Here is a 226,413-nt window from a genome sequence, read left to right on the forward strand (position 1 = left end):
ACCGCCGTGACAGGCAAATGTCATGCGCACAACAAAAGCGACAAGCCGTTCCGCCCGGGGAAGAAGCAGCCTTTCTGGATGCCAGATACGGAAGATGTCATAGCCGAACTCGGCAACGAGCCGCCGCTGATCGCGGATGGCCGGAGCGGCCCGCCCGATCGGCGCGAGGTATCGGCGCGCTGGCTGTCGGGCACTTTTCTCACCGGCGTGACGTCCAGCGTCCTGATGGGCGTGGCGCTGTTCGCCGCGCTCGACGGGCGCCAGCAATTGGCGACGCCACCCGAGATCGCCGAGCTCGCCCATATGGAAAACGGCGGCGATTCCGGCGAAATGGCCAAGACCACGAGGCTGGTGGCGCCGCGTCAGATCGCCAAGGCCAAGGATCGCCGGCGCATGGAAGTGTCGATGGTCACCAAGGTCGGCGACCGCGACGTCATCCACACCATGCCTTTCGTGCAGATCAAGATGGCGCTGGCCGCCGGCCACACGACCAACCGCCCCTACCCGCCTTTCGACCCGATGCAGGTGTTCAGCGACGACGGCGACGACAATGCCGGCCAGCCGGCGCCAGCGGCCGTCGCCGGCCAGATCTATGGCGCCAAGGTCGAAAGCGAGATGTCGCTGAAGACCGTCGATTTCCCGATCGAGACGGCGTCCTTCGACGAGAAGAGCGACCTGTCCGCCGACGAGGTGGAAAAGGTGGTGCGCGAGGCCGGCACCGATCTCAGCGACGGCGCCATCCAGGTTGCCTCCTTGCACTATGTCGATCCGCAGCGATTCGGCGATGCCTTCGCCGAAAGCATGGCCGGCTCCTACGACGTGAAGATCGTGCCCGAGAATGTCTCGGTCTCGCCGCGCGTCGAGGCGGACGATCAGACGCCGGCCTTCGCCGAGGAAATCATCCCCTTCACCAAGGACACCGACATAGCCGAGGCCTTTGCTGATTCGGGCTATACCGGCGGCGACGCCACCGGCATGGCCGAGGCAATCGGCAAGCTTTTGAACGCCCCGGCGCTGAAGGCCGGAACCGTGCTGCGCGTCGGGCTCGAAATCCATGGCGACGCCGCCAAGGTGGTGCGCACCAGCGTCTATGACCGGACCCAGCACATCGTCACCATCGCGCTCGACGATCGCGGCCAGTACGTGCCGGCGCAGGAGCCCGAGCCCAATCCCGAACTGCTGACCGCATTCGACGATTCGCCGCCGGTGATCGTGCGCGGCAACCTGCCCAACATCTATGACGGCATCTACCGCGCCGCCTATTCCTACGGCATGTCGAAGAAGCTGACCCAGCAACTGGTCAAGCTGCTCGCCTCCGATGTCGACTTCCAGTCGCGGCTCAGCCCCTCGGACAGGATCGACGTGCTGTTCTCGCAGCCGGACGGCGACGACCAGGCCTCCGACGAATCCGAATTGCTCTATGTCTCGGCGACCTTCGGCGGACAGCCGCGCAACTTCTATCGCTTCCAGATGCAGGACGGCAGCACCGACTATTTCGACGAGAACGGCTCCAGCGCCCAGCAGTTCCTGCTGCGCAATCCCCTGCCGGCGGGAAAATTCCGCTCCGGCTTCGGCGCGCGCCGGCATCCGATCCTCGGCTATGTCCGCATGCACACCGGCGTCGACTGGGCCGCCCCGATCGGCACGCCGATCATCGCCGCCGGCAACGGCACCATCGAGAAGGCCGGCTGGGCAGGCGGCTATGGCAAGCAGATCATCATCCGCCACGCCAACGGCTACGAGACCTCCTACAATCACCAGACCGCCTTTGCCAAAGGCATCGAGCCAGGCGTCCATGTCCGCCAGGGCCAGGTCATCGGCTATCTCGGCCAGACCGGCCTCGCCACCGGCCCGCATCTGCACTACGAGCTGATCGTCAACGGCACCAAGGTCGATCCGATGCGCGTTCGCCTGCCGGTCGGCAAGGTGCTGAAAGGCGACGACCTGGTTGCCTTCAAGCGCGAGCGCGAGCGCATCGACGACCTGCTCAAGCAGGAAGACAACAATCCGCTCAAGGTCGCCAGCGCCAAGGTCGAAGGATAGGTTGGCGAGCGAATCGCCTGTCGCCCGCGACGAATCAGTTTCGTGTCGAATCAGCCTGTCGATCATCCGCTCGGCGTGGCCACGGCAGCGCCTGGCCGGAAACCGTCATCCAGGCGATGACGGCCGCAAGCAGGCAGAGCAGCGTGGTGACGGCGGCGACGGCCGCGAAGGCCGCGTCACTGGCGGCGAGCCTTGCGGCTTCGAGATCCGATGCAAGCCCTGCCGGCGCCTGTTGTCCGAAACCCGGAATGCCGGGCGCAGCGCCGGTGTTCAGTGCGTAGACCCAGGCCGCGAGCGAACCCATCGCCGCAACCGCGATCAGGCCGCCGATGCGCGAGACCGCATTGTTTATGCCCGAGGCGGCGCCGGTGTCCTTGTCCTCGACCGCCGTCATGATCGCGGTCGACAGCGGCGACACGACCAGCGCCATGCCGAGCCCCATCAGCGCCATCAATGGAAAGGTCCCGGTCCAGAAATTATGGATGCCGGCATGGGTGAGCAGCGCCAGCCCGGCAAAGGCAAAGGCAACGAGCAGGCTGCCGGCGGCGATCGGGAATCTCGGCCCGATCTTGTCCGACCACTGGCCGACAGGTCCCGACAGCAGCGCGATCGATGCCGACAGCGGCACGAAAATGAAGCCGACCTCGGCCGTGCTCAGCCCCCAGCCGGCAATCAGCAGCATCGGCAGGTAGAACAGATTGGCCGACAGCGCGAAATAGAGAAAGAAGGTCGCGAGATTGGCGCCGGCGAAGGCGCCGATCCGAAACAGCGACAGGTCGATCATCGGCTCGCGATGCTGGCGCTCGAAGAAAACGAACACGACAAGCAGCACCAGGCCGGCTGCGATGCTCGGCCAGGACATTTGGCCGCCGCCCTCGGCGCTCATCGAGGTCAGGCCGTAGGCCAGCAATCCGAACGCCAGCGTGGCGAGTCCGGCGCCGCCGAGGTCGAGGCTGCGCTTTTCCGTCGCGTCATCGGCCGGCACCTTGGCCAGGAGAAGATAGATCGAGATGAGGCCCAGCGGCAGGTTGATGGCGAAGATCGCTCGCCAGATGCCATTGCCGAAGGTGGACAGCACGAGGCCGCCCAGAACCGGACCGAGCGCGGTCGTCAGCGCCGAGGCCGCGGCCCAGACGCCGATCGCACGGCCGCGCTCCTTCTTCGGATAGGCCTTGGCGATGATGGCGAGGCTGCCCGGCACCATGATGGCGGCGCCGATCCCCTGGATGGCGCGGAAGCCGATCAGCACGCCGGCATTGGGCGCCAGCGCGCAGGCCAGCGAAGCGGCGATGAACAGCGCAATGCCGGTCACGAATGCGCGCCTGAGCCCGAACCGGTCGCCGGCGGCACCGCCTGCCAGGATCAGCGCCGATAGCGTCAGCGCATAGGCGTTGGAAATCCATTGCACCTCGGCCAGGCTGGCGCCGAGATTTTCCCGCAGCGCCGGCATCGCGATGGCCAGGACCGAGCCGTCGATGAAACCGAGCGCGGACGCCAGGATCGCGGCGATCAGCACGAACTTGCGCTGCGCCTGCGGGCAGAACGTGCCGTTCGCACGCTGCGCGGTCGAAAGCGAATCGGCGATGTTTTCGTCCGAAGCTGACATGACAGCCTGCTTAGCTCTGCGGTGAGGTCGCGGCAACAAGCCACAAGATTGCTGTTCTTGAAACCAGATTGCGCTGGCAGGACGGCCAGGAGGGCCGGCACTTATGATGCAAACGAAGCGTCGCGTGCTAGGTTCCGACCCGCCAACCGAACCAGCGCCAAAAGGGGAAACCATGAAGCGACCGCTCGAACCATCGGCAGAAGGACGCGGGCGCATCGTTGGCATAACCGACGGCGTCTTCGCCATCGCGCTGACCTTGATCGTGCTGGAAATCAGGGTGCCGCCGCATGAAGCGGTGCATTCGGAAATCGAACTGCTTGCCGCGATTGCGGCACTCGCCCCGCGCTTCCTGACCTATGCGCTGAGCTTCCTGACCCTGACCATCTTCTGGTTCGGCCAGCAGGCGCAGCATGGCCTGATCGCAAGATCGGACCGGCGGCTAGCAACGCTCAATCTCTGCTTTCTGGCCTTCATCGCGCTGCTGCCGTTCTCCACCGACCTGCTGGCCGATTTCCTCGAATTCCGGGTCGCGGTGCTCGTCTACTGGCTGAATCTTCTGATGCTTGGCGTGACGCTTTTCGCCAGCTGGTGGTACGCCGACAAGAACGAGATGCTGGCCGGCGACGTCGACGCGGACACGACCCGCACTGTCTATCAGCGGATCATCAAGGCGCAGATCCTGTGGGCGGTCGGCGCAGCACTTTGCCTGTTCAGCCCGCTGCTCAGTATCGCGTTCATCCTGCTGGCGCAGCTGGTCTATGCCGCCGCGCCGCGCGCCTCACTGCTGCGTAAATTCATCGGTTGAGGTCCCGCCGACATCGATGATCGTGGGTCCGCCGACGAACTCCACGGTAACGCCCGGTGACACCAGCTTGGCAAGTTCCCGCGCATCCCAGTTGGTCAGGCGCACGCAGCCATGGCTTTCGGTCTTGCCGATCTTGGACGGGTCGGGCGTGCCGTGGATGCCGTAGGTCGGCTTGTCCAGCGCAATCCACACCGAGCCGACAGGACCGTTCGGCCCCGGCGGAATGGTCAGGATCTTGTCGTTCTGGCCCTGCTTGAAATTGATGCTCGGGTTGTAGGTGTAGTTCGGGTCGAGCGCGATACGCGACACGGTGTGGATGCCCGACGGCGATGGCGTGTCGGACGAGCCGATGGTGGCCGGATAGGCGGCGACCAGCTTGCCTGCAGTATCATAGGCGAAGACTTCCTTCTTGCCCTTGTCGGCCACGATACGGGCGACCGGCGTCGACACCAGCCTGCCGAAATTGGCAACCTTGATGATCGTGCCGGGGCGGTTGAAATCGAGGCCCTGATTGATCGACTTCAGATAGTTCTCGTCCATATGGAAACGCTCGGCCAGCGCTTCGGTGACGGAGGTGTAGCCCATGCGGTCGAGCTGCGCCTTCTGGCTGTAGTCTTCCGGGATCGACGCGACGTAGGGGCCGGCCGCGTCCTCGGGCGTGATCGTGTAGGAGGCGAACGCATCGCCGCCCGACTGCGCCAGCGCCGACTGAATGCCCACGGCGTCGGTCGAGCGCAGATTGCTGCCGGTGATCTCGTTGTAGGCGGCCAGCGCCTTGTCGACGTTGGAGCCGAATCGCCCGTCGATCACGCCCGGCGACGCGCCGGCGCGATCGAGCAGCACCTGCAGCGCCGCCACATCCTGGCGCGCGCCGAGCGACAGCGACGGGTCGACCGTGGCCTTGCCGCCGGTGTCCGGCGGCAGGGAAGCCTGCGTATCCTGATCCGGCTGCGCGGGGTTGATCGACGCCTCGTTCAGCGGTTGGCGCTTGACGGTATTCGGCTTCGGCGCCTCCGGGTAGGTGGCGGTGTTGCCTTCATCGTCCGGCACCGGGGGAAAGGCATCCACGGAATTGTCGCCATAGGGATCGTATTCGTCGGCCGGCGGCGGAATCACCCTGCCTTCCTCGTCCAGCTGCCTGCGGCGGAAGCGGGCCATGTCTTCGGGATCGTCGAGATAGTAGCGGTCGTCATCCTCGACCGGCGCGCGGCCGAGCTCCTGCATCCGCAGCTGCCGGCGCAGCGCCCTGCGATCGAGCCTGGTGCCCGGCGGCTGGATAGCGATGACCTTGCCGGTATCGGCATCGACTATGACGCGGTTTCCCCGGGCGTCGTAATAGACGTCGATGTTGCCGTCCTGGGCGAGAAGGATGCCGCCGGGAGCGCGGGCCTCCCTTTCCGCGCCGTCGCCACTCGGCGCCGCGAACGCGCCGGAAGACACCAATCCGGCGACAACAGCCGAAAGGCAGACGATCGTGCGCAACATTGTGGCCAACTCTCCGGTCCGTAATTGCCGCCGCGCGGCATGTCCCTTTGTGGCGAGCCCTTCGCCAGCAAACCATTTACCGAGCTTAAGGTTCCAACATGAACCGGGCATGAAGATGGCGGACTGCCGGCTGCTACAGCCCCAATTCCCTGCGTGTCTGTCTCGTCAGCTTGAGGACGACCAGGCGGTGGCTTTCGCCGAGATAGTCCTTCAGCGCCGCATCATCCATGCTCTGGCTTGTCTGGCGCTGGATCCATTTCATGCCGCGCGAGGCAAGATAGGGCGCGGGCCTGCAGCCTGGCTGCTCCTTCAGCACGTCATAGGCGATGTCGGAACATTTGAAGGTGACGAAGAGCTGTTCGCCCCCGTTCCAGCCACCAATGGCAAACACCTTGCCGCCGACCTTCCAGACGTGAGCGCCGCCCCACTGGACGACATGGGTCGCCCGGGGCAACGAGGCGCAGAAGCTGTTGTAGTCATCTAGCGTCATGCGGGCCCCGCTATTTCAAACAAGAAGAACGGCGAAGCCCATTCAGGCTCCGCCGTTCCGGTAAGGCAAGGCGGTTCAGGCCGCCGCCTCGGTCGCCACGACCGTCGGCTTCGAGCGGAAGTTCAGCCGGTCGGAACCTGCGGTGACCTTGACTGTCGAGCCGTCGAGGATCTCGCCGAGCAGGATCTTCTCCGCCAGCGGATCCTGCAGCTCTTTCTGCATCACCCGCTTCAGCGGCCGCGCGCCATAGGCCGGATCGTAGCCCTTGGCCGCCAGCCACTCGATCGCGTCATGATCCAGCGACAGCGTGATCTTGCGGTCGGCGAGCAGGTTCTCCAGCCGCTTGAGCTGGATCTCGACGATGCGGTCCATGTCCTGCCGGCGCAGCCGGTGGAACAGGATCACCTCGTCGACGCGGTTGAGGAACTCCGGCCGGAACGAGGTCCTCACCACGCTCATCACCTCGTCGCGCACGGCATCGACATCCTGGTCCTCGCCGAGGCCGACGAGATATTCGGCGCCGAGGTTCGAGGTCATGATGATCAGCGTGTTGCGGAAGTCGACCGTGCGGCCCTGGCCATCGGTCAGCCGGCCGTCGTCGAGCACCTGCAGCAGCACGTTGAAGACATCCGGATGCGCCTTCTCGATCTCGTCGAACAGCACGACCTGGTAGGGCCGCCGCCGCACCGCTTCGGTCAGCGTGCCGCCTTCCTCATAGCCGACATAGCCGGGAGGCGCGCCGATCAGCCGGGCGACCGAATGCTTCTCCATGAACTCCGACATGTCGATGCGCACCAAAGCGTTTTCGTTGTCGAACAGGAAATTGGCGAGCGCCTTGGTGAGCTCGGTCTTGCCGACGCCGGTCGGGCCGAGGAACATGAACGAGCCTATCGGCCGGTTCGGATCCTGAAGTCCGGCGCGGGCGCGGCGCACCGCCTTGGAGACGGCCTGCACCGCCTCGCCCTGACCGACGACCCGCTTGCCGATCTCGTCTTCCATGCGCAACAGCTTGTCGCGCTCGCCTTCCAGCATCTTGTCGACCGGAATGCCGGTCCAGCGCGACACGATATGGGCGACGTGGTCGGGCGTGACCACTTCCTCGACCATGCCGGCCTTGCCGTCCTGCGTCTCGGCCTCCTTCAGCTTCTTCTCCAGCTCCGGGATCTTGCCATAGGCAAGCTCGCCAGCGCGCTGGAACTCGCCCTTGCGCTGGGCGATGGCCAGGTCGTTGCGCGCCTCGTCAAGCTGCTTCTTGAGGTCGGCGGCGAGCCCGAGCTTCTGCTTCTCGGCCTGCCATTTCGAGGTGAGCTCGGTGGACTCCTCCTCCAGCCCGGCAAGCTCCTTTTCCAGCCTGGCGAGCCGGTCCTTCGAGGCATCGTCCTTCTCGACCTTGAGCGCCTCGCGTTCGATCTTGAGCTGCATGATGCGGCGGTCGATCTCGTCCAGCGCCTCCGGCTTCGAATCGACCTGCATCCGCAGCCGCGAGGCGGCCTCGTCGACAAGGTCGATTGCCTTGTCCGGCAGGAAGCGGTCGGCGATATAGCGGTTCGACAGCGTCGCCGCCGAAACCAGCGCCGAATCGGAGATGCGCACCTTGTGGTGCTGCTCGTACTTCTCCTTCAGTCCGCGCAGGATCGAGACCGTGTCCTCCACCGTCGGCTCGTTGACGAACACCGGCTGGAATCGGCGGGCCAGCGCCGGGTCCTTCTCGACATGCTTGCGGTACTCGTCGAGCGTGGTCGCGCCGACGCAGTGCAGTTCGCCGCGCGCCAGCGCCGGCTTCAGAAGGTTGGACGCATCCATGGCGCCGTCCGCCTTGCCGGCGCCGACCAGCGTGTGCATCTCGTCGATGAACAGGATGATGCCGCCGGCGGCGGCCGTGACCTCGTTGAGCACGGCTTTCAGCCGCTCCTCGAACTCGCCGCGATATTTGGCGCCGGCGATCAGCGCACCCATGTCGAGCGCCATCAGCTGCTTGTCCTTCAGCGATTCCGGCACGTCGCCATTGACGATGCGCAGCGCCAGGCCCTCGGCGATCGCTGTCTTGCCGACGCCCGGCTCGCCGATCAGCACCGGATTGTTCTTGGTGCGGCGCGACAGCACCTGGATGGTGCGGCGAATCTCGTCGTCGCGGCCGATGACCGGATCGAGCTTGCCGGCGCGAGCGTCGGCCGTCAGATCCCGCGCGTACTTCTTCAGCGCATCATAGCCCTGCTCGGCGCTCGCCGAATCGGCGGTGCGGCCCTTGCGGACATCGTTGATGACCTGGTTCAGCGCCTGCGCGGTGACGCCGGCCTTGGACAGGATGTCGGCGGTCTTGGCCGACTTCTCCATGGCGAGCGCCTGCAGCAGCCGTTCGACGGTGACGAAACTGTCGCCCGCCTTCTTGGCCAGGTCCTCGGCGGTCGAGAACACCTTGGCCAGAGGCTGCGCCAGGTAAAGCTGGCCGTTGCCGCCTTCCACCCTGGGCATCGCCTCGAGCGCCGCCTCGACGCCGAGCTTGACGTCGCGGGCATTGCCGCCGGCACGCTCGATCAGCGACGCGGCCAGGCCCTCGTCGTCATCGACGAGCACCTTCAGCATATGTTCGGGCGTGAATTGCTGGTGGTTGCGCGAGAGCGCCATGGTCTGGGCGGACTGGATGAAGCCGCGCACGCGCTCCGAGTATTTTTCAAGGTTCATATCTGTCTCCTTCCATCACCGGCCCGCTTTGCGGCACCGGATCAGATTGCGGTGACGGACCCGCTCATTCGAGCCGGATCCTGTTCACGCGAGATATGGTGAAGGGGCACAGGGCTCTCAAGGCGTCCAGGCGGCGCGGGATGCATATTATTCCAGCGCCGCGCAAAACGAAAACGGCGGAGATTTCTCTCCGCCGCTTGATGACCTGAAAACCGGACCCGATCAGTTGTTGACGTCGGCAGCAACCGGATCGCTGGAGGCGCCGTCGGCCGGCGCCGGATTGTCCTCGGCCGGTGCGGCATTGCCTTCGACAGGGGCGGCATTCACCGGTTCGGCACCGGCATTGTCGCTGCCGGTTTCCACCTGGCTATCGGCCTGGTCGGCACCGGTTTCGTCGGCATTGCCGCGTGCACGGCGCGGACGGCGCTGGCGGCGCGAGCCGCCATTGTCGGAGGCCGCTTCGTTGCGCTCTGCCTGGGCAGCGAGAGCCGCCGGCGAAAAACTGTCGAACAAAGGCGCCTGCTCGGCCGCGACGGCCGGCTCCGCCGGGGAGGCGCTTTCCGGCTGCGCCGGCGCCTCGTTGCGGCGGTTCTGGTCGAAGCGCTGGCCGCCATTTTCGCCGCGCTGGTTATAATCACCGCGCTGGCCGTTCTGGCCGTAGCCGCCGTTCGGACGGCGGTCGCGGTGGCGCCCGCCATTGTTGTCGCGCTGGCCATTGTCGCGGCCGTTGTCGCGCCCACCGCCATCGCGGTTGCCGTTGTCCTGGTTGAAGGCCAGTTCGCCTTCGATCACCGGCTGCGGCCCGCCGCCATGGTTGGCCTGCGCAGCCGGGGCTTCCGCGGTATTGCTGTTGCCGATGTTGTTGTCGAACTCGTCGCGATCCTCGTCCGCATCTTCGTCGAAATCGTCGCGGTTCTGCTGGACGTTCTGGATCGGCATCTGCGCCTGCGCGGCGGCAATGATGCGATTGTAGTGCTCGGCGTGCTGGAGGTAGTTCTCCGCCATCACCCGGTCGCCGGAGCTTTGCGCGTCACGGGCGAGTGCGGCGTATTTTTCGGCAATCTGCTGAGCCGATCCGCGGATCTTCACATCCGGGCCGTTGCTCTCGTAGTTGCGCGTCAGGGGATTGGGGCCCTTGCGGTTGTTGTTGTTGCCACCGCCGCCGCCATTGTTGTTGCGACCGCGCATGCGCCTGTTCTGCTGTTGTGGCCTCATTCGACTCTCTTCAGTGTGAAATTTTCGAAAACTTTTTTACGAACGGAGGCGCTCATGCAGCCAGCCGTTTCGTTTCTTCACCGGCGTTCGCCCGCATCAATTGCGTTGGCGCCACGTGCCATCCTGTTCCGGTTACATCACTTGCCGGACGATTCCCGCACGAAGCATTGGCGTCGATTGCGCAAGAAGGCAGCTATTTCCAAGGAAAACCGAATCGCTAAGAGCACTGCCTGCTTCGTCTCATCCGGTTACTTCGACCCTAGCTGCATTCCCGGGCATTGCCAAGCCCTATTTCGCACTGCATCAGGGGTTTGCGCGTTCGAACACCAGAACCCTGTCGTTTCCGCCGAGGTCGCGGAACATACCGGACAACCGGTAGCCGGCTGCCATGAAGATGTCCGTGACTTCGTTCCGTTGCGTGTGGCCGATCTCGACCGCAACCCTGCACTCGGCTTCCAGAAACCTTGTCGCCTCAGCGGCGATGATCCGGTAGGGACCAAGACCGTCCGCGCCGCCATCAAGGGCCAGATGCGGATCGAAATCGCGGACCTCGTCCTGCAGATTTCCTATGTCTCGACTGGGTATATAGGGAGGGTTTGCGGCAATTACATGGTACCGGCCGGAAACTTTTGCAAACCAGTCGGATTCAAGCGTTTCGAACCTGTCGGCCAGGCCCAGTTCGCAGGCATTGCGCATGGCGGTGGCCAGCGCGCCCCCGGCAATGTCGACACCCGTGGCGACGGCGCCGGGAACGGCGCTGAGCAGAGCCAGCGCGATGGCGCCGGTACCGGTGCCGAGATCGAGGATGCGGCATTCGCCAAGCCGCTCCGCTGTCGCCCTGGCGAAGGGCAGGATCGCCTCGACCAGCGTCTCGGTGTCGGGCCGCGGCTCCAGCGTTTCGGGTGAAAGCCCAAGCCGCAGGCCGTAGAACTCGCGAAACCCGAGGATACGGTGCACCGGCTCGCCTGCGACGCGCCGTCGCAGGGCCACATCGATTGCCGCAATCGCGTCCTCCCGCACCGTTTGCGACGGCTCGGCGATGGCCTGGGTGCGGGTCGTTCCGGAAAAATGCTCGACCAGCAGCCTGGCATCCAGCGCCGGATCGGCCACGCCGGCGGCGGCAAGACGATGACGCGCCTCCCGCAGCAGCGGCCCGAGCGTGCCGGGCAAGATGTCAGCCATCGACGCCGATGTCGGCGAGCAGCTTCGACTGGTGGTCGGCGATCAGCGCATCGACGACCTCGTCGAGTTCGCCCATCATCACCCGGTCGAGCTTGTAGAGGGTGAGGTTGATGCGATGGTCGGTGAGGCGCCCTTGCGGAAAGTTGTAGGTGCGGATGCGCTCCGAGCGGTCGCCCGAGCCGACCTGCGACTTGCGTGATTCCGAACGCTCCTCGTCCGCCTTGCTGCGCTCCATATCATAGAGCCGGGCGCGCAGGATCTGCATGGCCTTCGCCCGGTTCTGGTGCTGCGATTTCTCTGCCTGCACCACCATGATCCCGGTCGGCAAATGGGTGATGCGGACGGCCGAATCGGTGGTGTTGACGTGCTGGCCGCCTGAACCCGAGGCGCGCATCGTGTCGATGCGGATGTCTTCGGCGCGGATTTCGATGTCGACCTCTTCGGCCTCCGGCAGCACGGCGACGGTCGCCGCGGAGGTGTGTATGCGCCCGCTGGCCTCGGTCGCCGGCACGCGCTGCACGCGATGCACGCCGGATTCGAACTTCAGGTGCGCGAACACGCCCTTGCCCGAGACCGTAGCGATGATTTCCTTGAAACCGCCGGCATCGCCGTCGCTGGCCGACACGGTCTCGAACCGCCAGCCGCGTTCGGCGGCATAGCGCTCATACATGCGAAACAGGTCGCCGGCGAAAAGAGCGGCTTCATCGCCACCGGTGCCGGCACGGATTTCGAGGATGGCATTCTTGTCGTCGGCGGCATCCTTGGGCAGAAGCAGGATCTGGATATCCTTCTGTAGCGCCTCGATGCGCTCCTCCACCCCTGGCAGATCCGCCTCGGCGAGCGCCCGCATCTCGGCATCGGTGCCCTTGTCGGCGAGCATCGCTTCGAGGTCGGCCTGCTCGTGCTCGGCCGAGCGCAATTCCCTGACCTTGGCCACCATGTCCTGCAGCTCGGCATATTCCGATGCCATCTTTACATAGGCATCCGGCGCCGGGCCGGCCGACATCTGCGCTTCGAGCATCTCGAAACGCTTGACGACTTGATCCATGCGGTCGCGCGGCAGGTTGATCATGGCGGATTCTATAGCGGAATGGAGCGGTCGTCGGCAAAGGCCTGCAGCAGCGCCCGCATCGGCAGCCCTTGCGCCGGCGCCATCAGATTGTCGGCGAAGAAGGCCTGCAACTCGTCGAGCGGCAGTTCCGTCAGCATCGCCTTGACCGGGCCGATCGAGGCCGGCGACATCGAGATCGAGCGGAAGCCGAGGCCGATCAGCGCCATCGCCGATATCGGTTTTCCGGCGAGTTCCCCGCACAGCGTCACCGGCGTGTGATTGCGGGCGCCGGCATCGGCGATCTGCTTCAGCACCCGCAGGAACGGCGCCGACAGCGTGTCGAAACGGTCGGACAATTGCGTGTTGCCGCGATCGACCGCCATGACGAACTGGAACAGGTCGTTGGAGCCGACCGAGACGAAGTCGACCGCCTTCATCAGCTCGTCGAGCTGGAACAGCAGCGACGGCACTTCGAGCATCGCGCCGAGCTTCAGGCTGGTCGGCAGGTGGTGGGCAAAGCGCGACAGATGCCTGACCTCGCGATCGATGATCTCGCGCGCCTGGGCGATCTCGCCGAGCTCCGTCACCATCGGCAGCATCAGCTTCAGCTCGCGGCCGCCGCAAGCTTTCAGCAAGGCGCGGATCTGCGTCCTCAGCAGGCCCGGGCGATCGAGGGTGAGCCGGATCGCCCGCCAGCCGAGCGCCGGGTTCTCCTCCTGCAGCGCGCCCTTGAAATAGGGCAGCACCTTGTCGCCGCCGATGTCGATTGTGCGGAAGGTCACCGGCTTGCCGCGCGCCGCTTCGAGCACGTCGCGGTAGAGCCGCTCCTGCGCTTCGGCGCGCGGGAAGGTCGAGGCGACCATGAATTGCAACTCGGTGCGGAACAGGCCGATGCCGGCCGCGCCAGACTCGGCAAGCTGCGGCAGGTCGACGGCGAGGCCGGCGTTCATCAGGAGGTCGACCGCAACACCGTCCTTGGTCACCGACGGCTTCTTGCGCAGCTCGCGATAGACCTCCTGCCGGCGGGCGCGGAAGCGCACCTTCTCGGCATAGGCGGCCTCGAGGTCGGGCTGCGGCCTGAGATGGATCGTGCCCTCTTCGCCGTCGACGATGATGGCATCGCCGTTTTCCGCCATCGAAACGGCGCCCTTCATCTGCCCGGCGACGGGAATGCCCATGGCGCGCGCCACGATGACGACGTGGCTGGTTGCCGCCCCATCCTCCAGCACCACGCCGCGCAGCTTGTCGCGCGGGTAGTCGAGCAGCTCGGCGGCGCCCATCGAACGGGCGACGAGGATGGCATCCTTCGGCAGCGACGCCGCGACATCCTCCGGCCCGCGCCCCATCAGCTGGCGCAGCAGGCGGTTGGCAAGGTCGTCGAAATCGCTCATCCGCTCGCGCAGATAGGGGTCGGTCATGTGCAGCATGCGGGCGCGCATGTCGCTCTGCACCTTCTCCACCGCTGCTTCCGCCGTCAGGCCGTTGCGGATCGCCTCTTCCAGCCGGCGCACCCAGCCGCTGTCGTTGGCGAACATGCGGTAGGCCTCGAGAACCTCGCGGTGCTCGCCCTCGAAGGCGACCTCGCGGCGCTCCAGCATGTCGTCGATGGACAGCCTCAGCGAGCCGAGCGAGGCCTGCAGCCGGCGGACTTCCTCCTCGCTGTCCTCGTTGAACAGATTGGTGACGACGATGCGCGGCTCGTGCAGCACGACATGGCCGAGCCCGACGCCTTCGTTGAACGAGAGGCCGGTGAAGCTGACCGGGCGGCGCAGGTCGAGCTCCAGACCCGGGCGGGTCAGCCTGGCGAGATCGCCGGTGGCGATCATCTCGGCGATGACCATTGCCGTCGTTTCCAGAGCCTCGACTTCATCGTCGCGGTAGTGGCGCATGGTCTTGTTCTGCACCACGAGCACGCCAAGCGTCCGCCCTGCCCTGAGCACTGGCACCCCGAGGAAGGAGTTGTAGATCTCTTCGCCGGTCTCCGGCAGGTAGGCGAAGGCCGGATGCTCCTGCGCGTTGGAAAGGTTGAGCGGCCGTGCGCTGGCGGCGATGGTGCCGACGAGACCCTGGCCGAGCCGCAACTGCGCCAGGTGGACGGCGTTCGGATTGAGACCTTCGGTGGCGTAGAGCTCGAGCACCGAATCGGCGCGCAGCACATAGAGCGAGCACACCTCGGCGACCATGTTGGAGGCGATGTCGCGCACGATGCGGTCGAGCCGCTCCTGCGGCTCCAGCGGCTCCTGCATGAGCTCGCGGAGCCGCTTCAGCAGAACGCGCGGGCCACTGGCCGTATCACGCATCGCGGCTTCTTCTCCAATAGAGTCCTTGCCGGCGCAGTTTCCGCCGCGCCCGGCACTCACGCAACAACTGATTCAGTCTTGCTATTGCTTATCCAGACCGTAGACGGAATGCAAAGTGCGAACCGCCAATTCGGTATACGGACCGTCGATCAGTATCGAAATCTTGATCTCGGAAGTGGTGATGGCGCGGATATTGATCGCCTTGTCGGCCAGCGCCTTGAAGGCGGTGGCGGCGACACCCGCGTGGCTGCGCATGCCGATGCCGATGACCGACACCTTCGACATGCCGGCTTCCGACTGCACCACATCATAGCCGACATCGGCTTTCAGGCGCTCCAGCACCGCAAGCGCCTTGTCGACGTCGCCCGACGGCACCGTGAAGGTCATGTCGGTGAACTTGCCGTCCTCGGAGATGTTCTGGACGATCATGTCGACATTGATGTTGGCTTCGGCCAGCGGCCCGAAGATGCCGGCGGCAACGCCGGGGCGATCGCCGACGCGGCGCAGCGAAATCTGCGCCTCGTCCTTGGCGTAGGCAATTCCGGTGACGACCTGCTGTTCCACGATCTCTTCCTCGTCGCAAATAAGCGTTCCGGGCGGATTGAGCAAATCCCCCATTCCGGGCGCGTCGGGATCGTCGAAGGACGACCGCACGAAGGTACGCACCCTGTGCACCATGGCAAGCTCGACCGAGCGCACCTGCAGCACCTTGGCGCCGAGCGAGGCCATTTCGAGCATTTCCTCGAAGGAAATCTTGGCCAGCCGCCGCGCCTTCGGCTCGATGCGCGGATCGGTGGTGTAGACGCCGTCGACATCGGTATAGATGTCGCAGCGGTCGGCCTTGACCGCCGCCGCGATCGCCACGGCGCTGGTGTCGGAGCCGCCGCGGCCGAGCGTTGCGATGCGGTTGTCCGGGCCGATGCCCTGGAACCCGGCGATGACGGCCACCTGGCCCTCGCCGAAGCGCTTGATCAGGAAGCCGCCGTCGATGTCGAGAATGCGCGCCGCGCCATGCGCGTTGTCGGTCTTGATCGGGATCTGCCAGCCCTGCCAGGAGCGGGCATGAACGCCCATGTTCTGCAGCGTGATCGCCAGGAGACCGGCCGTGACCTGCTCCCCGGAGGCGACCACGGCGTCATATTCGCGCGCGTCGTGCATCGGCGAGGCCTCGCGCGTCCAGCCGACCAGTTCATTGGTCTTGCCGGCCATCGCCGAGACCACGACCGCGACCTCATGGCCGGCGTCGACCTCGCGTTTGACATGGCGCGCCACGTTGCGGATGCGGGCGATGTCGGCGACGGAGGTTCCGCCGAATTTCATCACGATGCGCGCCATGGAAACGAAATGCCTTTGACTGGATGCCGGGCCGTGGGGCCGAAAAAACACGCCGGCCAAGGCCGGGTGCTGAATGCGCGGCCTCCTTAGCCAAATGATCAGGATTTCGCAAGCGATGGCGCGCAACAACGATTCGCGCTGAAAATATCGGGGTTGCTGACAGATTTGAGCACCAGGTCATGCGATAGATGAGCCTGGAGGCCCGACACCGAGGAGGATAGATGGCCGAGACCCTGGAAATCGTCACCTTCCGGCTGAAGCCCGGAACCGAAGCGGGCTTTGTCGACGGCAACGGCCTGCTCAGCGACTGGCTGGCGCGGCAGCCCGGTTTCCTCAGCCGCTGCCTGGCCAGGCAGGACGACGGCGGCTGGGTCGATCTGGTGCGCTGGCAGAGCCGCGAGCAGGCGCTTGCCGCCGCCGGTCGGATCATGGCCGAGATCGGCGATTGCCAGGCGATGCGGGCCATCGATCCCGCCAGCGTCGACATGAAGCATCTGGCGGTGGCGCTCGCCGTCTGACCTTGATCCCGCTGCCGGCGAATTCCTGGCGTGCTGGGACGCCGATCCTCATTCCAGCCGCGCCGCGCTTCGCCACAGGCCGGGGTAATCGAGGACGAAACCAGCCGGTGAAACTTCCAGGATCGCATTGCAGCCGAACATCGGCGCATCATAGCCGTAACGAGTATCGTCGAGCCGCCGGTAGCTCTGCTCGAGGCGCATCAGCCTGAGTTCGGGAAAGGCCAGATAGGCGGCCGGCGCGGGCGTCGACATGCCGACCCCGAGGTCGAAGCGGCGGATCGCCAGGAGGTTTGTGGCGGGCGTGAAGCCGAGATCGACGTCGATCAGGCCGGCGACCTCCGCCTGGCCGGCGCCGTTCAGCGTCCAGCCGCCATCGGCAAGCCGCTCGATCTCAAAGTGCAGGGTTTCCGCGCCGAGAAAACCGTCGACGCACGCCGAGCGCGTCCGCCAGCCGGAATCGCAGTCGGCTTCATAGGCGAGGCTGCAGGGCTTGTCGTCATGGACGAAGAGCGCCTGGCCCCTGAGCTTCCAACCGTCGTCCGTCTCGGAAAGCAGGCAGGCATCGTGCCCTTCCAGCTCGAGCCGTCGCCATAGGATCGAAGAGTGCGGGCGTATGATCATGCTCCTGTTTGAAACATCATGCCTCATCATTCGTCCGTCAGGGCAATGCCGTTGCCGTTGCGGGCCGACGAAACTGCCATGTGCTGACAGAACGCCTCCGCCCGGCCGCCGGCGCGCGCAGGCTCGCTGTTCGCTCGTGGCAGCAGTCGAAAAAAGCCGCCTTGACATTCGCGGCTCGGCAACCGACTTCCTAGCACTTTGATTTTGCGCATGATCCTTTCCGAAAATCGAAAGCGATTTTCGGGGTCATGCGCCAGGAGATCCGCCCATGCCAGAGCCCCGACGGTCGACGATCGATGCCGGAGAAGTGGAACGCTTTTCCGCGCTGGCCGCCGAATGGTGGAACCCCAACGGCAAGTTCCGGCCGTTGCACAAGTTCAATCCGGTGCGGCTTGCCTATATCCGCGACCAGGTGGCGGCGCGCTTCGGCCGCGATCCGCGCGCGGCCAGACCGTTCGAAGGCCTGCGCTTCCTAGACATCGGCTGCGGCGGCGGTCTGCTGTGCGAGCCGATGGCGCGGCTCGGAGCCGAAGTGGTCGGCGCCGATGCCTCCGCCACCAACATCGAAGTGGCGAAGCTGCACGCGGCCGAGGTGGGCGTCAGCGTCGATTACCGCGCCACGACGGCTGAGGACCTCGCCGACGCCGGCGAGACATTCGACGTCATCCTCAACATGGAAGTGGTCGAGCATGTCGCCGACATCGACCTGTTCGTGGCCAAATGCGGCCAGATGGTCAAACCGGGCGGCATCATGTTCGTCGCCACCATCAACCGCACGCTGAAGGCGCTCGGCCTCGCCATCATCGGCGCCGAATATGTGCTGCGCTGGCTGCCGCGCGGCACCCACCAGTTCGGCAAGCTGGTACGGCCGGAGGAGCTGGAAAAGGCCCTCGGCGCGGCCAGCCTGACCATCATCGACCGCACCGGCGTCGTCTACCATCCGCTCGCCGACCGCTGGCAGCGGTCGAAGGACATGGACGTCAACTACATGGTCCTGGCCGAAAAAGCCTCGGTCTGACCTCTCCCTGTCAGGCTGCCTGGCTCCGCATCTTCAAGCTCGTCTGGTTCTGCGCCTTTGTGGTGATGAACACGCCGATCGTGATGATCACCGCGCCCGCCCAGGTCAACAACTGATAGTGCTCACCAAGGAAGACCGTGCCGGCAAACAGGCCGACCGCGGCCGCGACATAGCCGATCTGGCTGAGATAGACCGGACCGCCGACCGCTTGCAGCCGGAAGAAGAAGGCAAACATCGCCGACGCCGACGCCACCTGTCCGGCGACCACCAGCGGCACGCCGCCGAGCGGGGCAAATGCGCCCTTGCCCAGCAGGGTGAGGATGCCGGCCAGCAGCAGCGTCGCCGAGGCCAGATGGCTGCCGACGGCAAGTTCGATCGGACCGGTGTCTTCGGGCCAGTCGACGGTGCGGTAGATGTTGCCGGCAGCGAGGCTGACCGGGATCAGCAATCCGACCGCCACCCAGAAGAACTCGGCCGGCTGGCCGGCCTCGCCGCGCGTGACCGCCACCATCACCGCGCCGACGAAGCCGACCGCGATGCCGACGACACCGAGCAGGTTTGGCCGCCTGACGCCGAGCAGGATCGAGAACACCAGCGTGACGACGGGCGAGAGCGTGAACATGATGCCGGTGTAACCGGCTCCCAGATGCGGGATGGCCGAGAACATCAGCAAATTGGGGACCGCATAGGACACGGCGGCGGTGACGAAGAAATAGCGCAATTTGTGCGCCGTCAGCCGGATGCGTTCGCCGCGCAGCAGGAGCGCCAGCAACAGCACGCCGCCGGCGCCGAGCGAGATGACGAAAGCCCAGACCATGGCCGGAACGCCGGCCGCCGTCGCCAGCTTGCCGAACGGCAGCGTCAGGCCGAGCAGGCCGCCGGTGACGACCAGCAGGCCGGCCGCCGAATCCCAGAGAAGTTTCATCGGATGGTCCCGTCGTTCAATCGCGGCGCTTGGCCGCTATTGTGTTTTGCGATAACATAGTGCAAAGATTCTTTATGTCAAGATACTTTTCGGTGAGATAGATGGATCGGGCGGCAAGGGCGATCGAGCAGTGGCAAAGGGAACGGCCGGACCTGGACGTCTCGCCTATGGCCGTGATCGGACGGCTGAACGAAGCCGCCTCGCTGATCTCGCGCGAGCGGCTGGCGCCGCTGTTTGCCCGCTTCGGATTGCAGCAAGGCGAGTTCGACGTGCTGGCGACCCTGCGCCGCTCCGGCACGCCCTACGCCTTGACGCCGACCGATCTCTACGAGGCGACGATGGTGACCTCGGGCGCCATGACCGCCCGGCTGGACCGGTTGGAGAAGGCCGGTTTGATCGAACGCGCGCCGCATCCCAGCGACCGCCGCGGCGTGGTGGTGCGGTTGACCGAAAAGGGTTTGGCCTTGACCGACGAGGCGCTCGCCGCCCATGTCGCCAACGAACATGAAATCCTCGCCGGACTGACCGCGCCGGAGCGGGAGACACTGGCCAGTCTGCTTGGAAAGCTGATCGGAAGCCTGAGCTGAATGCTCAGTTGCGGTCGTCGGGAAAGCTGGGGATCGGCATGAACTCGACGCCATCCTCGACCAGACTCTTTGCCTCGTCGACCGTCGCCTCGCCATAGATGCCGCGCGGATCGGTCTCGCCGAAATGGATCTTGCGCGCTTCCTCGGCGAATTTGTCGCCAACATAGTCGGCATTCTCGCGCACCTTCTCGGCCATCGCCTTCAACTGCGCCAACGCCTGCTTCTGCGCTTCGCCCATGGCGAGCGCGATCTTTTCCTGCTTGCGCCCGGTCGAGACGGCCGGCGCCATCAGCGCCTTGTCGACCTTGTGCGAGCCGCAGTTCGGGCAGTCGACGAACCCGCGCTTCTTCTGGGTGTCGAAATCGTCGTTGCTCCGGAACCACGCCTCGAATTCGTGCTCATGCTCGCAGATCAGGGAGAAACGGATCAAGAGGCGGCACCCCTGAGGCGGGGCGCCTCGCCGGCATTGATCGAGAACTCGCGCGCATTCTTGAGATTGGGGATCTTCCTGCGCGCGGCAAGCGACTGCGCCGGGTCGATCTCGGCGACGATCACCGCCGGCTGGTCGTGCGCCGCTTCCGCGACAATGCGGCCCCACGGGTCGACGATCAGCGAATGGCCATAGGTCTCGCGGCCGTCCTCGTGCAATCCGCCCTGGGCAGCCGCAACCAAATAGGCGCCGTTCTCGATGGCGCGGGCCCGAAGCAGCACATGCCAATGCGCCTCGCCGGTCTGCCGGGTGAAAGCGGCGGGCACCGACAACAAGTCGGCGCCGGCCAGCGCCTCGGCGCGGAAGAGCTGCGGGAAGCGCAAATCGTAGCAGACGGCAAAGCCGAGCTTCGCGCCGCCGATCTCGGCGACGACAGCTTCGGTGCCCGGCTCGTAAGCGGCGGATTCGCGCCAACTCTCACCATTGTCGAGATCGACGTCGAACATGTGGATCTTGTCGTAGCTGGCTATCGTCGCCCCATCCGGCGCGAACAGCATGGCGCGGTTTGCCAGCTTGCCGTCGGCGCGCAGGATGGCGGTCGAGCCGATGTGCAGGAAAATGCCGAGTTCCCTGGCCAGCTTCCTGGCGGTCGAGACGATGATGTCCTTGTCCTCGGAGGTGAAGGAAGCGGCACGCGCCTCCTTGTCGCGCACCAGCGCGCCGGTCATCTCGGGGGTCTGGATATAGGTTGCGCCAAGGCCTGCCGCCTCGCGCACGAGGCGCTCCAGATCGACCGCGTTGCGCTCCGGGCTCTCGCCCGAACGCATCTGCACCGCCGCTGCCTTGAAAACACCCATGGTCAAGCCCTCGAACCGTTGGCAAGCAACACATCGAGCCGGCCCTCCGCCTCCAGATCATGGAGGTCGTCGGAGCCGCCGACATGCGTGTCGCCGATGAAAATCTGCGGAAACGTGGTGCGGCCATGCGCCCGGGAAATCATCTCCTGGCGCAGTTCCGGCGAGAAGGAAGCATCATGCTCGGTATAGGCGACGCCCTTGCGGTCGAGGAGCCGCTTGGCTGCGGTGCAATAGCCGCACATCATCCGGGTATAGATCGTCACATCGATCATCAGCCAGCAATCCTGCCTATGCATGCGCCTGGAGGCGCGTGGCGCTTCCGGGATAACGACATGCACGAAAACAACAATTCTCGCTTTATATAGTCGCGGACTCGTCGGCCCGAAAGTCCCCCGGCAAAACGCGCGCGAAGGTCAGCACGTCGACGGCTCCGGCGCCGCCCTTCTTCAGCGCCTTGGCCACCGACCTCACTGTCGCGCCGGTGGTGTAGACATCGTCGATCAACAGCACCCGGCGGCCGGCGATCTCGATCTCCGCCTCGGTCGGCACGCGGAAGGCGGCGCGCACGTTGTCCTCGCGCTCCTGCCGCTCCAGCCCGACCTGCTGGCGGGTGAGCTTCACGCGCCTCACAGCCGAAGGCGAGAAAGGCAGGCCGCTGAGGTGCGATACCGCCCTGGCCAGCTCGGCCGACTGGTTGAACTGCCGCCGGAAGAAGCGCCGCCAGTGCAACGGCACCGGCACGACGAGATCGGCCTCCGCGATCAGCTCGGCTCCGGCGCGCAGCATCCAGCGCGCCATCCATGGCGCCAGATCCGTGCGGTCCTGATACTTCAGGCCTTGCACCATCTGGCGCGCCACGCCGGAATAGACGACCGCGGCCCGCGCCCGTTCGAAGGGCGGCGGATCGGCGATCGCTTCGGCCGAGAGGAAGCCTTCGCCCATGTCATGGGTGAACGGCGTGCCCATCACGGCGCACCAGGGTCGTTCCAGCAGCCTGAGCTTCGGCCAGCAGGTGCCGCACAGCACGCCGGGCTGCGAGACATGGCGCCGGCAGCCGGCGCAGACCGGCGGAAACAGGATGCGCGCCGGCAAGGCCAGTGCCCGCCGCGCGATGGTCCCGAGTTCAACGGTCTTGATCTTCGGCATTGGATCGGCCACGTGGTTTCGTCGCCGCTCCACTATAATCGGAGCGCGGAAAACAGGAACCTGCCCGTTGCAGCCTATCATCGACACCTCGCTCTGGCTGGCGCGCAAGCGCCGCGCCCTGGCCCATTCCGTGGGCGGCGCCGATTTCCTGATGCGGCGGGCAGCCGATGACCTTGCCGACCGGCTCGGCGCTGTCGAGCGCAGCTTCGGCAAGGCGGCCGCGCTGTTTTGCCAGACGCCGGCGGCAGCGGATGTGCTCGCCGAAAGCGGCAAGGCGGCGGAGATCGCGCGCGTCGAAGCGGACGCGGCTTTCCTCGCAGACAGGGTAGGCCTTGTCGCGCCGATGGAGACGGTGCCGTTCGAGGCCGAGAGCCTCGATCTGGTTGTCTCGCTGCTGTCGTTGCAGGCGATGAACGATATTCCCGGCATGCTGGCGCAGATCCGCCGGGCGCTGCGGCCAGACGGGCTTTTCCTCGGCGCCCTGGCCGGCGCCGGCACGCTTTCCGAATTGCGCGAGAGCCTGCTCGCCGCCGAGACCGAGCTCTACGGCGGCGCCAGCCCGCGCGTCATTCCCTTCACCGATGTCCGCGACGCCGGCGCGCTGCTGCAGCGCGCCGGCCTGGCGCTGCCGGTCGCCGATGTCGAGACGGTGACGGTCCGCTACGACACCATGTTCGACCTGCTCGCCGACCTCAGAGCCATGGGCGAGACCAGCGCGCTCGTCGACCGCAGCCGGCGGCCCGGCACGCGAAAATTCCTCGCCCGCGCCGCCGAGATCTACGCTGAGCGGTTTTCCGACCCCGATGGCCGGATCAGGGCGAGCTTCTCGATTGTATGGCTGTCAGGCTGGGCGCCCGATGCTTCGCAGCAAAAGCCGCTGAAGCCGGGCTCGGCAAAGGTTTCGCTGAAGACGATCCTGGAAGACCCGCAGCGGCGTTGAGACCGATCAGTGCTGGGCGAAGGCGTTGACGAGCTGGCTGTTGGTGTCGCTGAACAGCCACTGTATCGCATTGGCTGCCCTGCCGACGCCGCCGACGATGGCAAGCGACAGCACTGCGGCGATCAGGCCATACTCGATGGCTGTCGCGCCTCTCTCGTCGTGAATGAACCGTTGCAGAAGCTTTTTCATGGTCATCGATCCCTCTTGCCAGGACCATAGCTCCTACCTGTTAAGAAAGGTTAACGGCAAAAGCTTAACAGGCGGTGAAACGGGCCGTTTCTCGGAAATTTGTTAACTATATCAACACTCGCCGCTGCGCGAGCCGTCGCTGCGGATCACGCAGACCGAACTGGGCAGAGGCTGCAAGACGCTGCGGCGCAGCGTATAGGTGTCGCGATGGCCGATCGTACCGGTGCTCATCGTGTCGACGCCGGCAAAACCGTCGCGGGCCGACCGCGTCTGGCTGTCGAGCAAAGGCGCGGCGATCAAGGCGAGCGCCACCGCGGCCGAGCCGAACAGAAGCGTGATGCGCAATATGCCCATACCGGCATCGGCGGCGCGAAAGCCGCGCTCCGGCCGGATCGAGTCCCAGTCTTTGTCGAGGCTCATGCAATCGCTCCCCACGCGAATCGGCCGGGACCCGGCTTTGCCTCAATTTTCCACACCGGGATAAATCTTCCATTAACGCTGGCTAAAACCAGCGCCCAGGCTCTCATAGGAGATCGATGAGGAACTGGATCAGCGGCGCGTCGGCCGGCGGCATCGGATAGTCGCGCATCTGGCGCGGCCGCACCCATTTCAGCCCCTGTCCTTCCTTTGGCTGCGCGATTCCGCGAAAGCGGCGGCAGACGAAGAGCGGCATCAGCAGGTGAAAATCATCGTAGCTGTGGCTGGCGAAGGTGAGCGGCGCGAGACAGGGGATGTCCGTTTCGATGCCGAGTTCCTCCTGGAGCTCCCGGATCAGGCACTCCTCCGGTGTTTCACCGGGCTCGACCTTGCCGCCCGGGAATTCCCACAGGCCGGCGAGCTGCTTGCCTTCGGGGCGTTGCGCCAGCAGCACGCGACCATCGGCGTCGACCAGCGCGCAGGCGGCGACGAGAAGCAGGCGCTTACCGGCTGGCTTGACTTCGCTCATGCGCCGGGCGGCCGACGATAGTGGTAGCGGTAGACTTCCTCGAAGCCCAACGAGCGGTAGAGCCCCAGCGCCGGCGCGTTGCCCGCTTCGACCTGCAGCCAGGCCTCCCGCGCGCCGCGCAGTGGTGCCCATTTCAGCGCCGACAGGATAAGGTTGCGGCCGTGGCCTTGGTTGCGCACCGATCTGTCGGTGGCGATCTCGAACAATCCGGCGAGGTCGCCGTCATGGACGCAGATCAGCGTCGCCAGCGGTTCGTTGCCGTCCTCGAGCGCGAACAGCCCGGCCTCGGGCTGGATGGCGCCGATGATCTCCGACAGGCCCGGCCTGAGCGACACGTCCGAGCCGCTGACCTTCAGCGACGCGCCGATGAAGCGGCTGATGTCTTTCAGCGGAATCTGGTCCATGGCGGTGTCGAGACGGGCGTCGGCCAGCGGCAGCCGCATCACCAGGGATTCGTCGAAGCTGCTCCAGCCTTCGCCGTCGAGATGTTTGGAAAGGACAGGGCCTGACAGCGGCGATATGCGGAACGTCAGCGGCCGGCCATAGGCGTCGAAACGCCGGCTGGCGCGGCCGATGCGCTCGGCGATGTGCTGGGTGTCGCCGGGGTCGAGCGGATTGACCGAGTTCAGCCGCTTGGCCGGATGCCCGGCCGTCAGCCGCACCACCCAGGTGCCGTCATAGTGGACGGCGGCCGCCGGCCAGGCGCGGAAACCGGCCGCCTCGTAGCGGCGGACGGTCGCGAGCATGCTTGCCGGATGTCTGGACACCAACGCCCTCAGCTCCGGTAATCGCCGTTGATGGCGACATATTCCTTGGTGAGGTCGCACGTCCACACCGTCGCCTTGCCGCGCCCGATGCCGATATCTGCGCGGATGCGGATATCGTCGCGCTTCATATAGGCCGAGGTCGCTTCCTCGGAATAAGCCGGATCGCGCTCGCCCTCATGCGCCAGCCTGTTGTCGCCGAACCAGATCGACAAAAGGTCGCGGTCGGCGGGCTCGCCGGCCTTGCCGACCGCCATGACGACGCGGCCCCAATTGGCGTCCTCGCCGGCGACGGCCGTCTTGACCAGCGGCGAATTGGCGATCGACAGCGCGATGCGCTTGGCCGAACGGGCCGACTTGGCGCCGGTAACGGTGACTTCGACCTGCTTGCGCGCGCCCTCGCCGTCGCGCACCACCTGCAGCGCCAGCGTCTTCAGCACCTTGCCGAGCGCACGGCGGAACGCGCCGAGCCGCGCGTCCTTGGCATCGCTGATCGCGGGTGCGCCGCGCTTGGCAGCGGCGCCCGTGGCAAACAGCAGCAGCGTGTCGCTGGTCGAGGTGTCGCTGTCGACGGTGACCGCGTTGAAGGTCTTGGCGGTGCCGCGCGACAACAGATCCTGCAGCACGGGTGCGGCGATCGGCGCGTCGGTGGCGATGAAGGAGAGCATCGTCGCCATGTCGGGCGCGATCATGCCGGCGCCCTTGGCGATGCCGTTGATGGTGACGTCGGCGTCGCCGAGCTTCACCGTCGCCGTCGCCACCTTCGGATAGGTGTCGGTCGTCATGATGGCCTTGGCCGCCTCGGTCCACAGGTCGGGCTTGCCGTCCTTGACCAGCCCGGCGAGCAGATGGCTGAACCTGGCCGTGTCGAGCGGCTCGCCGATGACGCCAGTGGAGGCCAGGAACACCTCGCTCGTGGCGCATCCGGCGGCCTTGGCCGCCGCCTCGCCGGTCAGCGCTGTTGAAGCGCGGCCCTTCTTGCCGGTGAAGGCATTGGCGTTGCCGGAATTGACCACCAGCACGCGCGCCTTGCCGGCGCCGAGGTTCTGCCGGCAGAAATCGACCGGCGCCGACGGGCATTTCGACTTGGTGAACACCCCGGCGACGGCGGTGCCCGGATCGAAGACCATGGCCAGGAGGTCGGTGCGGTTCTTGTATTTGATCCCCGCCTCGGCGGTGGCGATGCGCACGCCCTCGATCGCGGGCATTTTTGGATATTTCTTCGGCGCGAGCGGCGAAATCGTTGCGGACATGAGGACCTCGGGCGGCGGAAACGCTGGGGAAGGCCGGTTTGCCCGATACGACGCGCCGGCGCAAGGGCGTTTTCGTCGCTCCTGCCGGCCGCTCCGCATGCCTGCACGGCCGCGCATTTGGGGAGGCCCCGGAACGGGCCGTATCGTTTCGCCGAGAAGCCTTGTATCCTGCGGGCAAGAGATATCGGCAAGGACAAGGCAGATGGGCGAGGCCGCCGGAACCGGGCGCAAATCGATCGGCGCCAGGCGCAATCCCGACAGCGCCGACGCCATTCTCGACGCCGCCGAGGCGGTGCTGGCGGAGGCCGGCTATTCCGGCTTCTCGATCGAGGCGGTGGCGCGCCGGGCGCGGGCCGGCAAGCCGACCATCTATCGCTGGTGGCCGAGCAAGGCCGCCCTGCTGCTCGACGTCTACCAGCGGCAGAAGCGGGTCGACGTCCCCGACACCGGCAATCTCGAGGACGATCTTGTCGGCTTCCTGAAGAACCTGTTCGCGCACTGGCGCCTGACGTCGTCGGGCAATGTGTTCAGATCGCTGATCGCCGAGGCGCAGTCGGATAGCCACGCTGCGGCGGCCCTGGCCGGCTACGCGACCGGACGCCGCGCCCATACCGGCCAGGTGATCGAGCGCGCCAAGGCGCGCGGCGAGGTCGCGCCCGAAGTCGATGCCGGCATCGTCGCCGACCTCATCGCCTCCTATGCCTGGAGGCACCTTCTGACCAACCGGCTCGACGAGGACGAGGCGACGCTGCGCACTGCCGTCCGCTATGTGATCTCCGGCATTTCCGCCAAGCGCTGAGCCGCCGGGCAGAGGGAGCCAGCGCGACTCGATTGTTTCCATGCCGCAAACGAAAAGGGCGCCGAACGGCGCCCTTCGCATGACTGATGTGCTGTCGCGGGTCTTACTTGCCGCTTTCGATCGTCTCGACGGCCTTCTTCAGGTTGGCGTCAGGGATCTCGACCTTGGCGTCGGCACGCAGCTGCTTCACCAGCGCGAAATACTTGTCGCGGATGACGGCCTGCTTGGCCTGGTCCTTGACCTCCTCGAAGGCCGGCGGCTGCTTGGCGCGCTTGTCCTCGAGCTTGATGACGTGCCAGCCGAACTGCGACTGCACCGGCTCCTTGGTGTATTTACCCACCTCGAGCGCGAACGCCGCCTTGTCAAACTCGGGCACCATCTGCCCCGGTCCGAACCAGCCGAGATCGCCGCCGTTGGACTTGCCGCTCGGATCGCTGGTGTGCTCGTTGGCAAGCTTCTGGAAATCGGCGCCGCCGTCGAGCTGCTTGATGATCGCCTCGGCCTCTTCCTTGGTCTTCACGAGGATGTGACGGGCGTGCACCTCGTTGACCGGCGGCGTGTTGGCGATCTCCTGGTCGTAGCGGGCGCGAATCTCGGCGTCGGTCACCTTGTTGACGACGCCCTTCTCGACCATCTCGCCATGCAGCGCGCGCTGCTGCAGGAACGCCATGCGGCGCTGGAAGTCGGCATCCTTGTCGAGGCCGGTGGCGACCGCCTGGGCCGCCATGACGCGGATCTCTATGGCCGCCGAAAGGGCGGCCGCGCGGCGCTGTTCCGGCGGCAGTTGCTGGAACTGCTGCGACAGCTCGCCTTCCGCAAGCCCAAGGTCCGCCTCGGTCAGCGGCTGGCCGTTGATCGTCGCGACCACGGCGTTCGGATCGACCGGCTTGGCGGCCGCGGCCGGGGCAGCCGGCTGGGCCGGGGCGGTTTCCTGCGCCATCACCGGCGACAGCGACAGAGCCGATAGCCCGAATGCCAGGCCAAGGCTGGCGAGCGACGCACGGCGGAACGATAAGGTCATCAAGATTAACTCCGGTGGGGATTGCTTTGGCTGAATGGCTTCAGATCGGCCAGATTGTGGCGGAATTTGGCGCGGTCGGCAGGACCAGCGCGGCGTTGACATCGTTTGAGCCCCCTCTTATCTGTCCAACGACTTTGCGTCCAGAACCGTTTTCCGGGCGCTTTTTGCGTTTGTCCGCGTTTCACGCGGATTTGATGGGGCCGCCCGGTGCCTGTCGCAACGATTAAGAATGCTATCGAAAGGGCCATTGGATGGTCAGTCTCGGCGGTCTCGCCCGTAAGGTTTTCGGCTCCTCCAACGATCGCCGGGTGAAGGCGACCCGGCCGCGGGTCGAGGCCATCAATGCCATGGAAAACGAGATGCGGGCGCTTTCCGACGCCGAGCTTCGCGGCCGCACGGAAAAGTTCCGCCAGGATATCGCCAATGGCGCCTCGCTCGATGATCTCCTGATCCCGGCCTTCGCCACCGTGCGCGAGGCCGCGCGCCGCGTGCTCGGCCTGCGTCCTTTCGACGTGCAGCTGATCGGCGGCATGGTGCTGCACAATGGCGGCATCGCCGAGATGCGCACCGGCGAGGGCAAGACCCTGGTCGGCACCCTGCCCGTCTATCTCAATGCGCTCGCCGGCAAGGGCGTCCACGTCGTCACCGTCAACGACTACCTCGCCACCCGCGACTCCGAATGGATGGGCCGCATCTACAAGTTCCTCGGCCTCACCGTCGGCGTCATCGTCCACGGCCTTTCCGACGAGGAGCGTCGCGCCGCCTACGCCGCCGACGTCACCTACGCCACCAACAACGAGCTCGGCTTCGACTATCTGCGCGACAACATGAAATACGAGCGCGCGCAGATGGTGCAGCGCGGTCACAGCTACGCCATCGTCGACGAAGTCGATTCCATCCTGGTCGACGAGGCGCGCACGCCGCTGATCATCTCCGGTCCGCTCGAGGACCGTTCGGAGATGTACAACACCATCGACGCCTTCATGCTCAAGCTCGGCCCGGCCGACTACGAGATCGACGAGAAGCAGAAGACCTCGATCTTCACCGAGGAAGGCACCGAGAAGCTCGAGAACATGCTGCGCGACGCCGGCCTTCTGAAGGGCGAGTCGCTTTACGACGTCGAGAACGTCGCCATCGTCCACCATGTCAACAATGCGCTCAAGGCGCACCAGCTGTTCCAGCGCGACAAGGACTATATCGTGCGCAACGGCGAGATCGTCATCATCGACGAGTTCACCGGCCGCATGATGCCCGGCCGCCGCTATTCGGAAGGCCTGCACCAGGCGCTCGAGGCCAAGGAGCACGTGGCGATCCAGCCGGAGAACCAGACGCTGGCATCCGTCACCTTCCAGAACTATTTCCGCCTCTACGACAAGCTCGCCGGCATGACCGGCACGGCGCTGACCGAGGCCGAGGAGTTCGGCAACATCTACAATCTTGAGGTCACCGAGATCCCGACCAACCTGCCGGTCGTGCGCAAGGACGAGGACGACGAGGTCTACCGGACCGTCGACGAGAAGTACAAGGCGATCGTCAAGGAGATCAAGGAAGCGCGCGACAAGGGCCAGCCGATCCTGGTCGGCACCACCTCGATCGAGAAATCCGAGCAGCTCGCCGAGCGCCTGCGCAAGGACGGCTTCAAGAGTTTCGAAGTGCTCAATGCCCGCCACCACGAGCGCGAGGCGGCCATCGTCGCCCAGGCCGGCAAGCCCGGCGCCATCACCATCGCCACCAACATGGCCGGCCGCGGCACCGACATCCAGCTCGGCGGCAACGCCGAAATGCGCATCGCCGAGGAACTCGGCGACCTGCCTGAAGGGCCGGAGCGCGAAGCCAAGGAAAAGGCAATCCGCGACGACGTCGCCCGTCTGAAGGAAAAGGCGCTCGCCGCCGGCGGCCTTTACGTGCTCGCCACCGAGCGCCATGAGTCGCGCCGCATCGACAACCAGCTTCGCGGCCGCTCCGGCCGCCAGGGCGACCCTGGCCGCTCGAAATTCTTCCTGTCGCTGCAGGATGACCTGATGCGCATCTTCGGATCCGAGCGCATGGACGGCATGCTGCAGAAGCTCGGCCTCAAGGAAGACGAGGCGATCATCCATCCCTGGATCAACAAGGCGCTGGAGAAGGCGCAGAAGAAGGTCGAGGCGCGCAACTTCGACATCCGCAAGAACCTGTTGAAATATGACGACGTCTCCAACGATCAGCGCAAGGTGGTGTTCGAACAGCGCATCGAGCTGATGGACGGCGAAGGCCTGTCGGAAACGGTCGCCGAGATGCGCGACGGCGTCATCGAGGAGATCGTCGCCAAGAACATTCCCGAAAACGCCTATGCCGAGCAATGGAACGTCGCCGGCCTCAAGGCGGAAGTGGCCGAGTTCCTCAACCTCGACCTGCCGGTCGAGGAGTGGGCCAAGGAAGAAGGCATCGCCGAGGACGACATCCGCGAGCGCATCACCGCGGCCGCCGAGACGGCCGCCAAGGAACGCGCCGAGCGTTTCGGCCCCGACGTGATGAGCTATGTCGAACGCTCGGTGGTGCTGCAGACGCTGGACCATCTCTGGCGCGAGCACATCGTCAACCTCGACCATCTGCGTTCGGTCGTCGGCTTCCGCGGCTACGCCCAGCGCGACCCGCTGCAGGAATACAAGGGCGAAGCCTTCGAGCTGTTCCAGGGCATGCTCGGCAATCTGCGTCAGGCCGTTACCGCGCAGCTGATGCGTGTCGAGCTGGTCCGGCAGGCCGCCGAAGCGCCGCCGCCCGAGGCCCCTGACATGTTCGGCAGCCATATCGACGGCACGACTGGCGAGGACGACTTCCAGGGCGGCGAGACGGCGCTCCTGGTGCGCCAGGAATCCAATGCGATCGTCGCGGCGGAGGATCGCGACCCGAACAACCCCGCCACCTGGGGCAAGATCGGCCGCAACGAGGCCTGCCCCTGCGGCTCCGGCAAGAAATACAAGCACTGCCACGGCGCGTTCGCTTGAGAGCAATTCCAGGAAAAGTGTGAAGCGGTTTTCCGCCCGGATTTGCGTCAGAACAAGGCGACCTTCCCTTCTCCCCGTTCACGGGGAGAAGGTGGCCCGAAGGGCCGGATGAGGGGCAGCGCGGCCGTTCGCGATCACACCAGTCCTGAAGCGCGCGCGGCGGCGGACGCCTCGCCGCGCGAGACCGCGTCCAGCTTGCCCAGCACCGCCGAGACATGGTGATCGACCGTCTTCGGCGAGATGGTCAGATGCTCGGCTATCCGCTTGTTGGAGAAGCCGCGCTCGATCAGCTGCAGCACCTCCATCTGGCGCTGGGTCAGGCCAGCGCTGTTGGCGCGTGTCGCCTGGCGCGGCCCTCTCGCAATATGGCTGACGCCGCTGCGCCGCATCAGGGCGCGGACATGCTGCGCCACCGGCCTCGCGCCAAGACCTTCCAATATTTCGAGCGCCTCGCGCAACGCCGGCTCGTCGCCATGCAACAGGGCGAGCGCGCGGTCGAAGGGAGCGCCCATCCCGGCCCATAGCGCCGCGGCGCCGCGCCACTCGCCGGCGAGCAGCATCCGGTGCGGTCCCGCCATTCCCGCCGTGTCGCCGGGATCGCTTTCGAGTGACAGGAGCAGCCGCCAGATGGCGAGTTCGCCGAACACCGCCCGCGTCGGCGACAGGCTGTCGGCCAGCTCGATCAGGCCAAGCGCTTCCTGCCTGTCGCCTTGACCGAGCCATGCCCGTTCGGCCATCACCGCCGCGTAGGGCGCCAGCCGCTGCAGCTCCATGCCCTTGTCGAGGAACCGCTTCATCTCTTCCAGCACCGGCTCGGCCGAGGGATCGCCCCGCCTTATGCGCAGTTTCGCCAACGCTACCAGCGAGGGATAGCGCACCAGCGCGGTCGTCGCGTCATTGTCGATGACGTCATGCGCAACAGTGGCCGCGTCGTCCCACAGGCCGCGCCGCACCAGGAGCTGCGCCTGCACGCCCCGCATGTAGTCGCGCCAGGTCGCCAAATCGTTCTCGACGCAATAGGCGATGCCGCGCTCGAGAAAGGACTGCGCCTCGGCGAGGTCCAGTTGGTTCATCTCGATGCAGGCGCAATTGGTGAAGGCGCGCGCCGCATGCTCCTGGAAGTTCTGTTCGAGCGCGAGCTCGAGACTGCGTGCGAGATGCAGCCGGCCGCTGGCCAGATCCAGCCATTGTTCGGCCGAACCCAGATTGTTGAGGGCGTGGCAGACGATGTCCGGCCTGTCCAGCCGCTCCGCCAGCTCGACCGCCCTGCCGCCGAGCAGCAGCGTCTCATCGAGTTTCTCGGCCAGCATCGCCAGTTGCGAGAGATTGGAATAGGCCATGGCAAGTTCTGGTCCGGCGGGCGCCGTTTCCAGCAGTTCCACCGCCTGCGCGCCGAACAAATCCGCCTGCTCGCGGTCGCCGACGAGATAGGCGAAGCGCGACAGGCACCGCAGGCTGTCGCCCTCCCTGAGCCTGTCGCCCAGGGCCTGCTGCAGCCGGCGCGCATGGCCTTGCGCCTCGATGGCGGCGTCGATGCGGCCGATGAGATGACATTCGAAGGCATAGCCCTCATAGAGCCTGGCGCGGTCCTCCATCGACATGGCGTCGGCGTAGCGCAGGGCGACCTCGTAATGCCCGGCGGCATCGCGATGCGCGCCGACGCGCGAGGCCTCGCGCGCCGCCAGCGGGGCAAGCTCGCGCACCGCCTGCAGGTTCTGCGCCTCGACCGCATGATGCACCAGCCTTGCGGTGGCGACGTCGGCGTTTTCCTGCAATGCCGACAGCGCACGCTGGTTGAATGCGCGCCGGTGGCTCGGCGTCAGCATCATCTCGATGGCCCGGCGGGCGATATCGTGCCGGAAGGCATAGCCGTCGCCCAGATCGTCGAGCAGGCCGTTCGAGACGCATTCGGCGAGTTGGCCGGCGCTGGCGACACCGCACAGGCCGCGCAGCGCCCAGGCATCGGCGCGTCGGGGAAACACCGACACCGCATCGAGCATCGAGCGCGCGCCGGGCGACAGGCGTTCTGCCCGCGCCAGCACCGCGTCGCGCACGCTGGCCGGCGGCGTCGCCACGTTTTCGGCCGCCAGCAGTTCGGTGACGAAGAAGGCATTGCCGGCGGTGGCCCGGTAGATGGCGTCGCCATCGCGGCCCGCGGCATCGGCCAGCGACAGCACCGCCGCCTCGCTGAGCAGCGGCACATCGATGCGCTGGACATTGCCGGATGGAATCTCGCCCAGCGCGCGGCGCACGCGCATTTGCCCCTCGCTGCGGTCGGTGCGCGCCGTGAACAGCAGCAGCATATGCGTGTTGGCGAGGCGCCGGCCCAGGAAACGCACGAAGTCGAGCGTCGCATCGTCGGCCCAGTGCATGTCCTCGATGATCAGCAAGCCTGGCCGCGACCTCGCCTCGAAGACTTCGAGCGCGTCTGAAAACAGCGGCAGCCGCTGTCCCTGGCGGTCGTCGATCGCCCGCGGCAAGGCCCATTGCGCATCGCGCGCCAGATCGTAGAGGGGCCCGAGCGGATCGGGGATCGAAAGGTCCTCGCAGGCGCTGCGGAAAACGGCCGCGCCTTGCCCGACGCGCGCGAGGAAAGCCTCGACGAGCGCCGTCTTGCCGGCGCCGGCCTCGCCCAGCAATGCCGCCACATGGCCGCGACCCTGCATCGCCTCCGAGAGCAGCTGATCCAGCTGCCCGAGTTGCGCCTGCCGCTCCAGAAGCATCGTCATTGGCCCATGGTCTCGTCGCCGCCCGGTCCATCCCGCCAGCATACCCAGCCTCGGTATCCGCAGTGTGGCTCCGAGACCAAACGTCGAAAACATAGGGAATCTTCCCGGCAAATATGGGGAAAGGTTCCGATGCGCGTCTTCAACGAGCGTGGTTCTTATCCAATCGCGCTCAAACCGGGCGTGAATCATTTCACAGGAAGGAAGCCATTCCATGCCTCGCTATCTGGTTGAACGGACATTCCCCGACGGGCTCACCGTGCCGATGAACGACGCCGGCGCCACCGCGCTCGGCGGCGTCATCATGCGCAATGCCGAAAAGGGTGTGACCTGGGTGCAGTCCTTCGTGTCGCCGGACAAGAAGCACAGCTTCTGCATCTACGACGCCCCCTCGCCTGAGGCGATCCGCAGCACGGCGCAGAAGAACGCCCTGCCGGTCGACAAGATCACGGAGGTGCGAGTCCTGGACCCCTACTTTTATCATTGATCCAAGGAAGGGCGGACCCGACCATGAGCGTGAAATTGTCCTGGGCGATGACGGTGGGGGCGATGATGGCGGCCGGTTTTCCGGGCTGCTCGATCTCGAAACGGCAGTCCCCATCGCGCCAGCCGGCCGCGCAACCTCCCGGCGCGGTCTCGCATGGCGGATCCTGTCCGCGCTGCTCTCGCCATTGCGAAACCGGCGCCTGCCGCCGCAGGACGATCATCTGAGGCGCGACATCGGGCTCGGACTGCGCGAGCTGCCGCGCGACTACCGGGAATATTGGTGGCACCAGCGGTGATCCGCCATCACGGCGGGATCGTTCGATCCCGCCGCCTTCAATGACATGCGTAGCGCGGCAGGGTGCGGTCTTCCACCGGCCGGCCTTGCTGCCCTCGCGTCCTAGACGAAACGGAGAAGCAAATGACCATTCAGATCTGGACCAGGGGCCTCATCGGCATCCTGACGATAGCTGCGGCCAGCGCCGCCCAGGCGGAGAATGCCAACTCGCTGGCCGACAAGGTGCGGGCGTCCGACAGCCGCTTCGAGGATGTCGCGGTGGCGAAAGCCGAGGGCTATGCGCCGATCCCCTGCGCCAGCGGCATCACTGGCGGCGCCATGGGCATCCACTACGTCAACGCCGCTTACCTGAAGGACGATGCCGTCGACCTCGCCAGGCCCGAGGCGGTGATGTACGAGCCGGTGGCCGACGGCACGCTGAAGCTGATCGCCGTCGAATACATCACCGCGAAGGGTCCGGCTTCGCTCGAGGGTCAGCTGTTCAACTTCAACAGCGCCCCCAACCGCTACGGCCTCGGCGCGTTCTACGAGCTGCATGTCTGGGCCTGGAAGCAGAACCCGACCGGCACCTTCGCCGACATGAACCCCAACGTGTCGTGCGACGCGATGAAGGGAATGTGAGGCGCCTCTTCCTTCTCCCCGTTTCACGGGGAGAAGGTGGCCCGAAGGGCCGGATGAGGGGCGGCGCCGGCGCCTGATGTCTTCTATCGCCTCAGCCTTCTCCGGTTTCGCCGCACGGCAATCCTTCGAAAGCTCTCGCCGCCCCTCATCCGCCTGCTGGCACTTTCTCCCCGTATGGTGACGGGGGAGAAGGAAGCGCCACCCAACCGTTTCTTAATGTGTTTTCGCTAGACCGAAACGCAGGAAACGAGGCGGAAAACGGAGAATAATCGGGGTGCGCTTTTCCGCGGCGACGACTGCCGGGCGGTTTTTGCCGCAGCGCTTGGCGCTGCGCGTGAGCCCGTTGCTTGGCCGCATCGATGCCGTGCTGTTCACCGCCGACGAGCGCGGCGAGGCCGGCCGCATGTCGCTGATCGCCTTCACCATCCGCATCATCAGCGCCGTCATCGCCTTCGTCAGCCAGGTGCTGATGGCGCGCTGGATGGGCTCCTTCGAATACGGCATCTTCGTGCTGGTCTGGGTGACGATGGTGATCGTCGGCAACCTCGCCTGCCTCGGCTTCCACACCTCCGTCATCCGCTTCATCCCCGAATATCGCGAGCGCGGCCTGCTCGCCGAACTGCGCGGCATCGTGATGGCGAGCCGGCTGTTCGTGCTGGTCGCCTCGACGGCCATCGCCGGCCTCGGCGCGCTCGGCGTCTGGCTGTTCTCGCCCTGGATCGAGAACTACTATGTCGTGCCGTTCATCCTCGGCGTCATCTGCCTGCCGATGATCGCGCTGGGCGATCTCCTGCAAGGGCTGGCGCGGGCGAATTCATGGGCGCTGTTCGCGCTGTCGCCGACCTATCTGGTGCGGCCGGTGCTGATCCTGGTGTGCATGGCGCTGATGCTGGCGGCGGGCTATGCGCCCGATGCCAGGACCGCGATCTTCGCCTCGATCGCCGCTACCTACGCCACCACGCTCGGCCAGTTCTTGGGCGTCACAGCGCGCATCGACCGCAAGCTGGCGGCCGGCCCGATGAAGGTGCATTTCGCGCAATGGTTCATGGTCTCGCTGCCGATCTTCCTGGTCGAGAGCTTCTTCTTCCTGCTCACCAATGCCGACGTGCTGATGGTCGGCGCCTATCTCGATCCCGATGACGTCGCCGTCTATTTCGCCACCGTGAAGACCCTTGCGCTGGTGCATTTCGTCTATTTCGCCGTCAAGGCCGGCGTCGCCCAGCGCTACGCCCAGTTCACCCATGGCGAGCCGGAGCGGCTTGCCGCCTTCGCCCGCGAGACGGTGTCGTGGACCTTTTGGCCCTCGCTCTTGATGGCGCTGCTGGTGCTGGCGCTGGGGCAGCCGATGCTGGTGCTGTTCGGCCCCGAATTCACCGCCGGCTATCCGCTCTTGTTCCTGCTCGTCTTCGGCGTCGTGGCGCGCGCCGCCGTCGGCCCCTGCGAGAGCCTGCTCACCATGAGCGGCAACCAGAATATCTGCGCCGGCGTCTACGCCATGACGCTTGCCTTCAACATCGGCCTCAACGTGCTCTTGATCCCGTTCTTCCACCTGTGGGGCGCGGCGATCGCCACCAGCCTCGCCATGGTCTTCGAGGCCAGCGCGCTCTCCTTCACCGTCTGGCGCAAGCTCGGCATCGTGATGTTGATCTTTGCGACCGCCAGGAAAGGGACCGCCTGATGGCCGCCATCCCGTTGCTCGAGGAAACCAGCGGCGGTCCGGCCGGCGCCATGGTGCAAGGCCTTGCCGGCCTGGCGCGCGACGCCGACCCCGCCCATATCGAGATCCTTGCCAACAACCGGCCGGAGCGCAAGCTTGCCATCTATCCGGCTTCCGCCGGCTTCGACCTGGTCGAGGAACTCGACTATCTCTGCACCCGCACCGTCGAGCCCAACGTCTTCTTCAACCCGCGCTTCCTGGCACCGGCCATGCCGAGGCTCGAGGACCGCGAGGTCAAACTGGCGGTGATCCGCGACGGCGACGAATACCGCAACCGGCTGCGCCTGCTGGTGCCGTTCTCGGTCGAGCGGCCGGCGATCCCGCTCGGCGTACCCGTCATGCGCACCTGGTCGAGCCCGTTCGGCCCGCTCGGCACGCCGCTGGTCGACCGCGACGATCCGGTCGGCGTCATCGAGGATTTCGTCTCGATGCTGTCCAGGCCGCACCTCAAGATGCCGAAGGTTTTCGTGCTGCCCGACATCCGGCTGGACGGACCGGTGGCGAGCCTGTTGACCACCTTCGCCGACACGCGCGGCCTGACCATGGTCACCACCGGCAAGATGGACCGTCCGGTGCTGGAAAGCGAGGCTGACGCCGAGGATTACCTCAAGGCGTCGCTGCGCTCGCACCACTACCGCGAATTCCGCCGATTGAAGCGCCGCCTTGCCGACCTCGGCCAGCTCGAACATCTGGTCGCGCGCGGTCCGGACGATATCCGCCATGCCATCGAGGCCTTCCTGACGTTGGAGGCGGCCGGCTGGAAGGGCCGCGAGCGCACCGCCATGGCGATCGACCGCTACCGCGCCGCCTTCGCCCGCGAGGCCGTGCACCGGCTGGCCGAGCAAGATCTCTGCCGCATCCATTCGCTGACGCTCGACGGCCGCACCATCGCTTGCCTGATCGTCTTCGTCGAGGGCGGTGTCGCCTACACCTGGAAGACCGCCTATGACGAGACCCTGTCGGCCTATTCGCCGGGCACGCTGCTGATGATCGAGGTGACCAGGCAGAATCTCGACGACCCCAACATCGTGGTCACCGATTCCTGCGCCGTGCCCGACCATCCGGTGATGAGCCGGCTGTGGGTGGAGCGCAAGCCGATGGGCACGCTGGTGCTCGGGCTGTCTCCCGACGCCGACCGCCTCGCCCGCCAGGCGGCCTCGCAACTCCATCTCTACCGCGAGACCCGCAACATGGCGCGCATCCTGCGCAACCGCATGCGCAGCCTGTTGAAAAGGCGCTAGATGAACGCCGGCGCACGGTTTATGGCTGCCGGCGGCCAAATCGGGCCGGCCTCCGCGATAAAGCATTTCAGATGATACGAGCCTTCCTGCGTCATGCCGGCCTCGCGCCGGTTCTCCTGCTTGCCCTGCTGCCGACGAAGGTTTTCGCCGGCTCCTGTCCCGAGGACTGCAGCCAGCCGCCGCCCGTCAACATCTACAGCCATACCGCCGCCGGCGACCTCAGTCCCGCCACGGCGGGTGCGTTGCCGCGCGTCTATGTGCCGAACCGGTCGTCGAACAGCGTCTCGGTGATCGACACGGTGACCCTGAAGGTGGTGGACAGGTTCGGCGTCGGCAGCAAGCCGCAACATGTCGTCCCGTCCTGGGATCTGACGACGCTGTGGGTGGCCAACAACGGCACCGGCAAGAACGGCAGCCTGACGCCGGTCGACCCGAAGACCGGCAAGCCCGGCCAGCAGATCCCCGTCGACGATCCCTACAACATGTACTTCATGCCCGACGGCAGCTCGGCCATCATCGTCGACGAGGCCTTGCGGCAGCTCGACCTGCGCGACCCGCAGACCATGGCGCTGAAGTCGGTCATCGCCACGCCCGACTGCGCCGGCATCAATCACGCCGATTTCTCGGTCGACGGCTCCTACGCCATATTCACCTGCGAATACGGCAATGGCGGGCTGCTCAAGGTCGACCTGAAGAACCAGAAGGTGCTTGGCCGGCTCGACCTCTCCAGGATGGGCATGCCGCAGGACATAAGGCTCTCGCCCGACGGCAAGGTCTTCTACGTCGCCGACATGATGAATGACGGCGTCTTCCTGGTCGACGGCGACAGCTTCAAGGAAATCGGCTTCATCGCCACCGGCATCGGCACGCATGGCTTTGTCGTCAGCCGCGACGGCAAGCGGCTTTACGTCTCGAATCGCGGCTCGCACAAGATGGAGCAAGGCCGTGCCAAGGGTCCCGGCAGCGTGACGGTGATCGACTTCGCGACCCGCTCGGTCGTCGCCCAATGGCCCGTTGCGGGCGGCGGCAGCCCCGACATGGGCAATGTCAGCGCCGACGGCCGGCAGCTATGGCTGTCCGGCCGCTTCGACAGCGAGGTTTACATGTTCGACACCACGTCCGGCGCGGTCACCAGGATCCCGGTCGGAGCGGAGCCCCACGGCCTGACGGTGTGGCCGCAGCCAGGACGGTACTCGCAAGGGCACACGGGGAACATGCGGTAGGCCATTGCCCTTTTGAGGAGCGGTGACCGCGTCAAGACAAATGCATTCTTCCGCAGCGATCTGCCTAATGATTCGGCAGAATTCCGGAAATATTGAGTAAAATTGCCCCGGCTTCACGTTTTAATTGTATTAGCGATTCCTCATTCTCTTCGGCCGAAAGATTTAATCGGCGGAAATGACAATTTTCCCTGTACTATATGGTCATTCCTTGGAACGATAATTTCAACTACAACGTTGGTCCGTAAGCGGTCGCTTGAACTCCCATCGAGCGGCTCGAACAGGCCGGCATTCCGAGGAAGGATCGTCCGATGACCAGTGTCGTCAACGCCAAAGGCATTCCCCTTCCCTACACCGGCGCTTCCACCCATTGGTACTCCGCAACCGGAGCCGGACCGGAGCTGCGCGGCACGTCCGGCAACGATTCGTTCTGGGGCGACACCAGCGTCAACGTCACCATGTATGGCGGCGCTGGCGACGACTATTACCACCTCTATTCGACGATCAACCGGGCCGTCGAGCTGCCTGGGCAGGGCATCGACACGATCGACACCTGGATGAGCTACAAGCTCCCCGACAATTTCGAGAACCTGGTCGTCACCGGCGCCAACAAATATGCCTTCGGAAATGCGCTCGACAACATCATCAAGGGCGGCACCAGCAGCCAGACGTTTGACGGCGGCAAGGGCAACGATGTCCTGATCGGCGGCGGCGGCGCCGACACGTTCATCATCACCAAGGGCAATGGCAGCGACCTGATCACCGATTTCGGCGCCGACGACACCGTCCGCCTCAACGGCTACGACTTCATGTCGTTCGACGACGTCAAGGCGCACATGAGCCAGGTGGGAGCGAACCTCCTGCTCAACCTTGGATCGGATGAGGTGCTGGTGTTCAACAACACCACCGTCGACAAGCTGTCGGCCGGCCAGTTCGATCTGCCGATCGACAAGTCCGGCATGACGTTGTCCTTCTCCGACAATTTCAACACGCTCAGCCTTCACAACAGCCAAGGCGGCACCTGGGATACCAATTTCTGGTGGGGGCAGCCGAACGGCAGCACGCTCACCCAGAACAACGAGCTGCAATGGTATATCGACGCCGACTACGCCCCGACGAGCTCGGTCCATCCGTTCAGCATCAACAACGGCGTGCTGACGATCACCGCCGCACAGGCGCCGGCCGACATCAAGCCGCTGATCAACAACTATGAATACACCTCCGGCATCCTGACGACGCACGACACCTTCTCGCAGACCTATGGCTATTTCGAAATGCGGGCCGACCTGCCGGAAAACACCGGCGCCTGGCCGGCCTTCTGGCTGCTTCCGGAAGACGGCTCGTGGCCGCCGGAGCTGGACGTGGTGGAAATGTACGGCCAGAGCCCGAATTCGCTGCTGATGACCGCGCACACAAATCAGACGGGGACCCACACCAAGGTCGGGTCGACGGTGAATGTATCCGACACCGACGGCTTCCACACCTACGGCCTGTTGTGGACCCCGGACAAGCTGGTTTGGACCTATGACGGCGTGCAGGTGGCGGAGGTGGCGACGCCGTCCGACATGAACAAGCCGATGTACATGCTGGTCGATCTCGCGATCGGCGGTCAGGCCGGCGCACCGCCGGACCATCTCGCCACGCCGGCCGAAATGAAGATCGACTATATCCGCGCCTACACGCTGGACGATTTGCAGCAGAGCCACCTGAGCACGACAGGCGAACACACTGTCTAGGCGGACCGGCGCCATGTCCCGGGATCGTGAGCGATCGCACGATGCAGGAGCGACCGCAAGCTCGAGCCTTCGTGCGGTGTTCATGCGCGCCGTCGCCGATGTCGGCCTGTTCTCGCTGCTGATCAACATCCTGCTGTTGGTCATCCCGCTCTATTTGCTGCAGGTCTATGACCGCGTACTGCCCTCCTCCAGCGTCGAGACGCTTGCCTACCTGTCGGTGATCGCCGTTCTCGCGCTCGCCTTCCTCGGCTTCCTGGACGCCGTCCGCGCCATCTACTCGCAGCGCATTGCAGCCACCGTCGACCGGAAGCTGGGCGCAAGCACATTCGCCGCCTCGCTCGGCGCCAGATATGCTGGCGGCCTGTCGCCGCTGCGCGATCTTGCCTCGGTCTGCGCCTTCATCAGGTCGCGCGGCGTGGCGGTGCTGTTCGACCTTCCCTTCGCGCCCGCCTTCCTCGCTCTGCTCTATCTCATCCATCCGGTGCTGTTCTGGCTGACGCTCGCCGGCGCCGTGCTTTTGCTTCTCCTGGTGGTGGCGAACCAGCTCGCCATCGGCAGGAACGATGCCTTGTCCGCCGAGCGCTCGGCGCTCGCCAGCCGGGCCGAGCAGGCCTTCGAGCGCAATGCCGAAACGCTGCGCGCCATGGGCATGATCGAGAACGCCGCCCGGGTCTGGGGACGGCACGTCGGGGAAGCGCTCGTCCTGCATGACCGCTCCTCGAGCGCCAACGCGATTTTCAGCGGCGCGTCGCGGGCGCTGCGCATGGTGCTGCAGCTGGCGATCCTCGGCGCCGGCGCCTGGCTGGTGCTGCAGGGGCAGATGACGGCCGGCATGATCTTCGCCTCCTCGCTGGTGTCGTCGCGCGCGCTGCAGCCGCTCGACCAGTTGATCGGATCCTGGCGGCAGATCGTCGACGCCAGGCGGGCGTGGAAGCGGCTGGCGACAGCGCTTGCGGCGCATCCGGCGAAAGCGCGCAAGCTCACCCTGCCCGATCCCTCCGGCGCGATCTCCGCGCAGGATGTTTTCTTCATCGCGCCCAATACCCCGCTGGGCGCGGAGCCCATCCTCAAGCGGCTGAACTTCCAGATCGGCGCCGGCGAAGCGGTCGCCATCGTCGGCCCGAGCGGCGCCGGCAAATCCACGCTGGCGCGATTGCTTGTCGGTGCCGCTCAGCCGACCGGCGGCTCGGTGCGGATCGACGGCGCCGACCTCAGGACCTGGGACGAAAACCAGGTCGGCCGGCACATCGGCTATCTGGCGCAGGAGGTGGAGCTTTTTCCCGGAACGATCGGAGACAATGTCGCCCGCTTCGACGCTGAAGCGGCCGACCCGGCGATCATCGAGGCGGCAGGGCGCGCCGGGGCGCATGAGCTTATCCTGGGGCTGCGCGACGGCTACCAGACCGCGGTCGGTCCAACAGACAGGACGCTGTCGGGCGGCGAGCGCCAGCGGATCGGACTGGCGCGCGCCTTCTACGGCCATCCCCGCATCCTCGTGCTGGACGAGCCCAGCACCCATCTCGACGGCAGCGGCGAGATGGCGCTCGAGGCGGTGCTTGCCGCAGCGCGGGCGGCCGGCGTGACGACGATCGTGATCACGCATCGCCCTTCGATCGCCGCGGCCTGCGACCGCGTGATGCTTTTGCGCGGCGGCGTGATCGAAGCTTTTGGTCCGAGCGGCGAGGTGCTGCGGCAGCCGGTGACCGGCAAGGGCCCGGCCGCACAGCCGAACACGGTGGTGACCGGATCCTTCGCGCCGACGATCCGTCCGCACAGCATCCGCTTCGGGTCCTAGCCATGGCCGTCGGGAACCTCATCCTCGAAGGGCAGCCCCGCACCGACTTCCGGCGCGTGGCCTTGACCGGCTACGCGGCGATAGCGCTGCTGGCCGGCTGCTTCGGCTATTGGGCCGTGAGCGCGCCGCTCGCCGGCGCGGTGATCACGCAGGGCACGATCGCGGCGACCGGCGGCAACATCCTCATCCAGCATTCCGAGGGCGGCATCATCAATCAGTTGCTGGTCCATGAAGGCGACCGCGTTGAGCAGGGTGAACCGCTGATCCTGCTTGATCGAACGGCTGCGCAGGCCGACCTTAACCGGCTGACGAGACAGTCGATCGCGCTCAGAGCAAGTGCAGCACGGCTGGAGGCCGAGCGCGACGGGCTGGACGGGCTGGCGCCGATCTCCGGCGCCGCGCCGGCGCCGTTCCAGCAGGATTTCGAAAATCTGGTGCGGGAACAGCGGAAGGAATTCGCCGCCAGGCTCGCCCGCTTCCGCTCGGAGCAAGCGATCCTCGCCCAGCGTGTCGCCATGCATCGCCAGTCCGTCATTGGCTTGAACGCCCAAAAGCAGGCCGTTCAACAACAGGCCGAGGTGGTGAAGAAGGAGCTTGGCATCAAGACCAGCCTGCTGGACCAGGGCCTCACCAATCGCACCGAATATTCGCAGCTTCTGCGCTCGCAGGCCGATCTCGTCGGCCAGGCCGGAGCGCTGGAAGCCAATCTCGCGGCGGCCAACACGCAGATCGTCGAAGCCGAGCAGCAGATCGAGCGGGCGACCACGCAGCGCGTCGAGGAGGCCCTCACCAAGCTGGACGAGGTTCGCACCAATCTGGCCGACATCGAGGAACAGATGCGCGCCGCCGAGGCGGTGCTTCGGCGCACGACGATCAAGGCGCCGGCGGCGGGCATCGTGGTGTCGTCGACCTATAATTCCACGGGCAGCGTGATCGCCCCCGGCGAAAAGATCATGGAGATCCTGCCCACCGCGTCGGGCCTGATCGTCGATGCCAAGCTGCGGCCGAAGGACATCGACGAGGTGCGTGTCGGCCAGCCGGCGAAGCTCCGATTGGCGGCCTTGAACACGCGGCTGACGCCGGAGGTCTCGGCCGCCGTGATGCAGATTTCCGCTGATCGGCTGATCGACCAGGCGACGCACGAGCCCTATTTCCGCGCCAGGCTGAAGATTGCCGACCAGCTGCCGCCCGGGGTGAAAGCGGAACAGCTTTATCCGGGAACGCCGGTCGAGGCGTTCATCAACACCGGCAATCGGACCTTTTTCGAGTATCTCGCCAGGCCGATGCTCGATTCCTTCGCGCGTGCTTTCACGGAGCGGTAGGTTTTGCCGGCCGCAGATCTTGCCCGCACCGGGGCATTCCGGCCCCCTCCTTTTACCGCGGTGAGGCCCGCTGACCCGAATTGTCTATCCGCGCTAGCTCAAGCGGGCGATTTGGCGGCGGTCCATATAGGCTACAAATGACCTGTCGCTTGACGCTGGGGTCATTGGGTGGGCACCCGTCACCGGGTGGGCACGTACGTCAGGCCAGGTGTGCGGTTGGGGTTACGGAAGTCGCAACGTTTTGAAGCTCCGTCCCCGGCCGCACCTTGAGACATCCGCCCGGCTGGCCTCGGGCGGCATCAGCCGTCGTAAGACTGACAGGCCCCCCAAGGCTCGCCTGTCAGGGTCCTGTCATTGCTCAGTCGCCATTTGGTTGTGCTGCCACCCGCGAAGGCAGCTCAAGGCAGCGGGGACCAACCCCAAGCCCCCCACCCGGTCCCCGCTGCTCAAACCGCCGTCAACGGTGCCCGGTCAGGCTGCGGCAGATCCATCACGACGCCATGGCTCAGGCCTGCTCGCGCGGATCTATGGACGTCCCGGGGGCTGCTCCTGCGGAAACTGATTTTCATCGACGATTGCCGCGGCCCGCTCGAGTTCGCTTCTCACCTCGAAACCGATCCAGTGTCCGTCCATCAGGTGTGTCTGTCTCGGACAGGCGAGGAAATAGCTGCCTGTCTGCTGCGCAACAAAGTTGAGCTGTCGCTTCTCATTGATTTTGATCCCCTCCAGCGGGGTGGTGTACGCTCCCCAGATCGCATCCTCGGCCTTCAACTTCACTGGCATCTCCGACTGGGCATAGACCCTGGTCACCATCAGGCCGTGCCAGAAATTCGAGGAGCCATTGATGAAATCGATCTGCACCGACCAGTCTTCCGGCACGATGATCGTGAGATTGCCGCCCCAGTAGCCGTTGAAGTCGATGATGTCGGTCCGGATGTTGTCCCTGCGGTACCGCTCGATCTGGTTCCAGTCGGCAACGATCTCGATGGCCACCTTCTTGGCCGCGGGATCGTTTTTGATCCAGCTCGGGACGAAAGGCTCCCCAGCCAGTGCAATTCCAGGCGACAATCCCAAGGCGAAGGCGAGGGCAAGGTGGGCAAAACGCGCCATCGCGAGGTTCCTCCCAAGCGTGGTGCCCGAGTTGACCACAATCGCGGTCGACCGGGCCTGTCCCTTGAGGACCAGAATACCATCACAACAAGAACCCCACCAGCAAACAGTCCCTTCGGGCTACGCGAGACTGATGGGGCGACTTGCCATGCCCAGCTTGATTGCTCAGGCAGCAGCACCGTCTGTCGGAGCGTTATTGTTGGAGCATGTGGGCGCTCACGGCACGCTAGCAACTCTCGTTGGTTTGGCGCTGCTGAACGTCGGGCTGGCGTGTAGCCTCGGCTGGCTGATCTTCCGTCGTCGAACCGTGCAGGTTCAGATGCAGTAATTCTTCACGACCGGCCGGGCTGTCACGAGTTTGGACCCCATGAGCCCCGCCGGCCAATTGCCCTTTTGGAAGGGGCTTGGACGACCAATAGGGCTCGAAGGTTGTCGCGCTCTCAACCCGGCACGGCAAGGCCATCACGCGGTTCCTAGGAGCGCCCGCCGCATCGCTCGCGTAGCGACCTCAAGTCGTCTCTCAGGCCCGCCGTATCGCTCAGCCATGCCGCCCATCGTGTGCCCAAGGATCAGGTTCTGGTCCTGCGTGTCCACCTCGGCGAGATCAAGCGCGTCTTCCATGTTGTGTCGGAGGGAGTGTGTAACCTTCTTAGGGTTCTCGGTGACCTCCCGGACGTGCTTCATCAGCGCGGCAGACGCCTTCGTGTTCCCACCCTCGACGCCGTAGCGTAGGAACAGCATCGGTCCCTTGGTGCGCTGGAGGGCTTCTTTGGCTGCCTCAAGTGCGTCGCCTATCAGGGGCACCCGACGCCTTGACGGGTCAGTTTTGACGCGCCTGTCCTCGTGCCACTCGACCTCGATGTACGGCATCGGCTCGTCCGTCTTGACGTCGGCAACACGCAATCCAGTGACCTCGGCAAGCCGGCAACCAGTGCCCTCCAACATCCTCCAGATCAACAGCAAGTCGGGCTGCTTGGAACTGGCCGCTAGCCGGCGCCTGATCTGCCTCACTTCGCCCTTGGTGAAGGGCAGCCTCTTGTTCTTCTCGGTCGTATCGCCGCCGCGCCCGGACCCCAGCACCGGCAATCCTGTGAAATGGTTCGTCAGCCCGTGAAGCTCGCTCACTTCTCTGATGGCGTGGTGGATGATGGCGCGTATGTCATTCAGGTAGCGGTCGACAGTCGACTTACTCCTGACCTCGCCCCGTATGAAGTCCTGAACCTTCCGCGCCTGCTCACGGGTGATGCTGGTGACCGCGATCTTGTCCGGTTGGGTGTCGAGGGCCTTCGCGATGGCTCTTACCGCGCGCTCGGCCCGCTGCTCGTCCTTCTTGCGTTCCAGCGGTTTCGGCTCGTTCAACGCAAAGCGGTCCTTGAGGTAAAGCCGCTTGGCGTCTTCCAAGGTAGTCGCCGGCGGCTTAGGTGTCTCGCTGCTCATGAGCAGCCTCACCAGTTCGGTATCGGCAGGGGATACGCCTTCAGGGTGGTCAGGAGCATTTAGGCCCATGTCGTAGACCTTCGCTGGGCGATACTTCGCCGCGATGCCCTCAGCCAGAACGTCCCGCTTGATCCATTCGGCCAAGTCGTCCGGGTCGTCGGGGTCGCTGCCCTCATACGGATTGACGCCCCATTCCCGGAGCTGCTTCAGCCCCTCATCAAAAGCCTCGCGCGGTGTCTGAACGCTTCCCTTGGTTGCGTCGCTTTTGAGAGATCGCCATGCCTTGGCCAGTTCCTCCTCAACGCGGCGATGAACCTTCGGGAACTCCTTCATGGCCGCTGCGAGGGTCTTCCCCAGCGGCAACACGATCTCGCCCTTCCCAAGGACGCCCTTCAACTTGACATCGACCGCGCGCCTGTAGCGGTAAGAGGTGCTGCCGGTCTTCCTGCTTCGCCTGCGCTGAAGATACTTCTCTGACACCGTACCCATTCCTGTTCCTCTTGATGTACCTCAGAGGAACGACAAACCATTGAAACTGTTTGATTTATTAGCTTCCAAGCGCTCAAATGGTGCCCCTAGCCGGGATCGAACCAGCACTCCTTGCGGAACTCGATTTTGAGTCGAGCGCGTCTACCAATTCCGCCATAGGGGCTCAGGCCGGGCGGCCTGGATGGGCGCGGACTATACGGTTGCGGGCCTGTTCGTCAACTGGCGAGTTTCCCGATCCGCATCTTGCCCGCGACCAAACTTCACCTTTCGGTTTCGTGAAGGTGCTGCCATTGTGCGGCGCGGAAAATCTTTCTAGACAAGCGGCGCGCCGATGCATGTCGCCCGACATGCTGGGCGCAGAGCTTGAAGGGCGGCGAAATCACAGGAGAGCCGATGCTTCGCGGACTTTACGACTGGACGCTCTCGCTGGCGGCGCGCAAATCGGCCGAATGGTGGCTGGCCTTCATCGCCTTCGTCGAGAGTTCCGTCTTCCTGGTGCCGGCCGACGTGCTTTATCTGCCGATGGCGTTGTCGAAACCGGAGCGCGCCTACCGCTATGCTTTGATCGCCACCATCGCCTCGGTGCTGGGTGGCATTTTCGGCTGGTTCATCGGCCACTACGCCTATGAGGCGGTGGCCAAGCCGATCCTCGAATTCTACGGCAAGTACGACGAGTTCGAGGCATTGCGGACTTCTTCCGGCATCGGCTTCATCATCCTGATGCTGATCACCTCGGGCGCCGCCCATTTGCCGCCGATCAAGGTGGTGACGATCCTGTCCGGCGTCATCGGCGTCAATCTGCTGCTTTTCATCGGCCTTGCCATCGTCGCGCGCGGCGCCCGCTTCCTGCTCTTGGCCTGGCTGCTACGCCGCTATGGCGAATCGATCAAGGAGTTCATCGAGAAGCGCCTCGGCATGATCGTCGGCGCCGGCGCCGCTGCCCTTATTTTGCTCTATATCCTCGTCAGATACGCCCACGCCTAGCGCAATTCCAGGAAAGGTGCGTAGCGGTTTTCCGTCCGGAATTGCGTCAAAACAAATCTAGAGCCGGATGATTTCAGGTCGAATCGACCTGAAATCTGAATCCGGCCCTAAAGCAAAGAGATAGAGCATGATGTCGCCCGAAAACCGCTTCACACTTTTCGGCATCATGCTCTAGCGACCAAGCCAACGGACCACCATCGATGACAGCGATCATGAATGCCGACACCGGACGCCAGCGGACGCGCGCGGCGCTGTTTCTCGCCGTCGCCATGGCCGCCACCGTCGGCTCGGCACTCGCCTTCCAATACATTGGCGGCTACATCCCCTGCCATCTCTGCCTGGAGCAGCGCACCCCCTACTACATCGGCGCGCCGTTGATGCTGCTGGCGGTGATCGCCTCGCTGCTCAAGGCGCCGGCGTGGCTGACGCGCGGCCTGCTTGGCCTCGGCGGCCTGCTGATGCTCTACGGCCTCTATCTCGGCGTCTATCACTCCGGCGTCGAATGGGCCTGGTGGCAAGGCCCGGCAGACTGCACCGCCGGCGCCGGCCCGGTCGACACCGGCGGCAAGGGCGTGCTCGACGCGCTCGACAAGTTCGTACCGCCCTCCTGCGACAAGGCGGCGCTGCGCATCCTCGGCCTGTCGCTGGCCGGCTGGAACGCCATCGCCAGCTTCATCCTCGCCGCTGTCGCCTTTCGCAGCGCGTTCGCGCGGGATTGACCCCGATGGAAGGGCGCAACACGGAGTTCGTCCAGAAATTCGCCAGCCCGGATTGGCTGGTGCGGCTTTCGAGAACCGGAGCGGAGCGTACTTAAGTACGTGAGCACCGGAAGCGCAGAAAGCTGCGGCAGACGGCCGGGCTCGCGGATTTGTGCCGAACTCTAAGGCTCCAGTTCGACATCCCAGTACAGATAATCCATCCAGCTTTCGTGCAGATGGTTGGGCGGGAACAGGCGGCCGTTGTTGTGCAGGTCGTGCACCGTCGGCTGATAGGGCTTTTGCAGCGGCCACATCTTGGCATGCGCCGGCATCATGCCGCCCTTCCTGAGGTTGCAGGGCGAGCAGGCGGCAACGACATTCTCCCAGGTCGTGGCGCCGCCGCGATGGCGCGGGATGACATGATCGAAGGTCAAGTCGTCAGGCGTGCCGCAATACTGGCACTGGAAACGGTCGCGCAGGAAGACGTTGAAGCGGGTGAAGGCCGGATGCCTCGACGGCTTCACATAGGCCTTCAGGCTGACGACGCTGGGCAGCTTCATCGAGAAGGTCGGCGAGGAGACGGCATGCTCGTACTCGGCGACGATGTTCACCCGGTCGAGGAACACCGCCTTGATGGCATCCTGCCATGACCAGAGCGACAGCGGGTAATAGCTGAGCGGACGGTAGTCCGCGTTCAGCACCAGTGCTGGAAGCCCATCCGGAGATACGGCAACCGTCACGTCGTTGACCTCCTTGGCTCCGCGCATAACCCCGAAAATCGAAAGGATCATGCGCAACTTCAAAAGTCTTACGGCGTCTTTTTCGCATCCAACCGGATGCGCGCCGCCGTAACCGATCGGCGCGGATACTGTAAGCCCGACATGACAGGGATGTGAAGCGGATTGTCGCGCGCCCGAAATGTCAAAAACGCATGATTTTAGGGCTTTTTTACGGATTTACGCCGGTGGCGCGGCGTCCCTGCCCGCGTCTCACGGTAGTAGGCCCAGAAAAGCCGCGACGCGACACCTCGCCACGGGCTCCATGATTCGGCGAGGCGGATAAGCGTTTTCTCCGGCGGACGCGGGTCGATGCCCAGCGCGTGGCCGACCGCGCTCTGCAGCGCGACGTCCCGCGCCGGGAAGACGTCGGGATGGCCGGCGGCGAACAGCAGGTAGCATTCCGCCGTCCACGGCCCGATGCCGGGCACCGCCGTCATCGCCGTGATCGCCTCATTGGCATCGAGCCGGCAAAGATGATGGAGGTCGAGACCTTCGGCGACAGCGCTGGCGACAGCGATCAGGCCGCGCTGCTTCGGCCGCGACAGCCCGACCTCGCGAAAGATGTCCTCGCCGGCGGCAAGCACCGCCTCCGGCGTCAGCGGATCGAGCAGCCGCACCAGCCGGCCGAAGATCGCGTCTGCGCTGGCGCGCGACACCTGCTGCGAGACGATGATCGAGGCCAGGCTCCTGAACCCAGGCTCGGAAAGCCTGAGCGGCACCTCGCCCGCCATGCCGCGCACCTTCTCCAGCCGCGGGTCGAGCCGGCAGAGCGCGTCCAGCCCTTGCGCGATGTCGTCGAGACTGGCGATGCGTTGCATGTTTGCTTGTTTCCAGGACGCGCACGAAGTGGCAATTGATGGCCGTGCAAAGTAGCAACCGGCGAAAGCGCCGCACAACCCGATTGCCGCCAAAGAGATGACGCTGCTGACATTCCGCTTCGCGCCGAGCCCGAATGGCGACCTGCATCTCGGCCACGCCTATTCGGCGCTGCTCAACCAGAGGCTGGCGGAGACGGCGGGTGGGCGTCTGCTGCTGCGCATCGAGGACATCGACACGACGCGCTGCACGCCGGAATTCGAAGCCGGCATCTATCGCGACCTGGAATGGCTGGGGCTGGAGTGGGAGCGGCCCGTGCGTCGCCAGTCCGACCATTTCGCCGAATACCAGGCGGTGCTCGACCGGCTGGTCGGCGAGGAGCTCGTCTACCCTGCCTTCATGAGCCGTGGCGAGATCAGGGCCTATATCGCCGACAGCGACAAGCGCGGCCGCGACTGGCCGCGCGACCCCGATGGCGTGCCGCTCTATCCCGCCATGGACAAGGCCTTGCCCATCAGCGAACGCCAGCGGCGGATCGCCGAGAACGCCCCCTTCGCCTGGCGGCTGGATATCGAAAAGGCGATGGCGCGTGTCTCGAGCGACCTGTCGTGGACCGAATTCAGCGATGAGACGCTCGGGGCCACGCGGCGCATCGAGGCGCGGCCGCGGGACTGGGGCGACGTGATCCTGGCGCGGCGCGACATCCCGACCAGCTACCACCTCGCCGTCGTCGTCGACGACGCCCTGCAAGGCATCAGCCAGGTGGTGCGCGGCCAGGACCTGTTCCTGGCGACCAGCGTTCAGCGCCTGCTGCAGGACCTGCTCGGCCTCGATCGGCCGGCCTATTTCCACCATCGCCTGGTGCTCGGCCCGGATGGCCGCAAGCTGTCGAAGAGCCTTGGCGACACCGGCCTCGCCGCGCTCAGGCAAGCCGGCGCGTCGCCGGACGACGTCCGGCGGCTGGTCGGTCTCTAGGATTCTTCGAGGTGGGTATGCTGAGATTCAGGTCAGGCCGCCTGGCATAAGTGGTACGGCGTCCTTAGCGCGTCCAACAGGACGCACGGCGCCGTACAGGCACAGGAGCCTGCCGTTCGCAGGCCGGCCTCACCTGAATATCACCAACGCGCCAGGCCGGCCTTTATCAGCGCCATGCTGCTGATGAAGGTGAAGGCGCCGCCCAGGCCCCAGGCGACCGCGATCTTGAGGTCCCTGAGGCTGATGCCGTGTTCATTGGCGACGATCACCGCGAGGAAGAAGCCGGCCGTGAACAGCAGCGTGTTGCCGGTCGAGCCGAAGCCGTCGTCCTGCATGATGGCGTCAAGCGCGGTGCCGAAGAAGAAGCCGAAGACGGCGACGGTCGCAACCGTCATCAGCAGCCAGCTCGTGTCGAGATGCAAAAGCATGCCTGCCCATGGCGCGCTGAACGCCATGCCCCTTGATCCATCGACAACTTGTCGGTTGCCGTGGCGCCCTATGTTGAATTCGGATGAGCTTATGGATCAATCGTTTCGTTTTGATTGCCGGATTGAACGGCATTAGAGCAATCTCGCTAGTCACCTCTTCACGAAGCAACGGGCCCTTCCCCGAACATGCACAGCATCAAGCGGTTCATACCCGCCTCTTTCGTCGTCCTTTGGGCGACCGGCTTCATCGGCGCGCGCTATGCCATGCCCTGGGCCGAGCCCTTCACCTTCCTCGCCGCGCGCTTCATCCTGGCCGCCATCCTGCTCGCAATTCTGACGATCGTGCTCGGCTCGAAGAGGGCGAGTCGAGCCGAGGCCTGCCATGCCGCGCTTGCCGGCGTGCTGATGCACGGCGTCTATCTCGGCGCCGTGTTCTGGGCGATCCACAGGGGCATGCCCGCCGGCTTTTCGGCGCTGATCGTCGGCCTGCAGCCGCTGATTACGGCGGTGCTTGCCGGCAAGTTCCTCGGCGAGGCGATCCTGCCGCGCCATTGGACGGGCCTCGCCGTCGGGCTCGTCGGCGTCGTCATCGTGCTGTGGCCGAAGCTCGGAGCCGTTGGCGGCGGCGTCACCGCCGCCACGCTGACCGCCTCACTGATCTCGGTGCTGGCCATGAGCGCCGGCACCGTCTGGCAGAAACGCTTCGCCTCCGGCGGCGACCTGGTGACTGCGACGATGTGGCAGTATGTCGGCGGCGCCGCGCTGATGGCGCTCGCCTCGCTCGCCTTCGAGACGCGCACCGTCACCCTCAATGGCGAGCTGATCTTCGCCATGGCCTGGCTGGTGCTGGTGCTCTCGATCGGCGCCATCTTCCTGTTGATGGTGATGATCCGCGACGGCGAGATGTCGAAGGTCGCCTCGCTGTTCTACCTGGTCCCGGCGGTCACCGCGGTCATCGCCTGGGCGCTGTTCGGCGAGCATCTCAATCTGCTGCAGATCGTCGGCATGGCGATCGCCACGCTCGGCGTCGGCCTGGCGACCGCGCGGCGGCCAGGACATGATCCGGAACAGGCTCAACTGACGCGGGCGCGCGCCTCGAGATAGCGGCTGATCGCGGCATTGAGTTCGCCGCCGAGGATGAAGATCGCCGAGACGATGTAGAGGAAGACCACCGCGATCATGATCGAGGCAAGGCCGGCATAGGTCGTCACATAGGACGAGAAATGGTCGAGATAGGTGGCGAAGATGGTCGAGCCGATCAGCCATGCCGCGAGCGTGAAGATGATGCCCGGCACGATCGAAAGCAGGCGGCGCTTGCCCGCCGGCAGCCAGAAATGCACCGAGAACAGGCCGATGACGATGACCGTCGAGGCGATGACGTAACGCCATAGCGTGATCGTGCCCATATAGGGCCTGATCCAATCGAGATGGGCCTCGGCCAGCCGCGCCAAAAGCGGCGCGAACACCAGGAGCACGCTGATCGCCAGGAAGCAGGCGGTGGCGATCAGCACGAAGATGATGCTCTGCACGCGACGATAGATGATGCCGCGCGTTTCCGACACGCGATAGGCGCGGTTGAGCGAGGTGCGCAGCGCCTCGATGCCGTTCGAGGCGAAATAGGCGGCAAGCAGCACACCGTAGGTCAAAAGGTCGGTGCGCCGCACGGTAAGCACGTTCAGCACCTCGCGCGCGATCGGCTTGGCGATCTGCTCCGGCCAGGTGTCGAAGACGAGGTGCACGGCGGTGTCGGCGAAGGCCTGCGCGCCGAGGAAGCTCGCCAGGGTCGTGGCGAAGATCAGGAACGGAAACAGCGCCATCAGCGAGGTAATCGCCAGATGGCTGGCCATCGCCCAGCCGTCATCGGCGTTGAAATGACCGATCGCGTCATAGAGCACGCGGCGCAGGGCGACGATCTTCCGCAACACGTACCGCGTTCCCTTCGATTGTCTCGACGCCGCGAATATGGGAAGTGAATGCGGCAAATGGCAACCCTAGGTCAAACCACGCCGTGAACGCGCCGCGCACCATCATCGTCACCGGCGCCTCTTCCGGCATCGGCGCCCATTGCGCGCGAGCGCTGAAGGCGGAAGGCTGGCGGGTGTTCGCGACGGCGCGCAAGCCGGCCGACATCGCCGCGCTCGAGGCCGACGGCATCGAGACCTTCTATCTCGACTATCGCGAGCCGGCCTCGATCGAGGCGCTGGTCGCCTCGGTGTTGGAGCGCACCGGCGGAGGGCTAGACGCGTTGTTCAACAACGGCGCCCACGCGCAGCCGGGCGCCGTCGAGGACCTGCCGGTTTCAGCGTTGAAGGAGCAGTTCGAGGCCAATCTCTTTGGCTGGCACGACCTCACCCGCCGCATCGTACCGGTGATGCGCCGCCAGGGCCATGGCCGGCTCGTCCATTGCTCTTCCATCCTCGGCCTGACGCCGGTCCGCTTTCGCGGCGCCTATTCGGCCTCAAAGCATGCGCTGGAGGGCCTGATGCTGTGCCTGCACCAGGAGCTTGAGGGCAGCGGCATCCATGTTTCGCTGATCGAGCCGGGTCCGGTGACGTCGAAGATCGCCTCTAACGGGCTGTTCTGGTTCCTGAAGAACATCGACCACGAGCACTCCGTCCACCGCGCCGCCTATGAGGCGCAGTTGGCGAGGCTGAGGGCCGGCGGCAGCGTCTCGCGCCTGAAACCCGGACCAGAAGTGGTTCACACCGCCTTGCGCCATGCGCTTCTGTCGCGGCGCCCGCGCCCACACTATGTGGTAACGGTGCCGGCCAGGATCGGCGTGGTCCTCAAACGCATATTGCCGGCGTCGATGCTCTACCGCCTGCTTGCCAAACGCGCCTGAACGGAACTGATTGGAAACAGACTATGGCAACCGTCTTCAATATCCTCGCCGTCCTCGTCATGCTCGCCGTGGTGTTCGTGCTGATCCGCGGCCTGATCAACATGTTGCGCGGCGGCTCCAGCATGACCTCGAACAAGCTGATGCAGGCGCGCGTGCTGTTGCAGTTCATCGCCTTGGTGCTGATCATGCTGGCGGTGTATTTCACCCGCAAGTGAGGGTATCGGTCGTTCGAGCGGTTCAGCTTTTCATAGAATCGCCGACCCGCTCTATCTATTTGTTTTGACGCAATTCCGGACGGAAAACCGCTACGCACTTTTCCTGGAATTGCTCTCGGGAGGGCGCATTTGGTCAAGCTCAACAAGATCTACACCCGCACCGGCGATGACGGCACCACCGGCCTCGGCACCGGCGAGCGGCGGCTGAAATCCGACCTGCGCATCGACGCCTACGGCACGGTCGACGAGGCCAATGCCTGCATCGGCATGGCCCGCATCCACACCGTTGACGGCCATCCCTCGATCGACGCCATGCTGTCGCGCATCCAGAACGACCTTTTCGATCTCGGCGCCGATCTCGCCGTGCCGGATGACGGCAAGCCGCTCGGCTATGAGCCGTTGCGTATCGTCGCCTCGCAGACCGATCGCGTCGAGAAGGACATCGACCTCCTCAACAAGGAGCTGCAGCCGCTCAAATCCTTCGTGCTGAACGGCGGCACGCCGGCGGCGGCCGCACTTCACCTTGCCCGCACGGTGGCGCGGCGGGCCGAGCGGATCATGGTGGCGCTGGCGCAGGACCCCGGCGAGCCGGTCAACCGCGAGGCGATCAAGTACATCAACCGCGTCTCCGACTTTCTGTTCGTCGCCGCCCGGGCGGTCAATGACAATGGAAAGGCCGACGTGTTATGGGTTCCCGGCAAGAACCGCTGACTCCACGTGGAAGCGGAAGGGCCAGGGTCTCATGTTCATCCCGCTATACGACACCAACAGGCTGCGTCACATCCACCTGCAATATGTGACGATCGGCCTGATCGTCGCCAACGTGCTCGTCTATTTCGCCACCACGCTCGGCGGCGAGGATTTCACCAATGCCGCGGTGCTCGGCCTCGGTTTCATCCCCTCCGTCGTCCATGACAGGGTCGAGCTTTCGCCCGAATTCGTCGTCATCCCGGAGAGCCTGAGCTACCTGACCTATTCCTTCCTGCACGCCGACATCTTCCACCTCGGCGGCAACATGCTGTTCCTGTGGGTGTTCGGCGACAATGTCGAGGACGCCCTCGGCCATATCCGCTATTTGATCTTCTACCTCGCCTGCGCCATTGCCGGCGCCTTCTTCCAAGGGTTGGTGGCCTGGGATTCGCAGGTGCCGCTGATCGGCGCCTCCGGCGCCATTGCCGGCGTCGTCGCCGCCTATCTGATCCTCTACCCAAGGGTGAAGGTCTGGGTGCTCGCCTTTGCCCGCATTCCCTTGCGCATCCCGGCCTTCATCCCGCTGATCCTGTGGATCGTCTTCCAGATCGTCATGTTCGCCGCCGGCGGCGAGGACCAGGTCTCCTGGGCCTGCCACATCGGCGGTATCATCGCCGGCTCCGTTCTGGTGCTGGTCCTGCGCAACCGCGGCGTGCCGCTGCTCGCCGGCGCGGACGGGGAACCCGAACCTGCGCCAGACGTCGAGCAGGCGCCCGTCCCGGCCGAACCAGCCGCCAGCGCTCCAGCTGCGGCGCAGCCCGCGCCACAGTGGGGTCGAGGAGCCGCTTCAAGCCAGGACTGAACCGATTTGAGTGCGTCGCGGATATTGACGCGCCCGATTCCCGCCACTACGGAAACGCCACCGCAACGGCGGATGAAGTCCAGAATTCCGTCTGGAATGTCGGCTTTCGACAACTCTGACCCGGCGCGCGCTGCTATAGCGCGCCCAAAATCTTGAAAGAGGTGACAGGAAAATGAAGATCCTTGTGCCCGTGAAGCGGGTTGTGGATGCCAACGTGAAGGTCCGGGTGAAGTCGGACGGTTCGGCGGTCGAGCTTGCCAATGTGAAGATGGCGATGAACCCGTTCGACGAGATCGCGGTCGAGGAAGCGATCCGCCTGAAGGAAGGCGGCAAGGCGGAAGAGATCATCGTCGTCTCGATCGGCCCGCAGCAGGCGCAGGAAACGCTGCGCACCGCGCTGGCCATGGGCGCCGACCGCGCCATCCTGGTCAAGACCGAAGAGCAAACCGAGCCGCTCGGTGTCGCCAAGGTGCTGAAGGGCGTGGTCGACGCCGAGCAGCCCGGCCTCGTCATCCTCGGCAAGCAGGCGATCGACGACGATAGCAACCAGACCGGCCAGATGCTGGCGGCCCTGCTTGGCTGGGCTCAGGGCACCTTCGCCTCCAAGGTCGAGCTCGCCGGCGATCATGCCAAGGTGACGCGCGAGGTCGATGGCGGCCTGCAGACGGTGGAGCTGAAGATGCCGGCGATCGTCACCGCCGACCTTCGCCTCAACCAGCCGCGCTACGCCTCGCTGCCCAACATCATGAAGGCCAAGAAGAAGCCGCTCGACGAGAAGAGCCCGGCCGATTACGGCGCCGACGTCAAGCCGCGCCTCAAGGTGATCAAGACCGAGGAGCCCGGCGGCCGCAAGGCGGGCGTCAAGGTCAAGAGCGTCGCCGAGCTGGTCGAGAAGCTCAAGAACGAAGCCGGCGTGCTGTAAGCGATCGGGAAAGGAACACGAAAATGGCTATTCTCCTAATCGCAGAACACGACAACGCCAGCCTTTCCGACCAGACCGCCAAGGCGCTGTCGGCGGCGCTGCAGATCGGTTCGGACGTGCATGTGCTGGTTGCCGGCAAGGGCGCCAAGGCTGCCGCCGACGCCGCCGCCAAGCTCAAGGGCGTCGGCAAGGTGCTGCTCGCCGAGGCCGACGAACTGTCCGAGCGCCTTGCCGAGCCGCTCGCCGCGCTCGTGGTTTCGCTCGCCGGTTCCTATGACACGATCATTGCGCCGGCGACCTCGGCGGGCAAGAACGTCGCGCCGCGCGTCGCCGCCCTGCTCGACGTCGCGCAGGTGTCCGAGATCATCGAAGTCGTCTCGCCCGACACCTTCAAGCGTCCGATCTATGCTGGCAACGCCATCCAGACGGTGCAGGCAACCGACGCCAAGAAGGTCATCACCGTGCGCACCGCCTCCTTCCAGGCGGCGCCCGAGGGCGGCTCGGCTTCGGTCGAGACGGTCAGCGCTGCGGCCAATCCGGGTCTGTCCTCCTTCGTCGAGAACAAGCTTTCCGAGACCGACCGTCCGGAGCTGACCTCGGCCAAGATCATCATCTCGGGCGGCCGCGCGCTTGGTTCCTCGGAAAAGTTCCAGGAGGTCATCCTGCCGGTCGCCGACAAGCTCGGCGCCGCGGTTGGCGCTTCCCGAGCCGCGGTCGATGCCGGCTACGCGCCGAATGACTGGCAGGTCGGCCAGACCGGCAAGGTGGTCGCTCCCGACCTCTACATCGCCGTCGGCATTTCCGGCGCCATCCAGCACCTCGCCGGCATGAAGGATTCCAAGGTCATCGTCGCCATCAACAAGGACGAGGAGGCGCCGATCTTCCAGGTCGCCGACTACGGCCTCGTCGGCGATCTCTTCGTCATCCTGCCGGAACTGCAAAAGGCGCTTTGACGCTCTCTGCGGAAGCGTATTAAATTGTGAAGGGCGGGGTAGACGAAGTCGCCCCGCCCTTTTAGTTTGCACCGCACAAAAAGCAGGCCGCAAAGGCCTTTTTCGACGGGATCGCTGTTATGAGCAAGATCGAGACGATCGGCATCGTCGGCGCGGGGCAGATGGGTGGCGGCATCGCCCATGTCTCGGCGCTATCCGGTTACAAGGTGCTGATCTACGATATTTCGCCCGACCGCATCGAGAAGGGCATCGCCACCATCAGCGGCAACATGGCGCGCCAGGTCGGCTCCGGCAAGCTCGAGGAGAAGGCCCGCAACGAGGCGATGGGACGTATTTCGGCGGCCGCCGCGATGGCCGATCTGGCCGGCGCCGATCTGGTGATCGAGGCGGCCACCGAGGACGAGACGGTCAAGCGCAAGATCTACGCCCAGCTCTGCCCGCAGCTCAACCCCGAGGCGATCCTGGCGACGAACACCTCGTCGATCTCGATCACCCGGCTGGCCGCGCAGACCGACCGGCCTGAGCGCTTCATCGGCATACATTTCATGAACCCGGTTCCGGTGATGAAGCTGGTCGAGCTGGTGCGCGGCATCGCCACCGAGGACCAGACCTTCGAGGCCGCCAAGGCCTATGTGAGGCATCTCGACAAGACGGTGACCGTCTCCGAGGATTTCCCCGCCTTCATCGTCAACCGCATCCTGCTGCCGATGATCAACGAGGCGATCTACACGCTCTATGAGGGCGTCGGCACGGTCGACGCGATCGACACCGCCATGAAGCTCGGCGCGAACCATCCGATGGGGCCGCTGCAGCTGGCAGACTTCATCGGCCTGGACACGTGCCTGTCGATCATGCAGGTGCTGCATGAGGGCCTGTCGGATTCGAAATACCGCCCCTGCCCGCTCCTGGTGAAATATGTCGAAGCCGGCTGGCTCGGCCGCAAGACCGGCCGCGGCTTCTACGATTATCGCGGCGAGCATCCGGTCCCGACGCGCTAGCAATTCCAGGCCGCCGGATTGCCTGAAAGCCCGGCGCTCCTCAGGACGCCGCGGCGAACGGCTTGGGCGTTTCCGCCTGTCCGTCTTGGGTTTCCTCGTCCGGCGCCATGGAAACGCAGCCTCGCCCGGCGGCCTTGGCGGCATAGCAGGCGGCGTCGGCCCGCGCGATGATCTCGTCCACCGCGCCGCAGCCGGGGCGGATCGGGGCGAGCCCGATGCTGGCGCCGATCGAATGCGGTCGGCCATCCCAGGTGAAATTCAGGCCGCGGATCGCGTCGATGATCGAGCGCGCCGCGATCTCGCCGCTGGCGGCCGAGCCTGACTTCAGGATGACGGCGAATTCGTCGCCGCCGAGGCGGGCGACGATGTCATCGGGGCCAATCACGCGACGGATGGCATTGGCGACCTGCTTCAGCAGGGCGTCGCCGGCGGCGTGACCGCCGGTGTCGTTGACCTGCTTGAAATGATCGAGGTCGATGAACATGAACTGATGCTCGCCGTCGCCGGCGGATCCTGTCGCGCCGGCTTTGCCGGCGTGATCGACCATCTCCTCCATGACACGGATGAAATTGGAGCGGTTCGCAAGGCCGGTGAGCGCGTCATGCGCAGCCGCATGGGCGAGCTGGCGCTGCAGGGCGCGCGCATCGGTGAAATCCTGGAAGACGATGACCAGCCCGCCGAACTCGGCGCGCTCGTTCATGATCGGCGACACCACCTGGCGGATGCTGCAGCGCGTGTCGTCGCGCCGGATAAGCACGGCGCGGCTGTTCTGGTCGGTGGGGCTCGGGCTGCCGGCCGAAGGCCGCGCCACGCCGATCCGCTGTCCAGTTTCCTCGTCGACGGCCCAGTAGACATGGCCGAGCGTCTTGCCGAGCGCCTCGCCGGCCGCGACGCCGGTCAGCTTTTCGGCGACCGGGTTCATGAAGGTGACGCGATTGGCCGCATCCGTGCAGATGACGGCGTCGCCGATCGACTGCAGCGTCACTTTCAGCCGTTCCTTTTCGTCGGCCAGCATCGCCGCCGAGACGATGAGCCGCGCTTCGGCCTCCTTGCGCTGGGTGATGTCGGTAAGGCTGCCGATGGCCCGGGTCAGCCGCCCATCGCCGTCACGCTCCAGGGCCTTGCCGCGGTCGAGGATCCATATCCAACGGCCATCCTTGTGGCGCATGCGGTACTCGGCCTCGAAAAAGGGCGTCTCGCCGGCGAGATGAGCGCGATCGGCATCGGCCACGACCGCACGGTCATCCGGGTGGATCATCGTCAGCCAGCGATCGGGATCGCCGTCCAGCTCGCCGTCGGCATAACCGAGCAACTTCACCCAGGTGGCGGAATAGGTGGTGCCGCCCTTGCGCAGATCAAAGTCCCAGACGCCCTGACCGGCGCTGGCCAGCGCGAAATTCCAGCGCGTTTCGGCCTCCGCGATGCGCGCCTCGGACTTCTTGCGGGCGTCGATGTCCTCGATCTGCGACACCAGGTAGAGCGGCCGGCCGCTGTCGGCGTCGCGGATCACCGAGCCGGCAAGTTGCGCCCAGACCGGTGTCCCGTCCTTCTTGAGATATCGCTTTTCGAAGTGAAATGAATCGATCTTGCCTTCCTTCAGGCTCACCATGGTTTCCCGGCCGATCTGCAGGTCGTCCGGATGGGTGATCTGGAAAAAGGTCAGCGCCTCGATTTCCTCGCGGCTGTAGTCGAGCATGGCGGCAAAGGCCGGATTGGTCTGCACGATGCGGCCGTCGAGCCCGACGATGGCGACGCCGATCGCCGAATCCTCCATGGCGCGGCGGAAGCGCTGCTCGCTCTCGGCGATCTGGCGGCGGTCGTCGACGATCTGGCGGATGAAGAAGGCGGCAAGGAACAGCGACGCCGCGATCATTGCGTCCGATACCTGCAGGCTGAGCTTGAGCGTCTCGGCGCTGAGATCGAGGCGCGACGACAGCATCGAGGCCGCGGCGGCGACAAGGCCAACCGCCATCAGGATCAATGCCGCGTATCTGCCGGCCCGCGGGCCCTTCCAATTCCACCGCGTCACAACGCGTTCCACCCCAATGCGCAATTGCACGTCGATGCAACCCTCGCGGATCGATTTTAAGGAAAGGTTGCATGGGGGACGGAAGCGGCGATGCCAACCGGCAAACAATTGCCGGCATGATTAAGGATCGGTATGCGCCGCTACCAGCGCACGAAAAACCGGCCGCCAAGCGCGCCGAGACCGGTGAGGATGACGACCGCGAGCGTATACCAGGTGGCGACGAAAAGCGGCGAGTCGTCGAAGCAATGCGCGGCATAGAAGGTCGCTGAAATCCCGCCGGCGAGCAGGCCTGCGACCGCCCCCGCCAGCACCGGCCGCGTCGGGGCGCCATGGCGCAGCACCCAAAGAAAGACGGCGAGCGGCCCGAGGCCGATCAGCGGGATGAACGCCATGCAGATCATCATGTTGGAGCCGACCAGTCGCGTGCCCCATTCGGCGCGGGGCACCGCGAAAAGCTCGAGGATCACCGCCACGCCCACCAATGCCGGCGCGAGCGCCATCCAGGCGGTTGCCCTGGCCGTCGGCGCGCCGGGGCTCGACAGGGCCCTGATCAGGCCAAACGCGCTGACGCCGAGCGCGATGGTGAAGACGAATTTGGACAGGAAACGCATCGTGTGCATGGCGACCATGAGGTCCGGACGCGGGCCGATGGTCAGCCAGAACACGGCGGCCGCGACCACCGCCGCCACGGCGACGGCCATCCGCCAGGCGGAGCCGAGCGGCATCGCCTTGCTGCCGACGTCGGCGTCGAGCGCCTTGATGAGATCTTCGGTCCTCATGTCACTCCCGCCCGAAGCGTTTGGCGATGGCGGCAAGGCCGCGATGCAGCGACACCCTGACCGCCGTCTCCGTAATGCCGAACTTCGCCGCCGTCTCGCCGATCGAACGGCCCTCGACCGACACCGACGAGACCACCGAACGCTGTGCCGGCGGCAGGCTCTCCAGCACGCGGTTGATGTCGCGTTCGCTCACCGTCTCCGTTTCCGGCTCGGCGAAGGTCTCGGCGATCTCGTCGATCTCGACCTCGATGCGCCGCCCGCGCCGCCGGAAGGCGTCGATCAGCTTGAAGCGCGCAATGGCGTAGATCCATGGCAGCACCGGCGCGTCCTGGCGCCAGGTATGCCGTTTGACGTGAATGGCCAGCAAGGTTTCCTGCACGACATCCTCGGGGTCGACCCCGCCCTGAACGATCTTGCGCCGGGCAAAGCCGCGCACGAGAGCGGCCGTCCGGGTCAGAAAGTCGGCGTAAGCCCTTTCGTCTCCCGCGATCGCGGCCTTGAGCAACCGGGAAAGCTCGGCCTCGTTGTTGCCGGTCACAAGAGTTTTCTCCCCCGATGTTCGCGCCTCGGCGCTGATTTGTTACGTGGCCAGCGAAATAATGTCCAAGCCAAAGTGCCGCAAAATCACGAAAGGTTGCGCCCCGGCGACCGAATGAAGCAGGCCCGCAATGTTGACTAGCTTAATCAGGTATTGGTAGGTGCAGCCGTGCAAACCAAGACCATCAGATCGAGGACGACGCCCATGAGATTTGCCCTTTCCACGCTTGCCGGCGCCACGGCGCTGGCGCTCGGCCTGCTTGCGGCTCCGGCGCTGGCGGAAGATGATGCCGGTATCGTCGTCTACAACGCCCAGCACGAGAGCCTGGCGAAGGAATGGGCCAAAGGCTTCACCAAGGAAACCGGCATCAAGGTGACGCTGCGCAATGGCGGCGACAGCGATTTCTCCAACCAGATCGTCGCCGAGGGCGCGGCCTCGCCGGCCGATGTGTTCCTGACCGAAAACTCGCCGGCCATGGCGCTCGTCGAGGCTGCCGGCCTGTTCGCGCCGGTCGACGCCGAGACGCTGGCGCAGGTGCCGCCGGAGTACCAGCCGGCCACCGGCAAATGGGTCGGCGTCGCCGCCCGCAGCACGGTCTTTGCCTATGACAAGACCAAGCTCAAGGAAGACCAGTTGCCCAAGTCGCTGCTCGACCTTGCCGATCCGAGCTGGAAGGGCCGCTGGGCCGCGTCGCCTTCGGGCGCCGATTTCCAGGCCATCGTCAGCGCGCTGCTGCAGCTCAAGGGCGAGGCCGCCACGGCCGACTGGCTGAAGGCGATGAAGGAGAACTTCACCGCCTACAAGGGCAACAACACGGTGATGAAGGCGGTCAATGCCGGCGAGATCGAAGGCGGCGTGATCTACCATTATTACTATTTCGGCGATCAGGCCAAGACCGGCGAGAACAGCAAGAACATCGCGCTCCACTATTTCAAGAACCAGGATCCGGGCGCCTTCGTCTCGATCTCCGGCGGCGGCGTGCTGGCTTCGAGCAAGCATCCGAAGGAAGCCCAGGCGTTCCTGAAATGGGTGACCGGCAAGGGTGGCCAGGACGTGCTGAAGAACGGCACCTCCTTCGAATACGCGGTCGGCAAGGGCGCCGAGTCCAACCCCAAGCTGGTGCCGCTGGCCGACCTGCAGGCGCCGAAAGTCGATCCGACGACGCTGAACTCCAAGAAGGTGACCGACCTGATGACGGCAGCCGGCTTGCTTTAGTTCGCGTTCGTCCTAAAAGGGCAACCGACTGCGCTCCTGCGGGACTTCGCTTTCCGCGGGAGCGCTCTGTTTTAGAGATGGCATCGTCGATGACGACAAGCTGCGTTTCTGGCTGCGACAAGCGCGCCTTCGGCCACCTTCGTCCGCGGGCCGAAGCGGCGCGGCATCGGGTCTGATGCAAGCGGCGGTCGACCTCACCCGATCAGGCCTGCCGGCCGCCGGACGCGCGCGGCAACGGCGCTCGGCGTCCTGGATCCTGCTCGCCGCCGCCTTGATCTCGCTGCTTGCGCTGCTGCCGCTGGCCTTCATCGTCTGGATCGCGGTGCAGACCGGCTGGGAGACCGTCTCGGCGCTCATCTTCCGCGCACGTGTCGGCGACCTCGTGATCAACACCATCATGCTGGTGGCGCTGGCGGTTCCGATCTCCATCGTCCTTTCGGTGGCGCTGGCCTGGCTGACCGAGCGCAGCGACCTGCCCGGCGCCCGCCTGTGGGCATGGCTGTCGGTGGCGCCGCTCGCCATTCCGGCCTTCGTCCACTCCTATGCCTGGATCAGCCTGGTGCCGGGACTGCATGGCCTGTGGGCCGGCGTGCTGGTTTCCATCATCGCCTATTTCCCGTTCCTCTATCTGCCCATCTCGGCAGCACTGCGCCGGCTCGACCCCGCACTGGAAGACGCCGCCGCCGCGCTTGGGCTCGGTCCGTGGCGGGTCTTCGCGCGCGTCGTGCTGCCGCAGCTGAGACTGGCCATCTGCGGCGGTTCGCTGCTGGTCGGCCTGCATCTGCTGGCCGAATACGGCCTCTACGTCTTCATCCGCTTCGACACCTTCACCACGGCGATCGTCGACCAGTTCCAGTCGACCTTCAACGGGCCGGCCGCCAACATGCTCGCCGCCGTGCTGGTGACATGCTGCTTCGTGCTGCTCGGGCTTGAGGTTCTGGTGCGCGGCGAGGAGCGCTATGCCCGCGTCGGTTCGGGCGCCGCCCGCCAGCAGCAGCGCGCCAGCCTTGGCCGCGCCACGCTGCCATGCCTGGCCCTGCCCGCCATCGCCGCGCTGCTTTCGCTGGGCGTGCCCTTCGTCACCATTGGCCGCTGGCTGATCGCCGGCGGCGCCGAGGTCTGGCGCCTCGACGAGATCGGCCTGGCGCTCGGCCAGACACTTGTCCTGGCGCTCGCCGGCGCGCTGCTCGCCACCATCGCCGCCATGCCGATGGCCTGGATCTCGATCCGCGCGCCCGGGCCGTTGCAGCGCCTGCTCGAAGGCTGCAACTATATCGTCGGCTCGCTCCCCGGAGTCGTCATCGCGCTGGCGCTGGTCACCATCACCGTGCGCATCGCCATGCCGCTCTACCAGACCCTGTTCACCATCCTCTTCGCCTATGCGCTGATGTTCCTGCCGCGCGCTTTGGTCAGCCTCCGAGCCTCGATCGCGCAGGCGCCCGTCGAACTGGAGCGGGCCGCATCGAGCCTCGGCCGGGCGCCGCTCAAGGCGCTGTGGTCGACGACCATCCGCCTGTCGGCGCCGGGCGCCGCGGCCGGCATGGCCATGGTGGCGCTCGGCATCATGAACGAGCTGACCGCCACCCAGATGCTGGCGCCGAACGGCACCCGGACGCTCGCGATGGCATTCTGGTCCTACAGCGGCGAGATCGACTACGCCTCGGCCGCCCCTTACGCCTTCATCATGGTGGCGATGTCGCTGCCGCTGACCTGGCTGCTCTATGTCCAGTCGAAGAGGATGGCCGGACGATGAGCTTCCTCGAACTCAGCGGCGTGGCCAAGCACTATGGCCCGGTGGCGGCGCTGGCCGGCGTCGACCTCAGCGTCGCCAGCGGCAGCCGCACGGCGATCGTCGGGCCGTCCGGCTGCGGCAAGACCACCTTGCTCAGGCTTATCGCCGGTTTCGAGGCGCCGGACCGAGGCAAGATCGTGCTCGACGGCGAGGTGCTGGCCAATGGCGGCGCCGCCGTGCCGGCGCACCGGCGCGGCATCGGCGTGGTCGCCCAGGACGGGGCGTTGTTCCCGCACCTCACCATCGCCGACAATATCGGCTTCGGCCTGGCGCGAAACGCCGACAAACGCGCCGAGCAGATCGTCGAGCTCGCCTATATCGTAGGGCTGGACAAGGCGATCCTGAGGCGGCGTCCGCACGAGCTCTCCGGCGGCCAGCAGCAGCGCGTGGCGCTTGCCCGCGCCATGGCCATGAAGCCGCGCCTGATGCTGCTCGACGAACCGTTCTCGGCGCTCGACACCGGCTTGCGCGCCTCGATGCGCAAGGCGGTGGCCGAACTGCTGGAAATCGCCGGGATCACCACCATCCTGGTCACCCACGACCAGGCCGAGGCGCTGTCCTTCGCCAGCCAGGTGGCGGTGATGCGCGACGGCCTGTTCTCGCAGGTCGGTACGCCGCGCGAGCTCTATTTCCAGCCGAAGGACAGGATGGTCGCCGAGTTCCTCGGCGACGCCATCATCCTGCCGGCCAGGATCGCCGACGGCTTCGCCACCTCGCCGCTCGGCCGCATCGCCGTCGACACCGCCGAGCGCCGCGATGTCGCCCGCATCATGCTGAGGCCGGAACAGGTGCTGTTGAAACGGACCTCGCGCGAAGGCATGTCGGGAACGCCGGACATGCTGTTCGGCGAGGTGACGGAATCCGAATTCGCCGGCTCGATGTGCACGATAGCAGTGCGGCTCCTGAACAGCCCCGATCCGCCCGACGCCGCGGCGATCGGCAACACGCCGCTGATCCTGCGCAAGCCCGGCATCGACGCGCCGGCGCTTGGCGAGATCGTGCGGCTGACCGTCTCCGGCAAGGCGCATGTCCTTGCCTGAAGGCATCAAGTTAAGCGGCTTGCCTACCGCAATTCCAGGAAAGGTGTGAACGGTTTCCGTCCGGAATTTCGTCAAGCCAGGGAGATAGAGCGTTTCGCCGTTTCCGTGAAACGGCGAAACTAGCTGAGGCGCCTGCCATTCTGATCGAACCAGTGCAACTTCTCGGCTCTGATACCGACGAGCAAATGATCGCCGGCCTTTACCAACGTGCGGCCGCCAACGCGTATCACTACCTTGGCATCGGCAGCGACGCAGTGCAGGAAGCTCTCCGCACCGACCGGCTCTACTGCCTCGACCATTGCAGGCAACATCAGGGCCTCGGATCGGCCTACCGCGTCGGTGGTGAGTTCGGCATCCTCGGGTCTGAAGCCTAACGTCGCGGCCTGCTCAGGCGCCAAAAGCTCAATCAACGAACTCCTTTCCAGCTCCGTTGCGGACCTTCCTGCGCTCAAGGAGAGCAAGTTCATGGGCGGCGCGCCAATGAAGGAAGCGACAAAGGTCGAGGCTGGCTTCTCGTAGACGTCGAGCGGAGCGCCAATCTGCTCGACCAGTCCTGAGTTCATGACGACAAGCGTATCGGCCAAAGTCATGGCCTCAAGCTGGTCGTGAGTAACGTACACCGAGGTGACGCCGAGCCGGCGCTGCAAACTTTTGATCTCTACCCGCATTTGGCCGCGCAGCTTGGCGTCGAGATTGGAGAGCGGCTCGTCGAACAGGAAGACTTTCGGATTGCGCACGATGGCCCGGCCCATGGCGACACGCTGGCGCTGGCCGCCGGAAAGCTCGCGTGGGCGCCGGTCGAGCAGCCCCGACAGTTCCAGCACTTTCGCGGTGGACCGAACCCTGCTGTCGATCTCGGCTTTCGGCGTGCCGCGATTGCGCAGGCCATAGGCCATATTGTCGTAGACCTTCATGTGCGGATAAAGCGCATAATTCTGGAAGACCATGGCAATGTCGCGTTCGGTCGGACCGATGGCATTGACGATCTGCCCGTCGATCGCAACCGTTCCCGACGAGATGGTTTCAAGCCCCGCGATCATCCTGAGCAACGTGGACTTGCCGCAGCCGGAGGGACCCACCAGAACGCAAAGCTGCTTGTCCGGAATGGCGATGGAAACGCCTTTCACGGCCTCGACGCCGCCGGCATAGACTTTCCTCACATCGTTCAGATCAACGGTTGCCATCGGCCCTCACTTCTCGGATTCGACCAGACCGCGCACGAACCAGCGCTGCATCAGCACCACGACGAGGATTGGCGGCACGATGGCCAGCATCGCTGTGACCATCACAAGGTGCCACTGGGTATCGGCGTCAGCGAAGGAAACCATCTTTTTTAGTGCGATGACGATCGTGTTCATGTCGTTGCTGTTGGTGACCAGCAGCGGCCACAGATATTGCGTCCAGCCAAAGATGAAGAGGATGACGAATAGCGCCGCGATGTTTGTGCGCGACAGCGGCAGGAGGATATCGAAGAAGAAGCGCCACGGCCCGGCGCCGTCGACGCGAGCCGCCTCCACGAGCTCGCCCGGGATGGTCATGAAGAACTGCCTGAACAACAGCGTGGCCGTAGCCGAGGCGATCAGCGGGATGATCAGACCGGCATAGGTGTCGATCAGGCCGAGGTCTACCATCACCTTGTAAGTCGGCAGGATGCGAACCTCGACGGGAAGCATCAGGGTGATGAAGATCAGCCAAAAGAAGGTCATGCGCAGTGGAAAACGAAAGAACACGATGGCATAGGCCGACAGGATCGAGATGAAAATCTTCCCGACCGCGACGCCGAGCGCCATGATCGTCGTGTTAAGAAGCAGCCGACCGACGCTGACGCCGCCGATGCGCCCGACACCGCCGAACAGTGCCTCGTGGTAGTTGTTCCAGAACTGGTCGCCGGGCAGCAGCGGCAAGGGCGGCCTGAGGATCGTCTGCAGCGTCTGCGTCGAGGCCACGAATGTGTAGTAGATGGGAAATGCAACGATCAGAATGCCAAGGATGAGAGCGACATGGGCGACCAGGACACGCAAGGGGGACTGACCGATCATCGCTTGCCTCAGCCGTAATGTACCTTGCGTTCCACATAGCGGAACTGGATGGCGGTGAGCGCGATGACGATGACCATCAGGATCACCGACTGCGCCGCCGAATCGCCGAGGATCAGATTGACGAAGCCGTCATTGTAGACCTTGTAGACCAACGTCTCTGTCGTCTTGCCCGGTCCGCCGCCGGTGACGGCATGGACGATGCCGAACGTGTCGAACAAGGCATAGACCGTGTTGACGACCAGTAGGAAGAAGGTCGTCGGCGCGAGCAGCGGGAAGATGATGGTCCAGAAACGCTTGGTCTCGCGAGCGCCGTCGATCGCCGCCGCCTCGATCAGTGTCTTCGGCACCGCCTGCAGCCCGGCGACGAAGAACAGGAAATTGTAGCTGATTTGCTTCCATGCGGCGGCGGAAACCAAAAGGATCATGGCGTGACTGCCGTTGAGCAACGGGTCCCAGGCTATGCCGAGACTTCTCAGCACGTAGGATAGCGAGCCGATCGAAGGGTTGAACAGGAACAGCCACAACATGCCGGCGATCGCCGGTGCCACGGCATAGGGCCAGATCATCAGCGTGCGGTAGAGTGCTTTCCCGCGCACCACTTTTTCCGCCATCACGGCGAGCAGCAACGCCACGGCCATCGCCAGGATTGCGGTGGCAAGCGAAAATACCACTGTTACTTTGATCGAGTTGAGATAGGCCGGGTCGGCAAGCACTTTGCGGAAATTGGCAAACCAGACGAACTTGCTCTTCAGCCCGAACGGATCCTGCCTGAGCATGGACTGATAGAGCGCCTGCCCCGCCGGCCAGTAGAAGAAAACCAGCGTTATGGCGAGTTGCGGCGCCACAAGCAGGTAAGGAAGGACTTTGTTGGGAAAAACGACGCGCGGGATCAGCTTGGTTTCCTCATCAAGCAAGGGTCGCCCGCACGGGTCCGTGTGGGCGACATTCCATCCTCGGCCAGGATCTAGTTCGCCAACGCGTCCTTGATCGCCGCGTTGCCGCGCGAGACGGCATTGTCGAGCGCCTGCTGGGCCGTTTCCTGGCCGGCTAGCATCTTCTCGAACTCCTCGTTCTGGATATCACGCACCTGCGGCAGATTGGGCAGCCGCACCCCCTTGGAATTTTCGGTCGGCGCCTTGCCGGTCATCTGCAGGATCGGAGTCTCGCGGCCGGGGTTCTTGTCGTAGAAGCCGGACTTCTTGGTCGCCTCGTAGGCCGCCAGCGTCACCGGCAGGTAGCCCGACTTCTGGTGCAGATATTCCTGAACCTCGGTCTTGGAGAGATAGGCGAAGAAGGTCGCAACGCCTTTGTACTCCTCATCCGATTTGCCGCTGAAAACCCAGAGGCTCGCGCCGCCCGGCGTCGTGTTCTGCGGCGCACCCTTGGCATCGCTGTCATACGGCAGTTGGCCGATGCCGTAGTTCATGCCGGACTTGACGATATCGCCGAGGCCGCCCGACGACTCGGTAAAGATGCCGCATTCCCCGGCAAGGAAGATCTGCTTGGCTTCGGAGGTGCGCCCGCCATATTTGAACGTGCCGTCCTTGGCGAGGTCCGCCAGCGCCTGAAAGTGGTTGACGAAAATCCGCGCGTTGATCTTGAGTTCGACATCGCCGCCGGCCAGTCCGTTCTGCTGGGTCGCCCAGGACACATTGTTCCAGGCGGCAAAATTCTCCAGATGGATCCAGGTCAACCAGGTCGAGGTATAGCCGCAAGGGGCAGCGCCGCTCGCTTTGATCTTCTTCGCCGCTTCCCAGACCTCGTTCCAGGTCTTGGGCGGGCTGTTCACGTCGAGGCCAGCCTTCTGGAAGATATCCTTGTTGTAATAGAGTATCGGCGAGGAGGAATTGTAAGGGAAAGACAGCATGGTACCGTCCGGCTTCGAATAGTACCCGACGATGCCGGGCAAATACTGGGTCTTGTCGAACGTCATCGCGGCGCCCGTGAAAACGTCGGCCACGGGCTTGATCGCGCTCTCGGCGGCCATCATGACGCCGGTGCCGACATCGAACACTTGGATGATGTCCGGCGCCTGGCCGGCACGGAATGCAGCGATGCCTGCATTCAGGGTTTCGGGATATGTGCCCTTGAAGACCGGAACGATCTGATAGTCGCTCTGGCTGGCGTTGAAGTCCTTGGAGATCTTATCGACGACCTCGGCATTCGCGCCCGTCATGGCGTGCCACCAACTGATCTGCGTGACAGCGAAAGCGGACGTGGTGGAAAGCAGGGTCAAGGTAGCGGCAACACCCGCCGCGAAGCCGAAGAGCTTCATGTTTCATCTCCCGTTTTGATTGGCGAAAGGGGGGGCTTCCGCAGAACCAGTATGTGTTGCGCATGACAATCGGACAACGATTTTGTTATGGGTCGATGAACATCATCTGATGCTAAAATAAGATGTATCAGTCACGGCTCCGGAAATTGATTGCCGGCTTAGAACTTGAGCGCTCCAACCATGGTGTGCGACCCCCTGCCCATTCTTGTCCGTCCTTACAACCAGCGACACACGCGGTGGTTGCATGCGCAATAACCGATTCTTCAACCGTACCGCTCTAATCAATTTCATTGCTTGATTGTTGCGGGAAGATCAGGTGAAGCGCGATGTTGACTGTCTATAATTGTATCGTGCACGAGCACGATTTGAGACTGGTCGCACTTGCAGCCCTTATTTGCGGCATTTCTTCCTTCTCGGCGGTCAATCTGCTTCGCCACGTCGACCGCTCGACCCACAGAAACCGCTATGCCTGGCTGATGATTGCCGCCACCTCGACCGGGTTCGGCATCTGGGCGACGCATTTCATCGCCATGATCGCCTTCTCGCCGGGAATACCCAACGCCTACAACACCGAACTCTCGGTGCTTTCGCTTGCCGCGGCCGTCCTGCTGACGGCCGCCGGCATGTGGATCGCCACCTTGCGCGGCGGCATCGACCACTACCTGGTCGGCGGCGCCGTGCTCGGCGCGGGCATCGGCACGATGCACTATACCGGCATGGCGGCGTTCGAGGTGCAGGGCCGGATCGTATGGGACCACCTGCTGGTCGGCATCTCGCTGGTCGCCGGCATCGCGCTTGCGGCGCTGTCGCTTTTCGTCGTGCTGCGCCGCCCCTCGACACTGGGGACGATCGGCGCCGCCGTGCTTTTGACGCTGGCGATCTGCACCTTGCACTTCATCGCCATGGGCGCCGTGTCGATCTATCCGGATAGCTCGATCGCGATCTCGCAGTATACGATCGAGCCGATGTCGCAGGCCTTCGCCGCCGCCGCCGCCAGCCTTGTCATCCTCGTGCTTTCGGCGGCGGCGCTTTGGATCGACCTGCGCTTCCGCCGCCATCAGGCCGAGGCCGAGCGCATGCATGGCCTGGCCAACGCGGCGGTCGAAGGCCTCATCGTCTGCGACGGCACCCGCATCGTCAGCGCCAACGACAGCATTGCGGCATTGTCCGGCATCGCATCGGCGACGCTCAACACCATGGTGCTTGGCGACCTCTTCGGCGAGCGCGCCGCCGCCGCCATGGCGGAAGCCGACGGGCAGGCGCGGGAAACCGAGCTCAGGAGCCATGACGGAACGTCGATCCCTGTCGAGCTCATCGCCAGGACCATCGACTATTGCGGCAAGCCGCACGGCGTGGTCGCCGTGCGCGACATCCGCGAGCGCAAGAAGGCGGAGCAGGAGATCATCCGCCTCGCCCACTACGATCCGCTGACCGGGCTCGCCAACCGCCGCTCCTTCAACAGCCGGCTGGAGGCCGAGATCGCCGCGGCGGGCCGCGGCGGCAAGGGCGGACAGCTCGCGCTCATGCTCCTCGATCTCGACCGGTTCAAGGAGGTCAACGACCTCTTCGGCCATGCCGCCGGCGACGCGATGCTGCAGAAAGTGGCGCAATGCGCCTCGGCCAAACTTCGCCACGGTCAGATGTTGGCCCGCCTCGGCGGTGACGAATTCGCCATCATCGCCCCGAACCTGCCGGATCCGCAGGCTGCCGGCCGCATCGCCGAGGCGGTGCTTTCGGCCATGCGCGAGGAGAACCGCTTGTCGCCCGGCGGCGGCCTGGTGTCGGCCAGCATCGGCATCGCGCTCTACCCGCTGGACGCCGACGAGCAGGCCTCGCTCGTCAGCCACGCCGACACCGCGCTCTACCGCGCCAAGGCCGAGGGCAAGGACACCTATCGCTATTTCGAAGCCTCGATGGGCGCCGAGGCGCGCGACAGGCGGGTGATGGAGCACGACCTGCGCCAGGCGGTGGCGCGCGGGGAATTCCGCCTCGTCTACCAGCCGCAAAAGGAGATCAGTACCGGCAGGATGATCGGCTTCGAGGCGCTGCTCCGCTGGCACCATCCCGAGCATGGCGACATCTCGCCTGCCGTATTCATCCCGGTGGCCGAGGACAGCGGCGCCATCATCCAGATCGGCGAATGGGTGCTTTCGGCCGCGTGCGAGGAAGCCGCCCGCTGGAAAAACCCGCTGATGGTCGCGGTCAATGTCTCGGCCGTGCAGCTGCACAATCCGAACTTCAGCCGCAAGGTGCATGAGGTCCTGTTGCGGTCCGGCCTGGCGCCGGGCAGGCTCGAGCTCGAGATCACCGAGACGGCGCTGGTCAAGGACATGCCGCGCGCGCTGGCGGCCTTGCGGCAGATCAAGGCACTCGGCGTCCGTGTCGCCATGGACGATTTCGGCACCGGCTATTCCTCGCTCTCCAACCTGCGCGCCTTCCCCTTCGACAAGATCAAGATCGACGGATCCTTCATCAAGTCGGTCGACAGGAACGGTCAGGTCGCGGCCATCGTGCGCGCCGTTCTCGGGCTCGGCCGCGGTCTCGGCCTGCCGGTGCTCGCCGAAGGCGTCGAGACGCTGGGCGAGCTCAGGTTCCTCGATGCCGAGGACTGCGAGATCGGCCAGGGCTTCTATCTTGGCAGGCCGGGCCCGATCGAGGCGTTCGGTGAGCTGACCGGCGTGGCTTCCGAGAAGGAGGACGACGGCGCCGGCAGGTCGCGCGGCGGCGGCAGCATCCTGATGCTGGAACCGGCGGCGGCCCTGCGCTCAGCTTGACGGGCCGAGCGCGGCTTCGACCAGCCGCCTGGCATCCGCTCCCGACCATTCGGCCGGGCCGTTCATATGCGCGATCAGGCAGCCCTCGCCGTCGATCAGCATGGTGACCGGCAGGCCGAGCGCCAGGCCACGCGTCTTGACGTCGTTGAACAACGCCAACGTCGGATCCCGGTAGTAGCCGAGCGTTGCGACGCCGATGTCGCTAAGGAACTTCTTCGGCTTGGTGTCGTCGCCGGTGTCGACATTGACCGCGACGACCTGGAAGCGGTCGCTGCCCATCTCCTTCTGCAGCGCGTCGAGTGCCGGCATTTCGGCGCGGCACGGCGCGCACCATGTCGCCCAGAGATTTAACAGCAGCGTCTTGCCGGCGTGGTCGGCAACCGTCATCGGCTTGCCGTCGGGGCCGTTGAAGGCAAGGCTCTTCAGCGACTGCGGCGGATCGGCCGGCAACAGCGCCGCGACCTGGCCCGTAGCCTTGGCGGCGACCTGCTTGGCGCGCTCGGCCTTGGCCGCGCAGGCGGCATCGTCCTTGCCATCGGATGCCGCGACTTGCGTTGGAGCGTTGTTGCCAGAAGCGCTCTCGCTGACATATACCGCCACCGCGCCAGCCAGCACGCCCGCCACCAGGGCGGCGAGGATCAGGCGCGGGGCCGGGAATAGTTTACTGCGGTCTGCCATTTTCTTCAAAACTGCTCCGGAGCACGGGTTATAGCGATGAGCGACAAGAAGGCCAGCAACCAGATGTGGGGCGGACGTTTTGCCTCGGGTCCGGCCGCGATCATGGAAGCGATCAACGCGTCGATCTCGTTCGACCGCAAACTCTACGCACAGGACATAAGAGGTTCGATCGCCCATAGCGAGATGTTGGCTGAAACGGGCATTATTTCGACGGCCGATCAGCAAAAGATCGCTGACGGCCTGAACACGATCCTGAAAGAGATCGAGGCCGGCACGTTCGAGTTCTCGACCAGGCTGGAAGACATCCACATGAATGTCGAGGCGCGCCTTGCCGACCTGATCGGTACCGCTGCCGGCCGCCTGCACACCGCCCGTTCGCGCAACGACCAGGTGGCGGTCGACCTCAGGCTCTGGGTCAAGGATGAATGCTTCCGTGTCGCCGAGGCGCTGAAGGGGCTGATCGCCGCCTTCCTCGAGCGCGCCGAGGAGCATGCGGCGACGGTGATGCCGGGCTTCACCCACATGCAGGCGGCGCAGCCGGTGACCTTCGGCCACCACTGCATGGCCTATGTCGAGATGTTTTCGCGCGACCTGTCGCGTGTCCGCGACGCCATCGAGCGCATGGACGAGAGCCCGCTCGGCGCGGCCGCGCTTGCCGGCACCAGCTTCGCCATCGACCGCCACCAGACGGCGAAGGCGCTTGGTTTCCGCGAGCCGATGCGCAATTCGCTCGACGGCGTTTCCGACCGCGATTTCGCGCTGGAGTTTCTCGCCATGGCCGCGATCTGCGCCACGCATCTGTCGCGGCTGGCCGAGGAGATCATCATCTGGTCGACGCCGCAATTCGGCTTCGTCCGGCTGTCGGACTCATTCTCTACCGGCTCCTCAATCATGCCGCAGAAGAAGAACCCCGACGCCGCCGAGCTGGTGCGTGGCAAGACCGGCCGCGTCAACGGCCATCTCGTCGGCCTTTTGACGGTAATGAAGGGCATGCCGCTGACCTACGGCAAGGACATGCAGGAAGACAAGGAATCGGTCTTCGATGCCGCCGAGACGCTCGACCTGATGCTGGCGGCGATGACTGGCATGGTGCGCGACATGACCGTCAATGCCGCCGCCATGAAGAAGGCCGCCGGCTCGGGCCACGCGACCGCGACCGATCTTGCCGACTGGCTGGTGCGCACGCTCGGCCTGCCCTTCCGCGAGGCGCATCACGTCACCGGCCGCGCCGTGGCGCTGGCCGAGGACAAGAAGGTCGGGCTGGAGAAGCTTTCGCTCGAGGATCTGCAGTCGATCCATCCCGGCATCACGCAGGGCATTTTCTCCGTCCTTGCCGTGCAGAACTCGGTGAAGAGCCGCACAAGCTTCGGCGGCACCGCACCGTCCGAGGTGCGCAAGCAGATCCGCTACTGGAAAAAGCGGCTGGCCAAAGCGTGAGCCGGGCGACGGCCCGATTTGCCGGGGTGCAAAGGCCATAAATTTTCGCTAGAAGCAGGCAACGAATTTTCTCCGACGGATGGGATCGATGACCGCAAGCAGGATTTTGGTGACGCTCGCGCTGCTCGCGGCGGTGGCAACCGTCACGGCCTGCGGCCGAAGGACCGGCCTCGACACGCCTTACGAGGCGGCCGTGCAGGCGCGCAAGGATGCCGAGAAGGCCCATCAGCCCGTGCCGCCGGAGCCGGAAAAACCGGTCGAGGACAAGAAGTTCATCCTCGACCCGCTGCTCTAGAGTCGAAGAGACTGGGTCAGGTCTTTCCAAACCCGATCTCATCGTACTCAAATTGTTCGGAACCACTCTCGTGAACCATTTCGACTATCGCGACGGCGTGCTGCATGCCGAGGACGTCGCCCTGCCTGACATCGCGGCACAGGTCTGCACGCCGTTCTATTGCTATTCGACGGCGACGCTGACCAGGCATTTCCGCGTCTTCAAGGAGGCCTTCGCCGGGCTCGACACGCTGGTCTGCTACGCCATGAAGGCGAACTCCAACCAGGCGGTGCTGAAGACGCTGGCAAGGCTTGGCGCCGGCGCCGACGTGGTCTCGGAAGGCGAGTTGCGCCGCGCCCTTGCCGCCGGCATTCCGGCCAGCAAGATCCTGTTCTCGGGCGTCGGCAAGACGGCGCGGGAGATGGATTTCGCGCTTTCGGCCGGCATCCTCTGCTTCAACGTCGAATCCGAGCCGGAGCTGGAACTGCTCTCGGCCCGCGCCACCGCGATCGGCAAGGTCGCGCCCATCTCGCTGCGCATCAATCCGGACGTCGACGCCAGGACACACAAGAAGATCTCCACCGGCAAGGCCGAGAACAAGTTCGGCATTGCGTGGCAAAGGGCCCGCCAGGTCTATGCCCGCGCCGCGCAACTGCCCGGCATCAGGGTCACCGGCATCGACACCCATATCGGCAGCCAGATCACCGAGCTGCAGCCTTTCGACGATGCCTTCGCGCTGCTCGTCGAGCTGGTCGGCACGCTGCGCGCCGACGGCCACGCCATCGAGCATGTCGATCTCGGCGGCGGTCTCGGCATTCCTTACCGCGTCGACAACAGCCCGCCGCCGCTACCCGACGCCTATGCCGACATCGTCAGGAAGCACGTCACCAGGCTCGGCCTCAAGGTGATGTTCGAGCCCGGCCGGCTGATCGTCGGCAATGCCGGCATCCTGGTCTCCGAGGTGATCTTCGTGAAGGAAGGCGACGCCAAGAACTTCCTCGTCGTCGACGCCGCCATGAACGACCTGATCCGGCCGACGCTCTACGATGCCTTCCACGATATCCGCCCGGTGCTGCAGCAGCCGGCGGCGGCGCCGCGCATGACGGTCGACGTGGTCGGCCCGGTCTGCGAGACCGGCGACTATATCGGCCTCGACCGCGACCTGCCCAGGCTGAAGGCCGGCGACCTGATCGCGATTGCCACCGCCGGCGCCTATGGCGCGGTGCAAGCGGGCACCTACAACACCCGCCTGCTCGTGCCGGAAGTGCTGGTCGACGGCGACCGCTTCCACGTCGTGCGCCCGCGCCAGACCTATGACGAGCTGATCGGACTGGATTCCATTCCCGACTGGCTGAAATAGGCAGGCGGCCATGAGTTCATTCCGGCTGGCGCGTGGACGACAGCCGGCACGGTTAGGAGGCGAACCATGACCAATCCGAACATCATCACCCGCGAACGCATCGCCGCGATGGAGCCGCGCATCCGGCCGTACGTGCGCCACACCCCGGTGCTGCGCATCGACATGGCCGATTTCGGCCAGGCGCCGCTTGCCGTCGATCTCAAGCTCGAATGCCTGCAGCATTCCGGCTCGTTCAAGGCGCGGGGCGCCTTCACCAACCTGCTCGAACGCCCCGTGCCGAAGGCCGGCGTCGTCGCCGCCTCCGGCGGCAATCATGGCGCGGCGGTCGCCTATGCCGCCATGCGGCTCGGCCACAAGGCGACCATCTTCGTTCCCGAAGTAAGCCCGCCGGCCAAGCTGGCGCGCATTCGCGGCTATGGCGCCGAACTGGTCGTCGGCGGCGCGCGCTACGCCGAGGCGCTGGCCGCCAGCGAGGACTTCGCCGCAAGCACCGGAGCGCTGCAGATCCATGCCTTCAACCAGGAGGAAACGCTGGTCGGGCAAGGCACGCTCGGCCTCGAGATCGAGGCCGACCTGCCCGAAATCGACACGCTGCTGGTCGCCGTCGGCGGCGGCGGCCTTATCGGCGGCATCGCCGCCTGGTTTGCCGGCCGCATCCGGATCGTCGCCGTCGAGCCGGAGGGCGCACCGACGCTCCATCGCGCCTTCGAGGCCGGCCGGCCCGTCGATGCGCCGGCCGAAGGCATCGCCGCCGATTCGCTGGCCCCGAAGCGTGTGGGCGAAATGATGTTCCCGATAGCCGAGGCCTATGTCGAGCGCTCGCTCCTGGTCAGCGACGATGACATCATCGCCGCTCAGAAAGCGCTCTGGGACCGGGTGCGAATCATTTCCGAGCCGGGTGGCGCTGCAGCCTTCGCGGCGGTGCTCTCCGGCCGCTACCAGCCCTCGCCGGGCGAGCGCATCGCGGTTCTGGTCTGCGGATCCAACACCGATCCCGCAAAATTCTGACCATAAACCGGAAAGAACGGTTCACGTTTTTGGAACCCGCCTCGCCTTTGCCGTGTTTGCTGGTAAACTTCCAGTCCTGAGGTTCGGGCTATCCCGCCCGGACGGGAAGGGCCGATGACGCAACGACCCACTTCCAGCGGCGATCGTGGCCTGGCCGGGCGTCTTGCCCTGAGCCGGCTGGCGACGCGGACCTCCATGCTGGTCGAGCGCGGTTGGCCGCTGCTTCTGCCGCTGCTCGTCCTTGCCAGCCTGTTCCTCAGCATCTCCTGGCTCGGCCTGTTCCCGCTTCTGCCCGACGTTGCGCGCATCGGCGTGCTGATCGTCTTCGCCGGCGCCGCCCTTGCCGCGCTCTATCCGCTGCGCTTCTTCCGCTGGCCGTCCGCCGCAGAGATCGACCGGCGCATCGAGGCGGCCAACGAATTGTTGCACAGTCCGGTGCAGGTGCAGACCGATCGCCCGAGCGGCCACGAAAGCATCTTCTCGCAGGCGCTGTGGCGCGAGCACCAGAAGCGCATGGCCGAGCGCTTGGGCAGTCTTGGCGCCGACCGGCCGCGCGCGCGTGTGCCGGAGCGCGACCGCTGGGGCCTGCGCGCCGTGGCGGCGCTGCTTCTGGTCACCGCCTTCGCCTTCTCCTTCGGCCCCTCCGGCGGCCGCGTAAGCGACGGTTTCGTCGCCCGCGCGGCGCGCGACGCCGTTCCGCCGCGCATCGATGCCTGGGTGACGCCGCCGGCCTATACCGGCAAGCCGCCGCTCTTCCTCACCGCCGACGCCAAACAGGCGGCGGCCACCTTCACCGTGCCGCAAGGCAGCGATGTCTCGCTGCGCGTCACCGGCGGCTCGGGCGAGGAGACGCTGAGCTTTGCCGACAAGGACGGCAATGCCCGCGCCATCGACCCGGCCGCGCCGCAGGCCGCCAAGCCCGTGGCGACAGCGGCGCCAAAGGTGCGCCAGTTCACCGGCAAGCTGACCGGCGACGGCACGCTGACGCTGAAATCGGGCGAGGACGACCTCGGCCGCTGGGCCTTCGCCGTTATTCCGGACAAGCCGCCGACGATCCGCTTCGCCGGCGAGCCGAAGCGCGCCGTCAACGGTGCCTTCGAGCTCAACTACCAGATCGACGACGACTATGGCGCGGCCTCGGCCAAGGCGGAGTTAGCGCTCGCCGACACGCAGGCGCCCAACGCGCATCCGCTCTATGGCCCGCCCGACATGCCGCTGGCGCTGCCGCGGCGCGGCGGCAAGGGCAACGCCGCCAAGACCAGCAAGGACCTGACCGAGCACGTCTGGTCCGGCGGCAGCATCAAGCTGACCCTCACCGCCACCGACGACGCCGGCCATACCGCGACCAGCGAGACCAAGACGCTGGTGATGCCGGAGCGGCCCTTCGCCAACCCCCTGGCGCGGGCGGTGATCGAGCAGCGCCGCATGCTTGGGCTCGACGCCAATTCGAAGCCGCGCGTGCTCGAGCTGATGGACGCGATCACACTGCGCCCGGAGGACACGTTCGACAACATGGCGCATTACCTCGCCATCATGAGTGCCCGCAGCCGGTTGAAGATGGCCGACAATGACGACCAGCTGCGCAATGTCGTGTCCTATCTCTGGGAAATCGCGCTCGGCATCGAGGAGGGCAATCTGTCGGCGGCCGAGCGGCGGCTGCGTCAGGCGCAGCAGGCTCTGCAGGATGCCATCAACAGGGGCGCCAGCGACGAAGAGATCGACAAGGCGATGAAGGAACTGCGCGAGGCGATGAACCAGTTCCTGCAGGAATTCGCCGAGCGCGCCAAGCAGAACCCGAACGCGCCGCAGATGCAGCAGAACGGCCAGGAACTGCGCCAGACCGACATCGAACGCATGATGGACGAGATCGAGAACCTCGCCAAATCCGGCGACCGCGACCGCGCCCAGCAGTTGCTGTCGCAGTTGCAGGACATGATGAACAACCTGCAGGCCGGCCGTCAGCAGCAGGGCGGCGAGCAGGACAGCGAGATGCGCCAGCAGATGGACAAGCTGGGCGAGATCATGCGGCGCCAGCAGGAGATGATGAACGACACCTTCCGCATGGACCAGATGCAGCGCGGCCAGCGGCAGCGCGGCGAGAACCGCGACGAGCAGCTCGGCGAAAACGGCGGCGGCCAGGACGAGGACAGGCCGGGACCGGGACAGGACCGCGATCCGCTCGCCCGCCCGAAGCCGATGACGCCGCAGGAATTCGCCGACGCGCTGAAGCAGTTGCAGGAAGGCCAGGGCAAGCTGCAGAACGACCTCGAGCAGCTGAAGAAGGGCCTGGAAGGCATGGGCATGGAGCCCAACGAAGGATTTGGCGAAGCCGGCAAGTCGATGGGCAATGCCGAGCAGGCGCTGGGCGAAGGCGAAGGCGACCAGGCCGTCGGCCATCAGGGCCGCGCGCTGGAAGCGCTGCGCCGTGGCGCCAAGGACATGATGAAGCAGCTGCAGGCCATGCAGGGCGACCAGGGCGGCAGCGAGCAGGGCGGCCGCCAGCAGGATGCCGACCGCGACCCGCTCGGCCGACCGCGCGCCACGCGCGGGCCGGACGACGGCAATTCGGTGAAGGTGCCTGACGAGATCGATGTCCAGCGCGCGCGCCAGATCCTGGAAGCGATCCGCAAGCGGCTCGGCAACGCGCTCAGCCCCGACATCGAACGCAGCTATCTCGAACGGCTGCTGGAACTGAAATAGCCCGCCTCCTCCCAACGGTCGCAACGCCATGCCGAAGCTCGGTGCCGTCACTCCGATATTGCGCATATTCGACGTCGCCAAGGCGCATGAATTCTATCTCGGCTTCCTCGGCTTCGAGGTGCGGTTCGAGCACCGTTTCGACGACAATGCGCCGCTTTACACCGGCATTGCCCGCGACGGCTGCGAGTTGCATCTGAGCGAGCATCATGGCGACGGTTCGCCGGGCTCCCATGTCCGCGTCGCAGTGGCCGACATAGCGGCGCTGCATCGCGAGCTGACAGCGAAGAAATACCGCTACGCCAGGCCGGGGTTGGAAGAGACGCCGTGGGGAACGAGAGAGGTCACCGTCGACGACCCGTTCGGCAACCGTCTGACCTTCTCCGAGAGCACGCCGGCAGGGTAGGGCGGAGCCGCCGCCGCCCCACCGGATTGAAGCAGCGCAAGTCAGCCGTCGAGGAGCGCGCCGGGCGTCAGCGTGAACGCCTCGCGGATCGCATTCTCCATGCTGTCGATCGCTTCGCCGGCGGCGGCCGGATTGCGATGCAGCACGACATTCGAGGAATCGATGTCGCCGAAGCCGTCGGCCGCGGTCAGCTCGCGGCAGCCGGCCGGGATGTTGCTGCGCGAGATCGGCGCGATCGCCAGGCCCGAGGTGACCGCGAGCTTGAGGCCGCCATTGGTGTCGCTGGTATAGGCGACGCGATAGGCAAGGCCGCGCTGTTCCAGCGACTTGATCGCGAAGTCGCGGCACCAGCCCTCGCGGCTGTAGAGCGCGATCGGCACCGGCCGCTCCTCGTGCCTGTGGTGCGTCTCGGACGTCACCCAGACGGTCGGATCGTGCATCAGCACCTCGCCGCCCGCGAGATCCTGCCATTCGAACACAACCGCAAGGTCGAGCTCGCCGGCGGCAACCGCCGCTGTCTGCGCGCCCGAATGCGCGTAGCGCACCGTCACCTCGACCTTCGGGTGGCGCTTCGAAAACGCGCCGAGGGCGCGCGACAGGATGGCATGGCCATATTCTTCGGGAATGCCGATGCGCACCGGCCCGCCAAGCGGCGCCGCGGCAATCGACGCTGCCGTCTCGTCGAGCAGCGAAACGATGCGCCTGGCATTGCCGATCAGCTCGCCGCCGCGCCGCGTCAGCGCCACGCCGCGCGAGCCGCGCTCGAACAGGCTGTCGCCGACCATGCCCTCGAGCTTCTTCATCTGCATCGACACGGCCGACTGGGTGCGGCCCGCCTGCTCGGCCGCCTTGGTGAAATTGCCGGTTTCGGCCACCGCGACGAAAGTGCGCAGGAGGTCGCTGTCGAGCGTCGGCTTCATCGCATTTCACCATAAGCAATTTTGATTGCTGGCATCATTCCAATTCGTTTGCAACATGTCAAACGCCGGAGGATAGTCGCCTCACCCATTGGATATGCGGCCCTTCAAACCGGCTGCGGACCAATCGAGTCCTCACTCATACCCGCTGCCCGAAACGGTGGCGGGTTCTTTTTACCGCATGCGTCGGTTTGGGATCGCGCGAACCGGGGAGCAGAATCCTATGCAGAACAGGATGGTGCTTGGCATCCTGAGCCTCTGTCTGGGCGTGCTGGTGTTTTCGCTCCAGGATCCGCTCGTCAAGGCGGTCTCGGGCCTCTACCCGGTCACCGAGGTGATGGCGATCCGCGCCATTGTCGCCCTGCCGATCCTGATCGTTATCGTGCACGCGGATGTCGGGTTGAAAGCCCTGCTCTCGAAGCGCTCCGGCCTGCTGACGCTGCGCGCCTTCATCCAGTTCAGCTCCTACACGTCCTACTATCTGGCGATCGCCGCCCTGCCGCTGGCCGACGCGGTGGCGCTCTATTTCATGGCGCCGCTGTGCATCATGGTGCTGGCCGGGCCTTATCTCGGCGAGCGGGTGTCTTGGCAGACGCTGGCGACCGTGTTGATCGGCCTGCTCGGCGTCCTCGTCATGCTGCGGCCGGGCGCCGGGCTGTTCGACTGGGCGGCGTTGCTGTCGCTCGGCTCCGCCTTCCTCTACGGCTTCTCGCAGTTGATGGCGCGCAAGATAAGCGACACCGAATCCTCCACCATCATGGCGTTCTACCAGAATGGCGCCTATCTGACGGGCGCAGTGTTCGTCGCCGGCCTGTTCCGGTTGGCCGGGATTGAGCATGCCGTCCACCCCAGCCTCGAATTCCTGGTGCGGCCGTGGATCTGGCCGGCATTTCCCGACCTTCTCAAGATGGCGGCCTGCGGCTTCGTCGCCTCGGCCGGCATGATCCTGCTGTCGCAGGCCTACCGGCTGGCGCCGGCCAACCGCGTCGCCACCTTCGAATATACCGGCATCATCTGGTCGCCGCTGTGGGGATTCCTGTTCTTCGCCGAGGTGCCGCACTCGACGACCGTGCTGGGCGCCGCCCTTATCATCGGTGCCGGCCTGCTGGCCTTCCGTACCGAGCGGCGCAGAGCGGCTCCGCCGCTGCTTGTGCCGACCGGCGACACGGCGTGAGCGCCGGCTACGGTTGCCGCCGATGGGTGAAGGGCGGCCTGTGGGCCGGAGCCTCAGGCGAAGCAGCTCAAGGCGCGACCGACGCGAGCGCGGATCTCAGCGAGCGTAAAGGGCTTCTGCATGACATCGAGGATGATGCCGTTGAGCTCCTCGGCGCGCTCGCGCTGATCGGCGTAGCCGGTCATCAGCATGATCTTCATCGACGGGAACAGCGCCGCCGCGGCGGTGGCCATCTCGATGCCGTCCATCTCCGGCATGCGGATATCGGAGACGACGAGGTCATAGCCACCCCGCGCCGCCTTGATCAGCTCAAGTCCCTGGGCGCCATCGCAGGCGATGGCCACGCTGTGCCCGTCACGTTCGAGCGCGCGGGCGGCGAGGGTGCGGACGGACTCATCGTCCTCGACGATCAGAAGCTTTGCCATGGCGAGATACATGGCGGGGAAACGTTGACGTTTTCTGAACCGGAACATCGGTCCGGGGGAAATCCAGAGCATGCCGTGTTCGGCGATTCAGTGCTGCCTGATTTGGGGCATGCTTCAGGGGGTGTTGAGATTCAGGTCAGGCCGCTGTTTGCGGCCGGCCTCACCTGAATATCGACATGCCCTAGGCGTCGCCCTTGACGACGCCGACGAAGGGCAATTCGCGGAAAGCATGCGCGACGTCCATGCCGTAGCCGACGACGAAATAATCCGGGCAGTCGAAGCCGACATAGTCGGCGTTGAGCGTGGTCTGGCGGCGCATGCGCTTGTCGAGCAGCACGGCGATGGCGCAGCTTCTGGCGCCGCGCGACAGCATCAGGTCGCGGGCGAAGGAGAGCGTCTTGCCGGATTCGAGGATGTCGTCGATCAGAAGCACATCGCGGCCGGCGACCTCATTGTCGATGTCGCGCAGCACCTTCACCTCGCCGCTAGTGGTGCCGGCGCCGTAGCTGGAGATGAAGATGAACTCGACCTCGGGCGACAGGCCGACATCGTGCATGGCCCGGATCAGGTCGGCTGCGAAGACGAAAGACCCCTTCAGCACCGAGATCACCAACAGGTCATGGTAGTCGCGTCCGGCGATCTCCTTGGCGAGTTCGAGGTTGCGGCGGGCGATCGCCGACGCCGAAAACAGGACCTCGATGTCCTTGCCGCGCACAACTGGCATTTTCGCCCTCCAGGCGTTTTGCCTACAGGACCGCGACCTTCAGGGCCTGCGAAAGCGCTGTAGAACTTCTTGGTTTTTGCGCCGGGTCGCGCGGTTTTGTTTCGCCTCAGCCAGCAAAAGTGACTGAGACGGCTTTGACGCCGTTTCTAGGCACATCGAGGCGGCTGGAAAAGCCAAATCTTTCGCCGGGCGCCAGCGAGCGCCCGGATGTCCCCAGCGTATAGCGGATGATCTGGCTGTCCTTGCCTGTGACACGGATTTCCAGGGGCGGCATTTGCACCGCCTGCGCGCCGTCATTGGCGGCCTCGCCGTCGACGAACAGCACAGGTTTCGGCCCTGATGCGTCGATGCGCGAGGTGATGCCCGAGATGCTGAGCGCGGCCGCCGGCTGCGCGACGGCCCAGAACGGCGATTGACGGACCAGCGCATGGCCGCCGGAGACCCAGAAGGCGGCGAGCGCGGCGCCGACACCGGCAATCCAGAATAGCGGTCCGCCGCGCGACGCCGGCCGCCGTTCGGCCACGGCCTCCGGCTTGCGCAGCATGCCCATGCCTTCGATGGCGGCCGTGCTGGTCGCGCGCGAAGGCGGAGTCGGCGGCGCTTCCGGCCTGGCCGAAGGACGCGGCAGCACCTCGTAATCGGCGTCCACGACGTCGATCACCGGCGCGCGCGCTTCCTGCGCGGCACTTGTCCCCAGCCCGGTCATGATTTCGCCGGAAACCGGGCGCGCGGTTCGTTGCTCAGCCATACGGCCTGGTAAGCCCCTGTTCGCTGTTCGTTTCTTTTGGGTAAACGCAAATGGTTAACGCTTCCCCACCGGAACCCCGGTGATGCACCGAAAAGCATCGAAAATTAACCAAGGGTTAACCATGCGGGCCGATGGTCTTTTGAGAGAAAGGGCTGGCGTTTCGCCGCCGAAAGTTCCAGGTCGTCGAACGTGATCCGCTTCGAAAATGTCGGCCTCCGCTATGGCATGGGTCCGGAGATCCTCCGCGACATTTCCCTGCACATACCGGAGCGCTCCTTCCAGTTCCTGAGCGGGCCCTCCGGCGCCGGCAAGACGACGCTGCTGCGCCTGCTGTTCATGTCGCTGAAGCCGACGCGCGGGCTGATCACCATCTTCGGCAAGGACCGCTCGCGCATCTCGCGCAGCGAGCTGCCGCACCTGCGGCGCCGCATCGGTGTCGTATTCCAGGATTTCCGCCTGCTCGACCATATGACCACCTATGAGAACGTCGCCCTGCCCTTGCGCGTGCGCGGGCGCGAGGAGGCGAGCTACCGCACCGACGTCACCGAACTGCTGAAATGGGTTGGGCTGGGTGAACGCATGCATGTGCTGCCCCCGGTGCTGTCGGGCGGCGAGAAGCAGCGCGCCGCGATCGCCCGCGCGCTGATCGAACAGCCCGAGATCCTGCTCGCCGACGAGCCGACCGGCAATGTCGACCCGCCGCTGGCGCGCCGGCTGCTTCGGCTGTTCATCGAGCTCAACCGTCTCGGCACGGCAGTGGTGATCGCCACCCACGACCTCGGCCTGATGGAGCAGGTCGACGCGCGGCGCATGATCCTCGCCGGCGGAAGGCTGGACATCTATGACTGAACTCTCCGCCGACCATCTGCATGACCAGCCCGCCGAGGTGGCTGGCGTGGGGCAGCGCCCCCAGCGCAGGATGGCGCCGATCGTGCCGGCGCAGAACATTGCCGGACGGGCGCTGGTGCTGGTCATAGCTATCATGACCTTCCTGTCCTGCCTCACGTTCGGCGCCGTTACCCTGGTGCGCGACACCGCGTCGGTCTGGGAGAACCAGATCTCGCGCGAGGCGACGATCCAGATCAAGCCGGTCGACGGCCTCGACATGGAGGCGGCATTGGCCCAGGCCTCCCAGATCGCCAGCGAGTTTCCCGGCGTCAAGGGCACCAAGATAATCGACCGCGACGCCACCGCGCGGCTGCTGGAGCCGTGGCTGGGCACAGGTCTCAACATCGATGAATTGCCGGTGCCGCGCCTCGTCGTCGTCACCATCGACGAAAACAGCCCGCCCGACTTCGCCGCCATGCGCGCCGCGATCACGCCCAAATTGCCGACCGCGGCGCTCGACGATCACCGCACCTGGGTCGACCGGCTCGTCACCATGGCCCGCACGACGGTGACCATCGGCATCGCCGTGCTGGTGCTGATGCTGTCGGCGACCGTGCTGACCGTCGTGTTCGCGACGCGCGGCGCCATGGCAGGCAACGGCCACATCATCGAGGTGCTGCATTTCGTCGGCGCCGAGGCGCGCTTCATCGCGCGTGAGTTCCGTTGGCATTTCCTGGTCACCGGCATGAAAGGCGCCGCGGCCGGCGGCGCCGCCGCGATTTTGGTCTTCATCGTCTTTTCCTGGTGGTCGTCGCGCAACATGGCGACGCCCCAGGCCGACCAGGCAACCGCGCTGTTCGGCAATTTCGCCATCGGCTCGGCGGGCTATCTCGGCGTCGGTCTGATGGTGCTGGTGATCGGCGCGCTGACGGCGGCGACCTCGCACGCGACGGTTGTCACCTATCTCAGCGACATCGACATGCGCCAGCCGGATGGAGGCTAAGCACAGTTTCAGAAAGCGAAAGCCGGTTCTTCGAGACGATCACGCCATGCAAGAGTATGATCACGCAAGGGAAACTGTCGTAACGCAATGTGCGACTTCTCATCTATCAAAGGCCGCATTTCAGGATTAACCATAGGATGATGGACGCGCAGGACACGACCGGAACGGCTGGACGGATGCCAGTTGTTGGTGCCCGTGCGCACGGGCGTGGCAATCTGGCCCGCCTTGCCATCGTCCTTCGGATCTTTGCTTTCTCCGTGCTGGCACTTGCGGCTCTGTTTGCCGGCGGCTTCGGCTGGTTCGCCAGCACGGTCAGCCACATGACGACGCCCGCCAACCCCGCCAGGGCCGATGCCATCATCGTTCTCACCGGCGGCCAGTCGCGCCTCGACGCGGCGATGGACCTGCTCGCTTCCGGCAAGGGCGAGCGCTTGCTGATCAGCGGCGTTCATCCTTCCGCCAGCCGCCGCCAGTTGCAGGCCGCGACCGGCGGCGACAAGGCGCTGTTTTCCTGCTGCGTCGACATCGACCGCGCCGCGCTCGACACCATCGGCAATGCCGAGGAAAGCGCCAAATGGGTGGAAAGCCACGCCTATGGCAGCGTCATTCTCGTCACCAACAACTACCACATGCCGCGCAGCCTGCTGGAGATGGGGCGGCTGCTGCACGGCGCCAAGCTGGAGCCCTATCCGGTGGTCAACACCAATCTCGGCAATGGCGGCTGGCTGACCAAGCCGGAAGCGTTGCGCGTGCTTTTGACCGAATACAGCAAATATGTGCTGGCTCTGGCGCGCGGCATCGTCCCGCTGCGCCAGACTGCCGACGGCATCGCCCTGGCGGAAGCCTCGGTGGTCAAGAGCGACAAGCCGCCAGCCCGCATCATCCCCTAGCCTCGACCGCGCGCAGGCGCTCGACCTCCTGTTCGAGGGCCGCAATGCGCCTGTCGCGATCGGCGAGCGCCGCCGCGACGTCCGCAGCATCGAAGCGCTGCGGTATGTGCTGCTGGCAGTTGGCATCCCAGGTCGAGACGGTGAACAGGATCACCTGCTCGGGACGCGCCTTGTAGCCTTGCGGCATCAAGCTCGCCGTCAGTTCGGCGTCTCCCTCGACGACGCGCGCCCTGCCCCAGATCTTGATGCGCTGCCGATGGGCATAGTCGATCAGGAACAGGAAGGCCTGCGCGTTGTCGGCGAGATTGCCCTGGGTGATGAACTGCCTGTTGCCCGTGAAGTCGGCGAAGCCGACCGTCTTCTCGTCGATCACCTTGAGGAAGCCGGCCGGCCCGCCGCGATGCTGGATGTAGGGCTGGCCCTCGCCATTGGCGGTCGCCAGGAAGACGCTGGTCTGCGCCGCGATGAAGGCGGCAAGGTCCGGCGTGATCGTATCCCGCCAGCCGCCGCGCTCCTCGACCCGGGAATAGGCATCGCGCGAGCCCTTGCGCGCCTGGATGGCCTTGACGCTCGGCGTGAAGGCGACGTCGCTGGTGAAAGCATGGGCGTTCATATGGCGCTGTCCTCAGGGCTGGTAACCCGCCGAACATAAGCCTTCCATATTTCGGATGCAGATGGCATATCTGGAATAGCTCCTTCCATTTTCTGGAAAGATCATGGATCGCCTCGAAGCTATGTCGCTTTTCGTCGCCGCGGTGGAGGCCGGCAGCCTTTCGGCCACGGCGCGCCGCTTCGGCATGCCGCTCGCCACGGTCAGCCGCAAGGTCTCGGAACTGGAACGGCACCTCAACACGCGCTTGCTCGCCCGCTCGGCGCGGCGGCTGACGCCGACCGCTGCCGGGCAGGCCTATCTCGCGGCCTGCCGCCGCATCCTGGACGAGGTCGGTGAGGCCGAGCGCGCCGCGGCCGGCGAATACAGCGCGCCCAAAGGCGAACTGGTTGTCACCGCGCCGATCGTCTTCGGCCGCCTGCACGTGCTGCCGGTGGTCGCCGATTTCCTCGCCGCCTATCCCGAGGTCCATATCCGGCTGACGCTGTCGGACCAGATAACGCAGCTGGTCGACGAGCATATCGACCTTGCCGTGCGCATCGGCGATCTGCCCGATTCCAGCCTTGTCGCCATCCGTGTCGGCGCGATCCGCCGCGTCGTCTGCGCAAGCCCGCCCTACCTTGCGGCCCATGGCACGCCGCAAACCCCGGGGGACCTGGCCGTGCACAGCTGCGTTACCTTCGACAACCTCTCGGCCCCTGCCACCTGGGTCTTCGCCGGCGGCAAGAACGGGATCACCGTGCCGGTCCGTTCCAGGCTTCGCGTCAACACCGCGGAAGCCGCCATCGACGCCGCGACCGCCGGGGTCGGCTTGACCAAGGTGCTGTCCTACCAGGTCGCCGCCGCGATGCGCTCCGGCGCGCTGCAGGCAGTGCTGCGCGAGTTCGAGCCGCCGCCATGGCCGGTGAGCCTCGTCCATGCCGGGCAGGGCCTGCTGCCGGTCAAGCTGCGCGCCTTCCTCGATTTCGCCGCCCCGCGCCTGAAGGAGCGCCTGACGCAGGCGATGTGGTAGGAAATCGGGCCTGGCCTTCGACCTCGGGCCGTTTCCTTTTTGCCCGCGCTTGGTGTAACCAACGCACTCTTCCTCACCGGGCCCTTCCCGCATGCTCTATTTCCGCTCGCTGGCGTTCAACCTCGTCTTCTACCTCAGCCTGGTCGTCCAGATGATCTTCTGGACCCCGTACTATTTCCTGTCGCCGCGCCACCGGGCCTGGTTCGTGCCCAAATTCTGGTCGCGCACCTGCATGTGGCTCTACGACAAGATCGCCGGCACGAAGAGCGAGATCACAGGCATCGAGAACTTGCCCGAAGGGTCCTTCATCCTGGCGCCGAAGCATCAGTCCTTCTGGGATGCGATCGCCTTTTTTCCCTATCTCGATGACGCGCTCTACATCCTGAAACGGGAGCTGACCTGGATCCCCTTCTTCGGCTGGTACATCATGAAGATGCGGATGATCCCGGTCGACCGCGGCAGTCGCTCCAAGGCGCTGAAGGCGGTCGTCGCCGCCACCAGAGCGGAAATGGACCGCAATCCGCGCCAGCTCATCATCTACCCCGAAGGCACGCGCCGCGCTCCGGGCGACGAGCCGGCCTACAAATACGGCATCGTCGAGATCTATTCGCAGCTAGGCGTCCCGGTGGTGCCGGTCGCCCATGTCGCCGGCCTCTACTGGCCGCGCCGCAAATTCCTGCGCTATCCCGGCACCATCAAGGCCCGCTTCCTGCCGCCGATTCCGCCGGGACTGGCCAAGGACGAGTTCATGAAGCGGCTGATCGGCGAGACCGAGGCTGCCTGCGACCAGCTCCTCGTGGAGGCCTCGCGCGCGCCGAATCCGCCGCCGATGCCGCCGACGGCTGCGAAGCGGCTGGCGGAGCTCGCGGCGGCCGGAAAGGCCAAGGCCTGAGCCGCAGCTCCGTTTCGCCGGCCTAAGGCCACGCCGCCAATGCCGTCGTCAGCACCAGCGTCGCCGCGAAAGCCAGGTTGATGATCCGCGAGGCCAGCGGCCGCAGCAGGAACCGGGCGAAGGCCGCCCCGGCAAGCAGCCACAGCACGTGGATGCCGACGATCATCAGCGTGAGCACCGTGAGCCTGGTCGATATCCCGAGACCGGCGACGCCCGACGAAGCGCCGGCGAAGACGGCGGCGATCGCCACATAGGCTTTCGGATTGGCGACAGCGAGCAGGAAGCCGCCCGAGAAGGTGGGAGGCGCCAGCCCGTTCTCGCGCGCCGCCAGCGGTGGCGCCGTCGCTATTCTGTAGGCCAGGTAGAGGATGTAGATCGCGGAGGCGATCGCCAGCACCGGCGCCATGCCCGGCAGCGAGGCAAAGATCGCCGTCACGCCGGAAGCCACCACCAGCAACACGAGCGTGGTGCCAAGGATGATGCCCGACGTGTAGCGCAGCGAGCCGCGCAGGCCGAAAGCGGCGCCTATTGCGGTGACGCTGATCGTCGCCGGCCCCGGACTGCCCATCACGACGGCGGCAGCAAGCACCAGCACCAGCACCTGCTGCCATGGCTGCGAGAGGGACAAAGATCCGGCCATACGCGTTTTCCGCATCGTGTCGCGATGCGCAAAACGTTATGGCGCAGGGGCCGTCGCCGTCTTGAACGATCGTGTCGGACCGTCCGGCAAGGGCCGCCCCGCTTGCGGCACGCCGGCAGCGCCGGGCTGGAGCAATTCCAGGAAAAGTGTGAAACGGTTTTCCGTCCGGAATTGCGTCAAGACAAAGAGATAGAGCGGTTCGCCGTTTCCGTGAAACGGCTCTAGGCGCTCGCCCGGTCCAGCGCCGCGATGTCGTCGGCGCCGAGCTTCAGCGACGCGGCGCGCACCAGGCTGTCCACCTGCGCTGTCGTCGTGGCACTGGCGATCGGCGCGGTGACGCCCGGCCGCGCCATCACCCAGGCCAGCGCCACCTCGGCCTGCTTGGCCGAATGCCTGGCCGACACCGCGTCTAGCGCGGCGAGGATGCGCATGCCGCGATCGTTGAGATAGCTGGCGACATCCTCGCCCCGTTCGCTTTGGCCGAGGTCCGCCTTGCCGCGGTATTTGCCGCTCAGGAATCCCTTGGCCAGGCTGAAATAGGTGATGACGCCGATGTCCTCGGCCACGCAGAGATCAAGCAGCGGTCCGTCGAGCGACGAACGGTCGTACAAATTGTATTCGGGCTGCAGCACGTCATAACGCGGCAGGCCGCGCAGGCTCGCCACATCGAGCGCCGCGCGCAACTGGCCGGCATCGAGATTGGAGCAGCCGACATGGCGGACCTTGCCCTTGGCAAGCAGGCCCTGATAGGCGCCGAGCGTCTCCTCGTAAGGTGTCGCAGGGTCCGGCCAGTGCGACAGATAGAGGTCGATCGCGTCGGTCTGCAGCCGCTTCAGCGAGGCGTCGACCGCCTTTTCGATATAGGCGGCGGACAGGTCCCGCCTGCCCTGGCCCATGTCCGAGCCGACCTTGGTGATGACGACGATCTTGTCGCGGTTGCCGCGGCTTTTCATCCATTTGCCGATGATGGTTTCGGATTCGCCGCCCTTGTTGCCGGGAGCCCAGCGCGAATAGACGTCCGCCGTGTCGACGGCGTTGAGGCCGGCATCGGCAAAACGGTCGAGCAGGTCGAAGGAGGTCTTCTCGTCGGCAGTCCAGCCAAAGACATTGCCGCCCAGGACCAGCGGCGCGATGGAAAGGTCGGTGCGACCGAGACGGCGTTTTTGCAAGACTGATCTCCGTGATGCTTGGGATAATGCTGGGCAAGCCCGGCTGCGGGGCAGCAGCTAACCTAGGTCCTGGATTGCCGAGGTCAAAGGCCTGGCCATTCTTTTCCGGCAGGCCAGCGCTTCACAAAGGCGCGACCCGCCGCGCCACGTCCTCCAGCCAGTGGTCGCGGATGCTGAGCGCCTTGAGGTGCTCCAGCGTGCTCAGCACATAGTCCTCATTGCGCCCGGATTGACCGACGGCGCCGCGAACAATGCTTGCCGCATGCGCCGCGTCGAGCGCGCCGGCATACTGCTCATGCGCGCGGTCGACGATGTAGGCAACCGCCTCGATCCTGCCGTTCGCTTCCTTCCCTGTCCCGTCGAGCCGGATGTCCAGCGTGCGTTCGAGATAGACGCTGGTCACCAGCTCGCGCTCGCGCAGATAGGCGAGAACCTCGCCGCGCAGGTCGCCCGGCACCCGGAATGCCAGCCCGACGCAGGAGCCGCCGCGGTCGAGGCCGAGCACCAGGCCCGGCCGCCGGCGCGTGCCGCGATGCACGAAGGAATAGACGCAGAGCGCCCGGCGGTAGCCGTAAAGGCGCGCGCGGCGCGTCTCGACATGCGCGAAACCCGGGCGCCAGATCAGCGACCCATAGCCAAAAACCCAAAAATCGCCCATATCGCCAAGCCTGATCGCGCGAGTCCCGACTCCAGGCCGGAATCGGTGTTTTACGTCTTCCTGCTTGTTGCGTAACAACCGCCCGCCCGCAATATCAGGGGTAATGAGAGCTGCAGCATGACGTCAACTGACGAGCGCCCGCCGAACTTTCGCCGCCGGCTGTTCTGGCTCGCTGCCTTCATTGCCGTGCTGTTCGCCCTCTACAGCGCTGGCTGGTTCTATCTGGCCGATCGCGTCAGGACCGAGGCCGACAAGGCGGTTGCCTCGCTCAACGTCAACGGCATCGAGGCCGGTTGCGCCAACCTGACTGTCAGCGGCTATCCGCTCAGCTTCGCCATCTCCTGCGACACGCTCGCCTATGAGGACGATGCCAGGAACGTCGCCGCCTCGACCGGCAGTTTCAATGCGGTGGCCGAAATTACGCAGCCGCTGTCGCCAGTCGCCGATCTGCGCGGTCCGCTCAGGACCTCAATGCCCGGCATGACGCCGCTGTGGATCGACTGGGACAAGCTGCGGGCGGACGCGAAGCTCTCCTGGCCGCTGCCGCGGCGCGTCGCGCTGAAGGCCGAGGGCCTGTCCGGCCAGACCGATCCGGCCGACAACAGCGATCCCGTCGAGCTGTTCTATGCCGGAAAGGCCGCCGGGCAATTGCAGCCGAACGGCCTGGACATCGGCTATGTCGGCAGTTTCAACGATCTCGAGATCGACGCCGACGCGATCGGCGGGCGCGTGCTGCCGCCGCTCGACGGCAGCGGCGAGGCGACGCTGAAGAACGGCGTCGCGCTGATCAGGACGCAGTCGAAGAGCCTGCGCGGCCAGTCGGTCGACATCGCCAAGCTCGACCTGTCGTCGGGCGAAGCGCGCATAACCGTGTCCGGGCCGCTGTCGGTCGATGCCGAAGGGCTCATCGACGCCGAGCTGACGATCAAGCTCAGGGATCCCAAGGCGGTGGCGGCGATCCTCGGCGGCGCCATTCCCGAGCGCAAGAGCGAGATCGAGCAAGGTTTTGCCGGCCTGGCGATGCTCGGCAACGAGCCGTCCATGCCGCTCAGGATCGTCAAGGGCAAGGCTTCGCTCGGCTTCATCCCGCTCGGCAAGATCAAAGCGGTCAATTAGAGCATGGCCCCAATAAGTGGGAACCGGTTTTTGGACAAGACCAGGCTCAGACAAGGGATAGCGATCTGATGGAGAAGCCGGTCAAGCTCCTGAGCGTCGGCGCGTTCACCCTCGATACGATCCTTCGCCTCGACACGCTGCCCGCGCATCAGGGCAAGTTCATCGCCTCCGATGGCGTCCAGATTGCCTCTGGCATGGCAACCAGCGCCGCTTGCGCCGCCCGCCGTCTCGGCGCCGAAGTCTCGCTTTGGGCAAGTGCGGGCGATGATGCCGTCGGCGACCAGCTGGTTGCCGAGATCGAGGCCGAGGGCGTCGATTGCAGCCTGGTCCGCCGTGTGGCCGGCGCACGCTCGGCGCTGGCCGCGATCCTCGTCGACGCGCATGGTGAGCGCATCATCGTCCCGTTCTACGACCGCAAGGCGCAGGCCGACCCCGCTGAATTGCCGTGCACCGATCTCTCCGCCTTCGACGCCGTGCTGGTCGACGTCCGCTGGCCGGGCGCCGCGGCGCTCGCCCTGAATGCGGCGCGCGCCAATGGCCGGCCTGCGATCCTCGATGCCGATACCGCACCGCTGGAGGTGCTGGAGCAGTTGTTGCCGCTGGCCACGCACATCGTCGCTTCCGAACCCGCGGCGCGCATCGTCTGCGGCCATGCGCTCGATCCGGAAACCGCCTGCGGCGATCTCGCCAGCCGCACCGATGCGTTTGTCGCCGTCACCGGCGGCGCGGCGGGAAGCTGGTGGCACGACCGTTCCATCGGCTCGGTCCGCCATGTCGCGGCGCCGAGGATCAAGGCGGTGGATACGCTGGCCGCTGGCGACGTGTTCCACGGCGCCTTTGCCGTCGGCCTCGCGGAAGCCATGCCGCCCGAGCAGGCCTTGCGCTTTGCCAGCGCCGCCGCGGCGCTCAAATGCCAGCGCTTCGGCGGCCGGCTCGGCGCGCCGGACCGGGCAGAGACGCTGGCCATGATGGCCGCCCATTGGCCGCCGTCGAGCTGACTAAGCCTTCGTTTCCGGATGTTCGATAGCCTGGCGGCCGAAGTCCGGCACGTCGATATCCTGCCCGGCGTCGATAATCGAGCGGCGCACCGCGCGCGTGCGCGTAAAGAGGTCGAACAGTTTCTCGCCGTCGCCCCAGCGGATCGCCCGCTGCAGGAAGGCGAGATCCTCCGAGAAGCGCGCCAGCATTTCCAGGATGGCGTCCTTGTTGTGCAGGCACACATCCCGCCACATGGTCGGATCGGAAGCCGCAAGACGGGTGAAATCGCGGAAGCCGGAAGCCGAATATTTGATGACTTCCGTCTTGGTCACCGATTCCAGATCGTCCGCGGTGCCGACGATGTTGTAGGCGATGATGTGCGGCAGGTGCGAGACGATGGCAAGCGTCATATCGTGATGCTGCGGGTCCATCGTGTCGATGTTGGAACCGCAGCGCCGCCAGAATTCTGACAACGTCTCCAAGGCCGCGGGATCGGTGCCTGGCACCGGCGTGAAGATGCACCAGCGATTGTCGAAGAGATCGGCGAAGCCGGCATCCGGCCCCGACTTCTCCGTGCCGGCCAGCGGATGGCCGGGAATGAAGTGCACGCCTTCCGGCACATGCGGCTGCATCTGCGCGATGACGGACGCCTTGGTCGAGCCGACATCGGTGAGAATGGCGCCCTTCTTCAGCGCCGGCGCGATTTCTTCGGCGACCGCGCCGGAGGAGCCGACCGGCACCGAAACGATGACGAGGTCCGCATCGCGAACCGCTTCCTTCGCGTCGGTGGTGTAGGAATCGCCAAGGCCGAGTTGCTCCGCCCGTGCCAGTGTGGCGGGGCTGCGCGTCGAGATCGCGACATGCCGGGCCAGTCCCTCGCGACGGATGACGCGGGCCAGCGACGAGCCGATCAGGCCGATGCCGACCAGCGCGATCTTTTCGAACATCGCAGATGTCATGGCGCTCAACTTTTCAGGAAGGTCGTGAGGGCGGCAATCACGCCGCGATTGGCTTCTTCGATGCCGACGCTCATGCGCAGCGCGTTGGGAAAACCGTAGCCGGAAACCCGCCGCAAGATGTAGCCGCGCGCCGTGAGATAGTCGTCCGCCGCCGCCGCCGAATGCTTGCCGTCCTCGGGGAAGTGGATCAGCACGAAATTGCCGACGCTCGGCGTCACGCGCAGCCCGAGCTTGGTCAGCTCGTCGCTCAGCCAGGCGAGCCAGGTCTCGTTATGCGCCACGCTGCGCTCGACATGGGCGCGGTCGCGAATCGCCGCTATGCCGGCCTCGATCGCCGTCGCGTTGACGTTGAAGGGGCCGCGCACGCGGTTGATCGCGTCGACGATATGCATGGGGCCATACATCCAGCCGATGCGCGCGCCGCCAAGGCCGAGCTTGGAGAAGGTGCGGGTCATCACCACGTTCTCCGCGCTTCCCGCCAGTTCGATGCCGGCCTCGTAGTCGTTGCGGCGCACATATTCGGCGTAGGCCCCATCCAGCACCAAGAGCACGTTCTTCGGCAGGCCGGCATGCAGCCGGCGCACTTCCTGGAACGGCACGTAGGTACCGGTCGGATTGTTGGGATTGGCGAGGAAGACGATGCGGGTCCGCGCCGTCACCGCGGCCAGGATCGCGTCGATGTCGGCCCGCTCGTCGGTTTCCTTGACCGCGACCGGAAGCGCGCCGGCCGCCTGGATGTAGATCTTGTAGACCATGAAGGCGTGTTCGGTGAAAACAGCCTCGTCGCCGGGCGCCAGATAGGTCTGCGCGAGCAGGCCGAGAATCTCGTCGGAGCCGTTGGAGCAGATGATGTTCGCGGGGTTGAGGCCGTGCACCTCGGCGATCGCCTCGCGCAGCCGCCTTGCCGTGCCGTCCGGATAGACATCGAGCTTTCCGGCAACCTCCCGCGCGGCCTCGATCGCCTTCGGCGAGGGCCCGAGCGGGTTCTCGTTCGACGACAATTTATGGACCTTGGCGACACCGGCCGGCGCCGTGCTCTTGCCGGGCACATAGGCTTCGATGTCCATGATGCCCGCGCGCGGCGTCGGACGTGCCTTGTCTGGTGTCTGGTTCATGTCGCAAAAGTCCGTCGAGAGAGCCTCCGTCCGGAGGCCGCAGCGGAAATACTAGTCGTGGCCCTGAATGTCGAGAGGCGGCAAGGGCGCGAAAAGCCTGGCCGTTGACGCCGAGCCGCGCTGGCCCTAGAAGGGCAGCGACAGTTCCGTGGTGATTTGGCCGGTCGGCTTGCAGCCACGTTAAACAATTCGCTAAAGGGCCGTTTGCATCCTGTAACCGGCTTTGCGAATGCATTGCCGGTTTTTTGTTGTCCGCCGCCGGCCGGACATTCGCCTGGTCCGGAAATCGGAATCGGTTTTCGGAAACCACGGTGCGTGATGTAAGAGGATGCAATGGCCGTTCTGCGCGCCGCAAAGACCAATAACGAGGTCGACCAGCCGTCGAGCCCGGTGTTGCGCTTTGGCCCCGACAAGCCGCTCAAGCTCGATGCCGGTGCGCTGCTGTCGCCGTTCCAGATCGCCTACCAGACCTATGGCACCCTCAACGACGCCCGCTCCAACGCCATCCTGGTCTGCCACGCGCTGACCGGCGACCAGCATGTCGCCAGCACCAATCCGGTCACCGGCAAGCCTGGCTGGTGGCAGGTGCTGATCGGGCCGGGCAAGATCATCGACACCAACCGCTTCTTCGTCATCTGCTCCAACGTGCTGGGCGGCTGCCTGGGCTCGACCGGCCCGGCCTCGACCAATCCGGCCACCGGCAAGCCTTACGGCCTCGACCTGCCGGTGATCACCATCCGCGACATGGTGCGGGCGCAGCTGATGCTGGTCGACCACTTCGGCATCGAGAAGCTGTTTTGCGTGCTTGGCGGCTCGATGGGCGGCATGCAGGTGCTGGAATGGGCCGCGAGCTATCCGGAGCGCGTCTTCTCGGCGCTGCCGATCGCCACCGGCGCGCGCCATTCCTCGCAGAACATCGCCTTCCATGAGGTTGGCCGGCAGGCTGTCATGGCCGACCCCGACTGGCATGGCGGCAAATACTTCGAGCACGGCAAACGTCCGGAAAAGGGGCTGGCGGTGGCGCGCATGGCGGCTCACATCACCTATCTGTCGGAAGCGGCGCTGCACCGCAAATTCGGCCGCAACCTGCAGGACCGCGAGGCGCTGACCTTTGGCTTCGACGCCGACTTCCAGATCGAAAGCTACCTGCGCCATCAGGGCATGACCTTCGTCGACCGCTTCGACGCCAACACCTACCTCTATTTGACCCGCGCGATGGACTATTTCGACCTCGTCGCCGATCACGGTGGACGCCTCGCCGATGCCTTCGCCGGCACCAAAACGCGATTCTGCCTGGTCTCCTTCACCTCGGACTGGCTGTTCCCGACCGAGGAAAGCCGCTCGATCGTGCATGCGCTGAACGCCGCCGGCGCCTCCGTCTCCTTCGTCGAGATCGACACCGATCGCGGCCATGACGCCTTCCTGCTCGACGAGCCGGAACTGTTCGCCGCCATCAGCGGCTTCATCGGCTCGGCCGCGCGGGCCAGGGGGCTGAGCGCATGACCCCGGAAGGTTGCAGACTTTCCGGATCAGGATCATGCGCCGAACGGGAGACCAGCCGATGAGCGTCAACCGCGCCCAGCGCGTCGACCTTGAAGTCGTCGCCGATCTCATCCCGCCGCAGTCACGGGTGCTCGATGTCGGCTCCGGCGACGGTCTGCTGCTCGAATTGCTGCAGGAAACCAAGCAGGTCGACGGCCGCGGGCTGGAACTGTCGCAGCGCGGCGTCAACGAATGCGTGGCGCGCGGCCTCTCGGTCATCCAGGGCGATGCCGACAAGGATCTCGAATTCTATCCCGACAAGGGCTTCGATTTCGTCGTCCTGTCGCAGACGCTGCAGGCGACCCGCAATCCGAAGCTGGTGCTCGACGAGTTGCTGAGGATAGGCAACCGCGCCATCGTCTCGTTCCCCAATTTCGGCCACTGGCAGGTGCGCCTGTCGCTGTTCGTCAAGGGGCGTATGCCGGTGACCAAGGATCTGCCCTATTCCTGGTACGACACGCCCAACATCCACTTCTGCACCATCCGCGACTTCGTCAATCTGTGCGAGGAGCTTGGCGCGACGGTGGAAAAGGCGACCGCGCTCGACGGCAACGGCCAGAAGATAGGCCTCTCCATGCCGTGGTGGTTCTGGAATTTCTTCGGCCAGCAGGCAGTGTTTCTGCTGAAGCGATGATTTCGATGCGTCTCTTTCGTCAGCGTGCGGCCACGGTTGAAATCCCGCCGGACATTCTGTCGGGGATAAGGGCCGGAATTCTTGTCTGCACCTCACCGCGCAGCGGTAGCAATCATCTCGCGGGGTTGATGGCCTCCGCTGAACTGGGACATCCTCTTGAGTGGTTTGGCGGTCGCCGTTTGCTGGAACTGCCGGATTATCCTCGCGACCCCCGCGCGCAGCTTCTGCGTGCGGTGACCGACGGGCGATCTTCCTCGGGAGTCTACGCGATCAAGCTTTTCGCGAGCCAATTCGCTCAAGTTGCCAAAAAATTGAACCTGCCTGCGAGCCTTCCGAATCTGCGGTACGTCCGCTTGACGCGCAGTGATCGGCTTGGCCAGGCGATCTCATGGACACGCGCCCGTCAAACTCGCAGATTCCGCTCCACGGAAGTCAATCATAAGCCGCCGCGCTACGACGGTGGCGCGATCGTCGATTCGCTTGAAAGAATTCTGGTGGAAAATCTGGCTTGGGATGGCTGGTTTGCAAAAAACGGACTGTCCTGCCTTTCGCTGACTTACGAGCAAATTCAGCAATATCCGCGAGCAAGCCTCAAGAAAATTGCACGTTTGGTGGATGTCGACCCTGTCTGGGGAACCAACATCGAGTCAGGTCTCGAAATCCAGCGCGACACAATCAATGACGAATGGAGGGAGCGCTTTCTGTCCGAGTACGCCGATGCTTCGAGCTTCTGGCATCGCCCGCGCCACTTCCATGGTTTCCTAAAGAACTAGAAACACGAAAACCCACTTGATCGAGGCGGCGAACTCGCAGATGTGGGTAGCGACTCGGTCGTTTGACAGCAGGCCACCAGGGTTATAGCGACATACGCTCCGATGAACCGGTAGCGCCCCCGATGGCTGACGAATACCCCGACTATTCAATCGTCGTGGAAATGGAGAACGCCAAGTCGATCGACTGGGCGGAGATCGGCGTTGGGCTGAACGCCCTGGCGCGCGAGATCGCCGCGGTTTCCGCGACCGGCTTTGCAAGACCGAAAGTCATCATCTCGCATGGCGGGGAGGAAGAGGACGCGGACACGCTCCGGCGCAACTTCCATACCCAGGCGCCACAGTTGGAAGAGGTGGCGGAGATAAGCTTCGCAGCTTGTCCCGGCGGCCGCTACTACGACCTCAAGAACAACGGGATCAAGGAAACCGAGGGCGAACTGGTCGTCTTCCTGGACTCCGACACCGTTCCGGAAGCGGACTGGCTCGCAACCCTGCTCGGCCCGTTTCAGGATCCCGGGATCGTCTGCGTCAACGGCTATACCTATCTCTTGTGCGACGACTTCTTTTCGAGAACCTTTGCCATGATGTGGTTCTTCCCGATGGCCGAGGGTGATAAGCGGTTCGCCTCGAAACGGGCGCTCAACGCCAACAACATCGCCTTCCGGCGCGAGTGGATTTCCAGCCACCCGTTTCCGGAAAACAATGGCTTCAAGGTCTCCTGCACCTTGCTGATGCACGAGCTGCGGCGCCAAGGCCACCAGCCGAGCAACGTCAACGCCCGCGTCTACCACTATCCCCCGCGGGGCTGGCGGTTCTTCTTCTGGCGGGCACTGGTGACCGGCCGGGATGCCGACAGGAAATTCGTCGCGCAGCGCTCGCCCACGCGCGGCGCGCGCATCGTCAAGTCGTTCAGCCGCTGGTTCACCATGTCGTGGCGCACGACGCGGCGCATCGTGAGCCATGCCCGCCAGGCAGGCATGCCGGCCTGGCAGATCCCGTTCTCCCTGATCGTCGGCCAGGCGTTCTATGCCTTGATGTTCTGGGGCCAGTTCAGCTTTGCCGCGGGGATCGTTGGCGACAGGGTCGAGCTGGTGCCGGACTATGTCGGGCACAGCTGAGGCCGGTGTTGCAATTGAGGCGCGGCGTCTCGAAATCTGCCGATTGCAGGCACGGGCGCGGGCGGTCGAGGTGACACAGAGACTGCTTTTTTGTAGCGTCCCGCTGAACGCAAGCTTGGGCGGGCATGGAAGACGGCAACAAATCCATCCGAATATCCCAGAATCCGGGGCCTGATCGCATGCCGAAAGCGCCCGAGCCGGCCCCGCTCATCACAGTGATCACGCCGACCCACAACCGGCGCAGCCAGGTTGTGCGCGCCGTGGAAAGCGTGCTGGCGCAGACCCTTACCCGCTTCGAGCACATCGTCGTCGACGATGGCTCCACCGACGCCACCGCGGCGGCGCTTGCCGAAATCCGCGACCCGCGGCTGATCTATGTCGGAGCCAAATGGCGTGGTGCCAACGCCGCCCGCAATGCCGGCATCGAGCGCGCGCGCGCGCCGATCGTCACCTTCCTTGATTCGGATGATGTCTATCTGCCGGACCGGCTGGAGCGGACGCTGGCGCGCTTCGACGACAACCCGTCGCTCGAGGTGCTCATCAGCTCCTTCGTTTCGGTGAAGGGCAACCGGGCCACCAAATGCGTCAACCGCGAGGCATTCCTGACCCGGAACATGCTGGAACGGGCGCTGGTCTCCCAGACCATCTTCATCGCCGGTTCGGCGATAACCGCCCGGCATGAATCGCTGCTGGCGATCGGCGGCTACGACAGCGACATCGCGCGCATGCAGGATCGCGAATTGCTGCTGCGCTTCGCCCGCCGCGGCGGCGCGCTGCTCACCGAGGAAATCGACTGGAAGAAATACAATTCGGAGAATTCGATTTCCGGCCGCCGCGACGGCTATGTCGAGGCCTATGCGAACCTCATCGACAAGCACCCCTACATCGCTGACCGCTATCCCGAAATCCCGCCCTATATGATCGCGCGCCAGATCATCGCCGATACGATGAAGGGCAGGGTTTCGCAGGCATTCGCCGGTTATCTGGCCAACCGCTCGTCCAAGTCGCTCGGCTACTCGCTGCCGCAGCTGTTGCGCGGCTATGTCGACGGCCGCCGCCGCCGGCGTGACCTTTATGACGAGTTCCGCCAGAAATACGGCGCGCGGCCCGCCTGATCTTGTCGTGCCCCGAACCTGTCGGCTTAGAGCAATTCCAGGAAAAGTGTGTAACGGTTTTCCGTCCTCAATCGCGTAGAACCAAATAGTTAGCGCGGTTCGGCGATTCCTTGAAACGCTGAACCGCTCTAGCGATCGAGTTCCGGGAAATAGGGATCGGAATAGAAACGGCGGTCGCGCTCGCCCTGCAGGCAGTCGATGGGCGGCTCGGCATCGATCCGGACCGCCGCCGTGTCGGCGATGCCGCTCACCTCGAGGATCAGCTTGCGCCGGATGGCGGTCGAGAACTCGGAAGCCGCGTAGATCGGCAGCACGAAGGAGCCGGGCCCACCGGTGACGCATTGGGCATAGTAGCGGTCGAGATGGCTGAAGGTGGGCGACGGGCTGATCAGGATCGGCAGGCCGTTGACGACGATGCCCCTGGCCAGTGCCGCGTCGCGCTCGGAGGTGACGGGCGGACCGGTGTTGTTGGGTCCGTCGCCCGAGATGTCGATGACGCGCCGCTCGGCCGCGAAGGCGGTTTGCTCGAAAAGCCCGGTGCCAAAGGCGAGCGCGCCGGAGATCGAGGTGCCGCGGAAGCTGCGGAACGGCCGCGCTGCGATCCTGTCGGCGAACATATTGGCGCTGTCGCTGCCGTCGATGATCTGCCAGGCAAGCACCGCGTCGTCGCGGATGGTGCCCGCCCACTCGAAATAGGCGATCGCGATGCGGCCGTTGGTCCCGGCGCGCACCGCCCTGATGAAGTCCGGATGCCGGAGCGCCTCGACGTAGCCGGCGCGCTGCAACGCGAATTCGCGCTCGTCCATCGACGTCGAGATGTCGACCGCCAGCACCAGTTCGACGTCCACGGCGGCCGGTGCGGCCGGCATCGGCACAGGCGCGGCCTGGGCGCAGCCGAGACAGGCAAGCAGGCTGAGCATGTCGAGCATGGCCGCGTGCGTCCGGTTTGACGGGCCTGATCTTCTGCGGTGATCGCGGCGAAATAAAGCTTGGCTTTTACTTCTTCCTGCGCGGGGCCGGCGGCGGCGGCTCGATCGCTCCGGCCCTGACCCGCGCCGGCTTGAGCGCCGATCGGCCAGCATCCTTCACGATCGTCAGCGAACGCGGGAAGAACTGGTTGTTGTGCTGGCCACGGCCGATGTTGAGGATGGCGGCGTCCGGCAGCCGCTTCTCCAGCATCGCCAGCACGCGCCGCAGCGTCGCGCCGTCGAACGTGTCCATCGCCTCGTCGATGATCACCCATTTTGGCCGCTTGAGTGCCAGCCTGGCGACAGCAAGCAGGCGCTGCTCGTCGTCGGCGAGCTCGTGCTCCCAGCGCGCCGAACGGTCGAGCGAGGAGGCAAGCCGTTCGAGGCCGACCTCCGTCAGCACCGCCGCGATCTCGGTGTCCTCGACCGTGATGCCGTCGGCATGGTTCAGCACCTCGCGCAGTGTGCCGAGCGGGAAATAGGGCATGCGCGGGACGAAGACCGGCGCCGCCCCGGCCGGCATGCCGATGCTGCCGCTGCCCCATGGCCACAGCCCGGCAATGGCGCGGAAGAACAGCGTCTTGCCGGCGCGCGGGTCGCCGGTGATCATGACGCGCTCGCCGGGGCGTATCTCGACCTCCGGCTCGGCAAGCCTTGTGCAGCCGTCCGGCGAAGCGACCTCCAGCCTCTCGAAGGTCAGCGTGCCGCCGGCGTTCTCGGTAAAGGTGATGCGCTTTTCGGTGTCGTGGAAAACGTCGGTCTCGGCAAGCGCGATGCGGAAATCGGCGACGCGCATCAGCGTCGCCCGCCAGTCGGCGATGCCGCCTATGTTGTTGATGAACCAGCGCAGCGAGGAATGGACCTGGTTGAAGGCCCCAACCGCCATCATCAGCCCGCCGAAGCTGATGTCGCCGGCGAAATAGACCGGCGCCGCCACCAGGATCGGCGCCACCACGGTTATCCAGCCATAGGTGTCGGTGACCCAGGAGAGATTGATCTGGGCGCCGTAGATGCGCCGCATGGCGCCGAGCACCATGCCGAGGTCGAGCTCGAGCTGCCGCCTGGCGTCGGCCTCGCCATGCGCGAGCGCGATGGCGTCGACATTCTCGTTGACGCGGACCATCGACGACCTGAGCTCGGCCTCGCGCGTGTAGCGGTCGCTGTTGAAGCGGATCAGCGGCCGCCCGACCAGCCAGCTCAGCCATGAGGCGATGCCGGCATAGAGGATCGCCGCCCACACCATGTAGCCGGGGATCTCCAGCGCATGGCCGCCGATATGGAAAACGAAGCCGGAGGAGAGCTGCCAAAGCACGCCGATGAACGACACCAGCAGGATGAAGGACTGCAGCAGCCCGACGCCGAGATCGGTCGACAGGTCGGAGAGATGCCCGGCATCCTGCTGCATGCGCTGGTCCGGATTGACGCCGATTGCGCCGGCATGCGCCAGTCGGAAGGCGCGCGCCGGCCGCATCCACTCCTCGATCAGGTCGAGCGTCAGCGCCTGGCGCAGCTTCAGCCGGATCATCTGGTTGAGCCAGGTCTGGCCGACATTGAGCACCAGCAGCCCACCGGCGATGGCCGCGAAGACCATAAGCTGGTGCAGGAAACCCGGCAGGTCGCGCCGCGCCAGCGCATCGTAGAAGGGCTGGTTCCAGCGGTTGAGCAGCACCTGGCCGATCGCGGTCGCGACGATGACGGCGACGATGCCCAGGCAGGCCCAGACGAACTGCCTGCGCACCGGCGAGGATTTCAGCGCTTGCTTGATCGTCCTCACCTGGTCGCCGAGGCTGCTGATTTCGACAGACACGGCGGCAGGCGCCGGGCCGGCCTTGTCCTCCGCTTGATCAGCCATGTCAGATATCCCTGCTTTCAGAAAAAGGTGCTGAAACCGGCGCGGGTGCGACCGGCATGTCCCTCAGGCCGCGAACCCGCCCCCGACAGATAGGATGAGGCAAGGCGCCGCCGCGATCACGAACGCGTCACTTGGGCTTGCGCCTGGTTCGCCGCCAGCCGCCCGAGCCTGGTGGCGCCTTGCGGCGTCAGCACCGGCACGAAAACGCGGCGCGAGGCGCGCTGCACGACCGGCACGCCCTGGTAGAGCCGCTTCTGCGCCTCGACCACGATGACGCCGGAAAAGATCGGCCAGAACCGCCGGCCGGCGCGCTCCAGCACGTTGTGGAAGCGCATCATGAAGCGCCGCGGCGACGGCGGGAAGAACAGCGCGTCGGACCATGCCGCCGGGGTGAAATTCGCCTCGCGCAGCAATTCGGTCAGCTGGCCGCGCGAGAACGGCCGGCCGTTGCCGAACGGCGTATGCTCGAAACGCGCCCAGACGCCGCGCCGGTTGGGCACGACGATGACGACGCGGCCGGCGGGCGACAGCACGCGCCAGATCTCGTTCAGCGTCTCGCGCGGGTTCTCGACATGCTCGAGCGAGTGCACCAGCAACACGCGGTCGATGCAGGAATCGACCAGCGGCAATTCCTCGTCGAAGACCAGCGCGGTCGCTGTCGGACCGGTCGCCGGCCAGACCACGGCGCCCTGCGTTGCCGGCATGAAGGCGAAGACCCGCTCGGCGTCGGCACCGAACCGCTCCAGCCACGGCAGGGTGTAGCCGAGCCCGACCAGCCGCTCGTTTGGCACGGCCGCCCAGATCGAGGACAGCGCCATGGTGATCGAGCGCTCGGCGAGGCGCCCCAGCGTGGTCGAATAGAAGGAACGGAGGTCGACGATATCGGAATGCATGGCCGGGACGGTAGCTTCGAAGCATTGCAAGTTCAACAAAGGCGGATGACATCGGCGCCCAAGCGCCCTATGTCTGCGGCGACAACTGCATCGGCCCGAAATCGGTTTCGATTTCGGAAAGCGCGATCAGCAGATAAACAGCTTAGAGCGTCCTTTGTGCGTCCAATTGGACGCACGGCGCTTTGGTGGAGAGACGCGATGCCGGTCGAAATCGAACAGTTCATGTGCCGCAGCGACAATTTCGGCGTGCTGGTGCGTGACCCCACGAGCGGCCAGACCGCCATCATCGACGCACCAGAGGAGGCGCCGATTCTGGCCGCCATCCAGCGCACCGGCTGGACGCCGACGCTGATCCTGACCACTCACCACCATGTCGACCATGTCGAGGCCAATCTGGCGCTGAAGGAGCGCTTCAAGCTGCGCATCATCGGGCCGGAAGCGGAAAAGGAGAAAATCCCCGGCATCGACGAGACGGTCGGCGAAGGCTCCGTCATCCACCTCGGCGAGGAACGGATCGACGTCATCGCCACGCCAGGCCACACCGCCGGCCATGTCTCCTACCATCTGCCGGCCTCGAAAGTCGCCTTCACCGCCGACACGCTGTTTGCGCTGGGCTGCGGCCGGCTGTTCGAGTGCAAGCCGCCGGTTATGTACGATTCGCTGAAGAAGCTGGCGGCGCTGCCGGCCGAGACGGTCGTCTATTGCGGCCATGAATACACCCTTTCCAACGCCCGCTTCGCGCTCACCGTCGATCCGACCAATTCGGCCCTGAAGGAACGCGCCGCCCGGATCGAGGCGCTGCGCGCCGACGACAAGCCGACGCTGCCGACGACGATCGGCGAGGAATTGTCGACCAATCCGTTCCTGCGCTGGCACGACCCGGCGATCCGCAAGCATCTCGGCATGGAGACGGCCACTGACGCCGAGGTGTTCGCCGAGATCCGCAAGCGCAAGGACAATTTCTGAGCCCCGTGCTAGCTTCCGGCCGATGACCAGTGCCGCCGAAATCATCGCCACGCTCGGCCTGAAGCCGCACCCGGAGGGCGGCTGGTATGCCGAGACCTTTCGCGATGGTGCCGGGGGGGCGCGCGGCCATTCGACAGCCATCTACTTCCTTCTGGAAGAGGATCAGCTCTCGGCCTGGCACCGGGTCACGGACGCGGCCGAGGTCTGGCACTTCCATGCCGGCGCGCCGCTGGCGCTGTCGATGCATGAGGAAGGCGGCGGCGTGATCGAGCAGGTGCTGGGCATCGCCCTTGCCGCCGGCGAGCGGCCGCAGATCGTGGTGCCGGCCGGTTGGTGGCAGTCGGCGCGCAGCCTCGGCGAATGGACGCTGGTCGGCTGCACCGTGGCGCCGGGCTTCGACTTCGCCGCCTTCGAGCTGGCCGAGCCGGGCTGGCAGCCGCAAGCATGATCCCGAAAAGTGGTTACCGGTTTTCGGAAAAGATCATGCGCGATCAACAACCCCTTAGCCGAGTAGAAAACCCAAGGCGATCGCCGCCTGCGCGGCGTAGTAAAGCGCCCAGACCGCGTAGCGCATCCAGACGCGGTGCGGCGAGATGGCCGCGAGCAGGAATTTTTCGGCGGCGAGCAACCCGTCCGACGCCATAAACAGTATGGCGCCGCCGATCACCAGGCTATTGCTGGTGGTAAGCGCCGAAATCTCCATGGCGAGGATCGCCGCGACATAGACAGCGATCGGCAGGCGCAGGCTCGGGCCGACACGGCGCCAGAGCGCGGCCAGCATGACGATCGCGAATGCCGCCATGGCGAGCGCGATCGCGCCGCGCCAGGATTCGGCGCCGAGCACGTCCAGGCCGCCGCCGTTTTGCAGGAACAGCGGAACATAGAGGACATGCGCCGTAAGAAAACTCGCCAGCCCGCCGAGGAAGGCCTTCTCGCCATCGCGCGACAGGAAGGCATCGCCGACGGCGCTGAGCGCGAGCGCCGCGACGAGCAGAAGCAGGCCACCCTGCATGACGGCGAGCACCGCGAGCATGGCGACGGCAAGCGTCTTTGCCGCCGAGCGGGCGAGGCTCGGCGGCATGTTGAGCGTGAAAGCGTAGATCACCGCCGCCACCAGCGAGAACACCAGCGTCGCATTGGCGTTGGCGTCGATGCCGCCGGGAAACGGCATCATGCGTTTGCCTCACCCGTGGCCGCCTTGCGCAGCAACAGCGACTTCGCGGCAAGTGCCGCGCCGCCGGTGATGAGCACGCAGGCGGCGAGGATGCGCAGCGACGGCTCGGCGACGCCGGCAATGATCAGCACCAGCGTCGACAGCAACGGCGCGGCGTAGCTCGCCGCGCCCAGCACCTGGATATTGCCGCGCTTGACGCCGATGTCCCAGGCGTAGAAGGCGGCCCCCACCGGCATCAGCCCGAGGCCGAGCACGGCCAGCCACTGGCCGATGCCGACGGGAAGCACCGTCTGCTCAAGCAGGAAGTGGCAGGCCAGCGAAAGCACAGACGTCGCCGCGCAGAACCAGGTGACGATCGAGGTCGGCACCGATGGGAAACGCCGCGACAACAGCGAATAGGACGACCACAGGAGGGCGCAAACACCGGCCATCGCGTAGCCGAAGGCATAGCGCGCGTCGAAGGCAAGGCCGCCGCCCTTGGTGACGATGAGGACCGTGCCTGCAAGGCCGAGCAGCGCGCCGACGACGTGGTTCCAGGCCAGCCGCTCGCCCGGCATCAGCGCCGAGCCCAGCACGATCAGCAGTGGCCACAGATAGGCGATCAGGCTCGCCTCCACCGCCGGCGCGTTGCGCAGCGCGGTGAAGTAGAAGAAATGGTAGCCGAACAGCCCGGCAATGCCGATCACCCAGACCTGCGGCGGGATCTTTTCGCTGCGGTCGGCGGCCGGCATCACCAGCCGCGCGGCGAGCCCGACGCAAGTGCCGATGGCGAAGGTGATGGCCGACAGCAGGAACGGCGGCACCTGGCCGGACGCGTCGGTCAACAGCGCCAGCAACGACCACATGGCGACCGCCAAAAAGCCGATCAGTGTTGCGCGCCCCATGCCTGTCTCCGGCGGCGCGCAAACGCGCCTAGTTTATGGCTTCGAACCTTCCGGCGCTGATGGTCAGCGGACCGATCTGGGTCCCGACCGTGGCGCGGATCGGCGCATATACGCCGGTTTGGCCGAGCGGTGCAAACGTCACCATCATGCGGCTCCGGTCCTTGAGGAAATTCAGCGCCTTGCGGCCCTTGCGGTACCCCGCCACCGGCTCGAACCCCATCCGGCAGGTCACCGTGTCGCCCTTGTATCCGCGCACCGAGATCGACCCTTTCGAGGCATAGGTCAGCGTCAGGTTGGCGCGCATCTCGCCATCGTAGAACTTGACCGTGCGCCCGCAGACCTGATCGAGGCTGTCGGCGTGGATGACGGTCGCCGCCATCGGATCGAGAACCGACTTCAGGTCGCCCGCGCCAAGCGGCACCCAGCTCTTGGGATCGCGCTTCTTCGGCGCCGGGACGACCTCGGTCGAGGTCACCGCGCCATTGGCGAAACGGATATCGACCACCGAGGCCTTCTTGCCCGACGTGTAATCGGCGCGGAAGGCCTGTGGCCGCATCTGCTTGCCTGAAATAGTGCCTTTGGACGAGACCGTGCCCTTGGTATCGTCGAACAGCTTGGCGAGGCCCGCCGCCGAGACAGTGCCGTTGATCGCGTAATTGTCGCCGTCATAGCGGCTCGAGAACGTCGCCCTGGCCACTGAAAGGCCGAGGAACGACACCGTGTACTCGCCCTTGAAAGATTGTGGTGCGGCGGCGGCGAAACTTGCCGTTGGCAAGGCGACAGCCAGCAAGCCGGCGAAGGCATATGACAGACGAAGTACAGGGGGGCGAAGCATGGCGGTCCTCGATTTTCAGCCAGGAGACGGGCAATTCCTGGCTGGCATGTCCCTATGAGGCTGGCTTATAGGGTGAAATCCGGCCTTTATATGGAATATGGCTGGCTGGCCGGAGCTTGACGCGCCGGTGAAATGCCACTATGGAACGCCAACTTTTTCCATAAGGCCGCCTGACCGAGACCGCGCGCCGCCTGGCGCGGGTCGAATGGTTTGGCCGACCGAGAACTGAAGGTTAGAATCATGTCCCGCACCTGCGAGCTCACTGCCAAGGCAGTCCAGACCGGCAACAATGTGAGCCACGCCAACAACAAGACCAAGCGCCGCTTCCTGCCGAACCTGGTCAATGTGACGCTGATCTCCGAAGTGTTGAACCAGAATGTGCGCCTGCGCATTTCGGCCAACGCGCTGCGTTCGGTCGAGCACCGCGGCGGGCTCGACGCCTTCCTGGCCAAGGCCGACGCCAAGGAGCTGTCGCAGCGCGCTCGCCTCTTGAAGAAGCAGATCGCCAAGAAGCTCGCCGAGCAGGCCGCGGCTTAACAGTTTCTGGCGGGACACCGCCTTCGCAGGAGTGTCGTGCGGATTCGGCATGACATTCCGCTGGTTCCATTACCCAGGATAAAAAAATGTATTCCGTCTCGCGATATCTGCCCTTCGTGGCCGCCATGGCGCTCGTCGTCGTGGCCTCCAACATCCTCGTGCAGTTCCCGATGCAGGGTCAGATCGGCGGCCTGTCGCTGGCTGACATCTTGACCTGGGGCGCCTTCACCTACCCCTTCTCCTTCCTTGTCACCGACCTCGCCAACCGCCGCTATGGCCCGACCGTGGCGCGCAGGATCGTCTTTGTCGGCTTCATGACGGCGGTGATCTGCTCGATCCTCGTCCCGCCCTTCCTGTTCCGCCACGGCCTGATCGAATTCGAGACCGCCGCCGACCGGCTGGTGCGCATTGCCGCCGCCTCCGGCGCCGCCTTCCTCACCGCGCAACTGCTCGACGTCACCGTGTTCAACCGGCTGCGCCGGCAGAGCTGGTGGCGGGCGCCGATCGTCGGCACGCTGGTCGGCTCGGTGTTCGACACCGTCGTCTTCTTCGGCGTCGCCTTCTCCGCCGCTTTCGCCCTTGCCGGCCCGAACGACAGCTTCGCGCTGGAGGCGGCGCCGTTGCTGGGTGTGCTGCCGGTCGAGACCATGCGCTGGGTGTCCTGGGCGCTGGGCGACCTCTCGGTGAAGCTGATCATCGCCGTGGTGGCGCTGATCCCCTACCGGCTGCTCGCCGCCCGCTGGAGCCAGCCGGCGCTGGCGACGTAGCCATGATCCCAAAAAGTGGAATCAGGCATTGATCCCTTGGGTCCAGCTCGATTCGGCGAAGACACCGGACGGCGGGCAGGAATTGCGCCTGAAGCAGCGCGGTACTGAATTTTCCATCATGCTGGGCACCAACGAGCTGATGAACAGCCGTCTCAGCGGCTCCGAGCAGGCGCTTGCAAAACTCGCCTGCGAAAGGATCGCCGGTCACCAGCAGCCGAAAATCCTGATCGGCGGCCTGGGCATGGGCTTCACGCTACGCGCCGCCCTTGCCGAACTTGGTCCTGACGCAAGCGTCACCATCGCCGAACTGGTGCCGGCCGTCATCGCCTGGGCGCGCGGTCCCATGGCCGGCATTTTCGACGGCTGCCTCGACGATCCTCGCGTCAGCATCCAGGAAAGCGATGTCGGGCGCGTCATCGGCGCCGGGAAATCGGCCTGGGACGCCATCCTGCTCGATGTCGACAACGGCCCGGAAGGCATCGTCTACAAGGGCAACGACGCGCTCTACGGCGCCGCCGGCCTCGGCAAGGCACGCGCCGCGCTCCGCCCCGGCGGCGTACTGGCGGTGTGGTCGCAGGGCCCCGACAGCGGCTTTACGCGCCGCCTCAAGCAGGCGGGCTTCGCCGTCGAGGAGGTCAAGGCGCGCGCCCATGGCAAGCGTGGCGCCCGCCATGTCATCTGGATCGCGACCGCTCCGGAAGCGCGATAGGGAAACCCTGCGCCTCGCGCGGAATGGCCAGCAATTTCCAGATACCGGTCGGGCACCAGCTCGCCGCCGCGGCCAACCGTGAAAAGGCAATGCGCCCTATCTCAGTGTGAGCGAGAAGCCGCCGGCGCCGTGGGCATCGAAGTATCGGTACAGGGTGGAAGCATTCCAGCCCTGCGGCGCCTCGCGGCGGACCTCGAGGTGATCTGAGTCCTCGAAGCTCAATTCGGGCGCGGGTCCTTTCAACGCCGCCGCGCTGTAATCCAGGGTCACGGAGTCGCCAGTGTCGGCAAAGGAGATGGTGATCTTGCCGTCGCCATAGCTGATGTCAGCGTCGTCGATTGAGCGCTCGGCGAAGACGATCGTGGTCTCTCCGGCAACGCGGACGACGTCGTTGCCGTCACCGCGATCGAAGAACAGCTTGGCTTTGTCCGTGCCGGTGAGATCGATCCTGTCGTCGCCCAGCCCGCCCGAAATCGCGGCGGCGGTGCCTGCATTGATCGTGATGGTGTCGTCGCCGCGGCCGCCCTCGACCTGATCGACCTTGGCGGCGGCGATCGTGATGGCATCATCACCATCGTCTCCACGGATGCCGAAGGCGGCCTGCCCGCTCGCGACAGTGATGATGTCGGAGCCTTGGCCACCGGAAATGTCACCGACGCTTTGCCCGGCGACAGTGATGATGTCCTGGCCCTGGCCGCCTGAAATACTGCGCGCTTCATTGCCCGCCGCAACGGTGATGATGTCGTCGCCGGCATCGCCGGTAACGTTGTCGATGTTCGTTCCACCCGCAAGGGAAAGCACATCGCGCCCGTCGCCGCCCCAGACTCCCGAAATATCCCGTCCCGCCGAAACGGCGAGCGCGTCGTCGCCTTCGCCGGCCGAGACGTTATAGACATCGCGTCCGGCGGCAATGTTGACGACATCATTGCCGGCGCCGGCGAAGATGCCGCGACCGCTTGGCACGAAGACCGAGATTTCGTGGTTGACGGCGTTGGATGCCTTCAGCGCCATGGCGCCTGCCGTCGTGCTGCCCTGCCAATAGTCTGAAGTTGCGTCCTCGGTGGCTACCAGATCGAGCCGATCGTTTCCGTCTCCCAGGGAGACGTAGTTCGGCGCGGTGTCGTCGCCGGACGAGGTAATGTCGACCGTATCGTTGCCGGATCCGGTTTCGATGAACTCTGCGTTGACGGGCATGACGACAAGATAGCCGCCGCTGCTCCAGGGCCCTTCAATCGACAGCTTGACGATCCTTTCCAGCGCGCTTTGCTGGGCGCTGTCGCCGCTGCGAAGGCTCGGACCATCGGTCAGCAGACCGACTGGTTGCGGCGCCTCACCGGGTTCGCCCCTTTGCAGCAATTGCAGGGCTACCTGATGTCGCGATATGGATGGGACGGTCGTCATTAGCCCGGAACCGGTTGCGCGATTCCAGAAAGGCGCCGCCAGACTGAAACCCAGGATTGCATCCGAGTTTCACCGCTCGGGGTTACCAAACCGTGCATGGCGGCCTGGGTCGGGCAGAAATCCGGTATCGGCTCAATCCTCGTGCAGGATGAATTCCAGGTAGAGGTTGCGCTGCAGGATCGAGTGGTTGTCGTCCGACATCAGCGACACCATCTGCGCGCCGTCGTCGCGGGTCCAGACGTCGAGCCCTTCCATATTGTCGATCTGGTAGCCCATGTCGGCTTCCAGCAGCACCGGACCGTCGGCGACGGCGCCCTTCTCGACGCTCTCGCCATAGATGCGCCTGAGCCGCATCTTCACCCCGCCGGCCATCGAGAAGCTTCGTTCGAGCAGCAGCAGGTCGCCATCTGGCAGGAAGGCGCCGTCGGTGATGTCGAAATCGCCGTTGCGCTTGACGGTGAAAACGCCCTTGTTCGGCCCCTCGATGATCGCGGCATAGATGTTGCCGGCCTTGTCGAGGCTCTTTTCCGACACCACGACCAGCCCGCCTTCGTGCTGGCCGTAGGGATTGGCGTGGGTGACGGTCTCGAAGCCGCGATTCTGGCGCAGCTCCCGGGCCGGCACCAGATAGTCGAGCTCCTTGAACGGCGCCTTCATCTTGTCGGGATCGATCCTGAACTGGGCGACGCGCTGGTTGCGCTCGAAGCCGACCGTGGCGATGCCATCCTTGACCGCGAGGCCTTCCGCGTCGACTTCCCATTTCCTTTCGATCGGCTGCCCCGATTGGTCGACCATCTGCTGCATGCGGAAATTCTGGATGCCCGACGGCCGCTTGTCGGCATCGTGCGTCACGGTGCCGAAGAACCAGAAGCCGGTGTCGGCGACCCCGATGAAATCGCCGCCAGGCTTCAGGAAGCGAAAGGCCGACAGCGCGCCGAAATCGCGCGACGGCGAGGTCATCTCCAGCCCGCCGACGAATTCGAGCGGGCCGAACTTCCTGTCGTCGTGACCGATGTGGAACTGGTTGATCGGCCGCGCCGAGATCTCGACCGGCTCGATGGAAGCCGGACCGGCGGCGATGGCCGGCGACAGCATGCCGGCCAGCGCGCAGGCAGCCAGAACCATACGCCGCAAGCTCCGCCCCGAGATCCTCATCCGGCGCGCCGCAGACCGCCGCGCCGCATCTCGCGGGCGCTTTCCTCGCCGAACAGCGAAGCCAGCTGCTCGGTCATGGCGCCGGCCAGTTCCTCGGCATCGACGATGGTGACGGCACGGCGGTAGTAGCGGGTTACGTCATGGCCGATGCCGATGGCCAGAAGCTCGACCGGCGACCGCGTCTCGATCAGCTCGATGACCGCGCGCAGATGCCGCTCCAGGTAGTTGCCGGGATTGACCGAGAGCGTGGAATCGTCGACCGGCGCGCCGTCGGAGATCATCATCAGGATCTTGCGCTGCTCCGGCCGTCCGATCAGCCGGTTATGCGCCCAAAGCAGCGCCTCGCCGTCGATGTTTTCCTTGAGCAGGCCCTCGCGCATCATCAGGCCGAGATTGCGCCGCGCCCGCCGCCACGGATGGTCGGCGGATTTGTAGATGATGTGGCGCAGATCGTTGAGCCGGCCGGGGTTCGGCGGCTTGCCGTCCTTCAGCCATTTCTCGCGCGCCTGCCCACCCTTCCAGGCGCGGGTGGTGAAGCCGAGGATCTCGACCGAGACGCCGCAGCGCTCCAGCGTGCGCGCCAATATGTCGGCACAGGTGGCGGCGACGGTGATCGGCCGGCCGCGCATCGAGCCGGAATTGTCGAGCACAAGCGACACCACCGTGTCGCGGAATTTCGTGTCGCGCTCCTGCTTGAACGACAGCGGCTGCATCGGATCGATGACGACGCGCACCAGCCGCGACGGATCGAGATAGCCTTCCTCGAGGTCGAAATCCCACGAGCGGTTCTGCTGCGCCATCAGCCGGCGTTGCAGCCGGTTGGCCAATCTGCCGACGACGCCGGAAAGATTGGCAAGCTGCTTGTCGAGGAAGGCGCGCAGCCGGTCGAGCTCCTCTTCCTCGCACAATTCCTCGGCGCCGACCGTCTCGTCGAAAGCCGTGGTGAAGACCTTGTAGTCGATCTCCTTCGGCAGGTTGGTGAAGGGATTGTCGTTGCGCCGCGCCTCGCCGGGCGTCTCCGCGTCGGAATCGTCCTCGTCGGAGAGGTCGTCGGCAGTGGCGTCGGACGCTTCCGTCTCGGCCGACTGCTCGTCATCGTCGGACGCCTCGGCGTCGTCGGACTGCGACTGTTCGGAGCCGGAATCGTCCTCGCCGCCCTCCTCGCTCTGCTCCTCGCCCTGCGGCTCGTTGTCGTCATTGTCCTCGGTGTCTTCGCTCTCCTGGTCGTCGCCGAGCTCCTCGGCCATCTCCATGGAGACCAGCATGTCGCGCACGATGCGGGCAAAAGCCTGCTGGTCGTCGAGCTTGGCCGACAGGCCGTCGAGATCGGCGCTGGCCTTCTCCTCGACCCAGGGGCGCCACAGATCGACCAGGCGCTCGCCGCTCCTGGGCACGGCGCGGCCGGTGAGCTTCTCGCGCACCATCAGCGCCACCGCCTCCTCGAGCGGCGCGTCGGCCTTGTCTTTGACGTCGACGAGGTTCGCCTTGGCGTATTTGTCCTCCAGCATCGAGCCGATATTGTCGGCGACGCCCTGCATGGCGCGGCTGCCGATCGCCTCGACACGGGCCTGCTCGACCGCGTCGTAGATCGAGCGCGCCAGCTTGCCTTCCGGCGCCAGCTTGTTGTGGATGCGCTGATCGTGGCAGGCGCGCTTCAGCGCCATGGAATCGCCGAGCCCGCGGGTGATGGCGATATCGGCCCTCGAGGCCTTCTTCGGCAGTTCGGGCAGCCGGGCGCGGCTGCCGGCGAGCGCCGGTCGGTCCTTGGCGAAACCGACCTCGAGGTCCTTGTCGCCGGCAATGGCGCGCATGCAGACGGTCACCGAGCGCTTGAAGCTGTCGGCTTCAGACCCGTTCTTCGGCTTGTTGCGCGTATTGTCGCCCGGACCCGCCATCAATCATCCCTGGAGCATGGTGTCGGCCGAAAAGTCATACGACCTTCCGGAACCATGCTCTTACCCCAGCACCACGTTGGCGGCGGATTCGGGCAAATCTTCGCCGAAGGCGCGCTGGTAGAATTCGGCGACCACCGAACGCTCCAGCTCGTCGCACTTGTTGAGGAAGGTCAGCCGGAACGCCATGCCGATGTCGCCGAAGATTTCGGCGTTCTCGGCCCAGGTGATCACCGTGCGCGGGCTCATCACCGTCGACAGGTCGCCATTGATGAAGGCCGAGCGCGTCATGTCGGCGACCCGCACCATCTTGTTGACGATGTCCTTGCCTTTGCTGTCGCGGTAGTGCTTGGCCTTGGCCAGAACGATGTTCACCTCGTTATCGTGCGGCAGATAGTTCAGCGTGGTGACGATCGACCAGCGGTCCATCTGCGCCTGGTTGATCTGCTGGGTGCCGTGATAGAGGCCGGTGGTGTCGCCAAGGCCGACCGTGTTGGCGGTCGAGAACAGCCGGAACGCCGGGTGCGGGCGAATGACACGGCTCTGGTCGAGCAGCGTCAGGCGGCCCGAGGATTCCAGCACGCGCTGGATGACGAACATCACGTCCGGGCGGCCGGCGTCATACTCGTCGAAGCACAGCGCGACATTGTGCTGGTAGGCCCAGGGCAGGATGCCGTCGCGGAATTCGGTGACCTGCAGCCCGTCCTTGACCACGATGGCGTCCTTGCCGACCAGGTCGATACGGCTGACATGGCTGTCGAGGTTGACGCGCACGCAGGGCCAGTTGAGGCGGGCGGCGACCTGCTCGATATGGGTCGACTTGCCGGTGCCGTGATAGCCCGACACCATGACGCGGCGATTGTAGGCGAAGCCGGCGAGGATCGCCATCGTCGTGTTCTTGTCGAACAGATAGTCGGGATCGACGTCCGGCACATGCTCGGAAGACACCGAATAGGCCGGCACCACCATCTTGGAATCGAAGCCGAATTTTTCCTTCACCGACACTGTCGTATCGGGCAGGTTGGCGATGTCGCGGTCGACCTTGTTCATCTCTATCCACGTCTCCACAGGCGAAATGGCTGATTTCGCCGGCAATCGATTTTGTTCGGGGGCGGTCTTAGAGCCTTTTCCAACCTTATGAAAGTTGGAAAGCGACACGAACCGTGGGGTCGCTCAGCACAAACCCGCCTGCTTGAGCACGCGATAGGCCTGCAGCACATCGCGGAACCGGTCTTCCGAACCTCTGTCGCCGCCATTCGCATCCGGATGGTGACGCTTGACCAGTTCCTTATAGCGCGCCTTGATATCCTTGCCAGTCGCCTTTGTATCAAGACCAAGCGTTTCCAGCGCCTTGGCCTCAAGCGGCTTGGCCTTGCGTTCGCGCGGGCTCTTCGGGTCGTTGAACAGGTTGAAGGGGTCGCGCATGCGGTTGTAGTAGCCGGCGCGGCCGGAGCGCTGCTGGGCGAAGTCCGGCGCCGAACGCGTCGAACCGCCATTGATGCCCATCTTCCATGTCGGCCGGTGGCCGGTCAGCGCTTCCTTCTGGAAGCGGGCGATTTCGGTGTCCGGCACGCCCGAGAAGTAGTTGAAGCCCTTGTTGTATTCGCGCACATGGTCGAAGCAGAAGCGGAAATACTCGCCCTCCTTCAGCCGTCCGACCGGCGCGCGATGGGTGCCGGCCTCCTTGCAGCCGTCCCACTGGCAGATCGGCGCGCGCGACTTCAGCTCCGCATCCTTCTCCGGCCGGATGCGGATTTTTTCGAAATATTTGGGATACGGCTTCATCTCACCCATTTATGGGCTGTTCGCACGTGCGAAACAAGAATTGACATTTCGGCGATGATCGCCCTAACCGCTGAATCGCGGCTTAAAAGCGGTCGAAAATGCGGATTTTGCGGCTCTGCCGTCATGTGGTGAAGGGAAGGTCCAATGTCCATACAGTCGACGATGGAAGACAAGCTGAAGGCGGCATTCTCGCCGGAGCGGCTGGTCATCATCAATGAAAGCCACCTTCACGCCGGCCACCATCACCAGGGCTCCGATCATCATGGCGCTTTTGACGGCACCGGCGAGACGCATTTCCGCGTCCGCATCGTTTCGCCTTCCTTTGCCGGCATGAGCCGCATCGAGCGCCACCGCGCCGTCAACGCCTTGCTGGCCGATGAGCTGAACGCCGGCGTCCATGCGCTGGCGATCGAGCCGGCGGCGCCCGGCGAACAGACGCGCTGGTAAGTCTCAGGCGACCGTCTCCTTTAGGAAGGCCAACACCGCGCCGGTCAGGGCGTCGCCCTCCTCGCCGAACCGGCGGTTGATCGCCATGTGCGAATAGGCGCTGCCGTCGAACAGCGCGACCTTGGTGCCGGCCGCCCGCAGCCGGTCCGTGAAGGCATGGGCGACGACCGCGCGGATCGGTGCGTCCGAATAGGCGACAAAGACAGGCGGATGCTTGCCGCTCCCGATATAGGTGGCGGGCGACAGCGCGCGCCATTGCGCCGGATCGGAGAAGGCCTGCGCGTAGATCGGCCGCAGCCTGCCGCCCTGCGCCTTGGCCAGTGCCTCGATGTCATAGGCTTCGGTGTCGTCGAGCACCAGCGCGGCGACGCCGGGCAATCCGCCGCGCAGGCCGGTCAGCGCGGCAAGGTGGCAGCCGGCGGAATGCCCCATCACCGCGATGCGGTCGGGGTCGCCGCCACGCCGGGCGATGTTGGCGCGCACATAGGCATAGGCCTTCTCGACGTCGCCCGCCTGGGTGGCGACGTCGGCGCCAGGCAGCATGCGATAATCGATCGAGACGAACAGGAAGCCGTTGTCGAGCAGGAAGCCGGGCTTGGCGTTGACATTGTTGCGGTTGCCGAGCCGCCAGGCACCGCCATGGATGAAGAGCACGACAGGACGGTCCCTGAAGCCGTCGCGCGTGTAGATGTCGAGCCTGGCCGGCCCGTAGTCGACGGTTTGCGGCTTGGGCTGGCGCGGACGCCATGCGGCGGAGGCACGCGCTGGCAGCAGCGCGGCAAGCGATGCCATGATGAGGCTGCGTCGATCGATCATCACCATCTCCCACCGCTTTGCGACGGCAGAGTGCACATGCGCGTCCCAGGCGTCCAGTTACGGATCGGTAATGGGCTGAGCTTGGAGCGCGGCCGATCTGGACAGCATTTACCCGACATCCGGGCATTCGGCACGCCTCCGAATTCCGGCTTGCGATCCGCGAATGCAAAACCAATCGAGGTTAGCCCTTGAAGCGCGCCGGGCAATCACCACGTTATTCTCTAGGCAGGCATTTCGGCAACATCGGATGCCTTCCGGAGGTCAACGCCAGATTGCACGTTTCTTCTTCAATTGAAGGGAACCAACAACGCTTTCCGGCAGTTGAATATGTGATGAGCCGACTGGCAGCCAGAGCGGCTCCGAGGGCACATAATCATGCGCGAGAACCAATCCGACGTCTTCGACCTGTTCTCGGAGATCTATACCCATGCGGCACAGGAAGAGATCAGCCTCCAGCAATTCCTCCTTGCCTGCCGCGAAGACAAATCGATGTACGCCACGGCGCCCGAAAGGATGGTCGCGGCGATTGGTCAGCCAAATCTGATCGACACCAGCAAGGACGAGCGGCTCGGCCGCATCTTCTCCAACCGGACCGTCAAGGTGTACCCGTCCTTCGCCGACTTCTATGGCATGGAGGATACGATCGAGCGTATCGCCGGCTATTTCCGCTATGCCTCGCAGGGGCTCGAGGAGCGCAAGCAGATCCTTTATCTGCTCGGCCCTGTCGGCGGCGGCAAGTCTTCACTGGCCGAACGGCTGAAGAAGCTCATGGAGCAGCGGCCGATCTACACGCTGAAGGTCGGCAACCAGATCAGCCCGGTTTTCGAATCGCCGCTCGGCCTATTCAACCCCGACCACATGGGCGACCTGCTTGAGGACAAATACGGCATAGCCCGCCGCCGCCTGAACGGGCTGATCTCACCATGGGCCGCCAAGCGCCTCGACGAACTGGCTGGAGACATCTCCAAATTCAGCGTCGTCAAGCTGATGCCGTCGCGGCTGCGCCAGATCTGCATCGCCAAGACCGAGCCCGGCGACGAGAACAACCAGGATGTCTCGGCCCTGGTCGGCAAGGTCGACATCCGCCAGCTGGAGAATTTCAGCCAATCCGACCCGGACGCCTATTCCTACAGCGGCGGGCTCAATCGCACGACACAGGGCCTGCTCGAGTTCGTCGAGATGTTCAAGGCGCCGATCAAGGTCCTGCATCCGCTGCTGACCGCCACGCAGGAAGGCAGCTACAACGGCACCGAGAATTTCGGCGCCTTCCCCTACCAGGGCATCGTCGTGGCGCATTCCAACGAATCGGAATGGCAGCAGTTCAAGAACAACAAGAACAACGAGGCCTTTCTCGATCGCATCCTGGTGGTCAAGGTTCCGTATTGCCTGCGCGTCACCGAAGAGCGGCAGATCTACGAGAAGCTGCTGCGCGAAAGCGAATTGGCGGCCAGTCCCTGCGCCCCCGAAGTTCTCGACATCCTCAGCCGCTTCACCGTCGCGACGCGCCTTGCCGAGCACGACAATTCACCCCGCTACACCAAGATGCGCGCCTATGACGGCGAGAGCCTGAAGGAGGTCGACCCGAAGGCGAAGTCGGTACAGGAATACCGCGATGCCGCCGGCGTCGACGAGGGCATGACCGGCGTCAGCACGCGTTTTGCCTTCAAGATCCTGTCGCAGACCTTCAACTACGACACTAAGGAAGTGGCCGCCGATCCCGTGCACCTGATGTACATTCTGGAGGAGGCGATCAAGCGCGAGCAGTTTCCGAAGCAGACGGAGGCAGCCTATCTGGAGTTCACCAAGTCGGAACTCGCCGCGCGCTATGCCGAATTCATCGGCCACGAGATCCAGAAGGCCTACCTCGAATCCTACAGCGAATACGGCCAGAACCTGTTCGACCGCTACATCGCCTATGCCGATGCCTGGATCGAGGACCAGGACTACAAGGATCCCGACACCGGCCAGATCCTCAACCGCGAGGTGCTGGACAACGAACTGTCACAGATCGAAAAACCGGCAGGCATCGCCAATCCCAAGGACTTCCGCAACGAAGTGGTCAAGTTCACCTTGCGGGCCAGGGCGCGCAATCACGGCCGCAACCCGTCCTGGACAAGCTATGAAAAGCTGCGCGAGGTCATCGAAAAGCGCATGTTCGGCCAGGTCGAGGATCTTCTGCCGGTGATCAGCTTCGGCTCCAAGCAGGACAGCGTGACCGAAAAGCGGCACAATGAATTCGTGCAGCGCATGGTCGAGCGCGGCTACACCCAGCGTCAGGTGCGCCGGCTCGTCGACTGGTACATGCGGGTGAACAAGGCGGGTTGAGAACGCCTGGGGGTTCCATGCCGATCTTCATCGACCGACGCCTGAATCCCAAGGACAAGAGCTTGGGTAACCGCCAGCGCTTCCTCAAGCGCGCGCGGGACGAACTGAAGCGCAGCATACGCGACCGCATCCGCACCGGCCGGATCGCCGAAGCGGACAAGGAATATGCCGTGCCGATGCCGGAAAAAGGCACTGGTGAGCCGAGCTTCAACGATGCCAGGAACAGCGGGCGGCGCCAGCACATCCTGCCGGGCAACAAGAGTTTCTCTCCCGGAGACCTGATCCCCAAACCCGGCCAGGGCGGCGGCGCCGGGTCGTCGTCTCCGGGCGACACGGTCTCTGAAGACGATTTCCGTTTCGTGCTGTCGCGCGAGGAGGTACTCGATCTGTTTTTCGAGGATCTCGAACTGCCCGACATGGTCAAGCTCAACCTCAAGGAAATCCTCGCCTTCAAGTCGCAGCGCGCCGGCTTCGCGACAACCGGTTCGCCGACCAACATCAACGTCGCGCGTACGATGCGCAACAGTCATGGCCGCCGCATAGCGTTGAGGCGCCCGAAGCAGGCGGACGTGGATGCCATCGCCGGGCAGATCGCCGCGCTGGACTCTCAGCCGGCCAGCGCAGCGACGCGTCTGCGTGTCGCGGATTTGCGCAAGGAGTTCGAACGGCTGGAGCGCCGCCGCAAACGCATCGCCTATGTCGATCCGATCGACATCCGCTTCAATCGCTTCGATCCCCGGCCGCTGCCGAATGCCAGTGCCGTGATGTTCTGCCTGATGGATGTGTCCGGATCGATGGGTGAGCGCGAGAAGGATCTGGCCAAACGCTTCTTCGTGCTTCTGCATCTGTTCTTGAAACGGCGCTACGAGCGCACCGAGGTGGTCTTCATCCGCCACACCCACGAGGCCCAGGAGGTGGACGAGGAAACCTTCTTCCATTGCACGCAAAGCGGCGGCACCGTCGTTTCCACGGCGCTCGACGAAATGCGCCGCGTCATCGAAGAACGCTACCCCGCCAACGAGTGGAACATCTACGCCGCCCAGGCTTCGGACGGTGACAATTTCGCCACCGATTCGGAACGCTGCATAGCTTTGCTCGACGGCGCGCTCATGCGTCTTTGCCAGTATTTCGCCTATGTCGAGATCATCGACGAACGCGAGAGCCATATTTTCGGAGCCACCGAAAACGGGACGTCGCTGTGGCGCGCCTACAGCGTCGTCGCGCAGAAATGGCCGAACTTCCAGATGACCCGCATCGCCACTCCGGCCGACATCTACCCGGTCTTCCGCCAGCTCTTCGCAAGGCAGCCGGCTGCCCGCAAGAGCGCTTGAGAGGGGTGCAAATGGCCAGGCAGGCAAGCAAACCAGCTTTGCTGTTTTCCGGATCCGATTGGGATTTCAAGACGCTGTCGCGGGCCTATGACGCGATCGAGGCGATCGCGCTGGAGGAACTCCACCTCGATATCTATCCGGTTCAGATGGAGATCATCTCGTCCCAGCAGATGCTCGACGCCTATTCGTCGATAGGCATGCCGCTGATGTATCGCCATTGGTCGTTCGGCAAGCATTTCCTTCATCATGACCTTCTCTACCGCAAGGGCGGTCGCGGCCTGGCCTATGAGCTGGTCATCAACTCCAATCCCTGCATCGTCTACCTGATGGAGGAGAACACCATGGCGTTGCAGGCCCTGGTTACGGCGCACGCGGCACTTGGGCACAATCATTTCTTCAAGAATAATCATCTGTTTCGGCAGTGGACCGACGCCGGGGCCATCCTGAGCTATCTCGATTTCGCCAAGGGCTACATCGCCCGCTGCGAGGAGCGGCACGGCCTCGCGGCGGTCGAGGCGGTCCTCGATTCGGCGCATGCGTTGATGGAACAGGGCGTGTTCCGCTACCGCCGGCCGCCCAAGCTGTCGTCGGAGCGGCAGCGCGAAGGCCTGCGCGAGCGCCTCGAATACGAGGAGCGCTCCTACAACGATTTGTGGCGCACGCTGCCGGCCTCGCAGGAGGCCGGGAAGACCGGCGAGAAAGACGAAAGCCTGGCCGAACGGAAGAAGTCGCTCAATCTGCCCGAGGAGAACCTGCTCTATTTCCTCGAGAAGAACAGCCTTGTGCTGGAACCATGGCAGCGCGAAATCGTCCGCATCGTCCGCGTCATCGCGCAATATTTCTACCCGCAGCGGCAAACCCAGGTGATGAACGAGGGTTGCGCCACTTTCGTGCACCACACGCTGATGAACCTGTTGTTCGATCGCGGGCTGATCGGCGAGGGCGCCATGCTCGAAATCCTGCGCAACCATTCCAATGTGGTCTTCCAGCCCGGTTTCGACGATCCCCGATTTTCCGGCATAAATCCCTACGCGCTCGGTCTCGACATGATGCAGGACATACGGCGCATCTCGACCGAGCCGACGGCGGAGGACCGCGACTGGTTTCCCGACATTGCGGGCCGCGGCGACTGGCGCGAGACGCTGCTCGAGGCATGGGCCGACCATCGCGACGAGTCCTTCATCCACCAGTACCTCAGCCCAACCCTGATCCGGAAATGGCGGCTCTTCGCGCTTGCCGATCGAGCCGACGAACCGCATCTGGAGGTCGCGTCGATCCACAACGAGCGCGGCTATGAGAAGATACGCAGCGCCCTGGCCCACAGCTACGACGTGGGGGCGAACAGGCCCGACATCCAGATTGTCGATGTCGACCTGCGCGGCGACAGGCAACTGCGGCTGCAGCACAAGGTGAAGGCGGGCATCCTCCTGGAGGAAGGCAGCCGCGACGCGACTTTGCGCCATATCCGCAGCCTCTGGGGCTACGAGGTCAGTCTTGCGGCGGTCGACGCCGAAACAGGCGCGACGCTGCACGAGCGCTCGACCAGGGAGATCGTGGAATAGCGCCGGAGGCAAGCCGCGTCGCTCGCCCGTGTGTTTGATTATGCGTCCCCCGCCGGCTTTATCCGCAGTCTGGCGATGCGGTTCTTGTCGCGCTTCATGACCACGAAGCGCTTGCCGTGGAAAGTGAAGGCCTGCTTTTCATCGGGGATCGACTGCGTCTCGTGGATGACGAGGCCGGCAATCGTGGTGGCCTCCTCGTCCGGCAGGTTCCAGTCGAGCGCCCGGTTGAGATCGCGGATCGCCACCGTGCCGTCGACCACGACCGAGCCGTCGGCCTCCTGCTTGACGCCCTGGATGTCGACGTCGTGCTCGTCGGCGATCTCGCCGACAATCTCCTCGATGATGTCCTCCAGCGTCACCAGCCCTTCCACTTCGCCATATTCGTCGACGACGATGGCGAAATGCGCCTTGCGGCGCAGGAAGGCGTTGAGCTGGTCCTGCAAGGTGGTGGTGTCCGGCACGAACCAGGGCTTCGACGCGATCTTCATCACGTCGATCCTGGAAAAGTCGTTCCCGACCTCGTTCAGCGCCCTCAGCAGGTCCTTGGCGTGCAGCACGCCGACGATGTTGTCGAGCGAGCCCTTCCACAACGGCATGCGGGTATGCGGGCTGTTCAGGATCTCGCGCACCACCGCTTCCGACGCATTGTCGGCATTGACCGAGCGCATGTTGGTGCGGTGGACCATGACGTCGGACACTTCGAGTTCCTCGAGGTCGAACAGTCCCTCCAGGCGATTGCGCTCCTCGCGCGCACCCTGGCCGTCGCGGCGGAAATCGTCGGCCGGCTCGCGCGATTGGTCAGCAGCGGAACCTTGCGGATCGACTGGCCGCAATTCGTAGCCGAAGGCAGCGAGCAGGCGGGCACGAAACAGCAGCGCCAGCAGTACCAGACCGGCAAGGATGGCCGCGACGATCCAGCCGGGCTCGTTCATCCCGGGTGGTTTTCCGCAAGGAAGCCAAGCACTTCCGACGCCGGCACGTCCCTGGCGATGAAGGCCTGGCCGACACCGCGCGTCAGGATGAAGGTCAGCGCGCCGCGCGACACCTTCTTGTCCTGGGCGATGTACGAGAGCAGCGCCTCGGCGTCGGGCAGTTCGCCCGGTATGTCGGCCATCCGCCATGGCAAGCCGACGGCGCGAAGATGCGCCTCGACGCGCCCCGCATCGTCCGGGCTCGCCAGGTTAAGCCGCGCCGAGAAGCGATGCGCCAGCGCCATGCCGATGGCGACCCCCTCGCCGTGGACGAGCCGGGCGCCGTCATAGTGCGTCGCAGCTTCCAGCGCGTGGCCGAACGTATGGCCAAGATTGAGCAGTGCGCGGTCGCCGGTCTCGAATTCGTCGCGGGCGACGACATCGGCCTTTGCGCGGCAGGCCTCGGCGATCGCCTCAGCCCGCGCCGGACCGCCGGCGAACACGTCCTGCCAGTTCGCCTCCAGCCAGGCGAAGAAGGCGGGGCGGTCGATCAGCCCGTACTTGGCCAGTTCGGCGTAGCCGGCGCGGAATTCGCGGATCGGCAACGTGTCGAGCACGCCGGTGTCGGCCAGCACCAGCTTCGGCTGATGGAAGACGCCGACAAGATTCTTGCCGCGCGGACTGTTGATGCCGGTCTTGCCGCCGACCGAGGAATCGACCTGCGCGAGCAGCGAGGTCGGGATCTGCACGAAATTCATGCCGCGCCGCACGATACCGGCGGCAAAGCCGGCAAGGTCGCCGATGACGCCGCCGCCGAGCGCGATGACGATATCGCCGCGCTCGAGCTTGGCGGCGAGCACGCCGTCGACCACCTCTTCGAGATGGGCAAAACTCTTGGTCTTCTCGCCCGCCGGCAAGGTGATAACGGCCGGCTGGATGCCACTGGCCTCGAGACCGGCCTTCAGCGTGCCGAGCTGCGCGGCGGCGACGTTCTCATCCGTGACGACGGCCGCTCGCCTGCCCGGCAAGCGGCGCGAGATCTCCTGGCCGGCGCCGGACAGCAGGCCGGGGCCGATCAATATGTCGTAGGCGCGCTCGCCGAGCCCGACTTCGACAGTGACAGGCGTGATGGCGCTCATGGCCGCGCCTCGTCGCCGGCCGCGACCATGGCGACGCCGAAATGTCCGCAGAGCGCGGCGACGACCTCGGCGGCGATGACCTCCTTGCGGTCGTCGCGGGTCGGCACGGTGACGTCCGATGTGGCGTAGACCGGATAGCGCTCGCCCATCAGCCTTTCCAGCACAGCGCGCGGATCGGGGCTTTTGAGCAACGGCCGGTTCTGCTTCTTGGACACGCGCTCCATCAACAGGTCGAGCTCGGCCTTCAGCCAGACCGACACGCCATGGCCGGCGATCGCCTCGCGCGTTTGCGCGTTCATGAAGGCGCCGCCGCCGGTCGACAGCACCTGCGGGCCGTTTTCCAGGAGACGCAGGATGACCCGCTGCTCCAGCGCGCGGAATTCCGTCTCGCCATAACGCTCGAACAGTTCGGGCACGGTCATGCGCGACACGCTTTCGATCTCCTGGTCGCTGTCGATGAAGGGCAGCGAAAGCATCGCCGCCACTTTGCGGCCGATCGCCGTCTTGCCGGCGCCCATCAGGCCAACGAAGACGATGGAGCGGGTGCCCAGCCGCTCGAGCAGCTCGGTATGGCCTTCAGCGGGTGGATTTGCTTGTAGCGCGTTCATACGGGCCCCTTTGCCGGCGTTATCGACATCAAAAGCCTGATTGCGTCAAGCATGGCGCGCAGCTCCCGCAAAAGTGTCATACGGTTTTCCGAACAGAACCCGCGCCAGGACAACAGGCTTCTACCTTGAATTGGACGGATTGGCGTCCCATAAGGGCACAGGGTTTGGAAATGCAGAACAAGAGACGGGCGCATATTGATGCCGACACTGTTTCGCTTTGTCGTGACGCTGACGATTCTGGCCGGCATTGCCTATGGAACGATGTTCGCGCTGGCCATGTTCGTCGAACCGAAAAGGGCCGAAATGAGCGTGCGCATTCCGCCGGAAAAGCTGAACCCCAAGAAGAATTGATGCCCGGGACATGAACAGCGCGGCGCGCATCGAGGCCTTTCTGGAGATGATGAGCGCCGAGCGCGGCGCGGCCGAAAACACGCTGTCCTCCTATCGCCGCGACCTGGAAGACGCTTCGATGGCGATCAGCGGCGGGCTTGCCGCCGCCGCGGCCGCCGACATCCGCTCCTATCTCGACGATATCGCCGCGCGCGGCTTCGCCGCCACCTCGCAGGCGCGCAAACTGTCGGCGATCCGCCAGTTCTTCAAGTTCCTCTACGCCGAGGGCCTGCGCGGCGACGACCCGACCGGCACGCTGGACAGCCCGAGGAAGGGGCGTCCGCTGCCGAAGACGATGAGCGAGGCCGAAACCGGCCGGCTGATCGACCGCGCCGCCACGGAAGCGGGCGAAGCCGACGGCGGCGATCGCCTGGCGCGGCTGCGCCTGCATGCGCTGGTCGAGGTGCTCTACGCCACCGGCCTGCGCGTTTCCGAGCTGGTCGGCCTGCCGGTGACGGTGGCGCTGCGCGACGACCGCTTCTTCATGGTGCGCGGCAAGGGCAACAAGGAACGCATGGTGCCGCTCTCGGCCAAGGCGCGCGCCGCGATGCGCGCCTGGCTTGCCGCCAGGGCAGAGCGGCCGGCGCTCGCAAACAGCCCCTTCCTGTTTCCGGCCGCCTCCGACACCGGCCACCTGTCCCGCCAGGTCTTCGCCCGCGACCTGAAAGGCCTCGCCGCAAGGGCCGGCATCGCCACGGCCAAGATCTCGCCGCATGTGCTGCGCCACGCCTTCGCCAGCCACCTGCTGCAGAACGGCGCCGATCTCAGGGCCGTGCAGCAGTTGCTCGGCCACGCCGACATCTCGACCACGCAGATCTACACCCATGTGCTGGAGGAGCGGCTGGTGCGGCTGGTCAATGATCATCATCCGCTTGCCGACTAGGCCTCATGTCGCTATGTGAGGACGACGTTCCACCGCCCGGAGCCCCGGTTTTCGAGGGTTTCGCCAGCCACTGCCTTCCGAACTGTCGGTCCGCTCAAGAATGTACAACTACCTCGATTTCGAAAAGCCGGTGCAGGATCTCGAAGGCAAGATCCTCGAGCTGAAGAAGCTTGCCGAGAACGGCGAGGCCGTCGATGTCGGCGATGAGATCAGCCGGCTGGAGAAGCGTTCGCGCGACGCGCTGCGCGAGGCCTACAAGTCGCTGACGCCCTGGCAGAAGGTGCAGGTGGCGCGCCATCCTGACAGGCCGCATTGCGTCGACTACATCAAGGCCCTGCTCAGCGATTTCACGCCGCTCGCCGGCGACCGCAATTTCGGCGAGGACCAGGCGATCGTCGGCGGCTTCGCCCGCTTCCGCGGCGAGCCGGTGGCGGTTATCGGCCAGGAGAAGGGCTCGGACACGGCGAGCCGGCTGAAGCACAATTTCGGCTCGGTGCGGCCGGAAGGCTATCGCAAGGCTGTGCGGCTTATGGAGCTTGCCGACCGCTTCAAGATCCCGCTTCTGACGCTGGTCGACACCGCCGGCGCCTATCCCGGCGTCGGCGCCGAGGAACGCGGCCAGGCCGAGGCGATTGCCCGCTCGACTTCGGCATGCTTGGCGCTCAAGGTGCCGTCGATCTCGGTCGTCATCGGCGAAGGCGGCTCCGGCGGCGCCATCGCCATCGCCACCGCCAACCGCGTCTACATGCTGGAGCATGCCATCTATTCGGTGATCTCGCCGGAGGGCGCGGCCTCGATCCTGTGGCGCGACACCACCCGCTCCAAGGATGCGGCGACCAACATGAAGATCACCGCCCAGGATCTTTACGAAATGAAGATCATCGACGCCATCGTTCCCGAGCCGCTCGGCGGCGCTCATCGCGCCCCCGAAACGGTGATCGCCGCCACCGGCGACCTCATCGCCAAGACGATGAAGGATTTTGCCGGCGCCAACACCGATTTCCGCGAGCAGCGTCGCGAGAAATACCTGGCCATGGGCCGCAGCCTCTAGTGCCCGGAAATGTGGGCGGTTCCGGGAGGGCTTAAGGCGCGTCGCCTGACACCGTTTCAGCCCGGCGCGCTTTATATCCGGGGCAATTCCAGCAAACTTCTGGAACGGTTTTCCGTCCGGAAGGTGCCACCACATCGGTGGTCCAGGGCAACGATCCGGTGGTTCGGAGCGGGGCCGCCATGGACACTTTGCTTTAACGGCTGCTAATTAAGCTTCTCGTTTCGGGGGATTTGAAATGAAGAAATACGAGAAACCCACGCTGATCAAAGTCGCCCGCCTGCAAGCAGTGACGGCTCAACAAGCGACTTCCCAGCCGCCAGTGGAAAACGGCAACAGCAATGGCAGCGGCACCGACATCAACTAGTCCCCGTCAAATCCGTCTCTATCAAAACGTTTGATCGCCTTGGAATAGCTTCGGCCGCTACGCGGCAATGTGGTGTACGGGCACGATTCTGCCACAAAAATGCCGCCGCGTTCGGCTCAATGAAATTGCCGCGAGGGGTCGTTCGAGGCTTGCGGTAAGGATTTTTCAAGGTTAACGGGCTTACGGTCCGCTAATGTTCAGCGTGCGGGCCTGGCGGTTGAACCCGTGGCCCGAGGGAAAGACTAAGCCGTACCCATGTTTGCCAAGCTTGCCCGCACCGGAGTCCTGATCGCCGCCATCGGCGTCGCCGGCTGCAACGATTCCTCAATGAAGGACTTCGCGCCGGAGGCCAACAAGCCGCTGCCGGACAAGATCCTGGCCGACATGAAGGCCAAGGGCATGGTCCGCACCTCGTCGGTGATGGCCCGTATCTTCAAGGAAGAGGGCAAGCTGGAGATCTGGAAGGCCAAGACCAATGGCCGCTACGAGATGGTGGCCAACTACGACATCTGCAAATGGTCGGGCAAGCTCGGGCCGAAATACACCGAGGGCGACCGCCAGGCGCCGGAAGGTTTTTATACGGTTCGCCCTTCGCAGATGAACCCGCGCTCGAACTACCATCTGTCCTTCAACATCGGCTATCCCAACGCCTACGACCGCGCCAATGGCCGCACCGGCTCCAACCTGATGGTGCATGGCGCCTGCTCGTCGTCGGGCTGCTATTCGATGACCGATGCCCAGATCGAGCAGATCTACGCCTTCGGCCGCGATGCCTTCCAGGGCGGGCAGACCGAGTTCCAGATCCAGGCCTTTCCGTTCCGCATGACCGCCGCCAACATGGCGCGCTACCGCAACGACCCGAATTACGATTTCTGGAAGATGCTGAAGGTCGGCTACGACAATTTCGAAATCACCAAGGTGCCGCCGAAGGTCGACGTCTGCGAAAAGCGCTACGTCTTCAATCAAGTGGCGCCGGAGGGCACGACCTTCGAGCCCACCGGGCCCTGCCCCGCCACGACGCAGCCGGATTCGCTGAAGAGCGCCTATAGCGCCTATCAGAGCACCTATGACTCGGCCTTCAACGGCGCCGTCAAGTCGAGCGCGCCGGCGCCCAAGCCGACGATTGCCGGCATCAAGGAAGCCAGTATCGTTTCCGACTGGTCGAAGCGCCGCGCCCGCGGCGAGCGCGTGCCGATCGACCCGCCGTCGATGAATGGCGACGGCTCGGTGACCGAGACCGCGCGCATGGGCCGTATCGATTCGCCGCTCGGCCGCAAGATGGCCGCGCTCGACGCCGAGAAGGAAGCCAAGCGCAAGGCCGAGGAACAGCGGCTTGCAGCCATACAGGCAGCCAAGGCCGCCAAGGAAGCTGCCAAGGCCCAGGCATTGGCCGAGGCGGAAGCCACCAAGCAGGCTGCCCAGCAGCCGGTCACCACCGCGGGCGTCGAAGCGACCGAGCCGGCAGCCGAAACGCAGGCCGCGAGCGCCGACGACGGCACGGTGACGAAGCTGAAGAAGAAGCTGCTCGGCATGTTCGGCGGCTGAGGTTTTGGCTGATGCATGTCGCCCAAAAGTGTGGGGCGGTTTGGGACAACGACATGCATGAAAAAACAGAAAGCAGGCGCCCTGCCGTCTACGATCTCAAGGGGCTGAACTGTCCCCTCCCCGTGCTCAAGGCGAAGAAGCGTCTGGCCGCGATGCGGCCGGGCAGCCTGCTCTGGCTGGAAACCACCGATCCGCTTGCCGTCATCGACATTCCGGCCTTCTGCTCGGACGCAGGCCATCAGCTCGTCGAAACGGCCGCGGTGTCCGGCGGCCATCGCTTCCTGGTCGAGCGCGGCGCCGCCTGAGTTTGCGGTCCTGGCCCCTTACCGTCGCCCGGCTATGGCCAGCGGATTGTCCTCCAGCGCCGCGCGGTCGGGCGTGTCGATCGACGGCCTGTTGGTGAAGGCGGCGAACAGTCGGCGCACATAGTCCTCCGGCATGTCGAGCGTGATCAGCACCAGCCTGGTGCCGCGATTGCCCTCCGGCCAGGCCGGCAGCCTTGCCGGCGGATGCAGGATCTTCTGCACGCCATGGATGACCAGCGGCCGCGACGGATCCTCCAGCAATTCGATGACGCCTTTCATACGCAGCAGCTTCTCGCCATGCGTCGAGCGCAGCAGATCGAGGAACATCTCGATCGCCGAGAACGGCACCGGACCGTCATGGACCAGCGAATGCGAGCGCACCCGCGAATCGTGGCGATGCTGGTGATCGTGATGATGATCGTCGCCATGATGGTGGTGGCGGCCATCATGATCATGGTGATGATGACCAGCCTCTTCGCCCAGCCAGCGCTGCACGTCGGCCGATTTGGTTTCGGGGTTGTAGAGCCCGCAGTCGAACAGCGCCGCAGCGCCGGTTCCGCTGTCATCGGCATCGAGCAGAACGGCGCCGGGATTGAGCTGACGCAGGCGCGCTCGCAACGCCGCGACATCGCCGGCATCGGTGACGAGGTCCGTCTTGGTGAGCACGATGCGGTCGGCGACCGCCGCCTGTTTCACCGCCTCGACATGAGCGTCGAGGGTCGCATTGCCGTTGACCGCATCGACCAGAGTGATCACGCCGTCGAGCCGGAAAGCCTGCACCAGCGCCGGATGCGCCATGATCGACTGCAGCACCGGCGCCGGATCGGCAAGCCCGGTGGTTTCGACCACGACGCGCGCCAGCCTGGCGATGCGGCCGGTCTGCAGCCGGTCGACGAGGTCGGCCAGCGTATCGACCAGTTCGCCGCGCACCGTGCAGCACAGGCAGCCGTCGGAAAGCTGGATGATGCCGTCTGAGGCCTGCTCGACCAGCAGATGGTCGATCGCCACCTCGCCGAACTCGTTGATGATGACCGCCGTGTCGGTAAGTTGCGGGTCCTTCAGCAGCCGGTTGAGCAGCGTCGTCTTGCCGGCGCCGAGGAAGCCGGTGAGCACCGAGACCGGGATGGGAAAGCTGCCGCCCATCGGGCTAGTTCGCGGCCTTGACCGGCTGGTCGCCCTGCACGGCAACCGCGGCCGTCCCGCTTGCGGCCGGCTCGGCGCCGGTAGGCGCCGGAATGTCGGGCCGCCAGCTCGGCAGCGGCACATCGGCATATTCCTGGCCCGACTGGTCGAGCATCGCCTTCGGCGTCGGCCCGGTTGCGCCGCCGAGGCCGACGGCGACCAGGGTCGGGTGAGCGAGCTTCACCTGGTAGGGCGACTTCGGCGCATCCTTGGCGGCGACGGCGGGGGCGGCCTCCGACTGCTCCGCCTTCGGCTTCTTCTTGCAGATCTCGTCATGCAGATCGTTGGGCGACAGCGTATCGCCATAGGACGGCAAGGCGGCAAGCGTAGCCGAGCCGGTCGCCGGCGTGTCAAAACCCTGGTCGAGCAGCTTCGCAACGGTCTCGGCGCGGCTGACAGCCGATTTCTCGCCGAGCACCACGGCGACCAGCGTGCGCCCGTTGCGCGTCGCCGAGCCGATCATGTTGAAGCCCGAGGAACAGACGAAGCCTGTCTTCATGCCGTCGGCGCCCGGATAGCGGCCGATCAAGAGGTTGTAGTTCGGGATCGCCTTCTTGCCGACCGCCAGCCCCTCGATCGAGAACCAGGGCGCGTATTGCGGAAACTCGCTGCGGATCGCCGTCACCAGCAGCGCGAGATCGCGCGCGGTGGTGTACTGGTCCGGCGAAAACAGCCCGTTCGGATTGACGAAATGGGTTCCCGTCATGCCGAGGCGCGCCGCCTCCGCGTTCATGCGGTCGGCGAAGGCCGCCTGCGATCCGCCGATATTCTCGCCGACGGCCATGGCGATGTCGTTGGCCGATTTGACCAGCATCATCTTCAGCGCATTGTCGAGCCGCATCACCGAGCCCGGCTTGAAGCCCATCTTGCTGGGCGGCTCGCCGGCCGAATGTTTCGTCACCTTGATCGGCGAATCGAGCTGAACCTCGCCGGCGGCGATCGCCCGGAACGTCACATAGGCCGTCATCAGCTTGCTCAGCGACGCCGGATACCAGCGCTTGAAGGCGTCCTGGTGCTCGAGGATCTTGCCGCTCTGCAGGTCGAAAAGGATCACCGGGTTGGCGCGCGCGACGCCCGCCAGCATCGGCAAAGCCAGCGCGCCGGCCAGCAATAGTTTGAGGAAATGCCCGTGCCGCATCATGGAATCCGAAATCGCCTCTTGCCGTAGTCGCCCCTGGCTCCGTAAGATTTCGTTACGCGATCGCCAGCATGGTGCGGCCCGGCCCTCGATTCCCCAGGCTGCATTGTTGCGGTGCTATTTACCCTATGTGACGTCAACATGGCAAAGCGCCTGGCAATCACAATTACAATGCAGCAGGCTGGAACTGGCTGCTTCAACGATGAAATGGGACAATCATGCCGATTTTGAACCGCGCCGCCGAGATGCAAGACGAGGTCGCCGGCTGGCGCCGCCATCTGCACCAGACGCCGGAACTGAATTTCGACGTTTTCCAGACCGCCGCCTTCGTCACCGGAAAGCTGAAGGAGTTCGGTTGCGACGAGGTGGTGACAGGCCTCGGCAAGACCGGCGTCGTCGGCATCATCCGCGGTCGCAACGGCGACGGCACGACGATCGGGCTGCGCGCCGACATGGACGCGCTGCCGATCAACGAGATCACCGGCAAGCCCTATGCCTCGACCGTTCCCGGCAAGATGCATGCCTGCGGCCATGACGGCCATACGGCGATGCTCCTGGGGGCCGCCAAATATCTCTCCGAAACCCGCAATTTCACCGGTTCTGTCGCGGTCATCTTCCAGCCGGCCGAGGAGGGCGGCGGCGGCGGCAACGAAATGGTCAAGGACGGCATGATGGAACGCTTCGGCATCTCAAAAGTGTTCGGCATGCACAACATGCCGGGCCTGCCGGTCGGCCAGTTCGCCATCAGGCCTGGCCCGATCATGGCGGCGACCGCCGAATTCACCATCACCGTCAAGGGCCGGGGCGGCCATGCGGCGATGCCGCACGGCACCATCGATCCGATCGTCATCACCAGCCAGCTTGTCGGCGCGATGCAGACGATCGCCTCGCGCAGCACCGACCCGGTCGAGTCGGTGGTTGTGTCGGTGACGAAATTCCATGCCGGCGACGCCTACAACGTCATCCCCGAAAGCGCCGAGATCGCAGGCACGGTGCGCTCGTTGAAGAAGGAAGTGGCCAAGAAGGCCGAGGAGCGCATCCGCGCTCTTTGCGACGGGTTGGCCGCCGCCTTTGGCGCCACCATCACCTTCGACTATGAGCCCAACTATCCGGTCACCTTCAACCATCCCGAAGAGACGGTCTTTGCCGCCGACGTCGCCGCCGACATCGCCGGCAATTCCCAGGTTCACCGCGCCATCCAGCCGGTGATGGGCGGCGAGGATTTCTCCTACATGCTGGAAGCGAGGCCGGGCGCCTTCATCTTCATCGGCAACGGCGACACGGCCGGCCTGCACCACCCGGCCTACGACTTCAACGATGAGGTCATCCCGCACGGCATGAGCTATTGGGTGAAGCTGGCGGAGACGGCGCTGGCCGCCTGAGGCTGGTTCCGGCAAGGAGCGAATCCTCGGGCACGGCAAAGCCGTTGCCCGGGGGCATGGCGCAGGGACCGAAGCAAGAGTTGTGAGCCCTGCGCAACGGCGCGCTGATTTGCGTTCACTACGCCTCTTGGCGAACCGGTCCGAAGCGGCTATGTGTCGGGCCGCGTGGTCCCGTAGCTCAGTAGGATAGAGCGGCAGATTCCTAATCTGTAGGTCACAGGTTCGATTCCTGTCGGGATCACCATAATTTTCAGGCACTTGCCGAGAAATACGCCGCGTCGCGTCAGGCTTCCTGTTTGCGTGTTTGAGCGACCGGCGCGGATCGCGCGTATTCGTCGTTGGCCGCAACCGCAGCCTCCGGCCCATACTGATTGTGCAAATGAACCGGCCTGGCTTTTCGGCGGTGCAGCATGTTCACGCCTTCGACCGCCATCGAGAAAATCATCGCCGAATAGATGTAACCCTTGGGGACATGGACGCCAAAGGCGTCCGCGACCAACGTCATGCCGATCATGATGAGGAAGGCGAGTGCCAGCATCTTCACTGTGGGATGGGCATCGACGAATTTTCCAACCGGTCCGGCGGCAGCGATCAGGACGGCCATCGACGCGACAACAGCGACGGCCATGACCCAGATCTGGTTGGCCATGCCGACGGCGGTCACGATGGAGTCGATGGAAAACACGAGGTTGATCAGGGCGATCTGCGACACGACGGCTACGAAACCTGCGCGCACGGTAGCGCCGATGTGGCCCTCTTCTCCCTCGAGACTTGCATGTATCTCCTGGGTGGCCTTGTAGATGAGAAACAGACCGCCGCCTGCCAGGATGAGATCCTTCCCTGAAAAGCCGTGCCCGAAGGCCTCGAACAAAGGCTCGGTCAAACCGATGATCCAGCCGATGAACAGCAGCAGGACCAGTCGCGGAACCAGGGCCAGCGTCATTCCAAGAAACCGCGCCTTTGGCTGCAGCTCGGGAGCAAGTTTGCTGACCAGAACTGAGATCACGACCAGGTTGTCGACACTCAGGACGATTTCGAGCGCTGTAAGCGTCAGCAGGCTGAGCCAGATTTGCGGGTCGGTTATCATCTTCGCCCTTCCTTCGAGCACCCGGTTGGATTTGCTTTTGGCTTGATCTTGTCGCGCTGCCGGTGACGACGATGAGGAGCGCCGCCCGGCTGGCGCGGAACGGCAAACCGCACCTGAAGTTCGTTTTCAGATGCGGTTTGCCGGCCGCCTGGATGGCGGTGCTGCGGTCTACTCTGCCGCTGCGGCGACAGGCTGGGCGTCGGGCAACAGAGAGACGGGTTCACTCCGCCCCTCGAGGTCGTCCAGCAGCGCCATCCACAGCGAGATGCACAGCCCGACCATGACGACAAGGAAGGGTGCTGCCGCGATGATCGAAGCGGTCTGCAGGCCCTCCAGACCTCCCATCACCAGCAGCACACAGGCCGACGCTCCCGCAAGGACGCCCCACAGGACGACGACGATGCGCGCGGGCTCGAGCGTGCCGCGTGACGACAGCATGCCCATCACGATCGAGGCGGCATCGGCTCCCGAGATGAAGAAGATCGCCACAAGGAAGATCGCGACGAACGAGGTGATCGCTGTTCCCGGATATTGCTCGAGCAGGGCAAACAGCGAGATGGCGGCGCCCTTGGTGTTGACCGCCTCGACAAGTCCGCCGACCCCCATCAGTTCGGAGTGCAGCGCGGTGCCGCCCATGATGGTGAACCAGAGAAAGGTCACGCCGCTCGGGATGAGCAGAACGCCGATGACAAATTCGCGGATCGTCCGCCCCCTGGAAATGCGGGCAATGAAAACGCCGACGAAAGGCGCCCAGGAAACCCACCACGCCCAGTAGAAGATGGTCCAGCTGCTCAGCCATTTGCCGTCGCTGAAGGCGGCGGTGCGGAACGACATCGTGACGAGGTTGGTCAGGTATTCGCCGAGCGCTTCGGTGAAGGTGTTGAGGATAAAGACGGTCGGTCCGACGACGGCCAGGAAGAGCAGCAAGGCGGCGGCGACAACCATGTTCATGTTGCTCAGGAACTGGACGCCCTTGCCGACACCGGACACTGCCGAAAGGATGAACAGCACCGACAGCACGGCGATGATCGCAAGCGCAATGCCTGTCCCCTCGCCGGTTCCCCAGAGAAAATTCAGACCGCTGTTGATCTGCTGTGCGCCGAGGCCGAGCGATGTCGCCGTGCCGAACAGCGTGGCGATGAGGGCCAGAATATCGATCGTCTTGCCGATCGGCCCGTTGACGGCACTGCCGAGCAAGGGGGTGAATGCGCTCGATATCAGGATGGGCAGGCCCTTGCGGTAGGTGAAGTAGGCGATCGCCAGACCGACAATGGCGTAGATCGCCCAAGGGTGCAGCGCCCAATGAAAATAGGCATATTCCATCGCGATCAGCGCAGCTTCCTTGGACTGCGGGGCGGCCAGCCCGTGAGGTGGCGCGCCAAAATGGAAAACCGGCTCGGCAACCCCCCAGAACATCAGTCCGATGCCCATGCCGACGCTGAACATCATGCACACCCACGAAACTGTAGTGAACTCCGGCTGCTCGTCGTCGGCTCCAAGCCTGATCTTGCCGAAACGGCTGATCGCCAGGAACCCTGCAAAGACCAGCAACATAGCCGTCGATACGACAAAGCCCCATCCGAAACCATTGATGATGGCCGCGAGCGTGGCGTTCGTCACGGAGGCGAGGCTATCCGGGGCAGCGGCTCCCCATAAAATGAACGCGGCTGTTATGAGTAGGGCCGGCCAGAATACCGCCGTATCTATGCCCCGTAACCTGCTTGTAGTCGACATGCGTGACCTCCCAAATTAATTTCGAAACCAGTTCCTGAAAAACTCCCCTTGGACGTCAAAGACCCCGACCTCCTGCGAGACCAGGGTCGCGGACGGCGCACGCTGAAGCGTCCGCCGTTGGCGCCGTTTCGACGTGTCGGATTAGGCCCTCAGCCACCACACCCGTCAGGGTAGAAAGGGTGGGCAGGCAAGGATGGGAGGAATTTGGCGGGTCAGTGGGGAACCGGCAGCTCCCGGGTAGGGAAGAACCTACCCGGGCAAAGGCACGCCATGCCACGGCGCGTCAAACACCCTCTGCGAAACCCTTTGTCGAGCCAGCCGGATTGGTCGCTGCGCAAGCCCGTGGACGCACGCACGGCTGCCTGGCCGAACCTTTCGTCGGCGTGGCAAAACCGATGACGCTTATGAGGCGGCGGGGTATTTCCTCTCCAGCCGTTCCTGCTGCGGGGTTTGGGCGTAGAGTTCGCGGTAGCATTTGGAAAAATGCGACGCCGAAACGAAGCCGCAGGCGGTGGCCACCTCGACGATGGGCACGGATGACTGGATCAGCATATGCCGTGCGCGCTCAAGGCGTATCTCCAGATAGTAGCGGGCGGGGGAGCGCCCCATCTCATCGCGGAAGAGACGCTCGATCTGCCGTCGCGACAGCCCGACCTGCCTGGCAATATCGCTTATCGATATCGGTTCGGACGGATTGGCGTCCATCAGCTCGATGATGGTCAGCACTTTTGAATTCTGAATGCCGAGCCGCGCGCGCAAGGGAAGACGCTGGCCGTCGCTTGCGCCGCGCACGCGATCGGTCAGCACCTGCTCACAGACGCGACTGACCAGATCTTCGTCGAAATCATCGCCGATGAGCTTCAGCATCATGTCGAGCGCGGCCGTGCCGCCGGCGCATGTGTAGATGTCTTGATCGACCTCAAAGAGGTCGGCAAACACATGCGCATTCGGAAATGCCTCGGCGAAGCCCGGCAGGTTTTCCCAATGGATGGCGCAGCGTTTGCCGGAGAGCAGCCCGGCAGCCGCCAGCACATGGGCGCCGGTGCAGAGGCCGCCGATCGCAACGCCGCGATCATGTTCCTCACGCAACCAGGCAAAGACCGGCTTGTTCGAATAGCGCTCGATGTTGATGCCGGTGCAGACGATGACCATCGATGGCCTGTCGGGACCGGCCATCATGCGCCGCTCGTCCTGCAACGACGTGTTCACCGCGCACAACACGCCGCTCGACGCGGGCACGGGCTGCCCGTCGATACTGGCCAGCCGCCACTTATAGGCTTCGTAACCGAGCATCCGGTTGGCGATGCGGATCGGTTCCAGCGCCGTCGCAAAGGCGACCATGGTGAAATCCGGCACCATAAAGAAGACGAGCGAGCGCTTGATCGGATGTTGAGACATGTTCACTGAAACTAACGTCCGTGTCGCGAAATGGATATCGCGAATGCGCCATCGGCGACAGTCTTTGTAGCGCATGGCTACAGGCCATCTCCCGATTTCCACGGACACATCACGCCGCCAAAGTCGAGCCAAGAGGCTGATCCCTCAGCAGGGGCGGGCTCAGCTCATCTCGCCGGCGCAACCTCGCAATCTGGCGCGCCAGGGGTCGGCCCTGGACCCAGAGAACCTGCACACGTCGCCAATGCGTTCAAGCGTCGTGCGGATCCGGCACACCCAGTGGCGGGTGGATTTCGGCGACCGCAACAGGTTCCGGACTGCCGTTGGCCCGCAGGCATTTTGAGCGCAGCGCGTCGGCGTAGACTCTGGCAAGCCCGGAATGCCGCCGCCGCAGATAATCCGAGTGATCGAGCCGCCAGCGCCGCTCCATGTCCGCCATGATCGCAGGATTGCTCCAGGTCGCATAACCGCCGGCCGAATAGACGGTGATCTCGCCGGCGTAGAGCCGCTCGCGCGTGACCAGGAAATCGACGCGAACATAATCGAGATCGCCGGCGACACGCGGCGCGATCAGGGCCGCTTGCCTGATCAATTCGACAAGGCCGGCGCTGACGGGCAGCGCCTGATCCTCACGCGGATAATCGATGTCGCGCCCCGCCAGGGGGTTGCCGTCAGGATCGAACAGCCGCGACTTGAGCGCCTTCTTGTCTTCGGCCCGGACATGGCAGACGACGCCGCTGCAGACCTGGACCTTGATTTCGGTGGCGATCTCACCGCCGGCGAGCGGCAGCATCTCCTCGACGAATACCTCCGGGACGATCGGCCAGTAGGCCCACTCGCTGTTGCGGCGACCTTGGCGCTTGCCCAGCCATCGTCTCAGCTGACGCACGATGGAGGCGCGATCCGGCTGACCGCCCGAGACGAAGATGTTCATGTCGCAGCCATGGTTGGCTTTGACCACCGCCTCGCCCGCGAGCAGCGCCGACGGGATGTCGTCTGGGTCGCGGCCGCGCCACAACGTCTTCGGCACTTCCAGCTCCGGGCAGACGGCGCGGATATACTCCTTCACGGCGAGCTTGTCCGACAGCGTGACGAACAACGGATTGTGGTCGATCAGCCTTCGCCAGAGCATGCATTCATTGTAGCGCTCGGGCGCGGCGGGATTGGGCCAATAGCCCATCTTTCTTGCGAATCGCACCACGAGCAGGGGGTGACGTAGCGTGATCAGCAGCCGTGCCGCCGCCAGGACGAAGCGGTGCCGCGCCGGGAAGTCGGACGCCGACCTCATCGAACGGTTACGATTGTCCGGATGAATTTTTTCGCCGGCGACTGAGATCGCTGATCCACGGCACGCCCCGCCCATTGACGGCGCACCTAAGCACCGCCGGCGCGCGCCGGCAAGCTGGCGCTATCGGTTCGAACGGCCAAGCGCCGTCGAAGCCACCAGGACGCTTCGGGCAAATCCCGCCTTAAGGCGTTCAGATGCGCTGGCCGGTGTTCGCCGCGAACAGATGGGCGCTGGCGCGGTCGACCTCGATGCGCACCGTTTCGCCCTGCTTCAGCTTAAGCCGCTCGCGGAACAGGCAGGAGATTTCCTCGCCGCCGCAATCAACCGTGGCGAAGATCTCCGAGCCCGTCGCTTCCAGAAGCGTCACGGTGCCGGCAATGCCCTCGCTGCGTGCCCGGATGTGTTCGGGACGGATGCCGTAGACGAGCTCGCCGTCCGGGACCCGCGCCGGGTGGAGGTCATGCGGCAGCGGCAGCGTCAGTCCGCTGGCGCTGCGGAACACGCCTTCCTCGATGCGGCCGCGGATGAAGTTCATCGACGGCGAGCCGATGAAGCCGGCGACGAAGAGATTGGCCGGACGATCGTAAAGGTCGAGCGGCGCGCCGATCTGCTCGACCAGCCCGTCATGCAGCACGACGATCTTGTCGGCCATGGTCATGGCCTCGATCTGGTCGTGCGTGACATAGATCGTGGTGGTGCCCAGCCGCTGGTGCAGCGCCTTGATCTCGCCCCGCATCTGCACCCGCAGCTTGGCGTCAAGATTGGAAAGCGGCTCGTCGAACAGGAACACTTGCGGGTCGCGCACGATGGCGCGGCCCATGGCGACGCGCTGCCGCTGGCCGCCGGAAAGCTGGCGCGGATAGCGGTCGAGCAGCTTTTCCAGGCCAAGTATGCTTGCCGCCCGCTTCACCCGGCTGGCGGTGTCAGCCGGGTCGGCTTTCTTGATCTTGAGCGCGAAGCCCATATTGTCGGCGACCGTCATGTGCGGATAGAGCGCGTAGTTCTGGAACACCATGGCGATGTTGCGGTCGCGCGCCCTGAGCTCGTTGACGACCCGCTCGCCGATGGCGATCTTGCCGGCCGAGATCGTTTCCAGCCCCGCGATCATGCGCAGCAGCGTCGACTTCCCGCAGCCCGACGGCCCGACCAGGATAACGAACTCGCCGTCGGCGATGTCGACGCTGACATCGTGGATGATCTTTGCGGTCCCAAAAGCCTTCTGCACGTTGTTGATGGTCACCGATGCCATTTTATCTCTCCACGAACGTGTGATGTCGGACCGGCCTCAGCCGCCCTTGACGGCGCCGGCGGTCAACCCGGCGACGATCTGCCTTTGCGCGAACAGGGTCAGCACCAGCACCGGCAGTGTCACCACGAGTGCTGCCGCGGCAAGCGGCCCCCAGCTCACCTGCTCGTAGGACAGCATGTTGTAGACGGCGACCGGCAAGGTGCGCGTCTCGCGGCTGGCGAGCACCACGCCGAAGACGAAATTGTTCCACGAGAAGATGACCGACAGGATGAAGGCGACGACGATGCCCGGCTTGGCGATCGGCAGCGCCACCAGCCGGAACACCTGCCAGGAGCTGGCGCCGTCGATGCTGGCCGCTTCCTCCAGCTCCATCGGCGTCGTCTCGAAATAACCGATCATCACCCAGACGACGATCGGCACGGTCACCACCAGATGGATGATGATCTGCGGCCACAGCGTGCCGAGGATGCCTATCCACTGGAACAGCAGGAACAGCGGGATCAGATAGGAAAGGCCGGGCGTCATGCGGGCGATCATGATGACGACGGCCGAGCGCTCGGCCTTGAGCCGGGCGATGCCGTAGCCCGCCGGCACGCCGATCAGAAGCGCCAGCAGCGTCGCCGTGCCGGTGACCAGCACCGAATTCCACAGATAGAGCAGGAAGTTGTTCTCCTCGAACACCTTCACATAGTTCGACCAGGCGAAGCGCTCGGGGATCAGGATCGGCGGATAGGCGCCGTTGTCGATCTCGAATTTCAGCGACAGCGAGATCATCCAGAGGAAGAACAGGATCGCTGGCGAGACGAGCACCAGGGCCGCGAAGAACAGACCGATCCGGTTGAGGAGCTGCGACGTCATCTATTTGCCCTCCGCGTTGATCCATTGCGAGCGCTGGCGCAGCATTAACAGGACGAAGGACAGCGCCACGATCACGACGAAGAACACCACGGCCATGGCCGAGCCGTAGCCGATGTCGTAGTAGGAGAAGGCGGTGTTGTAGAGATAGATGTTGATGGTTTCCGACGCGGTCCCCGGACCGCCCTGGGTCATGGCGTAGATGATGTCGAAGCTCTTCAGCGCATCGATGGTGCGGATGATGACGGCAATCATCAGGAACGGCGCGATCATCGGCAAGGTCAGGTAGCGGAACTGCTGCCAGGCGTTGGCGCCGTCGATCTCAGCGCTCTCGAACGGCTCGCGCGGCACCGAGGCCAGCCCGCCCAGCACGATCAGCATCACCAACGGCGTCCACTGCCAGGTCTCGACCGCGACCAGGGAGGGAATGACGCTCCTGGCATTGAAGATCCATTCCTGCGGCGGGATACCGACCAGCGACAAGAGATAGTTGAGCACGCCGAGCTGCGGATGAAACATCATCGTCCACACCAGCGCCACGGCGACCGGTGTCGCCATCATCGGCATCACGAAGACGCCGCGCAGCAGGCCGCGCAGCGGAACCTTCGCATCGAAGATCAGCGCCGCGACCGTGCCGAGGAACATCGGCGCGACGACCGACAGGAAGGTGTAGGTAAGCGTGTGCCAGAGCGATTCCCAGAACCGCGGGTCGCCCGCCAGGCGCAGATAGTTGTCCATCCCGGCAAAGCTGCGCGACTGGCCGAGCGTCCAGCTGTTGACGCTCATCCACAGCGTGAATGCCCAGGGAAAGACGATCACCGCGCCGACGACGACGAGCGCCGGCAGGACGAAGGGCCAGTAGTTGGGAGCCAGACGCACCGTCTGGCTCCCTTCCATGGCTTCCATCGTCACCCCGGTCCGTTCTGGGGTGGTGGCGGACATCAGCCTTGCTCGCTCCGGTCCAGGACCGGCTGGAACTGGTCGGTGGCCTTCTTCAGCTCGTCCGCCGGATCGGCGCCGGCGATCATGTTGCTCAGCGCCACGCCATAGATGTCACGGAACTCGGTGACCGGGATGATGACCGGCAGCGCCAGCCGGCTGACATTGCCGGAGCCGACCACGGCGTCGAGCCAGCTTGCCGGCATGGTGACGCCCTCGCGCACCTTGGGATCCTCCAGCACCGATTTGCGGAACGGCACGCCGGCCCCGGCCTGCAGCAGCCGCGCGCCCATGGCCGGCGACACCGCCCATTGGCAGAACAGATAGGCCGCTTCCTTCTTCTCGCTGGCGGCGGTGACGCCGATGCCGTCGCCGAACGTGCCGGAGGCATGCGCCTTGGGGCCCTTCGGCATGACGCCGTAGCCGACCTTGCCGACGACCCGCGACTTTTCAGGATTTTCCATCGGCGGCGCGAACCCGACGCCGTCGAACCACATGCCGATCTTGCCCTGCAGGAAGGCCGACTGCGCCTCGGCCCAGTTGAAGCCGGTGACGCCGGGAGGCGCCGATTTGGTCATCAGCCGCTGGTAGAGGCCGGCCGCTTCGACCGCCTCGGGAGACAGCGTGCGCAGCTTGCCCTCGGCATCGAGCGGCGTCATGTCGTAGCCCAGCATCAGCGACGTCCACACCGGCGTGTTGGCGTTCTTCAGTCCGCGGGCGACGAAGCCATAGGTGTTGGCCGAAGGATCGGTCAGCGCCTCGGCCACCGCCACCAGTTGCTCGAAGGTCTCAGGATATTTCAGCCCCTTGGCCTCGAACAGTTCCTTGTTCCAGTAGACGATCCAGTAGTCGACCGAGAACGGCAGCGAGCGCAGCACGCCTTGCGTATCCTTGGCGAAGACCATGCCGGCATCGGCGAAGTCGCTCTCGACCAGTGCCGGATCGGTGAGCGTCGGATCGGCGAGATAGCCGGAGATGTCGGCCAGCCAGCCGCCCTTCTCGAACTGCCGCTTCTGCACGTGGTAGCTGAGATGCACGACGTCGAAGCTCGGCTTGCCTGAGCTGAGCTCGATCACCGTCTTCTGGCGCTGCTGCTGTTCGGGCGTCGCCTCGGCATTGACCTTGATGCCAGTCAGTTCCTCGAACTCGGCGATATACTTTATCAGCGTGTCGCTGCGCGGGCTCTTGACCAGATTGACGTCGAGCGTGGTGCCGGCAAAGCGCTTCCAGTCGACGCCGGCGGCGAAGCTGGGGCGCAGGCCGGCGAGGCCGGCGGCGGCAAGAGCGGCTGTTCCGGCAAGCAGTTGCCTTCTGGTTGGGCTGAACGGATTGGACGACATTTCTTCCTCCCGGGGTTGCTGTCGTTGTGGATTGCGCCGCTGCCGCGGCGCGGCTCATTTCCCTCAGATCTGCAGCGCCAGCCGGCGCGCATTGTCGATGTGCAGGCTGATCGCCTCGACCGCCTTTTGCGGGTTGCGGCTTTCCATCGCCTCGATCACCGCCAGGTGCTCGCGCATGACCGGCACGACGCGGCCGTCGATGCGGAACCGCTCCTGATGGATCAGCCGGATCTTCACCGAATTGACCAGATAGGCCTTGGCGATGATTTCGTTGTCGAGCGCGTCGATGAAGGTGTCATGCATCGCCCAGTCGATGGTCTGTGCCCTGGCTTCCATCTCCGGCGTCGCCGGCTGCGCCAGCGCCTCGGCAAGCATCTCCTCATGCTCGCGCCGCAAACGGGCGAGCTCGGCATCGGCGGCGCTGACGGTGAACAGCGCCACCGCCTCGCGCTCCATGAACAGGCGGAACTGGAAGGCCTCGCGGATCAGGTTGATGTCGATATGGGCGATCTGCATGCCGCGCTGCGGAATGGTGGTCAGCAGGCCCTCGGCCTCGAGCCGCGGCACGATCTCTCGGATGGCGCCGAGCGGCAGCCCGGTGAAGGCGACCAGCTCGCGCTGCGACACGAATTGCCCGGGCCTCAGGTCACGCGCCAGCAAGTGCCGCGTAAAGCTGGCATAGGCCTTTTCCCTGAGGGTTGCCGGTTCGCTGCCGTCTTCCATTCAGCGCTTCCTTTGCCGGTCAGGCCGGCTCTGTCGCAAACAATTGGTCGTAGGCCGCGGCAAGCTGCTTGCGCCCCTGCTGGGAGGTCGGCTCCAGCGGCGGACGAACGGCAAGCCAGCCGTCGTCGCCGGTGCTGCGCGCCAGCATCGCCTTGACCGCCGGTATCACCGGAAACTTGAGCAGTTCGAGCACGAAATTCTCGACCCGGGCATCGTCGCGGCCGTCCACCGCCATGGCGCGGATCTCGCCGGTAACGAAATTGGCCATGCCGGAAATGGCGCCCTGCCCGCCCCGCCGCACGCTCCTCGCCAGATGCCGCTCGTCGCCGATCAGGATCACCAGGTCGCCATGCGCGGCAAGCAGCGCCTCGCTGTAGGTCCAGTCGCCACCCGAATCCTTGACGCCCGCGACCACATTCGGAAAGGCGGCGCGCAGCCGGCCAATCAGGCCGAGCGGCAACGGCACCATGGTGACGGACGGGATGTTGTAGAGCAGGACGTCGCGGGCCAGCGGACCGAGCGCCGCGAAGACGGCGGCGAACCATCCGAACAGCCCGTCCTCGCCGACATTCTTGAAATAGCTCGGCGGCGCCAGCAGGATGTTGCGGGCGCCCAGCTGCAGCGCATGCCGCGCCTGCTCGGCCGCGTCCTCGGCCGCATCGACCAGCACGCCGGAAACGAGCTGATGCGCCGGGATGCCGTCGGCCAGCATGGCCTCGACGATCCGGCGCCGCTCTTCGGTGCCGATCGAGGCGCCCTCGCCGGTGGTGCCGAACAGCGTGACGCTGCCGCACCCGGCGACAAGGCAGGCCTTGGCCTGCGCGACCATCGCGGGGACCGCGATCTGCCCGGACGCATGAAAAGGCGTCGCCAGGGCGACCGAAAGACCAAAGCGCGAAGTCACTGCGAAAGCTCTCCTGATGTCACTATGCAGGCAGCTTTATCACACTAACATGTTAGTTGTAAATGCCCAGTCGCAGGTTTTGGAAATGGCATCCTGGTCAAGTTTGGAAACGCGCGACGACGCCTTTGTCCAAGCGGCGGCGAAACCAGCCTTTGTCCGCGACGCGAGCCGCCGTCATGCGTTTGCGGCCAGTCCCATCAGGCTACGCGGATATAGCTCGTCATCCCCGATTTCTGGTGCTCGATGACGTGGCAATGCAGCAGCCAGTCGCCGGGATTGTCGGCCACGAAACCCAGCTGAACCTTCTCGTCGGGCTGGATGAGATAGGTGTCGGAGACCAGCGGCTGGGCCGGGCGCGTCGACGACGACAGCACCTTGAAGCTCATGCCGTGCAGATGGATCGGATGCGATTGCGGCGTCAGGTTCTCCATGTCGATGACATAGCTTCGGCCGAGCTTCAGTTCGGCCAGCGGCGCGGTCGGGTCCGGCGTGTCGCCGGGCCACGGCACCTTGTTGATCGCCCAGAAACTGTAGCCGAGCGAGCCGCAGATGCCGTCGGCCGGAACGTTTTCCGCGGTGGCGCTGAGTGCCAGCGAAATGTGCTGGGCGCTGGCGGCATCCACCTCCGCCACCGGATTGGCCTCCAGCGGCGCAAGATCGCGAACGTCGCGCTTGAGCGACTTTCCGACCGCGCGCAGCGTCGCCAGTATCTTGGGCTTGGTGCCCCTGACGTCTCTCAGGCTGACGATGGCGCCCTCGTCGTCGGGCATGCGTATGGCGAGATCCAGCCGCTGGCCAGGTCCAAGCTGCAAGGCGTCGGGCGCGAAGCGTTGCGGCACCGGATTGCCGTCGAGCGCGATCACCGCCGCCTCGGCGCCCTCGACACGGAAGGCGTAGACGCGGGTGACGTCGGTGATGGCGGCCCGTAGCCGCACCAGCCCGCCGGCCGGCGCGTCGAACTGCGGCTGGTCGAGCCAGTTGGCAGTGCGCACCGTTCCATAGGTGCCAGCCCTTGCCGCGTCGCGAGGCCGGAACTGGTCGATGAACTGGCCGTCCTCGCCGAGGCGCCAGTCGCGCAGATTGATCACCATTTCGGCATCGAATTGCGGATCGTTGGGGTTCTCGACCACGATCACGCCGGTCAGCCCGTGACCCATCTGCTCCAGCGTGTTGCAGTGCGGGTGATACCAGAAGGTGCCGGCGTCCGGCGGCGTGAACTGATAGTCGAAATGATCGCCCGTGTAGACATAGGGCTGCACCAGGAACGGCACCCCGTCCATCTTGTTGGGAACGCGGATGCCGTGCCAGTGGATCGTCGTCGGATCGTCGATGCCGTTGATGAGCCGCGCCGCGAAGGGCTCGCCCTTCTTCATCCTGAGCACCGGCGGCATGCCGGCCTCGCCATAGGTCAGGACATCCCTGGTCCGGCCGACATCCATCAGCTTCGCCTCGATCCTGGCCGTCTTCAGCGTCACCGGATCGGGCCCGGCCAATGCCCGGCTGACCAACTTCCCCATGGCCGACAGCCCGATCCCTGCCGCGCCGGCGACCGCCGTGGTATTCAGAAATTTGCGGCGCGTCAGCGTCATGTTGCGTTCCAACTCGAAAGACAATCGTGCAGCCGGGCATCGTTGCGGGCACACGCGACAATCCGTGTAGCCTTCGATGCCGGCTGCCGACAACACCATGCCGTTCGATCGGACTGGAAATCACCCTGCCGTGATCGCCCCGGTCGCGACCGGATCGACGCGCTGCTGCAGTGCCGCCACCAGAGAGCAGGTGCTGATGTCCCCGAGGTCAGAGCGCCTGCAGCGCCAGACCCGCCAGCGCCGATGCAACCAGCGTCGGCAGCATGCCGACCTTCAGCCTGAGCATGGCGACCATCGCCGCCAGCGACAGCAGCGCCGCGCGCCAGTCGAGCGACGCCAGCACCGGGATCTCCATGCCGACGCCGACGCTGCGCACCGTGCCGAAGATGACATGCAGCGCGAACCACAGCGCAAGGTTCATCACCACGCCGACGACGGCCGCGGTGATCGCGCCGAGCGCCGCCGACAGCGCCTTGTTCTGCCGCAGCTGCTCGATGTAGGGCGCGCCGAGGAATATCCAGAAGAAGCAAGGCACGAAGGTCACCCATAGAGTCAGCAGCGATCCGAGCGACCCGGCAAGCAGCGGGCTGAGCGCGCCGGCATGGCGATAGGCGGCGACGAAGCCGACGAACTGCAGCACCAGGATCAGCGGCCCCGGCGTCGTCTCGGCAAGGCCGAGGCCGTCGACCATCTCGCCAGGCGCTAGCCAGCCGAACGACGACACCGCCGCCTGCGCGACATAGGCGAGAACCGCATAGGCGCCGCCGAAGGTCACGACCGCCATGACACTGAAGAAGCTGCCGAGCTGCGTCCAGACGCTGGCCGGGCCGCCCATCGCCGCGATCAGCGCCACCGGCCCCAGCCAGATCGGCAGCCAGATGGCGATGGTGCGCGGCGCGTGCCATTTCGTCGGCCTGGTGTGTCCGAGCTCGCCGCGCTCGAACATCAGGTCGACAACGCCCCGGCTGTCCTGTTTGGTGTCCTTGCCATGCGCCGATCCGGAAAACAGGCCCGGCACGAGGCTGTTGCCGACCCACCCGGTCAGCCCAGCCAGCAGGATGATCAGCGGGAACGGCAGCTTGACGACATAGATGGCGAGGAAGGCGGCGACCGCGATCGCCACCATGGCCCGGTTCTTGAGAGCCCGCCTGCCGATGCGGATGACGGCCTCGACGACCACCGCCAGCACCGCCGCCTTGACGCCGAAGAACAGCGCCTCGATCACCGGCGCGTCGTTGTAGAGCATGTAGAAGCTGCTGAGGCCGAGCATCACGAGCGCCCCAGGCAGCACGAACAGGATGCCGGCGACGAGGCCGCCGGCGGTCCGGTGCAGCAGCCAGCCTATATAGACGGCGAGCTGCTGCGCCTCCGGTCCGGGCAGGAGCATGCAGTAGTTGAGCGCATGCAGGAAACGCTGCTCGCCGATCCAGCGGCGCTCCTCGACCAGCTCCTTGTGCATCAGGGCGATCTGGCCGGCCGGCCCACCGAAGGAGAGCAGGCCGATCTTCGCCCACAGACGCACCGCCTCCCTGAAGCTCGGCGCCGCTGGCACGGCGGCCTCGGCATCGTCGTCCGCCGCGAGGTCGTTCATGACGGCTTGCTCCCGCTCGGCCAGTTGTGCGTTTCCTCTGTGGCGTCGCGACACCAGCGGAAGAAAGCGTCATAGAGGAGCATGCCGGCCTCGAGCTGCTCGAGATCGTCGCGGAACATGCGCGACAGGCCAAGCGACGCGGCGAGGAAGCCCGCCGCTTGCGGCACGAGATCGAGCCGCGCCGTGTCGGCCGCACGCACGATGAGCGCCAGCCGATCGAGCGCTTCGGAGGCGAGGCCGAACTCCTCGATCATCGTGTCGAAGGTACAGCGCTCGCCGCGATGGCTCCAGAACACATTGTCGATGTCGAAGGGAACCGCCGAAAAGCGGTCGGCCACCGCCGGCACTTCGGCCGCGTCGACGAACAGGAACACCGCTTCGGGATCGACGAAGCGGCGGATCAGCCAGGGGCAGGCGATGCGGTCGACTTTGGGCCGCGCCCGTGTCACCCAGACCGTGCGGCCTTTGTCGTCGCGCGGCGGTATCGCGCCGGCCGTGACCAGCGGCGCCTTGGCCGCCGCCCAGGCCTCGAAACCGCCTTCCAGCGATTCCGCTTCGATGCCTTCATGGCGCAGCCAGGCTGCCACGCCTTGCGAGAGTTTTTGCCCCTTCTGGCAGATGATGACCACCCTGGAGTCGGTGAACTCCGTCGCCCAGCTCGCGACGGTCCTGAAATCGCGCCGGCAGGATGCCGGCAGCAGGCGCGGATCGACCTGGTAATCCTCGTCGATGCGCACATCGATGAGGACCGGCGCGTCCGGTAAGCCGACGAGGCGGCAAAGTTGCTGTACGGTGATTTCGGTCGTTGACGGCATGGCGTCCACCTCCGGAAAGAGAGAGCTTGGACGCGATCGTTGGGCTGACGCCTCACGGGGTCATCGCGATGAACCCCTTGCCGCAATGCTGGAACGATCCTCTCGCCTTGTCAAGAAAGACGCTTTCGCAAACGGCGCCCGCGCCGCGGGAGACGGCGCCTATTGCGCCGTCCAGCCGCCATCCATCGGCAAGGTCGTGCCGGTGATCTGCTTGGCCGCGTCCGAACAAAGGAACAGCGTCAGCGCGGCGAGTTCGTCCACGGTGACGAACTCCTTGGTCGGCTGTGCCGCGAGCAACACGTCGTGCTTGACCTGCTCCTCGGTCATGCCGCGCGCCTTCATCGTGTCGGGGATCTGCTTTTCGACCAGCGGCGTCCAGACATAGCCCGGCGCGATGGCGTTGACGGTGATGCCATTCTGCGCAACCTCCAGCGCCACCGTCTTGGTGAGGCCGGCGATGCCGTGCTTGGCCGAGACATAGGCCGATTTGAACGGCGAGGCGACCAGCGCGTGCGCCGAGGCCGTGTTGATGATGCGGCCCCATTTGCGCGCCTTCATGCCGGGAAGTGCTGCCTTGATCGCATAGAAGGCCGCCAGCAGGTTGATGCGGATGATCGCTTCCCATTTGTCGTCGGGAAACTCGTCGATCGGCGCGACATGCTGGATACCGGCATTGTTGACCAGGATGTCGAGGCTGCCGAACGCCTCTTCGGCCTCACGCACCATCGCGCTGACCGCCGCGCCGTCCATCATGTTGGCGTCTGAATAGCGGCACCTGACGCCAAAATCCTTCTCGATGCCGGCGCGCTCCTGCTCGATCGCAGCGGCATCGCCGAGTCCATTGATGGTGACATTGGCGCCCTCGGCGGCAAAGGCGCGGGCGATTGCCAGACCGATACCGCTGGTTGAGCCGGTGACGAGGGCGTTCTTCGAGGACAGGGAACCCATGATGATCTCGCGGCAGGAGGAAGGGGATATTGCCGCACATAGTTTGTGCGCCGCAACATAACAATGCCATGGCCATATGTCGGTGCGATTACAATGTTGTGATGCCGTCCGGGAGCGCGCGCGCTGGCGCTCGCCGGGCGTGACATGGCATTGTCATGGTGCCGTGCAACATAGTCCTCCTGCGCGTGTCGCGCACCTCGCGCCGCCGGATTGATTGAGCGGATGATCCGGTCTCGGGATCCCCGCCTCGCTAGGTGTGACGGCTTGCCGGACCAACTTGGCGAGTGGTTGATAGTTGGCCTAGCCTGTCGCGGCCGGCGTCAATTCACCTTGGCGATCTCCAGCAGCGACGCAAGCAGCAGCCGGCGCTCGTCCGGCGAAAGCACATCGGAATCAAAGAGATTCATGCTGCGAAGCCCCTCGATGGCGAGAAAGCAGACCAGCAGCGCCTTGAGGTCGTTCGTCTCGCCCTTCAGCCGCTCGAACAGCTGCCGCTTGAAGGATTTTATCGGCGTCAGGAAATCCGGATCCTCGGCGATCGCCGAGAATATCCATGAGGCGGAGGGCTGCGGCTCCTCGCAGTCATTGGCCGAAAGCCGGATATAGGCCTCGAGCGGCGTCTCGCCGCCTGCGTCCGCCGTGCGCGTCTCCAGCGCCTCCTCGAACGCCTTCAGATAGTCCTCCACCAGGCCCTGCATCAGCTTGGCCTTGGTCGGGAAATTGTACAGCAGGCCGCCCTTCGAGACGCCGGCGCGGTTGGCGACGGCGTCCAGCGACAGGCTGCCCGGCCCCGCCTCGCGCGCCACGTCGGCGGCGGCGGCGAGTATCCTGTCACGCGAATTTGCTCTGCGGGCTTTCATCCGTGTCTCCCCCTTACATTAGCCTAGGCGGAATTGACAACACCGTCCAGACGGTACAGTAAGATCGCCATCATTTGAAAGCGGGACCTGTCTTCGATATTGGTCCCGCTGTTCGACGACTATGCCGGACGCCGGCCGAGGGGGACTGTTCGTGAAGCGCTTCTTGATCATCACCGGAATTTTGCTTCTGCTCATCCTGGTGTGCGGCGGCATCGTTGGCTTCAACCTGTTTCGCGACAGCGCGATCAAGCAGTATTTCGCCACCATGAAGCCGCCTGCGGCGACCGTGTCGACGGTCATCGTCAAGCCGTCCGACTGGACGCCTGGCGTCGAGGCGATCGGCACCGTCAGCGCCGTGCGCGGCGTCGATCTGACCGTTGAAACCGCCGGCATCGTCAAGAGCATCATGTTCCACGCCAATCAGAAGGTTGCCGACAACGCCGTGCTGCTGCAACTCGACGATGCCGTCGAGCGCGCCGATCTCGCGGCGGCCAAGGCGCAGAACGTGTCCGACCAGACGGCGCTGGAACGCGCCATCGAATTGCAGCGGCGCGGCGTCGGCACCGACGCCACGCTCGACACCGCGCGGGCGACCGCGTCGGCCTCCGCCTCGCAGGTCAACAAGCTCCAGGCGGTGCTCGACCAGAAGCAGCTGACGGCGCCCTTCGCCGGTACGGTCGGCATCCCCAAGATCGACCTTGGCCAATATCTCGCCACCGGCTCCTCGGTGGTGACCCTGCAGGACCTCGACACCATGCGGGTCGACTTCTCGGTGCCTGAACAGCAGCTGCCGCTGCTCAAGATCGGCCAGACGGTGCGGCTTGGCATTGGCGGCGGCAGCAGCGACATGCCGTTCGCCGGCGCCATTCGCGGCATCGACCCCAAGATCGACCCGGCGAGCCGGTTGGTCTCGATCCGCGCCGAGGTCGCCAATCCCGAAGGCAAGCTGACGCCGGGCCAGTTCGTCCAGGTGCGCGTCGAACTGCCGGAGGAGCCGAATGTCCTCGGCCTGCCGCAGACGGCCCTGACCTCCAGCCTCTATGGCGACTTCGTCTTCGTCGTCCGTCCGGCAAAGCCCGCGGCCGGCGCTGCCGCCCCGGCGGCTAAGCCCGAAGAGAAGCCGGATGCGACAAAGACCGGCTCAACCCCGGAAACCAAGCCGGACGAAAAGCCCGCCGATGCCGCGGCCAAGCCGGCGGAGGGCGAAAAGCCGGAGCTCGTGCTTGCCCAGGTCTTCGTCAAGCCCGGCCGCCGCAATGCCGGCATGGTCGAGATACTGGAGGGCATCGCCGCCGGCGATGAGGTCGTCACCGCCGGCCAGAACCGACTCTTCAACGGCATGTCCGTTGCTGTCGACAACACGATCGATCCGACCAAGCCGGCAAACAAGCAGGCCGCACAGCAATGAATTTCTCCGACATCTTCATCCGCCGGCCGGTCCTGTCGACCGTGCTTGCCTGCATGATCCTGCTGCTGGGTTTCCAGGGCATCTTCAACCTGTCGATCCGGCAGTATCCGAAGGTCGAGGAAACCGCCATCACGATCACCACGGCCTATCCCGGCGCCAGCGCCGACCTGATCCAGGGCTTCATCTCCGCCCCGATCGCCCGCGCCGTCGCCTCGACCGAGAACATCGACTACGTCACCTCTTCGAGCCGGCCGTCGTCCAGCACCGTTGTTGTTCAGATGAAGCTCGGCTCCAATCCCGATGTGGCGCTGACCGAAGTCCTGTCCAAGGTGCAGGGCGTGCGCGGCACTTTGCCTGACGCCGCCAAGGATCCGGTGATCGTCAAGGGCACCGGGCAAGAGTTCGCGATGATGTACATCTCGATGCAGAATCCGAACATGACGAAGGAGCAGCTGACCGAATATATCGAGCGTGTCATCCGCCCGCGCATGTCGACGGTCGAGGGCGTCGCCGACGTGCAGATTTTCGGCGCCGAGGAATATTCGATGCGGGTGTGGATCGACCCGGTCAAGCTTGCCGCGCGCGGCGTGACGGCTGCCGAGGTGCTGACCGCCATCAACGACAGCAACTTCCTGTCGGCGCCCGGCAACACCGAGAACGAATACGTCGTCTCCTCGATCACCGTGCGCTCGACCTTGCAGACGCCGGAGGCTTTTGCCGCCCTGCCGCTGCGCTCCAAGGACGGCAATGTGGTCAGGCTGCGCGACGTGGCGCGCGTCGAGCTTGCCGCGGCAAGCACCGACACCAGGGTGAGCTTCAATGGCAAGCCCGGCACCTTCCTTGCCATCTTCCCGACGCCGGCCGCCAATCCGCTGACCACGGCGGCGGCGATCCACAAGCTGGTGCCGACGATCCAGGAGACGCTGCCGCAAGGCATGTCGATCGAGGTCGTCTACGATTCCACCGAGCAGATCAGCGCCTCGATCGAGGAAGTGTTCAAGACCATCGGCGAGGCGGTGGCCATCGTCATCGTCGTCATCCTGCTCTTCCTCGGCTCGTTCCGCTCGGTGATGATGCCTATCGTCACCATTCCGCTGTCGTTGATCGGCGTCTGCTTCCTGCTGTTTGCGGTCGGCTACTCCATCAACCTACTGTCGCTGCTCGCCATGGTGCTGGCCATCGGCCTCGTCGTCGACGACGCCATCGTGGTGGTGGAAAACATCCATCGCCACATGGAAGAGGATCACATGTCGCCGATGCAGGCGGCGTTCAACGGCATGCGCGAGATCCTGTCCGCCATTGTCGCCATGACCATCACGCTGGCCGCCGTGTTCGCCCCGCTCGCCTTCACCGGCGGTCTCACCGGCGCGCTGTTCCGCGAATTCGCGGTGACGCTTGCCGGCTCGGTTGTGCTTTCGGGCATCATCGCCATCACCATCACGCCGATGATGTCGGCGCGCATTCTCAAGGCAGGCTCGCACAGCCGTTTCCAGCGCATTATCGACGGCACTTTCGGCCGCGTCGAGCGCGTCTACGAGAGGATGGTCACCAGTTCGCTCAGAAACCGTCCCGTGACGCTGCTGATCGTGGTCGCGCTGGTCGCGCTCACCGGCTTCATGTTCACCAAGACCTCGAGCGAACTGGCGCCGGAGGAGGATCAGGGCTTCCTGCTCTCGATCGTGACCGCGCCGCGCTATGCGACCTCGGATTATACCGAGACCTACGTCAATCAGATCCTCGGCCTGGTCAGGGACATCCCCGAGACGCGCGCGCAGTTCTCGGCCGTCGCCTTCGGCGGCGCCACCAACGGCGCCTTTGTCGGCTTCGCCTTCAAGGACTGGGCCGAGCGCAGCCGCAGCTCGAAGGAGATCCAGGAGGACATCACCGGCCGGCTTGCCAAGGTGGCCGGCGTCGAGGCATTCGTCTTCGCGCCGCCGACGCTGCCCGGTTCGGGCGGCGGCCTGCCGATCTCCTTTGTGGTGCGTTCCACCGGCGACGCCTCCGAAGTCTACCAGGCGGCCGAGGATATCAAGAACAAGGCGCAGGCCTCCGGCCGCTTCATCGTCGTGCAGAACTCGATGTCCTATGACGCGCCGCAGGTGACGGTCACGATCGACCGCGACCGCGCGGCGGCTCTCAACCTACCGATCGCCGATATCGGCCGCACGCTGACGCTGCTCGTCGGCGGCGCCGAGGTGGCGCAGTTCGACCGTGACTCCAACAGCTACGACATCATCCCGCAGGTGCCGCAGGAATTCCGCGACAACCCGGAAAAGCTGTCGCAGTATTTCGTCCGCAGCGCCTCGGGCGACATGGTGCCGCTGTCGGCGGTGGTGAAGATTTCCACCAACGCGGCGCCCGCCGCGATCGAGCAGTTCAACCAGCTGAACTCGGCGACGATCTCGGCCCTGCCGCTGCCCGGCGTCACCACCGGCGACGGGCTGAAGGCGATCGAGGACATCGCCAAGGAGACGCTGCCCGAAACCTTCTTCGTCGACTATGCCGGCCAGTCACGGCAGGAGAAGGAGCAGGGCAACACCATCATGATCGCCTTCGCCGCGGCCGTGCTCGTCATCTACCTGGTGCTGGCGGCGCAGTTCGAAAGCTTCCGCGACCCGCTGATCATCATGATGGCGGTGCCGCTGTCGATCTTCGGCGCCATCGTGCCGCTCAATATCGGGCTCGGCACGCTCAACATCTACACCCAGGTCGGCCTGATCACGCTGATCGGCCTGATCACCAAGCACGGCATCTTGCTGGTCGAGTTCGCCAACCAGCAGCGCGAGCTGCATGGCATGCGTCGGCGCGACGCGATCGTCGCTTCGGCCAAGGTGCGGCTGCGGCCGATCCTGATGACCACGGCGGCGATGGCGCTCGGCGTCGTGCCGTTGATCACCTCCAGCGGCGCCGGCGCCGCCGCCCGTTATTCGATGGGCCTGGTGATTTTCACCGGCATCCTGGTCGGAACCATGTTCACACTGTTCGTGGTGCCGATGTTCTACACCTTCATCGCCAGCAAGGACCTGCCGCATCATGCCGAGAAGCCGGATCCCAACCTGATGCCGGCGCTGCAGGACTGACGGAAACGAAAGACAAAAAAGAGGCCGGAAATTCCGGCCTCTTTTTTGGTTGGGCGTTTACCGCGGAAGAAGCAATGCCTCTTCAGGCGGGAGGCGGAACGGATGAGGAGGTTTTGCCGACCCTCCTCGCCGCCTTCGACCACAGCCTGCTACTTGACGATGACGATGCTGGTGTTCGACGGGCCGAAGGCCTGGACGAGCTGGTAGAAATCGGCCGCGGCATCCGGGTGCAGCCGCACGCAGCCATGCGAGGCCGGCTGTCCGAGGCGCTTGATGGCATAGGTCGCATGCACGGCGTAGCCGCCGCTGAAGAACACCGAGTGCGGCATCGGCGCGTTGTCGTACTTCTTCGAATACCACATCTCGTGCATGCGGGTCGGCTTGAACGAGCCGGTCGGCGTGACATGCGACCTGTCGCCGGTCGAGACCTTCCAGGCGAAGGTCGGCCGGCCGTCCACCAGCACTTCCATGGTCTGCTGCGAAAGCGAGACACGCGCCAGGATCTGGTTGGCGTGGGCGGCTCCGCTGCCGGCGCCGAAAAGCAGGGCCGCGCCAGTCAGGGCAGCGGCGGTGATGTTGATAAGCCTGGCGGAAATGGTGGTGCTCATGTTGTCCCCTCTCTCTGCCGGTCGGGCCGGCTCCAATTCGATGCCGGACTTATCGCTGGGTGATGTTTCAAGCCTATTTCGCTTGATGCTCACATTTGTTTCGAATCTGTTTCCCCTGGTTAACAAGCCCGACGATGGGCGTGGTCGGGCGCAGGCCGTATGGTTAACGCCTGGTTACCGGCTTGAGGCTGCAAAGCTCCCAAACGAAAGCGCGTATGTCTCTGATATGAAAGCGATACGACCGGCGCCGAAACCAGCCTGCAACAAAGCGCAGCCCGTGCGGCATGATCCCGATACAAGCCGGCAGCACAGTTGACGCAACGGGAACAGACGACAGCAAAACGAAAATGGGCAGGAAAACGAACCTACGCTCCTGGCTTCTCCGGATAAGCGTCGCTGCAATCGTCCTCGGCGGTGTCGGCTCTGTTGCCGGCAACCCGGCGACGACACTTGCAGCCATGAATTCCGGCGAGATTTCGACGCTGCATGCCGCGCTGTTCATCGCCACGGTCTGGATCGTGTCCAGCCTGCGCGTTAACCGGCTGAAGGCCCTCTGGCGGGTCGGCCTTCGGCTGAAGTGGATGCGCGGCGCCTCCGGCTACTTGCTGCCGAGAGGACCGAAGGCCCGCGCCGCTGCGGGGGGCTCCGTGGGCGGCGCGGGCGCTTCGGGGGTTTCCTGAAGCGAAACCGCATAGTTGAAGGGATGGAGCCAATGAACACGAAATCTGCCGCAGCCGTGCTTTCCGCATTGCTCTACGCGCAAGGCCTTCTGGGCTTTGCCGGCCTTGCCACTGTCCTCTTGCGCGACCGTGCCCAGGCTGAGGTGGTCGCCATCGCCAGCGATGCGCCATCCGGCCCTTCGGTCATCGTGCTGCGCTGAGCGAGAGCATCGGACCAGAATGGAAACCGGTCCGATGCTGAAACAATCGAACAGTCTGGCTGATTCAATCGACGCGCTGCGTCGGCGGGTCGAACCGGTAGCCGGCGCCGCGTATCGTGGTGATGGTTTCGGTGTCGAGCTTGCGGCGCAGCCGCACGATGCGCGAATCGATCGAGCGGTCGAAGGCGTCGGCGTTTTCGGCCGGCGCCGCGGCGATGATGTCGTCGCGCGTCAGCACCTTGCGGGGGCTTGCCAGAAACAGCTTGAGCAGCGCCACCTGGCCGGGCGAAAGCTGGTCTTCCGCGCCCGAGCGGTGCATCACCATCGCCGACCGCAGATCGACGGTCGCATTTTCCAGCACGATCAGTTCTCCGGCGGCCCTGCCGCGCCGCGCCAGCAGGCCGCCGATGCGCGCGGCCAGTTCCCTGACGTTGAGCGGGCTCTCGACGACGTCGGCGGCACCGAGCTCGAGCGCCAGCACCTTGTCGACCAGGTCGGCCGGCCGGCAGATCAGGATGAAGTCGGGGCCGCCCTCGCCGCCAAAGCGCCGAAGCAGATCGCGCCCCTCGGCCTGGCTCACACTGTCGCCGACAACCACCACATCGATGCCCTTGGCCGAAAGCAGCGATTCCGCTTCCCAGGGCTGGCGCGCCGCGCGCACGTCATGACCGCGCCGCTCGAGATGGTCGGCAAGGTCGCCCGCCACCACTTCGGCGACGGAAACGAGCGCGATGACGGATCGTGCGGCCATTTTTCTCCACCCTGCGACAGACATCTCAAGATGAGTGCTGGACATCATGTTTATACCCAATCTACTTTCCGCTGAAAGCGGGAGCCAGAGCATAGTGCGGGCAAGAATTGTCGTCGTCGAGGACGAGCCAGACCTGAGGGATGCCGTCGCCGAGTATCTCGGCGCCAGCGGCTATGACGTGGCGACGGCCGAAAGTGCCGCCGCGGCGCGCAACCTGCTTGAGACGCAATCCTTTCATCTCGCCATCCTCGACATCGCCATGCCCGGCGAGGACGGCCTGTCGTTCGGTCGCTGGCTGCGCTCCAAGACCCCGATCGGCATCATCTACGCCACCGCTGCCGGCACCGCGCTCGATCGCATCGTCGGGCTGGAGCTCGGCGCCGACGACTACATCGTCAAGCCCTACGAGCTGCGCGAGGTGCTGGCACGGGTGCGCAGCGTGCTGCGCCGGGTGCCGCAACCGGCGGAGCCCCAGGCGGCCAAGCCTGAAACCGGCACTGGCCGGCGCATGAGCTTCGGCGCCTTCCATGCCGATCTCGACGGCAGGCTGGTCACCGGCGCCAACGGCGCGGTCGTCGACATGGCCAAGAGCGAGTTCGACGTGCTGGAAGTCTTCCTGACCCGAGCCAACCGGCTGCTGACACGGGCCGCGATCTCCGAGGCGATCGGATTCGTCGAGGACCCCGAATCGTCCCGCGCGGTCGACATCCGCATCATGCGGCTGCGCAAGAAGATCGAGGCCGATCCGGCCAACCCGAAGTTCCTGCGCACGGTGCGCGGCGAAGGCTATATCTTCTCGCTCCCCGCCGGCGACGGCAACTAGGCCCGAGCCAGGGCGGCCTGGATCGATTTGAGGTGCCGTCATGTGGCGATGACGGCCCGGGATTTTCCAGATCCGCAACCATCGACGCCGCGCATCCTTCCGGATGCGCAAAGAACACTGTAGCATTTTGGCCCTGCGTATGGTTCCTGCGGGAAACCGTGGTCGATTTTTCCGAGCCTGTGTGCTCAATTTCATATCTTGCCGATCTGGCCCTGGGTGACGTGTAGACATGACTGCTGCAGCCGCGCGCACCGACACGCAAGCCACCCGCCAGGGCGCGGCAATGGCGGCTGTCCGCGTCGTGCGCCGGCTCCGAGAGGCCGGCGACTGGCAGCGCGAGATGGACGTCATCCTGGAGACGCTCTGCCGCGCCATGGACTGCCAGCGCGGCATCCTGTTTCGGCTGCGCGAGCTTCCCGGCCAGGGCTTCGCCCAGTCGGTCTCGGCCTACTGGATCAATCCCGACTTTGGCGGCGAACTCGCCTCTCCCACCGTCATCATGCAGTCGATCATCAATTCGGACCCGCTGCTGGAGCGGCTGCAGGAGGACGAGCGGCAAGGCAAGGTGTTTGCCGGCCATACCCGCGACCTCGACGGTTTCCTGAGGGCCGACTTCGAGAAGCAGAACATCAAGTCGTTCCTGTCGGTGTCGGTTTTCGCGCACGGTCACCTCTGGGGCACGCTGGCGGTCAACGACTGCGTCGCCGAGCGCGAATGGACCGACGAGGAAGAGGCGACGCTACACATCATCGCGCTCGCCATCGGCGACGCTATCGAGCATTCACCCTCCGACGCCCATGCCAGCGAGGTCATCCGCCGCACCATGCTGCAGGCCTCCCTCGACGCCATCGTCGTCATCGACGAGACCGGCTCGATCATCGAGTTCAACCCGGCGGCCGAGAAGATGTTCGGCTTCCAGCGCAGCGACATTCTCGGCAAGGACCTGCTCGACACCATCGTGCCGATCTACTACCGCAAGGGCTATGCCTCGGGCGCCGAATACATGTCGGGCCGCGGTTCGCCGATGGTCGGCCAGCGGCTGGAGACCGTGACCCAGAATTCCGTCGGCGAGGTATTCCCGATCGAGCTGACCGCAACCGAGATGCGGGTCGCCGACCGTCGGTTGATCTTCGGCTCGATCCGCGACCTGCGCGACAAGCTGCGCGCCGAGGAGGAGATCGGCCGCCAGCGTGAGAAGCTGCACCAGAACGAGAAGATGGCGGCCATGGGCTCGCTGCTGGCCGGCGTCTCGCATGAGCTAAACAATCCGCTTGCCGTCGTCGTCGCGCAGTCGACGCTGCTGCATGAGTTCGCCAGCGACCCGCAGACCAAGGTGCGCGCCGAGAAGGTGCGCGCGGCGGCGGAGCGGTGCGGCCGCATCGTCAAGAGCTTCCTGTCGATGGTGCGCCTGCATCCGACCGAGCAGGCCGAGACCGATCTCAACCAGGTGATCCGCGCCGCGCTGGAAGTCACCGCCTATGGCGCGCGCTCCAGCGGCATCATCATCGACACCGATTTCGCCGCCGGCCCGCTGCTGGCCATGGCCGATGCCGATCATGTGACGCAGGTGGCCGCCAACTTCCTCGTCAACAGCCAGCATGCGCTGGCCGGCGTCGCCGGCGACAGGCTGATCAAGGTGCGCACGTTTCGCAGCGAGCGCGGCAATCCGGGCTTCTCCGTCGAGGACAACGGGCCGGGCGTGCCGGACGCGATCCGTTCACGCATCTTCGAATCCTATTTCACGACCAAGCCGGTCGGCGTCGGCACCGGCATCGGCCTGTCGATCTCGAAGTCGATCATCGAGCGGCACAATGGCAACATCTGGTTCGAGGAGGTGCAGCCGCACGGTGCCCGCTTCGTCGTCCAACTGCCGGCGATCACCGCCGGCCCGGCTGCCGGCACGGACAGCCCGACACGTTCGAGCGGCCTGCGCCACGCGCTGATCATCGACGACGAGCCCGACGTCGCCGGCTCGCTCTCCGACATACTGGAGTTGATGGGCGTCAAGTCGCGGGTGGTGCCGGCCTGGACATCGGCGGCGTCGATCCTCAGCGGCCAGATGCCGCCCGACATCGTCTTTTCCGACCTGCGCATGCCCGGCACCAGTGGCATATCGATCTATCGCGAGCTGCTCGCCGAACGGCCGGCGCTGGCGCAGTGCTTCGTGCTGGTCACCGGCGATCTCATCGGCGCCAAGGCCGAGATCGAGGCGCTGCCGCCGCACCAGCGGCCGCAGATCCTGGAAAAGCCGTTCAGCACGCTCGACGTGCGCGGCGTGCTTTCGGCGATAGCCGAGCAGGCTTCCGTCGAGAGCTGAGATTAGGCGCCCCCGGGATCTGTCAGGCCGAGCCCGGGAATGGCGGTTTGAGAGAACCGGAACGCAGCGTACTTTTGCTACGCGAGTACCGGAAGCGCAGCAAACCGCCCTACGCAGGCCGGCCTCACCTGAATATCAATAGATCCCAAAAAAAGAGGCTCCCAACCGACTATGCGGTGGGAGCCTGACTCGAGCGCAGGAGGAGCGCTCTGGGGAGGTCAAAGCGTGATTGCGAAGCGGGGAACTGTTTCGCGGATCACGTTCGACAAATCAGAAGACGTTCGGCGTGCTGGTCAGCGGCGCGGCATTGGCGATCATGCGCACCGCGCGTTCCCTATGCTTGCCGGACTGCTCGGCAATGGCGCGCAGGCAATCCGCACTCTCGGCGCCCCAGGCCTGGCCCTTGCAGGCGAAATCGATCTGCGGCATCGGCAGACGCCCGGTCTTGATCGTGGTCGGCGCGCCATCGACGACACCGGCCGGCGGATCGAATGACGCGAAGGCGGGGCCTGCCGCCGGTGTGAAGAACATGCCGGCGAAGGTAACGGCGCCAATCGCCATGAACATTGCCATCGGATGGTCGCTGGCGCGCTGGCGCAGCGCCAGCTTCGGACGCCGGTCGCTGCGCTCCGGGGCCTGGAGGCGCTGGTTGGCGGTCTGGACTTTCGTGAACATCGCTATCCCCTTCGTTGTCTTTCTTTTTTCTATGAAACGAATTTAATCGCACCCGGTAACGGGGGAATGATACGCGAGGCCTGCCCGTGTAACCGGCTTGAAACAGAAAAATCGGGCACGATCGGGCATATTCGGTCATGCGCCGATTTTCGTGTTCGTTTGCGATGCTGTTCCATAAGCGAGACCTGAAAGAGCGACATCACAAGCCGGAGCAATGCGCCGACGCGACGTTCCGGACTATGAGCAACCTCACACTTCGCGAGCGAAATCGCGTCGGGTCTTAACGCCGGAGAGCTGGCGTTTTCGCGGCCCGGCCTGCTCAATCCGGACGCGGCGGTGCCGGTGTCCGGAACCCCAGTTAACGCCCGGATTTTCCGCGATTTTTCCCAACCAGACGGGCTGAAGATCGACGCAGGCCTTGCGCCACGCAAATTCCATATTTTCCCAAACCATTGCATTTCAATGGAAAATATGTTTATATTGAATGAGTATTCAACAAAAAGAAGAGCCTTCCATGAACCCGCACCTCCGTGACGTGGCGATCCCCAACGATTGGGACCGGCGGGGTTTGCCGGGCTGGAGCTATCACTCCAACGCCCTTCTCGAACTCGAGAAGGAATACGTCTTCCGCAACCATTGGCAGATCGCCGGACATGTCTCCGACGTGCCCAATCCCGGCGACTATCTGACCATGGATGTCATCGGCGAGCGGGCGCTGATCGTGCGCGGCAAGGACGGCGTCGTGCGCGCCTTCAACAACATGTGCCGCCATCGCGGCAGCCGCGTCGTCGCCGACAGCCAGGGCACCTGCAAGAACGCGCTTGTGTGCCCGTTCCACGGCTGGGTCTACAATCTCGACGGCACGCTGCGCGGTGCTGCTCGCCCGCGCTCTTTCCCCGACCTCGACAAGACCGAGTTCGGCCTGATGCCGCTCGACCTCGAAATCTGGATGGGCTTCATCTTCATCCGCTTCCGCAAGGGCGGGCCGCAGCCTTCGGTGGCGGAACTCTTGAAGCCGATCGAGGCCGAGATGGCTCATTACAACGTCGCCGACATGGCGCCGTCCTGGGGCATCTGGACGCAAAAGTCGCCGGTCAACTGGAAGTCGGTGCGCGACGTCGACAACGAAGGCTATCACGTCGCCATGGCGCATCCGGCGCTGCAGGATCTCTATGGCGCGACCTATTTCGACGAGCCCTTCGTCAACGGCGTGTCGCGCTCCTTCGCCACCTACAACCCGCATGCCGGACGGCGCTGGAGCGTGCGCGAATACATCAAGCTCGCGCCCGACGCCTCGCATCTGCCGGAGCACCTGCGCAAGGCCTGGATCTATTACGGCATCTTCCCCAACAACGCGCTGTCGATCATGCCGGAATCCGTGCAGTTCTATCAGGAGTTCCCGCTGTCGACCGGCGAGACGCTGCTGCGCGGCGCGATCTATCGTTACAAGGACGAGACCAGGGAGCAGGCCGCCGCGCGCTACCTCGCCTACCGCATCGACCGCGACACCATGAACGAGGACGTCCAGCTCTCGGTGTGGTCGAACGAATCCATGCTGTCGGAAGCGTTCGGAGGGTTCTATCTCTCCGACCTCGAATACGGCGTGCGCACCCACCACGACCATCTGCGCAGGCAGGTCCCCGTGCTCGGCCTGGAGACGGCCCCGGAGGAAAAGGACATGTGGGCGCTGAACGACGCGTTGAGGTCGAGGGGGTAGCACCTCTCTTCCTTCTCCCCGTTACACGGGGAGAAGGTGCCCGAAGGGCGGCTGAGGGGCGGCACCAACGCCTTATGATTATGCTTGCTCGCAACCTCAAGGTTGATCGTCAAACTGAAGGTCGTAAGCTGGCGCTGCACGGCGCTGGGCCAGGACGGTTATGATTTCAGGCAGATGAGGTCCTGAACCGCAGCCAATCGCCAATGTCGGCGCCGCCCCTCATCCGCCTGCCGGCACCTTCTCCCCGTGAAACGGGGAGAAGGAAGAAAATCACCCCCGCCACACCCCCTCTTTCCTGAGATCGTCCATCGTGCGTGAAATGCCTTCGCGCAGGATCGCCACCATGTCGTCGATCTGTTCGCGCGAAATGATCAGCGGCGGCGACATCACGCACATGTTGATCAGCGGCCGGACCAGCAGGCCAAGCTCGTGGCAATGCGCGTCGATGCGTTTTCCGACGTCCTTGTCGAGCTGCAGCGGATTCCTGCTTTCGCGATCGGCGACGCATTCGATGCAGGCCATCAGCCCCATGCCGCGCACCTCACCGACCAGCGGCAGTTCCTCCAGCGTCTTCAGCCGCGCTTGGAAATAGGGCGCGACCTCGCGCGCGTGCGCCAGCACGCCCTCTTCCAGAAGGTCGAGGTTCTTCAGCGCCACCGCGCAGCCGATCGGATGGCTGGTGTAGGTGAGGCCATGGCCGAACAGCGCGTCTGGATGGTTGGAGCGCCGCAGCTGCTCCAGCAGCCGGTCCGAGATGATGACGCCGCCGAGCGGGAAATAGCCCGAGGTGACGCCCTTGGCGAAGGTGATCATATCCGGATCGATGCCGAACACGTCGCCGGAGGCAAAGACGTGCCCGAGCCTGCCGAAGCCGGTCACCACTTCGTCCGAAACATAGAGGATGTCGTTGTCGCGGCAGATCTCGCGGATGCGCTGGAGATAGCCTTCCGGCGGCACGACCACGCCGCCGGAAGCCTGCACCGGTTCGCCGACGAAGGCGCCGATCCTCTCGGCGCCGACGCGGGCGATGGTGTCGCGGAACTGACTGACCAGGAAATCGGTGAAGGCAGCAGGGCTCATCTCCTTCGGCCGCCTGAACGGGTCGGGCGAGGAGAGCTTGACCACCAGCTCGTCGGCACCGTCCATCCAGTCGCGGTCGCGCGGACGGCCATTGAGCGAGGCCGACAGATAGGTCGAGCCGTGATAGGCGCCGCCGCGGCTGAGGATCAGCTTCTTCTCAGGCCGACCCCGCACATTGTTGTAGAACTGCATGAAGCGCAGCGCCGTCTCCACCGCGGACGAGCCGCCGGTGGTGAAGAAGACATGGCTGAGCTCGCCTGGCGCATGGCCGGCGATGCGCCTCGCGAGTTCCGCCGACGGCGCATTCATCGTGTACCACGGCGTGTTGTAGGACAGCGCCATCGCCTGGTCGTACATCACCCGCGCCAGCTCCTCGCGGCGGTGGCCGACATTGAGGCACCACATGCCGGCCGGCCCGTCGATCAGCCGCTTGCCGGAAGCGTCGGTGATGTAGATGCCGTCGCCCTCGCCGATCAGCGCGCGCGCCTCGGCGCCGACCGAGCCGGCATACGGCCAGGGCTGGACGAGGTGGCGCTTGGCCAGCTCCACGGCATCGTCATCGCCGGCCTCGTTGCCTTCCCGCGCCCTGATCTCCCTTGCAGCCGCCATGATCGCCTCGTGTGGTTGTGGGCCCTTCGGTGGACACAGAATGACGCGACAAGTCCCGGAAAATCGGTCTTTCTTCACTTCATTTTGAATGTCCGTTCAATCAATATTGCAGAAATAGCGCTTGATTTCAATTGGCGGATGCGCTCATGATGAAAGAAAGCCGGCAAGCCAGGGCGCGGCCAGCAAGACGGGTCACCGGTTTGCATTGGGTCGCGCCACAAGCACAAATGGGAACAAGCCGCCGGCCCTGAGAGATGGGAGCCACATGGCGGAATTGTTCGTGCCAGCAAGCGAAATCACGCCCGGAGCGCTGCAATGACGGCGGCTGCCGAAGGGTCGCCCCCGCTGCGCATGACGCAGGTCAGGCGAAATGCCCTTCTGCAGTCGGAACCCGTCCAGGGCTTTGCCCTGATCAGTCCCACCTTCCTCTATGCCCTCATCCTGCTGGTGCTGCCGATCCTGGTGGTCTTTGCCCACTCCTTCTGGACGCAGAACTACCTCACCATCGACCACACCTTCACGCTGGAGAATTACCGCATCGCGCTCACCGAGCCGATCTATCGCGATCTGTTGTGGCGCTCGCTCTACATTTCGCTGACGGTCAGCGTGCTCACCGTGATCCTCGCCTACCCGATCGCCTATTTCATTTCCTTCCACGGCGGCCGTCACAAGAGCCTGTGGCTGTTCCTCATCACCATCCCGTTCTGGACCAGCTACCTGCTGCGGGTCATGTCGTGGAAGGTGATCCTCGGCTACAACGGCGTCTTGAATTCCGGCCTGATGGGTCTCGGCATCATCGATGAGCCGTCGACGGCGCTGCTCTACAATTCCAGCGCCGTCATCATCACGCTGACCCATGCCTGGGCGACCTTCGCCATCCTGCCGATCTTCGTTTCGCTGGAGAAAGTCGACCGCACGCTGGTCGAGGCTGCGACGGATCTCGGCGACGGCCCGCTGCGCTCGTTCCTGCGCGTGACGCTGCCGCTGTCGACGCCGGGCGTCGTCTCGGCGATGCTCATCGTCATGATCCCGACGGTCGGCGACTATGTCACGCCGAAGCTGGTCGGCGGCAAGGACGGCGTCATGATCGCCAACGCCATCCAGGCGCAGTTCGGCAAGGCGTCGAACTGGCCGCTGGGCGCCGCGCTCTCGGTCACCACCATGGTGATCGTGACGCTGATGGCGGGCGCCACGGTGCTGATCATCCGCGCCGCGCAGAGGCTGGCTCGATGATGGCGATCAAACGCTTGCTCCCCGGCGGCTGGCTCTCGGCCTATGCCTTCCTCTATGTCGCCTTCCTCTATCTGCCGGTGATCTTCCTGCCGATCTTCTCGATCAACACGGCAGCGACGCCGAAATTCCCGCTCTCGGGCGTTACGCTCAAATGGTACGAGGACCTGCCGCGCACGCCGGCGCTGATCGACGCCACGTGGAACAGCCTGATCGTCGGCATCTCGGCCTCGGTGCTGTCGACCGTGCTTGGCATCCTCGCTGCCCGCTCGATCACCCGCTACCGCTATCCCGGCCGGCGCGCCATCAACGGCCTGATCATGGCGCCGCTGGTGCTGCCTGAGGTCATCGTCGCCATCTCGATGCTGCTGGTGATGCTGCAGCTCGGCCTCAGCCTGTCGCTGTTCACCGTCGTGCTCGGCCATGTGCTGGTCTGCATACCCTATTCGATGACGGTGCTGACCTCCGGCTTCGAGGGCTTCGACCGCAGCCTGGAGGAAGCCTCCGCCGATCTCGGCGAGAGCGCCTTCGGCACCTTCCGGCGGGTGACGCTGCCGATGGTGATGCCGGCGATCATCTCCAGCCTGCTCGTCTGCTTCACCATCTCGCTCGACGAGTTCATCATCGCCTTCTTCCTGACCGGCACCGAGGCGACGCTGCCCATCTACATCTGGGGTCAACTGCGTTTCGCGGCCAAGCTGCCGGGTGTGCTGGCGCTGGGCACGCTGCTGCTCTTCGCCTCGTTCCTGCTGATGACCATTGCCGAGATCCTGCGCCGCCGCGCGGCCAGCCGCACCCGGAACGAGGGAGGCCTCTATGCCTGAATTGTCCCTGGCCGAACGGCCCCACCAGTCCGAGCGACCCCAGTCCGAGCGGGCCATGATCGAGATCCGCGACGTCACGCGCAGCTACGGCGCCTTCAAGGCGCTGGACGATGCCTCGCTGACCATCAAGGAAGGCGAGTTCTTCTCGCTGCTTGGTCCCTCGGGCTGCGGCAAGACCACGCTCTTGCGCATGATCGCCGGCTTCGACAATCCGACCAGCGGCTCGATCGCCGTCGGCGGCCAGCCGATGGATGGCATCCCCGCCAATCGGCGGCCCACCAACATGGTGTTCCAGAGCTATGCGATCTTCCCGCATCTCAACGTCGAGCAGAACGTCGCCTACGGGCTGAAGCGGCTGAAGCTGCAAGGCGACGAGGAACGACGCCGCGTCGAGGAGGCGCTGGCGCAGGTGTCGCTGACCGGCCTCGGCAAGCGCGGCGCTACCGAACTTTCCGGCGGCCAGCGCCAGCGCGTGGCGCTTGCCCGCGCGCTGGTCATGCGTCCCAAGGTGCTCTTGCTCGACGAGCCGCTCTCGGCGCTGGACAAGAAACTGCGCGAGCAGATGCAGGTCGAGCTGCGCCGCCTGCAGCAGGCGGTCGGCATCACCTTCGTGCTGGTCACCCATGACCAGTATGAGGCGCTGGCCATGTCGGATCGCATCGCCGTGATGTTCGGCGGCAAGATCGCGCAGGTCGCCTCGCCGAAGGAAATCTACCAGCGGCCGGTCAACCGCCAGGTTGCCGACTTCCTCGGCGGCATGAACTTCGTCAAGGCCGAAATCGTCGAGGAGAACGGCGCCTCGCTGGTGCTCGACACGCTGGGCTTTGGGCGTGTGAAGACAGACAAGCCGAAGGCCTTCGTCCGCAACGGCGGCCAGGCGACGCTCGGCATCCGGCCGGAACGGCTGCGCGTGCTGTGGGACAATGCGACGGCGAAGTTCGAAGTTGCCGGCAAGGTGGTCGAGCGCCACTATTTCGGCGAGATCACCCACCTGATCGTCGAGATCCCCGGACTGGAAAAGCCGCTCTCGGTGACCGAGACCAACGATTTCGGCGCCGACGACATCCCGGTCGGCGCGCCGATCCGCCTCGCCTACGATCCCGAGGCCCTGGTGGCGATGGCGGACTGAAGGCCAGCCAGGATTTTTCCGGCGGCGATGCGCCCGGCCACGATCGCGCCTTCGACATAGGCGGGGAACGACGGCGACACCTCCGAGGAGGCGAAATGCACCGGCGGCGCGCCGGCGAGGATCGTGCGCTCGGCATCCCGCGCCGTCACATCGACAATGAGGTCGCTATAACCACCGCCGCTCCAGCGGTCATCCGTCCAGTCGCGCTGGTTGAAGTCGAGGATATCGGCCGCCTCAGGACCGAGCGCATCCACGAGCTTGGCGGTGACTTCGGCGCGCAGCGCCGCGGCGCCCAGCTTGCGGCAGCGCAGCGCCAGGGGTCCGCCGATGAAGACGACCAGCGCCGCATGCCCTGCATCCTTGCTGGCGTCGCAGGCAAACAGGCCCGGCATGTCGCGCCACATCACCATGCCGCTCAAGTCCCGATCGCGCCAGAACGGCTTGCGGTAACGGACCAGGATCTTGACCACGGCGCCGCTTTCCCAGACGCCAAGCGCTTTCGCCAGCTTCGTCGGCAGGGCGGGCGCGAAATCGATCTTCGCGGCCGTGGCTGGCGGCACCGCAACCAACGCTTGGCGCGCCTCGATCGTACCGCCGGTGGTGACGCGAACGCCTTGCGGTCCGTGCTCGACCCGCGTCACCGGTTCGTTCAATCGCAACCGGTCGCCGAGATCGCCGGCCAGATCCTCGGCCAGCGACTGCATGGTCTCGCGCAGAAAATATTGCAGCTCCGGCACCTCGTTGGTGATGCGGCGATCATTGTCGATCAAATACCAGAGCGGCACCTTCTCCAGCGCCAGGCACCAGAGACCCTCGATCATCGAACGGAAGGCCGCCTTCGCGTCGGCGCTGTCCTTCTGGCGCCCGAGCCAGCCGGCGACGGTCAGCCCGGCAATCGCCGGATCGTCCGGCTCGATCCCGTTCAGCCGGTCGCGGATCGCCATCGCCGCGACATAGGTCCGCTCCGCCTGCGCGGCCGACATCGGTGGATGGGTGATGAAATCGCCATCGACATAGGTCTCGACGAATGTCTTGCCGCGCGCCCTGGCCAGCGCCATCAGCTCCGGCATGTCCTCGCACAGGAACTGGCCGCCACTGTCGATCCGTTCGCCGAGCCCGTTCAGGATGGCCTCGACCCGCCCGCCGACCCGGTCACGCGCTTCGAGAAGCAGGAAATCGATGCCGGCGCGCTTCAGCTCGAGCGCCGCCGTCAGGCCGGTGAAGCCGCCGCCGACGAGGACGACCTCGGTTCTTTCGACTGCTGTCGTCAATAGCCGGCCTTGATCTTCTCGAACTCGGCCACCATCCGCTGCTTCAGCTCCGGCGCCACCGGCTGCTGGAACAGCGTCTTGTCGAGGAACTTGTCCAGATTGTCGAAACCGCGCTCGGCCAGGATCTTGTGGTCGAGCGCCGCCATGCCGGCGGCGTTGCCGTGACCGTAGCCGAAGGTCTTGACCAGATAGTCCGATACGCCGGGCGCGTTGACGGCGCTGAGGAAATCATAGGCCTGGTCGAGCTTGCCCGGCGCGTCCTTCATCAGCACGTAGCCGCACACCCAGGTCGACAGGCCTTCCTTGGTGTCGCGGTTCATTTCGATCGGCATGCCCTGGCCCTTGAGCGTCACATAGGTCTCGTTCCAGCCCCAGACGAGATCCACCTCGTTGCCGTTGAAAGCCTGGTTGAGGTCGGTGTCGTCGGTCCAGTAGAAGCGCACATTCTTGTGCACCTGGCGCAGGAAGTCGGACGCCTCCTTGAACTCGGCATCCGTCATCTTGGTCCAGTCCTTCAATCCGATCACCAGGCTAGCCAGCGCATAGGCGTCGTCGACATTGTCGCCGATGGTGACGCGGCCCTTGAACTTCGGATCGGCGAAGATCCTGAGGGATTGCGCTTCTTGCGCCGTCACCTTGTCGGTGCGGTAGAGCAGCGAGGTGTTGCCCCAGTCGAAGGGCATGAACCAGGCCTTGCCGTCGGCTGTGGTGGCGAGATCCTTCATCGCCATGATGCCGGGGTTGAGGTCGTTCCAGCCGGCGATGCGGGTGGTGTCGAGCGGCTGCAGCAGGCCTGCCTCGCGCCATTTGACCACGCTTTGCGAGCAGGGATGTGCGATATCGGCCTTGAAGCCGGCGCGCATCTTCTCGAACGCCTCATCCTCGTCGCCGAAGAATGAGAAGGTCGGTTCGGCGCCGTATTTCGCCGCGTAGCCGGAGTGCAGCAGCGGGTCCTCATAGCCCGACCAGTCGAAGACGACGAGATCGCTGCCGCCCTCCGCAAGCGCGCAGGCCACGCCGGCGCCGACCGTGCAGGCGGCGGCGAGAGCAAGGCGGCGAAGCATGGAATTCATGACGCGAAACTCCCCCATCGCGAATACGTTTCCGCGAGGTTAGGAGAATTGCGGGCCCTTGGCGAGGCCGCTCGCTCCGCTTCAATCTATGGCTGAGATCACGAAATTGTCGAAGTCTGCGCAGCCCCTCATCGCCCTGCCGGGCACTTCTCCCCGTATAGTGACGGGGAGAAACAGCGCCCCTCTCCCCGTCACTATACGGGGAGAGGATGCCGGCAGGCAGGTGAGGGGCGGCGCCAGCGCTCGGGAGCGCGATCGGACGAGCTCGGAAGCCTAAGGCCCTGTTTCCGTTTCCAACGAAACAGCGAGACGCCAAGACAATGCTCAATAACCGGCTTTGATCTTCTCGAACTCGGCGATCATCTTGAGCTTGAGCGCGGAAGGCACCGGCGACTGGAACAGCGTCTTGTCGACGAATTTCTGCACGTCGTCGTAGCCCTTTTCCTTCAGGACGGCCTGGTCGACGCCGGCCATGCCCTTGGCGTTGGCCTGACCGTAGCCCCAGTCCTTGACCAGCACCTTGGCGACGTCCGGATCGTTGATCGCATTGAGATAGTCATAGGCCTTGTCGACATTGTCCGGCGCATCCTTGAACAGGACATAGCCGCACACCCAGGTCGAGATGCCTTCCGCGGTATCCTTCTTGGATTTGATCGGCGCGCCGGCCGCGACCGACTGCACCGTCGCATCGTTCCATGCCCAGGCGAGATCGACCTCGCCGCCACTCAAGAGCTGCACGATGTCGGTGGTGTCGGTCCAGTAGGAGCGGATATTCTTGTGCACCTGGCGCAGGAAGTCGGACGCCTGCTTGAACTGGTCGTCCGTCATCTGGGTCCAGTCCTTGAGCCCGATGGCAAGGCTCGCCAGCGCATAGGCGTCGTCGACATTGTCGCCGATCGAGACCTTGCCCTTGAACTTCGGATCGGCGAAGGCCTTCAGCGACTGCACGTCCTTCTCGTCGACCTTGTCGGAATTGTAGGTGAGCTGGGTGTTGCCCCAGTCCCACGGCATGAACCAGGCCTTGCCGTCGGCGGTGGTGGCGAGATCCTTCATCGCCATGATGCCGGGATTGAGGTCCTTCCAGCCCGTGATCTTCGACGTATCGAGCGGCTGCAGCAGGCCGGCCTCGCGCCACTTCACCACGCTTTGGGAACAGGGGTGGCCAAGATCGGACTTGAAGCCGGAGCGCACCTTTTCGAAGGCCTCGTCCTCGTCGCCGAAGAAGGCGAAGGTCGGCGAATCGCCGTTCTTCTCGACATATTTCGGATGGAAGCTCGGGTCCTCGTAACCCGACCAGTCGAAGACGATCAGGTCCTTGTCGGCGGCAACCGCCAGCGCCGCCGCGGAAGCGGCGAGCACACCGGTCAGTGCCAGGGTCAGCGTCAGGCGTCGGCTCAGGGTTCTCATTGCTGTTCCATCCTCCTTGTCGTTTCCGCCGGCTCGGTCGGCCGGCCTTCTTCTCACTGGTAGTGTCTGGGAAAGGCCGCCGCCAGGAACGCGTTGGCCGCCTGCAGCGCGGTCTCGCGAGTGGTGTCCTCTGTCCCCATCATCAGCCGCAGCCACAGTCCCTCGAGCATGGCGCTGAGCGCCAGCGCTATGACCTGGGGGTCATAAGAGTAGCCACCGCTCTCCTTGAGCGTCGCACAGAGATCGATGAAGACCTGCTGGTAGTAATTGTCGCGCGAACTGCTGAGCGCCTGGTAGGTCGGCCGCGACTTGGCCTCGCCCCAGAAGGCCAGCCATGCCGCGAGCTTTCGCTTGTTGCAGATCGAGCGGTCGAAGTCGGCCCACGCCAGCAGTTGCAGCTGCCTTGCAGGATCATCGCCAGCCTTCTGCAGGGCCGCGCGCCAATGTGCCGAATACTCGTCATACATGTGCTGCAGCGTGGCGATCAGCAGCTTTTCCTTGCTCTCGAAATGGAAGTTGACGATGCCGCGCGACAGGCCGGCGCCGTCGGCGACATCGGCCATCGTCGTCTCCGCGTAGCCGCGCTTGGCGAGCGAATCGATCGTCGCCTCGATCAGTTGCAGCTGCCTGACCTCCTTCGAGGCCTTGCGGCCGCGCTTTTCGGCGTCGCCCTTTGGTGACGGTTCGGGGACAACATCCCTGGCCTCTGCAGTCTTCATGAGCGTCACGGTCTCCAGCATCGCCGGCTATCCAACCGGCTTCCAACCGCGCAGATGAGTGGGACGGTGCTCACCACTGTCAAGCACCTTCTGCATCGCCTCCCAGGTATGGATGTTCTTGTCGACATAGGCGGCACCCACCACGGCGGCGACGGGCCAATAAAGCGGCCCCTTGAGCCGCGCCAGCTCTTCGCGCGCCACTTCGCGATACCAGGGATTGCGGTCGCGCACGGCGATGTCGGCAAAGCCCGCCCGGCGCATCGCCTTCGCATAGCGCGCCGGCGAGGCCATGGTGAAGGACAGGCCTTCGGCCGCGACATAGGCCTTCATGTCCGGCGATGGCTCGCCGTCGTGCGCAATCATCCAGTTCGACGCGGCGAAGACGCCACCCGGCTTCAGCACGCGAAAGATCTCGGCGAACAGCGCTTCCTTGTCGGGCACGTGCAGCAGCGCATCCTTGGAGAAGACGACATCGAAGGATGCGTCAGCGAAGGGAAGCGGACCGGGCGGCGCCTGGACGAAGCTGACGCGCTCGCCGACAGCTCTCGCGGCCGCCCGTTGCCTCGCGGCCTCGATGACGGGCCCTTCGACATCGAAGCCGGTCGCATGTGCCGCGCCGTGACGCTTGACCAGATGCAGCGTGATCCCGCCGGCGCCGCAGCCGATGTCGAGGACCGTCTTGCCCTCCAGCGACAGGCCTTCGACCACCCGGTCGACCTCTTCGGGTCCGCCCGGCGACAGATAGCCCTCGCCCCAGAGCGCTTCCAGGAAGCGGATGGCGGTGTCGTCGTACTCCGGCTCGGCGTCCGCCGTTTCGATCATCGGATCTCAACCCAAGATTTCGAAAGTGGCCAGTTCCAATTGCCTGCAAAGCCTAGCGCATAAACAGGAAAACGCAACACCATTTGTTGAACATTCATTCAAAATGGCTGGACAGAAATCCGTGATCCGTGCCAAATTCGACGCATCGGGGAACAGACCACACAAAAGAAGGGCAGCCGGATGGAGGTTGAGCGCACATGAAGGCGTGGGATGCGATCGTCATCGGCGGCGGCCACAACGGCCTGGTCAATGCCTGTTACCTGCAGCGCGCCGGACTCGACGTGCTGGTCGTCGAGAAGAACGACTGGGTCGGGGGCGCGGCCACCAGCCGCGAGCTGACGCCGGGCTTCCTCTATTCGAACTGTTCCTACGTCTGTTCGCTGTTTCGGCCCGAGATCATGCGCGACCTGGAGCTGCCGCGCTTCGGCCTGCAGGTGATCTCCTATGAAGGCGGCGCGGTGTTCACCCGCGACGGCGACTACCTTGCCAACTACCGCGACCACGACGCCCATCGCCGCGAGTTCGCCCGCTTCTCCAGGCGCGACGCCGAGGCCTATGACCGCTATTCGCGCGACGTGACGCGGCAATGCCGCTTCATCCAGCCGCTCTTGATGCGCACCGCGCCCGACCCGACCAGTTTCAAGCCGCGCGACCTCGGCGAATTGCTCTATCTGGGGAAAAAGTTCGCCGGCCTAACGGCCGAAGAGATGGCGCTGACCTTGCGCTTCTGGACGATGTCGATCTCGGACTTCCTCGACGAGTATTTCGAGACCGACGTCATCAAGGCTAACTTCGCGCTGTCCGGCATCATCGGCACCGCGCTCGGGCCGATGTCGCCGGGCACGGCCTACGTGCTGCTGCATCACTATATGGGCGAGGTCGACGGCTCGGTCGGCGCCTGGGGCTATGCGCGCGGCGGCATGGGCGCCGTCACCAGGGCGCTGGCCGCGTCCTTCAGGGCCTCCGGCGGCACCATCCGCACCGGCGCCGAGGTCGATCATGTGCTGGTCAGGAACGGCAAGGCCAAGGGCGTCGTGCTCGCCGGCGGCGAGGAGATCTACGGCAAGCTCGTCATCTCCAACGCCGACGTCAAGCGCACCTTCCTGAAACTGGTCGAGGAAAAGGAACTGCCCGACATCTTTCTGCGCCGGGTCAGGAACTTCAAGATCCGCGGCTCCTCCGGCAAGGTCAACATCGCGCTGGATTCGCTGCCCGAATTCCCGGCCCTGCCCAAGGATTCGCCGGTCTATCGCGCCGACATGCACTTCACCGATTCCATCGAGCGCATGGAGCGCGCCTATGACGACTGGAAGGCCGGTCGCTGGTCGGCCGACCCCTTCCTCGACATGATGATCCCGACCACGCTCGACCCGACCATGGCGCCGCCGGGAAAACATTTCATGAGCTGCTTCGTGCAATACGCGCCGCCGAAGATTGACGGCCGCGACTGGACCGATGCCGACCGCGACGGCTTCGCCGAAAGCGTGATTTCGCAGATCGCCGCATACTCGCCCGGCTTCCGCGACCGCATCGTTCATATGGAAGTGCGCACGCCGCGCGAAATCGAAGCCGAGGTCGGCCTCACCGAAGGCAACATTTTCCAGGGCGAACTGACCTTCGACCAATTGCTGTTCAACCGCCCGGTGCCTGGCTACGCGCAATACCGCTCGCCGGTGGGCGGGCTTTACATGTGCGGCTCCTCCACCCATCCGGGCGGCGGCGTCATGGGCGCGCCCGGACGCAACGCCGCCGCCGAGATCCTGCGCGATCTTGCCAAGCCAACCTCACATATGAGCCCGGCCCATGACGTCATCTGAAGTGAATTGGGATGCCATCGTCATCGGCGGCGGCCACAACGGCCTCGTCGCCGCCGCCACGCTGGCGAAATCGGGCCGCAAGGTGCTGCTGCTCGAAGCCGGCAACGATCTCGGCGGCGCCGCCCGCACCGAGGAATTTGCGCCCGGCTTCCGTGTCTCCGCGGTCGCCCACCTGCTCAACCGCCTGCATCCCGATGTGGTGAAGACGCTGGAGCTGGAGCGCCACGGCCTCAAGGTCGAGCGCGCCGATTTCGTGCCTTCGGTGGCGCTGTCGAAGGACGGCTCGCTGGTGCTGCACGGCGCCTATGGCGAGGTGCTGACGGGCGCCAGCCCCACCGAGCAATCCGCCTGGAAGGAACTGCGCGCGCAACTGCTGCGATATGCCGGCGTGCTGAAGCCCTTCCTGTCGCGCCGGCCGCCGGATCTTGCCGGCATGTCGATCGCCGAGATGACTGGCCTCGGCCAGACCGCGCTGGCGCTGAAGCGGCTCGGCAAGGAGGACATGCGCGACTTCCTGCGCGTTCTGCTGATGAATGTCTACGACCTGCTCGACGAGCAGCTTTCGGACGACAGGCTGAAGGGCCTGCTCGCTTTCGACGCGACGCTCGGCTCCCATCTCGGGCCGCGCTCGCCGACCTCGCTGCTCGGTCTCTATTACCGGCTGGCCGGCGAGATCGGCGGCCTTGCCGGCGCGCAGATGCTGCCGAAAGGCGGCATGGGCGCCGTCGTCGCCGCCATCCGCGCGGCGGCCGAGCAGGCTGGCGTCTCGATCCGCCCGGCATCGCCGGTCGCCAAGGTCATCGTCGAGAATGGCCGCGCCGTCGGCGTCGTCACGCAAGGCGGCGAGACGCTGCGGGCAAAGTCCGTCGTTTCCGCCATCAATCCGGCCACCACCATCCTCGATCTCGTCGGCCCGCGCGAGGTCGACACGGGCTTCGTGCGCAAGGTGAAGAACATCCGCATGAAGGGCGACGCGGCGAAGCTGCATCTGGCGCTCGACCGGCCACCGCAATTTTCCGGCGTCGATGCCGCCGGCCACAAGGGCCGGTTGGTCATCGCACCCTCGCCCGACCATGTCGAGCGCGCCTTCAACCCGTCGAAATACGGCGAGTTCTCGCCCGAGCCGGTGATGGAGATCACGCTGCCCAGTCTGGCCGATGTATCGCTGGCACCCTCCGGCGCCTGCGTGCTCTCGGCAGTGGTGCAATATGCGCCCTATGCGCTGAGAGCGGGCTGGGCCGCCGGCAGGCCGCAATTCCTCAAGGCGATCATGGCCCAGCTCGAGACCTACGCGCCCGGGATCGGCGCGACAGTACGCCATGCCGAGCTTCTGACGCCGGCCGACATCGAGGCGCGCTACCGCATGCCCGGCGGCCACTGGCACCATGGCGAATTGCAGGCCGACCAGATGCTGATGTCGCGGCCGGTCTCCGGCTGGTCGGGCTACGACACCCCGCTCGAAGGACTGTTCCTCGCCGGCGCCGGCTCGCACCCGGGCGGCGGCATCTCCGGCGCGCCCGGCCTCAACGCCGCGCGCCGCATCATCGCGATGAGGGCATGAGCATGGCGCAAGCAACCAGGAAGAAGCCCATCGCAAGCGAGGTGGACACCGCCCTCGAAGCCCGCCTCGCGGCGCAACCGCATTTCCGAACGCTGCGGCTCGGCACGCCCTTCCAGGCGCGCATCGACGCGCTGGGCTTGAAGCAGGACTGGTACAGCTGGGCCGGCTATCGCGCCCCGCACTCATTGTGGGACGAGGAACTCGAATATTTCGCCATCCGCAGCCAGGCGGCACTCTTCGACATCTCGCCGATGACGAAGTACCGCATCGAGGGGCCGGACGCCGAAGCCTATCTCGACCGCGTCACGCTGCGCGACGTGACCAGGCTGCAGCCCGGCCGCGTCCACTACACCGCCTGGTGCGACGATGACGGCTTCGTTCTCGACGACGGCACCCTGTTCCGGCTGTCGCCGACGCGCTTCCGCCTCTGCTCGCAGGAGCGGCATCTGCCCTGGCTGCTGGACAGCGCGATCGGCTATGAAGTGAGCATCGAAGAAGAGACCGAAGCGGTCGCCGGGCTTGCGCTGCAAGGCCCGACCTCCTTCGCCATCCTCCGCGACGCCGGCTTCGCCGGCGTCGAAAGGCTGAAGGTTTTCGACCTCGCCGAATTCGCGCATGACGGCGCCACCGTGACGATCTCGCGCACCGGCTTCACCGGCGATCTCGGCTACGAGCTGTTCGTGCCCGCCGACAAGGCGCTGAGCCTGTGGGATCGGCTGATGGCGGCGGGCGAGTTGCGCGGCATCCGCGCCATCGGCTACACGGCGCTGAACCGCGCCCGGCTCGAAGCCGGCCTGATCGTCGCCAATGCCGACTTCACCACCGCCGAGCATGCCATCCGCGCCGACCGCCTGCGCATGCCGGACGAGATCGGCCTCGGCTTCATGGTCGATCCCGAGAAGGGGCACTTCAACGGCCGCCGCGCCATCCTCGAAGCGCGGACGAAGAAGAAGCTGCGCCACGTGCTGGTCGGGCTGGAGATCGAGGGCAACATCCCGGCCGAGCATGCCATCGTCTACTATCGCAAAAGCCAGGAGGTCGGGCTGGTCAGTGCCGCCATGTGGTCGCCGATGGCCAAGCGCAACATCGCCATTGCGTCTTTGCAACGGCCTTATGGCGACACGATCGTGGACGACCTCTGGGTCGAGATCTACGCCATGCGCGAGCTGCAGTACCAGAAGCTGATGAAGAAGGCGAAGGTGGTGCAAAGGCCCTTCATCAAGCTCGACCGCCGCACCGCCAGCCCGCCCGCGGATTTCTGACATGGCAAGCGAAGCGGAGAATCTGGATGCGGAGGCGGAAGCCGCCGATCAGTGGCAGCTGGTCAACACGCCGCTCGGCGAACCGTGGTCCGGCCGCACCCGCTATGCGGCGGCGATGTTCTTCTTCAAGCGCGGCGAGATGAATGCCGAGACGCTCGAAGTCTACCGCATCTGCGCCCGGCTCGATTCGGAAAATCCGCTGCCGATCATCCGCGACCGCAGCGTCGGCAAGGACTGGCTGAAGCGCATCGGCTTCGAATAGGGCGCGCTATACCCTTCGCTACGCTTGCGCACCACGGCTCACAGCGGCGAGCTTGTTGCCGTCCGGATCGCGCACGTAAGCTGCGTAGAAGTCCGGGCTGTAGTGCAATCGCAGGCCGGGCGCACCTTCGCAACTCCCGCCATTGGCAAGGGCTGCAGCATGGAAATCATCCACTTCCTTCCATGATCGCGCTCTGAAAGCGACCATGCTGCCGTTGCCTGTTGTCGCTGCCTGCTTGTCGAACGGCGTTCCGACCCAGAACGCGAGCTCCCGCAAACCGCCATCCTCGTACGTGCCCCAACCCGCCGACGCGCGATCCCAGTCCGGATCGCCGGTGATGCAACGTTGCATGCCGAGCGGCGCCAAAGCCGCGTCATAGAACGTCGTGGCGCGTTTCAAGTCGTTGGTGCCGAAGTAGACATAGGTAAGCATGGCGCACCATCGGCGTTTACAAAGTAGTGAAGTCGGCCCGCATCACCCTATCGTCTTTTCCAGCACCCTCAACCAGTTGCGATAGGCGATCTTCTCGATCAGCGCTCGCCCAAAACCGCGCGCGGCCAGCGCGTCGATAAGCTTGGGCAGGCCGGCGACATCGCCGATGACGGCCGGGATCATCGCGCCGTCGAAATCGGAGCCGAGCCCGACGCCATCCTCGCCGAGCGCCTGCAGCAGCGAATCGATGTGGCGGACCATGATGTCGAGGCCGGTGTCGGCATTCATCTTGCCGTCCTCGCGCAGGAAGCCGGTGGCGAAGTTCAGGCCGACCATGCCGCCGGTCTCGCGGATCGCGCCGAGCTGCCAGTCGGTCAGGTTGCGCGAATGGCCGCAGATCGCGTGCACGTTGGAGTGGGTCGCGACCAGCGGCGCATCGCTCAAGCCCGCGACATCGCGAAAGCCCTTCTCATTGAGATGCGAGAGGTCGATCATGATCCTGAGCTGATTGCAGGCCTTGACCAGAGCCTTGCCGGCATCGGTGAGGCCGGGCCCGGTGTCGGGCGATGACGGGAAGCGGAACGGCACGCCGTTGCCGAAGGCATTCGGCCGGCTCCAGACGATGCCCAGCGAGCGCAGGCCGGCGGCGTGCAGCACATCGAGCATGGCAAGCTCGGGGTCTATCGCCTCGACGCCTTCGATGTGGAACACCGCCGCGATCGAGCCCTTCGCCATCGCCTCGCGCACGTCGCCGGCGCTGCGGCAGACGGTCAGTGCGCCGGCGCGTTCCAGCCTAAACAGGATCGAGGCCATGCCGATGGTCGAGGTGATCGCCTCGGCGCGCGGCAGCTCCGGCGGCAGCGGCTCGTTGTCGCTCGGCGCCGGCGGCACGGCGCTGCGCTTGGTCTTCTCGATCGGCGGCGGGAAGATCGCGAACATGCCACCGGCAAAGCCGCCCTTCTTCGCCCGTGGCAGATCGATATGGCCGCCCGGCGTGCCGTCGATGAACAGCTTTTCGACATCCGCTTCCTTCGACTGGTAGAGCCTGAGCAGCGTGTCGTTGTGGCCGTCAAAGACGGGGATGAGGTCGGTTGCGGTCATCAGGAGGCCATTGGCTTGAGGTGGCGGGCCGCGGACGGCGAGTGCGTCCGCGGACGATACCTCTACTTAGGCAAGATGGCTAAATCGCGCAAATGCCAGTGGCGTGTTCGCATTTGTGGCTGAGGCGTGTTCTCCTTCTCCCGTTGTGGGAGAAGGGGGAACTTGCTACCGCTTCAGCACGTCGGCCCATTCCGGATGGCGGCGGAACTGGGCGTTGGCGAACGGGCAGAGCGGGATGATCTTCTTGCCGGCCGCGCGCGCGTCCTCGATGGCGCGGGTGACGAGGCGAAGCCCCGCGCCCTGGCCGCGAAACGCGTCAGGCACCTCGGTGTGATCGATGATGAGCTGATGCTCGCCGATTTTGGTGAAGGTCATCTCGGCCTCGGCGCCGCCGGGCCCGCGCAGGACATAGCGGCCCTTGGAGCCGCGATCCTCCAGTTCGACCTCGGGCAATTGATCAGCCATTGCTCACGCTCCTTCAACCGGCAGGCCGGCAAAGAGCTGCCGCGCCGCCTCGATTTCATTCGGCCGCACTTCGTGCCCGCCATCGTGCCATTCCACAGTGACAGCGGCGCCGTCGGCGCGCAAATAGGCCTCCAGCCGCGACGTCAAATTGGGCGGGCAGATCGGATCGCGCCTGCCGGCCGTAATCAGCACAGAGCGGCCGGCGAGGCTGCCTTTCACCTGCGGCTCGAAAGGGATCAGCGGATGCATCAGCACCGTCGCGTCGAACAGGCCGGGTTCCGCGAACGCCACCGACGCCAGGATGTTGGCGCCATTGGAATAGCCGAGCCCAAGCACCGTCGAGGGCTTTGCCGCCTCGACATGCGCCTTGATGAAGGCAGCCATCTTGGCGGTCGCTCGCGCCAAGTCTTCCATGTCATAGACCCCCTCGCCGGTGCGGCGAAAGAAGCGGGCGGCACCCTGCTCCGACACATCGCCGCGCGGCGACACGATGCTTGCCGAAGGCACCAGCTCGCGTCCCAGCGATACCAGCTGGTTCTCGTCGCCTCCGGTTCCGTGAAAGACGAAAAGCAGCGGACTGCCCGGCGAACCGGGCAGCAGCTTGTGAGTGTAGGTATCCTTGCTCATGGCTCAGTCTTCCAGTTTCTGCAGGTGCTGTTCGAGATAGGGCCTGAGATGCTGGTGCTGCGCCGGCAGCTTCAGCGCCTCGCCGAGATGAGCGGTGTCCTCGTCGCGGTCGAAGCCTGGCTCGTTGGTGGCCATCTCGAACAGTACCCCGCCCGGCGTGCGGAAATAGATCGCCCAGAAATAGTCGCGGTCGATCACCGGCGTCACCTGGTAGCCGGTGTCCATCAGCGCCTTGCGCACTTCGAGCTGCCTGGCGCGGTTCTCGACCGCGAAGGCGACATGGTGGACCGAGCCGGCGCCGAGATTGGCAAACGCCGCGCCCGGCAGCGATTCGATGTCGACGATGTCGGCGCCATTGCCGTTCTTGACCGCAAGCCGGCGGACGTTGCCGGACTTGTCGACCTCCCGATAGCCCATGAACTTCAACAGCTCCTCGGTGGCGCCGCCATCCCTCAGCCGAAGCTGCACCGAGTGGAAGCCGCGGATCGCCTCGTCGGCGGGAACGCCGCCCTTCGCCCAGGGCGCGCGGCCGTCGGCCTTGTCTTCGACGAGCGCGAAGCCGTCGCCGTCGGGGCCGGCGAAGGCGAGCCGCTTCTCGCCGAACGTCTCTTCGCGCGACAGGCCCGCGACGCCTTCATCGGCAAGGCGCTTCTCCCAATAGCCGAGCGTGCCTTCCGGCACCGAATAGACCGTCGTGCCGACCTCGCCCACCCCATGCCGGCCCTTGCCGATATTGGGGAACGGGAAATAGGTCATCACCGAACCCGGCGTGCCGACCTCGTCCGCATAGTAGAGATGATAGACGTCAGGCGCGTCGAAATTGACGGTCTTCTTGACCCGGCGCAGGCCGAGCTTTTTGGTGAAGAATTCATTGTTCCGGCGCGCATCGCTGGCCATCGAGGTGACGTGATGCAGGCCCTTGATCTGGTCGAGCATTTTTCTGCTCCTTCCCTTTTGCTGGTGCGGCCCTCGCCGCTGTCCACGCCAATATGAGGATAGGCACGGCCGCGGCAAAGGAGGCAAACACAGAATGGACTGTGCTGTAAAAGTGAACGATATCGCATCATTTGTTCACCAATCAACAGAGATGCGCGGCCTTGCGCGACGGCCTGAATTCGGCTCCATGAGCGGCATGCCGGATGAGGAGACAAACGCTTGGCCAGCATGAGCGAACGCCCCAACATTCTCCTGATCACATGCGACCAGTGGCGCGGCGATTGCCTGTCGACGGCCGGCCATCCGGTGCTGAAAACACCGAATGCCGATGCACTTGCCGCCGAAGGCGTGCTGTTTCGGCGCCACTTTGGCGGGGCAGCCCCTTGTTCGCCGGCGCGCGCCTGCCTCTACACCGGGCTCTACCAGATGAACAACCGCGTCTGCCGCAACGGCACGCCGCTCGATGCCCGCCACGGCAACATCGCGCTTTCGGCCCGGGCCCTCGGCTACGACCCGACGCTCTTCGGCTATACTGATGTCTCGCTCGACCCACGCCTGCTTGCGCCCGGCGACCCCAGGCTGAGAACCTATGAGGGGGTCCTGCCCGGCTTCACCGTGCGCCAATTCCTGCCCGAGCATCAGAAGCCTTGGCTGTCCTGGCTGAGCGCCCAGGGCATCGACTCCAGTGCCGGCCATCCTGACGTCCACCGCCCGGTTGGCGAACCGAGCGACCCCGTGACCAATGCGCCACCAATTTACTCGCAGGACCAGACGCCGACGGCTTTCCTGGCCGGCGAGTTCATCCGCTGGCTGGGCGAGCAGGAGCGTGGCGCGCCCTGGTTCGCGCATCTCTCCTTCATCAGCCCGCACCCGCCCTTCATCGTGCCTGAGCCCTACAACGCCATGTATGATCCGGCCGACGGCCCCGCTTTCAGTCGCGCCGGGTACTGGCAGGCCGAGGCGGAAAGCCACCCGTACCTCGCTTACGATCTCGACCGCCGGATGAGGCAGAACTTCCGCCCCGGCGCCGAAGGCAAGGTGCGCGACTGGGGTGAGGACAATATCCGCGCCATCCGCGCCATTTATTACGGCATGATCTTCGAGGTCGACGCGCAACTCGGACGCCTTTGGCAGGCGCTCAAGGCGGCGGGAGCCTGGGACGAGACCGTGATCGTGCTGACCTCCGACCACGCCGAGATGATGGGCGACCATTTCATGCTCGGCAAGGGCGGCTTCTTCGACGGCAGCTACCACATCCCGCTGATCATCCGCGACCCGCGCCTGGGCCATGCGGCCGGCGGCAGCGTCGATTGCTTCAGCGAGGCCGTCGATATCCTGCCGACCCTGCTCGATCTCCTCGGCGAGGATCCGCCACCGCATCTCGACGGCCGCTCACTGAAACCGTTCCTGGAAGGCGCTGCGCCGCGCGATTGGCGCGACGCAGCGCATTGGGAATTCGATTTCCGCTCGGTGGCCGATGGCGAGGCCGAGCGCCACTTCGGCATCGGCTCGCGCCAGTGCAACCTCGCCGTCATCCGTTCGCAAGACTTCAAATATGTGCATTTCGGCGGCGGCCTGTCGCCCCTGCTGTTTGATCTGAAGAAGGATCCCGGGGAGCTGACCAACGTCGCCAACGATCCCGCCTATCTCGCGGTGCGGCTGCAGTTTGCCGAAAGGCTGCTGGCCTGGCGGGCGGAGCATCTCGACCAGTCGCTGGCGCTGGCGGAGCTGACGGAGAATGGCGTGGCTGGATATGTGAGTAGGCAGTAGGCAGTAGAAAGCTCATTTCCCTACTGCCTACTGCCTACTGCCTACTGCCTACTGCCTACTGCCTACTGCCTACTGCCTACTGCCACCCAACTCCTATTGCCTACTGCACCTTCATCCTCTGCTGGTCACGCTTCTCGGCGTAGCTGCCCTTGTCGTAGGCCGCCTGCGCTTCAAGCTGTTCCTTGGTGAAGGTGGTGTAGAGATATTTCTTGCCGTCCTTGTCGGTCATGAATTTGAGGTTGTCCATGCCGACAGCGACTTCCTTTTCGCCGATGCCGAGGAAGCCGCCGACATCGACGATCACCGCGTCCGGCTTGTTCTCGGGCGTCAGCACGACGTCACCGATCTCGCCGACCTGGACATCGTTGGCGCCGTAGACGGTCGTCCCTTTCAGGTCGTCACCCCGGATCTCGCCGACCGGCATCTCCGTCAGCGTCGACTTGTCGATCGCCGCGGTCTGCGTCGGGTCGGTGGTCTTGGCTTCAGGGGCTGCCGGGGCCTCGGCCGTCTTTTCGGCCGGCGCCGGAGCGGTTGCGGTTGGAGCGGCGGCCTTTGGCACCTCGGCCGACGCGGTGGTTGCCGGCGCCGGATCATAGGCCTTGCGGTTGAAGTCGGGCTGCGCCTGCAGCTCTTCCTTCGTGGTCTCGGCGACCAGCCAGCGATCACCGTTCTTTTCGGCCCACTTGGCCTTGGCGAAGTCGAAGGCGACGTTCTTCTCGCCTATGCCGAGGAAGCCGCCAACACCGATGACGAGCGCCTCGGCCTTGCCGTCCTTGGTGAGCACGATGTCGTTGACGTCGCCGATGTTCTGCGCGTCGTCGGCGGTGCCGTTGTAGACGGACTCGCCGATGATGTTGGTGGCGAGGTTGCCATCTGCCTTCTTCACCGGCTCAGCCGAAGCGGCATTCATGTCGACAGGCTTCTGCGCACCGGTGCCTTCCGTCGTGGTCGCCGGCGCCTGCGCTGTCGTGTCGGTCTGGGCGGCCGGTGCCGGATCATAGGGCTTCCTGTCGAAGTCCGGCAGCGCCGTCAGGGCTTCCTTGGTGGTCTCCGCGACAAGCCAGCGGTCTCCGTTCTTCTCGACCCATTGCAGCTTGTCAAAGTCGAAGGCGACGTCCTTGGCTCCTATGCCAAGGAAACCGCCCACGCCGATGATGGCGGATTTTGCCTTGCCGGTCTCGTCAAAGACGACGTCGCTGATCTTGCCGATATCCTGGGCATCGTCGGCGGTGCCGTTATAGACGGATTCGCCAATGATGTTGGTGGCGAGGCTGCCTTCGGCGCGCATCACGGGAACGGCCGGCGCTTCGTTCTGCGTGGCCGGCGCGGGCGTCGTTGCGGTTTGCGCCTGGACGCCGGTTGCTATCAGCGTGGCGAGCGCGGTGGTCGCAAAAAGGGTGCGGATCATAATGCTTCCTCCTCGTGCATGATTTTCGGGCACACCGCAGGGTCGCTGAAAGAGCGGCCGCGGCGCTTCTACAGATTCACAACGTCGTGACCAGATCGTTGTTCCGAAAAAGGCGCTTCCCGCTCCGGACAAGCCCATGAAATTGCTGGCCCGGCCGTCGTGTTTCACCGGACCCTGGAACCTTTCTCCGGGCATTCCGTTTCAGCCTGCGGCTGAGCCCAGCGGCTCGGTGAGCGAAACGGAGTGGGGCATGCGATTTGCGGCGGTGCTGAACCGGGACGGCGGCACGTTGCGGACCACCGATCTTTCCGGCTTCTGTGACCGGCTGCGCCAGACGCTGGAGGCGGCCGGCCATACCATCGACGTCGATGTCGTTGCCGGCCAGGACATTGCAGCGGCCTTGCAGAAGGCGGTCCGGCGGCGCGGCATCGACGTCGTACTGGCCGGCGGCGGCGACGGCACCATTTCGACCGCGGCCGGCCTGCTGATGAACCGCAAGACGGCACTGGCCATCCTGCCGGCTGGCACGATGAATCTCTTCGCCCGCGGGCTCGGCGTTCCGCAGACCTTGGATGCGGCGCTGAAATCCTTTGCCGATGGCGAGGTGATAGAAGTCGATATGGCGAGCGCCAACGGCCGGCCTTTCGTGCACCAATTCTCCATCGGCCTGCACGCCAAGATGGTGCAACTGCGCGAGGGCATGGAATTCGGCTCACGCCTCGGCAAGATGCGGGCCTCGGCGCGCGCCGCCTGGGCGACGATCAAAAACCCCCCGGCCTTGAAGGCGACGCTCACCATAGGCGAGGCGGAAATCGTAACCCGAGCCACCGGCATCGGCGTCACCAACAACCTGTTCGGCGAAGGTCATTTGCCCTATGCCGACAATCCCGCCGGCGGCGTGCTCGGCATCTACATCTCGGTGGCGCGCAGGCGCGGCGAACTGGTCAGGGTCTTCTTCGACATGGCGCGCGGCAAATGGCGCGATAGCGCCCATGTCGAAATCCATCAGGCAGAGAGTGCGAGACTGAAAATCCATGCCGCGAGCAGCAAATACCGCGCCGTCATGGATGGTGAACTGGTCAAGCTCGAACGCGAGACCGAGATCGCAATTCACCCCGGAGCGCTAAAGGTGCTGGTCCCGTCTCGCATCGCACGGGCGGAGGCGGCGTGATGGATAGGAAAACGACATCGGCGCGACCGCTAGCCCTTTGGCCCCTGTTCGGTGGTCGGAGCCTTGATTACTTCGCCGTAAATCTCCGCGACCCCCCAAGCGACGAATGCCAGAAGCAAGCCTGCGACGAGGATCTTGAGCACGTTGACGCCCCAGCGTCCCTGACGGGCTTTCTCCTCGGGGATGATCTTGGTCATGGTCGGCCTCCGTATCGTTTGGCACCGGCCGGCGCGTCTGGCAGAATATGGTCGGGTAACGGTTCCTCGCCGCGAAGGTTCCGGAGCCTGGGGCGTACGCATTGGTCGGCACCGCGGCCGTTGGCAGCGGGACGCGGCATTTGGGGGCTTGGTGGATAGCAGGGTTCGCAAAACGCCGGGACTGCCGGCCGACGTCCTTGGCGCCGTGAAGGCGCAGGATCGACTTGCCGTGCTTCACGGTCTGCTTGATACGGCGCCCGATCCTGATTTCGACCGCATCACAGCTCTTGCCGCCGCTGTGCTCCAGGCGCCGATCGCGCTGATCACCCTGGTCGACGCCGAGCGCCAGTGGTTCAAGTCGAGCCTTGGCCTCGACGAAACCGAAACCACCGCGGGAATGCCCTTCAGCGCACATGCCATCGCCGCCGGCGACGAGCCGATGGTGGTGACCGACGCGACCCTAGACGCGCGCTTCGCCGCCAGTCCCGCAGTCAGCGGCAAGCATCGGATCCAGTTCTATGCCGGCGTGCCGATGGTCGTGGCGGGCGCCCGTATCGGCACGCTCTGCGTGCTGGACCGCAAGCCGCACGCCTTTCCGTCCGCAGACCAGCTCGGCCAGTTGAAGGCACTGGCCGAACTCGCCGCCAGCCTGTTCACGCTGAAGGACGCCACCCGCAGCGGCGCTATCGCAAAGGAGGCCCTGGCACAGGAGGAAAAGCGTCGCGCCATCGCCCTCGACGCCGCCTCGCTCGCCAGTTGGGCATGGGACATCCGCACTGACATCATCGAATGCGACGTCCTGCTGTCCGAACTTTTCGACCTGCCGCGCTCGAATCGGCTGAAGGCGCGCGACATACTGGCGGCCATCGATCCGCGCGACGTCTATCAGACCGAGACGCGCTTTCGCGACGCTCTGACCGGCAGCGACGACTATTTCGGCGAATACCGGGTGAAGGGCATCTACCCGCCGCGCTGGATCGCCACCCGCGGCCGCGTCATCGAACGCGACAGCGACGGCAAGCCGACGCTGATCTTCGGCGTCAACTACGACATTACCGAGCGCAAGCTAGGCGACGAGCGCCAGCGCCTGTTGCTGCGCGAGCTTAACCACCGCGTCAAGAACACCCTGGCCACGGTGCAGGCGCTGGCGACGCAGACCGTTCGCCACGCCCGCCAGCCGAGCGAATTCCTGGAAGCCTTCGGCGCCAGGCTGCAGGCGCTGGGCGCCGCCCACAATCTCCTGTCCGACCGGGAATGGCGCGGCATCGGCATCCACGAACTGGTGCAGATCGAAGCCAAGCCGTTCGACAGCGCCGCGCAGCCGCGCATGACGATCACCGGAGAAGACCTGCTGCTGACCCCCGACCAGGCAGTGGGGCTTGGCCTGATCCTGCATGAGCTGGCGAGCAATGCCCTGCAATACGGCTCGCTGTCGGTCGCCACCGGCAGGGTCGAGCTCGGCTGGAAGACGCAAGGCAGGAAGGGTGCCCGTCATCTGGTGCTGACCTGGCGTGAAACCGGCGGCCCGCAGGTCGAGCCGCCGGACCGTCACGGCTTCGGCTCGATCCTGATCCGCCGCAGCCTGGCCAAGGTCATTTCCAGCGCGGTGAAGCACGAGTTCCGCCCGGAAGGCGTCTTTGCCCAAATATCGATACCGCTCGAGGATCTGCCGAAATAGTCCGTAGCACGGTGCGTCGGAGCGGATTCACGCAGCGCGCCCGGCTCTAGTCCGCATCGTCGGCGTCACGATCCGGTCCGGCATTCTCGCGGTAGATGGCGTAGGCGGCGAGCGCGATCGCCGGGGCGAGAACGGCGCCGAGCCCGCCCTTTCCCTTGAGCAGGACGGGCAGGGCAGCGAGCGCGGCGGTGATGCCGAGCGCCTTCATGTCGGCACTGCGCTGTCGCGCCCGGCGCCGCGCGCGCAGCCCCGCCGACAGCCGGTAAACGATGAGAACCGATCCGGCGATCACCAGGAAGCCGACGCCGAAACCCAGCGAGGCCGCCATCGGGCCATAAAGCCCGGCGATCCAGATGTAAGCCGCGCCGATGAGAAAGCCGACGCCGCACATCGCTGCGAGCGTGACGATGATGTAGATGACCGCCGCGGTCCGCGCGCGGCCGAGGGCCGCCAAGGCCTCGCCGGAGGCGAGAGCCGAAATCAGCGATGCAAGCATTGCCATTGGGTGGGACTAGCGCCGCGCCAGAAGCGCGAACAGGAAGCCGACGCCCGCCGCGATCGCCAGCGAGGTCACCGGCTTTTCGCGCACATTGGCAACGATCTGCGCCTCGATATCCCTGGCATTCCCGCGCAACCCTTCGAAGGCGGCCTCGCCCTGGGCGCGCAGTTGTTCGACGCCCTCGGTGGCCGCCCGCCGCGCCGTTCCGTAGCCGTGCTCGCCGGTCTTGGCCAACTGCTTGGTCAGTTTTTCGATGTCGGCCCTCAGTTGCCTGATGTCGGCTTCGAGGTCCGGACTCGTCCGGCCGTCTGTCGCGTTTTTTCCTGCGGCGGTCGCCATAGCTTAACTCCTTGCGTTTGCTTGCTTTCAACGTCCAACATACGGCAAGGTTCCTCGCCAAAAAAGTGGACTTGGCGAAGCGCTTCGGCGCCGCGGCGCCCTATCCGAACCGCGCCTTCCTGTCTCATCAAAACTTCATCGGCGCTCCGACACAACTTTTTAAATGACAGCTCGCCCGATAGCGCCCATGACTGCCTCTTCAGGAAGACATTATCGCAAGGAGACTTCGCTAGGTGCCATTGCTTGACGGATTGCGGATTCTCGTCCTCGAGGACGAATTCCTGATCGCCGCCGACGTCGAACAGCTGTGCCGCGACTATGGCGCCGGCGAGGTGGTTGTTGCCGGCGACCTTGCGGAGATCGAGCCGGAGCACGTGGCCGCGCAATTCGATGCCGCCATCGTCGACCTGATGCTGAGCGGCACCTCTACCCTCGGCTTCGCCTCGCGGCTGCGCGAATCGGGCCTGCCCTTCATCTTCGCCTCCGGCCACTCCGAGGTGGACGAATTGAAGACGGCCTTTCCGGAGATCCGGCTGGTCAGCAAACCCTTCTCCGGCGAGGACCTCGTCGAAGCGGTGGCGGCGGCCTGCGGCCGCGGACCGCTCGCCTGAGCGAGCAACGCCACGGTTTTTAAGTCCGGAATTCGTCAAACAGGGATAGAGCGGTAGGCGGCCGGACAGTCAGGCGGCGTTCGACCCCGTCACTTGCGCCGAGATCGCGTCCGGGCCGTACTCGTCTTCGCCAGAGATTTTCAGGATCTCCTGCAGCCTGGCGCGGGCGCGGCTGACTCGGCTCTTGATCGTGCCCACGGCACAGCCGCAGATTTCGGCCGCCTCCTCGTAGGAAAAGCCCGACGCACCGATCAGGATGATGGCTTCGCGCTGATCCTCCGGCAACTGTTCGAGTGCGCCGCGAAAGTCCTTGAGGTCGAGTTGGCCGTGCTGGGCCGGATGGACGGCGAGCCTCGCGGTCATGATGCCGTCGCTGTCCTGCACCTCGCGGCCGCGCTTGCGCATCTGCGAGTAGAACTCGTTGCGCAGGATGGTGAACAGCCAGGCCTTGAGATTGGTGCCCGGCTGGAAGCTCTCATGCTTGTCCCAGGCCTTGACCAGCGTTTCCTGCACCAGGTCGTCGGCCTTGTCGGCGTTCTGCGTCAGCGACACGGCAAAGGCGCGCAGACTCGGGATCGAGCCGAGCAGGTCGGTCTTGAAGCTCTGCGAGACGGCCGCCATGCCTCAGTCCTTTTTCCGCGCGGGCTCGGCCTGCTCAAGCTCGCTGAGCAGTTGGGCGAAGCGGTCCGGCACGTGGTCGGAGACCAATTCATCGTAATATTGCTTGAGTTTGCGGCCGATTTCCGAGTTTGGCCCCAAGGGGTCGCCGGAAACAACCCGACGCCGTCCCGCGGCGCCGGCCGAAGTGTCTTTCGTCATGTCCTTCATTTCGCCCTTTATTTCCAGCACCCTGGCCGCCCCTAACATACAACGCTAAGCGGCCCCCTCATCTGGTTGCCCATCCCGATCTCAAACGTCGTCCCCTTATATTAGTTCCATCGCAACCGGAACTTTTTCGGCAAGCCGGCGTTTGGCTCCTCGGGGCTTGCAATCAGCTTGGCCAGCCACCTATGCAATAGCCACCTGATGCAATTGCGTCATCTGAGGGAGACGTCCAACATGAGCCTGTCCGCCACCATCACGCCGCACCTTCCGTTCCTGCGCCGCTTCTCGCGCGCGGTTTCCGGATCGCAGGAGAGCGGCGATGCGCTGGTCGCCGCGATGCTCGAAGCCATCATCGCCGATGTCGATATCTTCCCCCAGGCATCGAACGACCGCATCGCGCTGTACAAGGTTTTCGCGCGGCTCTTCACCTCGATTGCCATTCGCGTTCCGCAGGAACATGCGCAATCGGCATGGGAGCAGCGCGCGGCCGCCAATCTGAACGCGATCGCCCCTCGCCCCCGCCAGGCCTTCCTGCTGGTTGCGGTCGAAGGCTTCAGCGAAGACGAGGCGGCCGAGGTCCTGGATGCCGACGAACAGGAATTCTCCGACCTGCTCGCCCAGGCGAGCAACGAGATTTCCCGCCAGGTGGCGACCGACGTCCTGATCATCGAGGACGAGCCGCTCATCGCCATGGACATCGAGGAGATGGTCGAGAGCCTCGGCCATCGCGTCGTCGGCACCGCGCGCACCCATGCCGAGGCGGTGACGATTTTCGGCAAGACCAGGCCGAAGATGGTGCTGGCCGACATCCAGCTCGCCGACGGCAGCTCAGGCATCGAGGCCGTGAACGAGATCCTATCCTCGACGCCGGTGCCGGTGATCTTCATCACCGCTTTTCCGGAGCGTCTGCTGACCGGCGAGCGGCCGGAACCGGCCTTCCTGGTCACCAAACCGTTCAACCCGGACATGGTCAAGGCGCTGATCAGCCAGGCGCTGTTCTTCGATCGGCAGGCCAAGGCCGCGGCGTAATCCAGGAGCGCCGCGCGCGCCTGGGCCATCCGCCATTCCACTTGAGAATGAAGCTTTCGGCGCGTCTGCGACGGGCGTCGCCGAGAGGCTTGGGAATTCGCGTCTCACCCCCCTTCCAGGGATCGTCTTTTTCGGCAAAGGGTGGAACAAACGCCAACCACCCACGTTTTTACCGCAGCATAGGAAGGAGACGGATCATGCTTTACTGGGCGCTCGTTTTTCTCGTCGTGGCGATCATCGCCGGTGCGCTTGGTTTCGGCGGCATCGCCGGCACCTCCGCCGGCATCGCGCAGATACTATTCTTCATCTTCCTCGCGTTCCTGATCATCTCGCTGGTCGCCGGACTGTTCAGACGGGCGTGACGGCGAGGCTCGACCGAACACTGGAAGCCGCACCCCTCAAACGGTTTCCAGCCACCGCCGGGCGGTATCCTCCAACGAGATGCCGCTCGGCGGACCGCATCTGGATCCTCATTTTCGGGAACCCATTTTGCAGTAAGCCGTTCAGCTTGAGCTCGGTGGCAAGCGATCGATGCGTTCCAAGGCCTCAAACATGAGCGACAGCAGACAGGGCGAAGAGGTCATCGCCCTGCATCCGGCCGAAAGCGGAATGCAGCTTGGCCGGGCGCTGCTTCACGCGCTGCACAATGCCGGCATTTCCGTTCTCTATCAGGACCGCGAGATGAAGACGGTCTGGGCGCGCAACATGCGCGCGCCGTGGGCCACCGACACGGCCGACAGCAACGGCATACTGCCGCCCGCCCAGGCCGAGCGCATCGGCGCCGCCAAACGCGGCGTCATCGCCTCCGGCAAGCCGGAGCGGCTCGAGCTTGGCGTGCCGGGCGAAGACGGCGTGCGCTGGTTCCAGGTCTGGATCGACGCCGACCACGGCGAGGGCGGCGAAGTGCAGGGCATCGTCACCACCATGGTCGAGACCACCGAGCAGAGGCGACGCGAGCAAACGCTGAAGACGCTGCTGCGCGAGGTCAGCCACCGCTCGAAGAACCTGCTCGCCATCATCCAGAGCATCGCCACCCAAACCGGCCGCTATTCCGGTGCATCGGGTGATTTTCTGCCGCGCTTTCGCGGCCGGCTGCAGTCGCTGGCCTCCTCGCAGGATCTGGTCACCTCCTCCAATTGGCGGGGCGCAGCCCTTCACGAGCTCGTCTCCGGCCAGGTTGGCCGCTACGCCGCCGACCCGGAGCGCAGCCTGCGCCTCGAGGGCGAGAACCCCTATCTCAATCCCAACGCCGCCCTGCATATCGGCCTGGCCATGCATGAGCTTGCCGTCAATTCAGTGAGCTATGGCGCCCTGTCGCGGCCGGACGGGCGCGTCGAGTTGACCGCGAGGCTGACGACCGACGCCGGCGGCGAGCCGGCCTTGTCGCTGACATGGTGCGAAGCCATCGGCGCCCGCGACGTCAGTAGCAGCGAGAAGCGTTTCGGCAGCGTCGCCCTGGAACGTGTCGTGCCGGCATCGCTCAACGGCACGGCGACGCTCGAAATCATCGGCGATCGCCTCGAATATCGCCTCGTCATCCCCAAGGGCAATTTTGCCACGGACTGACTTGCTCGGCGCCGCGCCACGGGCGCGCCGGCAAGACCCTTAACCGGCTGTTCACCATAAAGTCCGATGCTGTTCTTCCCAGATGGCGCTGCAACTTGCCAGGGCCTGAGGCCCTCGCCGGTTGCAGCGCGACAGGGAGGGTGGGTCCGTGACGGTTGCCGACATGAACAGGCTGGAGCAGGCCGCTCGCGTCTCGATGAGCGGGTTCCAGGATGCCGAAGCTCCGGCCTCGGCCTCATCCAGCGTCTCCCATCCCCTGCTTCGCCTGGCCGCTGCCGTCATCCTGCTCGCGGCCATCGCGCTGACGCTGGCGATGCAGTTCAGCTGACGTCCCGCCATCTGCTCGCTCCCGCCCGCCAATTATTCGAGGGCGACACCGCTGCCGCAGGAACTTTGCCGGTTTTGCTCCGTTCTTGTGCGAGAGGAATCTCGCCATGGAACATATTGCTGCCTTGCTGCTGGTCATCGGCTGCTCCAACTCCATGACCGAATGCCGTGAATTGTCGGTGCCTGTCAGCGTCTTCGAGACCGCGGAGCAATGCACCGCCGAACGGCCCTTCGCCTTGACCGACGTTCGGGGCCAGGCTCCCCACGTCGTTGCCAAATGCCTCGCCGTCGACCCGGCATTGGAGGACGACTACGACCAGATCGTCTGGAACGTGCGTCCGGACGGCACACTCGACGCGTCCCTGCAGGTCTCCGGCCTCGTCCTGGCCTCCAACGACAGTGCGCGGCCCGAAAAAACCTATCTTGGTCAACAATAAAATCGAGCGGGCAAAGGCCGTTGTTTCATGTTAAATGGCGGTTGTAGCCTCCTAAAGTGAGGACAAAGGAGAGGTGACTCTATGCGGAAGATGATTATTGCCATGGTTGCGGTTGTCGCGGTCAGCGGCTGCAGCACGACCGAGCGGGACGTTGGCGTTGGCGCCGGCGTCGGCGCCGTCGCCGGTGGCCTGATTGGCGGCACCAAGGGCGCGCTCATCGGTGCGGCCGTCGGCGCGGGCTCGGGTCTGCTGGTTCGCAACCTGCGCAATGGCTATTGCCAGTATCGCGACAATCGCGGCCGTCTCTACACGGCTCGCTGCTGATCGCTTCGGACCAGGCGCAATAGGAACGGAGGCCGGCTCGTCCGGTCTCCGTTTGTTTGTGCCGCCTGCACTTGAAGGTTCCTGGTGAGGGGAGCGCCTTTCAGGTCGCCAGCGGGATTCTGATCTCCACCTTCAGCCCCTCGGCGAGAAACTCGCGCTTGATCGTGCCACGCAATTCGCGCGTCACGTTGAGATCTATGAGCTTGGTGCCGAAGCCGGTCTTGGCCGGGGCTTCGAGCTGCTTCTGTCCGGCTTCACGCCAGTTGAGCACCAGCAGCCTGTCGCGGCCGCGCCCCTGCAGCGACCAGTCGACCTTGAGCGCCCCCACGGAATTGCCGGCCTCGCCATATTTCAACGCGTTCGTCGCCAGCTCATGGAAAGTCAGGCCGAGTGCCTGGGTCGTCGTCTCGTCGAGCAGCACCTCCGGTCCGGACAATATGCCAGCGGGAAGCTCCTTGCCGAACACCTGGCCGAGCTCGATGCGCAGCAGATCGCCGAGATCGGCCTTCTGCCAGCGCGAGCGGGTCAGCATGTCCTGCGACGCCGCCATCGCCTGCAGCCGCGCCGCGAAGGACGACGAGAACTCCTTCACGTCGGTGGCGTGCGAAGCCGTCTGGCGCGCGATCGCCAGCACCCTGGTGATCGAGTTCTTGATGCGATGCTTCATCTCCTGCAGCATCAGCTCCTTCTCGAGCAGGCTCTTTTCCGTCGTCTCGTGCAGCAGCGATACCGCGTCATAGGCACGCTCCTGATAGCGCGCCACCAGCGCTATGGCGCCGGCGAGCAACAGTCCGAACAGGCCGAGCATCACCGGAATGGCGCGCGAGGACGGCAGCGAGAAAGCGCTTGTCGGCCGAAACAGCACCGTCCAGGGACGACCGGCGACGACGAGCTTGCGGCTCACCAGCAGCCTCTCGCCGAGGGTCTCGGACGGCGGCGTCTCCGACCGGAACAGAAGATTGCCGGCGTCCACCTTGCCGTCATAGATCTCGGTGTTGACCGGCAGCAGCGGGGCGCGGCTGAGCGCAGTCTGGAACAGGTCCCGGGCGCGGAAGGCCGCATAGAGGAATCCCGCCGTCGACGACCGGCTGGCGTTGATGACCTCGGGCGCGGTTTCGACATTGAGCCGCACGAAGACCAGGAACCCAGGGAAGGTCTGGGTAGCGCCCGTCCCCTGGCCGAGCTGGATCAGGCCGCTTGCATGCTGCTGGTCGTCGGCCATCGCCTTTTCGATCGCCACCCGCCGCGCCGGCTCGGTGAACATGTCGTAGCCGATGCTGGCCTGGTTGGACGGAGCTATCGGTTCGAACATCACGATCGGCGTGCGCCAGGGTTGCGTCGTCGCGGGGTAGACCTGATGCGCGACGCCATGGTCGCGCAGGATATCGCGCTCGACCGCCGCCTCGTCGCCGGCCTTGGCCAGCCGCAGGAAGCCGATGCCGCGCAGCCCGGCGAAATTGTTGTCGACATCGAGCGCGTTGAAGAACGCCTTGAATTCATTGCGTGAAATGTCGCCGTTGCGGGCGTCGAACAGCGCCTGGGTCGAGCGCAGGAGCGAAAGGTGGAGATCGATGCGGCTCTCGATCCGGTTGAGCGCGTCGTCCGCGGTCGCGTCGAACTTGATCCGCGCCGCTTCCTGCGTGGCGAAATAGGCGAACCCCGCCATCGTCAGGCTGATCAGCGCGACGGCGATGAAGGCGAGGATCGGGAAGAACTTTTTCAACTGAGGAAGTGGCCCCTGAACGGTTGGGCACCTTTATGAGCAAGTCCCCGCGGCAACACAATGGCACGGCCAAATCATCATGACGCCTGGCACATCACGTATCGGACATTAGAGCAATTCCAGGAAAAGCGGGAACCGGTTTTCCGTCCGGAATTGAGTGAAAACAAAGAGATAGAGCGGTTCTGCGTTTCCGTGAAACGTTGAACCGCTCTGGCCGGCTTCCAATCCTCAGGCGGCGATCTTCAGCGCCCCCGGTCCGGGAATGGCGCCGGGCGGACATTTGCCAAGGATGATCATGCCGAGCACCTCGTCCTGGGTGACGTCGCTGGTGCGCGCGGTGCCGACCACCTGCCCGTTCTTCATCACGCAGACCCGGTCGGCAAGCTCGAACACGTCGTGGATGTCGTGGCTGATCAGGAAGATGCCGATGCCCTCGGCCTTGAGCTGCTTGACCAGCTCGCCGACCTGCGCCGTCTCCTGCGGCCCGAGCGCGGCCGTCGGCTCGTCCATGATCAGGATGCGGGCGTTGAACAGGATGGCGCGCGCGATCGCCACCGACTGCCGCTGGCCGCCGGAGAGCTTGATCACCGGCTCTTTGAAACGCTGGAAGCGCGGATTGAGCCGGCCCATCACCTTGCGCGCCTCGGCCTCCATGGCGACATCGTCGAGCGTGCCCCAGCCGGTCATCAGCTCGCGGCCGAGGAAGAGATTGGCGGCGGCGTCGACATTGTCGGCGAGCGCCAGCGTCTGGTAGATCGTCTCGATGCCGTATTTCTTGGCGTCGCGCGGATTGGAGATGTGCGCCTCCTCGCCGTTGACGAAGATCTGGCCGGCGTCGCGCTTGTAGGCGCCGGACAGGATCTTGATCAGCGTCGACTTGCCGGCGCCGTTGTGGCCGAGCAGCGCCACCACCTCGCCTGGAAAGAGATCGATCGAGGCATCGTCGACGGCGCGAATGCCGCCGAAGGCGATCGAGATGTTGCGCATGTCGATCAGCGGCGTGCCGGTGGGAGCTGTCTTTTCCATGGTCGCGTCTCCTCCCTGAAGTTCTTGCTCAGACTCGCTTGCGGTAGACGGTATCGAGCCAGACGGCGACGACCAGAACCGCGCCGACGACAATGCTCTGCAGCGGCGAGTCGATGCCGAGCAGCACCATGCCTGACTGCAGCGACTGCATCAGAAGCGCGCCGAGCATGGCCCCCAGCACGGTTCCCGAGCCGCCGGCGAGCGACGTGCCGCCGATGACGGCGGCGGCGATGACCAGGAGCTCGTCCAGCGTGCCCAGCGCGTTGGTCGCGGCGTTGAGGCGCGCCGACGAGATGGCGGCGCTGATCGAGGCCAGCACGCCCATGATCATGAACACCTTCATCGTCACCCAGCGCGTGTTGATGCCGGCGAGCGAGGCCGCCTCCGGATTGCCGCCGATGGCGAACACATAGCGGCCGAAGCGGGTTCGCCGGGTGATGAAGGTCATGACGATGCCGACCGCGACCGCCATCAGCACCGGTATGGCGATGCCGTGGGCGATGAACAGACCGCCTTCGGGAATGGTGATGCCGTTCTGCTGGGCGTACTGGCGCACGATGCCGACCGGCCACGGATAGGAATTGGCGACCGAGACCGCGCCGAGGATGGCGGCGCAGGCGACGACGCCGAGGAAGACTTCCGCCCATACCGGACGCAGCGGGAAATTGAACCGCTTGCGCTGCGAGCGGCCGTTGAGCAGCGCGAAGGCGACCGCCGCGCAGGCGACGACGCCAACGACCCAGCTCGCCGTGGCCCCGATCGAGCCGCGCGGTCCGCCACCCATCAACTGGAAGGTGGCGTCGAGCGGCGCGACCGTGCGGCCGCTGGTGATCATCCAGGCCATGCCGCGCCAGACCAGCAGGCCGCCCAGCGTGACGATGAAAGCCGGCACCTCCATATAGGCGATGATGAAGCCCTGGAAGGCGCCGATCGCCAGGCCAAGCACCACGCCGGCAGCGAGCGCGATGATCCACAGCCATGGATTTCCGAGCTCGAGACCGATGACCCGGATCAGGAATTCGGCCTGCGCCACGCCCATGATCATGCCGACCACGCCTTCGACGGAGCCGACGGAAAGATCGATATTGCGCATGACGATGACCAGCACCATCCCGGTCGCCATGATGGCTACCGAGGACGTCTGCACCGACAGGTTCCACAGGTTGCGCGGCGTCAGGAAAAGCCCGCCCGACAGGACGTGGATGCCGATCCAGATGACCAGCAGCGCGCCGACCATGCCGAGCATGCGCGTGTCGAGTTCGGTTGCCTTGAGGAAGCGGCCGGCGGCGCTGAGTTCGGCTGCGCGTGCCCGGTCCGCGGCGACCGTGCTTGAGGTCGTATCGGTCATGATTTCCTCCCACCGGTTTGCCGTCTGGCGCGGTTGCCGGAACATGATTCTATTGGCTTTCCCGGCTCACTTGAAGCCGGAAGCCCGTTGCGAAACGAAGCTTGATGGACGCCGCGGCTCATGGGCCGCGGCGCCTGGTCTTCAAACTGGAAGGCCTGCCTCAGTTGCAGGCGGCGACGGCGCCCGCGGCAACGCCGGCGCAGACTTCGTCCTTCTTGATCCAGCCCGCGTCGATGACGACGTTGAGGTTGTCCTTGGTGATCGCGACCGGCGTCAGGAACAGCGACTTGACGGTGTTGCCGCCCGGCGTGGTGAAGTCCTTGACGCCGGCAATGTCGGTCATCTTCTTGCCGTCGGCGAGAGCCGAGGCGATCTCGGCGGCGTTCTTGCCGAGTTCGCGCGCGTCCTTCCACACCGACACGGTCTGGGTGCCGAGCGCGATGCGGTTCAGCGCGGCGTGGTCGCCGTCCTGGCCCGACACCGGAACGGTCCCGGCGAGGCCCTGCGCCGTCAGCGCGGCGACGACACCGCCGGCGGTGCCGTCATTGGCCGCCACCACCGCATCGACCTTGTTGTCGTTGGCGGTCAGGAACTGCTCCATATTCTTCTGCGCGTTGGCGGGCAGCCAGCCGTCGGTATAGGCCTCGCCGACATTCTTGATCTTGCCGCCGTCGATGGCTTCCTTCAGCACTTCCATCGAGCCGGCGAACAGGAAATCGGCGTTCGGGTCGGCGCCCGAGCCCTTGATGAAGACATAATTGCCTTCCGGCTTGACCTTGAACACTTCGCGGGCCTGCATGCGGCCGACTTCCTTGTTGTCGAAGGTCAGGTAGAAGACGTCCTTGTTCTCGATCAGCCGGTCGTAGCCGACGACCGGAATGCCTTCGTCCAGCGCCTTCTGCACCGCCGGCCCGACGGCCGAAGCGTCCTGCGCCAGCACGATCAGGGCATTGGCGCCCTGCGAGATCAGGCTTTCGACGTCGGTCAGCTGCTTGCCGGGATTGGACTGCGCGTCGGCCGAAATATACTTGTCGCCGGCCGCCTCGATGGCCTTCTTCATCGCCGCTTCATCGGTCTTCCAGCGCTCTTCCTGGAAGTTCGACCAGGAAACGCCGATCACCTTGTCCTTCGCCTCGGCGACCGACGCGAGCGTCAACGACAAGGCGACACCCGCCAGCATGGCGGTTGCGAATTTCTTCATGATTTCCTCCCTGCGCCATTGCGGCGCGACCCAGACTGGCCCTGAGGCCGGCATAGAGGCTTTTTTTCGAGCCTCGAAAAAAATATGATCCAACGGCGGAGCGCTGTCAACAACGATTCTGAGCGATTCCGAGGCCTCGGCGAATTTTTTTCGAGCTCCGGAATAAATAAATGACAGGCTGGCCCGCTTCTGCCACTATTCATACGGTGTCGCCGACGGCCTTCGAAATCAAAAACGGCCGCGACGACCGGGAGGAAGGCAAAGCATGTCGGTTGGAATCCGCCACGACGATCTGCGCCGACGCAACCGGGCGATGGTTATTTCGGCCGTGCGCCGCGCCGGCCAGCCGTCGCGTACCGAGATCGCCGCCACCACCGGCCTCAGCCATTCGACCATCTCGGCGATCTCGTCCGACCTGATCCAGGAAGGCATCCTGACCGAGAGCAAGCCAAACGAGGCTGTTTCGCTGAAGCGCGGCCGGCCGCAGGTCGGGCTTGCCCTCAATCCGGAAGCCACGGCGGTGATGACGGTGGTCCTGTCGCTGAACTTCCTTTCCGTCGCCGTCATCGACTATGCCGGGCAGGTCATTGCCGAGGAGCAGCGCCGCCTCGACACGGCGATCATGCCGCGCGACGAGCTGATCGGCGAATGCGTGGCCATCGTCCGGCGCCGTTTCGAGGATCCCGACCTCGACGTCCGCGGCGTCGCCCGCATCGCCATGGGCATCCAGGGCATCACCGACACCCATGCCCGCGCCATGTTGTGGTCACCGATCACGCCGCAGACCGACATCGCCTTCGCCGACATTCTGGAAGCCGAATTCGGCGTTCCGGCCACCATGGAGAATGACTGCAACATGATGGCGGTGGCGCTGCAGTGGCGCGATCCCGAGCGGTACCGCGACGACTTCATTGCCATCCTGCTCTCGCACGGCATCGGCATGGGGCTGGTGCTGAAGGGAGAGCTGTTCACCGGCACCCATTCCTCCGGCGGCGAATTCGGCCACATGATCCACCGGCCGGGCGGCGCGCTCTGCCGCTGCGGCCGGCGCGGCTGCGTCGAGGCCTATGCCGGCAACTATGCGATCTGGCGCAATGCCAAGCAGATGGGCGAGGACGCCGAGCCGGTCGATGTCAGCGACGCCGACATGCGCTCGCTCGCCGCCAGGGCGCGCGCCGGCGACGGCCCGGAGCGCCAGGCCTACCGCAAGGCCGGCGAGGCGCTCGGCTACGGCCTCGGCAGCCTGTTCGCGCTGATCGATCCAGCTCCCGTCGCCATGGTCGGCGTCAGCGCCGCCGCCTTCGACCTGATCGAGCCGGCGCTGCGCGAGGCGATCGCCCAGACCGCCGGCGGCCAGCATTCGAAGTCGATCTCCTTCGACACCGAGCCGAACGAATTGCCGCTCATCCGCGAAGGCTGCGCCATGCGCGCACTGACCTTCGTCGACCAGGAGATTTTCGCGCCGGGCGTGCAGGTGAAAGGCGGCGCCACCGGGAAGAACGTGGCCTGAGCGTCAATCTTCCCTGATCGCGTATCCGGCCCCGCGGATGGTGCGGATGACGTCAGGCATGCGGCCATTGTTGACCGCCTTGCGCAGGCGGCCGACATGCACGTCGACCGTGCGCTCGTCGATGTAGATCGTCTCGCCCCAGACATTGTCGAGCAGCTGGCTGCGCGAGAACACGCGGCCGGGATGGCGCATCATGAATTCGAGCAGGCGGAACTCGGTCGGACCGAGCCGGATCTCGCTCTTCTTGCGATAGACACGATGCGATTCGCGGTCGAGCACGATGTCGCCGACCTTCAGCATGCTGGACAGGACTTCCGGCTTGGCGCGGCGCAGCAGCGCCTTGACGCGCGCCATGAACTCCGGCGTCGAGAACGGCTTGACCAGATAGTCGTCGGCGCCGGTGGAGAGGCCGCGCACCCGGTCGCTTTCCTCGCCGCGCGCCGTCAGCATGATGATCGGCAGCCGCTCGGTCTCCGGCCGCATCCTGAGACGCCGGCAGAGCTCGATACCGGAAACCGCCGGCACCATCCAGTCGAGCACCAGGAGGTCGGGCACGTTTTCCTGCAGCCGGATTTCGGCCTCGTCGCCGCGTGTCACCACCTCGACCTGGTAGCCTTCCGATTCAAGATTGTAGCGGAGCAGCACCCCCAGCGGCTCCTCGTCCTCCACCACCATGATGCGTGGCGCGATCATCGGCCCGTCACCCTTCTTCTCAGGCCGCCGGCGCCGACATCGCCGTCTCGTCCAGCTTCGGACGATTGGCGGGCAGTTGCTGGCCGGTCAGCACGTAGTAGGCGTTCTCGGCGATATTGGTGACATGGTCGCCGATGCGCTCCAGATTCTTGGCGCAGAACAACAGATGCGTGCAAGCGGTGATGTTGCGCGGATCTTCCATCATGTAGGTCAAAAGCTCGCGGAACACCGAGGTGTATTTGACGTCGATGCGCTCGTCGTCGTTGCGGAGCTTGGCAAGCGCCGCGGCATCCGCGGCGGCATATTCCTCGATGACCCCCTGCACCTGAATCAGCACCAGCTGCGCCATGCCGTCGATCGAATGCGAAAGGTCGCGCGGCGTGACGCTGAGACCGACGGTGCCGACGCGCTTGGCGATGTTCTTGGCGAGGTCGCCGATGCGTTCGAGGTCGCCCGCCATGCGGATCGAGCCGACCACGGCGCGCAGATCGTTGGCCATCGGCTGCCGCTTGGCGATCAGCGTGATGGCGCGGTCGTCGAGCTCGCGCTGGCGTGCGTCCATGATGGCGTCGTCGGACACCACACGCTGCGCCAGGGCGTTGTCTGAATTGAGCAGCGCGCGCGTCGAGCCGGCGACCATCGAGCGGGCGAGATCGCCCATGTCGGAGATCAGCTTGCTGATGGCGCCGAGATCCTCGTCGAAAGACGCAACCGTATGATGTTCACCCATGATCCTGTCCTCGTGCTTGGAAATCAGCCGAACCGGCCGGTGATGTAGTCCTGGGTGCGCTTGTCGTCGGGGTTGGTGAACATCTTGTCGGTGGCGCCCTCCTCGACCAGGTAGCCGAGGTGGAACATCGCCGTGCGCTGCGACACGCGCGCCGCCTGCTGCATCGAATGGGTGACGATGACGATCGTGTAGTTCTGGCGCAGCTCGTCGATCAGCTCCTCGACGCGGGCGGTTGCGATCGGGTCGAGCGCCGAACACGGCTCGTCCATCAGGATCACCTCCGGCGAGACGGCGATGGCGCGGGCGATGCACAGGCGCTGCTGCTGGCCGCCGGACAGGCCGGTGCCGGGCTCGTGCAGGCGGTCCTTCACCTCGTTCCAGATCGCCGCCTTCTTCAGGCTGGATTCGACGATCTGGTCCATGTCGGCCTTGCGCTTGGCCAGCCCATGGATGCGCGGGCCGTAGGCGACATTCTCGTAGATCGACTTCGGGAACGGGTTCGGCTTCTGGAACACCATGCCGACCCGGGCCCTGAGCTCGACGACGTCGATGCTCTTGTCGTAGATGTCCTCCTGGTCCAGCGTGATCTTGCCGGTCACCCGCGCCGAATCGATGGTGTCGTTCATGCGGTTGAGGCAGCGCAGGAAGGTCGACTTGCCGCAGCCCGAAGGACCGATCAGCGCCGTCACCTGGTTGAGGCGGACGTCGAGATTGACGTCGAACAGCGCCTGCTTCTCGCCATAGAACACGCCGACCTTGTCGCCGCGCATCTTGATCACTTCGTTCGACTTGGCGTTCATTTTGTCGCCCACTGCGTTTTCAAGAGACTGTTCGGTCATGATGTTCATACCAGATGCCTTCTTTTACCAGCGCCGTTCGAAGCGGCGCCTGAGCACGATCGCCGTGATGTTCATGGCCATGAGGAAGACGAGCAGGATGATGATCGCGCCCGACATGCGCTCGACGAAGGCGCGCTCTGCCTCGTTGGCCCACATGTAGATCTGCACCGGCAGCGCTGTCGCCGGATCGAATGGCGTCTTCGGATAGTCGGCAACGAAGGCGACCATGCCGATCAGGAGCAGCGGCGCGGTCTCGCCGAGCGCGCGCGCCAGGCCGATGATGGTGCCGGTGAGGATGCCGGGGGCGGCAAGCGGCAGGATGTGCTGGAACACCATCTGCATCTTGGAGGCGCCGAGACCGAGCGCCGCCGAGCGGATCGACGGCGGCACTGCGGCAAGCGCCGCGCGGGTGGCGATGATGATCGTCGGCAGCGTCATCAGCGTCAGCACCAGTCCGCCGACAAAGGCGGCCGAGCGCGGCATGCCGAGGAAGTTGATGAACACGGCGAGGCCGAGCAGGCCGAAGACGATCGACGGCACCGCCGCCAGATTGTTGATGTTGACTTCGATCAGGTCGGTGAAGCGGTTCTTCTTGGCGAATTCCTCCAGATAGATGGAGGCGGCGACGCCGATCGGCAGCGCCAGAAGCAGCACGATCACCATCATGTAGAAGGAGCCGATGATGGCCACGCCCATGCCCGACGTTTCCGGACGGCTGGAGGCGCCATAGGTGAACAGGCCCTTGTTGAAATGCTCGGCCATGGTGCCGTCGGCCTTGAGCTGGTTCATCCAGGCGATCTGCTGGTCAGAGACCTTGCGGCGCGCTTCCTCGACGTTGAGGTCGATCTGGCCCTTGAAGGCGGAATCGAGATTGGCCGCGGCGAGGATGTCGACGTTGCGCGTGGTGCCGATGACCGACGGATCGGCGACGACGATGTCGCGCACTTGCACGCGCGCGCCCTCCGACAGGAAGCCCTTCAGCTTCAGCGCCATCGGCTTGTTGGCGGGATCGATGCCGAGCTTGGCCATCAGCGCCTTGTCGGCCAGCTTGGGATAGTTCGCCTTGATCAGCACGTCCGGATCGGTGGCGCGCTTGTTGGAAGGATCGATGATCTTCTCGTCGAAATTGATCGGCAGCGTCACGGTCGTCTGCCAGAAGGCGGTGTAGCCCTTCGAGACGATGGTGATCAGCATGATGGCGAGGAAGGCGAGGCCGACCGAGATCGCCAGCACGCCATAGATGCGGAACCGGCGTTCGGCGGCGTAGCGGGCCTTGAGGCCGATGTCGCGGCGCGCGGGAGCCGCGGCCCGGACCATCGTATCCAGCGGGATATCGGTCATTCGTACTGCTCCCGGTATTTGCGCACGATGTAGAGGGCGACGATGTTCATCACCAGCGTCAGCGCGAACAGCGTGATGCCGAGCGCGAAGGCGACCAGCGTCTGCGGCGAATTGAATTCGAGGTCGCCGGTCAGCTGGTTGACGATCTTGACGGTAATGGTGGTCATCGCCTCGAACGGATTGGCGGTGAGATTGGCGGCGACGCCGGCGGCGAGCACCACGATCATGGTCTCGCCGATGGCGCGCGAGGCGGTCAGCAGGATGGCGCCGACGATACCGGGCAGCGCGGCCGGCAGGATCACCCGCTTGATCGTCTCCGAGCGCGTAGCGCCGAGGCCGAGCGAGCCGTCGCGCATGGCGCGCGGCACCGCGGTGATGATGTCGTCCGACAGGGAGGATACGACCGGGATCAGCATGACGCCCATGACCAGGCCGGCGGTGAAGATGCTCTGGCCCTGGATGAAGGGCGAACCGCCGGTCAGCGCCGCCGAGAGATCGCGCAGGAACGGCCCCAGCGTGACGACGGCGAAAATGCCGTAGACGATGGTCGGGATGCCGGCCAGCAGCTCGAGCGCGGGCTTCACCACCGAGCGCACCTTGGGCGAGGCGTATTCGGCCATGTAGACGGCCGACATCAAACCGACCGGCACCGCCACCAGCAGGGCGACGAAGGCGATGTAGAGCGTGCCGGACAGGAGCGGAATCAGGCCGAACTGGCCCTGGCTGCCGCCCGAGCCGGCCGCGGCGAAGCGCGGATCCCAGACGGTGCCGAAGAAGAAGCTCGCCGGCGAAACGCTGTCGAAGAACTGGATGGTCTGGAACAGCATCGAAAGCACGATGCCGACCGTGGTCAGGATGGCGATGGTCGAGGCCGCCAGCAGCCCCCACAGCATCAGCCGCTCGACATTGTTCCTGGCGCGCGCCCGCGGCGCGACTTGCCGGAGCGCGTAAAAGGCGCCGGCGATCGACAGCACGAGCGTGACGACGGCGCCGACCAGGCCGAGCCTGTCCTGCACCGCATTCGCCTCGACGGCGATCGGGATCATGTAGTCCTGGGTGTCCGTCGCCAGCGCCACGCCCTTGGCGGCGAGCAGCGGCTGCAATTCAGCGAAACTGGCGGGAAGCTGGGTGTTTGCATCGAGCTGGCGCAGCCCCCTGGCGAGGCTCTTCACCAAGCTGACATCGAGCGCCTCGCTGGCGACCGCGCTGTCGGCGGTGCGCTCGGGCAAGGCGGCGTGGATGTGGCGCTCGAGATAGACGGATGAACCGATGTTCCACACGGCAAGCAGCAGGAGGGCCGGCAGGACGGCGAGCAGGAAGGCCCACCAGCCGTGATAATGGGCGCGCGAATGCGGCTTCACCGAGCCATTGTCCTGCGCCACGGCCCGTTGGCGGCCAATGAAGAATGCGACCACGCCGATGGCGGCGACTATGGCAAGTACGAGCATGGACGACATGAACCCACCCCAGGGGAAATCCCTCGTTCGAGCATGATCTTGTCCGGTCCCATTTCGGGATCACGCTCCGGTCGCCACCGCCACTGCGGCGGGCGAAGAGGCCGGGGCGCAGGTAATCCCGCGCCCCGGCCCTAAGCTTGATTACATGGTCTTTCCGGCGGCGAAGGCGTCGCGCTGCGACTGACGCTCGGCGTCGGGAGCCGAAACCAGGCCGTATTCGGCAAGCGGGCTTTCCGGGCCGATCATCTGGTCGTCGAGGAAGAATTCGACATATTCCTTCAGGCCCGGAACGACGCCGAGATGCGCCTTCTTGACGTAGAAGAACAGCGGGCGCGAAACCGGATACTTGCCGCTGGCAATGGTCTCGGTCGAAGGCACGACGTCTTCAACGCTGGCGACCTTCAGCTTGTCGGCATTGTTCTCGTAGAAGGCGAGGCCGAACACGCCGACGCCGGTCTTGTTGGAGTCGATGCGGGCGAGCGTCTCGGTGTAGTCGCCGTCGATATCGACAGCCTTGCCGTCCTTGCGGATGGCGATGCAGGTCTTGCCGATTTCCTTGTCGTCGCTGATGCCGGTGGCCTTGATGGCAGCCTTGTCGCAGCCGGCGTCGAGAAGCTTGGTCTCAAACACTTCGCGCGTGCCGTGCTTCTCACCCGGGATGTAGGCGGCGATGTCCCAGTCGGGCAGCTTCGGGTTGACCTGGCTCCACTTGGTGTTCGGATTGTCGACCAGCTTGCCGTCGACAACGAGCTTGGCGGCCAGCGCCTTGTAGATGTCGGCGGGAACCAGCGCCCAGTCCGGGCCCTTGATGTCGGTGGCGAAGACGATGCCGTCATAACCGATGCGGACTTCCTGGATATCCTTCACGCCAGCGTCGGCGCAGGACTTGATCTCGTCCTTCTTGATCGGGCGCGAGGAGTTGGCGATGTCGATGGTGTCTTCGCCGACGCCCTTGCAGAATTCCTTGATGCCGGCGCCGCTGCCGCCGGACTCGACCACCGGGGTCTTGAACTTGGTGAAGGTCTCGCCGAACTGCTCGGCAACGATCTTGGCATAGGGAAGCACGGTCGACGACCCGGCAACCTGGATCTGGTCGCGCGCGGCGGCGAAGCCGGACGACGCGGCCAGCGCAAGCGCGGCGGCCGACGCCGTGAGGAGAAATTTGTTCATGTGGCCTGCTCCTGTTCGGAAGATGGTCTCTTCGAAAGATGGACTCTTGGCACCGCTGTCCATCGGCGCCCGGTGAGGCCAATAGCTTCCGATTATTACAGTCGCATGACAGTTTCGTGTCAGCCCGGTAACGCCTGACCGGCTCGCCGGAAACGGCTGGCAGCCAGCCCTCGGCGAGGCAACGGCGGTTTGCCGTTGGAATCAGGGACTTGCGCGATTCTGGAGGCCCGCCCTGCCCTCGGCGGCACGAGCCTCGGCCGCCGAGAAAAGAAAAGCCGGACGAGAGCGCGTTGCCCCTGGCCAGAGCGTATCATGGCCGAGCCATCGCCGAAAACAGGTCCGTTGGGGTAGAGTCGACGCTGTTTCTAGCCGGCGGTCGCTGCTCCCGCCCGTAACCGGGGGAGCGAATCCGATGCCGCCATTGTTTCGGCTCGATGCCCGGTTCGATATGGTGCGATCGCACCATATCCCCACGGCAGCCCCGGTTTTCCGCCGTGCTTCGCAAACCGGGCGCTGCGATGGCACTCGCTCCGAAGCAGCGGCCTCGACAGGTTTAACCGGCGTTTCTCTGCGCCTGGCCGTCGGCGCCGATCCAGCGCTCCAGCTTTTCAAGCAGGGCCCTGGGGCTGATGGGCTTGGGCAGATAGTCGTCCATGCCGGCCTCCAGGCAGCGCTCGCGATCGCCCTTCAGCGCATGCGCGGTGACGCCGACGATCGGCACATGCATGCCGCTTTCCTCCTCCAGCCGGCGAATGGCGGCCGTCGCCTCCAGTCCGTTCATCTCCGGCATCGACACATCCATCAGGATCATGCGCGGTTTGAGCCGACCGTAGGCGTCGAGCGCCTTGCGGCCGTTGCCGACGATCTCGAAGCCGTAGCCTGTCTCGCCGAGGATCTGGGTGAAGACCATCTGGTTCACTTCATTGTCTTCGGCCACGAGGATATCGAGCCCGCGTTCGCCACCGGTCGGCCGGGCGCGCGCACGCGCCGGCGGCGGCTGCAGCAGGGCCCGTTCCGACACCGCCGAGGCGGCCCTGGCCGGCGCCGGCTGCGCTATCCCCGCACTGCCGCTCGCCGCCTGCGGCGGATGGCTGACCGCCGCGCTGTGGCGGTGACGCTGGACGGTGGCGACCAGCGTCTCCAGCAGCACCGAGGAGCGCGCCGGCTTGATCAGCTGCGCATCGATGCCGAGGTCGCGGTAGCTGGTGTTGGCGAGCGACTGGTCGACGGACGTCAGCATGATGATCGGCGTGTGCGCGAGGCCGTCGGTGTTGCGCACGATGCGCGCCATCTCGGCGCCGCTCATGCCCGGCATCTGGTAGTCGAGCACGACGCAATCGACCGGCACGCCATAGGCGGCGGCGGCGATCAGCACCTTCAACCCCTCGGCGCCGCTCTCGGCCGCGCAGGAATCGAACGTCCACGACGCCATCTGCTCGCTCAGGATCGAGCGGTTGACGGCATTGTCGTCGACGATCAGCACCCGGGCTCCGGTGACGTCGACCGGCATGATCCGCTGCCCGCTCTGTTGCATGGCCCGCGGCAGCGTCACCGTGAACCAGAAGGTCGAGCCCTTGCCCTCATCGCTCTCGACCCCGATCTCGCCGCTCATCAGCTCGACCAGCCGCGAGGTGATGGCAAGACCGAGCCCAGTGCCCTCGTGCCGCCGCGTCGACGACGTATCGACCTGGTTGAACTTCTCAAACACCGCCTTCAGCTTGTCTTCCGGAATGCCAATGCCGGTGTCGGTCACCGAGATGGTGAGCTTCGTTCCCGTCGGCACGCGCTCGCCGGTGACGTCGACCAGCACATGGCCTTCGTCGGTGAACTTCACCGCATTGCCGAGCAGGTTGGTGACGATCTGCCTGATGCGCCCGACATCGCCGACGAACTGGCTGTCGAGGCCAGGCTGCACGCGCACGATGAGCTCGAGATCCTTCTCCTTGGCGCGAGTCGACACCAGCGTTGCCACATCCTCGATGGCCTCGGCAAGGTTGAAGGGCGCCGGATCGAGCACCAGCTGGCCGGCATCGATCTTGGAGAAGTCGAGGATGTCGTTGATGATGGTCAAAAGCGCGTTGCCCGACTTCACGATGATGTCGGTGAACGTCTTCTGCTTGGGGTCGAGGTCGGACTTGGCGAGCAATTCGGCCATGCCGAGCACGCCGTTCATCGGCGTGCGGATCTCATGGCTCATATTGGCCAGGAATTCCGATTTGGCGCGGTCGGCGAGCACGGCGCGCTGCCGCGCCTCGCTGAGCTCGGCCTCGCGCTGCTTGAGCTCGGTGATGTCGGTGGTCGATCCGATCAGATAGAGCGAACCGTCGGAGGCAATCATCGCCCCCTTGCGCGCGAACTGGTGCCGCACGCTGCCGTCGGGCAGCGTCACGCTTTCCTCGATCTCCTGCGTCTCGCCGGTGCGCAGCACGGCGAGATCGCCAGCGACGAAGGCCTCGCCGTCCGGCCCGAAGATTTCGACGTCGGTCCTGCCGATCGCATCTTCCTTGGCGAAGCCGGTGAGGTCGCACCAGCCCTTGTTGACGTAGAACTGCCTGAGGTCCGAACGCTTGGCGTAGATCGACACCGGCACGTTGTCGATGAGGCTGCGGAACACCTCGTTCTCGCGCATGCTCTCTTCCAGCGCCCGCTCGCGCGCCTTGACGTCGGTGATGTCGGTGCTGGAGCCGACCAGATGCACCGACCCGTCCGTCGCCACCAGGCGGCTCTTGCGCGTCATCAGCTGCCGCACGGTGCCGTCGCGATGGGTGACAGGCTCCTCGACCTCCAGGACCTTGCCGGCGACGACCACTTCGGTGTCGTCATGGCTGTAGCTTTCGGCATCCTCGGCGCCGAACAGCTGGCGGTCGCTGCGGCCGATGACGTCCTCCTTGGCGAGGCCGGTGATGGCGCACCACGCCTTGTTGACGAATTCGATGCTGAGATCTTGGGCCTTGATGAAGGCAGCCACCGGCAGCTCGTCCATGACGTGCCGGAACAGGTCGATCTGCCGCATCGAGTCATGCAGCGCCTTCTCGCGGCTCTTGATGTCGGAAATGTCGACGCGCACGCCGATGAAGGTGCCGTCCTCGGTCCGCATGTCGTAGACTTGGTACCAGCGGCCGTCCGGATTGCGCCGTTCATAGGATGAGTTCGGCAGCCGGTAGTGGGCGAGCATCGCGTCGAACCACCCGTCGCGATCGCGCTCGTAGAGGCTGTCGATCTCAGGATCGCCGCTCTGGCGGAAATAGCCGACCGAATGGCCGAGCGCCAGCGCCTCGCGGAAACTGCGGCCGGGCTGCCACACCGGCTTCAGCGCCGGAAGCGTCTCCTGCAGTTTTCGGTTGGCGAAGACGAACCTGTCGTCGCGATCGTAGATGATGACGCCGGCCGGCAGCGATTCCAGCACGGTGGCGAGGTTCTTGCGCGCATCCTCGGCCTCCGCCTCGCGCTCCTTCATGTCGGTGACGTCGACGTAGGAGATCAGCCGCTTGCCGCCGGCGAGCGGCGCCAGCGAGGCAATCAGCGTGCGGCCGTCATTGAGTGGGAATTGCCGCGATCCGGCAACGCCCGCCCTGATCTCGGCCTCGCGCTCGGCCATGAGGCGCTGCCATGCCTCGTCGTCGGCGCCGTAGGGGTCGATCCCGCGGCTCGCTTCCATCAGCTCGCGGAAGCCGCTGCCGATCCCGGCGCGGCTGGGCTCGATTTTCCAGAACTCGTGGAAGGCGCGGTTGATCACCTGCGCGCGCATGTCCGCATCGAGGACCAGGACGCCGATCGGCATCTGGTCGACCATGGCGCGAAGATTGGCGAAGGTCTCCGCGGTCCTGGCGTTGGCGCTCTCGACCTCGGCATCGCGGCGCTTGACGTCGGTGACCTCGTAATAGGTCAACAGCCGCTTGCCCCCGGACAGCGCGGTGACCGAGAACATCATCGTCCTGCCGTTGGCGTGGACAAACTCGCGCGGCGCGACGGAGCCGCCGCGAATCTCCGCGAAGCGGCTGGCGAGGTAGCGCTGCCATTCCTCTTCGCCGATATTGCCATAGATGCCGTTGCGGCGATTGAGTTCCATCAGCCGGCTGAACGGCGCGCCGACGCTCACTGCCCCGTCGGGAATTCTGGAGAGGTCGCGATAGGCCTTGTTGATGATCAGCGTGTCGAGCTGGGCATCCAGGAGCACGACGCCCATATGCATGGCGTCCATCGTGCGCTCGAGATCGGCAAGATGCTGCACGCCGTCTTCGGCGAGCGCATCGTCGCCGCGCGCAACCGCTGCTTCGAGGGGGTCGCGTTTGCCGCCGTTCCCCGTCCCGTCCACGTCCGCCATGCTGATGCCACCCCCAGCCGAACCCCCGTCGCGGTTCGTCGGCGGACTGTGCCTCAGAAGCATTAACGATCCGCTAACCTTAACAAACCGCGACCGGGGGCGAACTGTCGCGGCCTGGCCGCATCGCGCAGGTTGTCGGCCGCGGCGCTGCCGCGTTATAAACCGTATATTGGGGTGTTGCTAATGTTCGGACGGATCGTGCTGTTTTTCCTGTGCCCGGCGCTGCTTGCGGCAGGCGGCTGCGCACGCAGCGACGATGGCACCGTGATGATCCCGAAGCCGCTCGACGTCAGGCGTATCTGGGACAGGCCCCCGCCGCAGCCGCAGGCCGGACCGCCGCGAATGCAGGCAGGCCCCTTTCCGGTGGCACCGCAGGCGCCAAGGCGGTTGGCTGGCCGCAGGCTCGGCCCCCCGCCAGCGCCGGCAGGGCAGGTGGCGAGCCCTCCCTCGCTGTCGTCCGAGCCGGAGCAGCCGCTCGCCTGCCGGAACGTCAGCGAGCCCGGCAAGCGCTACCGCGTGGTCTGCGAATAGCGGCAGCAAGGTCAGTGGCCGGAAAGAAGGCCGGCGGCTCGATCCGACGGCGTCCTCGGCCGCCAACGCGGGGCCTAGCTCAAAGTGTCGAATGGCCTCGGTGAAACCTTTGGCGCACAATCGGCGTTCTAGGGCAAAGGAGACAGAGGATGTCGATTCACTTCACCGTCTCTGGCCTGACCAGGAACCTCATCCATTCACTTGGACTGGATCATGAGCGGGCGCCGAGACCCCTGACACAAGAGCAGAACCTGCTGTTGGAATGCTATCTGGCGGGCCAGATTCCGGAGTCGGCCTGGAGCGACTACGTCTTCGAGACACCGGAATTGCAGCGCCATGTCGATGCGAGGCGCGCGCGGCACTGATCCCCAGACCGACCAGCTTTCAGTGGTCCGCGCCCATATGTCTCTATTGCTTGGGCGAATTGAACCGCAGCGTGAAGATGTTGCCGGCAATGCCCTGCGCCAGCGCCGGCGAGAAGCTCAGCGGCAGGCACTGCTGCAGCGCTGCGGTCGCGGCGTCGACATAGGCCTGCCTCGCCTTCGCGTCGCCGTTCACCTTGATCGCCGTCGGCTTGGGTGGACCGATCAGCGTGCCGTCCCGCCTGAAGCTGAAGCTCAAGGTCACCGACGAGTTCTCCGAATTGGCCGGCGGGGTCCAGCACGCCTGTAGCGCCGCTCCGACATCGTTCATGGTGTTGAGCGAGGCGGCATTCGACTGACAGGGCATGGCCGCCAGTGCGACGAAGCCTGCCGAGAGTGCAGTGCCTTTCATTGCCGAAGATCCTCTCCTCTCTCCCGCTCCGCCGCCACCTTCATGCTACGGTCAAAGCCGAAGATGACAACAGGTTTTGCAGGATAGCCAGGCGCCTTCGCCAAGGTCGCGCAGTCGGCGAAAAGCAAAAGGCCGGCGCAAGGCCGACCTTTCCTTTCGCCTCGGCATCCGCGCCAGTACATCCGTGGTCGCGCGCCTGAGGTGAACCAGCGGCCAGTAGACAGGTCTTTGGTTAACCAATCCCTAACCCCGACCGGTCGCCAGGCTCAGCGACGCCACTTGGCGGCGCTCACGCCTTGGCCTGCGACCGCACATAGGCAATGTAGCCGCGCACGTCGCCGGCCGGCTCGGCATAGGCGTTGCCGAGCTTCTTCTCCATCGCCGCCATATAGTCCTTCGCCCACTGCGGCAGTGCATAGTCGATGACCGCCAGGAACTCGAGCGTCGCCGCCAGCCTTATGTCGGCGATCGACGGGTTGCTGCCGCCGATGAACGGCTTGCCGTTGCGGAAGAAGCTGTGGAAGACCTCCAGCGGCTCGGCGATTGCGGAGGCGGCCGCCTTCTGGGCCTCCGATTTCCTGTCGGGATGGGCGTCGCTGTGGCCGACCTCGCCGGCATATTGCGGGAAGCCGAGCGCCGGATAAGTGGCGCGTGCCACGTAAGGGTAGAGCGTGCCGACCAGGTAGAACATGGCGCTGTCGATCATGGCCCGCTTGGCCGGCGCCTTGGGGTAGAACTTCTCCAGTCCGTGCTTGTTGGCGAGATACTGCATGATGGCGCAGCTTTCCCACAGCACGCCCCGCGGCAGGCCCTTGTCCTCGATCATCGGCGTCAGATGGGCCGGGTTGCGCGCCAGGAATTCCGGCGAGCGCGTAAGCCCCCAGGCGTCGGTCTCGGCATGGTCGAAGCCGGCGGCGCGCGCGAACACCCGAACGGTCATGTTGTTGACGCTCGGCTTCAGCATGCTGAGCTTCAGCCCCGGCTTCTTCGCCGGTTTGGCCTTAGGCGCGGCCTTGGCCGTCGCCTTAGGCGCGGCCCTTGCCGTCGCCTTAGGCGCGGCCCTTGCCGTCGCCTGCGCGGCCTTAGCTGTCGCCCTCGCAGTTGGCTTGGCAGCTGCTTTTGCCTTTGCCTTTGTTGCCGGCTTCGCAGCCGCTTTCGCCGCCGGCTTGGCGGTCTTTGTTGCCGGCTTGGTTGCCGATTTGCTTGTGCTCTTTGTTGCTGCCTTCGCCATCTGTTCCTCCCTCAGGCTTGTCAGTCTCGTGCGTATGGATTTTTCGGCCCCCGATCATCCGACAAGGTCGCGCGCGACCATTCGACCAGCGTCTGGATCGCGTCGGCGAGATGCACTTCCGCGATGTTGTAATCGCCGCGCGCGACACGGATCTTGTGCGCCTGCATCAGCACGTCGGCATGGGTGAAGCCCGTCGGCGGCTCGAAGCGATACGAGGCGAGTTCGATCAGCAGGCCAAGCGGATCCTCGAAATAGATCGAATCCATGAAGCCGCGATCCTTGACGCCGCTATGCTTGATGCCGCTCTCGTCGAGCCGGGCGACCGCCTGCAGGAAGGTGACGCGCGACACCGAAAAGGCGATGTGGTGGACGCAGCCCGTATCGGTTGGCGTGCGCCTGGCCACCGCCGCGCGGCTCTCATCGGTGAAGACGGTGATCAGCCGGCCGTCGCCCGGATCGAAATAGAGATGGCTCTCGCTCGCCTTGTCGAGATTGGGCTGCTCGAAGATGAAGGGCATGCCGAGCACCCCTTCCCAGAAATCGATCGAGGTCTGGCGCCCGGCGCCGACCAGCGTGATGTGATGGACGCCCTGCGACTGCAGTTTCTGCATCGGTCTCCCTCCCCGGAACCCTGGCATCTGCGCCCACCGGATCTACGCCCGGCCTTTTGCACCGCCGCGCCGAGCGATAGCCAAAGTCCCATCACACGATGCTAAATCAATCGGGCCCTGCGCGCCAGAACCGAAGGCGGTTCCGTCTGCCAGATCAGAAACCCCGACCGTGCACGTTGGAAAGTGCGTGCCTCCGTCGCGTTGACGACAGAGCCCTTTCGAGCTCATGGGCTTGTTTCAAGGGTGCGTGCGCGGTGACTTGTCGATGGGCAGTCACTAATGTTAGTCGCCGTTTTCGTATGCCCGGGGGTATCGATGTTTCCCAACCAGGTCTTTTGCCGCATCTGTCACGTAAAAACCGGATATGAGGAGCGGGATCTGCACATTCGCAGCGAGTTTGCTCGTCGCGGTGTCCCGGTTCACTGGTATCTGGACCACGACATCGCCGATCTCTCGGCAGAGGATCGAAAGGCAGCTCTCAAACCTGCGCAGGTGTCCCTGGCGCGCAAGCACATTGGCATCTGGAGAGAATTCCTCAACACCGACTTGCCGTATTGCCTGGTGTTTGAGGATGACGTGTTTCTCGCTCGCAACTTCGTCGCACGCCTCGAGGACGCGCTTCAGGAGCTAGCAGCCGGCAGGCAGGCGGTCGTTTATCTGGGCAATGGCGGGAACTATTATACACCACGGTCCAAGCTGACCAAGGGCAGATCGCTCTATCCCGCGAGCCATAGTCGCTGCACGGATTCCTACATCTTGACTCGCCCCGCCGCGGAAGTGCGGTGCAACTGGTTCGACCGAAACGAACTTAGTTTTCCAATCGATATCGCGGTAAATCACTGCGACAAGGCCACCGGCACGGACATTCTGTGGTTCGAACGCCCGATCGTAGAGCAGGGCACGCACAACGGCCGGTTCACGACGTCGATCGAGGGCGGTAAGCAGAGGCCTCTCTGGTGGAAGCGCATTGAATGGAGATGGAAAAAGTATCGCCGGCAGTTCTTTGGCCACACCGCGAACTAACCAAAGCGCTCGACAAACCGCTCAGCCGGCAGATCGAAGGCTGCCTTCTCTTGCTTCAGTTTTTCCAGCGGCCAGTCCCACCACCGAATTCGTTGCATCGCGTTGATGGTTTCGTCTGAGAAACGGTATCTAATCAGCCTGGCCGGGTTGCCAGCTGCAATCGCATAGGGAGGAACATCCTTGGTTACCACACTCCCCGCCGCAACAACGGCGCCATTGCCGATGGTGACCCCTGACAGGATTATGGCGCGGGCTCCAATCCAGACGTCATTGCCAACGACGATCGGCCCCTTCGTCTGAAGATACTGATCTATCGTTTTCGTCATCAGGATCTGGTTCTGCAAGCCGAAATTGGATGCAGTCTCGGTCGGATGACCTGCCTGGCAAACAAACAGCACGCCCGGCGCTATCGCGCAGAAAGCGCCAATAGTCACTGGCGATTTCTCCGTGCAATAGAGGAAGGAGCTGCTGCTTAGGTTGTGAGAGTATCGTCCGACCCGGACATGTTCCGGCAACCGGTGCCTGCCGCGAAAGATCTTTTTGTCCCGAAGCCATTTGCTCACTTTCGACATTGCACCGCTGCCTCCCCAGCATCGCGAAGATTGCCCCGGCCACCTAACAGGGGCGATCCGCCAGTGGCCGATACACCTGACCCTGTGAGCCTTTGCCTCTGGAAATGATAGCAGCGATTTTGGGCACCGGCGCGAGGTCAAACAAGGCAACAGACCGATCGATGGTGCGAGACGGCGAGATTGAGGCGCGCATCTTGAGATCAACGCGCCTGCGGGGCGCTGAAGTAGCAATCACCAAATGACCGCCTTGGGATTGATGACCGAACTCGTGATATTGCTTGGTACGCCCAAGGGGAATCGAACCCCTGTTCCCGCCGTGAGAGGGCGGTGTCCTGACCGCTAGACGATGGGCGCGCTCAAGAACCGGCTACATAGGCTGGCGGCCGGGAAAAAGCAACTGGGGTTTCGGCGAGTTCGCTGACATTCCAAAACTGTCGAGTTCAGCCCTGTCGTTTCGGCTCGATCAGGTCCCAGAGATTGCCGTGCAGATCGGCGAACACCGCCACCGTGCCATAGGCCTCGAAGCGGGGCGCTTCGCGGAACTCGACGCCGTTTGCGAGCATCGCCTGATGGTCGCGGGCAAAGTCGTCGGTTTCGAGGAACAGGAAGACCCGGCCGCCGGTCTGGTCGCCGATGCGGCTTGCCTGCTCGGCGTCGGATGCTTCGGCCAGCAGCAGCCGCGCGCCGTTTCCGTTCGCCGGCGCAACGGTGACCCAGCGCTTGCCGCCGCCGAGGTCGACATCGTCGGTGAGCACGAAGCCGCCCGCTCGACATACCAGGCAATCGCCTCGTCATAGTCCCTGACCACGATCGCCACCGTGGCCACCCGGCGGTTGTCGGCAAAGCCCGTCATTTGTTGCGAATGGCAAAACGGCCAACGAGGCGGCGCTCGCCAATGTCGTAGACGAAGATGGCGCGACTGCCGTCGGCAAGCTCGGCATCGATCGAGATGCGGTTGCCGGACAGCGACTGGCTGGCCACCTTGGCGCCGACGGGCAGCACGATGTCGGCGCTCAACGGTTCGCCGGCCGGCACCTGGATATCGCCGGCAACCGGGGCGCTGGCAGGCGGCGCGTTGCGCGCTTTGTAGACAAGCGCTCCGATCACCACCATAAGGGCAAGCAACAAAAGGCCGAGATTGATGGCCATGAAGCGCAAGAGTTTCTTCCGCACGCTTTCGACCCCGGGATCGAGCGGCTTTTCTTCGTCTTCGTCGGCAATCGGCCTGACCATGGCAAAAATTCCGGAACCTTCTTTCGATGAGCGCTCATAGCGAAGAGACCCAGCAATTCATAGAGGCAGCCCCGATCGTGCTGCAGGCAGGGGCCGATGCCGTCGGCCAGCGCCTCGACCAATGGCTGGCCGGCCAACTCGGCCCTGACATGTCGCGCAGCCGCGTGCAGATGCTGATCAGGCAGGGCGCGGTCAGCATCGGCGGCAAGGTCGTCGAGGAGGCCAAGCGCAAGATGTCCGCCGGCGAGCGGGTAGCGGTCGAGATGCCGGAGCCCGAGCCGGCCGAGCCCCGCGGCGAGGCGATCGCCCTCGACATCCTCCATGAGGACGACGAGCTGATCGTCATCAACAAGCCGGCGGGATTGGTCGTGCATCCCGGCGCCGGCAACTGGACCGGAACGCTGGTCAATGCGCTCATCCACCATTGCGGCGACAGCCTGTCAGGCATTGGCGGCGTCAGGCGGCCCGGCATCGTTCATCGTCTCGACAAGGAGACCAGCGGCGTCATGGTCGTCGCCAAGACCGACCGCGCCCACAAGGCGCTGTCGGAGGCCTTTGCCGATCATGGCCGCACCGGCGACCTCGAACGCGCCTATCTGGCGCTGGTCTGGGGCATTCCGTCGAGACCGGCCGGCACGGTCGATGCGCCGCTCGGCCGCGCCGCCGACCGCGTGCGCCGCGCCGTGGTGCCGCAAGGCCGCGACGACGCCCGCCACGCGGTCACGCACTTCAGCGTGATCGAGCGCTTCGGCGAGCGGCAGAAGGACCTCGCCACCGCAAGCCTGGTCGAATGCCGGCTGGAGACAGGCCGCACCCACCAGATCCGCGTCCACATGGCCTATATCGGCCATCCCGTCGTCGGCGATCCCGATTACGGCCAGGCCTTCCGCACCAAGGCAAACCGGTTGCCCGAACCGCTGAAAGGCGCGGTCAATGCCTTTCCGCGGCAAGCCCTGCACGCCTGGCTCCTTGAATTCCGACACCCGGCTACCCATCTAACGATGAGGTTCGAGGCGCCGATACCGAGGGACATGGAGGAACTCGTCGGCGGCTTTCGCAATCTCTGAGCTCGCCATCAAGACGCTTCAAGCCAACCATCAAAAAACCTGACTGGCGTTGTTCACTTCAGCGTGACACACTGTTTCGCGTTGAACAAATGCCTGTCTTTTCTGGTTTTGTTCCTATATACACCAGTTGCCGCGGATGAGCCGATTGGCATTCGCGTCACATGCCCGCCGCGTTTCGGGGGCATCACTCCAATAGAGAGGGGGCGCTATCATGGCCCAGTCACTACCCAGTATCGTTTCCGGCGAAGGCGGCCTCAGCCGCTACCTGGAAGAAATCCGTCGCTTTCCGATGCTTCAGCCGCAAGAAGAGTACATGCTCGCCAAGCGTTACGCCGAGCATGAGGACACCACGGCCGCGCACAAGCTCGTCACCAGCCATTTGCGGCTCGTCGCCAAGATCGCCATGGGCTATCGCGGCTACGGCCTGCCGATCGGCGAGGTGATCTCGGAAGGCAATGTCGGCCTGATGCAGGCCGTCAAGAAATTCGAACCGGAGCGCGGCTTCCGGCTCGCCACCTATGCCATGTGGTGGATCAAGGCCTCGATCCAGGAGTACATCCTGCGCTCGTGGAGCCTGGTCAAGATGGGCACCACCGCCAACCAGAAGCGCCTGTTCTTCAATCTGCGCAAGGTGAAGGGCAAGATCCAGGCGCTCGACGATGGCGACCTGAAGCCCGAGCAGATCGCCGAGATCGCCACGCGCCTCAACGTCTCCGAGGCGGAAGTGGTGTCGATGAACCGCCGCCTCTCGGGCGACGCTTCGCTCAATGCCCCGATCCGGGCGAGCGAGGGCGAGTCCGGCGAATGGCAGGACTGGCTGGTCGACGACCACGAAAGCCAGGAAGAGATGCTGATCGAGCAGGACGAGCTGGAAAACCGGCGCTCCATGCTGTCGGGTGCCCTTTCCGTGCTCAACGAGCGCGAACGGCGCATCTTCGAGGCGCGCCGCCTTGCCGACGAGCCGCTGACGCTGGAGGAGCTGTCGGCCGAGTTCGACATCAGCCGCGAGCGCGTGCGCCAGATCGAGGTGCGCGCCTTCGAGAAGGTGCAGGACGCGGTCAAGGCCGCGGCCAAGCGCCAGACCCAGGCCCTGCGCACCATCGAGGCGCAGCCGGCGGCTTAGCCAGCTGAAGGCATAAATGAAAAGGCGGCGCTCCGGCGCCGCCTTTTTTGTTTGGCAAAGGCGGCGAAACCAGCCCTTTCTCCCCGTCACTATACGGGGAGAAATGTCCGGCAGGACAATGAGGGGCAGCGCCCACGCCGCGAGGTTTTCCTTTCAGAACGACCTACGAAGGTTTCGGCGCAATCACAGCCGAACGTCGCGCTGCCCCTCATCCGCCCTTCGGGCACCTTCTCCCCGTGAACGGGGAGAAGGAACGGGCTCACGCCGAAGGCTGCTTGGTCTTCCTCAGATACGGCAGGATCGTATCGAAGGCGCCGAAGCGCTTGATCGCGTCCTCGTTGGAAACCGCGGCGGTGATGATGACATCCTCGCCCTGTTTCCAGTTCGCCGGCGTCGCGACCTGGTGCTTGGCCGTCAGCTGGATGGAATCGATGACGCGCAGGATCTCGTCGAAGTTGCGGCCCGTGGTCATCGGATAGGTCAGCACCAGCTTGATCTTCTTGTCCGGCCCGATGACATAGACCGAACGCACCGTGGCGTTGTCGGCCGGCGTGCGGCCTTCCGAGCTCTCGCCGGCGCCGGCCGGCAGCATCTCGTAGAGCTTGGCGACCGCGAGGTCCTTGTCGCCGATCAGCGGATATTTCACCTCTTGGCCGGTCGCCGTCTTGATGTCGGCCTGCCACTTGTCGTGGCTGGCGACCGGGTCGACGGAAATGCCGATGATCTTGACGTTGCGCTTTTTGAACTCGCCCTCCAGCCCGGCCATGGTGCCGAGCTCGGTCGTGCAGACCGGGGTGAAGTTCTTCGGGTGGCTGAACAGCACCGCCCAGCCGTCGCCGATCCATTGATGGAAGCTGATCGTCCCTTGCGTGGTTTCGGCCGTGAAGTCCGGCGCGATATCGTTGATCCGAAGACTCATGACATGTCCCTACCCTTTGACTGCCGCCGGCATGCCGCGCCGGCACCGCTCGCAATCTCTACCACTCCAAAGGCAGGCTTCATACGGCGCAGGCCGCCGGGAATGGCGCCGGCGATGAAAAATTTTCATCTTTTCTCGGCAAATCCGGCAGGAATTTCTGCCGCCTCGGGGCTCAGGCCTTCTTGACCGCCAGCGTCGTCGCCAGGTCTTCCATGCGCTGGGCCAGCGCGCCCAGCGCGTCGGTTAGCACGCCGTCGCTCTTGCCGGCCTTGGCCAGCGCGTCGTCGCGCGTCTTGCGCAGCGTCAGCACTTCGCTTTCCATGCCCTTGACGCGCTTCTGCAGCTCCGAAAGCTCGTCCATGACCATGATGCCCGCCATCACCGTCAGCCGCTGGTCGCCGATCTCGCCGAACGAGTCCTTGAGATGCGCGACATAGCGGTCGAAGCGCTCGGCCAAGTCGATCAGGTGCTCTTCCTGGCCCTCGTCGCAAGCCATGCGGTACTGCTTGCCGTCGATGGAAACCGTGACCTGTGCCATTGGCCTACCTGTCCAACACCGCGCGGATGGTTTCCATGGCGGTCACCAGCCGGCGCGATACTTCCTTGTTGGCGTCTTCCAGCCGCTCGGCGCGCGCTTCGGAATTGTCGAGTTCCTGCGCCAGCCTTGAGCGGTCGGCGTTCATGCGCTGCACCTCCGCCTCGGCCTCCGAATAGTCGCGCTCGCGCTCGAGCTTGGCCGCGACGGCGTTTTCCAGCCCTTCGATGGCTTTGCCCAGCCTGGCGATGACTTCCTTGAGCGTCGTTTCCCCGGTCATGGCTCGTCCTGCACCCTGCCCATCACCGAATCGTTCGCGTTCAGAACGCGTTATCCAGGAAACATTAGGCGCCGTGTGAAGGCAACGTCAATAAAGCTCTCGCGACTGTCCCCCGCTAACGCTAATGTAGGTCTGCCGGGGCCATCACAAGCCCGGCAAAAACGCACCGATTTGTTGACTCAAGGGCCGCGCCTGCTATGTGTCGCGCACCCTTTCCAGGCCTTTCCCAGGGCCTCAAACCCCCACCCCGGAGGAAGCATGACCTCGCGTGAACAACATGACCGGATGGCCAATGCGATCCGTTTCCTTTCCATGGACGCCGTCGAGAAGGCCAATTCCGGCCACCCGGGCCTGCCCATGGGCTGCGCCGACATCGCCACGGTGCTGTTCACCCGCTTCCTGAAATTCGACGCCAAGGCCCCGCACTGGGCCGACCGCGACCGCTTCATCCTGTCGGCCGGCCACGGCTCGATGCTGCTCTACTCGCTGCTCTATCTGACCGGTTACGAGGACATGACCCTCGACCAGATCAAGAATTTCCGCCAGCTCGGATCGAAGACCGCCGGTCACCCCGAATATGGCCATGCCGCCGGCATCGAGACGACGACTGGGCCGCTCGGCCAGGGCCTCGCCAACTCGGTCGGCTTCGCGCTCGGCGAGCGCATCATGAACGCCGCCTTCGGCAAGGACCTCGTCGACCACTACACCTATGTTCTGGCCGGCGACGGCTGCCTGATGGAAGGCGTCTCCCAGGAGGCCATCGCGCTCGCCGGGCATCTCAAGCTCAACAAGCTGATCGTGCTGTGGGACAACAACAACATCTCGATCGACGGCCCGGTGTCGCTCGCCGACAACACCGACCAGGTCGCCCGCTTCCAGGCCTCCGGCTGGAACGCTACCCACATCGACGGCTTCGATCCGGAAGCCATCGCCTACGCCATCGAGGCGGCGCGCCACTCCGACAAGCCGACGATGATCGCCTGCAAGACCACCATCGGTTTCGGCGCCCCGACCAAGGCCGGCACCAACAAGGCGCACGGCTCGCCGCTCGGCGCCGAGGAAATCGCCGGCGCGCGCAAATTCTTCGGCTGGGATTCGCCGCCCTTCGAGGTTCCCGCCGACATCCTCGACGCCTGGCGCGCCGCCGGCCAGGCCGGCGCCAAGGCCCGCGCCGACTGGGAAGGCCGTCTCGCCAAGGCCGACGCCACGCTGAAGAGCGAGTTCGAGCGCCGCATCTCCGGCAAGCTGCCGTCGAACTTCGACAGCGTGATCGCCGACTACAAGAAGAAGCTCTCGGCCGACAAGCCCAAGGTCGCCACCCGCAAATCCTCGGAAATGGCGCTGGAAGTCATCAACGGCGCGGTGCCGGAAACCATCGGCGGCTCGGCCGACCTGACCGGCTCCAACAACACCAAGACCAGCCAGACCAAGAACATCACCCCTGACGACTATGGCCAGCGCTATGTCCACTACGGCATCCGCGAGCATGGCATGGCGGCGGCGATCAACGGCCTGACGCTGCATGGCGGCCTGATCGCCTATGGCGGCACGTTCCTGTGCTTCTCCGACTATGCCCGTCCGTCGATGCGCCTGGCCTCGCTGATGGGCATCCGCTCGATCTTCGTCATGACCCATGACTCGATCGGCCTCGGCGAAGACGGTCCGACGCACCAGCCGGTCGAGCATGTGGCAGCGCTTCGCGCCATCCCCAACCACAACGTCTTCCGCCCGGCCGACGCGGTGGAGACGGCGGAGTGCTGGCAACTGGCGCTCGAATCCGAAAAGACGCCGTCGACGCTGGCGCTGACCCGCCAGAACCTGCCGACCGTTCGCACCGAGCACAGCGAGAAGAACCTCAGTGCGTCCGGCGCCTATGAACTGGCCGCGGCGAACGGCGAGGCGGCGGTGACGATCTTCGCAACCGGCTCCGAGGTCGAGGTCGCGCTCGGCGCGCGCGATTTGCTGCAGCAGCACGGCCACCCGACCCGCGTCGTCTCTGTGCCCTGCTTCGAACTGTTCGAGCAGCAGAGCGACGACTACCGCAGGAAGACCATCGGCAATGCGAAGGTGAAGGTCGCAATCGAAGCCGGCATCCGGCAGGGTTGGGACCATATTATCGGCAGCGATGGCATCTTTGTCGGCATGACCGGCTTCGGCGCCTCGGGCACCATCGAGCAGCTCTATCCGCATTTCGGCATCACCGCCGAAGCGGCGGCGAAAGCGGCGGAAGCCCGCCTGCACGGCAAGTAAGGGTTGAGGCAAGCGAGCCCGTCAAAACCAAGCATGGCCGCTTTGGCGGGCTGGCCCAACCTAATCGATTTAAATCCAAGCCTTCCAAGGCTGGATTCTTCGCCCGTCCGCCGCTATGAAGCTGCGGACCCAATCGCCTTCCAGCTCCCAGGGAGAGAAACATGACCGTCAGAGTTGCCATCAACGGATTCGGCCGTATCGGCCGCAACATCCTGCGAGCCATCCATGAATCCGGCCGCAAGGACATCGACGTCGTCGCCGTCAACGACCTCGGCCCGGTCGAGACCAATGCGCATCTCTTGCGCTACGACAGCGTGCATGGCCGCTTCCCGCATGAAGTGACGGTCGACGGCGATCAGATCTCGGTTGGCTCGGAGAAGTTCAAGGTCACCGC

216 protein-coding genes, 3 tRNA genes, 3 pseudogenes and 1 riboswitch (1 of these 223 running past the window's edge) are annotated in these 226,413 nt (G+C 64.9%); of the genes and pseudogenes, 101 read left to right on the forward strand and 121 right to left on the reverse strand.

Annotated features, from left to right (window positions below):
- Positions 1–78 precede the first annotated feature (78 nt).
- On the forward strand, positions 79–2,043 hold the full coding sequence (locus tag PU724_RS15080; RefSeq protein WP_354419947.1) for a M23 family metallopeptidase: 1,965 nt from the start codon (positions 79–81) through the stop codon (positions 2,041–2,043).
- A gap of 34 nt (positions 2,044–2,077) precedes the next feature.
- On the opposite strand, the gene PU724_RS15085 is transcribed toward PU724_RS15080, so the two are convergent.
- Entirely contained in the window at positions 2,078–3,649 is a 1,572-nt protein-coding gene (locus PU724_RS15085; protein WP_354419948.1) for an MFS transporter, read from the reverse strand.
- A 172-nt stretch (positions 3,650–3,821) separates the two neighbouring features.
- Here PU724_RS15085 and PU724_RS15090 point away from each other — a divergent pair, with 172 nt between their 5' ends.
- A complete protein-coding gene (locus tag PU724_RS15090; protein WP_354419950.1) occupies positions 3,822–4,454 on the forward strand; it encodes a TMEM175 family protein in 633 nt (210 codons plus the stop codon).
- Here the strand turns inward: PU724_RS15090 and PU724_RS15095 are convergent.
- The 8 genes from PU724_RS15095 to PU724_RS15130 form a co-directional block, all read right to left on the reverse strand.
- Positions 4,428–5,939: a L,D-transpeptidase family protein gene (locus tag PU724_RS15095; protein WP_354419952.1), complete on the reverse strand. Its 1,512-nt coding sequence runs from the start codon at positions 5,937–5,939 to the stop codon at positions 4,428–4,430. The genes PU724_RS15090 and PU724_RS15095 overlap by 27 nt on opposite strands.
- 133 nt (positions 5,940–6,072) lie before the next feature.
- On the reverse strand, positions 6,073–6,429 hold the full coding sequence (locus PU724_RS15100; RefSeq protein ID WP_127286713.1) for an MmcQ/YjbR family DNA-binding protein: 357 nt from the start codon (positions 6,427–6,429) through the stop codon (positions 6,073–6,075).
- A 75-nt stretch (positions 6,430–6,504) separates the two neighbouring features.
- Positions 6,505–9,111: an ATP-dependent chaperone ClpB gene (clpB, locus tag PU724_RS15105; protein ID WP_127286714.1), complete on the reverse strand. Its 2,607-nt coding sequence runs from the start codon at positions 9,109–9,111 to the stop codon at positions 6,505–6,507.
- Between the two features lie 222 nt (positions 9,112–9,333).
- Positions 9,334–10,326, reverse strand: a complete 993-nt coding sequence (locus tag PU724_RS15110; RefSeq protein ID WP_483238245.1) for a DUF4167 domain-containing protein — start codon at positions 10,324–10,326, stop codon at positions 9,334–9,336.
- Between the two features lie 303 nt (positions 10,327–10,629).
- Positions 10,630–11,508, reverse strand: a complete 879-nt coding sequence (gene prmC, locus PU724_RS15115) for a peptide chain release factor N(5)-glutamine methyltransferase (protein WP_127287017.1) — start codon at positions 11,506–11,508, stop codon at positions 10,630–10,632.
- Complete coding sequence (gene prfA, locus PU724_RS15120) at positions 11,501–12,580, reverse strand: peptide chain release factor 1 (protein ID WP_127287016.1); 1,080 nt, start codon at positions 12,578–12,580, stop codon at positions 11,501–11,503. The genes prmC and prfA overlap by 8 nt, the downstream gene beginning before the upstream one ends.
- A gap of 8 nt (positions 12,581–12,588) precedes the next feature.
- Complete coding sequence (ptsP, locus tag PU724_RS15125) at positions 12,589–14,859, reverse strand: phosphoenolpyruvate--protein phosphotransferase (protein WP_127309169.1); 2,271 nt, start codon at positions 14,857–14,859, stop codon at positions 12,589–12,591.
- Between the two features lie 81 nt (positions 14,860–14,940).
- Positions 14,941–16,194, reverse strand: coding sequence for an aspartate kinase (locus tag PU724_RS15130; RefSeq protein WP_127286051.1), 1,254 nt, complete (start codon positions 16,192–16,194; stop codon positions 14,941–14,943).
- 221 nt (positions 16,195–16,415) lie between these two features.
- Between PU724_RS15130 and PU724_RS15135 the strand changes: the two genes are divergently transcribed.
- On the forward strand, positions 16,416–16,712 hold the full coding sequence (locus tag PU724_RS15135) for an antibiotic biosynthesis monooxygenase family protein (RefSeq protein ID WP_292104304.1): 297 nt from the start codon (positions 16,416–16,418) through the stop codon (positions 16,710–16,712).
- A 48-nt stretch (positions 16,713–16,760) separates the two neighbouring features.
- On the opposite strand, the gene PU724_RS15140 is transcribed toward PU724_RS15135, so the two are convergent.
- Both PU724_RS15140 and PU724_RS15145 read right to left on the reverse strand, forming a co-directional pair.
- Positions 16,761–17,333: a putative glycolipid-binding domain-containing protein gene (locus PU724_RS15140; protein ID WP_354419958.1), complete on the reverse strand. Its 573-nt coding sequence runs from the start codon at positions 17,331–17,333 to the stop codon at positions 16,761–16,763.
- Between the two features lie 26 nt (positions 17,334–17,359).
- On the reverse strand, positions 17,360–17,545 hold the full coding sequence (locus PU724_RS15145) for a hypothetical protein (RefSeq protein ID WP_292104307.1): 186 nt from the start codon (positions 17,543–17,545) through the stop codon (positions 17,360–17,362).
- 56 nt (positions 17,546–17,601) lie between these two features.
- On the opposite strand from PU724_RS15145, the gene ubiG reads away from it, so the two are divergent.
- On the forward strand, positions 17,602–18,351 hold the full coding sequence (ubiG, locus tag PU724_RS15150) for a bifunctional 2-polyprenyl-6-hydroxyphenol methylase/3-demethylubiquinol 3-O-methyltransferase UbiG (RefSeq protein ID WP_127286047.1): 750 nt from the start codon (positions 17,602–17,604) through the stop codon (positions 18,349–18,351).
- Positions 18,352–18,361: 10 nt separating this feature from the next.
- Here the strand turns inward: ubiG and PU724_RS15155 are convergent, their stop codons facing one another.
- On the reverse strand, positions 18,362–19,276 hold the full coding sequence (locus PU724_RS15155) for a DMT family transporter (protein WP_354419960.1): 915 nt from the start codon (positions 19,274–19,276) through the stop codon (positions 18,362–18,364).
- 101 nt (positions 19,277–19,377) lie between these two features.
- On the opposite strand from PU724_RS15155, the gene PU724_RS15160 reads away from it, so the two are divergent.
- Positions 19,378–19,863, forward strand: a complete 486-nt coding sequence (locus PU724_RS15160) for a MarR family winged helix-turn-helix transcriptional regulator (protein ID WP_128346959.1) — start codon at positions 19,378–19,380, stop codon at positions 19,861–19,863.
- A 4-nt stretch (positions 19,864–19,867) separates the two neighbouring features.
- Here the strand turns inward: PU724_RS15160 and PU724_RS15165 are convergent, their stop codons facing one another.
- The 4 genes from PU724_RS15165 to PU724_RS15180 all read right to left on the reverse strand — a co-directional run bounded on the left by PU724_RS15165 (position 19,868) and on the right by PU724_RS15180 (position 22,308).
- On the reverse strand, positions 19,868–20,293 hold the full coding sequence (locus tag PU724_RS15165; protein WP_127393319.1) for a DUF1178 family protein: 426 nt from the start codon (positions 20,291–20,293) through the stop codon (positions 19,868–19,870).
- A complete protein-coding gene (locus PU724_RS15170; protein WP_354419963.1) occupies positions 20,290–21,150 on the reverse strand; it encodes a carbon-nitrogen hydrolase family protein in 861 nt (286 codons plus the stop codon). The genes PU724_RS15165 and PU724_RS15170 overlap by 4 nt, the downstream gene beginning before the upstream one ends.
- Before the next feature lie 2 nt (positions 21,151–21,152).
- Positions 21,153–21,422 carry a glutaredoxin 3 gene (gene grxC, locus PU724_RS15175; RefSeq protein ID WP_127286042.1) on the reverse strand — a complete coding sequence of 90 codons (270 nt, stop codon included), beginning with the start codon at positions 21,420–21,422 and terminating at the stop codon, positions 21,153–21,155.
- Positions 21,423–21,507: 85 nt separating this feature from the next.
- Positions 21,508–22,308 (reverse strand): ComF family protein, encoded by an 801-nt coding sequence (locus tag PU724_RS15180; protein ID WP_354419965.1) that lies wholly within the window; start codon positions 22,306–22,308, stop codon positions 21,508–21,510.
- Between the two features lie 55 nt (positions 22,309–22,363).
- Between PU724_RS15180 and PU724_RS15185 the strand changes: the two genes are divergently transcribed.
- Positions 22,364–23,236, forward strand: a complete 873-nt coding sequence (locus PU724_RS15185) for a methyltransferase domain-containing protein (RefSeq protein WP_354419967.1) — start codon at positions 22,364–22,366, stop codon at positions 23,234–23,236.
- 6 nt (positions 23,237–23,242) lie between these two features.
- Here the strand turns inward: PU724_RS15185 and PU724_RS15190 are convergent, their stop codons facing one another.
- From PU724_RS15190 to argJ, 5 genes are all read right to left on the reverse strand, one after another.
- Complete coding sequence (locus tag PU724_RS15190; RefSeq protein WP_354419969.1) at positions 23,243–23,431, reverse strand: Flp family type IVb pilin; 189 nt, start codon at positions 23,429–23,431, stop codon at positions 23,243–23,245.
- Between the two features lie 105 nt (positions 23,432–23,536).
- Positions 23,537–23,845: a hypothetical protein gene (locus PU724_RS15195; protein ID WP_127285210.1), complete on the reverse strand. Its 309-nt coding sequence runs from the start codon at positions 23,843–23,845 to the stop codon at positions 23,537–23,539.
- A gap of 103 nt (positions 23,846–23,948) precedes the next feature.
- On the reverse strand, positions 23,949–24,371 hold the full coding sequence (locus PU724_RS15200) for a (deoxy)nucleoside triphosphate pyrophosphohydrolase (protein ID WP_128275115.1): 423 nt from the start codon (positions 24,369–24,371) through the stop codon (positions 23,949–23,951).
- Complete coding sequence (locus tag PU724_RS15205; protein ID WP_354419971.1) at positions 24,368–25,117, reverse strand: GNAT family N-acetyltransferase; 750 nt, start codon at positions 25,115–25,117, stop codon at positions 24,368–24,370. Before PU724_RS15205 ends, PU724_RS15200 begins: the two co-directional genes overlap by 4 nt.
- A gap of 29 nt (positions 25,118–25,146) precedes the next feature.
- Positions 25,147–26,388, reverse strand: coding sequence for a bifunctional glutamate N-acetyltransferase/amino-acid acetyltransferase ArgJ (argJ, locus tag PU724_RS15210; protein ID WP_128346444.1), 1,242 nt, complete (start codon positions 26,386–26,388; stop codon positions 25,147–25,149).
- Positions 26,389–26,590: 202 nt separating this feature from the next.
- On the opposite strand from argJ, the gene PU724_RS15215 reads away from it, so the two are divergent.
- Positions 26,591–27,187 (forward strand): TetR/AcrR family transcriptional regulator, encoded by a 597-nt coding sequence (locus tag PU724_RS15215; RefSeq protein WP_354419973.1) that lies wholly within the window; start codon positions 26,591–26,593, stop codon positions 27,185–27,187.
- A 103-nt stretch (positions 27,188–27,290) separates the two neighbouring features.
- Here PU724_RS15215 and PU724_RS15220 read toward each other — a convergent pair whose 3' ends face one another.
- Positions 27,291–28,208: a peptidylprolyl isomerase gene (locus tag PU724_RS15220; protein WP_127392145.1), complete on the reverse strand. Its 918-nt coding sequence runs from the start codon at positions 28,206–28,208 to the stop codon at positions 27,291–27,293.
- Between the two features lie 251 nt (positions 28,209–28,459).
- On the opposite strand from PU724_RS15220, the gene secA reads away from it, so the two are divergent.
- Positions 28,460–31,192 (forward strand): preprotein translocase subunit SecA, encoded by a 2,733-nt coding sequence (gene secA / locus PU724_RS15225; protein WP_354419975.1) that lies wholly within the window; start codon positions 28,460–28,462, stop codon positions 31,190–31,192.
- Between the two features lie 134 nt (positions 31,193–31,326).
- On the opposite strand, the gene PU724_RS15230 is transcribed toward secA, so the two are convergent.
- Positions 31,327–33,921 (reverse strand): helix-turn-helix transcriptional regulator, encoded by a 2,595-nt coding sequence (locus tag PU724_RS15230; RefSeq protein ID WP_426213315.1) that lies wholly within the window; start codon positions 33,919–33,921, stop codon positions 31,327–31,329.
- A 211-nt stretch (positions 33,922–34,132) separates the two neighbouring features.
- Between PU724_RS15230 and PU724_RS15235 the strand changes: the two genes are divergently transcribed.
- The 9 genes from PU724_RS15235 to PU724_RS15275 all read left to right on the forward strand — a co-directional run bounded on the left by PU724_RS15235 (position 34,133) and on the right by PU724_RS15275 (position 44,351).
- On the forward strand, positions 34,133–34,405 hold the full coding sequence (locus tag PU724_RS15235) for a DUF4242 domain-containing protein (RefSeq protein WP_127392141.1): 273 nt from the start codon (positions 34,133–34,135) through the stop codon (positions 34,403–34,405).
- A 23-nt stretch (positions 34,406–34,428) separates the two neighbouring features.
- Positions 34,429–34,629, forward strand: a complete 201-nt coding sequence (locus PU724_RS15240; RefSeq protein ID WP_128275977.1) for a hypothetical protein — start codon at positions 34,429–34,431, stop codon at positions 34,627–34,629.
- A 193-nt stretch (positions 34,630–34,822) separates the two neighbouring features.
- Positions 34,823–35,320 (forward strand): hypothetical protein, encoded by a 498-nt coding sequence (locus tag PU724_RS15245; RefSeq protein ID WP_354419978.1) that lies wholly within the window; start codon positions 34,823–34,825, stop codon positions 35,318–35,320.
- Positions 35,321–35,594: 274 nt separating this feature from the next.
- Positions 35,595–36,998, forward strand: a complete 1,404-nt coding sequence (locus tag PU724_RS15250; protein ID WP_354419980.1) for a lipopolysaccharide biosynthesis protein — start codon at positions 35,595–35,597, stop codon at positions 36,996–36,998.
- Entirely contained in the window at positions 36,998–38,278 is a 1,281-nt protein-coding gene (locus PU724_RS15255; RefSeq protein WP_354419982.1) for a GNAT family N-acetyltransferase, read from the forward strand. The genes PU724_RS15250 and PU724_RS15255 overlap by 1 nt, the downstream gene beginning before the upstream one ends.
- A gap of 71 nt (positions 38,279–38,349) precedes the next feature.
- Positions 38,350–39,501 carry a YVTN family beta-propeller repeat protein gene (locus PU724_RS15260; RefSeq protein WP_354419984.1) on the forward strand — a complete coding sequence of 384 codons (1,152 nt, stop codon included), beginning with the start codon at positions 38,350–38,352 and terminating at the stop codon, positions 39,499–39,501.
- Between the two features lie 308 nt (positions 39,502–39,809).
- Complete coding sequence (gene eglC / locus PU724_RS15265) at positions 39,810–41,234, forward strand: endo-1,3-1,4-beta-glycanase EglC (RefSeq protein WP_354419986.1); 1,425 nt, start codon at positions 39,810–39,812, stop codon at positions 41,232–41,234.
- 82 nt (positions 41,235–41,316) lie between these two features.
- Positions 41,317–43,029: a type I secretion system permease/ATPase gene (locus tag PU724_RS15270; RefSeq protein WP_426213317.1), complete on the forward strand. Its 1,713-nt coding sequence runs from the start codon at positions 41,317–41,319 to the stop codon at positions 43,027–43,029.
- Positions 43,030–43,031: 2 nt separating this feature from the next.
- Positions 43,032–44,351, forward strand: a complete 1,320-nt coding sequence (locus PU724_RS15275; protein WP_354419990.1) for an HlyD family type I secretion periplasmic adaptor subunit — start codon at positions 43,032–43,034, stop codon at positions 44,349–44,351.
- 525 nt (positions 44,352–44,876) lie between these two features.
- Here the strand turns inward: PU724_RS15275 and PU724_RS15280 are convergent.
- The 3 genes from PU724_RS15280 to PU724_RS15290 form a co-directional block, all read right to left on the reverse strand.
- Entirely contained in the window at positions 44,877–45,461 is a 585-nt protein-coding gene (locus PU724_RS15280) for a sulfocyanin-like copper-binding protein (protein ID WP_354419992.1), read from the reverse strand.
- A gap of 462 nt (positions 45,462–45,923) precedes the next feature.
- On the reverse strand, positions 45,924–47,387 hold the full coding sequence (locus PU724_RS15285) for a tyrosine-type recombinase/integrase (RefSeq protein WP_354419996.1): 1,464 nt from the start codon (positions 47,385–47,387) through the stop codon (positions 45,924–45,926).
- A 78-nt stretch (positions 47,388–47,465) separates the two neighbouring features.
- Positions 47,466–47,550 (reverse strand) — tRNA-Leu (locus PU724_RS15290).
- Positions 47,551–47,780: 230 nt separating this feature from the next.
- Between PU724_RS15290 and PU724_RS15295 the strand changes: the two genes are divergently transcribed.
- Positions 47,781–48,371, forward strand: coding sequence for a YqaA family protein (locus tag PU724_RS15295; RefSeq protein WP_354419998.1), 591 nt, complete (start codon positions 47,781–47,783; stop codon positions 48,369–48,371).
- Positions 48,372–48,571: 200 nt separating this feature from the next.
- Complete coding sequence (locus PU724_RS15300; protein WP_127284371.1) at positions 48,572–49,090, forward strand: disulfide bond formation protein B; 519 nt, start codon at positions 48,572–48,574, stop codon at positions 49,088–49,090.
- Positions 49,091–49,251: 161 nt separating this feature from the next.
- Here the strand turns inward: PU724_RS15300 and PU724_RS15305 are convergent, their stop codons facing one another.
- Together PU724_RS15305 and PU724_RS15310 are read right to left on the reverse strand one after the other, a co-directional pair.
- Complete coding sequence (locus PU724_RS15305; protein ID WP_010911702.1) at positions 49,252–49,809, reverse strand: HNH endonuclease; 558 nt, start codon at positions 49,807–49,809, stop codon at positions 49,252–49,254.
- Positions 49,810–50,025: 216 nt separating this feature from the next.
- Positions 50,026–50,666, reverse strand: a pseudogene (locus PU724_RS15310) (DNA-3-methyladenine glycosylase family protein).
- A gap of 97 nt (positions 50,667–50,763) precedes the next feature.
- Between PU724_RS15310 and gluQRS the strand changes: the two are divergent.
- Entirely contained in the window at positions 50,764–51,639 is an 876-nt protein-coding gene (gluQRS, locus tag PU724_RS15315; protein WP_354420000.1) for a tRNA glutamyl-Q(34) synthetase GluQRS, read from the forward strand.
- Between the two features lie 140 nt (positions 51,640–51,779).
- On the opposite strand, the gene PU724_RS15320 is transcribed toward gluQRS, so the two are convergent.
- Complete coding sequence (locus tag PU724_RS15320) at positions 51,780–52,094, reverse strand: hypothetical protein (RefSeq protein WP_245493400.1); 315 nt, start codon at positions 52,092–52,094, stop codon at positions 51,780–51,782.
- 159 nt (positions 52,095–52,253) lie between these two features.
- Between PU724_RS15320 and PU724_RS15325 the strand changes: the two genes are divergently transcribed.
- Positions 52,254–53,171 carry a DMT family transporter gene (locus tag PU724_RS15325; RefSeq protein WP_354420002.1) on the forward strand — a complete coding sequence of 306 codons (918 nt, stop codon included), beginning with the start codon at positions 52,254–52,256 and terminating at the stop codon, positions 53,169–53,171.
- Here PU724_RS15325 and PU724_RS15330 read toward each other — a convergent pair.
- A complete protein-coding gene (locus PU724_RS15330) occupies positions 53,141–53,992 on the reverse strand; it encodes a YihY/virulence factor BrkB family protein (protein WP_354420004.1) in 852 nt (283 codons plus the stop codon). The two genes, PU724_RS15325 and PU724_RS15330, sit on opposite strands and share 31 nt — an antisense overlap.
- 83 nt (positions 53,993–54,075) lie before the next feature.
- Here PU724_RS15330 and PU724_RS15335 point away from each other — a divergent pair, with 83 nt between their 5' ends.
- The 7 genes from PU724_RS15335 to PU724_RS15365 all read left to right on the forward strand — a co-directional run bounded on the left by PU724_RS15335 (position 54,076) and on the right by PU724_RS15365 (position 59,549).
- The gene (locus tag PU724_RS15335) at positions 54,076–54,909 is read left to right on the forward strand and encodes an SDR family oxidoreductase (protein ID WP_127284366.1); all 834 of its coding nucleotides are present in this window, start codon (positions 54,076–54,078) and stop codon (positions 54,907–54,909) included.
- A gap of 23 nt (positions 54,910–54,932) precedes the next feature.
- Entirely contained in the window at positions 54,933–55,124 is a 192-nt protein-coding gene (locus tag PU724_RS15340) for a twin transmembrane helix small protein (protein ID WP_126058117.1), read from the forward strand.
- Between the two features lie 129 nt (positions 55,125–55,253).
- A complete protein-coding gene (locus PU724_RS15345) occupies positions 55,254–55,835 on the forward strand; it encodes a cob(I)yrinic acid a,c-diamide adenosyltransferase (protein ID WP_127284365.1) in 582 nt (193 codons plus the stop codon).
- A gap of 31 nt (positions 55,836–55,866) precedes the next feature.
- On the forward strand, positions 55,867–56,676 hold the full coding sequence (locus PU724_RS15350; RefSeq protein ID WP_127393211.1) for a rhomboid family intramembrane serine protease: 810 nt from the start codon (positions 55,867–55,869) through the stop codon (positions 56,674–56,676).
- A gap of 172 nt (positions 56,677–56,848) precedes the next feature.
- Positions 56,849–57,598 (forward strand): electron transfer flavoprotein subunit beta/FixA family protein, encoded by a 750-nt coding sequence (locus PU724_RS15355; RefSeq protein ID WP_127393210.1) that lies wholly within the window; start codon positions 56,849–56,851, stop codon positions 57,596–57,598.
- A 23-nt stretch (positions 57,599–57,621) separates the two neighbouring features.
- The gene (locus tag PU724_RS15360; RefSeq protein ID WP_127284362.1) at positions 57,622–58,551 is read left to right on the forward strand and encodes an electron transfer flavoprotein subunit alpha/FixB family protein; all 930 of its coding nucleotides are present in this window, start codon (positions 57,622–57,624) and stop codon (positions 58,549–58,551) included.
- A gap of 119 nt (positions 58,552–58,670) precedes the next feature.
- Positions 58,671–59,549 (forward strand): 3-hydroxybutyryl-CoA dehydrogenase, encoded by an 879-nt coding sequence (locus PU724_RS15365; RefSeq protein ID WP_127284361.1) that lies wholly within the window; start codon positions 58,671–58,673, stop codon positions 59,547–59,549.
- A gap of 40 nt (positions 59,550–59,589) precedes the next feature.
- On the opposite strand, the gene PU724_RS15370 is transcribed toward PU724_RS15365, so the two are convergent.
- The 3 genes from PU724_RS15370 to PU724_RS15380 all read right to left on the reverse strand — a co-directional run bounded on the left by PU724_RS15370 (position 59,590) and on the right by PU724_RS15380 (position 62,895).
- Positions 59,590–61,521: a PAS domain S-box protein gene (locus PU724_RS15370; protein WP_426213320.1), complete on the reverse strand. Its 1,932-nt coding sequence runs from the start codon at positions 61,519–61,521 to the stop codon at positions 59,590–59,592.
- A gap of 197 nt (positions 61,522–61,718) precedes the next feature.
- Positions 61,719–62,357: an NrsF family protein gene (locus tag PU724_RS15375; protein WP_354420010.1), complete on the reverse strand. Its 639-nt coding sequence runs from the start codon at positions 62,355–62,357 to the stop codon at positions 61,719–61,721.
- A 1-nt stretch (position 62,358) separates the two neighbouring features.
- Positions 62,359–62,895, reverse strand: coding sequence for a sigma-70 family RNA polymerase sigma factor (locus tag PU724_RS15380; protein ID WP_127284440.1), 537 nt, complete (start codon positions 62,893–62,895; stop codon positions 62,359–62,361).
- A 204-nt stretch (positions 62,896–63,099) separates the two neighbouring features.
- Between PU724_RS15380 and PU724_RS15385 the strand changes: the two genes are divergently transcribed.
- The 3 genes from PU724_RS15385 (at position 63,100) to PU724_RS15395 (ending at position 66,942) form a co-directional block, all read left to right on the forward strand.
- A complete protein-coding gene (locus PU724_RS15385) occupies positions 63,100–64,110 on the forward strand; it encodes an iron ABC transporter substrate-binding protein (RefSeq protein ID WP_128272528.1) in 1,011 nt (336 codons plus the stop codon).
- 175 nt (positions 64,111–64,285) lie between these two features.
- Positions 64,286–65,863, forward strand: coding sequence for an ABC transporter permease (locus PU724_RS15390; RefSeq protein WP_354420013.1), 1,578 nt, complete (start codon positions 64,286–64,288; stop codon positions 65,861–65,863).
- Complete coding sequence (locus PU724_RS15395; RefSeq protein WP_127312141.1) at positions 65,860–66,942, forward strand: ABC transporter ATP-binding protein; 1,083 nt, start codon at positions 65,860–65,862, stop codon at positions 66,940–66,942. Before PU724_RS15390 ends, PU724_RS15395 begins: the two co-directional genes overlap by 4 nt.
- A gap of 119 nt (positions 66,943–67,061) precedes the next feature.
- Here PU724_RS15395 and ugpC read toward each other — a convergent pair whose 3' ends face one another.
- The 4 genes from ugpC to ugpB form a co-directional block, all read right to left on the reverse strand.
- Complete coding sequence (gene ugpC / locus PU724_RS15400) at positions 67,062–68,126, reverse strand: sn-glycerol-3-phosphate ABC transporter ATP-binding protein UgpC (protein ID WP_354420015.1); 1,065 nt, start codon at positions 68,124–68,126, stop codon at positions 67,062–67,064.
- A 6-nt stretch (positions 68,127–68,132) separates the two neighbouring features.
- On the reverse strand, positions 68,133–68,981 hold the full coding sequence (gene ugpE / locus PU724_RS15405; RefSeq protein WP_354420017.1) for a sn-glycerol-3-phosphate ABC transporter permease UgpE: 849 nt from the start codon (positions 68,979–68,981) through the stop codon (positions 68,133–68,135).
- Positions 68,982–68,989: 8 nt separating this feature from the next.
- A complete protein-coding gene (ugpA, locus tag PU724_RS15410; RefSeq protein ID WP_292104934.1) occupies positions 68,990–69,871 on the reverse strand; it encodes a sn-glycerol-3-phosphate ABC transporter permease UgpA in 882 nt (293 codons plus the stop codon).
- Positions 69,872–69,945: 74 nt separating this feature from the next.
- Positions 69,946–71,256 carry a sn-glycerol-3-phosphate ABC transporter substrate-binding protein UgpB gene (gene ugpB / locus PU724_RS15415; protein ID WP_354420019.1) on the reverse strand — a complete coding sequence of 437 codons (1,311 nt, stop codon included), beginning with the start codon at positions 71,254–71,256 and terminating at the stop codon, positions 69,946–69,948.
- A gap of 326 nt (positions 71,257–71,582) precedes the next feature.
- Here ugpB and PU724_RS15420 point away from each other — a divergent pair, with 326 nt between their 5' ends.
- Positions 71,583–74,030: an EAL domain-containing protein gene (locus PU724_RS15420; protein ID WP_354420021.1), complete on the forward strand. Its 2,448-nt coding sequence runs from the start codon at positions 71,583–71,585 to the stop codon at positions 74,028–74,030.
- Here the strand turns inward: PU724_RS15420 and tlpA are convergent.
- Positions 74,022–74,708, reverse strand: coding sequence for a thiol:disulfide interchange protein TlpA (gene tlpA / locus PU724_RS15425; protein WP_128275903.1), 687 nt, complete (start codon positions 74,706–74,708; stop codon positions 74,022–74,024). The two genes, PU724_RS15420 and tlpA, sit on opposite strands and share 9 nt — an antisense overlap.
- Positions 74,709–74,744: 36 nt before the next feature.
- On the opposite strand from tlpA, the gene argH reads away from it, so the two are divergent.
- From argH to PU724_RS15455, 6 genes are all read left to right on the forward strand, one after another.
- Positions 74,745–76,145: an argininosuccinate lyase gene (gene argH / locus PU724_RS15430; protein ID WP_127284450.1), complete on the forward strand. Its 1,401-nt coding sequence runs from the start codon at positions 74,745–74,747 to the stop codon at positions 76,143–76,145.
- Between the two features lie 88 nt (positions 76,146–76,233).
- On the forward strand, positions 76,234–76,440 hold the full coding sequence (locus tag PU724_RS15435) for a lipoprotein (RefSeq protein ID WP_126058098.1): 207 nt from the start codon (positions 76,234–76,236) through the stop codon (positions 76,438–76,440).
- Positions 76,441–76,510: 70 nt separating this feature from the next.
- Positions 76,511–77,779, forward strand: a complete 1,269-nt coding sequence (gene lysA / locus PU724_RS15440) for a diaminopimelate decarboxylase (RefSeq protein ID WP_354420024.1) — start codon at positions 76,511–76,513, stop codon at positions 77,777–77,779.
- Positions 77,780–77,845: 66 nt separating this feature from the next.
- Entirely contained in the window at positions 77,846–78,787 is a 942-nt protein-coding gene (locus PU724_RS15445) for a threonine/serine dehydratase (RefSeq protein ID WP_127286944.1), read from the forward strand.
- Between the two features lie 114 nt (positions 78,788–78,901).
- The gene (locus tag PU724_RS15450) at positions 78,902–81,487 is read left to right on the forward strand and encodes a TIGR02302 family protein (protein WP_354420026.1); all 2,586 of its coding nucleotides are present in this window, start codon (positions 78,902–78,904) and stop codon (positions 81,485–81,487) included.
- Positions 81,488–81,515: 28 nt separating this feature from the next.
- Positions 81,516–81,890, forward strand: a complete 375-nt coding sequence (locus PU724_RS15455) for a glyoxalase superfamily protein (protein WP_128273392.1) — start codon at positions 81,516–81,518, stop codon at positions 81,888–81,890.
- Positions 81,891–81,931: 41 nt separating this feature from the next.
- Here the strand turns inward: PU724_RS15455 and PU724_RS15460 are convergent, their stop codons facing one another.
- Positions 81,932–82,810 (reverse strand): LysR family transcriptional regulator, encoded by an 879-nt coding sequence (locus tag PU724_RS15460; RefSeq protein ID WP_127310756.1) that lies wholly within the window; start codon positions 82,808–82,810, stop codon positions 81,932–81,934.
- A gap of 220 nt (positions 82,811–83,030) precedes the next feature.
- On the opposite strand from PU724_RS15460, the gene PU724_RS15465 reads away from it, so the two are divergent.
- Complete coding sequence (locus tag PU724_RS15465) at positions 83,031–83,981, forward strand: DMT family transporter (RefSeq protein ID WP_354420029.1); 951 nt, start codon at positions 83,031–83,033, stop codon at positions 83,979–83,981.
- A gap of 53 nt (positions 83,982–84,034) precedes the next feature.
- Here PU724_RS15465 and PU724_RS15470 read toward each other — a convergent pair whose 3' ends face one another.
- The 3 genes from PU724_RS15470 to PU724_RS15480 all read right to left on the reverse strand — a co-directional run bounded on the left by PU724_RS15470 (position 84,035) and on the right by PU724_RS15480 (position 85,878).
- Entirely contained in the window at positions 84,035–84,406 is a 372-nt protein-coding gene (locus tag PU724_RS15470) for a response regulator (protein ID WP_127285006.1), read from the reverse strand.
- A 181-nt stretch (positions 84,407–84,587) separates the two neighbouring features.
- Entirely contained in the window at positions 84,588–85,130 is a 543-nt protein-coding gene (gene hpt / locus PU724_RS15475) for a hypoxanthine phosphoribosyltransferase (RefSeq protein ID WP_127285005.1), read from the reverse strand.
- A gap of 106 nt (positions 85,131–85,236) precedes the next feature.
- A complete protein-coding gene (locus PU724_RS15480) occupies positions 85,237–85,878 on the reverse strand; it encodes a hypothetical protein (protein ID WP_354420031.1) in 642 nt (213 codons plus the stop codon).
- Between the two features lie 189 nt (positions 85,879–86,067).
- Between PU724_RS15480 and ftsE the strand changes: the two genes are divergently transcribed.
- From ftsE to PU724_RS15495, 3 genes are all read left to right on the forward strand, one after another.
- Complete coding sequence (gene ftsE / locus PU724_RS15485; RefSeq protein ID WP_023757234.1) at positions 86,068–86,727, forward strand: cell division ATP-binding protein FtsE; 660 nt, start codon at positions 86,068–86,070, stop codon at positions 86,725–86,727.
- On the forward strand, positions 86,720–87,709 hold the full coding sequence (locus tag PU724_RS15490; protein WP_354420032.1) for a cell division protein FtsX: 990 nt from the start codon (positions 86,720–86,722) through the stop codon (positions 87,707–87,709). Before ftsE ends, PU724_RS15490 begins: the two co-directional genes overlap by 8 nt.
- 176 nt (positions 87,710–87,885) lie before the next feature.
- Positions 87,886–88,599: a YdcF family protein gene (locus PU724_RS15495; RefSeq protein ID WP_407046105.1), complete on the forward strand. Its 714-nt coding sequence runs from the start codon at positions 87,886–87,888 to the stop codon at positions 88,597–88,599.
- Here PU724_RS15495 and PU724_RS15500 read toward each other — a convergent pair.
- Positions 88,589–89,212: a pyridoxamine 5'-phosphate oxidase family protein gene (locus PU724_RS15500; RefSeq protein ID WP_354420033.1), complete on the reverse strand. Its 624-nt coding sequence runs from the start codon at positions 89,210–89,212 to the stop codon at positions 88,589–88,591. The two genes, PU724_RS15495 and PU724_RS15500, sit on opposite strands and share 11 nt — an antisense overlap.
- 103 nt (positions 89,213–89,315) lie before the next feature.
- On the opposite strand from PU724_RS15500, the gene PU724_RS15505 reads away from it, so the two are divergent.
- Together PU724_RS15505 and PU724_RS15510 are read left to right on the forward strand one after the other, a co-directional pair.
- Positions 89,316–90,221, forward strand: a complete 906-nt coding sequence (locus PU724_RS15505) for a LysR family transcriptional regulator (RefSeq protein WP_354420034.1) — start codon at positions 89,316–89,318, stop codon at positions 90,219–90,221.
- Between the two features lie 91 nt (positions 90,222–90,312).
- Positions 90,313–91,113: a lysophospholipid acyltransferase family protein gene (locus PU724_RS15510; RefSeq protein WP_354420035.1), complete on the forward strand. Its 801-nt coding sequence runs from the start codon at positions 90,313–90,315 to the stop codon at positions 91,111–91,113.
- 22 nt (positions 91,114–91,135) lie between these two features.
- On the opposite strand, the gene PU724_RS15515 is transcribed toward PU724_RS15510, so the two are convergent.
- The 3 genes from PU724_RS15515 to PU724_RS15525 all read right to left on the reverse strand — a co-directional run bounded on the left by PU724_RS15515 (position 91,136) and on the right by PU724_RS15525 (position 93,580).
- Positions 91,136–91,753 (reverse strand): LysE family translocator, encoded by a 618-nt coding sequence (locus PU724_RS15515; RefSeq protein ID WP_354420036.1) that lies wholly within the window; start codon positions 91,751–91,753, stop codon positions 91,136–91,138.
- 221 nt (positions 91,754–91,974) lie between these two features.
- Positions 91,975–92,922 carry an aldo/keto reductase gene (locus tag PU724_RS15520; RefSeq protein ID WP_127284997.1) on the reverse strand — a complete coding sequence of 316 codons (948 nt, stop codon included), beginning with the start codon at positions 92,920–92,922 and terminating at the stop codon, positions 91,975–91,977.
- Between the two features lie 121 nt (positions 92,923–93,043).
- The gene (locus tag PU724_RS15525; RefSeq protein WP_354420037.1) at positions 93,044–93,580 is read right to left on the reverse strand and encodes a gamma-glutamylcyclotransferase; all 537 of its coding nucleotides are present in this window, start codon (positions 93,578–93,580) and stop codon (positions 93,044–93,046) included.
- A gap of 117 nt (positions 93,581–93,697) precedes the next feature.
- On the opposite strand from PU724_RS15525, the gene PU724_RS15530 reads away from it, so the two are divergent.
- Both PU724_RS15530 and PU724_RS15535 read left to right on the forward strand, forming a co-directional pair.
- Entirely contained in the window at positions 93,698–94,696 is a 999-nt protein-coding gene (locus PU724_RS15530) for a DUF2125 domain-containing protein (protein ID WP_354420038.1), read from the forward strand.
- Positions 94,697–94,764: 68 nt separating this feature from the next.
- On the forward strand, positions 94,765–95,694 hold the full coding sequence (locus PU724_RS15535; protein ID WP_354420039.1) for a sugar kinase: 930 nt from the start codon (positions 94,765–94,767) through the stop codon (positions 95,692–95,694).
- Here the strand turns inward: PU724_RS15535 and PU724_RS15540 are convergent, their stop codons facing one another.
- Together PU724_RS15540 and hisC are read right to left on the reverse strand one after the other, a co-directional pair.
- Positions 95,695–96,633: a prephenate/arogenate dehydrogenase family protein gene (locus tag PU724_RS15540; RefSeq protein WP_320255178.1), complete on the reverse strand. Its 939-nt coding sequence runs from the start codon at positions 96,631–96,633 to the stop codon at positions 95,695–95,697. It lies immediately after the preceding gene.
- 5 nt (positions 96,634–96,638) lie between these two features.
- Complete coding sequence (hisC, locus tag PU724_RS15545) at positions 96,639–97,748, reverse strand: histidinol-phosphate transaminase (protein ID WP_354420040.1); 1,110 nt, start codon at positions 97,746–97,748, stop codon at positions 96,639–96,641.
- Between the two features lie 138 nt (positions 97,749–97,886).
- Positions 97,887–97,964: riboswitch (SAM riboswitch) on the forward strand.
- A 117-nt stretch (positions 97,965–98,081) separates the two neighbouring features.
- Between hisC and metX the strand changes: the two genes are divergently transcribed.
- The 5 genes from metX (at position 98,082) to PU724_RS15570 (ending at position 102,927) form a co-directional block, all read left to right on the forward strand.
- Complete coding sequence (metX, locus tag PU724_RS15550; RefSeq protein ID WP_354420041.1) at positions 98,082–99,251, forward strand: homoserine O-acetyltransferase MetX; 1,170 nt, start codon at positions 98,082–98,084, stop codon at positions 99,249–99,251.
- A 58-nt stretch (positions 99,252–99,309) separates the two neighbouring features.
- Positions 99,310–99,924: a methionine biosynthesis protein MetW gene (metW, locus tag PU724_RS15555; protein WP_292106886.1), complete on the forward strand. Its 615-nt coding sequence runs from the start codon at positions 99,310–99,312 to the stop codon at positions 99,922–99,924.
- On the forward strand, positions 99,870–100,697 hold the full coding sequence (locus PU724_RS15560; protein WP_354420042.1) for a Stf0 family sulfotransferase: 828 nt from the start codon (positions 99,870–99,872) through the stop codon (positions 100,695–100,697). The genes metW and PU724_RS15560 overlap by 55 nt, the downstream gene beginning before the upstream one ends.
- A 122-nt stretch (positions 100,698–100,819) precedes the next feature.
- Positions 100,820–101,812 carry a glycosyltransferase family 2 protein gene (locus PU724_RS15565; protein ID WP_354420043.1) on the forward strand — a complete coding sequence of 331 codons (993 nt, stop codon included), beginning with the start codon at positions 100,820–100,822 and terminating at the stop codon, positions 101,810–101,812.
- A 179-nt stretch (positions 101,813–101,991) separates the two neighbouring features.
- Positions 101,992–102,927 (forward strand): glycosyltransferase family 2 protein, encoded by a 936-nt coding sequence (locus PU724_RS15570; protein WP_320320221.1) that lies wholly within the window; start codon positions 101,992–101,994, stop codon positions 102,925–102,927.
- Between the two features lie 128 nt (positions 102,928–103,055).
- Here PU724_RS15570 and PU724_RS15575 read toward each other — a convergent pair whose 3' ends face one another.
- The 3 genes from PU724_RS15575 to PU724_RS15585 form a co-directional block, all read right to left on the reverse strand.
- Positions 103,056–103,856: a DUF1194 domain-containing protein gene (locus tag PU724_RS15575; protein ID WP_354420044.1), complete on the reverse strand. Its 801-nt coding sequence runs from the start codon at positions 103,854–103,856 to the stop codon at positions 103,056–103,058.
- Between the two features lie 67 nt (positions 103,857–103,923).
- Positions 103,924–105,747, reverse strand: a complete 1,824-nt coding sequence (locus tag PU724_RS15580) for an ABC transporter ATP-binding protein/permease (protein WP_354420045.1) — start codon at positions 105,745–105,747, stop codon at positions 103,924–103,926.
- A 116-nt stretch (positions 105,748–105,863) separates the two neighbouring features.
- Positions 105,864–106,640, reverse strand: coding sequence for a class I SAM-dependent methyltransferase (locus PU724_RS15585; RefSeq protein WP_292106871.1), 777 nt, complete (start codon positions 106,638–106,640; stop codon positions 105,864–105,866).
- A gap of 198 nt (positions 106,641–106,838) precedes the next feature.
- Here PU724_RS15585 and gloB point away from each other — a divergent pair, with 198 nt between their 5' ends.
- Both gloB and PU724_RS15595 read left to right on the forward strand, forming a co-directional pair.
- The gene (gloB, locus tag PU724_RS15590) at positions 106,839–107,606 is read left to right on the forward strand and encodes a hydroxyacylglutathione hydrolase (RefSeq protein WP_292348526.1); all 768 of its coding nucleotides are present in this window, start codon (positions 106,839–106,841) and stop codon (positions 107,604–107,606) included.
- 22 nt (positions 107,607–107,628) lie between these two features.
- Positions 107,629–108,054, forward strand: a complete 426-nt coding sequence (locus PU724_RS15595) for a cupin domain-containing protein (RefSeq protein ID WP_292106874.1) — start codon at positions 107,629–107,631, stop codon at positions 108,052–108,054.
- Between the two features lie 54 nt (positions 108,055–108,108).
- Here PU724_RS15595 and PU724_RS15600 read toward each other — a convergent pair whose 3' ends face one another.
- From PU724_RS15600 to PU724_RS15610, 3 genes are read right to left on the reverse strand one after another with little or no spacing between them, the layout of a single operon-like run.
- Positions 108,109–108,780: a lysoplasmalogenase family protein gene (locus PU724_RS15600; RefSeq protein WP_354420046.1), complete on the reverse strand. Its 672-nt coding sequence runs from the start codon at positions 108,778–108,780 to the stop codon at positions 108,109–108,111.
- Complete coding sequence (gene yddG / locus PU724_RS15605; protein ID WP_354420047.1) at positions 108,777–109,664, reverse strand: aromatic amino acid exporter YddG; 888 nt, start codon at positions 109,662–109,664, stop codon at positions 108,777–108,779. Before yddG ends, PU724_RS15600 begins: the two co-directional genes overlap by 4 nt.
- Before the next feature lie 28 nt (positions 109,665–109,692).
- The gene (locus PU724_RS15610) at positions 109,693–110,499 is read right to left on the reverse strand and encodes a DUF3108 domain-containing protein (RefSeq protein ID WP_127392927.1); all 807 of its coding nucleotides are present in this window, start codon (positions 110,497–110,499) and stop codon (positions 109,693–109,695) included.
- A 240-nt stretch (positions 110,500–110,739) separates the two neighbouring features.
- Here PU724_RS15610 and rpmB point away from each other — a divergent pair, with 240 nt between their 5' ends.
- The 3 genes from rpmB to PU724_RS15625 all read left to right on the forward strand — a co-directional run bounded on the left by rpmB (position 110,740) and on the right by PU724_RS15625 (position 112,512).
- Positions 110,740–111,036 (forward strand): 50S ribosomal protein L28, encoded by a 297-nt coding sequence (rpmB, locus tag PU724_RS15615; protein ID WP_127286026.1) that lies wholly within the window; start codon positions 110,740–110,742, stop codon positions 111,034–111,036.
- Positions 111,037–111,122: 86 nt separating this feature from the next.
- Positions 111,123–111,803, forward strand: a complete 681-nt coding sequence (locus tag PU724_RS15620) for a queuosine precursor transporter (RefSeq protein WP_354420048.1) — start codon at positions 111,123–111,125, stop codon at positions 111,801–111,803.
- Between the two features lie 28 nt (positions 111,804–111,831).
- Positions 111,832–112,512, forward strand: coding sequence for a spermidine synthase (locus PU724_RS15625; RefSeq protein WP_354420049.1), 681 nt, complete (start codon positions 111,832–111,834; stop codon positions 112,510–112,512).
- A gap of 96 nt (positions 112,513–112,608) precedes the next feature.
- Here the strand turns inward: PU724_RS15625 and PU724_RS15630 are convergent, their stop codons facing one another.
- From PU724_RS15630 to PU724_RS15650, 5 genes are all read right to left on the reverse strand, one after another.
- Positions 112,609–113,913: a hypothetical protein gene (locus PU724_RS15630; RefSeq protein WP_354420050.1), complete on the reverse strand. Its 1,305-nt coding sequence runs from the start codon at positions 113,911–113,913 to the stop codon at positions 112,609–112,611.
- A gap of 132 nt (positions 113,914–114,045) precedes the next feature.
- Positions 114,046–115,038, reverse strand: coding sequence for an esterase-like activity of phytase family protein (locus PU724_RS15635; protein WP_426213324.1), 993 nt, complete (start codon positions 115,036–115,038; stop codon positions 114,046–114,048).
- Between the two features lie 26 nt (positions 115,039–115,064).
- On the reverse strand, positions 115,065–116,963 hold the full coding sequence (gene cobT, locus PU724_RS15640; RefSeq protein WP_135908622.1) for a cobaltochelatase subunit CobT: 1,899 nt from the start codon (positions 116,961–116,963) through the stop codon (positions 115,065–115,067).
- A gap of 60 nt (positions 116,964–117,023) precedes the next feature.
- Entirely contained in the window at positions 117,024–118,010 is a 987-nt protein-coding gene (cobS, locus tag PU724_RS15645; protein ID WP_354420051.1) for a cobaltochelatase subunit CobS, read from the reverse strand.
- Between the two features lie 123 nt (positions 118,011–118,133).
- Complete coding sequence (locus PU724_RS15650; protein WP_127285333.1) at positions 118,134–118,754, reverse strand: J domain-containing protein; 621 nt, start codon at positions 118,752–118,754, stop codon at positions 118,134–118,136.
- Positions 118,755–118,889: 135 nt separating this feature from the next.
- Between PU724_RS15650 and PU724_RS15655 the strand changes: the two genes are divergently transcribed.
- Entirely contained in the window at positions 118,890–119,192 is a 303-nt protein-coding gene (locus PU724_RS15655; RefSeq protein ID WP_354420052.1) for a BolA family protein, read from the forward strand.
- A 3-nt stretch (positions 119,193–119,195) separates the two neighbouring features.
- Here the strand turns inward: PU724_RS15655 and PU724_RS15660 are convergent, their stop codons facing one another.
- Complete coding sequence (locus PU724_RS15660; RefSeq protein ID WP_354420053.1) at positions 119,196–120,008, reverse strand: alpha/beta hydrolase; 813 nt, start codon at positions 120,006–120,008, stop codon at positions 119,196–119,198.
- Between the two features lie 375 nt (positions 120,009–120,383).
- On the opposite strand from PU724_RS15660, the gene PU724_RS15665 reads away from it, so the two are divergent.
- Genes PU724_RS15665 through PU724_RS15675 form a run of 3 tightly spaced genes read left to right on the forward strand, consistent with a single transcriptional unit; the run spans position 120,384 to position 125,226 of the window.
- Positions 120,384–122,333: a PrkA family serine protein kinase gene (locus PU724_RS15665; protein ID WP_127285330.1), complete on the forward strand. Its 1,950-nt coding sequence runs from the start codon at positions 120,384–120,386 to the stop codon at positions 122,331–122,333.
- Between the two features lie 17 nt (positions 122,334–122,350).
- Entirely contained in the window at positions 122,351–123,664 is a 1,314-nt protein-coding gene (locus PU724_RS15670; protein ID WP_292103227.1) for a YeaH/YhbH family protein, read from the forward strand.
- An 11-nt stretch (positions 123,665–123,675) separates the two neighbouring features.
- Entirely contained in the window at positions 123,676–125,226 is a 1,551-nt protein-coding gene (locus PU724_RS15675) for a SpoVR family protein (RefSeq protein WP_292103228.1), read from the forward strand.
- Positions 125,227–125,264: 38 nt separating this feature from the next.
- On the opposite strand, the gene PU724_RS15680 is transcribed toward PU724_RS15675, so the two are convergent.
- Genes PU724_RS15680 through PU724_RS15690 form a run of 3 tightly spaced genes read right to left on the reverse strand, consistent with a single transcriptional unit; the run spans position 125,265 to position 127,884 of the window.
- On the reverse strand, positions 125,265–126,158 hold the full coding sequence (locus PU724_RS15680) for an HlyC/CorC family transporter (RefSeq protein WP_354420054.1): 894 nt from the start codon (positions 126,156–126,158) through the stop codon (positions 125,265–125,267).
- The gene (gene aroB, locus PU724_RS15685; RefSeq protein WP_354420055.1) at positions 126,155–127,276 is read right to left on the reverse strand and encodes a 3-dehydroquinate synthase; all 1,122 of its coding nucleotides are present in this window, start codon (positions 127,274–127,276) and stop codon (positions 126,155–126,157) included. The genes PU724_RS15680 and aroB overlap by 4 nt, the downstream gene beginning before the upstream one ends.
- Complete coding sequence (locus tag PU724_RS15690; RefSeq protein WP_127310078.1) at positions 127,273–127,884, reverse strand: shikimate kinase; 612 nt, start codon at positions 127,882–127,884, stop codon at positions 127,273–127,275. Before PU724_RS15690 ends, aroB begins: the two co-directional genes overlap by 4 nt.
- A gap of 198 nt (positions 127,885–128,082) precedes the next feature.
- Here PU724_RS15690 and PU724_RS15695 point away from each other — a divergent pair, with 198 nt between their 5' ends.
- From PU724_RS15695 to PU724_RS15720, 6 genes are all read left to right on the forward strand, one after another.
- Positions 128,083–128,235, forward strand: coding sequence for a histidine kinase (locus tag PU724_RS15695; RefSeq protein WP_292103234.1), 153 nt, complete (start codon positions 128,083–128,085; stop codon positions 128,233–128,235).
- Positions 128,236–128,245: 10 nt separating this feature from the next.
- Positions 128,246–129,157 carry a site-specific tyrosine recombinase XerD gene (locus tag PU724_RS15700; protein WP_354420056.1) on the forward strand — a complete coding sequence of 304 codons (912 nt, stop codon included), beginning with the start codon at positions 128,246–128,248 and terminating at the stop codon, positions 129,155–129,157.
- A gap of 100 nt (positions 129,158–129,257) precedes the next feature.
- A complete protein-coding gene (locus PU724_RS15705) occupies positions 129,258–130,208 on the forward strand; it encodes an acetyl-CoA carboxylase carboxyltransferase subunit alpha (protein ID WP_127286898.1) in 951 nt (316 codons plus the stop codon).
- Positions 130,209–130,443: 235 nt separating this feature from the next.
- Positions 130,444–130,572 (forward strand): hypothetical protein, encoded by a 129-nt coding sequence (locus tag PU724_RS15710; RefSeq protein WP_281015756.1) that lies wholly within the window; start codon positions 130,444–130,446, stop codon positions 130,570–130,572.
- Between the two features lie 255 nt (positions 130,573–130,827).
- Complete coding sequence (locus PU724_RS15715; protein ID WP_354420057.1) at positions 130,828–132,117, forward strand: L,D-transpeptidase family protein; 1,290 nt, start codon at positions 130,828–130,830, stop codon at positions 132,115–132,117.
- Between the two features lie 53 nt (positions 132,118–132,170).
- Positions 132,171–132,422 carry a sulfurtransferase TusA family protein gene (locus PU724_RS15720; RefSeq protein ID WP_127420772.1) on the forward strand — a complete coding sequence of 84 codons (252 nt, stop codon included), beginning with the start codon at positions 132,171–132,173 and terminating at the stop codon, positions 132,420–132,422.
- Positions 132,423–132,440: 18 nt separating this feature from the next.
- On the opposite strand, the gene PU724_RS15725 is transcribed toward PU724_RS15720, so the two are convergent.
- Entirely contained in the window at positions 132,441–133,565 is a 1,125-nt protein-coding gene (locus tag PU724_RS15725) for a CobW family GTP-binding protein (RefSeq protein WP_128272172.1), read from the reverse strand.
- Between the two features lie 4 nt (positions 133,566–133,569).
- Positions 133,570–134,742 carry a D-alanyl-D-alanine carboxypeptidase family protein gene (locus PU724_RS15730; RefSeq protein WP_127311736.1) on the reverse strand — a complete coding sequence of 391 codons (1,173 nt, stop codon included), beginning with the start codon at positions 134,740–134,742 and terminating at the stop codon, positions 133,570–133,572.
- Between the two features lie 218 nt (positions 134,743–134,960).
- Between PU724_RS15730 and PU724_RS15735 the strand changes: the two genes are divergently transcribed.
- On the forward strand, positions 134,961–136,124 hold the full coding sequence (locus PU724_RS15735; RefSeq protein WP_292168323.1) for a M20 aminoacylase family protein: 1,164 nt from the start codon (positions 134,961–134,963) through the stop codon (positions 136,122–136,124).
- A 167-nt stretch (positions 136,125–136,291) separates the two neighbouring features.
- Positions 136,292–136,368: transfer RNA gene (locus PU724_RS15740), tRNA-Arg, on the forward strand.
- 39 nt (positions 136,369–136,407) lie between these two features.
- Here the strand turns inward: PU724_RS15740 and PU724_RS15745 are convergent.
- The 15 genes from PU724_RS15745 to PU724_RS15815 form a co-directional block, all read right to left on the reverse strand.
- Positions 136,408–137,211: a TerC family protein gene (locus PU724_RS15745; protein ID WP_354420058.1), complete on the reverse strand. Its 804-nt coding sequence runs from the start codon at positions 137,209–137,211 to the stop codon at positions 136,408–136,410.
- Between the two features lie 168 nt (positions 137,212–137,379).
- Positions 137,380–138,945 carry a BCCT family transporter gene (locus PU724_RS15750; protein ID WP_354420059.1) on the reverse strand — a complete coding sequence of 522 codons (1,566 nt, stop codon included), beginning with the start codon at positions 138,943–138,945 and terminating at the stop codon, positions 137,380–137,382.
- 402 nt (positions 138,946–139,347) lie between these two features.
- Positions 139,348–140,343, reverse strand: a complete 996-nt coding sequence (locus tag PU724_RS15755) for a GlxA family transcriptional regulator (RefSeq protein WP_354420162.1) — start codon at positions 140,341–140,343, stop codon at positions 139,348–139,350.
- Positions 140,344–140,590: 247 nt separating this feature from the next.
- Positions 140,591–141,628, reverse strand: a complete 1,038-nt coding sequence (locus PU724_RS15760; RefSeq protein WP_354420060.1) for an ATP-grasp fold amidoligase family protein — start codon at positions 141,626–141,628, stop codon at positions 140,591–140,593.
- Positions 141,629–141,818: 190 nt separating this feature from the next.
- A complete protein-coding gene (locus tag PU724_RS15765) occupies positions 141,819–142,877 on the reverse strand; it encodes an ABC transporter ATP-binding protein (RefSeq protein ID WP_127393413.1) in 1,059 nt (352 codons plus the stop codon).
- Positions 142,878–142,913: 36 nt separating this feature from the next.
- On the reverse strand, positions 142,914–143,735 hold the full coding sequence (locus tag PU724_RS15770) for a carbohydrate ABC transporter permease (protein ID WP_127282664.1): 822 nt from the start codon (positions 143,733–143,735) through the stop codon (positions 142,914–142,916).
- On the reverse strand, positions 143,736–144,638 hold the full coding sequence (locus PU724_RS15775) for a carbohydrate ABC transporter permease (protein WP_407046021.1): 903 nt from the start codon (positions 144,636–144,638) through the stop codon (positions 143,736–143,738). It abuts the gene before it with no gap.
- 35 nt (positions 144,639–144,673) lie between these two features.
- Positions 144,674–146,011 carry an ABC transporter substrate-binding protein gene (locus PU724_RS15780; protein WP_354420061.1) on the reverse strand — a complete coding sequence of 446 codons (1,338 nt, stop codon included), beginning with the start codon at positions 146,009–146,011 and terminating at the stop codon, positions 144,674–144,676.
- A gap of 63 nt (positions 146,012–146,074) precedes the next feature.
- Entirely contained in the window at positions 146,075–146,734 is a 660-nt protein-coding gene (locus PU724_RS15785) for a GntR family transcriptional regulator (RefSeq protein WP_127282661.1), read from the reverse strand.
- Between the two features lie 19 nt (positions 146,735–146,753).
- Positions 146,754–147,638 carry a dihydrodipicolinate synthase family protein gene (locus tag PU724_RS15790; RefSeq protein WP_127282660.1) on the reverse strand — a complete coding sequence of 295 codons (885 nt, stop codon included), beginning with the start codon at positions 147,636–147,638 and terminating at the stop codon, positions 146,754–146,756.
- A 197-nt stretch (positions 147,639–147,835) separates the two neighbouring features.
- Complete coding sequence (locus PU724_RS15795; protein ID WP_354420062.1) at positions 147,836–149,227, reverse strand: multicopper oxidase family protein; 1,392 nt, start codon at positions 149,225–149,227, stop codon at positions 147,836–147,838.
- A gap of 208 nt (positions 149,228–149,435) precedes the next feature.
- The gene (gene chrA / locus PU724_RS15800; protein WP_354420063.1) at positions 149,436–150,818 is read right to left on the reverse strand and encodes a chromate efflux transporter; all 1,383 of its coding nucleotides are present in this window, start codon (positions 150,816–150,818) and stop codon (positions 149,436–149,438) included.
- Positions 150,815–151,633, reverse strand: a complete 819-nt coding sequence (locus PU724_RS15805) for a chromate resistance protein ChrB domain-containing protein (protein WP_354420064.1) — start codon at positions 151,631–151,633, stop codon at positions 150,815–150,817. The genes chrA and PU724_RS15805 overlap by 4 nt, the downstream gene beginning before the upstream one ends.
- A 159-nt stretch (positions 151,634–151,792) precedes the next feature.
- Positions 151,793–152,581 (reverse strand): 3-hydroxybutyrate dehydrogenase, encoded by a 789-nt coding sequence (locus tag PU724_RS15810; RefSeq protein ID WP_320320199.1) that lies wholly within the window; start codon positions 152,579–152,581, stop codon positions 151,793–151,795.
- 320 nt (positions 152,582–152,901) lie between these two features.
- Complete coding sequence (locus PU724_RS15815; protein ID WP_354420065.1) at positions 152,902–153,441, reverse strand: TetR/AcrR family transcriptional regulator; 540 nt, start codon at positions 153,439–153,441, stop codon at positions 152,902–152,904.
- Positions 153,442–153,562: 121 nt separating this feature from the next.
- On the opposite strand from PU724_RS15815, the gene PU724_RS15820 reads away from it, so the two are divergent.
- Positions 153,563–154,849, forward strand: coding sequence for an efflux RND transporter periplasmic adaptor subunit (locus tag PU724_RS15820; protein WP_407046103.1), 1,287 nt, complete (start codon positions 153,563–153,565; stop codon positions 154,847–154,849).
- Positions 154,846–157,929, forward strand: coding sequence for an efflux RND transporter permease subunit (locus PU724_RS15825; protein WP_354420066.1), 3,084 nt, complete (start codon positions 154,846–154,848; stop codon positions 157,927–157,929). Before PU724_RS15820 ends, PU724_RS15825 begins: the two co-directional genes overlap by 4 nt.
- A 149-nt stretch (positions 157,930–158,078) precedes the next feature.
- Here PU724_RS15825 and PU724_RS15830 read toward each other — a convergent pair whose 3' ends face one another.
- Positions 158,079–158,537: a L,D-transpeptidase gene (locus tag PU724_RS15830; protein WP_127282652.1), complete on the reverse strand. Its 459-nt coding sequence runs from the start codon at positions 158,535–158,537 to the stop codon at positions 158,079–158,081.
- Between the two features lie 347 nt (positions 158,538–158,884).
- On the opposite strand from PU724_RS15830, the gene PU724_RS15835 reads away from it, so the two are divergent.
- Together PU724_RS15835 and PU724_RS15840 are read left to right on the forward strand one after the other, a co-directional pair.
- Positions 158,885–159,217 carry a hypothetical protein gene (locus tag PU724_RS15835; protein WP_127282651.1) on the forward strand — a complete coding sequence of 111 codons (333 nt, stop codon included), beginning with the start codon at positions 158,885–158,887 and terminating at the stop codon, positions 159,215–159,217.
- Positions 159,218–159,249: 32 nt separating this feature from the next.
- Complete coding sequence (locus tag PU724_RS15840; protein WP_354420067.1) at positions 159,250–159,417, forward strand: hypothetical protein; 168 nt, start codon at positions 159,250–159,252, stop codon at positions 159,415–159,417.
- 64 nt (positions 159,418–159,481) lie between these two features.
- Here the strand turns inward: PU724_RS15840 and PU724_RS15845 are convergent, their stop codons facing one another.
- A complete protein-coding gene (locus PU724_RS15845) occupies positions 159,482–160,168 on the reverse strand; it encodes a response regulator transcription factor (RefSeq protein WP_127282650.1) in 687 nt (228 codons plus the stop codon).
- 94 nt (positions 160,169–160,262) lie between these two features.
- On the opposite strand from PU724_RS15845, the gene PU724_RS15850 reads away from it, so the two are divergent.
- Both PU724_RS15850 and PU724_RS15855 read left to right on the forward strand, forming a co-directional pair.
- Positions 160,263–160,991, forward strand: coding sequence for a response regulator (locus tag PU724_RS15850; RefSeq protein WP_245478381.1), 729 nt, complete (start codon positions 160,263–160,265; stop codon positions 160,989–160,991).
- A 229-nt stretch (positions 160,992–161,220) separates the two neighbouring features.
- The gene (locus PU724_RS15855) at positions 161,221–163,308 is read left to right on the forward strand and encodes a hybrid sensor histidine kinase/response regulator (RefSeq protein ID WP_245478382.1); all 2,088 of its coding nucleotides are present in this window, start codon (positions 161,221–161,223) and stop codon (positions 163,306–163,308) included.
- 270 nt (positions 163,309–163,578) lie between these two features.
- On the opposite strand, the gene PU724_RS15860 is transcribed toward PU724_RS15855, so the two are convergent.
- Positions 163,579–163,983 carry a hypothetical protein gene (locus PU724_RS15860; RefSeq protein ID WP_320320196.1) on the reverse strand — a complete coding sequence of 135 codons (405 nt, stop codon included), beginning with the start codon at positions 163,981–163,983 and terminating at the stop codon, positions 163,579–163,581.
- Between the two features lie 514 nt (positions 163,984–164,497).
- Here PU724_RS15860 and PU724_RS15865 point away from each other — a divergent pair.
- Positions 164,498–165,700: an aromatic ring-hydroxylating oxygenase subunit alpha gene (locus PU724_RS15865; RefSeq protein ID WP_354420068.1), complete on the forward strand. Its 1,203-nt coding sequence runs from the start codon at positions 164,498–164,500 to the stop codon at positions 165,698–165,700.
- A 270-nt stretch (positions 165,701–165,970) separates the two neighbouring features.
- On the opposite strand, the gene PU724_RS15870 is transcribed toward PU724_RS15865, so the two are convergent.
- Positions 165,971–167,389 carry an aminotransferase gene (locus tag PU724_RS15870; protein WP_354420069.1) on the reverse strand — a complete coding sequence of 473 codons (1,419 nt, stop codon included), beginning with the start codon at positions 167,387–167,389 and terminating at the stop codon, positions 165,971–165,973.
- Positions 167,390–167,704: 315 nt separating this feature from the next.
- Between PU724_RS15870 and PU724_RS15875 the strand changes: the two genes are divergently transcribed.
- From PU724_RS15875 to PU724_RS15885, 3 genes are read left to right on the forward strand one after another with little or no spacing between them, the layout of a single operon-like run.
- A complete protein-coding gene (locus tag PU724_RS15875) occupies positions 167,705–168,622 on the forward strand; it encodes an ABC transporter permease (RefSeq protein ID WP_292168387.1) in 918 nt (305 codons plus the stop codon).
- The gene (locus tag PU724_RS15880) at positions 168,622–169,443 is read left to right on the forward strand and encodes an ABC transporter permease (RefSeq protein ID WP_426213329.1); all 822 of its coding nucleotides are present in this window, start codon (positions 168,622–168,624) and stop codon (positions 169,441–169,443) included. Before PU724_RS15875 ends, PU724_RS15880 begins: the two co-directional genes overlap by 1 nt.
- A gap of 55 nt (positions 169,444–169,498) precedes the next feature.
- Positions 169,499–170,572 (forward strand): ABC transporter ATP-binding protein, encoded by a 1,074-nt coding sequence (locus PU724_RS15885; protein WP_354420163.1) that lies wholly within the window; start codon positions 169,499–169,501, stop codon positions 170,570–170,572.
- Here the strand turns inward: PU724_RS15885 and PU724_RS15890 are convergent.
- The 5 genes from PU724_RS15890 to PU724_RS15910 form a co-directional block, all read right to left on the reverse strand.
- Positions 170,536–171,843 (reverse strand): flavin monoamine oxidase family protein, encoded by a 1,308-nt coding sequence (locus tag PU724_RS15890; RefSeq protein WP_354420071.1) that lies wholly within the window; start codon positions 171,841–171,843, stop codon positions 170,536–170,538. The genes PU724_RS15885 and PU724_RS15890 overlap by 37 nt on opposite strands.
- Positions 171,840–172,916 (reverse strand): extracellular solute-binding protein, encoded by a 1,077-nt coding sequence (locus PU724_RS15895; RefSeq protein WP_354420072.1) that lies wholly within the window; start codon positions 172,914–172,916, stop codon positions 171,840–171,842. The genes PU724_RS15890 and PU724_RS15895 overlap by 4 nt, the downstream gene beginning before the upstream one ends.
- A gap of 324 nt (positions 172,917–173,240) precedes the next feature.
- A complete protein-coding gene (locus PU724_RS15900; RefSeq protein WP_354420073.1) occupies positions 173,241–174,323 on the reverse strand; it encodes an ABC transporter substrate-binding protein in 1,083 nt (360 codons plus the stop codon).
- Positions 174,324–174,376: 53 nt separating this feature from the next.
- Complete coding sequence (betI, locus tag PU724_RS15905) at positions 174,377–175,063, reverse strand: transcriptional regulator BetI (protein ID WP_426213330.1); 687 nt, start codon at positions 175,061–175,063, stop codon at positions 174,377–174,379.
- 6 nt (positions 175,064–175,069) lie between these two features.
- Positions 175,070–175,864 (reverse strand): methyltransferase domain-containing protein, encoded by a 795-nt coding sequence (locus tag PU724_RS15910; protein ID WP_320320188.1) that lies wholly within the window; start codon positions 175,862–175,864, stop codon positions 175,070–175,072.
- Positions 175,865–176,061: 197 nt separating this feature from the next.
- Between PU724_RS15910 and PU724_RS15915 the strand changes: the two genes are divergently transcribed.
- Genes PU724_RS15915 through PU724_RS15930 form a run of 4 tightly spaced genes read left to right on the forward strand, consistent with a single transcriptional unit; the run spans position 176,062 to position 180,766 of the window.
- Positions 176,062–177,681: a phytoene desaturase family protein gene (locus tag PU724_RS15915; protein ID WP_354420075.1), complete on the forward strand. Its 1,620-nt coding sequence runs from the start codon at positions 176,062–176,064 to the stop codon at positions 177,679–177,681.
- Positions 177,668–179,242 (forward strand): phytoene desaturase family protein, encoded by a 1,575-nt coding sequence (locus PU724_RS15920; protein WP_127309892.1) that lies wholly within the window; start codon positions 177,668–177,670, stop codon positions 179,240–179,242. The genes PU724_RS15915 and PU724_RS15920 overlap by 14 nt, the downstream gene beginning before the upstream one ends.
- Before the next feature lie 2 nt (positions 179,243–179,244).
- A complete protein-coding gene (locus PU724_RS15925; protein WP_127309896.1) occupies positions 179,245–180,504 on the forward strand; it encodes an aminomethyl transferase family protein in 1,260 nt (419 codons plus the stop codon).
- Position 180,505: 1 nt separating this feature from the next.
- The gene (locus tag PU724_RS15930) at positions 180,506–180,766 is read left to right on the forward strand and encodes a hypothetical protein (RefSeq protein ID WP_127309891.1); all 261 of its coding nucleotides are present in this window, start codon (positions 180,506–180,508) and stop codon (positions 180,764–180,766) included.
- A gap of 18 nt (positions 180,767–180,784) precedes the next feature.
- Here PU724_RS15930 and PU724_RS15935 read toward each other — a convergent pair whose 3' ends face one another.
- From PU724_RS15935 to PU724_RS15955, 5 genes are all read right to left on the reverse strand, one after another.
- Positions 180,785–181,198 carry a VOC family protein gene (locus PU724_RS15935; protein WP_127309890.1) on the reverse strand — a complete coding sequence of 138 codons (414 nt, stop codon included), beginning with the start codon at positions 181,196–181,198 and terminating at the stop codon, positions 180,785–180,787.
- A 42-nt stretch (positions 181,199–181,240) separates the two neighbouring features.
- The gene (locus PU724_RS15940) at positions 181,241–182,299 is read right to left on the reverse strand and encodes a dipeptidase (protein ID WP_127285285.1); all 1,059 of its coding nucleotides are present in this window, start codon (positions 182,297–182,299) and stop codon (positions 181,241–181,243) included.
- A gap of 165 nt (positions 182,300–182,464) precedes the next feature.
- Positions 182,465–182,764 (reverse strand): GNAT family N-acetyltransferase, encoded by a 300-nt coding sequence (locus tag PU724_RS15945; protein WP_354420076.1) that lies wholly within the window; start codon positions 182,762–182,764, stop codon positions 182,465–182,467.
- 3 nt (positions 182,765–182,767) lie between these two features.
- Positions 182,768–183,391, reverse strand: a complete 624-nt coding sequence (locus PU724_RS15950) for an alpha/beta hydrolase (RefSeq protein WP_128274017.1) — start codon at positions 183,389–183,391, stop codon at positions 182,768–182,770.
- Positions 183,392–183,394: 3 nt separating this feature from the next.
- A complete protein-coding gene (locus PU724_RS15955; protein ID WP_128274015.1) occupies positions 183,395–184,327 on the reverse strand; it encodes a VOC family protein in 933 nt (310 codons plus the stop codon).
- Positions 184,328–184,555: 228 nt separating this feature from the next.
- Here PU724_RS15955 and PU724_RS15960 point away from each other — a divergent pair, with 228 nt between their 5' ends.
- Positions 184,556–186,097 carry an alkaline phosphatase family protein gene (locus PU724_RS15960; RefSeq protein WP_354420164.1) on the forward strand — a complete coding sequence of 514 codons (1,542 nt, stop codon included), beginning with the start codon at positions 184,556–184,558 and terminating at the stop codon, positions 186,095–186,097.
- A 100-nt stretch (positions 186,098–186,197) separates the two neighbouring features.
- On the opposite strand, the gene PU724_RS15965 is transcribed toward PU724_RS15960, so the two are convergent.
- The gene (locus PU724_RS15965; protein WP_128274013.1) at positions 186,198–187,505 is read right to left on the reverse strand and encodes a PRC-barrel domain-containing protein; all 1,308 of its coding nucleotides are present in this window, start codon (positions 187,503–187,505) and stop codon (positions 186,198–186,200) included.
- Positions 187,506–187,755: 250 nt separating this feature from the next.
- On the opposite strand from PU724_RS15965, the gene PU724_RS15970 reads away from it, so the two are divergent.
- The gene (locus PU724_RS15970; protein WP_128274011.1) at positions 187,756–188,676 is read left to right on the forward strand and encodes a diacylglycerol/lipid kinase family protein; all 921 of its coding nucleotides are present in this window, start codon (positions 187,756–187,758) and stop codon (positions 188,674–188,676) included.
- Positions 188,677–188,705: 29 nt separating this feature from the next.
- On the opposite strand, the gene PU724_RS15975 is transcribed toward PU724_RS15970, so the two are convergent.
- The gene (locus PU724_RS15975; RefSeq protein WP_187331436.1) at positions 188,706–188,873 is read right to left on the reverse strand and encodes a hypothetical protein; all 168 of its coding nucleotides are present in this window, start codon (positions 188,871–188,873) and stop codon (positions 188,706–188,708) included.
- Positions 188,874–188,953: 80 nt separating this feature from the next.
- Between PU724_RS15975 and PU724_RS15980 the strand changes: the two are divergent.
- Positions 188,954–189,082: pseudogene (locus PU724_RS15980) on the forward strand (hypothetical protein); the annotation flags it as partial.
- Positions 189,025–190,551: a sensor histidine kinase gene (locus PU724_RS15985; protein ID WP_354420077.1), complete on the forward strand. Its 1,527-nt coding sequence runs from the start codon at positions 189,025–189,027 to the stop codon at positions 190,549–190,551. The pseudogene PU724_RS15980 and the gene PU724_RS15985, both read left to right, overlap by 58 nt.
- Positions 190,552–190,597: 46 nt before the next feature.
- On the opposite strand, the gene PU724_RS15990 is transcribed toward PU724_RS15985, so the two are convergent.
- Together PU724_RS15990 and PU724_RS15995 are read right to left on the reverse strand one after the other, a co-directional pair.
- Complete coding sequence (locus PU724_RS15990; RefSeq protein WP_354420078.1) at positions 190,598–191,053, reverse strand: hypothetical protein; 456 nt, start codon at positions 191,051–191,053, stop codon at positions 190,598–190,600.
- A gap of 9 nt (positions 191,054–191,062) precedes the next feature.
- On the reverse strand, positions 191,063–191,389 hold the full coding sequence (locus PU724_RS15995; protein WP_354420079.1) for an ElaB/YgaM/YqjD family protein: 327 nt from the start codon (positions 191,387–191,389) through the stop codon (positions 191,063–191,065).
- Positions 191,390–191,628: 239 nt separating this feature from the next.
- Here PU724_RS15995 and PU724_RS16000 point away from each other — a divergent pair, with 239 nt between their 5' ends.
- Positions 191,629–192,000 (forward strand): response regulator, encoded by a 372-nt coding sequence (locus tag PU724_RS16000; protein ID WP_127286212.1) that lies wholly within the window; start codon positions 191,629–191,631, stop codon positions 191,998–192,000.
- Between the two features lie 69 nt (positions 192,001–192,069).
- Here PU724_RS16000 and PU724_RS16005 read toward each other — a convergent pair whose 3' ends face one another.
- Positions 192,070–192,621, reverse strand: coding sequence for an RNA polymerase sigma factor (locus PU724_RS16005; RefSeq protein WP_126057999.1), 552 nt, complete (start codon positions 192,619–192,621; stop codon positions 192,070–192,072).
- Positions 192,622–192,624: 3 nt separating this feature from the next.
- Positions 192,625–192,828: a NepR family anti-sigma factor gene (locus PU724_RS16010; RefSeq protein ID WP_187331438.1), complete on the reverse strand. Its 204-nt coding sequence runs from the start codon at positions 192,826–192,828 to the stop codon at positions 192,625–192,627.
- A 231-nt stretch (positions 192,829–193,059) separates the two neighbouring features.
- Between PU724_RS16010 and PU724_RS16015 the strand changes: the two genes are divergently transcribed.
- The 6 genes from PU724_RS16015 (at position 193,060) to PU724_RS16040 (ending at position 196,508) form a co-directional block, all read left to right on the forward strand.
- On the forward strand, positions 193,060–193,854 hold the full coding sequence (locus PU724_RS16015) for a response regulator (protein ID WP_127310416.1): 795 nt from the start codon (positions 193,060–193,062) through the stop codon (positions 193,852–193,854).
- A 197-nt stretch (positions 193,855–194,051) separates the two neighbouring features.
- The gene (locus PU724_RS16020; protein WP_127287283.1) at positions 194,052–194,216 is read left to right on the forward strand and encodes a DUF1328 domain-containing protein; all 165 of its coding nucleotides are present in this window, start codon (positions 194,052–194,054) and stop codon (positions 194,214–194,216) included.
- Between the two features lie 169 nt (positions 194,217–194,385).
- Complete coding sequence (locus tag PU724_RS16025) at positions 194,386–195,420, forward strand: sensor histidine kinase (protein WP_127392026.1); 1,035 nt, start codon at positions 194,386–194,388, stop codon at positions 195,418–195,420.
- 148 nt (positions 195,421–195,568) lie between these two features.
- Positions 195,569–195,748 carry a hypothetical protein gene (locus PU724_RS16030; RefSeq protein WP_127392027.1) on the forward strand — a complete coding sequence of 60 codons (180 nt, stop codon included), beginning with the start codon at positions 195,569–195,571 and terminating at the stop codon, positions 195,746–195,748.
- Between the two features lie 106 nt (positions 195,749–195,854).
- Complete coding sequence (locus tag PU724_RS16035; protein WP_127392028.1) at positions 195,855–196,184, forward strand: hypothetical protein; 330 nt, start codon at positions 195,855–195,857, stop codon at positions 196,182–196,184.
- An 81-nt stretch (positions 196,185–196,265) separates the two neighbouring features.
- Positions 196,266–196,508 (forward strand): YMGG-like glycine zipper-containing protein, encoded by a 243-nt coding sequence (locus PU724_RS16040; protein ID WP_127392029.1) that lies wholly within the window; start codon positions 196,266–196,268, stop codon positions 196,506–196,508.
- 100 nt (positions 196,509–196,608) lie between these two features.
- Here the strand turns inward: PU724_RS16040 and PU724_RS16045 are convergent, their stop codons facing one another.
- The 4 genes from PU724_RS16045 to xylF form a co-directional block, all read right to left on the reverse strand.
- Positions 196,609–198,231: a CHASE domain-containing protein gene (locus PU724_RS16045; RefSeq protein WP_128346113.1), complete on the reverse strand. Its 1,623-nt coding sequence runs from the start codon at positions 198,229–198,231 to the stop codon at positions 196,609–196,611.
- A gap of 228 nt (positions 198,232–198,459) precedes the next feature.
- Positions 198,460–199,257 carry an ATP-binding cassette domain-containing protein gene (locus PU724_RS16050; protein ID WP_127391062.1) on the reverse strand — a complete coding sequence of 266 codons (798 nt, stop codon included), beginning with the start codon at positions 199,255–199,257 and terminating at the stop codon, positions 198,460–198,462.
- A 28-nt stretch (positions 199,258–199,285) separates the two neighbouring features.
- Positions 199,286–200,605, reverse strand: a complete 1,320-nt coding sequence (locus PU724_RS16055) for a sugar ABC transporter permease (RefSeq protein WP_127391063.1) — start codon at positions 200,603–200,605, stop codon at positions 199,286–199,288.
- Positions 200,606–200,765: 160 nt separating this feature from the next.
- Positions 200,766–201,806 (reverse strand): D-xylose ABC transporter substrate-binding protein, encoded by a 1,041-nt coding sequence (gene xylF / locus PU724_RS16060; protein WP_127310418.1) that lies wholly within the window; start codon positions 201,804–201,806, stop codon positions 200,766–200,768.
- Positions 201,807–202,071: 265 nt separating this feature from the next.
- On the opposite strand from xylF, the gene PU724_RS16065 reads away from it, so the two are divergent.
- Complete coding sequence (locus PU724_RS16065; RefSeq protein WP_354420080.1) at positions 202,072–203,316, forward strand: ROK family protein; 1,245 nt, start codon at positions 202,072–202,074, stop codon at positions 203,314–203,316.
- A 3-nt stretch (positions 203,317–203,319) separates the two neighbouring features.
- Here the strand turns inward: PU724_RS16065 and phoB are convergent, their stop codons facing one another.
- From phoB to PU724_RS16100, 7 genes are all read right to left on the reverse strand, one after another.
- A complete protein-coding gene (phoB, locus tag PU724_RS16070) occupies positions 203,320–204,009 on the reverse strand; it encodes a phosphate regulon transcriptional regulator PhoB (protein WP_006203872.1) in 690 nt (229 codons plus the stop codon).
- Positions 204,010–204,028: 19 nt separating this feature from the next.
- The gene (phoU, locus tag PU724_RS16075; protein WP_128276178.1) at positions 204,029–204,739 is read right to left on the reverse strand and encodes a phosphate signaling complex protein PhoU; all 711 of its coding nucleotides are present in this window, start codon (positions 204,737–204,739) and stop codon (positions 204,029–204,031) included.
- A gap of 23 nt (positions 204,740–204,762) precedes the next feature.
- Positions 204,763–205,587 (reverse strand): phosphate ABC transporter ATP-binding protein PstB, encoded by an 825-nt coding sequence (gene pstB, locus PU724_RS16080; protein ID WP_127282796.1) that lies wholly within the window; start codon positions 205,585–205,587, stop codon positions 204,763–204,765.
- A gap of 15 nt (positions 205,588–205,602) precedes the next feature.
- Positions 205,603–206,919, reverse strand: a complete 1,317-nt coding sequence (pstA, locus tag PU724_RS16085; RefSeq protein WP_354420081.1) for a phosphate ABC transporter permease PstA — start codon at positions 206,917–206,919, stop codon at positions 205,603–205,605.
- A complete protein-coding gene (gene pstC / locus PU724_RS16090) occupies positions 206,916–208,376 on the reverse strand; it encodes a phosphate ABC transporter permease subunit PstC (protein ID WP_320320181.1) in 1,461 nt (486 codons plus the stop codon). Before pstC ends, pstA begins: the two co-directional genes overlap by 4 nt.
- A 141-nt stretch (positions 208,377–208,517) precedes the next feature.
- Positions 208,518–209,546, reverse strand: coding sequence for a substrate-binding domain-containing protein (locus tag PU724_RS16095; protein ID WP_127282793.1), 1,029 nt, complete (start codon positions 209,544–209,546; stop codon positions 208,518–208,520).
- A 553-nt stretch (positions 209,547–210,099) separates the two neighbouring features.
- Complete coding sequence (locus PU724_RS16100) at positions 210,100–213,870, reverse strand: response regulator (protein ID WP_354420082.1); 3,771 nt, start codon at positions 213,868–213,870, stop codon at positions 210,100–210,102.
- Between the two features lie 183 nt (positions 213,871–214,053).
- On the opposite strand from PU724_RS16100, the gene PU724_RS16105 reads away from it, so the two are divergent.
- Both PU724_RS16105 and PU724_RS16110 read left to right on the forward strand, forming a co-directional pair.
- Positions 214,054–214,401 (forward strand): hypothetical protein, encoded by a 348-nt coding sequence (locus tag PU724_RS16105; protein WP_354420083.1) that lies wholly within the window; start codon positions 214,054–214,056, stop codon positions 214,399–214,401.
- A 149-nt stretch (positions 214,402–214,550) separates the two neighbouring features.
- Complete coding sequence (locus PU724_RS16110) at positions 214,551–214,766, forward strand: hypothetical protein (RefSeq protein ID WP_354420084.1); 216 nt, start codon at positions 214,551–214,553, stop codon at positions 214,764–214,766.
- A gap of 43 nt (positions 214,767–214,809) precedes the next feature.
- Here the strand turns inward: PU724_RS16110 and PU724_RS16115 are convergent, their stop codons facing one another.
- The 3 genes from PU724_RS16115 to PU724_RS16125 form a co-directional block, all read right to left on the reverse strand.
- The gene (locus PU724_RS16115; protein WP_354420085.1) at positions 214,810–215,175 is read right to left on the reverse strand and encodes a hypothetical protein; all 366 of its coding nucleotides are present in this window, start codon (positions 215,173–215,175) and stop codon (positions 214,810–214,812) included.
- A 289-nt stretch (positions 215,176–215,464) separates the two neighbouring features.
- Positions 215,465–216,406 (reverse strand): glutathione S-transferase family protein, encoded by a 942-nt coding sequence (locus PU724_RS16120; protein WP_354420086.1) that lies wholly within the window; start codon positions 216,404–216,406, stop codon positions 215,465–215,467.
- Between the two features lie 20 nt (positions 216,407–216,426).
- Positions 216,427–217,017: a VOC family protein gene (locus PU724_RS16125; RefSeq protein ID WP_354420087.1), complete on the reverse strand. Its 591-nt coding sequence runs from the start codon at positions 217,015–217,017 to the stop codon at positions 216,427–216,429.
- Between the two features lie 315 nt (positions 217,018–217,332).
- Here PU724_RS16125 and PU724_RS16130 point away from each other — a divergent pair, with 315 nt between their 5' ends.
- Entirely contained in the window at positions 217,333–218,040 is a 708-nt protein-coding gene (locus PU724_RS16130) for a glycosyltransferase family 25 protein (RefSeq protein ID WP_354420088.1), read from the forward strand.
- Here PU724_RS16130 and PU724_RS16135 read toward each other — a convergent pair.
- The 4 genes and pseudogenes from PU724_RS16135 to PU724_RS16150 form a co-directional block, all read right to left on the reverse strand.
- On the reverse strand, positions 218,037–218,612 hold the full coding sequence (locus PU724_RS16135; RefSeq protein ID WP_354420089.1) for a CatB-related O-acetyltransferase: 576 nt from the start codon (positions 218,610–218,612) through the stop codon (positions 218,037–218,039). The two genes, PU724_RS16130 and PU724_RS16135, sit on opposite strands and share 4 nt — an antisense overlap.
- A gap of 279 nt (positions 218,613–218,891) precedes the next feature.
- Positions 218,892–218,966, reverse strand: a tRNA-Glu gene (locus PU724_RS16140).
- A gap of 86 nt (positions 218,967–219,052) precedes the next feature.
- Positions 219,053–219,465 (reverse strand): annotated as a pseudogene (locus PU724_RS16145) (VOC family protein).
- Positions 219,462–219,845: a fimbrial protein gene (locus PU724_RS16150; protein ID WP_354420090.1), complete on the reverse strand. Its 384-nt coding sequence runs from the start codon at positions 219,843–219,845 to the stop codon at positions 219,462–219,464. The pseudogene PU724_RS16145 and the gene PU724_RS16150 overlap by 4 nt, the downstream one beginning before the upstream one ends.
- 26 nt (positions 219,846–219,871) lie before the next feature.
- Between PU724_RS16150 and PU724_RS16155 the strand changes: the two genes are divergently transcribed.
- Both PU724_RS16155 and rpoH read left to right on the forward strand, forming a co-directional pair.
- Positions 219,872–220,912 carry an RluA family pseudouridine synthase gene (locus PU724_RS16155; RefSeq protein ID WP_354420091.1) on the forward strand — a complete coding sequence of 347 codons (1,041 nt, stop codon included), beginning with the start codon at positions 219,872–219,874 and terminating at the stop codon, positions 220,910–220,912.
- A 211-nt stretch (positions 220,913–221,123) separates the two neighbouring features.
- Positions 221,124–222,035, forward strand: a complete 912-nt coding sequence (gene rpoH, locus PU724_RS16160) for an RNA polymerase sigma factor RpoH (protein ID WP_127282783.1) — start codon at positions 221,124–221,126, stop codon at positions 222,033–222,035.
- Between the two features lie 259 nt (positions 222,036–222,294).
- Here the strand turns inward: rpoH and PU724_RS16165 are convergent, their stop codons facing one another.
- The 3 genes from PU724_RS16165 to PU724_RS16175 all read right to left on the reverse strand — a co-directional run bounded on the left by PU724_RS16165 (position 222,295) and on the right by PU724_RS16175 (position 223,769).
- On the reverse strand, positions 222,295–222,954 hold the full coding sequence (locus PU724_RS16165; protein ID WP_127282782.1) for a peroxiredoxin: 660 nt from the start codon (positions 222,952–222,954) through the stop codon (positions 222,295–222,297).
- A 172-nt stretch (positions 222,955–223,126) separates the two neighbouring features.
- On the reverse strand, positions 223,127–223,492 hold the full coding sequence (locus tag PU724_RS16170) for a cell division protein ZapA (RefSeq protein WP_127282781.1): 366 nt from the start codon (positions 223,490–223,492) through the stop codon (positions 223,127–223,129).
- 4 nt (positions 223,493–223,496) lie between these two features.
- Positions 223,497–223,769, reverse strand: a complete 273-nt coding sequence (locus PU724_RS16175) for a DUF4164 domain-containing protein (RefSeq protein ID WP_354420092.1) — start codon at positions 223,767–223,769, stop codon at positions 223,497–223,499.
- 258 nt (positions 223,770–224,027) lie between these two features.
- Between PU724_RS16175 and tkt the strand changes: the two genes are divergently transcribed.
- Positions 224,028–226,019 carry a transketolase gene (tkt, locus tag PU724_RS16180; RefSeq protein WP_354420093.1) on the forward strand — a complete coding sequence of 664 codons (1,992 nt, stop codon included), beginning with the start codon at positions 224,028–224,030 and terminating at the stop codon, positions 226,017–226,019.
- Positions 226,020–226,180: 161 nt separating this feature from the next.
- Positions 226,181–226,413, forward strand: the 5' portion of a protein-coding gene (gene gap, locus PU724_RS16185) for a type I glyceraldehyde-3-phosphate dehydrogenase (RefSeq protein ID WP_127310279.1). It continues 778 nt past the right edge of the window; only the first 233 of its 1,011 coding nucleotides appear in the window; the start codon lies at positions 226,181–226,183; the stop codon falls past the right edge of the window.

Source organism: Mesorhizobium abyssinicae, from assembly GCF_049887195.1.
Classification (GTDB): Bacteria; Pseudomonadota; Alphaproteobacteria; order Rhizobiales; family Rhizobiaceae; genus Mesorhizobium; species Mesorhizobium abyssinicae.

Coding starts and splice junctions, on each gene's coding strand:
- PU724_RS15080 (WP_354419947.1), top strand. CDS start 79: ATGCCAGATACGGAAGATGTCATAGCCGAACTCGGCAACGAGCCGCCG.
- PU724_RS15085 (WP_354419948.1), bottom strand. CDS start 3,649: ATGTCAGCTTCGGACGAAAACATCGCCGATTCGCTTTCGACCGCGCAG.
- PU724_RS15090 (WP_354419950.1), top strand. CDS start 3,822: ATGAAGCGACCGCTCGAACCATCGGCAGAAGGACGCGGGCGCATCGTT.
- PU724_RS15095 (WP_354419952.1), bottom strand. CDS start 5,939: ATGTTGCGCACGATCGTCTGCCTTTCGGCTGTTGTCGCCGGATTGGTG.
- PU724_RS15100 (WP_127286713.1), bottom strand. CDS start 6,429: ATGACGCTAGATGACTACAACAGCTTCTGCGCCTCGTTGCCCCGGGCG.
- clpB (WP_127286714.1), bottom strand. CDS start 9,111: ATGAACCTTGAAAAATACTCGGAGCGCGTGCGCGGCTTCATCCAGTCC.
- PU724_RS15110 (WP_483238245.1), bottom strand. CDS start 10,326: ATGAGGCCACAACAGCAGAACAGGCGCATGCGCGGTCGCAACAACAAT.
- prmC (WP_127287017.1), bottom strand. CDS start 11,508: ATGGCTGACATCTTGCCCGGCACGCTCGGGCCGCTGCTGCGGGAGGCG.
- prfA (WP_127287016.1), bottom strand. CDS start 12,580: ATGATCAACCTGCCGCGCGACCGCATGGATCAAGTCGTCAAGCGTTTC.
- ptsP (WP_127309169.1), bottom strand. CDS start 14,859: ATGCGTGATACGGCCAGTGGCCCGCGCGTTCTGCTGAAGCGGCTCCGC.
- PU724_RS15130 (WP_127286051.1), bottom strand. CDS start 16,194: ATGGCGCGCATCGTGATGAAATTCGGCGGAACCTCCGTCGCCGACATC.
- PU724_RS15135 (WP_292104304.1), top strand. CDS start 16,416: ATGGCCGAGACCCTGGAAATCGTCACCTTCCGGCTGAAGCCCGGAACC.
- PU724_RS15140 (WP_354419958.1), bottom strand. CDS start 17,333: ATGATCATACGCCCGCACTCTTCGATCCTATGGCGACGGCTCGAGCTG.
- PU724_RS15145 (WP_292104307.1), bottom strand. CDS start 17,545: ATGCGCAAAATCAAAGTGCTAGGAAGTCGGTTGCCGAGCCGCGAATGT.
- ubiG (WP_127286047.1), top strand. CDS start 17,602: ATGCCAGAGCCCCGACGGTCGACGATCGATGCCGGAGAAGTGGAACGC.
- PU724_RS15155 (WP_354419960.1), bottom strand. CDS start 19,276: ATGAAACTTCTCTGGGATTCGGCGGCCGGCCTGCTGGTCGTCACCGGC.
- PU724_RS15160 (WP_128346959.1), top strand. CDS start 19,378: ATGGATCGGGCGGCAAGGGCGATCGAGCAGTGGCAAAGGGAACGGCCG.
- PU724_RS15170 (WP_354419963.1), bottom strand. CDS start 21,150: ATGGGTGTTTTCAAGGCAGCGGCGGTGCAGATGCGTTCGGGCGAGAGC.
- grxC (WP_127286042.1), bottom strand. CDS start 21,422: ATGATCGATGTGACGATCTATACCCGGATGATGTGCGGCTATTGCACC.
- PU724_RS15190 (WP_354419969.1), bottom strand. CDS start 23,431: ATGACCATGAAAAAGCTTCTGCAACGGTTCATTCACGACGAGAGAGGC.
- PU724_RS15195 (WP_127285210.1), bottom strand. CDS start 23,845: ATGAGCCTCGACAAAGACTGGGACTCGATCCGGCCGGAGCGCGGCTTT.
- PU724_RS15200 (WP_128275115.1), bottom strand. CDS start 24,371: ATGAGCGAAGTCAAGCCAGCCGGTAAGCGCCTGCTTCTCGTCGCCGCC.
- PU724_RS15205 (WP_354419971.1), bottom strand. CDS start 25,117: ATGCTCGCGACCGTCCGCCGCTACGAGGCGGCCGGTTTCCGCGCCTGG.
- argJ (WP_128346444.1), bottom strand. CDS start 26,388: ATGTCCGCAACGATTTCGCCGCTCGCGCCGAAGAAATATCCAAAAATG.
- PU724_RS15215 (WP_354419973.1), top strand. CDS start 26,591: ATGGGCGAGGCCGCCGGAACCGGGCGCAAATCGATCGGCGCCAGGCGC.
- PU724_RS15220 (WP_127392145.1), bottom strand. CDS start 28,208: ATGACCTTATCGTTCCGCCGTGCGTCGCTCGCCAGCCTTGGCCTGGCA.
- secA (WP_354419975.1), top strand. CDS start 28,460: ATGGTCAGTCTCGGCGGTCTCGCCCGTAAGGTTTTCGGCTCCTCCAAC.
- PU724_RS15230 (WP_426213315.1), bottom strand. CDS start 33,921: ATGACGATGCTTCTGGAGCGGCAGGCGCAACTCGGGCAGCTGGATCAG.
- PU724_RS15235 (WP_127392141.1), top strand. CDS start 34,133: ATGCCTCGCTATCTGGTTGAACGGACATTCCCCGACGGGCTCACCGTG.
- PU724_RS15240 (WP_128275977.1), top strand. CDS start 34,429: ATGAGCGTGAAATTGTCCTGGGCGATGACGGTGGGGGCGATGATGGCG.
- PU724_RS15245 (WP_354419978.1), top strand. CDS start 34,823: ATGACCATTCAGATCTGGACCAGGGGCCTCATCGGCATCCTGACGATA.
- PU724_RS15255 (WP_354419982.1), top strand. CDS start 36,998: ATGGCCGCCATCCCGTTGCTCGAGGAAACCAGCGGCGGTCCGGCCGGC.
- PU724_RS15260 (WP_354419984.1), top strand. CDS start 38,350: ATGATACGAGCCTTCCTGCGTCATGCCGGCCTCGCGCCGGTTCTCCTG.
- eglC (WP_354419986.1), top strand. CDS start 39,810: ATGACCAGTGTCGTCAACGCCAAAGGCATTCCCCTTCCCTACACCGGC.
- PU724_RS15270 (WP_426213317.1), top strand. CDS start 41,317: ATGCGCGCCGTCGCCGATGTCGGCCTGTTCTCGCTGCTGATCAACATC.
- PU724_RS15275 (WP_354419990.1), top strand. CDS start 43,032: ATGGCCGTCGGGAACCTCATCCTCGAAGGGCAGCCCCGCACCGACTTC.
- PU724_RS15280 (WP_354419992.1), bottom strand. CDS start 45,461: ATGGCGCGTTTTGCCCACCTTGCCCTCGCCTTCGCCTTGGGATTGTCG.
- PU724_RS15285 (WP_354419996.1), bottom strand. CDS start 47,387: ATGGGTACGGTGTCAGAGAAGTATCTTCAGCGCAGGCGAAGCAGGAAG.
- PU724_RS15295 (WP_354419998.1), top strand. CDS start 47,781: ATGCTTCGCGGACTTTACGACTGGACGCTCTCGCTGGCGGCGCGCAAA.
- PU724_RS15300 (WP_127284371.1), top strand. CDS start 48,572: ATGACAGCGATCATGAATGCCGACACCGGACGCCAGCGGACGCGCGCG.
- gluQRS (WP_354420000.1), top strand. CDS start 50,764: ATGACGCTGCTGACATTCCGCTTCGCGCCGAGCCCGAATGGCGACCTG.
- PU724_RS15320 (WP_245493400.1), bottom strand. CDS start 52,094: ATGGCGTTCAGCGCGCCATGGGCAGGCATGCTTTTGCATCTCGACACG.
- PU724_RS15325 (WP_354420002.1), top strand. CDS start 52,254: ATGCACAGCATCAAGCGGTTCATACCCGCCTCTTTCGTCGTCCTTTGG.
- PU724_RS15340 (WP_126058117.1), top strand. CDS start 54,933: ATGGCAACCGTCTTCAATATCCTCGCCGTCCTCGTCATGCTCGCCGTG.
- PU724_RS15350 (WP_127393211.1), top strand. CDS start 55,867: ATGTTCATCCCGCTATACGACACCAACAGGCTGCGTCACATCCACCTG.
- PU724_RS15355 (WP_127393210.1), top strand. CDS start 56,849: ATGAAGATCCTTGTGCCCGTGAAGCGGGTTGTGGATGCCAACGTGAAG.
- PU724_RS15360 (WP_127284362.1), top strand. CDS start 57,622: ATGGCTATTCTCCTAATCGCAGAACACGACAACGCCAGCCTTTCCGAC.
- PU724_RS15365 (WP_127284361.1), top strand. CDS start 58,671: ATGAGCAAGATCGAGACGATCGGCATCGTCGGCGCGGGGCAGATGGGT.
- PU724_RS15370 (WP_426213320.1), bottom strand. CDS start 61,521: ATGGCGGTTGGCCTTGTCGCCGCCGCGGCCTCGATGCTGTCGTCGCGC.
- PU724_RS15375 (WP_354420010.1), bottom strand. CDS start 62,357: ATGAGGACCGAAGATCTCATCAAGGCGCTCGACGCCGACGTCGGCAGC.
- PU724_RS15385 (WP_128272528.1), top strand. CDS start 63,100: ATGAGATTTGCCCTTTCCACGCTTGCCGGCGCCACGGCGCTGGCGCTC.
- PU724_RS15390 (WP_354420013.1), top strand. CDS start 64,286: ATGCAAGCGGCGGTCGACCTCACCCGATCAGGCCTGCCGGCCGCCGGA.
- PU724_RS15395 (WP_127312141.1), top strand. CDS start 65,860: ATGAGCTTCCTCGAACTCAGCGGCGTGGCCAAGCACTATGGCCCGGTG.
- ugpC (WP_354420015.1), bottom strand. CDS start 68,126: ATGGCAACCGTTGATCTGAACGATGTGAGGAAAGTCTATGCCGGCGGC.
- ugpE (WP_354420017.1), bottom strand. CDS start 68,981: ATGATCGGTCAGTCCCCCTTGCGTGTCCTGGTCGCCCATGTCGCTCTC.
- ugpB (WP_354420019.1), bottom strand. CDS start 71,256: ATGAAGCTCTTCGGCTTCGCGGCGGGTGTTGCCGCTACCTTGACCCTG.
- PU724_RS15420 (WP_354420021.1), top strand. CDS start 71,583: ATGTTGACTGTCTATAATTGTATCGTGCACGAGCACGATTTGAGACTG.
- tlpA (WP_128275903.1), bottom strand. CDS start 74,708: ATGGCAGACCGCAGTAAACTATTCCCGGCCCCGCGCCTGATCCTCGCC.
- argH (WP_127284450.1), top strand. CDS start 74,745: ATGAGCGACAAGAAGGCCAGCAACCAGATGTGGGGCGGACGTTTTGCC.
- PU724_RS15435 (WP_126058098.1), top strand. CDS start 76,234: ATGACCGCAAGCAGGATTTTGGTGACGCTCGCGCTGCTCGCGGCGGTG.
- PU724_RS15445 (WP_127286944.1), top strand. CDS start 77,846: ATGACCAATCCGAACATCATCACCCGCGAACGCATCGCCGCGATGGAG.
- PU724_RS15450 (WP_354420026.1), top strand. CDS start 78,902: ATGACGCAACGACCCACTTCCAGCGGCGATCGTGGCCTGGCCGGGCGT.
- PU724_RS15455 (WP_128273392.1), top strand. CDS start 81,516: ATGCCGAAGCTCGGTGCCGTCACTCCGATATTGCGCATATTCGACGTC.
- PU724_RS15460 (WP_127310756.1), bottom strand. CDS start 82,810: ATGAAGCCGACGCTCGACAGCGACCTCCTGCGCACTTTCGTCGCGGTG.
- PU724_RS15465 (WP_354420029.1), top strand. CDS start 83,031: ATGCAGAACAGGATGGTGCTTGGCATCCTGAGCCTCTGTCTGGGCGTG.
- PU724_RS15470 (WP_127285006.1), bottom strand. CDS start 84,406: ATGGCAAAGCTTCTGATCGTCGAGGACGATGAGTCCGTCCGCACCCTC.
- hpt (WP_127285005.1), bottom strand. CDS start 85,130: ATGCCAGTTGTGCGCGGCAAGGACATCGAGGTCCTGTTTTCGGCGTCG.
- PU724_RS15480 (WP_354420031.1), bottom strand. CDS start 85,878: ATGGCTGAGCAACGAACCGCGCGCCCGGTTTCCGGCGAAATCATGACC.
- PU724_RS15490 (WP_354420032.1), top strand. CDS start 86,720: ATGACTGAACTCTCCGCCGACCATCTGCATGACCAGCCCGCCGAGGTG.
- PU724_RS15495 (WP_407046105.1), top strand. CDS start 87,886: ATGCCAGTTGTTGGTGCCCGTGCGCACGGGCGTGGCAATCTGGCCCGC.
- PU724_RS15500 (WP_354420033.1), bottom strand. CDS start 89,212: ATGAACGCCCATGCTTTCACCAGCGACGTCGCCTTCACGCCGAGCGTC.
- PU724_RS15505 (WP_354420034.1), top strand. CDS start 89,316: ATGGATCGCCTCGAAGCTATGTCGCTTTTCGTCGCCGCGGTGGAGGCC.
- PU724_RS15510 (WP_354420035.1), top strand. CDS start 90,313: ATGCTCTATTTCCGCTCGCTGGCGTTCAACCTCGTCTTCTACCTCAGC.
- PU724_RS15515 (WP_354420036.1), bottom strand. CDS start 91,753: ATGGCCGGATCTTTGTCCCTCTCGCAGCCATGGCAGCAGGTGCTGGTG.
- PU724_RS15525 (WP_354420037.1), bottom strand. CDS start 93,580: ATGGGCGATTTTTGGGTTTTTGGCTATGGGTCGCTGATCTGGCGCCCG.
- PU724_RS15530 (WP_354420038.1), top strand. CDS start 93,698: ATGACGTCAACTGACGAGCGCCCGCCGAACTTTCGCCGCCGGCTGTTC.
- PU724_RS15535 (WP_354420039.1), top strand. CDS start 94,765: ATGGAGAAGCCGGTCAAGCTCCTGAGCGTCGGCGCGTTCACCCTCGAT.
- PU724_RS15540 (WP_320255178.1), bottom strand. CDS start 96,633: ATGACATCTGCGATGTTCGAAAAGATCGCGCTGGTCGGCATCGGCCTG.
- hisC (WP_354420040.1), bottom strand. CDS start 97,748: ATGAACCAGACACCAGACAAGGCACGTCCGACGCCGCGCGCGGGCATC.
- metX (WP_354420041.1), top strand. CDS start 98,082: ATGGCCGTTCTGCGCGCCGCAAAGACCAATAACGAGGTCGACCAGCCG.
- metW (WP_292106886.1), top strand. CDS start 99,310: ATGAGCGTCAACCGCGCCCAGCGCGTCGACCTTGAAGTCGTCGCCGAT.
- PU724_RS15565 (WP_354420043.1), top strand. CDS start 100,820: ATGGCTGACGAATACCCCGACTATTCAATCGTCGTGGAAATGGAGAAC.
- PU724_RS15570 (WP_320320221.1), top strand. CDS start 101,992: ATGCCGAAAGCGCCCGAGCCGGCCCCGCTCATCACAGTGATCACGCCG.
- PU724_RS15575 (WP_354420044.1), bottom strand. CDS start 103,856: ATGCTCGACATGCTCAGCCTGCTTGCCTGTCTCGGCTGCGCCCAGGCC.
- PU724_RS15580 (WP_354420045.1), bottom strand. CDS start 105,747: ATGGCTGATCAAGCGGAGGACAAGGCCGGCCCGGCGCCTGCCGCCGTG.
- PU724_RS15585 (WP_292106871.1), bottom strand. CDS start 106,640: ATGCATTCCGATATCGTCGACCTCCGTTCCTTCTATTCGACCACGCTG.
- gloB (WP_292348526.1), top strand. CDS start 106,839: ATGCCGGTCGAAATCGAACAGTTCATGTGCCGCAGCGACAATTTCGGC.
- PU724_RS15595 (WP_292106874.1), top strand. CDS start 107,629: ATGACCAGTGCCGCCGAAATCATCGCCACGCTCGGCCTGAAGCCGCAC.
- PU724_RS15600 (WP_354420046.1), bottom strand. CDS start 108,780: ATGATGCCGTTTCCCGGCGGCATCGACGCCAACGCCAATGCGACGCTG.
- yddG (WP_354420047.1), bottom strand. CDS start 109,664: ATGGGGCGCGCAACACTGATCGGCTTTTTGGCGGTCGCCATGTGGTCG.
- PU724_RS15610 (WP_127392927.1), bottom strand. CDS start 110,499: ATGCTTCGCCCCCCTGTACTTCGTCTGTCATATGCCTTCGCCGGCTTG.
- rpmB (WP_127286026.1), top strand. CDS start 110,740: ATGTCCCGCACCTGCGAGCTCACTGCCAAGGCAGTCCAGACCGGCAAC.
- PU724_RS15620 (WP_354420048.1), top strand. CDS start 111,123: ATGTATTCCGTCTCGCGATATCTGCCCTTCGTGGCCGCCATGGCGCTC.
- PU724_RS15630 (WP_354420050.1), bottom strand. CDS start 113,913: ATGACGACCGTCCCATCCATATCGCGACATCAGGTAGCCCTGCAATTG.
- PU724_RS15635 (WP_426213324.1), bottom strand. CDS start 115,038: ATGGTTCTGGCTGCCTGCGCGCTGGCCGGCATGCTGTCGCCGGCCATC.
- cobT (WP_135908622.1), bottom strand. CDS start 116,963: ATGGCGGGTCCGGGCGACAATACGCGCAACAAGCCGAAGAACGGGTCT.
- cobS (WP_354420051.1), bottom strand. CDS start 118,010: ATGAACAAGGTCGACCGCGACATCGCCAACCTGCCCGATACGACAGTG.
- PU724_RS15650 (WP_127285333.1), bottom strand. CDS start 118,754: ATGGGTGAGATGAAGCCGTATCCCAAATATTTCGAAAAAATCCGCATC.
- PU724_RS15655 (WP_354420052.1), top strand. CDS start 118,890: ATGTCCATACAGTCGACGATGGAAGACAAGCTGAAGGCGGCATTCTCG.
- PU724_RS15660 (WP_354420053.1), bottom strand. CDS start 120,008: ATGATCGATCGACGCAGCCTCATCATGGCATCGCTTGCCGCGCTGCTG.
- PU724_RS15665 (WP_127285330.1), top strand. CDS start 120,384: ATGCGCGAGAACCAATCCGACGTCTTCGACCTGTTCTCGGAGATCTAT.
- PU724_RS15670 (WP_292103227.1), top strand. CDS start 122,351: ATGCCGATCTTCATCGACCGACGCCTGAATCCCAAGGACAAGAGCTTG.
- PU724_RS15675 (WP_292103228.1), top strand. CDS start 123,676: ATGGCCAGGCAGGCAAGCAAACCAGCTTTGCTGTTTTCCGGATCCGAT.
- PU724_RS15680 (WP_354420054.1), bottom strand. CDS start 126,158: ATGAACGAGCCCGGCTGGATCGTCGCGGCCATCCTTGCCGGTCTGGTA.
- aroB (WP_354420055.1), bottom strand. CDS start 127,276: ATGAGCGCCATCACGCCTGTCACTGTCGAAGTCGGGCTCGGCGAGCGC.
- PU724_RS15690 (WP_127310078.1), bottom strand. CDS start 127,884: ATGAACGCGCTACAAGCAAATCCACCCGCTGAAGGCCATACCGAGCTG.
- PU724_RS15695 (WP_292103234.1), top strand. CDS start 128,083: ATGCCGACACTGTTTCGCTTTGTCGTGACGCTGACGATTCTGGCCGGC.
- PU724_RS15700 (WP_354420056.1), top strand. CDS start 128,246: ATGAACAGCGCGGCGCGCATCGAGGCCTTTCTGGAGATGATGAGCGCC.
- PU724_RS15705 (WP_127286898.1), top strand. CDS start 129,258: ATGTACAACTACCTCGATTTCGAAAAGCCGGTGCAGGATCTCGAAGGC.
- PU724_RS15710 (WP_281015756.1), top strand. CDS start 130,444: ATGAAGAAATACGAGAAACCCACGCTGATCAAAGTCGCCCGCCTGCAA.
- PU724_RS15715 (WP_354420057.1), top strand. CDS start 130,828: ATGTTTGCCAAGCTTGCCCGCACCGGAGTCCTGATCGCCGCCATCGGC.
- PU724_RS15720 (WP_127420772.1), top strand. CDS start 132,171: ATGCATGAAAAAACAGAAAGCAGGCGCCCTGCCGTCTACGATCTCAAG.
- PU724_RS15725 (WP_128272172.1), bottom strand. CDS start 133,565: ATGGGCGGCAGCTTTCCCATCCCGGTCTCGGTGCTCACCGGCTTCCTC.
- PU724_RS15730 (WP_127311736.1), bottom strand. CDS start 134,742: ATGCGGCACGGGCATTTCCTCAAACTATTGCTGGCCGGCGCGCTGGCT.
- PU724_RS15735 (WP_292168323.1), top strand. CDS start 134,961: ATGCCGATTTTGAACCGCGCCGCCGAGATGCAAGACGAGGTCGCCGGC.
- PU724_RS15745 (WP_354420058.1), bottom strand. CDS start 137,211: ATGATAACCGACCCGCAAATCTGGCTCAGCCTGCTGACGCTTACAGCG.
- PU724_RS15750 (WP_354420059.1), bottom strand. CDS start 138,945: ATGTCGACTACAAGCAGGTTACGGGGCATAGATACGGCGGTATTCTGG.
- PU724_RS15755 (WP_354420162.1), bottom strand. CDS start 140,343: ATGTCTCAACATCCGATCAAGCGCTCGCTCGTCTTCTTTATGGTGCCG.
- PU724_RS15760 (WP_354420060.1), bottom strand. CDS start 141,628: ATGAGGTCGGCGTCCGACTTCCCGGCGCGGCACCGCTTCGTCCTGGCG.
- PU724_RS15765 (WP_127393413.1), bottom strand. CDS start 142,877: ATGGCATCGGTGACCATCAACAACGTGCAGAAGGCTTTTGGGACCGCA.
- PU724_RS15770 (WP_127282664.1), bottom strand. CDS start 143,735: ATGACGTCGCAGCTCCTCAACCGGATCGGTCTGTTCTTCGCGGCCCTG.
- PU724_RS15775 (WP_407046021.1), bottom strand. CDS start 144,638: ATGGAAGCCATGGAAGGGAGCCAGACGGTGCGTCTGGCTCCCAACTAC.
- PU724_RS15780 (WP_354420061.1), bottom strand. CDS start 146,011: ATGTCGTCCAATCCGTTCAGCCCAACCAGAAGGCAACTGCTTGCCGGA.
- PU724_RS15785 (WP_127282661.1), bottom strand. CDS start 146,734: ATGGAAGACGGCAGCGAACCGGCAACCCTCAGGGAAAAGGCCTATGCC.
- PU724_RS15795 (WP_354420062.1), bottom strand. CDS start 149,227: ATGACGCTGACGCGCCGCAAATTTCTGAATACCACGGCGGTCGCCGGC.
- chrA (WP_354420063.1), bottom strand. CDS start 150,818: ATGAACGACCTCGCGGCGGACGACGATGCCGAGGCCGCCGTGCCAGCG.
- PU724_RS15805 (WP_354420064.1), bottom strand. CDS start 151,633: ATGCCGTCAACGACCGAAATCACCGTACAGCAACTTTGCCGCCTCGTC.
- PU724_RS15810 (WP_320320199.1), bottom strand. CDS start 152,581: ATGGGTTCCCTGTCCTCGAAGAACGCCCTCGTCACCGGCTCAACCAGC.
- PU724_RS15815 (WP_354420065.1), bottom strand. CDS start 153,441: ATGAAAGCCCGCAGAGCAAATTCGCGTGACAGGATACTCGCCGCCGCC.
- PU724_RS15820 (WP_407046103.1), top strand. CDS start 153,563: ATGCCGGACGCCGGCCGAGGGGGACTGTTCGTGAAGCGCTTCTTGATC.
- PU724_RS15825 (WP_354420066.1), top strand. CDS start 154,846: ATGAATTTCTCCGACATCTTCATCCGCCGGCCGGTCCTGTCGACCGTG.
- PU724_RS15830 (WP_127282652.1), bottom strand. CDS start 158,537: ATGAGCACCACCATTTCCGCCAGGCTTATCAACATCACCGCCGCTGCC.
- PU724_RS15835 (WP_127282651.1), top strand. CDS start 158,885: ATGGGCAGGAAAACGAACCTACGCTCCTGGCTTCTCCGGATAAGCGTC.
- PU724_RS15840 (WP_354420067.1), top strand. CDS start 159,250: ATGAACACGAAATCTGCCGCAGCCGTGCTTTCCGCATTGCTCTACGCG.
- PU724_RS15845 (WP_127282650.1), bottom strand. CDS start 160,168: ATGGCCGCACGATCCGTCATCGCGCTCGTTTCCGTCGCCGAAGTGGTG.
- PU724_RS15855 (WP_245478382.1), top strand. CDS start 161,221: ATGACTGCTGCAGCCGCGCGCACCGACACGCAAGCCACCCGCCAGGGC.
- PU724_RS15860 (WP_320320196.1), bottom strand. CDS start 163,983: ATGTTCACGAAAGTCCAGACCGCCAACCAGCGCCTCCAGGCCCCGGAG.
- PU724_RS15865 (WP_354420068.1), top strand. CDS start 164,498: ATGAACCCGCACCTCCGTGACGTGGCGATCCCCAACGATTGGGACCGG.
- PU724_RS15870 (WP_354420069.1), bottom strand. CDS start 167,389: ATGGCGGCTGCAAGGGAGATCAGGGCGCGGGAAGGCAACGAGGCCGGC.
- PU724_RS15875 (WP_292168387.1), top strand. CDS start 167,705: ATGACGGCGGCTGCCGAAGGGTCGCCCCCGCTGCGCATGACGCAGGTC.
- PU724_RS15880 (WP_426213329.1), top strand. CDS start 168,622: ATGGCGATCAAACGCTTGCTCCCCGGCGGCTGGCTCTCGGCCTATGCC.
- PU724_RS15885 (WP_354420163.1), top strand. CDS start 169,499: ATGATCGAGATCCGCGACGTCACGCGCAGCTACGGCGCCTTCAAGGCG.
- PU724_RS15895 (WP_354420072.1), bottom strand. CDS start 172,916: ATGAATTCCATGCTTCGCCGCCTTGCTCTCGCCGCCGCCTGCACGGTC.
- PU724_RS15900 (WP_354420073.1), bottom strand. CDS start 174,323: ATGAGAACCCTGAGCCGACGCCTGACGCTGACCCTGGCACTGACCGGT.
- betI (WP_426213330.1), bottom strand. CDS start 175,063: ATGCTGGAGACCGTGACGCTCATGAAGACTGCAGAGGCCAGGGATGTT.
- PU724_RS15910 (WP_320320188.1), bottom strand. CDS start 175,864: ATGATCGAAACGGCGGACGCCGAGCCGGAGTACGACGACACCGCCATC.
- PU724_RS15915 (WP_354420075.1), top strand. CDS start 176,062: ATGAAGGCGTGGGATGCGATCGTCATCGGCGGCGGCCACAACGGCCTG.
- PU724_RS15920 (WP_127309892.1), top strand. CDS start 177,668: ATGACGTCATCTGAAGTGAATTGGGATGCCATCGTCATCGGCGGCGGC.
- PU724_RS15925 (WP_127309896.1), top strand. CDS start 179,245: ATGGCGCAAGCAACCAGGAAGAAGCCCATCGCAAGCGAGGTGGACACC.
- PU724_RS15930 (WP_127309891.1), top strand. CDS start 180,506: ATGGCAAGCGAAGCGGAGAATCTGGATGCGGAGGCGGAAGCCGCCGAT.
- PU724_RS15935 (WP_127309890.1), bottom strand. CDS start 181,198: ATGCTTACCTATGTCTACTTCGGCACCAACGACTTGAAACGCGCCACG.
- PU724_RS15940 (WP_127285285.1), bottom strand. CDS start 182,299: ATGACCGCAACCGACCTCATCCCCGTCTTTGACGGCCACAACGACACG.
- PU724_RS15945 (WP_354420076.1), bottom strand. CDS start 182,764: ATGGCTGATCAATTGCCCGAGGTCGAACTGGAGGATCGCGGCTCCAAG.
- PU724_RS15950 (WP_128274017.1), bottom strand. CDS start 183,391: ATGAGCAAGGATACCTACACTCACAAGCTGCTGCCCGGTTCGCCGGGC.
- PU724_RS15955 (WP_128274015.1), bottom strand. CDS start 184,327: ATGCTCGACCAGATCAAGGGCCTGCATCACGTCACCTCGATGGCCAGC.
- PU724_RS15960 (WP_354420164.1), top strand. CDS start 184,556: ATGAGCGAACGCCCCAACATTCTCCTGATCACATGCGACCAGTGGCGC.
- PU724_RS15965 (WP_128274013.1), bottom strand. CDS start 187,505: ATGATCCGCACCCTTTTTGCGACCACCGCGCTCGCCACGCTGATAGCA.
- PU724_RS15970 (WP_128274011.1), top strand. CDS start 187,756: ATGCGATTTGCGGCGGTGCTGAACCGGGACGGCGGCACGTTGCGGACC.
- PU724_RS15975 (WP_187331436.1), bottom strand. CDS start 188,873: ATGACCAAGATCATCCCCGAGGAGAAAGCCCGTCAGGGACGCTGGGGC.
- PU724_RS15990 (WP_354420078.1), bottom strand. CDS start 191,053: ATGGCAATGCTTGCATCGCTGATTTCGGCTCTCGCCTCCGGCGAGGCC.
- PU724_RS15995 (WP_354420079.1), bottom strand. CDS start 191,389: ATGGCGACCGCCGCAGGAAAAAACGCGACAGACGGCCGGACGAGTCCG.
- PU724_RS16005 (WP_126057999.1), bottom strand. CDS start 192,621: ATGGCGGCCGTCTCGCAGAGCTTCAAGACCGACCTGCTCGGCTCGATC.
- PU724_RS16010 (WP_187331438.1), bottom strand. CDS start 192,828: ATGAAGGACATGACGAAAGACACTTCGGCCGGCGCCGCGGGACGGCGT.
- PU724_RS16015 (WP_127310416.1), top strand. CDS start 193,060: ATGAGCCTGTCCGCCACCATCACGCCGCACCTTCCGTTCCTGCGCCGC.
- PU724_RS16020 (WP_127287283.1), top strand. CDS start 194,052: ATGCTTTACTGGGCGCTCGTTTTTCTCGTCGTGGCGATCATCGCCGGT.
- PU724_RS16025 (WP_127392026.1), top strand. CDS start 194,386: ATGCGTTCCAAGGCCTCAAACATGAGCGACAGCAGACAGGGCGAAGAG.
- PU724_RS16035 (WP_127392028.1), top strand. CDS start 195,855: ATGGAACATATTGCTGCCTTGCTGCTGGTCATCGGCTGCTCCAACTCC.
- PU724_RS16040 (WP_127392029.1), top strand. CDS start 196,266: ATGCGGAAGATGATTATTGCCATGGTTGCGGTTGTCGCGGTCAGCGGC.
- PU724_RS16050 (WP_127391062.1), bottom strand. CDS start 199,257: ATGGAAAAGACAGCTCCCACCGGCACGCCGCTGATCGACATGCGCAAC.
- PU724_RS16055 (WP_127391063.1), bottom strand. CDS start 200,605: ATGACCGATACGACCTCAAGCACGGTCGCCGCGGACCGGGCACGCGCA.
- xylF (WP_127310418.1), bottom strand. CDS start 201,806: ATGAAGAAATTCGCAACCGCCATGCTGGCGGGTGTCGCCTTGTCGTTG.
- PU724_RS16065 (WP_354420080.1), top strand. CDS start 202,072: ATGTCGGTTGGAATCCGCCACGACGATCTGCGCCGACGCAACCGGGCG.
- phoB (WP_006203872.1), bottom strand. CDS start 204,009: ATGATCGCGCCACGCATCATGGTGGTGGAGGACGAGGAGCCGCTGGGG.
- phoU (WP_128276178.1), bottom strand. CDS start 204,739: ATGGGTGAACATCATACGGTTGCGTCTTTCGACGAGGATCTCGGCGCC.
- pstB (WP_127282796.1), bottom strand. CDS start 205,587: ATGAACATCATGACCGAACAGTCTCTTGAAAACGCAGTGGGCGACAAA.
- pstA (WP_354420081.1), bottom strand. CDS start 206,919: ATGACCGATATCCCGCTGGATACGATGGTCCGGGCCGCGGCTCCCGCG.
- pstC (WP_320320181.1), bottom strand. CDS start 208,376: ATGTCGTCCATGCTCGTACTTGCCATAGTCGCCGCCATCGGCGTGGTC.
- PU724_RS16095 (WP_127282793.1), bottom strand. CDS start 209,546: ATGAACAAATTTCTCCTCACGGCGTCGGCCGCCGCGCTTGCGCTGGCC.
- PU724_RS16100 (WP_354420082.1), bottom strand. CDS start 213,870: ATGGCGGACGTGGACGGGACGGGGAACGGCGGCAAACGCGACCCCCTC.
- PU724_RS16105 (WP_354420083.1), top strand. CDS start 214,054: ATGTTCGGACGGATCGTGCTGTTTTTCCTGTGCCCGGCGCTGCTTGCG.
- PU724_RS16110 (WP_354420084.1), top strand. CDS start 214,551: ATGTCGATTCACTTCACCGTCTCTGGCCTGACCAGGAACCTCATCCAT.
- PU724_RS16115 (WP_354420085.1), bottom strand. CDS start 215,175: ATGAAAGGCACTGCACTCTCGGCAGGCTTCGTCGCACTGGCGGCCATG.
- PU724_RS16120 (WP_354420086.1), bottom strand. CDS start 216,406: ATGGCGAAGGCAGCAACAAAGAGCACAAGCAAATCGGCAACCAAGCCG.
- PU724_RS16125 (WP_354420087.1), bottom strand. CDS start 217,017: ATGCAGAAACTGCAGTCGCAGGGCGTCCATCACATCACGCTGGTCGGC.
- PU724_RS16130 (WP_354420088.1), top strand. CDS start 217,333: ATGTTTCCCAACCAGGTCTTTTGCCGCATCTGTCACGTAAAAACCGGA.
- PU724_RS16135 (WP_354420089.1), bottom strand. CDS start 218,612: ATGTCGAAAGTGAGCAAATGGCTTCGGGACAAAAAGATCTTTCGCGGC.
- PU724_RS16150 (WP_354420090.1), bottom strand. CDS start 219,845: ATGGTCAGGCCGATTGCCGACGAAGACGAAGAAAAGCCGCTCGATCCC.
- PU724_RS16155 (WP_354420091.1), top strand. CDS start 219,872: ATGAGCGCTCATAGCGAAGAGACCCAGCAATTCATAGAGGCAGCCCCG.
- rpoH (WP_127282783.1), top strand. CDS start 221,124: ATGGCCCAGTCACTACCCAGTATCGTTTCCGGCGAAGGCGGCCTCAGC.
- PU724_RS16165 (WP_127282782.1), bottom strand. CDS start 222,954: ATGAGTCTTCGGATCAACGATATCGCGCCGGACTTCACGGCCGAAACC.
- PU724_RS16170 (WP_127282781.1), bottom strand. CDS start 223,492: ATGGCACAGGTCACGGTTTCCATCGACGGCAAGCAGTACCGCATGGCT.
- PU724_RS16175 (WP_354420092.1), bottom strand. CDS start 223,769: ATGACCGGGGAAACGACGCTCAAGGAAGTCATCGCCAGGCTGGGCAAA.
- tkt (WP_354420093.1), top strand. CDS start 224,028: ATGACCTCGCGTGAACAACATGACCGGATGGCCAATGCGATCCGTTTC.